This is a genomic window from Pelomonas sp. Root1217, from assembly GCF_001425705.1.
In the GTDB taxonomy this organism is placed as follows: domain Bacteria; phylum Pseudomonadota; class Gammaproteobacteria; order Burkholderiales; family Burkholderiaceae_C; genus Pelomonas.
Window position 1 is genome coordinate 555,533 of sequence record NZ_LMDC01000001.1, and the last position, 230,686, is coordinate 786,218.

The following is a 230,686-nucleotide window of genomic DNA, read 5'->3' on the forward strand; positions in this document are numbered from 1 at the left end:
CAGGGCGCGCCACAGCAGTCGCGGCAAGTCCAGGACCCCCAGGGCAGGGCGGTGCACAAGGCTGTCGTGATGACGCGCCACGATCTTGTCGAGGGTGCGCAGGCCGCCCTGGACGACCAGGCGCAGCTCCCAGCCCGCGCGGCCGGGCAGCGCAAGGGCCAGAGGTGCACCCTCGAGCATCAGCGCGCGAGCCCAGGCGCAGAGGTCGGCGATCAACCTGCGGGCAGCACTGCTGTCGCGGCAGGCCAGCACCTCTTCGGCACTGACGCCGTGGCGGTCGAGATCGGCCTGCGGTACATAGAGCCGGCCGTTCGGGCCGTCGCGGCTGAAGTCCTGCCAGAAGTTGATGAGCTGCAGGGCCGAGCAGATGGCGTCCGAGCGGCGCAGCGACACGGCGTCGTTCACGCCGTACAGGCTCAGCAGCAGGCGTCCCACCGGGTTGGCCGAGCGGCGGCAGTAGTCCAGCAACTGAGCGCGGTCGCTGTAGCGGGGCGGCGCCAGGTCCTGCTCGAAGGCGTCGAGCAGGTCATGCAACAACGGCGGTTGCAACCGATGCATTTCACGCGCCAGCGGCGTGTAGACGTGGGGCCAGCGCGACGATGGCGCTTGGCCGGTCACCACGGCGTCCAGGTCGGCCCGATAGTCGCGCAACGCCTGGACGCGCTCAGCCGTTGAAGCGTCGCCCTCGTCGGCCAGATCGTCCGCCGTGCGCGCGAAGTGATAGATCGCGACGACCGTCGGCCGCAGCGCGGGCGGGCATAGCACTGAGGCAACCGGGAAGTTCTCGTAGTGGTCGACGTTGCTCAAGCTTTTTCTCAAGTTCCGCTTGCAAAGCCCGGATATGTCAACGAGGTTTGACAGTTGTCACAGGGTCTGAATACATTACTGACCCGCCGGTCATTAAATTTTGGGCCGGTCGCTTCATCTTCCCGAGGTCTGCATGCCCCATCTTCTGCGTCTCGCCCCGCCCCTGCTGTCGGCAGCGCTGCTTTTTGCACTGCTGTCTGGATGTGGCAAGCAGCCCGCCGCTCCCGAGCCGGAACGCGCGGTGCGCACGCAACTCGTCAGCGCTGGCTCAGCCAGCGCCAGCCACGAGTATGCGGCCGAGGTGAAGGCGCGAGTCGAATCACGCCTGTCCTTCCGTGTCAGCGGCAAGCTGTTGAGCCGAGCCGTCAACCTCGGCGACACGGTGAAGCCGGGCCAGGTGCTGGCGCGGATCGACGCCCAGGACTTCAGGCTCGCCGAGGCAGCCGCCAGCGCCGCCGTGATGGCCGCGCGCACCAACCGCGATCAGGCCGGGGCCGACTACAAGCGCTTCGTCGACCTGCAGCGCCAGGGCTTCATCAGCGCGGCCGAGCTTGAGCGGCGCGATTCGGCTTTCAAGGCGGCCCAGGCGCAGCTGGAACAGGCCAAGGCGCAGTCCGATGTGCAGGGCAACCAGTCCGGCTACGCCCAGCTGACGGCCGACGGCGCTGGCGTCGTGACCAGCGTCAACGCCGAGCCGGGCCAGGTGCTGGCGGCCGGGACGCCGGTCGTGAGCGTGGCGCTGGACGGACCACGCGATCTCGTCTTTTCAGTGCCCGAGGATCAGATCGCCCGCGTGAAGGCCGCTGCCGCTGTGGCCGGCGCGCTGAAGGTGCGCCTGTGGGGCAGCGACAAGACCTACCCGCTGACGCTGCGCGAGGTGTCTGCCGCGGCCGATCCGGTCACACGCACCTTCCTCATCAAGGCCGACGCCGGCAAGCTGGACGCGAGGCTGGGCCAATCCGCCACCGTCGTGCTGGAGCTGCCGCAGATGGCCGGCGTCATCAAGCTTCCGCTCGCGGCCGTGCTGCAGCAAGGAGGCAAGAGCTCGGTATGGGTGCTCGACGGCGCGTCGATGACCGTGAAGCCGGTGGCCGTGCAGATCGGCGGCGCCGAGGGCAATGATGTTGTCATCGCCGGCGGGTTGACGTCGGGTCAGGAGGTCGTCGTCGCGGGTGTGCATGTGCTCAACCCGGGCCAGAAGGTCAAGCGCTATGTGCCGCCGCGCACGGTGAATGCGCCGGCAGCTCCCGCGGCTTCTGCGGCCTCACGCTGAGCCAGGGCTGCACATGACTTCCCCGATCACCAAGGAACTCCACGTCGGCGGCTTCAACGTCTCACGCTGGGCGCTTGAGCATCCGGCCCTGACGCGCTACCTGATGGTGGTGCTGATGCTGATGGGCTTCGTGGCCTATTTCCAGCTCGGCCAGGACGAGGACCCGCCGTTCACCTTCCGCGCCATGGTCATCCAGGCCTTCTGGCCGGGCGCCACGGCCCAGCAGATGGCCGACCAGGTCACCGACAAGATCGAGAAGACGCTGCAGGAGGTGAACCACGCGGACAAGATCCGCTCGTACACCAAGCCTGGCGAGTCGCTGACGGTCTTCCAGGTCAAGGACAACACGCCGCCCAAGGAGGTCGCCGACCTCTGGTACCAGACGCGCAAGAAGATCGGCGACATGCGCAGCTCGCTGCCCGCGGGCGTGCTGGGCCCGGTGTTCAACGACGAGTTCGGCGACGTCTACGGTTCCATCTACGCGCTGTCGGCCGACGGCTTCAGCCGCGAGGAGTTGCGCGAGCATGCGGACCGCGTGCGCCAGGCCCTGCTGCAGGTCAAGGACGTTGCCAAGGTGGAGATCTTCGGCGTGCAGCCCGAGAAGGTGTTCATCGAGATCTCGCAGAAGCGCCTGGCCCAGCTGGGCCTGGACTTCAGCCAGGTCATCAACCAGATCGGCGCGCAGAACGCCGTCGAGGGCGCGGGTGTGTTGAACGCCGGCAGCGCCAACTTCCAGGTGCGGGTGCAGGGCCAGTTCACGACGGCCCAGGCCCTGGCCGAGGTGCCTATCCGCGCCATCAACCCGCAGACCGGCGTGGCCAGCCAGCTGCGCCTGGGCGACATCGCCACCATCAAGCGTGAATACGTCGACCCGCCGGCCACCAAGGTGCGCCACCAGGGCAAGGAAGTGCTCGCACTGGGCGTGTCCATGGCCAAGGGGGGCGACATCATCGCGATGGGCAAGGCGCTCAACGTCGCCCTCAGGGGTATCGAGCGCGAGCTGCCGGCCGGCATTCTGCTCGAGCAGGTGCAGGACCAGCCCAAGGCCGTCACCACCTCGGTCGGCGAGTTCGTGCACGTGCTCATCGAGGCTGTCGTCATCGTGCTGGCGGTCAGCTTTATCGCGCTAGGTTTTCACACCAAACCGCTGCGCATCGACATCTGGCCCGGCCTGGTCGTCGGCATCACCATCCCCTTGGTGCTGGCCATCACCTTCACGACGATGTTCTATTGGGGCGTCGGCCTGCACAAGATATCGCTCGGGTCGCTGATCATCGCGTTGGGGCTGCTGGTGGACGACGCCATCATTGCCGTCGAGATGATGGTGCGCAAGCTCGAAGAGGGCTACGACAAGATGCACGCCGCCACCTTCGCCTACGACGTGACGGCCATGCCTATGCTGACCGGCACGCTGATCACGGCGGTGGGCTTCCTGCCCATCGGCCTGGCCAAGTCGACGGTGGGTGAGTACACGTTCGCGATCTTTGCAGTGACGGCGGCGTCCTTGGTCATCTCCTGGGTCGTCTCGGTCTATTTCGTGCCTTATCTCGGCGCCTTGCTGCTGAAGAGCAAGCCGGCGGCGGACGGCGAGGTGCACGAGCTCTTCGACACGCCCTTCTACAACCGCTTCCGTGGCGTGGTGCGCTGGTGCGTGGAGAACCGCTGGAAGACGATTGGCATCACGCTGCTCGTGTTCGCGCTGGGCATCGTTGGCATGGGCCGCGTGCAGCAGCAGTTCTTCCCGGACTCCAGCCGTCCCGAGGTGCTGGTGGACCTCTGGCTGCCCGAGGGCTCGACCATCCAGGAGACTGAAGCGCTCGCCAAGCGCTTCGAGGCCCGCATGCTCAAGGAGCCGGGCATCGCCAGCGTGACGAGCTGGATCGGCTCCGGCGTGCCGCGCTTCTATCTGCCGCTGGACCAGATCTTTCCGCAGGCCAATGTCACGCAATCCATCCTGCTGCCCAAGGACCTGACGGCCCGCGAGGAGTTGAGAAAGCGCCTGCCCGCTGTGCTGGCTGAGGAGTTCCCCGAGGCGCGCGGCCGCGTCAAGCTGCTGCCCAACGGGCCGCCGGTGCCTTACCCAGTGCAGTTCCGCGTCACCGGCGCCGACCCGAAGATCGTGCGCGACTGGGCCGACAAGGCCAAGGACATCCTGCGCACCAACCCGAACATGCGCGGCGTCAATGACAACTGGAACGAAAACGTCAAGATGCTGCGCCTCAAGGTCGACCAGGACAAGGCGAGGGCGCTGGGCGTCACCAGCCAGAGCCTGGCGCAGTCGGCGCGCACGCTGCTGTCGGGCAGCGTCATCGGCCAGTACCGTGAAGCGGACAAACTCGTCGACATCGTGCTGCGCCAGCCGCTGGACGAGCGTGCCGTCATCACCGACATCGCCAACGCCTATGTGCCTACCAGCACCGGCCGCTCCATCCCGCTGACGCAGATAGCCAAGGTCGAATTCGACTGGGAGCCGGGTGTCATGTGGCGCGAGGGCCGCCTCTACGCTGTCACGGTGCAGGGCGACGTCGCTGAAGGCCTGCAGGGCGCAACGGTGACCAAGGAAGTCTGGCCCCAGCTCGACGAGCTGCAGAAGAAGATGCCGGTCGGCTACCGCATCGACATCGCCGGCGCGGTGGAGGAAAGCAGCAAGGGCCAGGGCTCCATCGCGGCCGGTGTGCCCGTCATGCTCTTCATCACCTTCACGCTGCTGATGCTGCAGTTGCAGAGCTTCAGCCGGGCGATGCTGGTCTTCCTGACCGGTCCGCTGGGCATTGCCGGCGTGGCGATGGCGCTGCTGGTGCTGAACCGGCCCTTCGGCTTCGTCGCTCTGCTGGGCGTCATCGCCTTGATGGGCATGATCATGCGCAACTCCGTCATCCTGATCGACCAGATCGAACAGGACCGCGCCCGGGGCGTGCCAGACTGGTCGGCCATCGTCGAGTCGGCGGTGCGGCGCTTCCGGCCCATCGTGCTCACGGCGGCGGCGGCAGTGCTGGCCATGATCCCGCTGTCGCGCAGCGTGTTCTGGGGGCCGATGGCTGTGGCAATCATGGGCGGGCTGATCGTGGCCACGGTGCTGACGCTGCTGGCGCTGCCGGCCATGTACGCGGCCTGGTTCCGCGTCGTGCGGCCCGAGGAGCACAGCCGGCTGCACAGCCGCATGCACAGCGAACTGCCTGACGAGGCCTAGGCTTTTTCTCAGGGTTTTGCCGCCCCGTGGACCGGGGCGGCCGGCAGGCGGCGCGGCATCGCTACAATCGCCGGTTTGCCGAATCGCCTACGGGGTTGCTCGCTCCTGAGCAGCCCAACCAGAACCAACCCGTTGCGCGGGTGGCGAAATTGGTAGACGCACCAGGTTTAGGTCCTGACGCCTTCACGGGCGTGCCGGTTCGAGTCCGGCCCCGCGCACCACTGTCCTTCAACTGTTCCCGAGTCCATCATGGCCGTCACCGTCGAAACCCTCGAAAAGCTGGAACGCCGCATCACCCTGCACGTCGCGGCCGCTGACATCAACAACGAAGTTGAGTCGCGCCTGAAGAAGCTGGCCCGTACCGTCAAGGCCGACGGCTTCCGTCCCGGCAAGGTGCCGATGAATGTCGTCGCCCAGCGCTACGGCTACTCGGTGCAGTACGAAGTCGTGAACGACAAGGTCGGCCAGGCTTTCATGACCGCCGCCAACGAGGCGCAACTGCGCGTCGCTGGTGCGCCCCGCATCGAGCAGAAGAACGAGGCCCCCGAGGGCCAGATGGCCTTCGACGCCACGTTCGAGATCTACCCCGAAGTCAAGATCGGTGATCTGGCGGCCGCGGAAGTCGAACGTGTCACCAGCGACGTGACCGATGAGGCCATCGACAAGACTGTCGAGATCCTGCGCAAGCAGCGCCGCAGCTTCGCCCAGCGCGCCGCTGCCGACGTGGCCCAGGCCGGTGACCGCGTCACCATCGACTTCGAAGGCAAGATCGACGGCGAGCCCTTCGCCGGCGGCAAGGCCGAGGGCTTCCAGTTCCTGATTGGCGAAGGCCAGATGCTGGAGCAGTTCGACGCCGCCGTGCGCGGCATGAAGGCCGGCGAGAGCAAGACCTTCCCGCTGCAGTTCCCCGAGGACTATCACGGCAAGGACGTGGCTGGCAAGGAAGCCGACTTCCTGGTCACGGTCAAGAAGATCGAGGCCCAGCATCTGCCCGAGGTGAACGAGGCGTTCGCCAAGTCCCTGGGCATCAAGGATGCGACGGTCGAGGGTCTGCGCGCCGATATCAAGAAGAACCTCGAGCGCGAAGTGAAGTTCCGTGTGCTGGCGCGCAACAAAGGTGCCGTCATGGACGCCCTGGTCGCCGCCTCCGAGCTGGAAGTGCCCAACGCTCTGGTGGAAGGCGAAGCCGCCCGCATGGTCGAGCAGGCTCGTGAAGACCTGAAGAAGCGCGGCGTCAAGGATGCCGACAAGGCCGAGATCCCCACGGACATCTTCAAGCCGCAGGCCGAGCGTCGCGTGCGCCTGGGTCTGGTGGTCTCTGAGCTGGTGCGTGCCAACAACCTGCACGCCAAGCCCGCCCAGCTGCAGGCCCACATCGAAGAACTGTCGCAGAGCTACGAGAAGCCCGCCGAAGTCATGCGCTGGTACCTGGGCGACCGGGATCGCATGGCCGAAGTCGAGGCCGTCGTGGTCGAGAACAATGTCACGGACTTCGTGCTGTCTACGGCCAAGGTGACCGACAAGGCGCTGCCGTTCGACGAGCTGATGGCCGCCGGCAACTGAAGAGCCCTGGCCTCACGAAGGCGCCGTGCCGCAAGGCCGGCGCCTTTTTACTTGCATCGCCATAATCTGCCCCCATAACGGCTGTTACCGGTTTAGTTTTCAAGGATCTGAATGAGCGCTCTCGAAACCAGCAATCTGGGCCTCGTGCCCATGGTCATCGAAACGTCGGGTCGCGGCGAGCGCGCCTACGACATCTACTCGCGCCTGCTGCGCGAGCGCATCGTCTTCCTGGTGGGCCCCGTCAACGACGCGGTCGCCAACATCGTCGTGGCCCAGTTGCTGTTCCTTGAGAGCGAGAACCCCGACAAGGAGATCTCGCTGTACATCAACAGCCCGGGCGGCAGCGTGTCGGCCGGCATGTCCATCTACGACACGATGAACTTCATCAAGCCGGAGGTGTCGACGCTGTGCATGGGCATGGCGGCCAGCATGGGAGCCTTCCTGCTCGCAGCCGGTGCCAAGGGCAAGCGCTTCTCCCTGCCCAATGCCAAAGTGATGATTCACCAGCCGCTGGGCGGCGCGCAGGGCCAAGCTACGGATATTGAAATCCATGCGCGTGAAATCCTGAAGACTCGCGACACCTTGAATCGCATCCTGGCCGAGCGCACCGGCCAGTCCCTGGAGAAAATCCAGTCGGACACCGAGCGCGACTATTTCATGTCCGCCACCGAGGCTCAGAGCTACGGCCTGATCGACCAGGTGCTGGAACACCGGCCCTGAGTTGTGAGGGGCCGTAACTGGCCCCCGGATTCGCGGCGGAATCGGGGCCCTTATCCTCACGAGGGCCCCGAGATCGTTTGGACTATCATCATTTCAGGCACCCGCCTGTCCACTGGCATCCCCGAGCAGACCCATGGCCGACAAAAAAGGCACCTCCAGCGAAAAAGTTCTGTACTGCTCGTTCTGTGGCAAGAGCCAGCATGAAGTCAAGAAGCTGATCGCCGGTCCGTCGGTCTTCATCTGCGACGAGTGCATCGAGTTGTGCAACGACATCGTCCGTGACGAGATCCCGGCGCCGGCACCGGCCGCACGCGCCGGCAAGTCCGACCTGCCTGTGCCGAGCGAGATCAAGTCCAGCCTCGATCAGTATGTGATCGGTCAAGACGTCGCCAAGCGCACTCTTGCCGTGGCTGTCTACAACCACTACAAGCGCCTGCGCCACATGGCGTCGACCAAGGATTCGGTCGAGCTGTCCAAGAGCAACATCCTCTTGATCGGCCCCACCGGCTCCGGCAAGACGTTGCTGGCTCAGACATTGGCGCGCCTGCTGAATGTGCCCTTCGTGATCGCCGATGCGACGACGCTGACGGAGGCCGGCTACGTTGGCGAGGACGTCGAGAACATCATCCAGAAGCTGCTGCAGAACTGCAATTACGACGTCGAGCGTGCGCAGCGCGGCATCGTCTACATCGACGAGATCGACAAGATCTCGCGCAAGGCCGATAACCCTTCCATCACGCGGGACGTCTCCGGCGAAGGCGTGCAGCAGGCCCTGCTCAAGCTCGTCGAAGGCACGATGGCTTCGGTGCCGCCCCAAGGTGGCCGCAAGCACCCGAACCAGGACTTCCTGCAGATCGACACGACCAACATCCTGTTCATCTGCGGCGGTGCTTTCGACGGCCTGGAAAAGGTCATTCAGAACCGCAGCGAGAAGTCGGGCATAGGCTTCGGCGCCACCGTGAAGAGCAAGTCCGACAAGCGCGTCGGCGAGGTCTTCCGCGAGTGCGAGCCCGAGGACATCATCAAGTTCGGCCTCATCCCAGAACTCGTCGGCCGCCTGCCCGTCGTCGCCACGCTGGGCGAACTGACCGAGGACGCGCTGGTGCAGATCCTGACCGAGCCCAAGAACGCGCTCGTCAAGCAATACCAGCAGCTGTTCGAGATGGACGGCGTCGAGCTCGAAATCCGCAAGCCGGCGCTGGCGGCCATCGCCCGCAAGGCGCTGGCGCGCAAGACCGGCGCCCGCGGCCTACGTTCCATCATGGAGCAGTCGCTGATCGACACCATGTTCGACCTGCCCGCGCTTGATGGCGTCGAAAAGGTCGTGCTGGACGAACACAACATCGAGGACACCTCGGCACGTCCCTTGCTGGTCTATCGCGAACAAAAAGCCAGCGCCTGAGCTCCCAATAAGCCCTCAACTTGCAATCGTCCCCTCAGGCCGCACATCGGCCTGAGAAAGAGAGGTCTTCATGTCCGGACATCCCATCCTCCCCGCCGATCCCATCACGCTGCCGCTGCTGCCGCTGCGCGACGTGGTCGTTTTCCCGCACATGGTCATCCCGCTGTTCGTGGGCCGGCCCAAGTCCATCAAGGCGCTCGAAGCCGCGATGGAAGCGGGCCGCCAGATCATGCTGGTCGCCCAGAAGGCCGCCGGCAAGGACGAGCCCAAGCCGGAAGACATGTTCGAGGTCGGCTGCGTCTCCAGCATCCTGCAAATGCTCAAGCTGCCCGACGGCACCGTGAAGGTGCTGGTCGAAGGCCTGCAGCGCGCCACGACCCTGTCCATCACCGAACCGGGTGAGCACTTCGTTGCTGAAGTGACTCCCATCCCGCCAGAGACCGAACATGCGCCTGAAGTCGAGGCCCTGCGCCGCGCCGTGACGCAGCAGTTCGACCAGTACGTCAAGCTCAACAAGAAGATCCCGCCGGAGATCCTCACGTCCATCGGCGGCATCGACGACCCGGGCCGCCTGGCTGACACCATCGCCGCCCACCTGCCGCTCAAGCTCGACGCCAAGCAGGCCGTGCTTGACTTGGCTGAAGTGGCCAAGCGTCTGGAGAAGCTGCTTGACCTGCTCGAGCACGAAGTCGACATCCTGCAGGTCGAAAAGCGCATCCGTGGCCGCGTCAAGCGCCAGATGGAGAAGAGCCAGCGCGAGTACTACCTGAACGAACAGGTCAAGGCCATCCAGAAGGAACTCGGCGACGGCGAAGAAGGCGCCGACATGGAGGAGCTCGAGAAGAAGATCATCGCGGCCCGCATGCCCAAGGAAGCGCGCAAGAAGGCCGACGCCGAACTGAAGAAGCTCAAGCTCATGTCGCCCATGTCCGCTGAAGCGACGGTGGTGCGCAACTACATCGACACCCTGGTCAACCTGCCCTGGAGCAAGAAGACCAAGATCAAGCACGACCTCAAGAACGCCGAGGATGTGCTCAACGAAGACCACTACGGCCTCGAGAAGGTCAAGGATCGCATCCTTGAATATCTCGCGGTGCAGCAGCGCGTCGAGAAGGTCAAGGCGCCCATCCTGTGCCTGGTCGGTCCTCCGGGCGTCGGCAAGACCTCGCTCGGCCAGAGCGTGGCCCGCGCCACCGGTCGCAAATTCATCCGCATGGCGCTGGGCGGCGTGCGCGATGAAGCCGAGATCCGCGGCCACCGCCGCACCTACATCGGCTCCATGCCGGGCAAGGTGCTGCAGTCGCTGACCAAGGTGGGCACGCGCAATCCGCTCTTCCTGCTCGACGAGATCGACAAGCTGGGCATGGACTTCCGCGGCGACCCGTCGTCGGCGCTGCTCGAGGTGCTGGACCCGGAGCAGAACCACACCTTCGGTGACCACTACATCGAGGTCGACTTCGACCTGTCCGACGTGATGTTCGTCGCCACGTCCAATTCGATGAACATCCCACCGGCCCTGCTGGACCGCATGGAAGTGATTCGCCTGTCGGGCTACACCGAGGATGAGAAGGTCAATATCGCGCAGACCTATCTGCTGCCCAAGCAACGCAAGAACAACGGCGTGCTGGACGAGGAACTGGACGTCACCGAGTCGGCCGTGCGCGGCATCATCCGCTACTACACGCGGGAGGCCGGTGTGCGTTCGCTTGAACGCGAGATGTCCAAGATCTGCCGCAAGGTGGTCAAGGGCATCCAGCTCAAGACCTACGAAGGCAAGGTCACCGTCACTGAGGACAACCTCAACGACTTCCTGGGCGTGCGCAAGTACGACTTTGGACGCGCCGAGAAGAAGAACCAGGTTGGCCAGGTGGTCGGTCTTGCGTGGACGGAAGTGGGCGGTGATCTGCTAACCATCGAAGCCACCGCGATGCCGGGCAAGGGCAACATCATTCGCACCGGTTCGCTGGGCGACGTGATGAAGGAGTCCGTTGAGGCTGCCCGCACGGTAGTGCGTTCGCGCGCCCGCCGCCTGGGCATCAAGGACGAGGTCTTCGAGAAGCGTGATGTGCACGTGCACGTGCCTGATGGCGCCACGCCCAAGGACGGCCCGAGCGCGGGTGCTGCGATGACCACGGCCTTCGTGTCGGCGCTGACCGGCATCCCGGTGCGTGCCGATGTCGCGATGACTGGCGAAATCACGCTACGCGGCGAAGTCACCGCCATCGGTGGCCTCAAGGAAAAGCTGCTCGCGGCCCACCGTGGCGGCATCAAGACCGTGATGATTCCGGAAGAGAACGTCAAGGACCTTCAGGACATCCCCGAGAACGTCAAGAACCAGCTCGAGATCGTGCCGGTGCGATGGATCGAACGCGTGCTCGAGGTCGCCTTGGAAGCGATGCCAACGCCGTTGCCCGACGAAGAGGTGGCCGTTGCCGCCGCCAAGCCGGAAGAGGGCGCGGCCAAGAGCACGGTGGTGCCGCACTGAGTGCGACTGGCTTGTCATCCGACCAAAAATTGGATTACACTGCCAGCTTCGCTAGATAGGCAGCTGCATAGCTGACTAGCTAGGGAAATGAAGGAAACAAAGCGGGATTAGCTCAGTTGGTAGAGCGATACCTTGCCAAGGTATAGGTCGAGAGTTCGAGCCTCTTATCCCGCTCCAAGATTTTCCGAAAGGGAAGCCCAGGCTTCCCTTTTCCGTCAGGGTCGCACCAAACGGCTCTGGCTTGGGTTTACGGCGGCGCGATAGCAAAGCGGTTATGCCCCGGATTGCAAATCCGGTTAGTCCGGTTCGACTCCGGATCGCGCCTCCAAAAATTTGGTTTCAAGCACCATGCGGGTGTAGCTCAGTTGGTAGAGCGCAACCTTGCCAAGGTTGAGGTCACGAGTTCGAGCCTCGTTACCCGCTCCAAAAAATCGGTCGCACCGATGTTTAGCTGCGAGGCTGAATGAAATGCGCGGGTGTAGCTCAGTTGGTAGAGCGCAACCTTGCCAAGGTTGAGGTCACGAGTTCGAGCCTCGTTACCCGCTCCAATTCACGGGAGATTCGATCAGTCGGATCTCCCGTTTTCTTTTCTGCGGCCTGGATAATCTGCTCGCCGCGCGGGTGGCGAAATCGGTAAACGCAGCGGACTTAAAATCCGCCGTCTCGAAAGGGACGTACGGGTTCAAGTCCCGTCCCGCGCACCAGGTGCTTCATCACGTCGCGTCGACGGCGAGCCGGCAGGGAGTTTCATGGACGTCTTTCATCGGGCCGGGATGGCCTTGACTTTCTTGGCGCTGACAGCGTGTGCGAGTCCGCGCCTGGAAAATCTGAGGAACCCCGGAGCCGATTTGCAGGCGGATGCCGCAGCGTGCCAGCGAGAGGCGGAGCGTGCCGCGAAGTTGGACCAATTGGCTCGGCCGCCGGCGTTCGAGGATGCCTGCACCGGCTGCCAGAACCATGCGCAGAACCGGCAGATGAGAGTCGAACTTGGTGCTCTTGGCACGCAGAAGCGCTGCATGGCTGCACGGGGCTGGCGGCAAGTCTCCTGACTGCCGCCGGCACATCCTCAAATGGCCAGCGTCTGCTGGCCGTTTTGGGTTTCGGGCTGCCACGCCTGGACGTTCAATCGGCGCCACCCCAGCACACGTTCGATCCAGATGCTCAAGGCAGTTGGGTCGCCGCTGGTTTCGATGTTCAGTGCGGCTTGATCCGCCGGCATGGGCGCCCATAGCGCCACTGTGCGGCGGGCGACGGCGGTCTCGATTCGCAGCAGTTCGACGTTCGGACCAAGGGCTGCCCGCCATAGCGGCTCGATCAGCGGGTAGTGGGTGCAACCCAGCAACGCCGTGTCGACGCTGGCCGTACGCAGCGGTTCGCAATACCTCTGCACGAGTGAACGCAGCTCAGGGCTGTCAAGGTCGCCGGCTTCAATATGGTCGACGACACCGGCACAACCTTGCACGACCACCTCACGATCGCCGGCGTGGCGCTCGATCAGTGAACGCAATCGTGCGCTGGCTGCCGTGGCCGGCGTGGCCAGCAGGCCGATCCGGCCATTGCGCGTCGCGGCAACCGCGGGTTTGATGCCCGGCTCGGTGCCCACGAAGGGAAGGTTGGGCCAACGCGCACGCAACGCCTCGATGGCGTGCGCCGTGGCCGTGTTGCAGGCGACGACGATGAGTTCGGCACCGCTGGCGATCAGATGTTCGGCGATGACCAGGCTGCGCTGTCGGATGTCTTCGGGCGTGCGAGCGCCGTAGGGGGCATAGGCCGTGTCGGCGAGGTAGCGCAGGCGCGCACCGGGCAACAGCTGGCGCAGTTCGTGCAACACCGTGAAGCCGCCGACACCGGAGTCGAAGATGCCGATTTCTCGGCTCGGGAAGGGATCGATCTGCATGGGCTCGAGCAGTCTAGCTTCGCGATTCGAGAGGCCTCTCCAGAAAGAGTTCCGGCGGCGTCGGCGGTCGTCTGGCTAGAATCGAACGATCGTGCTTTTTTGTGCGTCGCTCGCTGCAACAGCGCCCGTAGAATCTGATTAACGTTTACGTCAATTTGAGCTGGAGTTTCCGATGAAGGTCTTGGTTCCTGTCAAACGCGTGGTCGACTACAACGTCAAGGTGCGCGTCAAGAGCGACGGCACGGGCGTGGATATCGCCAACGTCAAGATGTCGATGAATCCCTTTGACGAGATCGCCGTCGAAGAGGCTGTTCGCCTGAAGGAGAAGGGCGCAGTCACCGAAGTGATCGCCGTGTCCTGCGGTGTTACGCAGTGCCAGGAGACCCTGCGCACCGCCATGGCTATCGGCGCGGACCGCGCCATCCTCGTCGAGACGCCCGCCGATATCGAACTGCAGCCGCTGGCCGTGGCCAAACTGCTGAAGGCGCTGGTCGACAAGGAAGGCCCGAGCCTGGTCATCCTTGGCAAGCAGGCCATCGACGACGATTGCAACCAGACCGGCCAGATGCTGGCCGCGCTGACCGGCATGCCGCAAGGCACCTTTGCCTCCAAGGTGGAAATCGCCGGCGACAAGGTCACCGTCACGCGCGAAGTCGACGGCGGCCTCGAGACGGTGTCGCTGAGCCTGCCGGCCGTCGTGACGACTGACCTGCGCCTGAACGAGCCGCGCTATGTGACGCTGCCCAACATCATGAAGGCCAAGAAGAAGCAGCTCGACATCATCAAGCCCGCCGACCTGGGCGTTGACGTGACGCCGCGCATCAAGACGCTCAAGGTCAGCGAGCCGCCCAAGCGCGGTGCTGGCGTGAAGGTGCCGGATGTGGCGACGCTCGTCGCCAAGCTGAAGAACGAAGCCAAGGTCATCTGACCGTTCGCCCCCGATTTGGAGACTTGAGATGACCGCACTCGTCATTGCCGAACACGACAACGCCTCGATCAAGGGCGCCACCCTGAACACCGTCACGGCCGCTGCCGCCACCGGCGGTGAAGTCCATGTGCTGGTCGCGGGCCACAACGCTGGCGCCGCTGCTGCGGCCGCTGCGCAGATCGCCGGCGTCACCAAGGTGCTGCATGCCGACTCCGCCGCGCTGGCCGAAGGCCTGGCCGAGAACGTCGCCGCGCAGGTGATCGCGCTGGCATCCGGTTACAGCCACCTGCTGTTCCCGGCTACCGCCGCGGGCAAGAATGTCGCGCCGCGCGTCGCTGCGCTGCTCGACGTCGCCCAGCTGAGCGACGTGACCAAGGTCATCAGCGCCGACACTTTCGAGCGCCCGATCTACGCCGGCAACGCCATCGCCACCGTGCAGAGCGGCGATGCGACCAAGGTGCTGACCGTGCGCACGACCGGCTTCGACCCGGCGGCTGCCAGCGGTGGCTCGGCCACCGTCGAGACCGTGGCTGCTGCTGCCGACAGCGGCAAGAGCAGCTTCGTCGGCCGTGAGGTGACCAAGAGCGACCGACCGGAACTGACCGCTGCCAAGATCATCGTGTCCGGTGGCCGCGCGCTGGGTTCGAACGACAAGTTCATGGAAGTGCTGACCCCGCTGGCCGACAAGCTGGGCGCTGCCCTCGGCGCTTCGCGCGCCGCGGTCGACGCCGGCTACGCGCCCAACGACTGGCAGGTCGGCCAGACCGGCAAGATCGTCGCGCCGCAGCTCTACATCGCGGCCGGCATCTCGGGTGCCATCCAGCATCTGGCCGGCATGAAGGACTCCAAGGTCATCGTCGCCATCAACAAGGACGCCGAAGCGCCGATCTTCTCGGTGGCCGACTACGGCCTGGAAGCCGACCTGTTCGTGGCCGTGCCCGAACTTGTCGCCGCGCTGTAAACCGCCGCTCGCTGACCACACCCGGGCGCCCCGACCTTCGTCGTCGCGGCGCCCTTTTTGTTTCCGCCAGGAGGAACAAATGAGTTACCAAGCTCCCGTCAAGGACATGCTCTTCAACATCCAGCACCTCGCCGGGCTGGAAACGCTAACGCAGCAAGTCCCTGCCTTCGAGGACTTCGGCCTGGACACGGCGGCGGCCGTGCTGGAGGAGTGCGCCAAGCTGACCGAGGACGTCATCGCGCCGCTGAACTTCGAAGGCGACAAGAACCCGTCGAGCTGGAAGGACGGCGTGGTCACGACGACGCCGGGCTTCAAGCAGGCCTTCCGTGCCTATGCCGAAGGCGGCTGGCAGGGGCTGGTGCACCCGACCGAGTTCGGTGGCCAGGGCGCGCCCAAGACGATCGCGGCGGCCTGCAACGAGATGCTGCAGGCGGCCAACATGAGCTTTGCACTGTGCCCGCTGCTGACCGACGGCGCCGTCGAGGCGCTGTTGACTGCGGGAAGCGATGAGCAGCGCTCGGTCTACATCCCCAAGCTGCTGGACGGCTCGTGGACCGGCACGATGAACCTGACCGAGCCGCAGGCCGGCTCGGACCTGGCGCTGGTGCGCACGCGCGCCGAGCCGCAGGGTGACGGCAGCTACAAGATCTTCGGCACCAAGATCTTCATCACCTATGGCGAGCACGACATGGCCGAGAACATCGTCCATCTGGTGCTGGCCCGCGTGGTGGGTGCTCCCGAGGGCGTGAAGGGCATCAGCCTGTTCCTGGTGCCCAAGTTCATGGTCAATGCCGATGGCAGCCTGGGCGCGCGCAATGACGCCCACTGCGTCTCCATCGAGCACAAGATGGGCATCAAGGCGAGCCCGACGGCGGTGCTGCAGTTCGGCGACCACGGCGGTGCGATCGGCACCTTGATCGGCCAGGAAAACCGCGGCCTGGAGTACATGTTCATCATGATGAACGCGGCTCGCTACGGCGTCGGCCTGCAGGGCATCGCGATCGCCGACCGCGCCTACCAGAAGGCCGTCGCCTACGCGAAGGACCGCGTGCAGTCCCGCCCCGTGGACGGCTCGGTGGCCGGCAGCGCCGCCATCATTCATCACCCCGACGTGCGCCGCATGCTGATGACGATGCGCGCGCTGACCGAAGGCTGCCGCTCGATGGCCAGCACCGCCGCAGCGGCCTTCGATGCGGCCCATCACCACCCCGACGCGGACGCGCGCAAGCAGAACCAGGCCTTCTACGACTTCATGGTGCCGCTGGTTAAGGGCTACAGCACCGAGATGAGCCTGGAGGTCACTTCGCTGGGCGTGCAGGTGCATGGCGGCATGGGCTTCATCGAGGAGACCGGCGCGGCGCAGTACTACCGCGACGCCAAGATACTGACCATCTACGAGGGCACCACCGCCATCCAGGCCAACGACCTGGTGGGCCGCAAGACTTCGCGTGACGGTGGTCAGCTGGCCCGCGGCATCGCCGGCCAGATCGAGGTGACGGAGGGCGAACTGACCCGGCGTGACAGCGTCGCCGCGCGCGCCGTGCTGAAGTCGCTGCGCGCTTCGCGCGAGGACTTCCTGGCCGCGGTCGACTTCATCGCCGGTGCCGCCAAGGGCAACCCCAATGCGGCCTATGCCGGCTCGGTGCCCTACCTGATGCTGGCGGGCAACCTCGTTGCCGGCTGGCAGCTGGCGCGCGCGCTGATGGCCGCGGAAGACGCCTTGGCGACTGACAAGGAATTCATGGCCGCCAAGATCGTGACCGCGCGCTTTTATGCCGAACACATCCTGCCGCGTACCCGCTCGCTGCGCGCCGCCATCGTCGATGGCGCGGACAGCGTGACCGAGCTCAGCCTCGAAGCTTTCTGACGGAGTCCCCCTTGGCCCTGCCTCCCATCCTGAAGAACCTGCCGCTGCCGGCCATCGGCTCGCCCCTGTTCATCATCAGCAACCCCAAGCTCGTCATCGAGCAGTGCAAGGCCGGCGTCGTCGGCTCCATGCCGGCGCTCAACGCCCGGCCGGCGGAGCTGCTCGACGAATGGCTGGCCGAGATCACAGAGACCTTGGCGGCCTACAACCGCGCCAACCCGGACAGGCCGGCCGCGCCGTTTGCCATCAACCAGATCGTGCACAAGAGCAACGAGCGCCTGGAGCACGACATGCAGGTCTGCGCCAGGTACAAGGTGCCGATCATCATCACGAGCCTGGGCGCGCGCGAGGACGTGAACAACGCCGTGCATGGCTGGGGCGGCATCGTGCTGCACGACATCATCAACAACAAGTTCGCCAGGAAGGCCATCGAGAAGGGCGCCGACGGCCTCATCGCCGTGGCCGCGGGCGCGGGTGGCCATGCCGGCGTGAAGAGCCCGTTCGCGCTGGTCCAGGAGATCCGCGAGTGGTTCGACGGCCCGCTGGCGCTGTCGGGCTCAATGGCAACGGGCGACGCCATCCTGGCCGCCCAGGCCATGGGTGCCGACCTGGCCTACATCGGCTCGGCCTTCATCGCCACCGACGAAGCCCGCGCCAGTGACGCCTACAAGCAGATGATCGTCGCCAGCAACAGCGACGACATCGTCTACAGCAACCTCTTCACCGGCGTGCACGGCAACTACCTGCGCGGCTCCATCGTGGCGGCCGGCATGGACCCGGACAAGCTCCCCGAGAGCGACCCCAGCGCGATGAACTTCGGCGGCAGTGCGGCCAAGGCCTGGAAGGAAATCTGGGGCAGCGGGCAGGGCATCGGCGCGGTGCGCGAGGTGCTGCCTGCGGCGCAACTGGTGGCGCGTCTGAAGCGCGAGTACCAGGCCGCACGGGAGCGCCTGGCGCTGAACTGAAGCGCACCGCCTTATGCGACGGCCGCCCTCGGGCGGCCGTTTCCTTAGGTGAGTTTCCTGTCCCAGAAGCGGGCGACTCATGAAAACGTCCCGCACGGGTTTTCCATGAAACCGCTTTCGCACCTCTCCCGGGAGGATGCCAAGCAAATCTGAAAGCGCTTTCAGTCGGTTTCAGATGGCGACCTGCCCCCGGCAGCGGCTGCATGTCCGGGGAGCGCAGTAGGTCTTCGCAGTCGAGACACCGGCCAGGGACGAGCCATGCCGCCCGTCCAGCGTTGGGACCCCGAACGACCCGCCGATTCCCGACGACGAGCGGGCAAGGAGACAGAGGTGATTCTTGTTTTGCGTTGCTTGCGCCTGATGGGCGCTTGTTGGTTGCTGGCTGTTTCGGGTCTTGGCCTGCTTGGCACCACACCCGCCCTGGCCCAGGACTACACCCAGGGCGTCGACGTCAGCGGCACGACCGCCACGATCTGGTTCAAGTCCAATGTGTCGACCGCCTGGGTCGACGCCCACTACACCGTCAACAACGGCCCTCAGCAGAACATCCGCATGACGGCCGCCAACGGCCGCTATGAGCAAAAGGTCACCGTGGCCACCGGCAACGTGCTCGGCTACTTCTTCACCTACAACAACGGCACGCCGGCCTACGACACGCCCAGGTTCAGCTACACCGTCGGCTCGCCCCCTGTGGCGAGCGGCCCGGTCTGCTTCTACGCGGACATCAACTACACCGGCGACAGCTTCTGCGGGAGCGCCGATTCGAGCTGGATCGGTGCCGCCTGGAACGACCGCGTGTCGTCCGTGAAGGTGCAGGCCGGCTACCAGGCCACGCTGTTCAACGACGTCAGCTACGGCGGCGGCTCGCTGGTGCTGACGGCCAACGAGCCCAACCTCGTCAACCGCGGCTTCAACGACCTGACCTCGTCCTACCGCGTCGGCACCAGCACCAACACCGGTGCCTGGAACGGCCGCACGACGTTCAACATCGTCAACCAGACCGGCGGCCGCTGGCCCGACGACCAAGTCTACTGGGCCATCATCGGCAAGGACTGGGCCACCGGCAAGTTCGTGCGCGTGGATGCGGCCGGCAACTTCATCCCGATGTCCACCGCCGACAACGGCGCGCTGACCAAGGGCGGCCAGACCTACACCAACTACTTCCACAAGCTCAGCAACACCCGCTCCATCACCATCCCGGCGCTGAACTCGGCCCGCGTGCTGATGTCGGTGGGCTCGCCGATGTACATCAAGGTCGTCGTCGATGGCAACGGCAACATCGGCTATGCCGGTGCCAACATCGAGAACCCGACCGATCCCAACATCGACGTCATCTTCGACTTCGGCGAGATGGCCATCATCCCGCTGGGCCAGCCGGATCAGGGCATCTTCATCAATACCACCCGCGTCGACCACTTCGGCTTCCCGCTGAAGCTGCGCGTGCAAGGCGGTGGCGGCTACGACCAGACCGTGGGCGAGGCGTTGACCGAGACGCGTGACCAGCTCTTCAGCAAGTTCATCGCCGAAGTGCCGGCGCCGTTCAAGCCTCTGGCCCAGGCACCGTACTCGCCGTACCGCATCATGGCCCCTGCCCATGGCACCTTCAAACCCGGCCAGGCCAACACCAACTACCTGCAGCCCTATATCGACGCCGTCTGGGCCCGCTACCGCAACGAGGACCTGGTCTTCACGCTGCAGAACCTGGGCACCTTCCGCGGTCGCGTCAGCGGCGATCGCTTCACCTTCACCGGCGGCTCGCCGGCCGGCACCTTCTACATCAACGGCAAGCCCGACACCGCCATGGTCCTGCTGGGCGCCGGCCTGCTGGCGGACGCGAGCGGCAACCCGACCAACACCGGCACGCAGCTGCAGCTCCAGGCCCAGATCTGCGCCGCGTTGAACCGCCACGTGATGGAGCAGCCGGCCAACTGGTACGTGCAGACGGCCCACTACCCGGTCGGCCAGCTCGGCAACTGGTACGCCAAGTTCTGGCACGACCACAGCATCAACAAGAAGGCCTACGGCTTCGCGTACGACGACGTGGGCGACTTCAGCCCGTCGCTGCACACGACGGCGCCGACGACGGTCACTTACACGATCGGCTGGTAAGCCCCAGGCGCTTGCAAAAGGCCTCGCGATGCGAGGCCTTTTGAGCTTTGGACGGCGTGGCCGCTGGTCAGGCCGTGCGGCGACGGGCGCCGCCTGCTCCGAGGAGGGCTACAGCGGCCAGCGCCAGGCTACCGGGTGTGGGCACGGAGAACAGTTCTCCTCTGAGATCACCTACGTTGGAGGCGCTGGTGCAACTGGGGACCGAGCAAACGCCCCATCCGTAGCCATTTGCCAGATTGATGGGCGCCGTACCGCCCGCGTCGGTCAACGGGTTCGAAACCGTGATCCAAAGGGTTGTCTGGCCTGTGTAATCGGCGGCGGCCGTTTCGGTGAACAGGAAGTAGGTTCCACCGACGGTCGGGTAGAACTGGTTCGTCAGCGTGAAGGGCGAACCCGGAGAGCCGGTGGTAAGGAGGATGCTGATGTCCGAGACCAGGTCAAGGCTGGCGTCGTAGGTGAACCCGCCGGCGACGGCGCTGCCATCGGTCAGGCTCAGGCCGTCCACCGACCAGCGCACGGGTGCGGCATGGGCGGCCAGGCAGGTCGCGGCAAGCGCCATGGCTGCCAGCATCGAGCGGATATTCATGGGAACTCTCCTTCACGGGTGGTGACCACGTTCGCCGGTACCGACTCCAGGGGACGCCCGGCTCTGCACAAGGTGACGCAGATTCCGTACCAGAGCGCCGCCTTCCTGGGGTGGCGGGCTCAACGCCGCGGGTCAGCAGGGCTGGCTGTAAAGAAGCCCGACACGATTTCGCGCCGTGCCCTTGGCGCAGCCGGAAGGGTCCGCTGGCGGCTCAGCGTCTTGCGTTGATCCGCCAGGCGGGCAGCGTCCACCCCGTCCACAGTGCCAGGCCGCGCAGCGCCACGGCGGTTGCCGCCGCTGCGCTGATGGTGGCCCACTGCGGCCAGCCCAGCGTGACGGCGCTGACCAGCACCCAGCCGCCGACAAAGCTGCACAGGGCGTACGGTCGGTGGTCGTGGAAGGCCGCGGGGATTTCGTTGCAGACGATGTCGCGCAGCACGCCGCCGAAGACCGCGGTGATGACGCCCATCAGCACGGCGACGATGGCCGGCATGCCGGCGTCCAGCGCCACCAGCGTGCCGTTGGCCGTGAACAGGCCCAGGCCCAGCGCGTCGGGCCACTGGATGGCGCGTTCGGTCAGCGCCAGGTGACGGCGGCGCATCAGCAGCATCGCGGCCAGACACAGCCCCATCAGCGCCCACAGCCAGTCGGCATGCTCGACCCAGAAGAAGGGCCGGCGGTCCAGAAGCACATCGCGCAGCGTGCCGCCGCCGAAGGCCGACAGACCGGCGACCACGCACAGGCCGACGACGTCAAGCTGCTTGCGCGCGCCGGCCAGCAGGCCCGACAGCGCGAAGGCCAGGGTGGCGGTGATTTCCACCGCCGACTGCAGCGTGGAGAAATTGATGACGGGAGGCTTCACCCGCGCATCATCACTTCAGCGTCGCCCACTTCGCCTGGGGTGCGTCGTTGGCGGAATGCGGGATCGTCAGGCCCGCCTTCATCGCCCAGGGCCGCACCTGGTGGTGGATGGGAATGAACAGGTACTCGTCGCGCGTGCGCTTGAGCGCTTCCTGCATCAGCGCCAGGCGCTTGGGCACGTCAGTCTCGACCTTCATCTGCTGCACCAGCGCATCGACCTTGGCGTCGCTGACCCTGGAGAAATTGCCCTTGCCGTCGGCGCCGCCGGTCTTGGTGTGGACGATGTCCTGCAGCGTGTATTGCGCATCGAAGGTCGTCACGCCCCAGCCGTACATGTACAGCGGCAGCTCGTAGCGCTGCATGGCGGCCGAGTGCTGGGTCATGGGCTGGGTCGACAGCCTGGCCTTGATGCCGACGCGGGTCCACATCGACACCACCGCCTGGCAGATCTCCTCGTCATTGACGTAGCGGTCATTGGGGCAGGCCAGTGGCACCTCGAAGCCGTCGGGGTAGCCGGCCTCGGCCAGCAGCTGCCTGGCACGCGCCACGTCGGGCTTTTGCACCGCGTCCAGTTCGGCCGAATGACCGTAGGCCACCGGCGCGACCATGATGGCCGCCGGCACCGACAAGCCACGCATCAGGCTGCGCTTGATGGCCTCGCGGTCGATCGCCAGCGACATCGCCTCGCGCACGCGGCGGTCCTTGAAGGGGTTCTTGCCCTTCACGTTGCTGCCCTTGATCTCGTCGCTGCCGAGGTCCAGCGCGAAGAAGATGGTGCGGTTCTCGGGCCCGTCGATGACCTTGAGGCGCGGATCGGCCTTGAGCTTGGCGACATCCTGCGGCGGCAGGTCGGTCAGCAGGTCCAGGTCGCCCGACAGCAGGGCAGCCACGCGTGTGGCATCGGACTTGATCGGCAGATAGGTCAGCTCGGTGATGTTGCCCTTGGGCTTGTCCCACCAGTCCTTGTTGGCCACCATGTTGATGCGCTGGTCCGGCTGCCAGGCCATGATCTTGAAGGGCCCCGTGCCCATGGCATTGCGCGAGGCATAGGTGTCCTCCTTGGCCTTGAAGTCCTGCGGGTTCTCGGAGCGGTTCTTCGTTGCCCAGGCCTTGCTGAGGATGCGCACATAGGTCAGGTTGCGCGTCAGCACGGGGTTGGGGCCTTCCAGCACGAAGTCGACCGTGAAGTCGTCGATCTTCTTCACCTCCTTGATGCCGGAGGCGTAGATGACCATGTTGCTGGCGGGATGCTTGATGCGCTGCAGGCTGAAGAGCACGTCGTCGGCGGTGAACGGCGTGCCGTCATGGAATTTGACGCCGCGGCGCAGGTCGAAGCGCACCAGCGTCGGCGTCACGAAGGTCCACTTCGCGGCCAGCGCCGGCTCGACGTCGAACTTCTCGGTGTACCGCGTCAGGCCCTCGTAGGCATAGCCGGTGATGGTCGAGGTGGCCGAGTGGTTTTGCGAATGCGGGTCCAGCGTCTGGATGTCGTTCTGGGCCGCCCAGCGCAGCGGGTTGCCCGTGGCAGCCAATGAAGTGACCAGCCAGGCGGCGGCCCAAAGCGTGGAAAGTTTCATGAGCTTCATGGGAGGGTGGTGAAGCGGGCCTCGAAGGTGTCATTCGAGCGGTGCAGGGTCTGGACGCCGGGTTTCATGGCCCAGGGCCGGATCTGATGATGCACCGGAATGAAGAAGGATTCGTCGCGCACGCGCAGCAGGGCCTCGCCGATCAGCGCATTGCGGGCCGCGGTGTCGGGCTCGAACTGGATGCGCTCGACGAGGCTGTCCAGCGTCGGGTCGGCGAGGCGATTGAAGTTCTGGCCGCCGTTGCCGCGGGTGTCGCGGCTGTGGCCCCAGCCCTGCAGGCCCTGGTGAGCGTCGTAGGTCGGCATCGCGATGCCGATCAGGTAGAAGGGCGATTCGTAGCGCTCCAGCGCCTGGATGTGCAGGCTCATGGGCTGCGCGTTCAGCCGTGCGCGCACACCGATGCGTGCCCACATCGCCACTGCCGCCTGGCAAATCTGCTCGTCGTTGACATAGCGGTTGTTGGGGCAGCGCAGCGGCACCTCGAAGCCCTGCGGATAGCCGGCCTCGGCCAGCAGCTTGCGCGCCTTGTCGGGATCGGCCTTCACGGGTGTGTCCAGCGCGGCTTCGTACCCGTTGACGCCCGGCGGCACCATCAGCGCCGCGGGCACGGACAGGCCGCGCATGATGCTGCGCTTGATGGCCTCGCGGTCCAGCGCCAGGTTCAGCGCGTCGCGCACCCGCTTGTCCTTGAAGGGGTTTTTGCCTTTGACGCTGGAATCGCGCAGTTCCTCGCTGCCTTGGTCCATCGCGAAGAACACTGTGCGCACTTCGGCGCCCTCCATCAGCTTGAGTCGGTTGTCCGTCTTGAGCCGCTGATAGTCCTGCGGCGGCACATCGGTGACGATGTCGACGTCACCCGACAGCAGCGCCGCCACGCGCGTGGGCGCCGACTTGATCGGCAGATAGGTCAGCTCGGTGATGTTGCCCTTGTTGCTGTCCCACCAGTCCTTGTTGATGACCATCTGCACGGCCTGGTCGGGCTGCCCGCTGACGAGCTTGTACGGCCCGGTGCCGTTGGCGTTGCGCGAGGCGTGGTTCTCTTCCTTGGCCTTGAAGTCCTCGACGTGGCTGGCATGGTTGCGCAGCGCCCAGGTGCGGCTGAGGATGGCGAAGCTGACGAGATTCTGCAGCAGCAGCGGCGCGGGCGCCTCCAGCATCACGTCGATGCTGTAGTCGTTGATCTTGCGGATCTCGCGGATGCCCGACACATAGGCCTGCATCGCGCCCTGCGGCTCGCGGATGCGCGCGAAACTGAACACCACGTCGTCGGCCGTGAAGGGGCTGCCGTCGTGGAACTTCACGCCACGGCGCAGCTCGAAGCGCACCTGGGTGGGCGACAGATACGTCCAGCGCGTCGCCAGCGCCGGCTCAGGCTGGTAGTTCTCGCCGCGCCGCGTCAGGCCCTCGTAGACCTGCGCGGCGATGGTCAGCGAGGTGGTGTGGTTCTGCGAATGCGGGTCCAGCGTCAGGATGTCGTTCTGCGCGGCCCAGCGCAGCGGGGCCGCGCTGGCGGACAGGGCGGCAAACAGCCCGCAGGCCAGGGCCATGAGAACGCCATGTCGCGCCCTCACTTGATGGTGGTGTAGCGAGCCTCGAAATAGTCGTTCGAGCGGTGGATGGTCTCGACGCTCGGCTTCATCGCCCAGGGCCGGATCTGGTGGTGGATGGGCACGAAGAGGTATTCGTCGCGGATGCGCAGCAGGGCTTCCTTGATGAGGGCGTTGCGCTTGGGCACGTCGGGCTCGAACTTGATCTTCTGGATCAGGCCGTCGAGCGTCGCGTCGCTGACCTTGCCGAAATTGAAGTTGCCGTCCGCGCCGTTGGTGCGCGTGTGGCCCCAGGCCTGCATGCCGTAGAGGGCGTCGTACGTGGAGACGCCCCAGCCCAGCATGTAGAACGGCGACTCGCCGCGCTGGAAGGTCTGGCTGTGGGTGGAGAAGGGCTGCGCGATCAGGCGCACCTTGACGCCGATCTTGGCCCACATCGACACCGCCGCCTGGCAGACCTGCTCATCGTTGACATAGCGGTTGTTGGGGCAGTGCAGCGGCACCTCGAAGCCCTGCGGGTAACCGGCCTCGGCGAGCAGCTTGCGCGCCTTGTCGAGGTCGGGCTTCAGCGGCGTGTCCAAGGCCGCGTCATAGCCATTCACACCCGGCGCGATCATCAGCGCTGCCGGCACCGACAGGCCACGCATGATGCTGCGCTTGATGGCCTCGCGGTCCAGGGCCAGGTTCATGGCCTCGCGCACTTTTCTGTCCTTGAAGGGGTTCTTGCCCTTCACGCTGGACTCGCGCAGTTCCTCGCTGCCCTCGTCCATGACGAAGAAGACGGTGCGGATCTCCGAGCCTTCCAGCAGCCTGACCTTGCCTTCTTCCTTGAGCTTGAAGAAGTCCTGCGGCGGCAGGTCGGTGACGATGTCGACGTCGCCCGACAGCAGGGCCGCCACGCGCGTCGGCGGAGACTTGATCGGCAGATAGCTCAGCTCGGTGACATTGCCCGGGTTCTTGTCCCACCAGTCCTTGTTGGCCACCATCTTGACGGCCTGGTCGGGCTGCCAGCTCACCAGCTTGTAGGGCCCGGTGCCATTGGCATTGCGGCTCGCGAAGTTCTCTTCCTTGGCCTTGTAGTCCTGCGTGTTGGTCGTGTTGTTCTTGGTCGACCAGACCTTGCTCATGATGGGGAAGCTGATGATGTTCTGCAGCAGCATCGGCGTGGGTGCCTCGAGGATGAAATCGACGGTGTGGTCGTCGATCTTCTTGACCTCCTTGATGCCCGACACATAGGTCTGCTTGGTGCCTTGCGGCTGGGTGATGCGGCCGAAGCTGAAGACGACGTCGTCGGCCGTGAACGGCGAGCCGTCATGGAACTTGACGCCCTTGCGCAGCTCGAAGCGCACCTGGGTCTGGGAGAGGTAGGTCCACTTGGTCGCCAGCGAGGGCTCGGGCCGGTACTCGCGGCTCAACCGCGTCAAGCCCTCGTAGATGTGGGTGCCGATGGCGTTGGAGGTGTTGTGGTCCTGCGAGTGCGGGTCCAGCGTCAGGATGTCGTTCTGCGCGGCCCAGCGCAGTGGGGCGGCAGTGGCCACTCCCAGCGTCAGTGCGGCCAGCAGGGGCAGGAGTCGGAGCAGAGATTTCATGCGGCTTTCCTTGAGAATGGCAGGTCGGCAGAAGCCGAAAATACTAGCCGCGCCCCTCGGGTTGCCGGCTACGGTTTTCCCTCGGGTTCTAGTGAGCAATCGCAACCAACGCCGGCGGCGATCCAGCGCTTCACCAGCCAGCCGCCGAACCTCCCGACGAGGCCGCTCGGTTGCGCCGCTAGTGCGCCGCACACATAGCGTGCGCCGTCCCAGCGCAGTGCGACGCATGCACCTTTGAGGCGCCGGCTCAGCACGACGCCCAGCGGGCAGGGCTCAGCCAGGCAGCAGACGCCGCAGCCGTTGCAAGCCTGGCCGAACGCGGGCTTGGGCGGCGCGTCGGGGTGGATTTGAATGATCCGTGTCTGGCCCATGGGTTGAATCATGGGCCAGAAGATGGCCCGGACCGCAGCGCCTGCCGCAATCGGCTCGCCACCTCGCCCGCCTGTTCGGTCCTGACATTGGTGAAGCCGATCAACAGGCCCTGTCCGGCCTCGTGCTGGACGGCATGGGCAGACAGCGCGGACGGCGCCAGGCCCTGAGCGCGGGCGCGCAAGACCAAGCCGGTGTCCGGCTCGTGTCCGGGGAAGCGGGCCAGCAGCGTGAGGCCGCCCTCGGGAGCCGCCAGCGCGATGCCGTTGCCGAATTCAGCTTGCAGGGCGCGGGTCAGCGCCATGCTGCGTTCGGCATAGCGAAGCCGCATGCGGCGCAAATGCCGGGCGTAGTGGCCGCCGGCCATGAAGGCCGCCAGAGCAGCCTGTTCCTGCTGGGCATGGCCGCGGTGGGACAGTTCGCAGGCAGCGGTCGTGGCCTCGACCCAGGCGGCGGGTGCGACGAGATAGCCCAGCCTCAGCCCGGGGAACAAGGTCTTGCTGAAGCTGCCGGCGTAGAACACCCGGTCGTGCCGGTCGATGCTTTTTAGCGCCGCCGGCTTGCGGCCGACGTAGTGGAATTCGCTGTCGTAGTCATCTTCCAGCACCCAGGCGTCGGCGGCCTGAGCCCAGTCGAGCAGCGCCTGGCGGCGTTGGGATGACAGCGCCACGCCCAGCGGGCTCTGGTGGCCAGGCGTGACGACGGCGAGCCGGGCGGCCGGGTGATGTTGCCGCGCATAGGCCACGTCCAGGCCGGCCGCATCGACCGGGATGAAGGCCAACTGCAGCTGCGCCGCTTCCAGCGCGCGCCGCGCGAAGCGGTAGCCGGGATCCTCGAACCAGACTTCCGCGCCCGACGGTGCCACCAGGCCCACCACCAGTTGCTGCGCGGCCTGGTAGCCGGCCGTGACGAAGACCTGGGCGGGGTCGCAGGCAATACCGCGCGACACCAGCAGGTAGGCCGCAATGGCGGCGCGCAGCTCCGGCAGGCCGCGCGGGTCGGGGTAGCAGAAGCGCTGGGCGTCCAGACGCCGTGCCGCGCTGGCCGTCAGGCTGGCCCAGAGCGTGCGTGGGAACAAGTCCAGCGCCGGCAGGCCGCCGCGAAAGGGCCAGAGGTAGTCGTCGGGCAAGGTGAAGGCCGCTGCCCGCGCGATGGCAGGCGTCGCACCCTGCATCAGGCTGCCCGGCTTCAGGTCGGGCGCCACCACGGTGCCGGCTGCACCGCGCCCCAGGATGCAACCCTCACCGGCCAGCCGCCCATAAGCCGCGTCGACGGTGCCGCGGGCCACATTGAGCTGGGCGGCCAGGCTGCGCGTGGACGGCAGGCGCTCGCCTGGCGCCAGCCGCCCGTCTGCGATGGCCTCGCGGATGCGCTGGTAGACCTGGTCCTGCAACGGTTGGGCCGACGCGGTTTCCAGGCGCAGCGCATCCAGCAGGGAGGGAGTTGGCGGTGCGCTCATGGCCCAGTCAATTCGCGCGGATTTGGCTCTGTTGGATCGGGCCATTCTCCGGGAGAGTCTGGGCATGGACACGCAGCTTCGATCTTCCGCCGCCGACATGGGCGCCAGGGCACCGCTCTCCGCGGGCCGGCAGGCCCTCGCGCTCGCGCCGGCCCTCGCGGCGATGAGCTACCCGTTCTGGTTGCGGGCCTTCCATGCCGTCGGCCCGCAATGGCCTCTCGCGGCGCTGCCGCTGCTGGCTGCCTTCGCGATGCCGCTGGTCGCCGCGCTGCTGTGGTTGCGCGCGGCCCGCATGGCGCCCGGCTCGGTCTTCGAACTCCGAGCACGTCGCCTGGCGCTGCTGGGTGTCGCGGCGCCGCCGCTGTTCGTGTTCTGCGCCTTCCTGTTGGGCGTGCTGGGCCGCCCGATCTCCGAGCCGCTGGCTTGGGTGGCCGCATGGTTGGCCGCTGGCCTGTGGGCGTGGGCGGCCCCCCGCAGGGCCGAGCCCGTGACCGCCCCGCCGGCGGACATGACCGCGCGCGCTGCCCATGGCGTGGTGGCGGCGATGGTGCTGGCCTTCATCGGCTTTCACCTCGTCAACCACCTGTTCGGGCTGCTGGGGCCGCAGGCGCATGCGGCCGTCATGAAGGCTGGGCGCGGCGTCTACCGCATGCCCGCGGTCGAAGCCATGCTGGTGGCGCTGCTGTTGCTGCAGCTCTGCCTTGGCGCGTGGCTGGCCTGGCGCTGGAGTCGGTTGCGCATGGATGTCTACCGCGCCGTGCAAGTGATGACAGGTGTCTATCTCGGCTTCTTCCTGCTCACGCACATGAACTCGGCCCTGGTGTCGGCGCGCGCCTTGCGAGGCATCGAGACCGACTGGGCCTGGGCCTCGGGCGCGCCGCAAGGCCTGCTGCTGGACGCCTGGAACATCCGCCTGCTGCCGCACTATGCGCTGGGCGTGTTCTGCGTGCTCGCCCATCTGTGCTGCGGCCTGCGCAGCGTGCTGCTGGCGCATGGCTGGCGGGCGGCGAGCGTCGACCGCGGCTGGATGGCGGGTTTGATTGCCGCGGCCGCGGTGTCGATGCTCGTCGTGGCCGGCTTGTGCGGACTGCGGTTGCCCCGCGCTTGAGTCCACGCTGCGAGACGCTAGGCTCCACGCAGGCGCTGTCCCTTCCACCACACCGCACGACAGGAGAGTTCAAGATGTCCAAGGTCAGAGTCGCCGCCTTCAGCATTTCCATCGACGGTTTCGCGGCAGGGCCGCGCCAGAGCCTGGAGGCGCCACTGGGCGCGGGCGGCGAGCAGCTGCACGAGTGGATGTTCCCGACGCGCACCTTCAAGCAGATGCTCGGCAGCGAAGGCGGCAGCACCGGCGTCGATGATCGCTTCGCGGTGCGCAGCTTCGAAGGTGTCGGCGCCTGGATCCTGGGCCGCAACATGTTCGGTCCCGTGCGCGGCCCCTGGCCCGACGAGACCTGGAAGGGCTGGTGGGGCGTCAATCCGCCCTACCACGTGCCCGTGTTCGTGCTAACCCACCACGCCCGGCCGCCCCTGCAGATGGAAGGCGGCACGACCTTCCATTTCGTGACGGACGGAATCGAAGCCGCGCTGCGGCAGGCGAAGCACGCCGCCGCGGGCAAGGACGTGCGCATCGGTGGCGGTGCTCAGACGATCCGTCAGTACCTGCAGGCCGGCCTCATCGACGAGATGCACCTGGCCCTCTCGCCGGCGCTGCTGGGCAGCGGCGAGTCGCTGCTGGGCGGCCTGGACATGCCGGCCCTTGGCTGGCGCGTCACCGAGCGCGAAAGCTCAGGGCAGGCAATGCATGTAGTGATGGCGAGGTGACACCACAGATCGCGCGAGCGTCGACGCCGACGTCCGGCGGGGCGATTGCACAAGCGGCTTGATGGGCCGCGCCCCAGCGACGGATTTCCTCGGCCACCGGCAGCACCGACAGCCCGCGCGGCGTGAGCGCGTATTGCACGACGGCCGGCACGGGCCCCGTGCGCTCGCGGCTCACCAGGCCGTCGGCCTGCAGCTCGCGTAACTGCTCCGCCAGCACCTTGGCCGACACGTCCGGCAGGCTGCGCCGCAGCGCTGCGAAGTGTAGTGGACCATCGGCCAGCCGGTACACCACAAACAACTTCCAGCGCCCGCCGATGGCCGCCAGCGCCGCCGTCAGCGCGCAGCCGGGGATGGCGTTGCCACGCGCTGAACGAGGGCGGTTACCTGCAGGTGCCTTCTTGGCAGTGGACATGGTGCTGCATAGAGTGAACCGGGTCAGTCTAGTCACCCATCCGAGTTCATGCCTTCCCAACACACCCGCCGCACTGCCGCTTCCCTGTTCGTTGCCGCCGGCGCCAGTGCCATCGCCGCACCGGCAGCCAGCGCGCCGCCGCTGCCCGCAACGCCGGCGGGCCTGCCGCAGGACTTTGATTTCGAGCACGGCAACTGGCGCACGTCGCTGCGCCGCCGCCTGCGGCCCCTGAGCGGTTCCGACACCTGGGCCGAGTACACGGGCACAACCCTCGTGCACCCTCTGCTAAGCGGCCGCGCGAATCTCGTCGAGCTGGATGTCTCGGGCCCCGAGGGTCGCATCCAGGGTCTGTCGCTGCGGCTCTTCGAGGTGCAGAGGCAGCGGTGGACGCTCAACTTCTCCAACGCAGCATCGGGCACGCTCGCCGCGGCAATGGTGGGCGGTTTCGGCGGCAGCCCACGTGGCCTGTTCTACAGCGCCGAGGACTTCAACGGCCGGCCCATCCTGGTGCGTTTCGTCATCGAGTCTCTCAACGCCGACCGCTGTCGCTTCGAGCAGGCATTTTCAGCGGATGGGGGCGTGACATGGGAGGTCAACTGGGTTGCGGTGGATACGAGGAGGTCATACTGAAGCGATGGAGAGACCCACGAGCGAACAGATTGCGGCGTTGCCGCCTTACCCCGCGCTGCCGCTCGACCGTATCCATGTGCTTCGCGATGCGGACCAATGCGAGTTCGCTGAAGCAGAACTGCGCTTGGCCGGGCAGGTCGGCTTCGACACCGAGAGCAAGCCCATGTTCGTCGCTGGCGGTGAGCAGACGGGACCGCACATCGTGCAGTTCGCGACCGCGGGGCATGCCTTCATCGTGCATACGGAAGCGCCGGAGACTGCAGGCTTCCTGCGCGCCATCCTTGAGTCTGAGGTCATCGTCAAGGTGGGGTTCGGCATCGTGTCCGACCGCGTGCCCCTGCTCAGGAAGCTCGGCGTGCAGCTCAGCGGTGGGGTCGACGTTTCGCACATGGTGCGGCGACTGGGTTTCCAGCAGGCCGTCGGCCTCAGGGCCGCCGTTGCCATCGTGCTGGGCCAGCGCATGCCCAAGTCCAAGAAAGTCACCACCTCCAACTGGGCCACCCGCAAGCTCAGCCCCCAGCAGCTGCAGTACGCGGCCAACGACGCGCACGCGTCGCTGCTGGTGTATCAGGCGCTCCAGGCGATGCCAATGGAGCTTGCGAGAGCTTCATCTCCATGAGTGGCCCTGCCAACGGCCACCCTCCAGCCGTCCGAGTTCTAAACTCAAGAGATGAAGCCGGTCCTGACTTGTCTGGTGGCGACCCTGTTCGCCAGTGCCGGACTGCAGGCCCATGAAAGTCCCTGCGGGCCGTATCAAGTGGCCTTTTACGAAACGGGCTTGCTGTATTTCAAGAATGCCGCAGGCGACTACGTCGGCATCGACCGCGACGTCGTCGAGGAAGTCAGCAGGCGCACGGGCTGCTCCTTGGTGCGAGTCATGGAGTCCCGCGTGCGAATCTGGACGGCGTTGGCCGGGGGTGCGCTTGACATGACAGTCTCGGGCATAGAAACGCCTGAGCGGCAGCGGTTTGCGCATTTCGTTCCTTATGTCCTGAACAATCGCAACTACCTGATCGTGCGTAACGAGCTGGCTGCCACGACGAAGACCATGGACGAATTCCGGGCGCGAAAGCCCCTGCGTCTGGGGGTAGTCAAGGGTTTTGTCCATGGCGCAACGCTGGACGCCTGGATCGAAGCGCTCCGTCGCGAAGGCCGCATCGATGAAGTGGCAGATCTGGAAGTTCTCGCCAGAGTCTTTGCGGTAGGGCGCGTTGATGCCTTCCTCAGCCAACCGGTGGTCTGGGCCCCACTACTCAAGCGCAACCAGCTGGACGGAAAGGTTCAAATCCTCGACTTCGCGCCGCAGGACAACGCGGTCCTGGGGCTCGTGCTGTCGCGCCAGCGGGTTGCGGCCGTCGACGTCGACAAGATGCGCAACGCGATCGAGATGATGCGCACCGATGGCACGCTTGAGACGATTTTTGCGCGCTATGTTGACCGGCCGACAGCCCGAGCGCTTGCAGCGCGACCCGGCGGAAAGTAGCGGCAGGCAAGCGCCCGTCACACACGCTCGGTTTCGGAGCGCGGCAATGAATTGGAAAAGGGCGCCCGCGGCGCCCTTTCGACTTCGAAGACAGGCCTTCAGGTCTTCACGCCCAGCTCGCGCAGCCGCTCGTTCAGATAGCTGTCGGCTGTATAGCGATCGCTCAGCACGACGTTGTCGCGCGGATGCAGGAACAGCGGCAGCGACACGCGGCTCTTCTTCGCGCCTTCGCCGGTCGGGTTCACCACGCGGTGCTGGGTCGATGGGTAATAGCCCTCGGAGGCTTCCTGCAGCATGTCGCCGATGTTGATGGTCAGCGTGCCGAAGTCGCAGGGCACGTCGTGCCAGGCGTTGTCGGTGCCCAGCACCTGCAGGCCCGGCTCGTTGGCGGCGGGCAGGATGGTCAGCAGATTGATGTCGCCATGCGCTGCGGCGCGGATGGAGCCCACCGGCTCTTCGCCCGTCAACGGCGGGTAGCGCAGCACGCGCAGCAGGGTCTTGCTGCTGCCCTGGATCATGTTCGACAGTGGCTCGCGGTACTTGGCCGCGATCTCTGGCGGCGTGTAACGCTCCACCCAGCCCAGCAGTTCCTCCGCCAGCGCGTTGGCTTCGCGGTAGTAGGTGAGGGCATCTTCCTTCAGCTGCGGTGGGATGCGGCCCCACGGGTAGACGTGGAAGTACTCCTTGATGTCCTTCTGCTTGGAGCCCTTCGCAGTTTCGGAAATCTCCGTCGAGAAATAACCATCCTGCGTCTCCTTCGAAAACGCGAAACCGTGCTTGGCCTCGCTGTTGAAGAAGGCCAGCCAGTCGGCGTAGATCTTCTCGACCAGGGTTTGGCGGATCGGGTGGTTGGTCAGCACGCCGAAGCCGGTTTCGTGCAGGGAGCGGGTGAACTTTTCGGCCGCATCAGCGGCGCGGTAGTCGACGACCTGGACTTGCATGGGGAATCCTCGTTGTCCCTTGGCGCAGCCATTCAATCGCGGGGCTGTCGCGGGCGCCAAGTTTACGAGTTAGTCAACTTTTGCGAACCTCAATCGGTGAACTTTGTCGCATCCCACAGGCCTTCTCGGGCAAACCCGGAGTGCTAGAGTCCGCCCCTGATACTTTTATTCCTTCCCGTCCCTTTTGCAGTTGCGCCTGGCAACAGCAGAGGTGGGTCGCAATCCGCCAACCGGTCGAGCCGTGTCGCGGAAGGTTCTTCAACCAGCCAACTCCCTGGAAACCGGGGCATGAGGTGAGCGAAAGATGATGCAGCAATACAGGTCCAACTCCTACCTGTTCGGCGGCAATGCGCCGTATGTGGAGGAGATGTACGAGGCCTACCTCGACAACCCCGGCTCCGTCCCCGACAACTGGCGCGCCTATTTCGACGCGCTGCAGCATGTGCCGGCGGTGGATGGCAGCGAGGCCCGCGATGTGGCCCATGCGCCGGTCGTCGAATCCTTCGCCCAGCGCGCCAAGGCCAATGCCTTCGCCAACAAGGCCTCCAGCGCCGACCTGGCCGTCGCCCGCAAGCAGGTCCATGTTCAGTCGCTGATCGCGGCCTACCGCTTCCTGGGCAACCGCTGGGCCGAGCTGGACCCGCTCAAGCGCGCCGAGCGCCCCAAGATTCCCGAACTCGACCCGGCGTTCTACGACCTGACCGAGTCCGACATGGACATCTCGTTCAGCGCCGTGAACAGCTATTTCGGCGGCGAGACGATGACGCTGCGCCAGATCGTGCAGGCCCTGCGCGAGACCTATTGCGGCTCCATCGGCTCCGAATTCATGCACGGCTCCGACCCCGGTGAAAAGCGCTGGTGGCAGGAGCGCCTGGAGAAGGCGCGCGGCAAGCCGACCTTCACGGCCGAAGAGAAGAAGCACATCCTCGACCGCCTGACCGCGGCCGAAGGCCTGGAGCGCTACCTCCACACCAAGTACGTCGGCCAGAAGCGCTTCTCGCTCGAAGGCGGCGAGAGCTTCATCGCGGCCATGGACGAAGTGATCCAGCGTGGCGGCGAGCGCGGCGTGCAGGAAATCGTCATCGGCATGGCCCACCGCGGCCGCCTGAACGTGCTGGTCAACACGCTGGGCAAGATGCCCGCCGACCTGTTCGCCGAGTTCGAGCACAAGGCTGCCGAAGACCTGCCGGCCGGCGACGTGAAGTACCACCAGGGCTTCAGCTCCGACGTGTCCACGCCTGGCGGCCCGGTCCACCTGAGCCTCGCGTTCAACCCGTCCCACCTGGAGATCGTCAACCCGGTCGTCGAAGGCAGTGTGCGCGCCCGCCAGGATCGCCGTGGCGACAGCGAAGGCGCCCAGGTGCTGCCGGTGCTGGTGCACGGTGACGCGGCCTTCGGTGGCCAGGGCGTCGTGCAGGAAACGCTGGCGATGGCCCAGACGCGTGGCTACCGCACCGGCGGCACGGTCCACATCGTCATCAACAACCAGATCGGCTTCACCACCAGCGACCCGCGCGACCTGCGCTCCACCTGGTACTGCTCCGACGTCGTCAAGATGATCGAAGCGCCGGTGCTGCACGTGAACGGCGACGACCCCGAGGCCGTCGTCTGGGCCACGCAGCTGTGCATGGACTACCGCGCCGAGTTCAAGAAGGACGTCGTCCTGGACATCGTCTGCTTCCGCAAGCTGGGCCACAACGAGCAGGACACGCCGGCCCTGACCCAGCCGCTGATGTACAAGAAGATCGCCGCCCACCCCGGCACGCGCAAGGTCTACGGTGACAAGCTGGTGGCGCAGAACGTGCTGCCGGCCGAGGGCCCGGACGACATGGTCAAGGCCTACCGCGCCGCCATGGACGAAGGCCGCCACACCGTCGACCCGGTGCTGACCAATTTCAAGAGCAAGTTCGCCACCGACTGGTCGCCCTTCCTGGGCAAGAAGTGGACCGACAGCTGCGACACCGCCATTCCGGTGGCCGAGTGGAAACGCCTGGCCGAGAAGCTGACGACGCTGCCCAAGGACTTCGCGGCCCACAACCTCGTTGCCAAGCTCTACGCCGACCGCGCCGCGATGGGCCGCGGCGAAGTCAACATCGACTGGGGCATGGGCGAGTCCATGGCTTTCGCGTCGCTGGTGGCTTCGGGCTATCCGGTGCGCCTGTCCGGCGAGGACAGCGGCCGTGGCACCTTCACGCACCGCCACGCCGTGCTGCACGACCAGAACCGCGCCAACTGGGACGCCGGCACCTACATCCCGCTGCAGAACGTGGCCGAAGGCCAGGCGCCGTTCACCGTCATCGACTCCATCCTGAGTGAAGAAGCGGTGCTGGGCTTCGAGTACGGCTATGCCGCCGCCGAACCCAACACGCTGACCATCTGGGAGGCGCAGTTCGGCGACTTCGTCAACGGCGCTCAGGTTGTCATCGACCAGTTCATCGCCTCCGGCGAAGTGAAGTGGGGCCGCTCCAACGGCCTGACGATGATGCTGCCGCACGGCTACGAAGGCCAGGGCCCCGAGCACAGCTCGGCGCGCCTGGAGCGCTTCATGCAGCTGGCCGCGGACAACAACATGCAGATCGTGCAGCCGACCAACGCCGCGCAGATCTTCCATGTGCTGCGCCGCCAGATGCTGCGCATGTTCCGCAAGCCGCTGGTCATCATGACGCCCAAGAGCCTGCTGCGTGCCAAGGACGCGACCTCGCCGCTGGCCGACTTCACCAAAGGCGATTTCAAGACCATCATTGGTGAGCAGGACACCGCGCTGAACGCCGACAAGGTCAAGCGCGTCATCGTCTGCTCGGGCAAGGTCTATTACGACCTGGTCAAGGCGCGGGCCGAGAAGAAGTCTGCCGACGTGGCGATCGTGCGCGTCGAGCAGCTCTACCCCTTCCCGCACAAGGCCTTCGCGGCCGAGCTCAAGAAGTACCCGCACGCGACCGACATCGTCTGGTGCCAGGACGAGCCGCAGAACCAGGGCGCCTGGTTCTTCGTGCAGCACTATGTGCACGAGAACATGACGGAAGGCCAGAAGCTCGGCTACGCCGGCCGCCCGGCCAGCGCCAGCCCCGCCTGTGGCTATGCCCACCTGCACCAGGAGCAGCAGAAGGCGCTGCTGGATCAGGCGTTCGCCAAGCTCAAGGGCTTCATCCTCACCAAATAAGGACCGCCATGCGCAGCGCCCCGATCGGCGCTGCGCTTGCTCGCGCCTGCACCATCACACCGAATAAAGAACACGGAGCCTCACACCATGGCCATCGTTGACGTCCAAGTTCCCCAGTTTTCCGAATCCGTTTCCGAGGGCACGCTGCTGACCTGGAAGAAGAAGCCCGGCGAAGCCGTCACCATCGACGAAACCCTCGTCGAGATCGAGACCGACAAGGTCGTGCTCGAAGTGCCCGCGCCGGCCTCCGGCGTGCTGGCCGAAGTCCTGGTCGCTGACGGCAGCACCGTCACCAGCCAGCAACTGCTGGCCAAGATCGACAGCGAAGGCAAGGCCGGCGCTGCTGCGCCGGCGCCTGCCGCCGCCGCTCCGGCCGCTGCACCCGCCGCCGCTGCGCCTGCCGCCGCCACCGGCGGCAACAAGGGCGACGTGGCCATGCCCGCCGCCGCCAAGATCCTGGCCGAGAAGGGCCTGGCCGCTACCGACGTGCCTGGCTCCGGCAAGGACGGCCGCGTGACCAAGGGCGACGCCCTCGGCGCACAGCCTAAGCCCGCTGCCGTGGCTGCCCCGCTGGTCGTGCCGGCTTCGCCCGCTGTGGCCAAGCCGCTGCCGGCCGTGGCCGCGCCGGTGCAGCCCAACCTGGGCGACCGCCCCGAGCAGCGTGTGCCCATGACCCGCCTGCGCGCCCGCATCGCCGAGCGCCTGGTGCAGTCGCAGTCGACCAACGCCATCCTGACCACCTTCAACGAAGTCAACATGGCCCCGGTCATGGAGATGCGCAAGAAGTTCCAGGAGAAGTTCGAGAAGGAACACGGCGTCAAGCTCGGCTTCATGAGCTTCTTCGTCAAGGCGGCCGTCGCGGCGCTGAAGAAGTACCCGATCATCAACGCGTCGGTCGATGGCAACGACATCGTCTACCACGGCTACTTCGACATCGGCATCGCGGTGGGCTCGCCGCGCGGCCTCGTCGTGCCGGTGCTGCGCAACGTCGACCAGATGAGCTTCGCCGACATCGAGAAGAAGATTGCCGAGTTCGGCCAGAAGGCCAAGGACGGCAAGCTGTCCATCGACGACCTGACCGGCGGCACCTTCTCCATCTCCAACGGCGGCACCTTCGGCTCCATGCTGTCCACGCCCATCATCAACCCGCCGCAGTCGGCCATCCTGGGCGTTCACGCCACCAAGGACCGCGCGGTGGTGGAGAACGGTCAGGTCGTGGTGCGCCCGATCAACTACCTCGCCATGTCCTATGACCACCGCATCATCGACGGCCGCGAAGCCGTGCTGGGCCTGGTGACGATGAAGGAAGCGCTGGAAGACCCGGCACGACTCCTGTTCGACATCTAAGAAGAACAAGGAACGATCCTCATGAGCACCAAGCAATTCGACGTCGTCGTCATCGGCGGTGGCCCCGGCGGCTATATCGCCGCCATCCGTGCGGCCCAGCTGGGCATGAACGTGGCCTGCATCGACGAGTGGAAGAACGACAAGGGCGGCCCGGCTCTCGGCGGCACCTGCACCAACGTCGGCTGCATCCCGTCCAAGGCGCTGCTGCAGTCCAGCGAGCACTACGAGCAGCTGAACCACCACTTTGCCGACCACGGCATCACGGCCGACAACGTCAAGATGGACGTCGCCAAGATGCTGGCCCGCAAGGACCAGGTCGTGAAGCAGAACAACGACGGCATCGTCTACCTGTTCAAGAAGAACAAGGTCACGTTCTTCCACGGCCGCGGCTCGTTCGTGGCGGCCAAGGACGGCGGCTATGAAATCAAGGCCGGCGAGGAAGTGATCCAGGCCAAGCAGGTCATCGTCGCCACCGGCTCCAACGCCCGCGCGCTGCCCGGCGTGCCTTTCGACGAAGAGAACATCCTGTCCAACGACGGCGCGCTGCGCGTCGGTGCGACGCCCAAGAAGCTGGGCCTGATCGGCGCCGGCGTCATCGGCCTGGAGATGGGCTCGGTCTGGCGTCGCCTGGGTGCGGAAGTCACCGTGCTGGAAGGCCTGCCGGCTTTCTTGGGCGCGGTAGACGAAAGCGTCGCCAAGGAAGCCGCCAAGGTCTTCAAGAAGCAGGGCCTGGACATCCAGCTCGGCGTCAAGGTCGGCGAGGTCAAGTCGTCCAAGAAGGGTGTCAGCGTCGCCTACACCGACGCCAAGGGCGAGGCCAAGACGCTGGAGGTCGACAAGCTCATCGTCTCCATCGGTCGCGTGCCGAACACCATCGGCCTGGGTGCCGACGTGGTGGGCCTGAAGCTCGACGAGCGTGGCGCCATCGTCGTCGACGACGACTGCAAGACCAACCTGCCGGGCGTCTGGGCCATCGGCGACGTCGTGCGCGGCCCCATGCTCGCGCACAAGGCCGAGGAAGAGGGCGTGGCCGTGGCCGAGCGCATGGCCGGCCAGCACGGGCATGTCAACTTCAACACCGTGCCCTGGGTCATTTACACCAGCCCCGAGATCGCCTGGGTCGGCAAGACCGAGCAGCAGCTCAAGGCTGACGGCGTTGCCTACAAGGCGGGCCAGTTCCCCTTCCTGGCCAACGGCCGTGCCCGTGCGCTGGGCGACACGACCGGCTTCGTCAAGTTCCTGGCCGACGCCAAGACCGACGAGATCCTGGGCGTGCACATCATCGGCCCGTTCGCTTCGGAGCTGATCTCCGAGGCCGTCGTTGCGATGGAGTTCAAAGCTTCGGCCGAGGACATTGCGCGCATCTGCCACGCCCACCCGTCGCTGAGCGAGGCGACGAAGGAAGCCGCGCTGGCCGTCGACAAGCGCACGCTGAACTTCTGACCCAACCTAGCGAGATCAAAGGGGCGGCCATTCAGTCGCCCCTTTTTTTGCGATGACCTCCGTCACCGAGCTCTACCAGCAAACTCTCGCCGAGCGCGGCTACAAGGCCGACGCGGCGCAGCTGCGCGCTATCGAAGCCTTGCAGCGCTGCCAGGACGAATGGGCCAGCTACAAGGCCCGCCGAGCTAACGCGGTGACCAAGCTGCTGGTGCGCCCGCCCATCCCGCGCGGCGTCTACATGTACGGCGGCGTGGGGCGGGGAAAAAGCTTCCTGATGGACTGCTTCTTCCAGGCCGTGCCGCTGCAGCGCAAGACGCGGCTGCACTTCCACGAGTTCATGCGCGAGGTGCACCGCGAGCTGCAGGAACTCAAAGGCATCGCCGACCCGCTCGACGAACTGGGCAAGCGCATCGCACGCAAGTTCCGGCTGATCTGCTTCGACGAGTTCCACGTCGCCGACGTGACCGACGCGATGATCCTGCACCGCCTGCTGGACGCACTGTTCCGCAACCGCGTGTCCATCATCACGACGTCCAACTTTCACCCAGACGGCCTCTATCCCAACGGCCTGCACCGCGACCGCATCCTGCCGGCCATCGAGCTGTTGAAGGCCAACCTCGAAGTCATCAACGTGGATGCCGGCACCGACTACCGGCGCCGCACGCTGGAGGACATGAACCTCTACCTGACGCCGCTGAACGAGATGACCGAGGTCGCTCTCACGCAGGCCTTCGAGTCCCTTGCCGAGGCCCAGGACGAGGACCGCAAGCTGATGATCGAACACCGCGCGATTTATGCGCGCCGGCGCGCCGGTGGTGTCGTCTGGTTCGATTTCGCAACGCTCTGTGGCGGCCCGCGCTCACAGAACGACTACCTCGAGCTGGCCAGCCAGTTCCATACCGTCATCCTGTCCGACGTGCCGGAGATGCCGGTGCGCCTGGCCAGCGAGGCGCGCCGCTTCACCTGGCTGGTGGACGTGCTTTACGACCGCCGCGTCAAGCTCATCATTTCGGCCGCTGTGCCCGCGGAGCAGCTTTACACCGAAGGTCCGCTGGCCCACGAATTCCCGCGCACGGTGTCGCGCTTGCAGGAAATGCGCTCGGCCGAATACCTGGCCCTGGCCCGCCGCGAGGTCGATACTTCGCTCACATGAAGTTCAGCCCTCTTTTCCTGGCGCTTGCCGCCCTCGGTGCTGCGGCCCAGCCGGCGACGCGTGCCGAAGTCGCAGCCCAGCGCGCCGCCATCGAGCAGCGCTTCGCGCAGGAAAAGCTGGACTGCGAGCAGCGCTTTTCCGTCGCCGCCTGCCTGGATGAGCTGCGTCGGCGCCGCCACGAGGCGTTGGCACCGCTGGTGCGACGGGAGAATGAACTTGCGGCCGAGGAGCGCCGTGCCCGTGCGGCGGCCCAAACCCAGCGCGTGCGCGAACGCGAACTCGCCGCCTCGCAGGACGAGGGCCACAAGCGCGAGCGCATCCTCACGGCGCCGCCGCCATCCCCACCTGCGGTGGCTGCCTCCCGCACGCCCCGCGCGCGGAGCCCCGAAGATGCCGCACGCCAGCGCCAGCTCGCAGAGAACAAGGGGGAGGCCGAGGCAGCCAAGCGCCGCGAGCAGGCCGAGGAGCGCGAGAAGCGTCAGCAGCAGCGCATTGCCGAGCACGAGGCCAAACAGAAGGCCCGGGTCAAGCCGCTGGCAGCGCCCCTGCCGTTGCCGAGCGCGTCAGCGGCGTCGCGGTAGCGGCCGCTAATCGAGGTTCTCGAGCTTGACGATGGCGACGGACAGGTTGTCGCCACCGCCCCGGGCGCGTTGGCGCGCTTTGCTCACCAGCAACTCGGCCGCTTCGCGCGGCGGCAGGCTGTAGAGCACGCTGCCCAGCTCCTGGGCGGTGAAGTAGTGCCAGAGCCCGTCGCTGCAGCACATCAGCGTGTCGCCGACCTCGAGATTCTCGAAGCGCTCTGACGTCGAGGTCGGGTCCTGCACCGTGCCCAGGCAGGCCGTCAGCAGATTGCTCTGCGGATGCGAGCTGGCCTCGGCCTCCGTCAACTGGCCCTCGTCGACGAGGCGCTGCACATAGGAGTGGTCCATGGAACGCTTGACGAGACGTGCGCCGCGAAACCAGTAGATGCGCGAATCGCCGGAGTGGATCCAATGCACGCAGCGGTCGCTGGTGACGACGAAACCGGCAATCGTGCTGTGCGGCTCCTCCTCGGCGGAGATGGCCGTCAGCTTGATCATCAGATGCGCCTCTGCCGTGATCTGGCTCAGCAGCTCGGCGGGCAGCTCATCCTCGGGCGAGTAGCGCTCGAACAACTGGCGCGCCGTCAGGATGACCTGGTCGGCCGCCTTGCGCCCGCCGCTCTTGCCACCCATGCCATCGGCCACGATGCCCATCATGCAGCCCGCGATGCGCGGGTGGGCGATGACGGCCACCTGGTCCTGCTGATAAGCCCGGTCCCCGCGATGGGTGCCGGTGGCGGCATTGAGTCGGAAACCGACGGCGGTGGATGAGGGCATGCCGAAAACTATACTGGTCGGTGAGCTTTTGCCCGCATCGAACCGCCTTCGTAAACCCTTGGATGGATGAACAACTTCACTCGTTGCCGCGGCGGCTCATCGAGTTGCGCATGGAGCATGCCGACCTCGACGCGATGATCGACAGGCTCGCCGAGCAGGCGCCTGTGGACGAATTGGCGCTGCAGCGGCTCAAGAAGCGCCGCCTGGCGCTGCGCGACATGATTGCGCGACTCGAAGCGACGACCGAGCCTGATGACCTTGCCTGACATCGACGACTGGCTCGACGCCCTCGATCAGGCCGCCCCTCCCGCACCGCCCGCTGCCGACGCACTCGAACAGGACGTCCTGGCCGCCTTCGACGTCGACGGCCCGCTGGCGCGGCTGGACCCGGGCTACAAGCCCCGCGAGCCCCAGCTGCAGATGAGCCGGGCCGTGGCGCGCGCGCTCAGCCGCCGCCAGGCCCTGGTCGTCGAGGCCGGGACGGGCGTCGGCAAAACCTTTGCTTACCTGGTGCCCGCTTTGCTGGCCGGCAGCCGGGCGCTGATCAGCACCGCCACCAAGAGCCTGCAGGACCAGCTCTTCCTGCGCGACCTGCCGCGGCTGACCAAGGCGCTGAACACGCCGGTGCGGCTGGCCCTGCTGAAGGGGCGCAGCAGCTATCTCTGCCTGCACCGCATGAAGGAGGCGCGCGTCTCCGGTGAATTCCCGGACCGGCGCACGGCGCTGTCGCTGGCGCGCATCGAGCGCTGGGCCCTGGGCACGACAACGGGCGACTTTGCCGAGATCGACGGGTTGGACGAGCGCTCGCCCATCATCCCCATCGTCAGCTCCAGCCGCGAGAACTGTCTGGGCCAGGAGTGCCCGGACTGGAAGAGCTGCTACGTCGTCAAGGCGCGGCGAGAGGCGATGGAGGCCGATGTCGTCGTCGTCAATCACCACCTCTTCTTTGCCGACATGACGCTGCGCGATACCGGCGTGGCCGAACTGCTGCCCAGTGTCGAGATCGCCATCTTCGACGAGGCCCACCAGCTCGCCGAGGCCGGCGTGCAGTTCCTCGGTACGCTGCTGGGCACGGCCTCGCTGATTGATTTTGCGCGCGATGTGCTGGCCCAGGGCCTGGCCCATGCACGCGGCGTGCATGACTGGCAGGGCCTGCATGCGGGTGTCGAGAAGGCGGCGCGGGAGCTGCGCCTGGCCGCGGCCGGCCCGCTGGCCACCGCCGGCCGCGAGCTGCGCGGCACGCTCAAGCTGGGCTGGAAGGAGAGGGTGAACCAGCCCGGTTTCGCCACGGCGCTGGCTGGCGTCGAGGTGGCGACGGCCAAGGCCCTGGAGGCGCTGACCGCCGTGCGCGAGGCAGCGCCCGACTTTGCGCGTCTGTGCGAGCGGGCCCAGGAGCTGCGCGAGTTGGCCAAACAGTTCGCCACCGACCCTGATCCAGGTGATGTGCGCTGGATCGACATCAGCCCGCATGCGGCGCGCCTGGTCGAGTCGCCGCTGGACATCCGCGACGCGATGCAGCAGCAGCTGGAGGGGCCGCCCAAGGCCTGGGTGTTCACCTCGGCCACGCTGGGCGATGACGAAGGCCTGACCTGGTTCACCGAGCCCGCCGGGCTGACCGACGCCGAGGTGCTGCGCGTCGGCAGCCCTTTCGACTACCCAAGCCATGCGCGCCTCTATGTGCCGCGTGGCTTCCCCAAGCCCAGTGAGCCCAGCCATCCGCCCAGCGTTGCGCTGCTGGCTTCGCGGCTGGCACGAGCCCTGGGTGGGCGCACCTTTGTGTTGACGACGACGCTGCGGAATCTGCAGACCGTGGCCGACGCGCTGCGCGAGCGCTTCGAGGAGGCTGGCGACGCGATCGCCGTGCTGCAGCAGGGCGCAGCGCCCAAGCGTGTGCTGCTGCAGCGCTTCCTGGACAACCCGGCGTCGGTGCTGGTCGGCTCGGCCAGCTTCTGGGAAGGCATCGACGTGCCGGGCGATGCGCTGCAATGTGTGCTCATCGACAAGCTGCCCTTCCCGCCGCCCAACGACCCGCTCGTGGAGGCCCGTGTGCAGCGCCTGGAGGCGCAGGGGCGCAATGCCTTCTCGGAGTATTTCGTCGCCGAGGCGGCGATTGCGCTCAAGCAGGGCGCCGGACGGTTGATCCGCACCGAGACCGACCGCGGCCTGCTGGTGGTCTGCGATCCGCGCATGGCGGGCATGAATTACGGCCGTCGCCTGCGCGCGGCGCTGCCGCCGATGACGCCGGTGGCCAACGAGGCGGAGGCGCTGGCCTGGTTGCAGCTGCTTAATGAAGAGCGGGCCTGACGGCCCGTTTGATGTTTGGCTTTCGGGCCGAGCGCTGGGCCGCTTCCGAGCCGGCCCGCCTGGCGATGTGCTTGGCGGTCGATCCGCCAAGCATCGCCGTCCCCCCCGGGGGACCGACTGGACTTGCCCGCGTTCAGCGGCGCCAGGCCAGGCGAGGGGTCACCACAACTGCCACCAGGGCTTCTTGCGGTTGGCGCCGTTGCTGGCGTACTGGCTGTCGGGGAAGTTCTTGTCCAGCACGCGGCGGGCATCGTCGCGCAGTTGCGTGAGACCGAGCTTGTCGTAGCTCTCGCCCATGATGAAGAGGCCTTCCTCGATGCCAGGCGCGTACTGGAACTCGGCCACGGCTGACTGGGCGCGGTTCGCCGCGGCGACATAGGCCTTGCGGTTGAAGTAGTAGCGCGCCACGTGGATCTCGTAGGCCGCCAGCGTGTTGGTGATGAAGTTGATGCGCGTCGTCGCCTCGGCCGCGTACTTGGACTCCGGAAACTGCTCGACGAGCTGGCGGAAGGCCAGCAGTGCTTCTCGCGAGGCCTGCTGATCGCGCTCGGACACGTCCTGGTTGGCCAGGCGGCCGAACAGGCCCAGGTCTTCGTTGAAGTTGACTACGCCCTTCATGTAAAGGGCGTAGTCCATTGCCGGGCTGGACGGATTGAGCTTGATGAAGCGGTCCAGCGTCGCAATCGCCTGGGCGCGTTCGCCGGTGCGGTAGTAGGCCCAGGCCACGTCCAGCGTCGCCTGCTGGCCCATCGTCGTGCCGGCAGCGCGGCCTTCGATCTTTTCGAGCGCCTTGATGGCGCGGTCGTAACTGCCGGCGTTCAGGTCGTCCTTGGCGTCTGCATACAATTTGTCCAGCGCCGCCTGGGAGTTTGGGTCCTCCTTGGCCGTGGAGCCGCAACCGCTCAAGCCCAGCGCGAACGCCATCAGGACAGTGCCAGCGACGACGCGGGCGGTCTTGAATTTCTCAACAAACATGTCTGAAGTCGACGGCGATGCTGCCGGCTGGTCACAGGGAACAATGGACGCGGAGTATAGGGTGGGGGGTCAGGACGATTTCGAGCCGGAGGTCGAAGAAGGCGGCGACGCTGAACGGCGCACGGCCGAAGTCGATGCTGCCGGCCATGGCGAACGCCTCGACCGCTGGCTGACGACACGGGCACCGGAGTTCTCGCGCAACCATTTGCAATCCCTGATCGAGCGCGGCTGCGTGACGGTGGATGGCAAGGTGCTGGAAAAGGCCGCGCACAAGCTGCGCGCCGGCCAGCGCGTCGAGATCGAGCTGCTGCCTACCGACGAGAGCCGCGCCTTCCGCGCCGAGGCCATGGCGCTGGACTTCGTCTATGAGGACGAGCACATGGCGGTGGTCAACAAGCCGGCCGGCCTGGTCGTGCACCCTGCTGCGGGCAACTGGTCGGGCACGCTGATGAACGGCCTGCTGGCCCATCACGCCGCGGCAGCGACGCTGCCGCGCGGCGGCATCGTGCACCGGCTGGACAAGGACACCAGCGGCGTCATGGTCGTCGGCAAGACACTGGCGGCCGTGACGGCACTGATGCGTCAGATCTCGGCGCGCGAAGTGCATCGCGAATACCTGGCGCTGGCCTGGGGCCGTGTCGAGGAGCCTTTCGTCGTCGAACAGGCGCTGCGCCGTGACCCGGTGTCGCGCGTGAAGATGGCCATTGCCCCCGCCAACCTCGGCAAGCCGGCGCGCACCGATTTCTTTCCGCTGGGTGTCGGCGAAGTGAATGGCCGGGCCATCAGCGCGGTGCACTGCGTGCTGCACACGGGCCGCACCCACCAGATCCGCGTTCACCTGACGCACAGCGGCCACCCCATGCTGGCGGACGTGCTCTATGGCGGCGCGCCGGCCCTGGGCCTCACGCGCCAGGCCCTGCATGCGGCACGGCTGTCCCTCACCCACCCGACCACCGGCGAACCTCTGGTGCTGACAGCGCCGCTGCCCGCCGACCTGGGCTCCGCCTGGGCCCAGATCGGTGCCGCCGACCTGCCCGGCTGAATGAATAGGCCCCCATGCTCACTCCCCCCGAGGGGGCGTTTCAGCGGCTTCGGGCGGCCGTGCGCCGCTGACGCGGCTACAATGCACTCCGGTTGTCGTGGCAGCCAGCGCGCCCCGAAGTCCAAGACGGGCGCGACCCGCGCGGTCAGCAGTCCATCCGCCCGCCGGCCAACCACCCCGATCGCGTCCCGCTGGAAGGCTACTGAGCCCCACGGTGACGCCCGGACAGACCCCGTCCGCTTCGCCTGCCGAACGCTGTGAGCGCCCAGGCCCGGACGGATTGCCAAGCCAGGCTTGATTGAGGGCGCGATTGCGTTCATGAACACCCAGGATGCCAAGCGCGTCCTCGAGACCGCACTGATCTGTGCTTCGCAGCCGCTGACGCTGCGCGAGCTGCGCAGCCTGTTCGCCGACGAACTCGGCGCCGATACCGTGCGCAGCCTGCTTGACGAGCTGAGCCGAGATTGGGAAGGCAAGGGCGTCGAACTGGTGGCGCTGGCCTCGGGCTGGCGCTTCCAGAGCCGCCCCGAGCTGCGCGAATACCTCGACCGGCTGCATCCCGAGAAGCCGCCGCGCTATTCGCGTGCCGTGCTGGAGACGCTGGCCATCATTGCCTACCGCCAGCCGGTCACTCGTGGCGACATCGAGGACATCCGCGGCGTCGTCGTCGCCAGCCAGATCGTCAAGCAGCTCGAGGACCGCGGCTGGATCGAGGCCATCGGCCATCGCGAGACCCCGGGCCGCCCGGCGCTGTACGCGACGACCAAGTCCTTCCTGGACGACCTGGGCCTGGCCAGCCTGGAGCAGTTGCCCGCCCTGGACATCGGCGGCGAAGCGCCGCCCGCCTTCGAGGCGCTGCAGGGCCAGTTGCTGGACAACTCGGAAGACGCTGAGTTGCCGGCCGAGGCGTCCGCTGAAACGCCCGCTGAGCCACCCGCCGAACCGCCCGCAGAAGCCCCTGCCGAAGTCCATCAAGTGCCGCCTGCCGAAGAGATCGTCCCGAGTCTGAGCCTGTTTGGCGACGACGGCACGCCCGCACTTCCCAATCCCGACCCCAACGACCCGCCCCCCCAACCCCAGCCCGAATCCGCATGAACGACGCTGCCGACCAAGACAAGTCCCTGCCCCCCGACGCCGACGCCGAAGCGCCTGCCGCGCCCAAACGGCGCCGCACGACGGCCAAGGCTCCAGCCGAGACCGCACCCGAAGCCGAAGCGCCCGTGGCGGCGAAGCGCACCCGCCGCAAGGCCGCTGAGGCGGTGGTGGAGGAGGCAGCGCCTGCGCCCGAGGCAGCGCCCGCCGACGAGGCGCCTGCGCCGGCCCGCAAGCGCGCGCCGCGCAAGGCCGCCGCCGCTGAGGAGGCTGCGCCGCCCGTCGCCGCAGAGGCGCCCGCGCCTGTCGCGGCGCCCATCTTCACGTTGGCGGAAGAGGCGCCGGCCACGCCGGCCGCGGCGAGTGGGCAGGCGGATGACGAAGGGAATGATGGCGAGGCGGGTGAAGACGGCGAGCGTGGCGGTCGAGGCCGCAACCGTCGCCGCAACCGCAAGGACCGTGCGGAGCGCCAGGACGCCCCGGCTGCGGGCGGGGACGAGCTGCCCGGCGCGGTCGCGGCGCCCGAACTTGTCGAGGCCGCGGGGGCGCGGTTCGCCGATGTGCTGTCGGGCAATCTGGACGCTGAATCCGAAGGGCCGGCGGGCGAACCGCCGCAACTGCGGCCCGAGGTTGACGAAGCGGTGGAGGAGAGCGTTGAGGGCGAAGCCAAGCGCGTGTTGGCGCCGGATGCCGACGCCCCCAAGCTGCAAAAGGTGCTGGCGCAGGCCGGCATCGGCTCGCGCCGCGACATCGAGGAATGGATTGCCGAGGGCAAGATCGAGGTGAACGGCGAGGTCGCCCATGTCGGCCAGCGCATCTCCTTCGGCGACCGGGTGCGCGTCAATGGCAAGGATGTGCGCGTGCGCATCTCGCCACCGAACCCGCGCATCCTGGCCTATCACAAGCCCACGGGCGAGGTCTCGACCTTCAACGACCCGGAAGGCCGCCCGACGGTGTTCCGCTCGCTGCCGCGCGTGCAGGGCCAGAAATGGCAATCCGTCGGCCGCCTGGACATCAACACCGAAGGCCTGCTGCTGTTCACCAACTCCGGCGAACTGGCCAACCAGCTGATGCACCCGCGCTTCGGTGTCGAGCGTGAGTACGCGGCCCGTGTGCTGGGCGCGCTCAGCGACGAGCAGCGCGCCAAGCTACTTGAGGGCGTCAACGTCGAAGGCCAGGTGGCGTCGTTCAAGAGCATCGAGGATGGCGGCGGCGAAGGCGCCAACCGCTGGTACCGCGTCGTCATCACCGAAGGCCGCAACCGCGAAGTGCGCAAGCTCTTCGAAGCTGTCGGCATGGTCGTCAGCCGCCTGATCCGCATCCGTTACGGCACCGTCGTGCTGCCGCGCGGCTTGAAGCGCGGCGTCTGGGTGGAGCTGGGTGACGACGACGTGCGCGTCATCCGCCGCCTGGCCGGCCACACCTCCAACAGCGGCCAGGGCCAGAACTTCGGGCAAGGGCAGGGCAAGAGCCAGCCGCAACAGCAGCAGGGCCAAGGCAACAAGAACGACCGCAACAAGCGCCGCAACGACGAGCGCCACAGCGGCAGTGGCGGCCCGCGCCCGAGCCGCCCGCCCGAGGCGCAACAGCCGCAGCAAGCGCGCCCGCCGCGCGAGGAGCGCGCCCCGCGCCGTGACGATGAGGAGGATGACGGCTTCATTCCGCATCACGTCAACCCGCTGGAGCAGACCTTCGACCGCCGCCATGCGACGAGCGGCAAGCGCGGCCTGCCTCAGGGCTTTGGCGCCGGCGGCAGCCAGCAGGACAACAGGCAAGGCCGGGGCGGCGGCAACAAGGGCAATGGCCCGCGTGAACCCGATCCGATGCAGACCTCGGTGGGCTATATCGGTGGCGACGCTTTCCTGCGCCGCGGCGGTGGCGGCGGAGGTGGTGGCCGCGGCGGCAAGGGCGGCGGCGGCGGTGGTGGTGGTGGCGGTCGCTCCGGCGGCGGCTACGGCGGTCGGCGCTGAAACCGGGCGGGCGATACAACTAGGGTCATCCCTGCCCGCTACAATCACAGGCTTTGTCCAATACGCCCCATCAGGAGAACCCCATGGCGATCGAAACCACCCTGTCCATCATCAAGCCCGATGCCGTGGCAAAGAACGTCATCGGCCAGATCTATGCCCGCTTCGAGGCCGCCGGCCTGAAGGTCGTGGCTGCCAAGATGGTGCATCTGTCGCGCGTCGAAGCCGAGCAGTTCTACGCCGTCCACAAGGCCCGCCCCTTCTTCAACGACCTGGTGAACTTCATGATCTCCGGCCCGGTCATGATCCAGGCCCTGCAAGGCGAGGGCGCCATCCTGAAGAACCGTGACCTGATGGGCGCCACCGACCCCAAGAAGGCCGAGAAGGGCACCATCCGCGCCGACTTCGCCGACAGCATCGACGCCAACGCCGTGCACGGCTCCGACGCCGCCGAAACGGCCGCTGTCGAAGTGGCCTTCTTCTTCCCCGGCATGAACGTCTACGCCGGCCGCTGATCAAGCCCACCCCTACCGGCTGACGCCGGCCCCTCAAGGGGCACTGCTAGCGGCCTGGCAAAGCCAGTTCCGCTGCAGTCGCTAAGTAAGACACTAGCCGGCGACGGTGGGGCGCTTGGAGGTTTGCAATGGATACGGTCAACCTGCTCGGTTTTGATCTGCCAGGCCTGGCCGCCTACTGCGAGCAACTGGGCGAAAAGAAGTTCCGTGCGACCCAGCTATTCCGCTGGGTCCACCAGAAAGGCGCGTCGGACTTCGAACAGATGTCCGACCTCGCCAAGTCCCTGCGTGACAAGCTCAAGGGCCGCGCTCACATCACCGCCTTGGCCGTCATCTCCGAGCATGTCTCGGCGGACGGCACCATCAAGTGGCTGTTCGACGTCGGGGCCGGCAATGCCGTCGAGGCGGTCTTCATCCCTGAAGACGATCGCGGCACCTTGTGCATTTCCAGCCAAGCCGGTTGCGCCGTCGGCTGCCGTTTCTGCTCGACCGGCCATCAGGGCTTCAGCCGCAACCTGAGCACCGCCGAGATCACGGCCCAGCTCTGGTTTGCCGAGCACAACCTGCGCAAACGCCTCAACACGACGGAGCGGGTGATCTCCAACGTCGTCATGATGGGCATGGGCGAGCCGCTGCAGAACTATGACCAGCTCGTGCCGGCGCTCAAGACCATGCTGGACGACCATGGCTATGGCCTGAGCCGGCGTCGCGTCACTGTGTCGACCTCCGGTGTCGTACCCATGATCGACCGGCTGCGCGAGGACTGCCCGGTGGCCATGGCCGTCAGCCTGCACGCGCCGACCGATCCGCTGCGCGACCAGCTCGTGCCGCTGAACAAGAAATACCCCATCGCCGAGTTGCTGGACGCCTGCAACCGCTACCTCGATAAGGCGCCACGCGACTTCATCACCTTCGAGTACTGCATGTTGCAGGAGGTGAACGACTCGCCGGAGCAGGCCCATGAGCTGGTCAGGCTGTTGAAGCACAAGGTCAACTGCAAGATCAACCTGATCCCCTTCAACCCCTTCCCGGCCTCGGGCCTCACGCGCAGCACGAATGCGCGCGTGCAGGCCTTTGCCGAGGTGCTGATCCAGGCCGGTATCGTGACGACCGTGCGCAAGACGCGCGGCGACGACATCGACGCCGCCTGCGGACAGCTGGCCGGCGAGGTGCAGGACCGCACCCGCGCGCATATCCGCATGGTCAGGGCACCCGTCACGGTGGCCAAATCCAACTGATGCCCCAAGCTGAGGATTTGATGAAGCGACTGTTGATCGTTCTGGCCACCGCCCTCCTTGCTGCCTGCGCCGGCACCACCGCGCCCAGCGCCGACCGCGAGATCAAGACCGACTCGGACCAGACCGACGGCGATCGCCGCGCCGCGATCCGGCTCGAACTGGCCCAGGGCTACTTCTCGCGCGGGCAGTTCAACACGGCCCTGGACGAGCTCAAGATGGCGCTCCAGCTCAAGCCCGACATGCGTGAAGCCGTCAACCTGCGCGGCCTCATCTACGCCGCCATGGGCGAGCACCAGCTCGCCGAGGAGGCTTTCCGCCGCGCGCTGGCCGTCTACCCCAACGATCCCGACACCCTGCACAACTACGGCTGGTTCATGTGTCAGCAGCAGCGCTGGCCGACGGCCGACTCGCTGTTCGACCAGGCCCTGGCCCAGTCCACCTACCGCGCGCCGGCGCGCACCTTGCTCGCCAAGGGCGTCTGCGAGGCCCGTTCGGGCCGCATGCTGGTGGCCGAGAAGACGCTGGCGCGCGCCTTCGAGCTGGACCCGGGCAGCCCGGCCGTCGCCATGAATCTGTCCGATGTGCTGTTTCGCAACCGCGAGCTGGAGCGTGCCCGTTTCTACGTGAAGCGTGTCAACAGCCAGCCCGAGCAGGTCAATGCCCAGAGCCTGTGGCTGCAGTTGCGCATCGAGCGCAAGCTCGGCAACAGCGGCACGGTGGACGATCTGGCCATGCAGATGCGCCGCAAATACCCCCAGGCCCCCGAGACCCAGTCCCTGGACGCCGGTCGTTACGACGAATAAGCCGTGACTGCGGCGCACAGAAAAAACGAGACGATGGAATCCACCTCCGAGGGACTCGCCAGCCAGCCCGCCACCGCGGGTGCCTGGCTCAGGAGCGCGCGCCAGCAGCGAGGCCTGCACATCGCCGCTCTGGCGGTCATGCTCAAGGTGCCCCAGGCCAAGCTGGAGGCCCTGGAGGCCGACCGTTTCGACGAGCTGCCCGACGCCACCTTCGCCCGCGCCCTGGCCACGGCCATGTGTCGGGCGCTCAAGGTGGACCCGGCACCGGTGCTGGCGATGCTGCCGCGCACGCGCGATCGCGAGTTTGACGTGCGCCCCGGGCTCAACCAGCCCTTCCGTGAGCGCGGTGCCGGCCCCATCGATGGCGGCGTGCTGGGTCTGGCGGCGCGGCCCGTCGTCTGGGGGCCGGTGCTGCTGCTGGTCGTCGCGGCAGCCATCTACTGGGTCCCGGCCGGCTGGCTGCCCGAGCGTGGCGGCGTCACGGCAGCGCCAGCGGCCTCGGGCACCGTCGTCAATGCAGCGAGTGCGCCGGTCGTCGAGTTCGTGCCCGCGCCGGCGGCCTCGGAACCCGTAATGACGGCCACGACCGCGGCGCCCGAGCCCATCGCCTCCGCGCCGCTGCAGGTGCGTGACGTTGCACCGCCGCCCGCTGCCGTGCCGGCCTCCGCGCCGCCCGTGAAGACGACGCTCAGCGCCACGACCGGCAGCGCGCTGCGCGTGACGGCGACGGCCGACACCTGGATCGAAGTCGCCGACGCCAAGGGCCAGACGCTGCTGTCACGGGTGCTGCGCGCGGGCGAGCAGCAGGAATTCACGGCTGATGCGCCCTACAAGCTGCGCATCGGCAATGTGCGCGGCACCCAGGTCGAATGGCGTGGTGCCGCCGTTAACCTCGCGGCGCGCAGCAAGGACAACATCGCTCGACTGGAGTTGAATTGATGAGCGAATGGATCATTCCCGAAGCCGCCCCCGCGGCGCGCAAGAGTCGCCAGGCCCGCGTCGTCTGGGGCAGCCGTGTCGTCACCGTCGGCGGTGACGCCCCTGTGCGCGTGCAGTCCATGACCAACACCGACACGGTGGACGCCATCGGCACGGCCATCCAGGTCAAGGAGCTGGCGATTGCCGGCTCGGAGATGGTGCGCATCACCGTCAACACGCCCGAGGCGGCGGAGCAAGTGCCCTACATCCGCGAGCAGCTCGACCGCATGGGCATCGACGTGCCGCTGGTGGGCGACTTCCACTACAACGGCCACCGCCTGCTGACCGAGTTCCCAGCCATGGCGCAGGCCTTGTCCAAGTACCGCATCAACCCCGGCAACGTCGGCAAGGGCGACAAGAAAGACCGCCAGTTCGCCATGATGGTCGAGGCCGCGGCCAAGTACGACAAGGTCGTGCGCATCGGCGTCAACTGGGGCAGCCTGGACCAGGAGCTGCTCGCGCAGTTCATGGACGAGAACGCCAAGCGTGCCCAGCCCTGGGATGCCAAGCCGGTCATGTACCAGGCTCTCGTCGAATCGGCGCTGACGTCGGCTGCCTATGCCGCCGAGCTGGGTCTGAACCCCGACAACATCATCATCAGCTGCAAGGTCAGCGGCGTGCAGGACCTGATCTCGGTCTACCGCGAGCTGGCCCGCCGCTGCGACTACGCGCTGCACCTGGGCCTGACCGAAGCCGGCATGGGCACCAAGGGCACGGTCGCTTCCTCGGTCGCGCTGGGCATCCTGGCCCAGGAAGGCATCGGCGACACCATCCGCGTCAGCCTCACGCCCCAGCCGGGCGAGTCGCGCACCCAGGAAGTGGTCGTGGCGCTGGAGATCCTGCAGGCCCTGGGCCTGCGCCACTTCAACCCGAGCGTCACCGCCTGCCCGGGCTGCGGCCGCACGACCAGCACGACCTTCCAGGAACTGGCCAAGCAGATCGACGATTTCCTGCGCCTGCAGATGCCGGTCTGGCGCGACAAATACCCCGGCGTCGAGGAGATGAAGGTGGCCGTCATGGGCTGCATCGTCAACGGTCCCGGCGAGAGCAAGCATGCCGACATCGGCATCAGCCTGCCCGGCACCGGCGAGGCCCCGGCGGCGCCCGTCTTCATCGACGGCGAGAAGGCGCTGACCCTGCGCGGCGACAACATTGCGGCCGAGTTCCACGCGCTGGTCGAAAACTACATCGAGAAGCGCTTCGGCGCCACAGCAACTGCATGAGCAAGAAAATTCAGGCCGTGAAGGGGATGAACGACATCCTCCCGGCCGGCATAGATCGCACGGACAAGCTGCCGACTAGCCAGCGCTGGGCCTGGTTCGAGACCACGTTGCGCAGCGTGCTGTCGCGCTATGGCTACCAATACATGCTGACGCCTGTCGTTGAGCCCACGGCCCTGTTCGTGCGTGGCCTGGGCGAGGTCACTGACATTGTCGAGAAGGAGATGTACTCCTTCACCGACAGCATGAACGGCGACCAGCTGACGCTGCGCCCCGAGGCCACGGCCGGCATCGTGCGCGCGATGATCGAGCACAACGCCCTCTACAACGCGCCGCTGCGCCTGTGGACGATGGGGCCGATGTTCCGCCACGAGAAGCAGCAGAAGGGGCGCTACCGCCAGTTCTTCCAGCTCGACGTCGAGGCTCTGGGCTTCGCCGGCCCGGACGTGGACGCCGAGATCATCCTGATGGTGCGTCAGCTCTGGAAGGAGCTTGGCCTCGTCGAGGGCGAGCATGTGCGCCTGGAGCTGAACTCACTGGGCCAGCCCAATGAACGTGCGGCCCACCGCGCGGCGCTGATCGCCCACTTTGAAGCTCATGCCGACAAGCTGGACGAGGACGGTAGGAAGCGCCTGCACAGTAACCCCCTGCGCATCCTCGACAGCAAGAACCCAGCGATGCAGCCTGTCATTGAGGCCGCGCCCAAGCTGATGGACTTCCTAGGTGAGGAGACGCTGGCCCACTTCAATGCCGTGCGTGCCATCCTCGATGCCGTCGGCCTGGAATACCGTGTCAATACGCGCCTGGTGCGCGGCATGGACTACTACAACCTGACTGTCTTTGAATGGGTGACCGATCATCTCGGCTCTCAGGGCACAGTCTGTGGCGGTGGCCGCTACGACGGCCTGTTTGAGCAGCTCGGTGGCAAGGCCACGGCAGCGGTCGGTTTCGGCATGGGCATCGAGCGCGTGCTGCTACTCATTGATGCGCTGAACCTGCCGATGCCATCCATGGCGCCCGACGCCTACGCCATCTTGCCCGACGCTATGGCACTGCCGAAGGCCTTCCCGGTGCTGGAGGCGCTGCGCGCGGCCGGCGTGGCCGTGCAAATGCATGCCGGCGGCGGCAACTTCAAAGCCCAGTTCAAGAAGGCCGACGCCTCCGGCGCGCGCTTTGCCCTCGTCTTCGGCGCCGACGAACTGGCCCGTGGCGAGGTGAGCGTCAAGCCGCTGCGCGACGGTGGCGAACAGCTCAGCCGGCCGATCGCCGACGTGGCCTCCTGGGCCGCCGATCTCCTCCCCGCATAATCCCGGGCCTCCCGAGACCCTTTCCTGAAGTTTTCCCATGGCTGCCCATCTCGACCTCGAAGAACAAGAACAACTCGAACAACTCAAAGCGTTCTGGAAGCGCTGGGGCAACCTCATCACCTGGGTGCTGACCGCCGTCCTGGCCGCCTTTGCCGCCTGGCAAGGCTGGAACTGGTATCAGCGCGACCAAGCTGCCAAGGCCGCCGCGATGTACGACGAATTCGACCGCGCCCTGGCCGCCCAGGACGTCGACAAGGCCGCCATCGCCGCGGGCGATCTGAAAGCCCGTTACGGCGGCACCGGTTATGCGGCCCAGGCCGGCTTGCAGGTTGCCAAGCTGCAGCTCGACAAGGGCAAGGCGGACGACGCCAAGCAGAGCCTGACCTGGGTGGCCGAGCAGGGCGCCGAGGGCGGCCCCTACCGCGACGTGGCCCGCCTGCGCCTGGCCGGCCTGCAGCTCGATGCCAAGGCCTATGACGAAGCCGGCAAGACGCTGGATGCGATCAAGACGACCGATTTCGCTCCCCTGGTGGCTGACCGCCGTGGCGACCTGCTGCTGTTGCAGGACAAGCGCGACGCTGCCAAGGCCGAGTACCAGAAGGCCCTGGCTGGCCTGGAGAAGACCCAGGACTACCGCCGCATCGTCGAGGCCAAGCTGGCGACGCTGGGTGTGCCGACCGCCGTCGAAGCGACCGGAGCCGCGCAATGAGGCGGGTTGCCCTGATCTCGCTGTTGGCGGCTTCGCTGACCGGCTGCTCCACGATCAGCTCGACGTGGACCTCCTGGTTCGGCAGCGAGAAGGACAAGCCGGCTGCGCTGGAGACCCTGTCCGGCCCGGCCAGCGGCCGCATCATCTGGAGCGCCAGGGGCGACAACATCGGCTTCCCGCTCAGCATCGCGACGCCTGGTGACCGCTTCGTCGTGGCCAGCAGCGATGGCAGCGTGCGCGCGCTGGCCGCGGCCGATGGCCGCGAGCTTTGGCGCGGCGATGTGGGCGCCAAGCTGTCGGCCGGCATCGGCAGCGATGGCCGCTTTGCCGCTGTCGTCAACCGTGACAACGAACTGGTCGTGCTGGACAACGGCAAGGTGGCCTGGAAGAAGGCCCTGCCGACGCCCGTCGTCGCAGCGCCCTTGGTGGCTGGCGAGCGTGTCTTCACGTTGACCCTGGATCGCCAGGTGCTGGCCTTTGACGTTCTGGACGGCCGCAAGATCTGGGAACTGAAGCGCCCGGGCGAGCCGCTGACGCTGGCCAAGGCCGGCGTGTTGCTGGCCTACAAGGACACGCTGGTGGTCGGCCAAGGGCCGCGCCTGGCCGGTATCGACCCGGTCAAGGGCCAGTTGCGCTGGGAAGCCAGCGTGGCCACGCCGCGTGGCACGAACGAGGTCGAGCGCCTGGCCGACCTGGTCGGCCCGGCCGTGCGCCAGGGTGAGGTCATCTGCGCGCGCGCCTTCCAGTCCTCGGTGGGCTGCGTGAACGCCGAGCGCGGCAGCGCGCTGTGGAACCGCGTCGTCGGTGGCACCAACGGCATTGGCGCTGACGCCCAGGTCGTCGTCGCCGGTGACGCCTCCGACCGCCTGTCGGCCTGGAAGCTGGCCAACGGCGACCTCGCCTGGTCGGCGGACCAGTTCCAGCGCCGCAAGCTGTCCGAGCCCGTGGTGATGGCCAAGCAGGTGCTGATCGGCGACTTCGAGGGTCAGGTCCATCTGATCGACCGCGACACCGGCAAGACGCGCTCGCGCCTGGCCACCGACGGCTCGCCGGTCGTCACGATTGCAGTTCAGGGCGAAACGGCCCTGGTCGCGACCAAGAGCGGCGGCCTGTTCGCGATCACCGCCGAATGAAACCTGTCATTGCCCTGGTCGGCCGCCCCAATGTGGGCAAGTCGACGCTGTTCAACCGCCTGACGAAGTCGCGCGACGCCATCGTGGCCGACTTCGCCGGCCTGACGCGCGACCGCCACTACGGCGACGGCCGCCTGGGCGACCGCGAGTTCATCTGCATCGACACCGGCGGCTTCGAGCCCGACAGCAGCACCGGCATCGTCAAGGAGATGGCCAAGCAGACCAAGCAGGCCGTCGCTGAAGCCGACGCGGTCATCTTCGTCGTCGACATCCGCCTGGGGCTGTCGGCCCACGACAGCGACATCGCCCGCTACCTGCGCAGCGTCAACAAGCGCGTGCACCTGGCCGTCAACAAGGCCGAGGGCATGAGCGAGTCGCCGCTGCTGGCCGAGTTCCACGAGCTCGGCATGGGCGAGCCGCATCCGATCTCGTCGGCCCACGGCCAGGGCATCCGCAGCCTGCTGGACGCGGTGCTGGAGCCGTTCGAGGACACTAGCGAGGAATTCGGCGCCGGCCCGCAGCAGGATGGCGTCATCCGCCTGGCCGTGGCGGGCCGCCCCAACGTCGGCAAGAGCACGCTGATCAACACCTGGCTGGGCGAGGAGCGCCTCGTCGCCTTCGACATGCCGGGCACGACCCGTGACGCCATCGCGGTGGACTTCGAGCGCAACGGCCAGAAGTTCAAGCTCATCGACACGGCCGGCCTGCGCCGCAAGGGCAAGGTCTTCGAGGCGATCGAGAAGTTCTCGGTGGTGAAGACCTTGCAGGCGATTGCGGACGCCCACGTCGTACTGCTGCTGCTGGACGCGACGCAGGGCGTGACCGACCAGGACGCCCACATCGCCGGCTACATCCTCGACAGTGGCCGTGCTGTGGTGCTTGCCATCAACAAGTGGGACGCCGTCGACAGCTACCAGCGTGAGACGCTGCAGCGCCAGATCGAGCAGCGCCTGGCCTTCCTGAAGTTCGCGCCGATGCACAACATCTCGGCGCTGAAGCGCCAGGGCCTGTCGGCGGTCTGGAATTCGCTGGCCGACGCCTATGCCTCGGCCTACCGCAAGATGACCACGCCGGTGCTGACCCGCCTCATTCATGAAGCCGTGGAGCACCAGCAGCCCAAGCGCTCGGGGGTTTCGCGCCCCAAGATGCGCTATGCCCACCAGGGCGGCCAGAACCCGCCGATCGTCGTCATCCACGGCAATGCACTGGACGGCGTCACCGAGGTCTACAAGCGCTATCTGGAAGGCCGCATCCGCGCCCACTACAAGCTGGTCGGAACGCCGCTGAAGATCGAGCTGCGTTCTTCGAAGAATCCCTTCGACGAAAAGACCTAGCCTGACCTCTGGAGGGGCTAAGACGCTGTGTTAAGGTCTTACCCGTAGTCCCCACTCCCCCCGAATAACTCGGAGCATACCGATGAGCAACAAAGGCCAACTTTTGCAGGACCCCTTTTTGAACCTGCTCCGCAAAGAGCATGTGCCCGTTTCGATTTACCTCGTGAACGGCATCAAGCTCCAAGGCCACATCGAATCGTTTGACCAGTACGTCGTCCTGCTGCGCAACACCGTGACGCAGATGGTCTACAAGCACGCGATCTCGACCGTCGTGCCTGGCCGCGCGGTCAACTTCCACGCCGGCGACGCTCCCGCGGACGCCTGATACCCACCCCTTGTCCTCGACCTCTGCCCACGATGCGACGCCGCCCTCCGAGGCGGCGCGCGCCATTCTTGTGGGTGTCGATTTCGGTCGCCACCGCAACGCCCAGGGTTTTGACGAGAGCCTGGATGAACTGGCCCTGCTGGCGGAATCCGCCGGTGACACGCCCGTCGCCAAGGTCATCGCCCGCCGCCCGGCACCCGACGCAGCCCTGTTCGTCGGCTCCGGCAAGGCCGACGAGATCAAGCTGCTCGTGCTGGCCCACCAGGCCCACACGGTGCTGTTCGATCAGGCCATTTCGCCGGCCCAGCAGCGCAACCTGGAGCGAGTGCTTGGCGTGCCCGTTGCCGACCGCACCGCGCTGATCCTGGAAATCTTCGCCGCCCGCGCGCAGAGCCACGAGGGCAAGCTGCAGGTCGAGCTCGCACGGTTGCAATACCTGGCCACTCGCCTGGTGCGGCGCTGGAGCCACCTGGAGCGCCAGAGCGGTGGCATCGGCATGCGCGGCGGCCCTGGCGAGGCCCAGATCGAGCTGGACCGCCGCATGATCGACGAGCGGATCAAGAAGACCAAGGAACGCCTGAAGCAGGTGCAGCGCCAGCGCGGCACCCAGCGCAAGGCGCGCTCGCGCAATGGCGTCTTCAAGGTTTCTCTTGTTGGCTACACGAACGCGGGCAAGAGCACGCTGTTCAACGCGTTGACCAAGGCGCGCGCCTATGCCGCCAACCAGCTGTTCGCAACGCTGGACACGACGACGCGCTCCCTCTACCTCGAGCAGGCGGCGGCCAGCGTCTCGCTGTCCGACACCGTGGGCTTCATCCGCGACCTGCCACACAAGCTGGTCGAGGCCTTCCGCGCCACGCTGCAGGAGGCGGCCGATGCCGACCTGCTGCTGCATGTCGTCGACGCCGCCAGCCCGGTGCTGGAAGAGCAGATGGCCGAAGTCGAGCGCGTGCTGATCGAGATTGGCGCGGCCGACGTGCCGCAGATCCTGGTCTACAACAAGCAGGACCTGCTGCCCGACGACCAGCGCCCGCGCGAGTTCGTCGACGCCGTGCTGCGCGCCAACGGCAGCACCGAGCCGACGCCGCGCGTCTTCGTCAGCTCGCTGGCCGGCAGCGGCCTGGCGGAGTTGCGCCAGTTGATTGCGACGGCCATGCAGGTACAGCCCTTGATTCCCGACGAACGGGACCCACGTTTCGACGCTGATTCGTCGGATCCCGAAACTTCTTCCTCAGACCCCTCCCAGGCATGAGCAGCACTCCTCACACCACGCCCCGCAGCACCTGGGTCCAGCGTCTGATGACGCCGGTCGCCCGTGCCGCGGGCCGGTTGCTGAACAACGGCCGCAATGACGGCCCGCCCGACCTCGACGAGCTCTGGCGCGATTTCAATCGCAAGCTGTCCGGCATGTTTGGCGGCAAGTCCGGCGGGCCATCCGGCCCCAGCGGCTCCGGCGGCTCTCCCGACATGAAGGGCGCCGGTATTGGTCTGAGCCTCATCGCCGGCGTGGTCGTCCTGGGCTGGCTGGCCAGCGGCTTCTTCATCGTGCAGGAAGGCCAGCAGGGCGTCGTCACGTCCTTTGGCAAGTACAGCAAGACGGTCGAAGCCGGTTTCCAGTGGCGCCTGCCCTATCCCTTCCAGGCGCATGAGATCCAGCCGGTCTCGCAGCTGCGCCAGGTGGAGGTCGGCCGCAGTTCCGTCGTCGCCGCTACCGGGCTGCGTGACTCGTCCATGCTGACGCAGGACGAGAACATCGTCGACATCCGCTTCACCGTGCAGTTCACCATCCGCGACCTGCGCGACTTCCTGTTCGAGAACCGTGACCCCGAGCAGGCCGTCTTGCTGGCCGCCGAGTCGGCGGTGCGCGAGATCGTCGGCAAGAGCACGATGGATTCGGTCCTCTATGAGCAGCGTGACGCCATCGCCGCCGACCTGGTCAAGTCCATCCAGGTCCAGTTGGATCGCTTGAAGGCCGGCATCCAGGTCGTCAATGTCAATGTGCAGAGCGTGCAGCCGCCCGAGCAGGTGCAGGCGGCGTTCGACGACGTGCAGAAGGCCAACGCCAACCGCGAGCAGTTGAAGAACGAGGCCCAAGCCTACGCGAACGACAAGATCCCGAGTGCGCGAGGCGATGCCGCCCGGCTGCGCGAGCAGGCCGAGGGCTACAAGGCGCGTGTCATCGCGACGGCCGAGGGCGATGCAGCGCGCTTCAAGAGCGTGCTGACCGAGTACCAGAAGGCGCCCCAGGTCACGCGGGACCGCCTCTACATCGACGCGATGCAGCAGGTCTACACCAACGTCAGCAAGGTGATGGTGGACAGCAAGAGCGGCTCCAACCTGCTCTACCTGCCGCTGGACAAGCTGCTGCAGCAAGGCAGCACCGGCACCGTGACCGTGTCGGCGCCGCAGCCGACCACCGTGCCTGAGCCGCAGACGCTGCCCAATGCCAACGACCTGCGCAGCCGTGACAACCAGCGCAGCCGCGACGGCCGCTGATCGAGGACCATCCGAATGAACCGTATTGCCGCCATCGTCGCCGGCGCCATCGTCGTCCTGATGCTGCTGTCGTCGATGCTCTTCATCGTCGACCAGCGCCAGTTCGCCGTCATCTATGCGCTCGGCGAGATCAAGGAAGTCGTCACCGAGCCGGGCCTGAAGTTCAAGCTGCCGCCGCCGCTGCAAAACGTCGTGCTGCTGGACCGCCGCGTGCAGACGCTTGATAGCACCGAGTCGCGCCCGGTCTTCACCGCGGAGAAGAAGAGCCTGGTCATCGACTGGCTCATCAAGTGGCGCGTCGCCGAGCCGCGCCAGTTCATCCGCAACAGCGGCGCTGACATGCGCAACGTCGAGAACCGCCTGGTGCCCGTCGTGCAGGCCGCATTCAACGATGAAGTGACCAAGCGCACCGTCCTCGCCGTGCTGGCCACCGAGCGCGAGAAGATCATGCAGGATGTGCGCAAGCGCCTGGCCGATGAAGCCAAGCAATTCGGCATCGAGGTCGTTGACGTGCGCATCAAGCGTGTGGACTTCGCGGCCAGCATCACCGAGTCGGTCTACCGCCGCATGGATTCCGAGCGCAAGCGCGTGGCCGCCGAGGCCAGATCCACCGGTGCCGCCGAGGGCGAGCAGATCAAGGCTGACGCCGATCGCCAGCGCGAGATCATCGTCGCCGAGGCCTTCCGTGACGCCCAGCTCATCAAGGGCGAGGGCGACGCCAAGGCCTCGGCCTTGTACGCCGAAGCCTTTGGCCGTGATCCCCAATTCGCCCAGTTCTACCGCTCGCTGGAGGCTTACCGCGCCAGCTTCACCAGGAAGAGCGACGTGATGGTGGTCGATCCCTCCAGCGACTTCTTCAAGGCCATGCGCGGCTCCGGCGCTGCGGCCGCCGCTGCACCGGCGCGCAAGTGAACGAACTCCTCACCGCGCTCGCGCTGGTGATGGTCATCGAGGGGTTGATGCCCCTGCTCAGCCCGGCGCGCTGGCGCGAGGTTTTCAGTCGCATCCTGGCGATGAGCGATGGGCAGATTCGTTTCATCGGCCTGGCCAGCATCCTGATGGGCGTGATCGGACTGTTCTGGTTGCGCTGATCTGAAGGCTGGGCCCGGGAGGCACCGGTAGAATGCCGTTTTTAACCGCCTGCCTTCGCCCATGTCCTCTGCTTGGCTGCTGCCCGAGCACATCGCCGATGTCCTGCCTTCGCAGGCGCGCCGCATCGAAGAGCTGCGTAGAGAACTGCTCGACATGGCCCGCAGCTACGGCTGCGAGCTCGTCATTCCGCCGCTGCTGGAGCATCTGGACTCGCTGCTTTCCGGCACGGGCAGTGGCTCAGATATCAAGCTCTTCAAGCTGGTTGACCAGCTTTCCGGCCGATCGCTCGGCCTGCGCGCCGATACGACGCCGCAGGTCGCGCGCATCGACGCCCACCTGCTGAACCGCCAGGGCGTCACCCGCCTGTGCTACTGCGGGCCCATCGCACACACGCGACCGGATGGCCTCAATACCAGCCGTGAGCCGCTGCAGTTCGGCGTCGAGATCTACGGTCATGCCGGCCTGGAGGCCGACCTCGAAGTGCATGAACTGGCCTTGGACGCGCTGCGCCGCGCCGGCTTGAGCGATGTGATGCTGGATCTCGGCGACGCACGCTTGCTGCAAGGCGTGCTGGACGGCATCAAGCTGGCGCCAGAGACGCTGGAAGCGCTGACGGCGGCACTGGCCGCCAAGGACCTCTCCGCACTGGCCGCGCTGAGCGCTGGCATGCCGGCCGTCACACGCGACGCTTTGCTGGCGCTGCCCAGCCTGTTTGGTGGCCGGGAAGTGCTGGCCGAGGCCGCGCGCCGCCTGCCCGACCACCCGCTCGTCAAGGCGGCCCTGGCCGACCTGGACTGGCTGGCCGGCCATCTTGCCGCCGTCCACCCCGAGGTGTCGCTGGGCTTTGACCTGGCCGACCTGCAGGGCTATGCCTACTACACCGGCATCCGCTTCGCGGCCTATGCCTCGGGCTGCTCCGACGCCGTGCTGCGTGGCGGGCGCTATGACGAGGTCGGCGCCGCCTTCGGCCGCCGCCGCCCGGCCGTCGGCTTCAGCCTGGACCTGAAGACGCTGGTGACACTCGCACCGGCCTCGCCGCTGCGCGCCGCCGTGCGTGCCCCGTGGGGCGACGATGCCTCACTGCGCCAGGCCGTGCGCGCCTTGCGCGAGCAGGGCGAGACGGTGGTCTGCATGCTGCCCGGGCATGAGCACGAGGCCGATGAATTCGACTGTGACCGCGAACTGGTTCGCGAGCACACTGACTGGGTTGTCCGGGCGCTTTGAGCGCCGGCGGCCCTTCCCAATCCAAAGCTAGCAGGCAATCAAGATGCAGAGCCAAACCGCGCGTGGACGCAATGTGGTCGTCGTCGGCACCCAGTGGGGTGACGAGGGCAAGGGCAAGGTCGTGGACTGGATGACGGATCACGCCCAGGGCGTGGTGCGCTTCCAGGGCGGCCACAACGCAGGCCACACGCTGGTCATCAAGGGCGTGAAGACGGCGCTGCAGTTGATTCCGAGCGGCATCATGCGCGACGGCGTGGCCTGCTACATCGGCAACGGCGTCGTCGTTGACCCGACCCATCTGCTGACCGAGATCGAGCGCCTGGAAGCGGCCGGCGTCGAGGTGCGTTCGCGCCTGTTCATCAGCGAGTCCTGCCCGCTGATCCTGCCCTTCCACGTGGCCGTGGACAAAGCGCGCGAACAACTGCGCGAGACCAGCGGCAGCGGCAAGATCGGCACGACCGGCAAGGGCATCGGCCCGGCCTACGAGGACAAGGTCGCACGCCGCGCGCTGCGCGCCCAGGACCTGAAGCACCCCGAGCGCTTCGCCAAGAAGCTGCGCGAGCTGCTGGAGCTGCACAACTTCGCGCTGCGTGGCTATCTGCACGGCGAAGAGCTGGCCTTCGAGCCCATCTTCGAGCAGGCGATGAAGATGGCCGAGGCCATCAAACCCATGCTGGCCGACGTCGGCTACATGATCCACAAGGCCAGCAAGGCGGGCGCCAACATCCTGTTCGAAGGCGCCCAGGGCACGCTGCTGGACATCGACCACGGCACCTATCCTTACGTGACGTCCAGCAACTGCGTGGCGGGCAACGCTGCCGCCGGTGCCGGCGTGGGGCCGCAGATGCTGCACTACATGCTGGGCATCACCAAGGCCTACACGACGCGCGTCGGCTCGGGCCCCTTCCCGACCGAGCTCGACTGGGAAGAGCCCGGCACGGTGGGCTACCACCTGTCCACCGTCGGACAGGAGCGCGGCACCGTCACCGGCCGTGCGCGCCGCTGCGGCTGGCTGGATGCCGCTGCGTTGAAGCGCTCCATCATCATCAACGGCATCACCGGCCTGTGCCTGACCAAGCTCGACGTGCTGGATGGCCTGACCGAGATCAAGATGTGCGTCGGCTATGAGCTCGACGGCCGCACGCTGGACATCCTGCCGCTGGATGCCGACGAGATCGAGGCCTGCACGCCGGTCTTCGAGACCTTCCCGGGCTGGACCGAGACGACCTTCGGCGTCACCGCCTGGGACAAGCTGCCGGCCAATGCGCGCAGCTATCTGAAGCGCGTCGAAGAGGTCATCGGCGCGCCCATCGACATGGTCTCGACCGGCCCCGACCGCGAGCACACCATCGTGCTGCGCCACCCCTATTCGTCCTGAAATCGCCTGACACTTCAAACCTATTCGACGGAGACCCCGCCATCATGCTGACCGACGACGGCAAACACCTCTACGTGTCCTGGGACGAGTACCACCTGCTGACCGAGCGCCTGGCGCTCAAGGTGCACGCTTCGGGCTGGCAGTTCGACCAGATCCTCTGCCTGGCCCGCGGCGGCATGCGACCGGGTGATGTGCTGTCGCGCGTCTTCGACAAGCCCCTGGGCATCATGTCGACCAGTTCCTACCGGGCCGAGGCCGGCACCATCCAGGGCCGGCTGGACATGGCCAAGTACATCACCATGCCCAAGGGTGAACTGGCGGGCCGCGTGCTGCTGGTGGACGATCTGGCCGACTCGGGCGTCACGCTGAAGGCCGTGGTGGAGCGCCTGCGCGGCATGCCGTCCATCACCGAGTTGCGTTCGGCGGTCATCTGGACCAAGAAGGTTTCTGCCTACACGCCGGACTACTACTGCGAGATGCTGGAGACCTCGCCATGGATCCATCAGCCGTTCGAGGAATACGACGGCATGGGGCCGGAGCTGCTGGCGAAGAAGTTTGCTGTTTGAGGCAGCGCTGGGTGAGCGGCACGATGCGAAGCTCGATTTGTGCCACCACTCGACGAAGCACCCATCGAGGGCGCATCGTCGGGGACTCGGTCACCTCCGGCGACTCCGGCGGCCGGCAATGCGCTTGCAAGCGCATTGCCTTCACCGAGGCGTCGGCCAAGCCGCAGGGCTTGGCCTCGGTCCTCGGCGGCACGCCCTTCGAGTCCTCTCCTGGGCACCAAAGCAAAAAGGCCGATGCTTTCGCATCGGCCTTTTTGCTTTGTTTGGTGCCCAGGAGAGGACTCGAACCTCCACGGAGTTACCCGCTAGTACCTGAAACTAGTGCGTCTACCAATTCCGCCACCTGGGCAAGGCGCTTGAACCTTTTGCAAGGCTTAAGCTGTCTCAGGAAAACCGAGATCGTATCATCAAAAACTTGAAGAACACAAACACATCGCCTACGGGCGACAGCGCAGGCCTGCTCGGCGAGGTCGAAGGCGTGCTGCAGGGCCACCGGGACGGGCATGGTTTCCTGATCCCCGATGATGGTTCCTCGGACATCTATCTGTCTTCGCAGGAAACCCATGCTGTCATGCATGGCGACCGCCTTCGCGTGCGGGTGATGCGCTTCGACAAGCGTGGCCGCCCCGAAGGCAAGGTGCTGGAGATCCTCGAGCGCAAGAAGCGTCCGTTGATCGGCCGCCTGCTGCTGGAATCCGGCATCTGGCTCGTTGCGCCCGAGGACCGGCGCATGGGCCAGGACATCCTGATCCCCAAGAACGGCATCGCCAATGCGACCGCAGGGCAGGTTGTCGCTGTCGAGCTGACCGAGCCGCCATCGCTGTACTCGCAACCCGTCGGTCGGGTCGTCGAAGTGCTCGGCGAAATCGACGATCCCGGCATGGAGATCGAGATCGCAGTGCGCAAGTACGACGTGCCGCATCGCTTCAGCCCCGACACGTTGACGCAGAGCGCCAAGCTGCCCGAGAAGTTGCGCGCCGCCGACCTCAAGCACCGCATCGACCTGCGCGACGTGCCCCTGGTCACCATCGATGGCGAGGACGCGCGCGACTTTGACGATGCCGTCTACTGCGAGCCCTTCAAACAGGGCCGCGGCAAGAAGGCCATCGAAGGCTGGCGCCTGCTGGTGGCCATTGCCGACGTGTCGCATTACGTGAAGCCTGGCGAACCGCTGGACGCTGACGCCTACGAGCGTGCGACTTCCGTGTACTTTCCGCGCCGCGTCATCCCGATGCTGCCGGAGAAGCTGTCCAACGGCCTTTGCTCGCTGAACCCGTATGAAGACCGGCTCAGCATGGTCTGCGACATGCTCGTGTCAAGCGACGGCACGGTCGCGGCCTACCAGTTCTACCCGGCAGTGATCTGCTCGCACGCGCGCTTCACCTACACCGAGGTCGCGGCCATCCTAGCCAACACCCACGGCCCCGAGGCTGCCAAGCGCCGTGATCTGGTGCCGCATCTGCTGCATCTGCATGAGGTCTACCGCGCGCTGCTGGCCGAGCGCCATCGTCGCGGCGCCATCGACTTCGAGACCACCGAGACGCAGATCGTCTGCGACGACAACGGCCGCATCGAGAAGATCATCCCGCGCACGCGCAATGACGCGCACCGGTTGATCGAAGAGGCGATGCTGGCGGCCAACACCTGCTCGGCCGACTTCATCCAGTCGTCCAAGCACCATTCGCTCTTCCGTGTGCACGAAGGGCCCACGCCCGAAAAGCGCCAGACGCTGCAGGCCTATCTTCGCTCGCTGGGCATCGGCATGGGGATTTCGGACGACCCGACGCCGCGTGAATTCCAGGCGATCGCCCAGGCGACCAAAGACAGGCCCGACGCCCAGCAGATCCACACGATGCTGCTGCGCTCCATGCAGCAGGCCATCTACACCGGCACGAACTCGGGCCACTTTGGCCTGGCCTATCCGGCCTACACCCACTTCACGAGCCCGATCCGGCGCTATCCCGACCTGTTGGTCCATCGGGTCATCAAATGCCTGCTGGGTAACAAGCGGTACGCGCTTGACCCAGCCAAGATGAACGTGCCGCAGGCGCCCAAGCGCCCCGGCCGGCCGCCGCCGCCCAACCCGGCCGATGCGCGCAACGAGGCCGAGCGCTGGGAAGTCGTCGGTGCGCATTGCAGTGCCAACGAGCGCCGCGCTGATGAGGCCAGCCGTGATGTCGAGGCCTGGCTGAAATGCCGCTATATGCGCGACCGCCTCGGCGAGGTGTTCGCGGGCACGGTGTCGGCTGTCACGAGCTTTGGCCTTTTCGTGCAACTGGACGAGCTCTACGTCGAAGGATTGGTGCACATCACCGAACTGGGCGGTGAGTACTACCGCTTCGACGAAGTACGCCAGGAGCTTCGCGGCGAGCGCACCGGCATCCGCTACGCGACCGGCGCGCGCGTGCAGGTGCAGGTCAGCCGTGTGGATCTGGACGGGCGCCGCATTGACTTCCGCCTCGTGCGCGATGACGACGAGGCACGCGCGTTGCGCAATGCTTCGGGTCGGCCTGCCGGCAAGTCTTCAGCCAAACCCACCGCCAGGCCGCCGGCCAAGAAGCGAGTGCCCAAAACGGCCGTCGAGACGCTCGAAGAAGTGCGACAGACCGACCGCGATGTAAGGAAGAGCCGCAAGGAAGTCATCACGTCTTTGCACCCCGTCAAGGCCGCCCAGCAGGCCGCCAAGCGGCAGGCCAGCAAGGCGTCAAAGAAGACGGCCACCAAGGCGGCGCCGCGCAAACGGCGTTGAGGGCTATCGGCGCTGCGCAGCGAGGCGTTCGATGAGATCGGCCGCGCGCAGCACGCCGCCCGCTTCGCCAGCGCGGCCGTGATGATCCACGCCGGCGCAGGCGATCTCGTGGGCGCCGGCGCTGCATTGCTGGGCCCACAGGCCGCCCAACCAGCCGGCCAATACGTCGCCGCTGCCGGCGGTGGCCAGCGCCGGGCCGCCGCTGCCGCAAATCGCCATGCGTTCGGCCGGTGAGGCGATGATGCTGCCCGAGCCCTTGAGGACGACGGTGCAGCCCAGCTGAAGGGCCAGTTCCTGCGCTGCGGCGAGACGGTCCCTCTGAACGGCGGCGGTGCTGCGGTTCAGAAGGCGGGCCGCTTCGAGAGGATGCGGTGTGAGCAGCGTGGTGCCTGCAGGTCGTGCGCGAGCGAGGGCCTGGAGGGAGGCGTCAGCGGCGATGACGTTCAGCGCATCGGCATCGATGACGACGCGTGGCAGCGTCTGCAGCAGTGAGGGCAGGCAGGGAGCCATGGCGTCGCCGGCGCCGCAGCCGACGACACCGACCGCCCCGGGCACCTCCATGAGCCGGCCGCGCATCAGCTCCGGGCGGACGGGGTCGGCCACTTCCCCGGGGCCCAGGCCGAGCAGGTCCACATAGACCCGCCCCGCACCACTGGCCAGAGCCGCGCCGGCGGCCAGCCGGGCGGCGCCCTGCATGCCAGGTGCTCCGCCCACGACCAGCACCTGGCCGTGGCTGCCTTTGTGACTGGTCGGGCTGCGATGCGGGACGGCGCCCGGGCCGAGCAGGTTGGCCGTGGGCGGCTCGTCAGGCGCAATGCCAAGGTCGTCGAACCAGATCCGTCCCGCGTGCGCGCGTCCCTCGCCGGTGAAGAGGCCGGGCTTGAGCGTCAGCAGCGTCAGCGTGTGATCGGCATGCACAGCGCGCTCTCCGGCGGGTTGGCCGGTGTCCGCGAGCAGGCCGCTGGGCAGGTCAACGGCCAAGACGGGCGCGCCGCAATGGGCCATGGCAATGATGGGTGTCAGCAGCTCGGGTGAGGGCGCGCGATTCAGGCCCAGGCCGAGCAATGCGTCGATGACAAGGGAAGGACGCTGCGGTGCGTCGTGGCTCACATGGACCGGAACGCCCACCTCGGCAAGCCGCCGAGCAGCGACATGGCCGTCGCCGCCGTTGTTGCCCGGGCCGCAGGCCACCCACACCGGGCCGGCGCCTTGGCGCAGCACCAGGGCAAGTTTGGCGACGGCCAGCCCTGCGCGTTCCATCAGGTCGGGCGAGCGAGTGAGCGCGCGCGCCTCGATGCGCCGGCTGGCGGCGACGTCGAACAGCGGCAGCGTGGAGGTTGTGGGCAGCACGGGATGCATGCCCATGAGCTTAGGCCAGTCGTTGCGGCCCGAGTGCGGCAATGTCCAGCGCGGGTGCCTGCCCGGCGATCTGCTGGGCGAGGATCTGGGCGCTGCCACAGGCCAGGCCCCAGCCGAGGCCGCCCGGCGAGATGTTGAGCCACAAGCCCACGCGGCCACTGCTGCCAAGCACGGGCAGTCCGTCTGCCGACAACGCGCGGCGGCTCTGGCCCTGTTGCACTTGCTGGTGCAGCACCGAGCCAGGGAACCAGTGTTGCAGGCCGCGGTGCAGGGCTTCGAAGTCCGGGGGCACTCGGGTTCGGACGCCGGTGACGGTCAAGCCACCGGTCACGCGTACGCGCTGGCCGGTGCGGGCAATGGCCAAGCCCAGCGTCGGGTCAATCCAGCCGGCCTTGGGGCCCAGGTCGGGGTGGGCCTCGAGCAACCGCAGCGGTGCCGTGACCGAGGTTTCGTGTTGTGCCGCCAGGGGCAGTCGCTGGCCCGACAACGTGGCGGCGTCCAGGCCGTTGCACAGCACCACAGCGTCGAAGCGTTCTTCCTGAGCGCCGTGCAGCTGCGGCAGGGTGTCGCCTGCCTCGCGCTCGGTGCCGCGGATAGGCGCTTCCAGCGGCGGTGTGTATTCGTGGCGCAGCACCAGGCCGGGGCCGTCGGTGGCGATGGCACGCACGGTGGTGTGGAAGCGAAACCCTGCGCCCAGGCGCTGGGCCTGCAGGCGCAGTTGCTGGGCGAAGAGGCGCGGATTGCCGGCGCCGCCGCGGGCGAAGGCCAGCGCTGCGGCGAGCGGGGCGTCGGCGTTCAGGCCGGGCTCGCGAAGCCGGGCCTCGCCGGCCTCGATGAGGTCGACCTGCAGACCCAAGGCCTTCCAACCCTCCAGGCGGGCCCGGGCGGTTGCGATGCGCTTGGCGTCAGTCAGCGCGACGAGAAGGCCATCGGTTGCTTCATCGTCCAGGCCCAATTCTCGGCGCAGCTCGGCGGTGCGGGCCAGCCCCAGCTGACTCAGAGCAACGAGTTGGCCTGCGGCGTCGCCTTTACTGCGCCCTGCACGCCAGCGGCGCAATCGAAAGGCCAGAGGGACCGCAGATGTGGCGTCCGCCAAGTTGGGTACAAATGGCGAGAGCAGGGCGCTGCTGGCGAAGCTGGCCTGTTCGGCGACGCTACCGCCGCGCTCGAAGACCTGCACTTGGCAGCCTAGGACTGCCAATTCGTAGGCCGTCGTCACCCCGGCCAGGCCGGCACCGACCACCGCGACGCGGCGGGTCAAGCGCACACCTGGAGGGAAGCCCCGGCGGGCAAGCTTGCGGCCGCTGCAAAGCGGCGTCGGCTGGGAAGGGCCATGGCTTGTGTATACTCTGCGGGTTTTGCCGGAGGTGCTGCGCTGTTTTGAGCGTTGCAAGACTCGGCAGAACGGTTGTGAGGGTGTTGTGGCTGAACTTCTCGGTCGCCACCGTCGCAACAAATCGCAAACCGGCCACTCAAAGGTGTTGTAGTTTGCGGCCTGGATTTCGCTTGAGAAACAAGCGTTTCCAGATGCTGCAACGCAATTCGGGCCGGATTTTAGACACAACCTTCGGAGTAAGACCCCATGTCTGTCACGATGCGCGAGATGCTGGAAGCCGGCGTCCATTTCGGCCACCAAACCCGCTTCTGGAATCCCAAGATGGCCCCGTATATCTACGGCCATCGCAACAAGATCCACATCATCAACCTCGAGAAGACGCTGCCCGCGTTCAACGATGCGATGAAGTTCGTCCGCTCGCTGGCTGCCAAGCGCGGCACGATTCTGATGATCGGCACCAAGCGCCAGGCCCGCGAAGTCGTCGCCTCGGAAGCCCAGCGCGCCGGCATGCCCTACGTCGACTCGCGTTGGCTCGGCGGCATGATGACCAACTTCAAGACGGTCAAGACCTCCCTCAAGAACCTGAAGGACATGCAGGCCCAGATTGACGCCGGCACCCAGCCTGCGATCAAGAAGGAAGCCCTGATGTTCCAGCGCGACATCGCCAAGCTCGAGAAGAACATCGGCGGCATCCAGGACATGACCGCGCTGCCGGACGCCATCTTCGTCATCGACGTCGGCTATCACAAGATTGCTGTTGCCGAAGCCAAGAAGCTCGGCATTCCCGTCATTGGCGTGGTGGACACCAACCACTCGCCCATCGGCATCGACTACGTCATCCCCGGCAACGACGACTCGGCCAAGGCCGTGGCGCTGTACGCCCGCGCCGTCGCTGACGCCGTGCTGGAAGGCAAGGCCAACGCCACGAACGAAGTGCTGGCTGCGGTTGCCCCGGCCGGCGACGAGTTCGTCGAGGTCTCCGAAGAGGCTTAAAGCCCTTCCGCCCTGCATTTGAAAGGGGCCGCGAGGCCCCTTTTGCCAACCGAAATCTGGAGAAGAGAAATGGCTGCTATCACCGCAAGCATGGTGGGCGAACTGCGTGCCCGCACCGACGCCCCGATGATGGAGTGCAAGAAGGCGCTGACCGAAGCGGAAGGCGATCTGGCCCGCGCTGAAGAGATTCTGCGCGTCAAGCTGGGCAACAAAGCCGGCAAGGCCGCCTCGCGCATCACCGCCGAAGGCATCGTCGCCTCGGCCGTGGTCGGCGGCAACGGCGCGCTGATCGAAGTCAACTGCGAAACCGACTTCGTTTCCAAGAACGACGCCTTCCTGGCCTTCGTGAACGCCCTGGCCGGCCTGGTCGCCGAAACGAACCCGGCCGACGTGGCTGCGCTGTCGGCACTGCCGCTGTCCCAGGAAGGCTTCGGCCCGACGGTGGAAGACGTGCGCAAGGGCCTGATCGGCAAGATCGGCGAGAACATGACGATCCGCCGCTTCCAGCGCTACAGCGGCTCCAAGCTGGCCTCCTACCTGCATGGCACCCGCATCGGCGTGATGGTCGAGTTCGAAGGTGACGACGTCGCCGCCAAGGACGTTGCCATGCACGTGGCCGCGATGAAGCCGGCTGCGCTGTCCAGCGCCGAAGTCTCGGCCGACCTGGTTGAGAAGGAGCGCCGCATTGCCACCGAGAAGGCTGCCGAATCCGGCAAGCCGGCCGACATCGTCGCCAAGATGGTCGAAGGCTCGGTGCAGAAGTTCCTGAAGGAAGTCAGCCTGCTCGACCAGGTCTTTGTGAAGGCTGCTGATGGCAAGCAGACCGTCGCGGCCTACCTGAAATCGGCCAACACCACGGTCAAGGGCTTCACGCTCTACGTCGTCGGCGAAGGCATCGAGAAGAAGGTCGACGACTTCGCTGCCGAAGTGGCTGCCCAGGTGGCAGCTGCAAAGGGTCAGTAAAGACGCTTGCGAAATCGTACGAAATGAAGGGGCGCCAAGTTGGCGCCCTTTAAACTTGCGGCCCACCATAGGCCCCCCAAACCTGAGGACACCATGCCCGCGTACAAGCGCATTCTGCTCAAACTCTCCGGCGAAGCCCTGATGGGAGACGACGCCTACGGCATCAATCGCGCGACCATCGTCCGCATGGTGCAGGAAATCCGCGAAGTGACGCAGATGGGCATCGAAGTCGCCGTCGTCATCGGCGGCGGCAACATCTTCCGCGGCGTGGCCGGCGGCTCGGTCGGCATGGACCGCGCAACCGCCGACTACATGGGCATGCTCGCCACGGTCATGAACTCGCTGGCGCTGGCCGACACCATGCGCCAGGAAGGCATGACCGCCCGCGTCATGTCTGCCATCGCCATCGAGCAGGTCGTCGAGCCCTATGTGCGCCCGAAGGCGCTGCAATACCTCGAAGAGGGCAAGGTCGTCGTCTTTGCTGCCGGTACCGGCAACCCTTTCTTCACGACCGACACGGCTGCGGCGCTGCGTGGCGCCGAGATCGGCGCCGAGATCGTGCTGAAGGCCACCAAGGTCGACGGTGTCTATTCGGCCGACCCCAAGAAGGACCCGACCGCCACGCGCTATGCGCGCATCAGCTTCGACGAGGTCATCGCGCGCAATCTGCAGGTCATGGACGGCGCCGCCTTTGCGCTGTGCCGCGACCAGAAGCTGCCGATCAAGGTCTTCAGCATCTTCAAGCCCGGCGCATTGCGTCGCGTGGTGCAGGGCGAGGACGAAGGCACGTTGGTGCACGTCTAATCATTCTCACGAGAGACAGATCATGAGCATTGCCGACATCAAGAAGAACGCCGAGGCCAAGATGGCCAAGTCGGTCGAATCCCTGAAGAACGACCTGCACAAGATCCGCACGGGCCGCGCCCACCCGGGCATCCTCGACCAGGTCAGCGTCGACTACTACGGCGCCATGGTGCCAATCTCGCAGGTGGCCAACGTCACGCTGCTGGACGCGCGCACCATCTCTGTCCAACCCTGGGAAAAGGGCATGGGCGCCAAGATCGAGAAGGCCATCCGCGAGAGCGACCTGGGCCTGAACCCGTCCAGCCAGGGCGACCTGATTCGCGTGCCGATGCCGCCGCTGACCGAAGAGCGCCGCCGTGATCTGACCAAGGTGGTGCGCAATGCCGGGGAAGACGCGAAGATCGCCGTGCGTAATCTGCGCCGTGACGCCAACGAGCATGCCAAGAAGATGCTCAAGGACAAGGAAATCGGCGAGGACGACGAGCGCCGCAGCCTCGATGAAGTGCAAAAGCTCACCGACCGGGTGATCTCGGAGATCGATAAGCTGATCTCGGGCAAGGAAGCCGAGATCCTGGCGGTTTGAGCGCTGTTCTGATGGCGCAAGATCGCCCGGCGCCACCGCGCCATGTGGCCATCGTCATGGATGGCAATGGCCGCTGGGCCAAGAAGCGCTTCCTGCCGCGCTTCTTCGGCCACAAGGCGGGCGTGGACAGTCTCGTCAAGATCGTCCAGGCCTGCATTGACCGCGACATCGAGTTCGTCACGGTGTTCGCCTTTTCCAGCGAGAACTGGAAGCGGCCCAGCGACGAGGTCTCGGGCCTGATGGGCCTGGTGCTGGCTGCGGTGAGCCGCTACCTGGCCAAGATGGGCGCGATGGGCGTGCGCATCCGCATCGTCGGCGACCGTGACACCGTGTCCGACAAGCTGCGCAACGCCTGGAACGAGGCCGAGACCAGCACGCTGCACAACACCAAGCTGACGCTCAACGTCGCCTTCAACTACGGCGGCCGCTGGGACATCGTGCAGGCCTGCAAGGCCGCGATCAAGGCCGGCGTAAAGCCTGACGAATTGACCGAGGCCAAGCTGTCGGAGTTCATGGCCATGAGCTATGCGCCCGACCCCGACCTCTTCATCCGCACCGGTGGCGAGGTGCGCATCAGCAACTTCCTGCTCTGGCAGGCGGCGTATACCGAATTCGTGTTCTCGGACTGCCTGTGGCCCGAGTTCGGCGAGCGGGAACTGGACGCGGCCATCGCGGCCTTCCACGAACGCGATCGCCGCTTCGGCGGCGTCAAAGAGGCGCCTGCCTCGGCCTGAGCCCGCCATGTTGAAAACCCGCGTCATCACCGCCGTCGTGCTGCTGGCCGTCCTGCTGCCGGTGCTCTTCCAGGCTTCGCCCTGGCCCTTTGCCTGGGTCACGGTCGTCATGATGGGCGCGGCCGGCTGGGAGTGGACGCGGCTCAACGGCCTGCCCGGCACCGGTGCGATCGCGGGCGGTGTGGCGCTGGCGCTGGCCTGCGTATGGACGCTGCTGCTCGGTGGCCTGAACGCGCCGCCGGCCTGGATCTGGTCGCTGGCCAGCCTCCTGTGGGTGCTGGGCGGCGCCTATGCCTTGCGCACTGGCCCGAGTGGCTGGCCGCGCATCGCGCGCGGCGCGCGGCTGGCCCTGGGCGCGGTGCTGCTGTGGGGCGCGTGGCTGGCCATCGTGCAAGCCAAGGTGCATGGCATCAACTTCATCCTGTCGGTATTCTGCCTCGTGTGGATGGCCGACATCGCCGCCTATTTCGGTGGCCGTGCCTTCGGCAAGCGCAAGCTGGCGCCCAGCATCAGCCCGGGCAAGAGCTGGGAGGGCGTCTGGAGCGGCCTGGCCGGCGTCATTCTGCTCGGCTTTGTCTGGGTGCATGTCATCGACGTGAAGCTGGCCGTGGATTCGCCCAGCCTCTACACGCTGCTGGTCCAGCGCCACGGCTGGGTATCCTTGCTGGCGCTCGTCTTCCTCGGCGCAATGAGTGTCGTCGGCGATCTGTTCGAATCCCTCGTCAAGCGCGCCACCGGCGCCAAGGACAGCAGCAACCTGCTGCCGGGCCATGGCGGGGTGCTGGACCGTATCGACGCGCTGCTTCCGGTCTTCCCTCTGGCGCTTGCCTTGATCAGCCTATGAACCGCCGCCAGCGCGTCTGCATCCTCGGCTCGACCGGCTCAATCGGCGTCAACACGCTGGACGTCATCACCCGCCATCCCGAGCGCTACGAAGTCGTCGCGCTGAGTGCGATGAGCCGAGTTGACGAACTGCTCGCCCAATGCCTGGTGTGGAAGCCGCGCTTTGCCGTCATGCCCGAGCGCGACGCTGCTGGCCGCCTGCGTGAGCGCCTGCGTGAAGCCGGCAGCCGCACCGAGGTGCTGGACGGCGCTCAGGCGTTGGCCGACATTGCCGCCCATCCCGAAGTTGACACCGTGATGGCTGCCATCGTCGGCGCCGCCGGCCTCGCGCCGGCCATCGCCGCGGCCCGCGCCGGCAAGCGCCTGCTGCTGGCCAACAAGGAGGCCATCGTCGTCGGCGGGGCCCTCTTCATGCAGGCGGTGGAAGAGGGCGGAGCCACGCTGCTGCCCATCGACAGCGAGCATTCGGCCATTTTCCAGTGCCTGCCCGAGGATCGTGCCGCCTGGCATGAGCGCATCGACCACATCGTGCTGACGGCCTCCGGCGGCCCCTTCCGCAGCCGCGACCCCGCTACGCTGGCCGACGTCACGCCGACCCAGGCCTGCGCCCATCCCAACTGGGTCATGGGCCGCAAGATCTCGGTCGACTCGGCGACGATGATGAACAAGGCGCTGGAGGTCATCGAGGCGCGCTGGCTGTTCAACCTCGCGCCGGATCAGATCAAGGTGCTGATCCACCCGCAGAGCATCATCCATTCGATGGTGGTCTGCCGGGATCAGTCGGTGCTCGCCCAGCTCGGCACGCCGGACATGCGCGTGCCCATCGCCTACGGCCTGTCCTTCCCCGAGCGCATCACCTCGGGCGCCAGCCGGCTGGACCTGTTGACGACGCCCGGCCTGAGCTTCGAAGAGGCCGACGCGGTGCGCTTCCCCGGCCTGCACCTTTCCTGGCAGGCCCTGCGCGCGCCGGAAGGCAGCACCACGGTATTGAATGCGGCCAATGAAGTGGCGGTGGATGCCTTCCTGAGCGGCCTCCTGCGCTTTGACCGCATCCACGCGATCAACTCCCAGTGTCTGGCCGATATTCAGCCGGGCGATTGCGCCAGCATCGAGGCGCTGCTGGCGCTGGACGCCCGCACCCGCGAGCACGCGAGGAGCCTGCTGTGACGATGACGCTGGGCATCCTGCTGGCACTGGCGGTGCTGATCCCCATCCACGAATGGGGCCACTATCGCGTGGCCCGGGCTTGTGGGGTCAAGGTGCTGCGTTTCTCGATCGGCTTCGGCCCTGTGCTTTGGCGTCGTATCGGCCGCGGCGGCACCGAGTTCGCGCTCAGCGCCATCCCGCTGGGTGGGTATGTGCTGATGCTGGACGAGCGCAATGCGCCCGTAGCGCCGCACGAGCGCGAGCAGGCCTTCAATCAGCGCCCGCTGCGCCAGCGCGCCGCCATCATTGCGGCCGGGCCGTTGACCAACTGGCTGCTGGCGATCGTGCTGTTCGCCGTGGTGGCCTGGGTGGGCATCGACCAGCCCAAGGCCTTGCTCGGTACCCCGACCAGCGGCTCGTTGGCGGAGCGAGCCGGTCTGCGTGCGGGTGACATCGTGCTGGCAGCCTCCGACACGGAAGGCGAGTGGCAGCCCGTCCGGTCATTGCCCGACCTGCAGGCGGCGATGCTGCGCGCCCAGGTGCTGGGCGAGAGCCTGCATCTGTCGGTCAGCGACGCTCAGGGCCGTTCGCCACGCAGCGTGCGCCTTGAGACCGAGCGCCTGGTGGGCCGCGCACCGGATGCGCAGCTGATTGCGGACATCGGCCTGACACCGTTTTCGCAGCCGGTGATCAGCCGCGTGGCCGACGGCGGCGCGGGGGCCGCGGACGGCCTGATGGCAGGTGATCGTGTGCTGGCCATCGATGGCCGTAGCGTGCCCGACGCAGCCTTCCTGCGCGATGCCATCCGCATGGCGCGCGATGGCGACACGCCGCGCACCATGCAATGGCGGATCGAGCGAGCCGGCCAGGTGCTGGAATTGGCAACGACGCCGCGCCTGGTGCAGGAGGCGGGCCAGCGCGTGGCCCGGCTGGGCATCGGTGTGGGGTCGCCGTTGGAGCGCGTCACGATCAGCTACGGGCTGGTCGACGGCCTGTGGCAGGGCGTGACGCAGAGCTGGGACATGGCGGTCACCACGGTCCGGATGCTGGGGCGCATGCTCACCGGCCAGGCCTCGTTGAAGCTGCTCAGCGGGCCGCTCACCATGGCCGAAGCGATCGGCGATGCTGCCAAGGCCGGGCCCAGCTACTACCTGGAGCGACTTGCGCAGATCTCGCTCGGCCTGGCGATATTGAACCTGCTGCCGCTGCCGATGCTCGACGGCGGGCACCTCATGTATCATCTTTTCGAGGGTTTGAGTGGCCGCCCCGTCTCCGAATGGTGGCAACGGCAACTGCAGCGCGCTGGCGCGCTGATCCTGATGCTGATGATGGCCTTGGCCCTTTCCAACGACGTCGCCCGCCTCGCGGGCTGGCACTGACACTCCCCGGTTCCCATGTCCTTTCCTTTCAGTTCGGGAGCGAAGCGTCGCCCCTTCCGCCTCGGCTTGCTGGCTTTGGCTGTCACGGGGATGTTCCAGTCGGGGCTAGCCTGGGCGGCCGATCCCTTCGTGCTGAAGGACATCCGCGTCGAAGGCCTGCAGCGGACCGACCCGGGCACCGTGTTCGCGTCGCTGCCCTTTCGCATCGGCGACACCTACAACGATGAAAAAGGTGCTGCCGCGCTGCGAGCCCTGTTCGCCACGGGCCTGTTCAAGGACGTGCGCATCAGCATCGAGGGCAATGCCGTCGTCGTCATCATCGACGAGCGCCCCATCATCGCCAACGTCAACTTCGTCGGCCTGAAGGAGTTCGACACCGAAGCGCTGACCAAGTCGCTGAAGGACGTCGGCATCGGCGAAGGCAAGCCCTTCGACAAGGCCTTGGCCGACCGTGCCGAGCAGGAGCTCAAGCGCCAGTACCTCACGCGCAGCCTCTACGGTGCCGAGGTCACGACGACGATCACGCCCATCGAGCGCAACCGCGTCAACGTCAGCTTCAACGTGACCGAGGGTGAGCCGGCCAAGATCGCCGAGATCCGGATCCTGGGTTCCAAGGTGTTTTCCGAAAGCACGTTGATGGGCCTGCTCGAGCAGACCACCACCGGCTGGCTGACCTGGTACACCAAGACCGACCGCTATTCGCGCGCCAAGCTGAACGCGGACCTGGAAACCATCCGCAGCTACTACCTGAACCGCGGCTACCTGGAGTTCGCCGTCACGTCCACGCAGGTGACGATCTCGCCGGACAAGCAGAGCATCAGCATCGCCATCACGGTCAGCGAAGGCCAGCCCTACACCGTCACAGGCGTCAAGCTCGAGGGTGACTACCTGGGCCGCGAGGAGGACTTCAAGCACCTCGTCTACCTCAAGCCCGGCCAGGCCTACCAGGGCGAAGCGGTCGCCAACACCACGCGTGCCTTCAGCGACCTGTTCGGCACCTATGGCTATGCCTTCGCCCGCGTCGACAGCCGCCCCGAAATCAACCGCGAGACCGGCCAGGTCGTCGTCACCTTCGTCGCCGAGCCGCAGCGCCGCGTCTACGTGCGCAAGGTCATCATCTCCGGCAACTCGCGCACCCGTGACGAAGTCATCCGCCGCGAGTTTCGCCAGTTCGAAGCAGCCTGGTACGACGGCCAGAAGATCAAGTCCTCGCGTGACCGCGTCGAGCGCCTGGGTTACTTCAAGGACAAGGAAGTCAGCATCGACACCCAGGAAGTGCCGGGCGCCCAGGATCAGGTCGATGTCATCCTGACCGTGGTCGAGCGCCCCACCGGCGCCATCACGGTCGGTGCGGGCTACTCCAGCCAGACCAAGCTGTCTTTCACGGGCTCGATCCGCCAGGACAACGTGTTCGGCTCGGGCAACTACCTCGGCATCGACGTTGCCACCGCCCGCACGGGCCGCCAGCTGCAGATCAGCACGGTCGACCCCTACTTCACCGTTGACGGCGTGTCGCGCTCGCTCGATGTGTTCTATCGGACCACGCGCCCGATCAACACGCTGGGCGAGGAGTACCAGTACGTCACCAAGGGCGGTGCCATCCGCTTTGGTGTTCCCTTCTCGGAAATCGACACCGTCTTTTTTGGCCTTGGCTACGAGCAGACCGACATCACGACGTCCAAGGGGTTGCCCAACAGCTATCTGCTGTTCGTCAACCAGTTCGGCCAGCGCAGCAATTCCATCCCGTTCACCATCGGCTGGCAGCGTGACAGCCGCGACAGCGTCATCTCGCCGCTCAAGGGCAAGTACCAGCGCGTCAACGTCGAGACCAGCGCCATTGGCGACGCCAAGTTCGCCCGCATCAACCTGCAGTACCAGCAGTATTTCGAGATCACGAACAAGATCACGCTGGGCATCAACAGCGAACTGGGCTGGGGCGTGGGCCTGGGCGGCAAGCCCTATCCCATCTTCAAGAATTTCTACGGTGGCGGCCTGGGCTCTGTGCGTGTCTTCGAGGCCGGCTCGCTGGGTCCGGTGGACATCACTGGTTCCTATGTCGGTGGCAACCGGCGCTTCAACACCAATGCCGAGCTCTATCTGCCGGTGCCCGGTAGCGGCAATGACAAGAGCTTCCGCATCTTCGGCTTCGTCGACCTGGGCGGTGTCTGGGGGCCGGATGCCAAGCTCAACTGGAAGACGCTGAGCAACGATACGGCGCATGATGGTAGAGACATGCTTCGTGCTTCGGGAGGTATTGGCTTGAGTTGGATCTCGCCCATGGGCCCGCTTCGCCTGAGCTACGGTAAGCCGATTCGCAAATCCGGCAAGGATAGAATCGAAAAATTCCAATTCCAGATCGGGACTGCATTCTGATGATGAGCAAGCTCTTGCAATCGGTGGCCCTGGCCGCATCGATGATGGTGGCCACCTCGGTGGTGCAAGCCCAGGAACTGAAGATCGGCTACGTGAACAGCGAGCGCGTGCTGCGTGAGGCCAACCTGGCCAAGGCAGCCCAGGTCAAGCTGGAGACCGAGTTCGGCAAGCGCGAGAAGGATCTGCGCGATCTGGAAACCAAGCTGCGCGGCGCAGCCGAGAAGCTGGAAAAGGACGCGCCCACGCTGTCCGAAGCCGAGCGCAACCGCCGCCAGCGCGACATCGTCGAGCAGGAGCGTGATTTGCAGCGCAAGCGCCGCGAGTGGCAGGAAGACCTGACCCAGCGCAAGAACGAGGAGCTGTCCGCCGTGGTCGAGAGGGCCAACCGCGTCATCAAGCAGATCTTCGACGCCGAGAAGTACGACCTGATCCTGCAGGACGCGATCCACTTCAGCGCGCGTGTCGACATCACCAAGAAGGTGATCGACGCGTTGAACGCGCAGAAGTAAGTCGCTAGCTTCATGAGCTCGACGCCCGTCGCGCTCTCCGAGTTGATCGCCGCCTTGGGCGGCGATTTGCTTGGTGGGCCCGACATCCGCATCACGCGTATCGCGCCGCTGGACGAGGCTGACGACACGAGCATCAGCTTCCTCGCCAACCCGCGTTACCAGGCCCAGCTGGCCACCACGGCGGCGGCCTGCGTCATCGTGGCGCCGGCTTTTGCCGAGGTGGCGTCAGCACGTGGCGCGGCCATCGTCACGCCCGATCCTTATCAGTACTTCGCGCGGCTCACGCAGTGGTGGGCCGCATGCACGCGCCCTTCGCCCAAGGCCGGTGTGCATGCCAGCGCCGTGGTGTCACCCGATGCGAGGCTGGGGCAGGGCGTCGAGATTGGTCCGCTGGCCGTCATCGAGGCTGGTGCCGTCATCGGCGATCACGCCCGTATCGGCGCTCACTGCGTCGTCGAGCGCGAGGCGGTCGTGGGCGCACACACACGGCTGGCGCCGCGCGTCGTGCTGGGCTATGGCTGCCGCATTGGTGCCCGCGGCCTCGTGCACAGTGGCGTGGTCATTGGCGCTGACGGTTTCGGCTTCGCGCCCAGCAAAAGCGGCTACGTGAAGATTGAGCAACTCGGCAATGTCGCCATCGGCGATGACGTCGAGATCGGTGCCAATACCTGCATCGACCGCGGTGCGCTGGCCGACACCGTCATCGAGGACGGCGTCAAGCTCGACAACCTGATCCAGATCGCCCATAACGTGCACATCGGCCGCAATACCGCGATGGCGGGCTGCGCGGCGGTCGCCGGCTCGACAAGGATCGGCGCCAACTGCACCATCGGCGGTGCGGCCAACATCATCGGCCACCTGACCATCGTCGACGGCGTGCACATCTCGGCGGCCACCACCGTCACCCGCAGCATCGGCGAGCCGGGCGTCTACAGCGGCCCCTATCCCTTCGAAGAGAATTCGAGCTGGCAGAAGAACGCGGCCACCCTGCGACAGCTCAGCACCCTGCGCGAACGCGTGCGCGCGCTGGAGAAGAAATAAATGAACGAACCGACCCAGACCTCGACCCAGACTCAGACCACCGTCCCGACGACGATGGACATCCACGAAATCCTCAAGCGCCTGCCGCACCGCTATCCCATTCTGCTGGTGGACCGCGTCGTCGAGCTGATCAAGGGCGAGCGCATCCGCGCCATCAAGAACGTCTCGATCAATGAGCCTTTCTTCCTCGGCCACTTCCCGCATCGCCCTGTCATGCCGGGCGTTTTGGTGCTGGAAGCGCTGGCCCAGGCCGCGACGCTGCTGGCCATCGAGACCGTGGGCATCGTGCTGGACGAGAAGTCGGTCGTCTACTTCGCCGGTATCGACGGCGCCCGCTTCAAGCGCCCGGTGGAGCCAGGCGACCAGCTGGTGCTGGAAGTGACGCTGGGCCGCGCCAAGGCCGGCATCTACAAGTTCAATGCCCGCGCGCTGGTGGGCGAGCAGCTGGCCGCCGAAGCCGAGCTGATGTGCACGATGCGCCGCATCGAAAGCTGATGGCGATTCACCCGACTGCCATCGTCGACCCGGCCGCCGAGTTGGACTCGTCGGTCGAGGTGGGTGCCTATTCGCTGATCGGCCCGCACGTGAAGATAGCCGCCGGCACCAAGGTCGGCCCGCATGTCGTCATCGAAGGCCACACGACCATCGGCCGCGACAACACCTTCTTCCAGTTCAGCTCCATCGGCGCGGCCAACCAGGACAAGAAGTACGCCGGCGAGCCGACGACCCTGGTCATTGGCGACCGCAACACCATCCGCGAGTTCTGCACGCTCAACATCGGCACGGTGCAGGACCGCGGCGAGACGACGATGGGCAACGACAACTGGATCATGGCCTACTGCCATCTGGCCCATGACGTCGTCATCGGCAACGAGTGCGTGCTGGCCAACAACGCGACGCTGGCCGGCCATGTGCGCCTGGGCGACCATGTCACCGTTGGCGGCCTGACCGGCATCCTGCAGCGCATGCGCATCGGCGACCACGCCATGATCGGTTTCCAGGCCCATGTGGCCCAGGACGTGCCGCCCTTCATGACCGTGGACGGCAATCCGCTTGCCGCTCGCGCAGTCAACGTTGTAGGCCTGAAGCGGCGCGACTTCAGCAGCGAGCGCATCGGCGTCATCCGCCAGATCTACAAGCTGCTCTATCGCAGCGGCCACACGCTGGATGAAGCCAAGGCTGGCATTGCGGCACTGCGCGGCACGGAAGGCGGTGCGGCGGACGGAGACATCGACAACATGCTCACCTTCCTCGCCGCCTCCACGCGCGGCATCGTGCGCTAGCCGATGCAGACGGCGCCCCGCCTCGGCATGGTGGCCGGCGAGGCCAGCGGTGATCTGCTGGCTGGCCTGCTGCTGCAGGGCCTGCATGCCCGCTGGCCGGCGCTGACGGCGCAGGGCATTGGCGGCCCGAAGATGATCGCCCAGGGCTTCGAGACTTGGTGGCCGCACAGCAAGCTGTCCATCTTCGGCTATGTCGACGCGCTGCTGAACATCCGCGAGCTGCTGTCCATCCGCAAGCAGCTCGGCACGCGCCTCATCTCGAACCGGCCCGATGTCTTCATCGGCGTGGACGCGCCCGACTTCAATTTCGGCCTGGAGACGCGGCTGCGCGAGGCGGGCATCAAGACCGTCCATTTCGTCTGCCCGTCCATCTGGGCCTGGCGGCCCGAGCGAGTCGAGAAGATCAAGGCAGCGGCCGACCATGTGCTTTGCCTGTTTCCCTTCGAGCCGGAGATCCTGCACAAGGCGGGCATCGGTGCCACCTACGTGGGCCATCCTTTGGCGGATGCGATTCCGATGGAGCCACCCCGTGCCGCAGCGCGTGAGGCACTGGGCCTGGCCGCTGCCGACACCGTCATTGCCCTGCTGCCCGGCAGCCGCAAGAGCGAGATCAACTACATCGCGCCGGCGCTGATCGGTGCGGCGAAGCTGCTGGCCCGGCCGGGCCGCCGCTTTGTCATGCCCATCGTGCCGGGGCTGCGCAGCCTGGTTGAGCCGCTGATCCAGGGCGCCGACGTCCAGCTCGTCGACGGCCAGTCCCACACGGCCCTGGCCGCCTGCGACCTGACGCTGCTGGCCAGCGGCACCGCCACGCTGGAGGCGGCCCTGTTCAAGCGGCCCATGGTCATCGCCTACCGCATGAACGCGCTGAACTGGTGGCGCATGAAGGGCCGCGGCCTGCAGCCCTGGGTGGGCCTGCCCAACATCCTGGCGCGCGAGTTCCTGGTACCCGAGCTGATCCAGGACGCCTGCACGCCCGACAACCTGGCGCGTGAGGCGGAAAGCCTGCTTGCCGATGCAGCGCGCCGCGCGGCCCTGCACGAGCGCTTTGTTCAACTCCACGAGCTGCTGCGGCAAGACACCGCGCGGCGTGCCAGCGATGCCATCGCGACGCTCATCCAAGCCTGAACAGGTGTCCCTCGACTGGACGCCGCCCGGCCTCGTCGCCGGCGTGGACGAGGCTGGGCGCGGGCCGCTCGCGGGGCCGGTATTCGCGGCGGCCGTCATCCTGGACGACCTGCAGCCCATCAAGGGCCTGGCCGACTCCAAGGTGCTGACACCGGCCAAGCGTGCGCGGCTGTACGACGAGATCCGCGCCAAGGCGCTGTGCTGCTGCATCGCGCATGCCACGCACGAAGAGATTGACCGCATCAACATCCTGCAGGCCACGATGCTGGCGATGCAGCGTGCGGTGACGGGCCTGCGGCTCAAGCCAGCGCTCGTGCGCATCGACGGCAACCGGCTGCCGGTGCTGGCCGTACCGGCAGAGGCCATCGTGCAGGGCGACGCCACCGTGCAGGCCATCTCCGCTGCCAGCATCCTCGCCAAGGTGGCGCGGGACCTCTTTTGCGAGCAGATGCATGTCAGCCACCCGCAGTACGGCTTCGCCGCGCACAAGGGCTATGGCACGCCGGAGCACCTCGCCGCGCTGAAGCAGCATGGCGCCAGCCCCTGGCACCGTCGCAGCTTCGCGCCGGTCCGCGAGGTCTGTATCGACGTGACGACCAACCCGCTGGCATGAAGATCGACCACGTCACTTCGCGCGACAACCAGGTGCTGGTGCGGCTGCGCAAGCTGACGGCGGACGCCAATGGCTACCGCAAGACCGGCAGCGTCTGGATCGAGGGCGACCATCTGCTGCGTGCCGCCCTGCAGCGCGGCTGGAAACCGGCTCTCGTCGTGCTGACTGAAGGTGCGATGCAGGACGCGGCCTTGAGCGCCCTGGCCGAATCGGCGCCCCGTACTCTCGTCGTGCCGATGGCGCTGTTCAAGGGCCTGAGCGGCCTCGAGTCACCAGCGCAAATCGGTGCCGAGTTGACACTGCCGGCTTCACCGGAGATCGATGCCAACGCCGCCAGCGTGGTGCTTGACCGTTTGCAGGATGCCGGCAATGTCGGCGCCATCCTGCGCAGCGCGGCCGCCTTTGGTGTGCGCCAGGTGCTGGCGCTCAAGGGCACGGCGGCGCTGTGGTCGCCGAAGGTGTTGCGAGCGGGGCAGGGGGCGCATTTCGGCCTGCGCCTCATCGAAGGCCTCGCCGCGGACGACCTTGCGGCGCTCGCCATCCCGTTGATCGCCACCAGCTCGCACACCGAGCAGGTGCTGCATCGGGTCGCCCTGCCTTCACCCTGTGCCTGGGTCATGGGCCACGAAGGGCAGGGCGTTTCATCCGAGCTGATGGCCCGCTGCGCGCTGACCGTGGGCATTCCGCAGCCGGGCGGCGAGGAGTCCCTGAATGTGGCCGCAGCGGCAGCCATCTGTCTTTACGAGAGCGAGCGGCAGAGGGGCTGAGAACGCGCGGAAGCCTTGCCTTGTGCTGGAACCACTGGGCTGACCCCTCGATTGCCGCTTGCAATCGAGAATAATTCTCATTACAGTGACTCGATGCTCACTGATTCCCATCCGCCAAAGCCTGAGGCTGTGACCCTGGGCTTGGGTCAGGCCCGCCAGATCGACAGCGCCACGTTGCTCGGCCCCAAGGGCGAAGTCCTCATCGTGCATCAACAGCAGGTCTACCGCCTGCGCATCACGTCCCAGGGCAAGTTGATCCTGACCAAATAGCCTTCGCCGTCATATCGCGCCAGCCAGCCGTCGCCCGCCCGCGCTTCTCCCCTGGAGATTCTCGAATGGCCGACACCTGCTGCGCCGCGCATGCCGCCGCTTCCCTCAATACCGGCTCGCGCCGGCGCCGCCTGTGGGAGCTGGGCAGCCATGCGCACTGCCCCGTCGTCGGCGTCTGCGTGCCGCTGGAACGCGTGCGCGTGCTGGCAAGGAAGCTGCTGGTGCTGCAGGGTGACGAGGACGACTACACATTGCACTGCAGCCTTGTCACCGCCGCCGCGCGCCGCAACGCCGTCGCCGAGTCGCTGCAGAAGGACCTTGAGGAACGCTTTGCGCTGGATGTGCGTAACGCCGCTCAGGCCAAATGCCGCGAGAGCCTGATGACCTGGTGGCGCAATCGCGCCGGCCAGGGGGAGATCGCCGGCGCGCTGTGGGCCACACTGACACATGCGCGTTGCGACGAATGGCTGGAGATGCGCGTGCTGGGCCAGGTGCACATGCTGCAGCACCAGGTCGGCGCCGCCCAGCGCGTGGACGTCGCCCGCCACCGCGAACTGGCCACCGAACACCAGGCGCTGGCACGCGACTACGCCGACGTACAGCAGCGCGTGACCGGCTGGAGCCAGGAGCGTGCCCGGGAGCAGCAGGCCTGGGAGCAGGAGCGCATGCAGTTCCGTGCTGCGCAGATCAGCCTGCAGACCCAGCTCGCCCAGGCTCATGAGCAACTGCAGCATTGGCGGGCCGCGCGGCCGGACCTGCCCGAGCGCGAGGCCCTGCGCGAGCGCCTGGCTGAGCAACTGGAGCGCAACCAGGCGTTGCAACGCGAGATCAACCGCCTGGCATCGTGCCAGCCTGTGGAGGCCGTGGAGCCGGTGGCCGTGGTGGAGGAGGAACTGCCAGCCGAACCGGTGAAGCTGGAGCACCGCGTGGTGCTCTGCGTCGGTGGGCGCGGCGGCAGCGTGCCGCAGTACCGCCAGGCCGTGGAGGGCTGCGGCGCGCAGTTCCTGCACCATGACGGCGGCAGCGAGCACAAGCCGGCGCAGCTCGAACCCCAGCTCGCCGCGGCGGACCTCGTCATCTGCCAGACGGGTTGCATCAGCCACGACGCCTACTGGCGCGTGAAGGACCATTGCAAGCGCCACAACAAGCGCTGCGTCTTTGTCGAGACACCCAGCCGCAGCGCCTTCGAGCGCGCGTTGGCCCAGGCCGCGGCACAAGGAGGGGCAAATAGGGCGGTCTGAGGGGAAGCCCCCAGCGAGGCGGCAAACTGCCTGCCGCAAACTGCAATTGTTTGCAGCCGGAGACCCGCCATGCCCCCCGTCGCCTCGCCCCACCAGCTCGCGCGCCGCGCCATCGCCCTCGTCCTGGCCGGTGGCCGCGGCTCGCGGCTCAAGCAGCTGACCGATTCGCGCGCCAAGCCGGCCGTCTATTTCGGCGGCAAGTTCCGCATCATCGATTTCGCGCTGAGCAACTGCGTCAACAGCGGCATCCGCCGCATCGGCGTCGTCACGCAGTACAAGAGCCATTCGCTGCTGCGCCATATCCAGCGCGGCTGGAGCTTCCTGCGCGCCGAACTCAACGAGACGGTGGACCTGATGCCGGCCCAGCAGCGCACCGACGATGAAAGCTGGTACCGCGGCACGGCTGACGCGGTGTTCCAGAACCTGGACATCGTGCAGAGCACCGGCGCCGACTACATCGTCGTGCTGGCGGGTGACCACATCTACAAGATGGACTACTCCAGCATGCTGGTGGACCATGTGGCCACAGGAGCGGGTTGCACCGTCGGCTGCATCGAGGTGCCCAAGGGCGAGGCGAGTGCCTTCGGCGTGATGGCCGTGGACGACGAGCGCCGCATCACGGCCTTCAAGGAAAAGCCCGCGGACCCGCCCAGCATCCCGGGCCGCGACGACGTGTGTCTCGCCAGCATGGGCATCTACATCTTCAATGCCGACTACCTTTACCGACTGCTGGCCGAAGACCTGGCCGACCCCAACTCCAGCCACGACTTCGGCAAGGACGTGATCCCCAAGGTCGTCGGCGAAGAGAAGGCTGTGGCCCATCCCTTCGGCATGAGTTGCATCATGAACCCCAACGGCGCGACGCCGTACTGGCGCGATGTCGGCACGCTGGACGCCTTCTGGTCCGCCAACCTCGACCTCGCCTCCATCAGCCCCGAACTGGATATCTACGACACCGACTGGCCGATCTGGACCTACCAGCGCCAGCTGCCTCCGGCCAAGTTCATCCCCGACCACAACGGCATGCACGGCATGACGGTCAACACCATCGTCAGCGCAGGCTGCATCGTGTCGGGCTCGCATGTCGTGCAGTCGGTGCTGTTCAACAACGTGCGTATCCGCTCCTTCTGCAACATCCACCAGTGCGTGCTGCTGCCGGGCGTCGAGATCGGGCGGCATTGCCGGTTGACCAAGGTCATCGTCGATCGCGGTTGCGAGATTCCCGATGGCCTTGTCGTCGGCGAGGATGCGGCGCTGGACGCCGAACGCTTCGAGCGCACGGAAAACGGCGTCGTGCTGATCACCAAGCAGATGCTGGCCAGGCTGTCGTCATGAAGCCCCTCGTCCAAGGAGTATCTTGGCCGGTCTTGCAGACCGCGCCGCGGCTTGTGCCGCAGCTCTTCGGCAGGCACACCGCGCCCGCTGGGCGCGCTGTGTCCGGCCTCAGCCCCCGCGGGGACGGCGATGCTTGCCGGATTGACCGGCAAGCACATCGCCCGGCGGGCCGGCTTGGGAGCGGCCCGGCGCTCGGCCCGTGGGTAGAGCACTGATGCGAGTTCTGCAGGTCAGCGCGGAACTCTTCCCGCTGCTGAAGACTGGTGGCTTGGCTGACGTGGCCGGTGCGCTGCCTGCGGCGTTGGCCGCAGCAGGCGCCGAGCCGCGTCTGCTGGTGCCGGGTTTCCCGGCCATCCGCGATTCGTTGACGCTGGAATGCGCCGTCGTTCCCGTCGCACTGCCATGGAGCGAAGGAAGGGCAGCGCTGCTGCGCGGGCGGCTGCCGGGCTTCGACATGCCCGTCTACGTGCTGGACGCTCCCGGTCTTTTCGACCGGCCCGGCAACCCCTACGCGGATGAGAGCGGCATTGCCTACGCCGACAACCACCGCCGCTTCGCACTGCTGGGCCTGGCGGCTGCCCGTCTTGCCGAGGGTGTGGATGCCGCCTGGTGTCCGCAGATCGTGCACGCCCATGACTGGCACGCCGGCCTGGCCTGCGCCCACATTGCCGCCAGCCGCTCGCGCCGCCGCACCGAGGCGCGGACGGTCTTTACCGTGCACAACCTGGCCTACCAGGGCCTGTTCCCTGCCGACCATTTCTGCGATCTCGGCCTGCCAGCCCAGCACTACGCCGTCGAGGGCGTGGAGTTCTATGGCCAGGTCAGCTTCATGAAGGCCGGACTGCATTTCGCGGACGCGATCACCACGGTCAGCCCGAGCTATGCGCGCGAGATCCAGACGCCCGAGCAGGGCTGCGGTCTGGACGGGTTGCTGCGCCACCGCGCTGATGTGTTGCGCGGCATCCTGAACGGCGTCGACTACGGTGTGTGGTCACCCGCTCACGACCGCAGCATCGCCCAGACCTATGACGTCGAGCGCTCCGGGGGCAAGGCCGTATGCAAGGCCGCGTTGCAGCGTGAATGTGGCCTCGCCATGAAGGCGGAAGCACCGCTCTTCGGCATCGTCAGCCGCCTGACGGAGCAGAAAGGGCTGCCCCTGGTGCTCGATGCGCTGAACGACCTGATCGACGCGGGTGGACAACTGGTCATCCTTGGAAGCGGTGACGCCCGGCTTGAAGCAGCGTTTGGCGAAGCCGCCGCGAGGCACCCCGGCCAAATCGCCCGTCGCATCGGCATGGATGAAGGGCTGGCCCATCGAATCTACGCCGGCAGCGATGTGATGCTGGTGCCCAGCCGCTTCGAACCTTGTGGCCTCACCCAACTCTATGGGCTGAGCTATGGCGCGTTGCCGTTGGTGCACCGCGTCGGTGGGCTGGCCGACACGGTGGTCGACTGCACGCTGGAAGACCTCGATGCCGGCGCCGCCACGGGCTTTGTCTTCAACGCCTTCACGGCCGACGCCTACCGCCGCGCGCTGCGGCGGGCGTTTGCACTGTGGAGCCGCCCTGAGTATTGGGCCCGCGTGCGCCAGGCTGCGATGCGCCAGCGCTTTGGCTGGGACGCTGCGGCCACGCGCTATGTCGACATCTACGAAGGCCAGTCAAATCGCTAGCGCGATGACGCCGACACCAATCAACGCGGCTCCTGCAATCCGCCAGCGTCGCTCGCCTTCGCCAAGCAATTGCCCGCCCAGCAGCGCCGCGAACAGCATCGACACCTCGCGCGCCGGCGCCACGCGCGACAGCGGCGCATCACGCACGGCCAGCAGCACCAGCACGTAGGCCAGCGGGCTGATGATGGCAACGGCGAGCACACCCTTCCACGTGCGCCGCATCTCGGCGTTGAAGCTGTGCAGGTTGCGCAGCACGACGGGCAATTGCATCGGTACCCGCAGCACGTTGCCGCAGTAGTCCAGCAGCAGCGGCGACACGGCCAGCACCTTGACGGCATAGCCGTCCAGCACCGTGTAGCCGGCGATCAGCGTACCGGTCGCCATGCCCCAGTACACGCCGCGGCGGCGGCGAATCGTGGCGGTGACTTCCGGGTCCGTGCCCCGGCCGAGCAGGCGCGGCCCCATCGTGATGAGCAGGATGCCGCCCACCACACCAGCCAGCCCCAGCGTGCCGAGCACGCCGAGGTGCTCGTCCAGCAGCAGCACCGCCGCGGTCGCCGACAGCAGCGGCCCGCTGCCGCGCGCGACCGGGTAGACGACGGTGAGGTCGCTGGCCTTGTAGCCGGCGATCAGGCAGTTGAAGTAAAGCAGGTGGACGACGGCGCTGGCGACGACGAAGCCCCAGGCCAGCGGCGACCAGCCGGGCAGTTCGCCCAGGCCTATCCAAAGCACTGCAGGCAGCCAGAAGAGCACGACCCCGACGGCGCAGGCGAACACGAAGTGGGGCCCGCCGCCCCACTTCTTGGCGGCCAGGTTCCAGAGCGCGTGGAGAAGGGCGGCAGTGAGGACGAGGGCGAGAGCCGAGGCGGGCATCAGTCAGCGCATCAGTACATCAGCCGATCCGGCCGGATGTCGCGCAGGATGGTCGTCGCAATCTCTTCGATGGATTTGTGGGTGGATGACAGCCAAGAGATGCCGTCTCGCTTCATCATGCCTTCGGCCTCGTTGACCTCGTAGCGGCAGTTCAGCAGGTCGGCATACTTGCTGCCGGGGCGGCGCTCGTTGCGGATGGACGAGAGGCGCTCGGGGTCGATGGTCAGTCCGAAGCATTTGCGCTTGTGCGGCAGCAGTGGCGCGGGCAGCTTGCGGCGCTCGAAGTCCTCGGGGATCAGCGGATAGTTGGCGGCCTTGATACCGTGCTGCATCGCCAGGTACAGCGAAGTTGGTGTCTTGCCTGAGCGCGACACGCCGACAAGGATGACGTCGGCCACATCGAGGTTCTTGGCGGATTGGCCGTCGTCATGCGCCAGCGAGAAGTTGATCGCCTCGATGCGGTCGTGGTACTCCTTGCTTTCGGCCACGTCCGAGAAGCGGCCCACGCGGTGGTTGCTCTTGATGCCGAACTCGTCTTCCAGCGGCTCGATGAAGGTGCCGAACATGTCCATCACCCGGCCCTGGCAGTGCTCGCGCACCACCTTGAGCACATCGCGGTCCACCAGCGTGGCGAAGACGATGGGCCGTTGGCCCTCGCGGATGGCCGTCTCGTTGATCTCCCCGACGACGGCATGGGCCTTGTCGGCCGAGTCGATGAAGGGCCGGCGCACATGGCGGGCCTTGATCGAGAACTGGGCGAGGATGGAATTGCCGAAGGTTTCGGCGGTGATGCCGGTGCCGTCAGAGACGAAATAGACGGTTCTGGCGGTCATGACTGTTGCTCGCGGAGTTCAGGGGCGAAGCCATGATAGCCAGCGCTAGGCATCACCCTTCAACTTGCCGATGAGCTCGCGCATGACGGCGCTTTCCTCGGCCGGCAGCAGGCCGGCACGCAGCAGCGACTCTCGCTCCAGTTCGCGCAGCCGCCATTCCAACTCCCCCACGACGGTCATCAATTCGATCTGCAGTTCGGTGTCGCGCTGTTCGACCAGGCTGGCGACGAGGGCATCAGGATCGTGGGTGTCCAGGCCGGTGCTGGAAAAGGCGGTCTGGATGCGCAGCAGGCGTTGCAGGCCGGCTTCGAGGACGGCGCGCAGGCCCGGTCGAGCGATAGCGATGCGTTCGTCTATCCAAGGCCGCGCCTCGCGGAAGCGCTCCAGCGTGCTCGCAATGCCGATCACGCGCGGGATGGCGGACTCCAGCGGCATGGGGTCGGCCATCGCTGCGTTCGACAAGTTGTCGTCCTGCGCGGCCGCCGCGATGGCTTCAGTGATTTCGCGGCTGAACTCGCCGGGAATAAGCCTCGTGGCGACGCTGGCACGCGTCATCGGCGTCATGCTGTTCTCGATGAGGGCCATCAGCCACTCGGCAGCCGCCAGGATCTGGCCATTCAGTGGCAGGGCGGCGCCCTGCACACCGCGCGGGTAGCCAAAGCCGTCCAGTCGCTCGTGGTGATGCAGGACGGCACTCGCGATCTCCTTGCCGGCCCCTTGCATATTGCGCAGCACGCGCTCGCCGACGATGGGATGCGAGGCCACATGCCGCCACTCGGGTGGCCCCAGCGGCGTGCCCGGGCGCATATAGGCTGGGTCGATGTAGAGCTCGCCGACGTCGTGGAGCAGCCCGGCCAACGCCAACATGCGGTGGCGGTCGGCCTCTCCCGGCAGCAGCCGGCGGGCCAGCGCAAGGGCCAGCATGGCCACGCCCGCCGTGTGCCTGAGGCGGTCGCTCTGGTACTCGGCATAGACCGTCAACAGGGACTGCACCGGAATGCTGAGCTTGAGCGTGGCCAGCGTCGTCGGCGCGCTGGGATAGAGGTCGTGGGCGCAAAGAGTCTTCAGCAGGGAGTGCTGTTCGAAGAGAGCCTGGCCGATTGGGCCGAAGCTTTCCGGCATGACGCCCTGGGTGACCTGGAGGCAGTCCTCAAGCGGCTTCTGCAGCTTGTGCATCAGCAGGCGCTCGCGCACCTTGTCGTTGATCTGGGCGCCCTTGGCGAGCAGCTTGATGCCGTTGCGGCTGACGATGTCTTCACAGGCCTCGACAGGGCGGGACTCGGACACCCGGATGACATGGTCCAGATAGTGCGGATTGACTTCGGGTGCGGGTTCGACAGCCACGCAGGCGATTGTGCCCACGCTGTATCCCAGGGGCTTGACTTGAATCAGTCGCCTGACAACGTTTTCACGACACCCCCAAAGAGGGGACACGACCCCGAGAAGGGACTTATTGCACGCCCCGTCGCCGTACCTGGATGAAACCCGAGGCCTAGAATCCGCCGCAATTCCTCGCGATCAGCCCATGCGCGCCTCCCTCCTCCTAAAAGAATCCAGAAATGGACGGAGCTGCGCTTGCCTTGAGCATCTTGGCTCGGCACCGGGCGTGGACGACGCGACGACACCGGTTTTTCAACCTCCCGGAGTTTCCCCATGTCCACCCTGTTCGAGGCGACCGCCCTGGTCGTACCGTTTGAGAACCTGAGGATGAGCGATGTCGAGGCCGTTGGCGGCAAGAACGCCAGCCTCGGCGAAATGATCTCGCAGCTCGCCGCCAGCGGCGTGCGCGTCCCCGGAGGGTTCGCCACCACGGCGCACGCCTTCCGGCAGTTCCTCAAGCACGAGGGGCTGGACGCGCGCATAGCGGCGCGTTTGAGCACGCTCAACACCGACGACGTCCGCGCGCTGGCCGAGGCCGGCGCCGAGATCCGCGGCTGGATCGAGAGCCAACCCTTCCCGGCCGACCTGGAGGCGGGTGTGCGCGCCTCGTACGCCCAGTTGACCGCCGACAACCCCGATGCCACCTTCGCCGTGCGCTCCTCCGCCACGGCAGAAGACCTGCCGGACGCGTCCTTCGCCGGCCAGCAGGAGACCTTCCTGAACGTGCATGGCATCGACGAGGTGCTGCACAAGATGCGCGAGGTGTTCGCGTCGCTGTACAACGACCGCGCCATCAGCTACCGCGTGCACAAGGGCTTTGCCCATGGCGATGTGGCCTTGTCGGCCGGCGTGCAGCGCATGGTGCGCAGTGACCTCGGCTCGGCCGGCGTCATGTTCACCATCGACACCGAGAGCGGCTTCCAGGACGTCGTCTTCATCACGTCCAGCTACGGCCTGGGCGAGACGGTGGTGCAGGGCGCCGTGAACCCGGACGAGTTCTACGTCCACAAGCCCGCGCTGAAGGCCGGCAAGCTGGCCATCATCCGCCGCAACCTGGGCTCCAAGCTGCTGCGCATGGAGTTCGCCTCGCCCGAAGAGAAGGCCGCCAGCGGCAAGCTGGTGAAGACGGTCGACACCGTGCCCGAGCACCGCAACCGCTACTCGCTGAATGACGCCGAGGTCACCGAGCTGGCGCAGTACGCGTTGATCATCGAGCAACACTACGGCCGCGCCATGGACATCGAGTGGGGCCGCGACGGCGTCGACGGCAAGCTCTACATCCTGCAGGCGCGGCCCGAGACGGTGAAGAGCCAGGTTGGTGGACAGGTCGAGCACCACTACAAGCTCAAGGCCCACAGCGCCGTGCTGGCCGAAGGCCGCGCCATCGGCCAGAAGATCGGCACCGGCCCGGTCCGCCTCGTCCACAGCATCGCCGAGATGGAGCGCGTGCAGCCGGGCGACGTGCTCGTTACCGACATGACCGACCCGAACTGGGAGCCGGTCATGAAGCGCGCCTCGGCCATCGTGACCAACCGCGGCGGCCGCACCTGCCACGCGGCCATCATTGCGCGCGAGCTGGGCATCCCGGCGGTGGTGGGCTGCGGCGACGCTACCGAGAAGCTCAAGGACGGCCAGCTCGTCACGGTCGCCTGCTCGGAGGGCGATACCGGCCACATCTACGACGGCCTGTTGGAGACGGAGATCAGCGAGGTGCACCGCGGCGAGCTGCCCTACTGCCCCATCAAGATCATGATGAACGTCGGCAACCCGCAGCTGGCCTTCAACTTCGCGCAGATGCCCTCGGGCGGCGTCGGCCTGGCCCGCCTCGAGTTCATCATCAACAACAACATCGGCGTCCACCCCAAGGCCATCCTGGACTATCCGAACATCGACGCCGACCTGAAGAAAGCCGTCGAGTCGGTCGCCCGCGGCCACGCCTCGCCGCGTGCCTTCTATGTCGACAAGCTGGCCGAAGGCATCGCGACGATCGCGGCCGCCTTCTTCCCGCGCCCGGTCATTGTTCGTTTGAGTGACTTCAAGAGCAACGAGTACCGCAAGCTCATCGGCGGCAGCCGCTACGAGCCGGACGAAGAGAACCCCATGCTGGGCTTCCGCGGTGCGTCGCGCTACATCAGCGGCGACTTCCAGGACGCCTTCGCAATGGAGTGCGAGGCGCTCAAGCGCGTGCGCAAGGAAATGGGCCTGAATAACATCGAGATCATGGTGCCCTTCGTGCGCACCGTGAAGCAGGCCGAGAAGGTCGTCTCCATGCTGGCCGACCGGGGCCTCAAGCGCGGTGTCGACGGCCTGCGCATCATCATGATGTGCGAGGTGCCGAGCAACGCCATCCTGGCCGAGCAGTTCCTAGAGCATTTCGACGGCATGTCCATCGGCTCCAACGACCTGACCCAGCTGACGCTGGGCCTGGACCGCGACTCGGGCCTGGAGCAGCTCGCCGGTGACTTCGACGAGCGCGACCCCGCCGTCAAGGCCCTGATCTCGCGTGCCATCCGCGCTTGCCGAGCCACCGGCAAATACATCGGCATCTGCGGCCAGGGCCCCAGCGACCACCCGGACTTCGCCGACTGGCTGGCCGAGGAGGGCATCGTGTCGATCTCGCTGAATCCGGACACGGTCATCGAGACCTGGCAGCGCCTGGCCGCCAAGTAAAGCGTCAACGAAGTCTGCGCGATTGACGACCAGCCCGGGTTCTCCGTAAGGGGAATCCGGCTTTTTATTGCCATGATCGCGGCCGTGCCTGCCCGTCACCTCCACCGCCGTTACGCCCTCTTCGCGCTGAGCTTCATCGCCCTGGTGGTTGGCCTGGGGCTGGCCGAGCAGCGCGGCCTGGCCAAGGTCTGGATCGGCTACACCTTCCTCGGCGCGACGGTCCTCGTCTACGCCGTCATTGGCATCCTCTGTCGCACGACCGACCCGGCCGAATACTTCGTCGCTGGTCGCCGCGTGCCGGCTCTGTACAACGGCATGGCCGCCGGTGCGGACTGGATGAGTGCAGCCACCTTCATCGGCCTGGCCGGCACGCTCTACGCCAGCGGCTATGCCGGGCTGGCCTATGTGCTGGGCTGGACCGGCGGCTTCGTTCTCGTGGCGCTGTGCATCGCGCCCTATCTGCGCCGCTTTGGCCAGTTCACGTTGGCCGACTTCCTCGCCGAGCGCTTTGACAGCCGGGCCTTGCGGCTCGTGGGCGCCTGCGCTGCCATCCTCGTGTCCTTCGTCTACCTGGTCGCGCAGATCTACGGCGTTGGTTTGATCACGACGCGATTGACCGGCCTGGGCTTCGAGGTCGGCGTCTTCGTCGGCCTGGGTGGCGTGCTGGTCTGCTCCTTCCTGGGCGGCATGCGTGCTGTCACCTGGACCCAGGTGGCCCAGTACCTGATCATGATCCTGGCCTATCTGGTGCCGGTCATCTGGCTCAGCGTCAAGCAGACGGGCTGGCCTCTGCCGCAGCTCGTTTACGGCCAGCAGTTGCACCAGCTAGCGCAGCGCGAGCGTGAGCTGATGCGCGACCCGGGCGAGCTGCAGGTGCGCGCCATCCACCAGCAGCGTGCCGATGCGGCTGCGGCGCGCCTGGCCGACGTGCCCCAGGCGCTGGCCGATGAGCAGGGCAGGGCGGCCGCTCAGGTCGCCATGCTGAAGGCCGAGGGCGCGCCGCTGGCCCGCATCCAGGCCGCCGAGAAGCAGCGCGCCGCGCTGCCGCGCACACCGCCCGAGGCCGAAGAGCGTTGGCGGCGGGAGCAGGCAGGGGAGGCCCAGCTCGCCCAGCCGCTGTCCGGCCTCGTACCCCATATGCAGCCCTTTGCGGGCAACCCCGATGGCAGCCCGCCCGAGCGTGAGCAGGCCAGCGCGGCGCGCCGCAACTTCATCGCCCTGGCCTTCTGCCTGATGGTCGGCACAGCCGGTCTGCCACATCTGCTGACGCGCTACTACACGACCAGCTCCGTCGCGACGGCGCGCCAGTCGGTGGCCTGGTCCCTGGTCTTCATCTGCCTGCTCTATCTGACGGCACCGGCCCTGGCCGTCATGGTCAAGACCGAGGTCTTCAACAGCCTGGTGGGCACGCCCTTCGACCAGTTGCCGGCCTGGATACGCCAATGGCAGCGCGTCGATCCGGCCCTGCTGTCGGCCGTGGACCTGAACGGTGACGGCCGCCTGCAGCTGGGCGAACTGCGTCTGCACCCCGATCTCGTCATGCTGGTCATGCCCGAGCTGGGCGGCCTGCCCTATGTCATCTCGGGCATGGTGGCAGCCGGTGGGCTGGCGGCGGCGCTGTCCACCGCAGACGGCCTGCTACTGGCCATCTCCAGCGCGCTGTCCCACGACCTCTACTACAAGGCCATCAACCCCGAGGCTTCGCGCACACGGCGGGTCACCTTGTCCAAAGCGCTGCTGCTGGCAGCGGCGCTGGCGGCGGCGGCGGTGGCATCCAGCCGGCCGGCGGACATCCTGGCCGTCGTCACGGCGGCTTTCTCCATCGCCGGTTCGACCTTTTTCCCCGCCCTGGTCGCCGGCGTGTTCTGGCGTCGCGCCAACCGCGCCGGCGCCTTGGCGGGCATGTTGACCGGCCTCGTCGTCTGCCTGATCTATCTCGTCATCGCTCACCCCGGCGCGCGGGCGTTGATCGGCCTGCCCGGCCCGGCGACGCTGATCTGGGGCATCCAGCCGGCCTCGGCCGGCCTCTTCGGCGTGCCCGTGGGTGCCCTGGCGCTTGTGCTTTTCAGCCTGCTGAGACCGGCGCCCGGCCAGCGCGACCGTGATTTCGTCGACACACTGCGCAGCCGCCCGCAGCCCTGACCCGCCTTGCGGCGGCGCTGATTAGGCTGTTTGCCGCTTCCGGGCTAGAATCTTTGGTTCCCCCTTGCCGTACCGCGTGTAGACGCCGTGGCGCGGCTTCCTCAGACCGGCAACCCTGTCGGGCTGGAATCCACAAGGAGCAAATATGCGTCACTACGAAATCGTTCTGCTGATCCATCCGGATCAAAGCGAACAAGTTCCGGCCATGCTGGAGCGCTACAAGGGCCTGATCACCACCGGTGGTGGTGTCGTGCACCGAGTCGAGGACTGGGGCCGTCGCCAGATGGCTTACCTGATCCAGAAGCTCGCCAAGGCCCACTACCTGTGCCTGAACATCGAGTGCAGCAAGGAAGTCCTGGCTGAGCTTGAGACCGGCTTCCGCTTCAACGATGCCGTGCTGCGCCACCTTACCGTGGTTCAGGACAAGGCCATCACGACCCCCTCGGTCATGATGAAGGCCGTCGAGCGCGAAGAAGCCCGCAAGGCGCCGCAACAGCAAGAAGCGGCCTGAGCACAGGTCATCGCTAAAGAACCAGGTTTTTCGAGCAGCGTGCCCCTGGCGTGAACCAGCTTCACCTCCAGGCGCAGATCCAGCAACTCGGGCAAGTTCGCTACACACCCGCCGGGCTGATGGCCCTGGACGCAAGCCTCAAGGCTGAGTCCGAAGTCATCGAAGCCGGCAAGCCGCGCAAAGTCTCCCTGGAGATCAAGGCGGTTGCGGTGGGCGAGGTGGCCAAGCAGTTGCAGGTGCTGGGAGTCGGTGGCGTCGCGGTCTTCCGCGGTTTCCTGACCCACCAGCGCAACGGCCGGGGCTTCATCGCCCATGTCACCGTGATCGAACCCGCTGCTTCCTAGAACCCGGAATTGATTGATCCGGATAGATTTAACAGAGGTCCTCTATGCCCCCGCCACGTGGTAAAGGTCGCTTCTCCAAAGACAAGAAGCCCAAGCGCAACCAACAATCGTTGCTGTTCCGTCGCAAGCGTTTCTGCCGCTTCACCGTCGCCGGTGTCGAGCAGATCGACTACAAGGACATCGACACGCTGCGCGATTTCATCTCCGAAAACGGCAAGATCACGCCCGCTCGCCTGACCGGCACGCGCGCCTTCTTCCAGCGTCAGCTGACGGTGTCCATCAAGCGCGCGCGCTTCCTGGCCCTGCTGCCGTACAGCGACCAGCACAAGGTCTAAGGAGCTGACGACATGCAAGTGATCCTGCTCGAAAAAGTGGCCAACCTCGGCAACCTCGGCGACGTCGTCAAGGTCAAGGACGGTTATGCCCGCAACTTCCTGATCCCGACCAAGCAGGCGCGCCGCGCCACCGAGGCCGCGATCAAGGAATTCGAAGTCCGCCGTGCGGAACTCGAAAAGGCCGCCGCTGCCAAGCTGGCCGAAGCCCAGAAGCTGGGTGAAGCCATCGCCGGCAAGACCGTGCGCATCGCCCAGAAGGCTGGCGTTGACGGCCGCCTGTTCGGCTCGGTGACCAACGCCGACGTGGCCGAAGCGCTGACCAAGTCTGGCAGTGCCATTGCCAAGTCGCAGGTCCGCCTGCCCAACGGTCCGCTGAAGACCGTCGGCGAGTTCCCGGTCCAGGTCGCGGCTCACACCGACGTCGTGGTCGAGATCACCGTCCAGGTGGTCGCTGAAGCCGAGTAACGTAAGCGCGCTTGCGCTGCGGCGTCTGACGCCGCAACATTGAAGAAGGCCGAGGCCCCACAGGGTTTCGGCCTTTGGTTTTTCTGGGACGAGTTTTCCCGCTTCGTCCACCGGCTGCTCCCAGTTCGTTCACAGCTTTATCCACAGGCATGTCCGCGATCTTTCCTGCTTCTTCTTCCGCCGCCCCGTACGACGACGAGGTCGCACGCCTGCGCGTGCCTCCGCATTCGGTCGAGGCCGAGCAGAGCGTGCTCGGTGGCCTGCTGATCGACAACTCGGCCTGGGACAAGGCGGCTGACCTGTTGACCGACAGCGACTTCTATCGCTTCGAGCACAAGCATGTGTACGCGGCCGTCGGCAAGCTCATCAACGCGGGCAAACCGGCCGACGTCGTGACCGTCTTCGACGAGCTGACCTCGGTTGGGCGCGCCGAGGAATGCGGCGGCCTGGCCTATTTGAACGCGCTGGCTCAGAGCGTTCCAAGTGCCGCCAACCTGCGCCGGTATGCCGAGATCGTTCGCGAACGCGCCATCCTGCGCAAATTGGTGGCCACCAGCGACGAGATCGCGACCGCCGCGATGAATCCGCAGGGCCGCGCCGTCACGCAGATCCTGGACGAGGCCGAGGGCAAGATCTTTCGTATTGGCGAGGAGGGCTCCCGCAGCCGCCAGGGTTTCCAGAGCATGGACCAGCTCGTCGTGCAGCTGATTGACCGTGTCAACGAGCTCGCCGAGAGCGGCGCCCAGGACGTGACCGGCGTGCGCACCGGCTTCTACGACCTGGACCGCCAGACCGCTGGCTTGCAGGGCGGCGACTTGATTGTGCTCGCCGCGCGCCCCTCCATGGGCAAGACCGCGTTCGCCGTCAACATCGCCGAGAACGTCGCCATCAACGAGGGCCTGCCTGTCGTCATCTATTCGATGGAAATGGGCGCTGCGCAGCTGGCCTTGCGGATGGTGGGCTCGATCGGCCGCATCGACCAGAGCCATCTGCGCACCGGCCAGCTGAAGGACGACGAATGGGGCCGCCTGTCGGAGGCCGTCGACAAGCTCGGCAAGGCCAGCATCTTCATCGACGAGAGCCCCGGTCTGTCGCCCAGTGAGGTGCGCGCCCGCGCGCGCCGTCAGGCCCGCATCTGCGGCCAGCTCGGCCTCATCGTCATCGACTACCTGCAGCTGATGAGCGGCAACGGCGGAGGCAGCGAGGAAAATCGCGCGACGGTGCTGGGCGAGATCTCGCGCGGCCTGAAGGCCCTCGCCAAGGAGCTGAAGTGCCCCGTCATCGCCCTGTCGCAGCTGAACCGCTCGGTGGAGCAGCGCCCTGACAAGCGGCCAATGATGTCCGACCTGCGCGAATCCGGCGCCATCGAGCAGGACGCCGACATCATCATGTTCATCTATCGTGATGAGTACTACACGAAGGAAGAGTGCAAGGAGCCAGGGGTCGCCGAGATCATCATTGCGAAACAGCGTAACGGCCCGGTGGGCACGGTGAAGCTGATGTTCCAGCGCATGCACACCAAGTTCGAGAATCTGGCGCCTGGCTATGTGGGCGTGGAGCGCGACGAGTACTGAGGGCTCGCGCTATTTCTCAGCCAGATTGGCCACCAGCAGGATGAGCTCGGCCACGTCGAAAGGCTTGGCCAGATGGGCCTGGAAGCCGGCCAGCAGCGAGCGCTTGCGGTCCTCGGCCCGGGCGAAGGCGGTGAGGGCCAGGGCTGGGATGCGGGAGTTGCGCGTTTCGGTCGCCCGCAATGTACGGATCATTTGATAACCGTCCACGCCGGGCATGCCCACATCGCTGACGATGACGGTCGGCCGTGACAGCTGGACGGCCTTGAGCAACTCCTGCGCCGAGGCAAAGGCCACCACCCGGGCCCCCTGATCCTCGAGGATGCGGCACAGCAGGCTGCGTGTGTCCTGCTCGTCGTCCAGCACGAAGATGTGCACGCCGTCCAGCTTGGGGAGGGCGAGGTTCTCGCTGGCCCGCGCATCGGCAGAGGCGGGGTCCTCGTCACGCTCTCCTGCCGCCTGCAGGGCGGACAGCGGCAACCTGACGAAAAAGCTCGCGCCCTGGCCCTCGCCGGCGCTCTCGGCGCGGATGCTGCCCCCGTGCAGCTCGATCAGTTGCTTGCAGATCGCCAGGCCCAGGCCCAGGCCGCCGTGGGCCCGCGAGGTGGAACCGTCCTGCTGCGTGAAGCGATCGAACACCTGAGGCAGGAAGGCGGCCGGGATGCCGATGCCGGTGTCGCTGACGCTGAATTCCACCTGGGAGTTGACGCGCTGCAGCAGCACTTGCACCCGGCCGCCCGCCGGCGTGAATTTGATGGCGTTGTTCAGCAGATTCCACACCACCTGCTGCAACCGTCCGCTGTCACCGTTGACCATGGCCGGGCCGGTATCCAGCAGGGATTGCAGCTCCACCCCTTTGGTCGATGCTGAAGGGGCGACGGTTTCGACGGCTGCCTGAATGACGTTGGCCATGCTCAGTTGCTGCAGGTCCAGCCTCAGCTTGCCGGCCATGATGCGGTTCAGGTCCAGCAGGTCGTCGATGAGTTGCACCTGGGCACGCGCATTTCGGTCGATGACCTCGATGGCGCGCTGCACATTGACGCGCTCATCGCCCGGCTTGGCCCGCAGCAGCACCTGGGTCCAGCCGAGGATGGCCGTCAGTGGCGTGCGCAGTTCGTGCGACAGCGTGGCGAGGAACTCGTCCTTCATGCGCGTCGCGCGCTGGGCGGCAATGCGCGCATTGCGCTCGGCGTCCAGGATTTCCTCGTGTTCGCGGTTGGCGATTTCCATGGCCTCGATGCGCATGGTGGCCGTCAGGTCGCGCGTCAGCTTGGCGTAGCCGATCAACTGCCCGGTCTCGTCTCGCAGCGCCGTGATGCTCACCTGCGCCCAGAAGCTCGTGCCGTCCTTGCGAAGCCGCCAGCCCGTGTCGACGAAACGCCCGACTTCCTGGGCCTGCTGCAGCTCGTATTCGGGCCAACCGCTTGCGCGTACTTCCGGCGGATAAAAGACGGAGAAATGCTCGCCCAGGATCTCCTCGGCGGCGTAGCCCTTGATGCGCTGCGCTCCTTCGTTCCAGGACGCCACGCGCCCGTTCACATCCAGCATGAAGATGGCGTAGTCGGCCACGCCCTCGACCAGCAGGCGGAAGCGCTCCTCGCTGCGCTTGAGTGCTTCCTCGTGGTTGCGCCTTTGCGTCAGGTCACGCGTGACCTTGGCGAAACCCACCAGCTCTCCCGCCGGGTCACGCATCGCCGTGATGACGACATTGGCCCAGAACAGCGAGCCGTCCTTGCGCACGCGCCAACCCTCGTCCTCGAAGGCGCCGTCGCGCGCGGCCATCTCAAGTTCATGGGCAGGCAACTGCCGGGCCAGCGCCTCCGGCGGATAGAACCGCGAGAAATGGCTGCCGATGATCTCGTCCGCCTTGTATCCCTTGAAGCGTTCGGCGCCGGCGTTCCAGGTCAGCACATGGCCCTCAGGGCCCAGCATGAAGATCGCATAGTCGCGCACGCTGTCCACCAGCAGGCGAAAACGCTCCTCGCTGCGCTGCAGGCCTTCGTCATCGGCTTTCAAGTTCGTCCTTCCATGTTGAGGGCGGGCTGGGGCGGCAGTGTGCCGTGTCTCGGCTGGCTTTACGCGCCGGGTGGCCCTTCGTCCTTGTCCTGCCGCGCAGGCGGCTTGTCGTCGTAGCGCAGCACCGACAGCTTGCCATCGCCCTCCAGGTAGGCCGCCCGCACCGCGGCGACGTCTTCGACGCCCGCCTGGCGCAGTTGCGCCTCGAGATCCTCGCGCGTCAGGAACTCCTTGCGCAGATTGCGGCCCAGCACACGCCCCGCCTTGATCAATTGCAGCGGCGGGGGCTCGGTGAGCTTGTGTGCGAGCGGCCAGCGATAGCTGGCCCAGTCCAATGCATAGTTCCAGAACACCAGCGTAGCGACCAGGATCCAGCCCTCGCCCACGGTGTCATAGCTGCCAGACATGGCGTTCTGCGACGCATCCGCGATGACGACCACCATCAGGATGTCAGCGACGCCGAAGGACCCGGGGTCGCGCCGCAGCACGAAGCGGAAGATCAGCAGCAGGAACCAGTACATCAGCGTGCCCCGCAGCATCAGTTCCAGCGGCGACACGTGGATGGCGAAAAGCCCCGAGACGTCCATGTTCACCTCCTCGTCCTGTCCGAATCGGCGGCTACTCGGGCCGGATCCGTGTCATTGGCCTGTGCGATGCGCACGCCCTCTCGTGCCAGGCGCCTGGGAATGAAGGTCTGGATGCGGACGCTGCTCATGTGATGGGCACTGGGCAAGCCATGTGCCCGGCGGCAGCGTTCCATAGCGTTGCGCAAAAAGAGAAGGCTCGACGCGAGGCGTCGAGCCTTCCGCCGTTGGCCTGTTGAGCGGCCTGTTGAGGCTACAGCTCCTGGCTTCCGACGGTTCAAATCTAGCCGCCGGCCTGTGGGCCGGCCATCTCGCCGAGGCCGCGTGGAAATGTAGGCCGTCGCCTACGCATACGGTGGCGTGATCAATGCACCACCGTTTCGCGCAACTCGGGCTGCAGGCTGTCTCGCCGCGCCAGCGCAGGGAAGATCTTGAACCACAGCGCGACGATGGCCAGCGTGCCGAGGCCGCCGAGCAGCACCGATCCGACCGGGCCCAGCAGGGCCGCCGTCGCACCAGACTCGAACTCGCCCAACTGGTTGCTCGCGCCGATGAAGACCGAGTTCACGGCGCCGACGCGGCCGCGCATGTCGTCGGGCGTCTCGAGCTGCACCAGGGACTGGCGGATGACGACACTGAACATGTCGGCCGCACCGCTGACGGCCAGCACGGCGAAGGCGACCAGGAAGGAGGTCGTCAGCGCAAACGCGATCACCGTCAGGCCGAACACGGCCACGGCGCCGAGAAGCCAATGGCCGGCTCGGCGCGTGATGGGGTGGCGAGCCAGCCACACGCCGACGGCAACGGCACCCAGGGCCGGAGCCGAGCGCAGCAGGCCCAGCCCCTCGGGGCCGGTGTGCAGGATGTCGCGCGCGAAGATGGGCAGCAGGGCCGTGGCACCGCCGAGCAGCACGGCGAACAGGTCCAGCGAGATCGCACCCAGCACAACGGGCCTCTGCCAGATGAAGCGGATACCGGCCGTCAGCTGCGCCAGCCCGGGAGCCGCGCGTCGCAACGGCGCGGCACGATGGCGGATCGTCAACACGCCGGCTATCGCCGCGGCGAGCAACAGCAGCGAAACGCCGTAGACGATGGCCGCACCCCAATGCGCCGCATCACCGCGCGCGGCAGCACCCGTCGCCCAGGGCCCGAGCGCATAGAGCAAGCCGCCCAGGGCCGGGCCGGCAATGATGGCCACCTGCATCGACGAGCTGGCCGCCGCCACGGCACGGGGCAGCAGGGCAGGGGGTACAAGCGTCGGCATCAAGGCCTGTTGCGACGGCATCTGCAGGGCGCGCGCGCAGCCCAGCAGCACGGACAGCATCAGGATCATGTTCGGCCCCACCCAGGCGCCGGCGCTGGACAGCGCCAGGCAGGCCGCGGCGACGAGTTGCAGGCCCAGGCTGGCGGCCAGCAGCAAGCGCCGGTCGTGCTGATCCACGACATGGCCGGCCGGCAAGGTGAGCAGCAAGGCAGGCAGAAATTGTGCAAGGCCGACCAGGCCCAGGTCCCAGGCGCTGGCGGTGAGGTCATACATCTGCCAGCCCAGGGCCACCATCAGCATCTGGTTGGCCGCGCCGCCGGTCACGCGGGCTCCCAGCAGGCGCATGTAGTCGCGTTGGTCGCGCAGGCGGCCACGCGGGGCTGGATTCACTTCAAGAGGCATGCAGGGACGGAGGCGCTGCCCAAAGGCGTCAAAGCAAAGGGCGACGGATTATCCCGGCCCGCTCTCGGTGCGCGTCCTGTCTGGAATGTCGGTTGAATACTGTATATATTTACAGTATGTCGCCCGCTCCCACCCGCATTGCCGCCGCCCAGCCGGCCCTCGTCCCGATCGACTCCATCAAGGGCCGCGGCACCGCCACGGCCATGCCGCACCGCTTCGAGCAGCGTGAGCGCGAGCAGTACGACGACGGCTGGGGCTCGCTGGACCAGGAGGCCACCGAAGAGCATGTGGCGGTGGCAACGCAGATCATCGAAGAGCATGCGAAGAAGATCGTCACCAGCAACCAGTCGCCCGACATCAACTTCGACTATTCGATCAACCCGTATCGGGGCTGCGAGCATGGCTGCATCTACTGTTTTGCCCGCCCCACGCACAGCTATCTGAACCTCTCGCCCGGGCTGGACTTCGAGACCCGCATCGTCGCCAAGGTCAACGCCGCGGAGCGCCTGCGCGAGACGCTGGCCGGCGCGAGGTATGTGCCCAAGTCGCTGGTGCTGGGGACGGCGACGGATGCTTACCAGCCCGTCGAGCGCAAGCTGGGCATCACACGCCGCCTCGTCGAGGTACTGGCCGAATGCAGCCATCCGTTCTCGGTCGTGACCAAGTCCAGTGGCATCGAGCGTGATCTGGACCTGATCGCACCGATGGCCGCCCAAGGCCTGGTATCGGTCTATTTGTCGGTGACCACGCTGGACAACGATCTCGCCCGCATCCTGGAGCCACGCGCGGCGGCGCCGGCGCGGCGGCTGCGCACCATCCAGGCATTAGCTGAAGCCGGCGTGCCCGTGGGCGTCAGTGTGTCGCCCATCATTCCCTTCATCAACGAGCCCGAGCTGGAACGCATCCTCGAAGCCGCTGCTGCGGCCGGGGCGAGTTCGGCGTTCAGCATCCCGGTGCGCCTGCCCTGGGAGGTGAATCCGCTGTTCCAGGACTGGCTGCAGCGCCACTTCCCCGACCGAGCCGATCGTGTCATGGCGCGCATCCGCGACATGCGCGGCGGCAAGGACAACGATCCTCGCTTCGGCTCCCGCTTCACGGGCGAAGGCGTCTGGGCTCAGCTGCTGCAGGCGCGCTTCCAGCGGGCCGTCCACAAGCTGGGTCTGCGCAACAAGCGGCGGCCGGTGCAACTGGCGTTGTTCACGCCGCCACGCAAGCCTTCTGCGCAGGGGAGCCTGTTCTAGCGTCGGCAGCCGGCGAGCAAATCCCATTCGGCCTTGTAGATGTCCGACCGAGCGCCCACCCAACCCATCGCGGTATGGAAGAGGTTGTCATGCGAGGCGGGCTTGTCGCGCAGCCCTTGCAGGCAGCCGGGCTTCAGGGACGCCGCCAACCCGCCGCCCTCGGGCACCCACAGCACCATGGGCACATGCGTCTGCTCGGCCGGTGCCATGGCATAGGGCATGCCGTGCAGATACAGGCCGTTTTCGCCCAGCGACTCGCCGTGGTCAGAGACGTAGAGCATGCCCACATCGAAAGCCTGTTGCGCCTGCAGCCAGGCGATGCTGCGCGCCAGCAGCCGGTCGGTCGTCACCAGGGTGTTGTCATAGCCATTGACGACTTGCTCGCGCGGGCACTGCTGGAGCGCGTTGCTCTTGCACTCGGGCTGGAAGGGCTTGAGGTCGGGCGGTGAACGCTTGAAGTAGGCCGGGCCGTGGCTGCCCATCTGGTGCATGACGAGGACGAGCCCACGCTTCACACGCGCCGGGTCCAGCGCCGCGATGCGTTTGTCCAACTCATGCAGCAAAGCTTCGTCGAAGCATTCCTCACCATCGCACAGGCCCGCCGGCAGCGGCGCTGCGCCTTCAGGCAGCTTGGTTGTTGAGCTGTTGGGCACGCGGTCGCAAAGGCCCTTGCAGCCGCTTTGGTTGTCGAGCCACAGCACGGCCAGGCCGGCGCGTTGCAGCACGTCGAGCAGGTTTTCCTGCGTGCCTTTCACGTCGCCAAAGGCCTCGCGGCCCAGCGGCGAAAACATGCAGGGCAGCGATGCCGCGGTAGCCGTGCCGCAGGAAGTGACCTGCCGCAGGGACACGACGGGCAGTTTGGATAACTCTGGATTGGTCGTCCGCGCGTAGCCATTCAGGCTGAAGTTCATCGAACGCGCCGTCTCGCCGACGACGAGCAGCAGCAGCGGCGGTTTGGTGCCGTCGGCCCGCGGCAGTAGGCGGGCGTCTGCGCCGATGACGGCGGGCGGCCCGCTGGGTGCGGCCTGGCGGCGCAGCGCGGCACTGCCGATCGAATAGACCGCGTTCAGCGGCGTGACCATGTAGCGGATGGTCTTGTAGTTGCGCATCGTCGATGACAAGTCGGCAAACACGCTCAATGCCAGCAGCACCATCGCGAGGAGGCCGAGGCCAAAGGCGACGACGTTGCCACCGAGGCGCTTGGGCAGGGCCTGCCGCGGCGCGGTGGGCCGGCGCAGCAGCCACCAGGCGGGCAAGGCGCCCAGCAGTGCGATGCTGACGAGCAGCCGCCAGCTCAGCAGGTCGCGCGTCTCGCGCACATCGGTCTGCACCATGTTCGTGACCATGGTGGGGTCGAAGACGATGCCGTAGCTGCCGATGAAGTGGGCCAGCGCGCCGGCGCTCAGCAGCAGCACGACGAGCAGGCCCTTGATGAAGCGTGGCCAGGCCAGCAGGCTCAGCAGCGCGCCGGTCGCGGCGGTGACCATGCCGGCAAAGGCCAGGATGAAGAAGGGGCGCACATCGGCCATGCCGTGCAGCTGTTGCCACAGCGGCCAATTGGCCAGCAACCCCATCCACAGGGCGGCCAGCCAGGCCTGGGTCAGGGGACGCGAGGTGTCGGGCTGGAACCAGGCCAGCAGGCGCTTGAGCAGGGACATTGGGGGAGGGATAAGAAACAGCGGGGCGGCGCGGATTCTCGCGGCTCGCGTGGGAACGTCGCAGCAGGTGGTGCGTGGCCGACAGCGCCGGGCCAGCTCAGGCAGCGACTTCGGCCGTCGGCGCGCGCAGCGTGACGCCGCCGGTGGCCCGCGCCTTGGCTGGCCCGCCGCCCATGGGCTTCACATAGCGCCCGTGCAGGTCGTCGATCTGTTCAGCCAGGCTTGAAGCGCCTTCGATCTTCTCGGCATGGCGCTTCAGCACGAGGCCGGCCATGTCGATGAGCTTGGCGTTGCGCGTGGCCTCGCCCTGCTGGATCAATAGCTCGACGGCCACTTTGGCGCTGCCACGCAGCGAGTGGCGCATGGCCGTCTCGGCGACATTGAAGATCTGCTGGTGACAATCGCGGAACTGCTCGGCTGCGCCCTGGTGGCCTTCGGACATGGACACGAGGATCTCGGTGCTGGCCTTGGCCGAGCAGTAGCGTGTGCCCAGGCCGCGCAGGATGGGCATCATCTCTTCAAGCTCGACCTCCTGGCTGGACAGGCGTATCCACAGCGCCGTCAGCAGCGAGGCCGCTTCGAGATCGAAGTTGCCGCTCTGGGCATGCTCGGTGAACTCGCGTGCCATGACCAGGGCCTGGCCGACGCGGCGTTCCAGCAGGAAGGCCAGGCCGCGCAGGACCAGGTCGAAGCGCTGCAGCCGGATGGAGCCCGGCGCGCGTTCCAGCGCGGCGGCCAGCGCGTCATGGGTGTACTTGAAGCCCTTGTGGTCCTTCGCGTCAAAGCGCATCAGCCCGATCAGCACGAGGCTGAGCATGTCAAAGAGCTTGGAGCGCAGGCCCTGGGACATGGCGCGCTCCAGCATCTTCAGCGCCTCGGCGCGCTGGCCGGCGTAAAAACCCAATGAGCCGCAGCGCTGCAGGCGCAACAGGCAGCCCGGCGTCAGGGTTGCGGCGGTCTGGTAGGTCTTGAGGGCCTGGGCGAGGTCGCCCTGTTCCATTTGCACATGGCCCATCAGGTCATGCGAGTCAGCGTAATCGGGCAGGTCGCCGGTGAGGTTTTCCAGCGTGCGGCGCGCGGCCTGCAGATTACCGCTGGCCACCTCGGTGCGCGCCACACCCAGCCGCGCCCAAGGCACGGTCTTGGCGGCGATGATGGCCTCGTACAGCGTGCGCGCGTCGTCGAAGCGCTTCAGGCGCAGCAGCAGCTCGGCGCCGATGCGCGCGGCATAGAGCCAGTACCTGTCCTTGGCCTCGAAGCGCGCCAGGCAAAGATTGGCGGCGGTCTCGAAGTCCTGGTTCTCGATGGCCTCGAAGATGCCCTTGAGCACTCGCTTGCGGTGGCGCGCGCTGGCCAGGCGCTCGGCGAGGTTGGCGCTGGTATAGGGCTTGATCAGATAGGCGTCGAGCGCGGCTTCGGCGGCCTCGGCCACCTTGGCGTAGGTGGCCTCGCTCGTCACCATGACGAAGACGGTGGAATAGGGCAGCAGGCCTTCACGGCGGAGTTCGTCGAGCAGGTCCTGGCCGGAGGTGTCGCTGCTGTCGAAGTGGTAGTCGCACAGTACGATGTCAAACGTCTGATGCTCCAGCATCACACGCGCATCCTTCACGCGCGGCGTCTGGCGCACGGTGCCGACACCCAGGTCGCGCAACTGCGCCGACATCAGGCTGCGTGAGTTGGCATTGCTGTCGATGATCAACGCTGATGCCGTCTGGATGGTCTCGTCCATCAGGAACATGCGGCCTCCCTCCCCGGCGCTGGGCCGTGGCTTTTGATCGGGAGACGCGCAGAAAAAGTCACTTATGAGTCATTGAGGTGACAGTCGACGGACTTTAGGGTTTATGAGTCAAGTCGGGAGATCTCGTTTACTCGCCCTTTTGGTGCGCGGTGTGATTTACGACGCAGGCGGACCGCGCACGACACGCCGGCCTGAGGCATGAAAAAGCCGCGGCTCCTTGCGGATGCCGCGGCTCTGACGGGTTTGGAACTCGCTTACTTGAACAGATCCTTGACCCGATCCGTCCAGCTCTTGGCGTTGGGCGAGTGGCGCTCGCCGCCCTTCTTCAGCGACTCATCGAGCTCCTTGAGCAGCTTCTTCTGATGCTCGGTCAGCTTGACCGGCGTCTCGATGGCGATGTGGCAGTACAGGTCGCCCGGATAGCTCGAACGCACGCCCTTGATGCCCTTGCCGCGCAGGCGGAAGGTCTTGCCGTGCTGGGTGCCTTCGGGCAGTTCGATCTCTGCCTTGCCGCCCAGCGTGGGGACTTCGATGTTGCCGCCCAGGGCCGCGGTGACCATGGATACCGGCATCGTGCAATGCAGGTCGTCGCCATCGCGCTCGAAGATCTCATGCTGCTTGATGCGGATCTCGATGTAGAGATCCCCGCTCGGGCCGCCGTTCACGCCGGGCTCGCCATTGCCCGCCGAGCGGATGCGCATGCCCTCGTTGATGCCGGCCGGGATCTTGACCTCCAGCGTCTTCTGCTTCTTGACCTTGCCCTGGCCGTTGCAGGTCGTGCAGGGGTCGGGAATGATCTTGCCGCTGCCGTGGCAGTGTGGGCAGGTCTGCTGGATGCTGAAGAAGCCCTGGCGCATATGCACCGTGCCCGAGCCCTGACATGACCCGCAGGTCTTGGCGCTGGTGCCAGGCTTGGCGCCGGTGCCGCCACAGGTCTCGCAACCCTCCCAACTGGGAATGCGGATCTGCGTCTCCTTGCCGCGGGCGGCTTCCTCGAGCGTGATCTCCATCGCGTAGCTGAGGTCGCTGCCGCGGTAGACCTGCTGGCCGCCGCCCGCGCCACGGCGCGGGCCGCCCTGGCCGCCGAAGATGTCGCCAAAGATGTCGCCGAAGGCCTCGGCAAAGCCGCCAAAACCTTCCGCGCCCGGGCCGCCACGGCCGGCGCCCATGTTGGGGTCGACGCCGGCATGGCCGTACTGGTCATAGGCCGCGCGCTTTTGCGCGTCGGACAGCATCTCGTAGGCCTCCTTGGCCTCCTTGAACTGCTCCTCGGCCTTCTTCGCCCCGTCGCCCTGGTTGCGGTCGGGGTGATGCTTCATGGCCAGCTTGCGGTAGGCCTTCTTGATGTCCTCTTCGGTCGCGTTCTTGGCGACGCCGAGGATTTCGTAGTAATCGCGCTTGGACGCCATCGTCTTCTTTCAAGGGCAAAGGCCCGGGCACGCTTGTCGCGGTCCCGGGCCAGGGGTCATGCGGGACTTACTTGCTGTCCTTGACTTCCTTGAACTCGGCATCCACGACGTTGTCGTCAGCCGGACGCTTGGCCTCGCCTTGCGGCGCGGCTTGCGGTTGCTCGCTGGCACCGGCCGCCGCCGCGGCTGCGGCCTGCGCACCTTGCTGGTCGGCGTAGATCTTCTCGCCCAGCTTCTGGCTGGCCGTCATCAGCTTCTCGGTCTTGGCCTCGATGTCGGCCTGGTCATCGCCCTTGATGGCTTCTTCCAGGTCCTTGGCCGCAGCCTCGATCGCTTCCTTCTCGGCCGCCTCGAGCTTGTCGCCATGCTCGCTCAGCGACTTGCGCACACTGTGGACCATGCCGTCGGCCTGGTTGCGCGCCTGCACGAGTTCGACCTTCTTCTTGTCCTCGGCCGCATTGGCCTCGGCGTCCTTCACCATCTTCTCGATCTCGGCTTCGGAGAGGCCCGAGTTCGCCTTGATGGTGATCTTGTTTTCCTTGCCGGTGCCCTTGTCCTTGGCGCCGACGTGCAGGATGCCGTTGGCGTCGATGTCGAAGCTGACCTCGATCTGCGGCGTGCCGCGCGGTGCCGGCGGGATGCCTTCAAGGTTGAACTCGCCCAGCGACTTGTTGGCCTGGGCCAGCTCGCGCTCGCCCTGGTAGACCTTGATCGTCACGGCCGGCTGGTTGTCGTCGGCGGTGGAGAAGGTCTGGCTGAACTTGGTCGGGATGGTCGTGTTCTTCTTGATCATCTTCGTCATCACGCCGCCCAGGGTCTCGATGCCCAGGGAGAGCGGGGTGACGTCCAGCAGCAGCACGTCCTTGCGCTCGCCGCCCAGGACCTGGCCCTGGATGGCGGCACCGACGGCGACGGCTTCGTCCGGGTTCACGTCACGGCGCGGTTCCTTGCCGAAGAACTCCTTGACCTTGTCCTGCACCTTGGGCATGCGGGTCATGCCGCCGACCAGGATGACGTCGTCGATGTCGCTCAGCGCCACACCGGCGTCCTTCACCGCGGTGCGGCAAGGCGCAATCGTGCGCTCGATCAGCTCGTCCACCAGCGACTCCAGCTTGGCGCGGGTCAGCTTGACGTTCAGGTGCTTGGGGCCGGTCGCATCTGCCGTGATGTAGGGCAGGTTGACGTCGGTCTGCGACGAGTTGGACAGCTCGATCTTGGCCTTCTCGGCGGCTTCCTTCAGGCGCTGCAGGGCCAGCACGTCCTTGGTCAGGTCGACGCCCTGGTCCTTTTTGAACTCGGCAATGATGTAGTCGATGATGCGCTGGTCGAAGTCCTCGCCGCCCAGGAAGGTGTCGCCGTTGGTCGACAGCACTTCGAACTGCATTTCGCCGTCGACGTCGGCGATCTCGATGATGGAGACGTCGAAGGTGCCGCCGCCGAGGTCATAGACAGCGATCTTGCGGTCGCCCTTGCCGTGCTTGTCCAGGCCGAAGGCCAGGGCCGCAGCGGTGGGCTCGTTGATGATGCGCTTGACGTCCAGGCCGGCGATGCGGCCGGCGTCCTTGGTGGCCTGGCGCTGGGCGTCGTTGAAGTAGGCCGGGACCGTGATGACGGCCTCGGTCACTTCCTCGCCGAGGTAGTCCTCGGCGGTCTTCTTCATCTTGCGCAGCACTTCTGCCGAGACCTGGGGCGGCGCGAACTTCTTGCCGCGCACTTCCACCCAGGCGTCGCCGTTGTCGGCGGCGGCGATGGTGTAGGGCATCAGGTCGATGTCCTTCTGCACTTCCTTCTCGGCAAACTTGCGGCCGATCAGGCGCTTGACGGCGTACAGCGTGTTCTTCGGGTTGGTGACCGACTGGCGCTTGGCGGAGGCGCCGACGAGGATCTCGCCGTCTTCCTGGTAGGCAATGATGGACGGCGTGGTGCGGGCGCCTTCGGCGTTCTCGATGACGCGCGTGGTGTTGCCTTCCATGACGGCCACGCACGAATTCGTGGTGCCCAGGTCAATGCCGATGATCTTTCCCATTTGGAACTCCTGAAGATTTGTTGATGTTTTCGATTTGTGGATAACTTGCCGTCCTTCAAGGGGCGGCAGGCTGTGAATTACTTCGGCGCGGAAACCGTCACGAGCGCGGGACGCAGCACGCGGTCGGCGATCAGGAAGCCCTTTTGCAGCACGGTGACCACCGTGTTGGACTCCTGGCCAGGCGCCGGCACCACCGAGATGGCCTGGTGCTGGTGGGGGTCGAACTTGGCGCCCTGGCCCGGGTTGATCTCGACGACCTTGTTGCGCTCCAGTGCGCTGGACAGCTGGCGTCGCGTCGCGTGTACGCCTTCGAGCACGGTTTCGACGCTGGCGCTGGGCGTGGCAATGGCCGCTTCTAGGCTGTCCATCACTGGCAACATGGCCTCGGCAAAGGCCTCGACGGCGAACTTGCGGGCCTTGGCCACGTCTTCATCCGCGCGGCGGCGGGCGTTTTCCGTCTCGGCCTTGGCGCGCAGGTAGGCGTCGCTCATCTCGGCCAGGCGGCCTTCCAACTCGGCGATCTTGATTTCGGGGTTCAGCTCGGCGGCCGTGGGCTCGGCGGCGCCGGCTGCGTCTTCGGGCAAAGGGTTTTCGGTCGTCATGGCAGAAAAGGAAGCAGTCGCGTCGACATGGGGCGCGATGCCCTGGTTTCAAGAGGGGAGATTCAAAACGGATTATCCGGGTCAACCCGGATCTTCCTCATCCAGCGAGACGGACCATCGGTCCCAGTCTGCCAAGCGGCGCCGATCCTGCTTTGTCGGACGACCTTGCATGATCGTGTCGGCCGGTTCCGGCGCCAGGCGGCGCGCCTCGGCCGCAGCCTCCCTGGCCGTGACGCTGGCCTGGGTTTCGGCGTAGAGGGCTTGGGCCTGCGGCGCCGGGCCGCGCTGGTTGGACAAGCCCTTCACCTCGACCTCGCGGCTCAGCGTGCCGATGCGGATGCTGAGCAGGTCGCCGACCTTCACGTCGCGCGCCGGCTTGACCGGCTGGCCGCCCACGCGCACGCGGCCGAGGTTGATCTCGTCAACGGCCAGGGCGCGGGTCTTGTAGAAACGCGCGGCCCAGAGCCATTTGTCCAGGCGCATCGAAGTCGGGGAATCGGGCACGGGCGAAAAAGGTCCTCAGGTTTAGGGATGATTGTCGCCAAGCCCGCCGGTAGCGTTGCGCAGCCCGATAGGGGCGCTGCTTGGGGGAGGTTCGCAATGAAAAAGCGTGCGTGGGTGGGCCGTGCAACGGCGGTGGCGGCGATGCTGGCCTGCGGGGCGGCGACGGCGGATGTGATCGTGACGGGGGCCTACAGCGTCTACCCGACTTTCACGGCGCCCGGACCGGGCGATACCAACCTGGGCGGCAACACGTTGGGGCTGGGTGGCAACGGCACGGCACAGCTGCTCGTCAATGGTGGCTCGCGCCTGATTGCAGCCTCGGTGCGCTTCGCCGACGGCGGCACGGGCATCGCGACGGGCCTGGTCACTGGCGCCGGCTCGCTGCTGACGATCAATGGCAACGGCAGCACCAACCGGCTGGAGCTCGGCGCCTGGGGCCAGGGGTCGCTGACCATCGCCGACGGCGCCACGCTGGACGCGCGCGCCGACAGCGCCCAATGCCTGCTGGGCCCGCAGTGGTGCCACAACTTCATCGGCAATGCCGCCGGCAGCGACGCGACGCTGACCGTCACCGGCGCCGGCTCCAGCGCGAGCTTCCTGCGCGCCTTCGTCGTCGGCGGGCTGGCAGTGTTCCGCCCGCCGATCGAAACCTTCACCTTCGGCACGCCGGGTGGCATCACGCGCGGACGCGTCGAGGTGCTGGCGGGCGGCCTGCTGACGACCGACGGCGGCTCGATCGGCGTCGCGCCGGGCGGCTCCAGCCCGCTGGGGAGCGAGCGCAGCTTTGCCTCGGTCGTCGTCGACGGCGTCGGCTCGATATGGCGAGTGACCGGCCCGACGCTGGGCAACGGGTCTGCCTTCATCAACCTCGCCGAGCACGCCAATGCCTGGGGCACGCTGGACGTGACCGGCGGCGGGCAGGTGCAGATCCAGGGCCGTGCCGGCATCTACAACGGCATCAACGTGGGCTCGACCGGCGGGCGGGGCGACATGCGCGTGGCCGGCGCCGGCTCGGCCGTCGTCTATAGCGGTGACGCTGGCTATCTGCAGGTGGGGCGCAACAACGCCACCGGCCTGCTGCAGTTGCAGGACGGCGGCCAGGTGAGCGGCCTGTTCTACGTGGCCATCGGCCGGGACGGCGGGCATGGCGAGCTGCAGGTAGACGGCGCGGGCTCGCAGCTGCGCATCGACGGCCTGGGCTCGGCCGCCGCCAACGGCGTCCTGACCGGCCCGGTGCTGGATGTCGGACGCAATGGCACGGGGCGGGTCACGGTCAGCAACGGCGGCCGCATCGATCTCGTCGCCACCACGGCCCAGCCCTCGGGCACGGCGCTCAACCTCGGTCGTGAGGCGGCTTCGTCCGGCACGCTGAACATCAGCGGCGCCGGCTCCGTCGTCTCCATCTCGGCCGCTTCGGTGCTGCCGGGGGGAGGCGCCGGCGAGGCCTTCAATCCCATCATGCGCGTGGGCCGCGACGGCTCAGGCTTCCTGAACATCAGCGCGGGCGGCCAGCTGATCCTGGACGGCCAGGCGGTGTCCACCGCGACCAACTCGCGCAGCACCAGCCTCTACATAGGCGGCACCAGCGACACCCAGCCCGGTGGGCGTGGCGTGGCCGTGGTGACCGGCGCGGGCTCCGAAATACGCCTGATCGGTACCGACAGCTATATCGGCGTCGGCCACGGTCCTCAGAGCTTCGGCCAGCTGACGGTGGCGGACAACGCGCTGGTCAGCGCCATCGGCATGAACGTGGGCCGCTCCGGCGGCGTGGGCGTGCTCAGCGTGGACCATGCTTCCTTGAGCTTCAGCGGCCAGCAGAGCGGCAGCACCTTGTCGGGCGCTTTCCTGTCCATCGGCCGCTCTGATGGCACGGGCGTGGCGACGATCACCAACGGCAGCCATGTGACGCTGGTCAACGCGGGCAGCGCGGGGGCGTCGCTCAACCTCGGCGGCACCAGCGTGGGCCCGGGCGGCGACGGCACTCTGACGCTGTCGGGCGCTTCCAGCATCAGCATCCAGGCCGCACCGGGCCAGGGCGCGATGACCATCGGGCGCGAAGGCACCGGGCTGATGCGCGTCAAGGGCGGCAGCAGCGTGGACGTGGCCGGGGGCGGCATCTTCGTCGGCCGCCTCGGCGGGTCGGACGGCACGCTGCTGATCAGCGAGGGCTCCAGCGTCAGCGCTAACTGGATCGGCGTCGGCCGCAACCGGACCGCTGGCGGCTCGATGGATGGCGGCACGGGCACGCTGGTGGTCAACAACAGCACGCTGACCGCGAACACCATCGTCATCGGCACCAACGGCTTCCTCGGCGGCAACGGCACCATCGTCGGCGCGGTGACCAACTACGGCATCTTCAGCCCGGGCAACTCGCCTGGCCAGATGCGCATCGACGGCAGTTTCACGGCCGCGGCCGGCAGCCGCCTCATCATGGAGGTGCAGGCTGATGGCAGTGGTGGCTGGCGCACCGACAGCGTCGTGTTCGGCAACGGCACGGCCCTCGACCTGAGCCATCTGAGCGTGGAGTTCCGCTTCCTGGGCAATACCGATCCGAATGCCTTCCAGGCCAGCGGCGGCTTCAACGTCGACACCTTCTTCCAGACCTCGGGCGGCCAGGGGCTGGACCATCAGGCCTTCGCCGGGGCGAGCTTCAGTGCCCGGGCCGATGGCTACCAGTTCGCCAGCTTCAGCTTCAGCGCCAATGGCGGGGCGGTGTTCACGGCGGCCGCCGTGCCCGAGCCGGGCGCCGGCGTGATGGCGCTGGCCGGGCTGGCAGTGCTGGCCGGCGTGGTTCGGCGGCGCCGCCGCTAGTTCTTGGCGCCTGCCGCCAGCGCGCGCTGGCGCTGCAGGGCCAGGGTGTCGGGATGCGGGGCTTCACCGGCCCAGCCCTGCAGGTGGCGCTCGGCCAGCTTGGCCAGGGCGCGGATGCCGGCCGGGTGGTCGTTCAGGCAGGGGATGTAGGCAAAGCGTTGGCCGCCAGCAGCCAGGAAGGCGGTGCGCGCCTCCTGGGCAATCTCTTCCAGCGTCTCCAGGCAGTCCACCGCAAAGCCGGGGCAGATGACGTCGACGGTCTTCAGCCCGCCCTTGGCCAGCTTGACCAGCGTGGGCTCGGTATAGGGCGCCAGCCACTTGGCCTTGCCGAAGCGGCTCTGGAAGGTCACGAGCCATTCACCGTCTCGCAGCCCGAGCGCCTCGGCCAACAGGCGGCCAGTCTTCAGGCATTCGCAGTGATAGGGGTCGCCCAGGTGCAGGGTGCGCTCAGGCATGCCGTGAAAGCTCATGACCAGCTTGGCGCCGCGCCCCTCGCGCTGCCAGTGCTCGCGCACGGTCTGGGCCAGCGCGCCGATGTAAGCCGGCTCGTCGTGATAGCGGTTGATGAAGCGCAGCTCGGGCAGGTGGCGGGTCTGCAGCGCCCAGCGGGCCACATCGTCGATGACGCTGGCGGTCGTCGCGCCCGAATATTGCGGGTAGGCCGGCAGCACGAGCACGCGTCGCACCCCGTCGCGCTTGAGCGCATCCAGCGTCGCGGCAATGGCAGGCTGGCCGTAGCGCATCGCCATGGCCACGCGCACACCCAGACGCCCCTGCAGCAGCTTGGCCTGCTTCTCGGTCCAGACCTTGAGCGGCGAGCCTTCGGGCGTCCAGACCGTCGCGTACTTGGCTGCAGACTTGGCCGGCCGCACGCGCAGGATGATGCCGTGCAGGATGGTCAGCCAGATCAACCTGGGGATCTCGACGACGCGCGGGTCGGCAAGGAACTGGGCCAGGTAGCGGCGCAAAGCGGGGGCATCGGGTGCGTCTGGGGTACCGAGATTGCAGAGCAGCACGGCGACGTCGGGACCAGCAGGTACGGCGCCGTGGCGCTGCGGCGGTTCGGGCAGGAAAGGCATCGGTCAGCGGCGAGAACGCGGGCCGCCGAAAGGCTGGGGCTCGGTGTCGTAGAAGTGCAGCACCTCGAAGCGCACGATGGGCGACTGCTCGTCCGTGGGCATGCCGCCCAGGCCAATGACGCCGCTGCCGTGCAGCGTGCAGCTGCCGCGCTTGAGGCTGAGCAGCTCGCCCGAATCACCGAAGCGCACATAGGTGCCGTTATAGGACAGGTCGGTCAGCTCAAAGCTGCTGCCCTGCCAGTCGATGCGGGCATGCGAGCGCGACACGCGGGCGTCGGTGATGCAGTAGGTGGCCTGCACGCTGCGGCCCAGCACGATGGGCATGGCGCCAATGTCGAAGACGCGGTCCAGGTCCTGCCAGATCAGGCGCATGCCGTCGGGATCCGTCGAGCGCATGGGCTCGCCGAACTGAGTGGCGGTGTCGTCGGCGCTGACCAAGGGCGCCGCGTCCATGCGGTAGACGTGTACGGGCTCGACGCGGCCGCGCACCGAGATGCGGTCCAGGCTGCGAAAGCGCCCCTTGGACGCATGGTGCAGGCCCGTCAGCACTTCGGCGGTAATGAGGATCTCGCCGTCGCCGGCATGGTCAATGAGCCGGGCAGCAACATTGACGGCGTCGCCGAAGCAGTCGCCATTGAGCTCGACGACCTCGCCGCGCGCCAGCGCCACTTGCAGCCGCATGGCCAGCATGGCCGGGTTGCTCTGGCGGCGCGCGCGTTGCACGGTGCGTTCGAGCATCTCCTGCATGCGCTGGGCGGCACGCACGCCATCGCGCGGCGTATCGAAGGCGGCCATCAGGCCGTCGCCCAGGGTCTTGACGAGCTGGCCGCCGCTTTCCAGCACGGCTTCGCTGATCTGGCCGACGGTCTGGGTGACCATGCCACTGGCTTCGGCATTCCCGAGGGCCTCGTACAGCCCGGTGCTGCCGCGCAGGTCGGCAAAAAGGACGGTGCGCTCGCGGATCGCGGTCATGTGAGCAGTTTATGGCGTAAGAAAGGCCGGGCTGAGCCGGCCTTGAGGTGTCGCGCGCAGCTTGTGCCCTGCCTCGCTTCGCGAGTCAAGGCGCAAGTCGCGTTGCCGCTGCGCGGCAGTTCGCTGGCGCGAACCACGTCTATGGCCAACCTTTACAGGTTGTCCAGATACGTGCGCAACTTGTCCGACCGGCTCGGGTGCTTCAGCTTGCGGATCGCCTTGGCCTCGATCTGGCGGATGCGCTCGCGGGTCACGTCGAACTGCTTGCCGACTTCTTCCAGTGTGTGGTCGCTCTGCATCTCGATGCCGAAGCGCATGCGCAGCACCTTGGCTTCGCGTGGCGTCAGCGAGTCGAGGATGTCCTTCACCACGTCGCGCAGGCCCGCCTGCATGGCCGCCTCGATGGGCGCCGTGTTGTTGGTGTCCTCGATGAAGTCGCCCAGGTGGCTGTCGTCGTCGTCGCCGATCGGCGTTTCCATGGAGATCGGCTCCTTGGCGATCTTCATGATCTTGCGGATCTTGTCTTCCGGGATCTCCATCTTCTCGGCCAGCGTCGGGGCGTCCGGCTCGTAGCCGAACTCCTGCAAATGCTGGCGCGAGATGCGGTTCATCTTGTTGATCGTCTCGATCATGTGAACCGGGATACGGATGGTGCGGGCCTGGTCGGCAATGCTCCTCGTGATGGCCTGGCGGATCCACCACGTCGCGTAGGTCGAGAACTTGTAGCCGCGGCGGTATTCGAACTTGTCCACCGCCTTCATCAGGCCGATATTGCCTTCCTGGATCAGGTCCAGGAACTGCAGGCCGCGGTTGGTGTACTTCTTGGCGATGGAGATCACGAGGCGCAGGTTGGCCTCGATCATTTCCTTCTTCGCGTCACGAGAGGCCTTCTCGCCCTCGTTCATCTTCTTGTTGATGTCCTTGAGGTCGTCCAGCGGCACCACGGCCTTGGCCTGGATGTCGGTCAGCTTCTGCTGCAGTTCCTGCACTGGCGGCAGGTTGCGCGCCAGAATGACGCTGTACGGCTTGCCCAGCGCGACTTCCTTCTCGGCCCACTTCAGGTTCAGCGCGTTGGGCGGGAAGGTCTTGATGAAGTGCTCCTGCGGCATGCCGCACTTGTCCACCACGATCTTGCGCAGCTCGCGTTCATAGCGGCGCACATCGTCGACCTGGCTGCGCAGGATGTCGCACAGCTTCTCGATCGTCTTGACCGTGAAGCGGATGGTCATCAGCTCCTGGCTGATGGCCTGCTGAGCCTTGTTGTACGGGGCCGACTTGTAGCCGTCTTTCTCGAACGCCTTGCGCATCTTGTCAAAGGCAGCGGACATCGAGTCGAGCTTGACCAGCGCGGCGTTCTTCAGCTCTTCGAGCTTCTTGGTCAGCGCCTTGGAGCCGCCGTTGCCGTCGTCGTCGTCTTCTTCGTCGAACTCGTCGAAGTCTTCCTCGGCCACGTAGTCGTCGGCCTCGTCTTCGGCCACGAAGCCATCGACGACGTCGGAGATCTGCATCTCGCCGGCGCGGATCTTGGTAGCGAACTCGAGGATGTGGGCGATGGTGGTCGGCGAGGCCGAGATCGCCAGCATCATGGCCTGCAGGCCGCCTTCGATGCGCTTGGCGATCTCGATTTCGCCTTCACGGGTCAGCAGTTCGACCGTGCCCATCTCGCGCATATACATGCGCACCGGGTCGGTCGTGCGGCCGAACTCGGAGTCCACCGTCGACAGCGCAGCTTCGGCGGCTTCTTCGGCCTCTTCTTCGGTCGACGTGGCCGTGGTGTTGCCCTGGATCAGCAGCGTGGCGGCGTCGGGCGCCTGCTCGTAGACCGCGATTCCCATGTCGTTGAGCATGGAGATGATGGCCTCGAGGATTTCCTCGCTGACCAGCTTCTCGGGCAAGTGGTCGTTGATTTCCTGGTGAGTCAGGAAACCACGCGTCTTGCCCATCTTGATGAGGGTCTTCAGCTCGGAGCGGCGCTTGACGGCTTCTTCTTCCGTCAGCGCGGTCTCTTCCAGGCCGAATTCGCGCATCAGCGCGCGCTCCTTGGCGCGGCTGACCTTCATGCGCAGCGGCTTGGCCTTGACGGTTTCCTCTTCGACCGCGACCGTCTCTTCGGCTTCCGGCTCTTCGCCCTCGATCTCGGCATCGATGTCGGAGAAGTCCTCTTCTTCCTCGGCTTCCTTCTTGCCGCCGGCCTTCTTGGTCTCGGTGGCCGCCTTGGGCTTGCGGCCGCGCTTGGGCTTGTCTTCCTCCGCCACGGCGGCCTTGGCCGTCTTCGCGGCAGGCTTCGCGGTCTTGGCGGTCGCCTCGGCAGCGGCCTTCACGGCCGTCTTCTTCTTGAGTTCTTCGGCAGGAGCGGGGCTGGCCTTGGGCGCGGTCTTCTTGGCGGTCATGCAGGTCCTTCGTGTTTGCGCGGTCAATTCAGAAATGCGGCAGCCACCGCGGCCAACCCGGGCTCGGCGTCAGGCCGGCGGGGCAGGGGGCGGTGGCTTTCGTCGTCAAGGTATCGATCAGCGAGTGATCGAGGGACCCTGGCGTGGCGCGAACAAGCTGGCGTGATCGTTTGGTATGCAGAGCTGGCGGATGTTTTGGCCATTAAAACCCTGATGGGTTACCCAGTGTCGCTGGGTGGCCGGGACCGGCATCTCTCTGCCGTCACTCTTGTTGACGCGCGCGGAAAACACAAGATTATCAGCCATTTGCGGCTGAATTGCAAAACCGTGACAGGTAAACCCTAGCTTTGCACACCGTGGCGCTCGCGCAGCCGGGCCAGCGCCTCCAGCGCCAGGCGCCGTTCCTCGTCAGTGGCGCCGCTGCCGCCAGGCAACGCGGCAGGGGCCCGGGACCGCAGCGCGGCGATCGCGCTGGACAGGTCGCCAGCCGGGTCGGACTCCTCGATGCCCAGTTCCTGCACGCTGCGCACCAGCCGATGCACGACGTCGGCATGGCCCTCCGCCGCCAGGCCGGCCTGGACGACGGCCCAGGGGCTGGCGCCGTGATGGGTCAGGTGGCGTTCCAGCCAATGGACGAGTTCGCCATGGCCGCCGGGCAGGTCGTGCAGCAAGGCGCGGTCCTCGTCGGGCAGGCTGTCCCAGAGCTCGCTGTGCTGCAGCAAGAGTCGGGTGGCATGGTCGGCGGCGGTCGCCGGCGTCACGCGCGGACCGGCGGGGCGAGGTTCCGCGTCGCGACGCGATTTCCAGTCACCTTTGCCTTTCCATTCCCCTTTGGGCTTCCATTCGCCTTTGGGCTGCCAACGCGGCTTTTCGGCGGGTGCCGCCGTCTCCGTGGTGGAGCCCGTGGCAGCTGCGGGTGCGCCTAGCCACAGCGCTTGCAGTTCGGCCTCAGGCAACTGCCCCTGGCGGGCGAGTTCGCCGAGCAATTGGCGACGCAGCAGGCCTTCCGGCAGCAAGGCCCAGAGGGGCTTGGCCTGGTTCAGCATGCGGGCGCGGCCTTCGGGTGTGCCAAGGTCACAGCCGTCGGCAGCGACCGTGATGAGCTGGCGCGACAGCGGCACGGCGCCCTCGATGCAGCGTTCGAAAGCCTCCGAGCCCAGCTCACGGACATAGGAGTCCGGGTCGTGCTCGGTGGGCAGGAACAGGAATTTGACGGTGTGGGTTTCGGTCGCATGGGGCAGGGCGGCTTCAAGCGCCCGACCGGCTGCGCGACGGCCTGCGGCGTCGCCGTCAAAGCTGAAAACGACCATGTCCGTATGCCGGAAGAGCTTGTGCACATGATCGGCTGTGCAGGCCGTGCCCAGCGTCGCGACAGCGTTGCCGATGCCGTACTGAGCCAGGGCGACTACGTCCATATAGCCCTCGACGACCAGTGCATAGCCGCGCTGGCGCATGGCCTGCCGGCCTTCGTAAAGGCCATAGAGCTCGCGGCCCTTGACGAAGACGGGCGTTTCGGGGGAATTCAGGTACTTGGGCTCGCCTTTGTCCAGCACGCGTCCGCCGAAGCCGATGACCTCGCCTTGCACGTTGCGGATGGGGAACATGATGCGGTCCCGGAAGCGGTCGTAGCGCTTGGCGTCCTCGCCGGGCTCGACCTCCGGGCTGATGACCAGGCCGGACTCGACGAGTTGCGGGTCGTCGTACGACGGGAAGCCGCTGGCGAGCGACCGCCAGCCTTCCGGCGCGTAGCCCAGGCCGAAATGCTTGGCGATCTGACCCGTCAGGCCGCGGCCCTTCAGGTATTCGACGGCGCGGGGCGCCGTGCGCAACTGGGCCTGGTAGTGCGCGGCCGCACGAGCCAGCACGTCGGTCAGGCTCTGCTGCCTGGCCTTCTCCACCTTGGCGCGCTCACGCTGCTCGGGGCTGCGCTCATCCTGAGGCACCACCATGCCAACCTGCTGGGCCAGGTCTTCCACGGCTTCGACGAAGGTGGCGGCGGTGTGCTCCATCAGGAAACCGATGGCATTGCCGTGCACGCCGCAGCCGAAGCAGTGGTAGGTCTGGCGGCTCGGGCTGACGATGAAGCTCGGCGACTTTTCTCCATGGAAGGGGCACAGGCCCTTGTGGTTGATGCCCGCCTTTTTCAGCTCGACATGGCGGCCCACCACCTCGACGACATCGACGCGGGAGAGCAGGTCCTGAATAAAGCCGGGCGGGATCACCCGTGGATTTTAGAGATTGGCCTGGGACGGGCTGCGCAACTGGGCAATCCAGTCGCTGTTGCCGAAGGTTTGCATCCACCCGGACAGCGCCGAAGCGGGCATGGCCGCGGCAATGCCGTTGCCCTGGCCGAGGCGGCAGCCCAGGCGCAGAAGCTCGCGCGCATGGGCTCGGCTCTCGACGCCCTTGGCCAGCACGGCGCAGCCGATATTGCGCGCCAGGCCGATCACGCTCTCGACGAGCGACAGGTCCTGGGCGTCGCCCAGCATGCCCTGCACGTAGCTGCGGTCGAGCTTGAGGGTGTCCACAGGCAGGCGCTTGAGTGAACTGAGCCGCGAGTAGCCGGCGCCGAAGTCGTCCAGCGCGATGCCGACGCCCAGGCCCAGGCAGCGCTGGATGAGGGCTTGGGTGGCGACCGTCTCGACCAGCGCGTCAGACTCCAGCACGTCCAGGTGCAGCAAATGGGCGACCTCGGGCGACTGGCGCTGGATGAGTTCCTGCAGGCGCTGCGGGAAGTCGTGGCGGCGCAGTTGCCGGGCACCGACGTTGACGCTGACCGGCAGCCCCTTGCCATCGTTGACACCAGCGCGCAGCCAGGCCGTCGCCTGCGCCAGGGCCTGCTCGATGACCCAGTCGCCGATCTGCACCGCCAGGCCGGTCGTCTCGACCAGCGGCAAGAAATGGGCCGGTGCCAACAGGCCGCGCTCGGGGTGCTGCCAACGCAGCAGCGCTTCCACGCCCATGACCTGGCCGCTGCGCAGGTCGATCTGCGGCTGGTAGTGCAGCAGCAGCTCATTGCTGTCCAGGGCGCGCTGCAGGCGAGCGACGGCAATCATGCCGGCCTCATCGCGCTGGTCCAGCGTCGGGTCGTGGAACTGGATGCCGCACCGGCCGGCATGCTTGGCGCGGTAGAGAGCGTGGCCGGCGTGGCGCAGCAGGGTCTCCGGGTCGGCGTCGTCCTGGGGATAGAGGGTGGCGCCCATGCTGGCGCCGATTTCAATGGCCAGGCCGTTGCCGACGCGGTTCTCCCGGATGGCGACCGGCGTGGACAGCACCGCCAGCAGGCGGTCGGCGGCCCGCTGGGCTTCTTCTGGCGTTTGCACGCGCATCAGCACGGCGAACTCGTCACCGTGCAGCCGGGCCAGTTGGTCGGCGGTATCTGGCGCGGCGCCGCGCGAGCCGCGCAACGCAGCTTGCAATCGGCCGCTGAGTTGAAGCAGCACGGCGTCGGCGACAAGCTGGCCGTGCTCCGCATTGACGCGGGCGAAGTCATCCAGATCGATGAGGCCGACAACGAGCCTGAAGCCGTCGCGGTTGGCCGCGACCAGGGCCAGCTGCAGCCGCCGCATGAACTCGTCGCGGTTGGGCAGGCCAGTGGCGACGTCAAAGCGCAGGCTGCGGCGCAGCAGGTCCTGCTGGCGCAGGCTTTCGCCGAGGTCGGTCAGGCTCAGCAGCCGCCAGCGTGGGCTGACGCCCTCTGGCTCCGGTACCGGGCTGAGCTTGGTCGCGAAGACATGCCGGCCGCCGTCCTCAAGCTCGGCCTGCAACTGGCCGCTCCATGACAGGCCATCATTCAGCGCCGCCTGCAGCTCGGCGGTCTCGTGGCCGCTGCGCTGCAGGTTGGCGATGCTCAGCGGTGTCGCCGGCCGGCCGACGAGGGCCTCGCGCGGCGCATGCAGGATGTCGCAATAGGCCGCGTTGACCTCGACGACGCGCCACTGCGTGTCGATGACGGCCAGACCCTCGCTGGCCTGCTGGAAGAGGGTGGCCGACATGCGCTCGCGCTCTTCGGCCGTGTGGCGCCAGCTGACGTCCGCCAGCGTTGCGATGAGGCCACGCGCGCGGCCCTGGCGGTCGCGCAGCGGCACATGGGCCTGGAGCTCGTGCCAGCGCCAGTCGCCGCCATCGGCTGCCAGGCGCAATGACACGCCGAGCTGGTTGCGCTGCGGGTCACCCAGCAGCTCGCGCAGCGCCCGGCGCAGGGGCTCGCGGTCGCGCGGGTGGGCCAGGCGCAACCAATCCAGTGGCGCGCTGCCAGCGGCCGAGCCGTCCACAGGCGTCGTCAGTGCCAGCCAGCGCGCCGACGCATGACGGCGGCCCTCGGGCAGGCGCCACTCCGCCAGCGCCAGCCCCTGGGCGTCCAGCGCGCTGCGCCAGCCGTCCCGGTCGCGCAACTGATGGTGGCTCAGCGCGATCAGTACCAGTGGCAGGAAGGCGAAACCCGCGCCCAAAATATAGGAGAGCAGGGACGGTGGCGCGCTGAGTGCCCACAGGCCCAGCAGGCCGGCACCGAGCAAGGCATTGGCGCGCGGTGAGGCCTGCAGCGCATGCAGGCAGAGCAGCAGATGCGGCAGCAGCAGGGTGGCACCGGCCTCAGGCAGCAAGATCAGGCCCGCCTGGGCGAGAACGGCCGCCGTGACCAGCATGCGAGCGGTCCAGCGGCCGCCGCGGCGGGGGCGTTGGGTGCTGGCCTGCAGGCAGGTGCCGGCGCAGAGCAGGCCAAAGCCCCACGCGGCCGCCAGTTCCAGCGCGCCACCGAGCGCGCCGCTTCGGGTCAGCCGCGCGGCCATCAAGGCTGCCAGCGCGAACAGTCCGGCCAGCGCCGGTGCGGCCAGGCCACCGAGCAGGCCGAAAAGAAGGACTTCGCGGCGGCCGGTGAGTCGGCCCGTCAGGCGCAGCCGACGCATCAGCGTGCGATTCAAAGCGATCGCGAGCAGGGGCAGGGCCAGCGCTGTCAGCACGGGTGGCGAAATCAGCAGGTCCAGTGCCGCGGCCGGATCGGCGGGCGAGCGCGCCAGCAAGGGCAGCCCGGCGCCCAGCAGCAAGCCCGCCATGACCAGGGGCAGCACCCAGGCGCTCAGCCGCCACAGCGTCAGCAGGCCCAGAGCCGCCAGCAGCATGGGCACCAGCAGATCCTGCGCCGGCATGGCCGCAACCGGCTGGGGAATGCGCAGCAGAGGCGGCAACGCGTCGGTGGCGAGCCCCCAGGCGGTGACCAGGCCGCCACCGAGACCGGCCAGTGCGGCCAGGCCGACGCGGCGCAGACGGCGCCAGCCGCGGCGGCGGTCATGGATGCGGCGCGGGCCGGGTGGCAGGGTCGTGGAGGGCGGTGCCTGGACGCTCAGGTCCGGGGCCTGGTTGTCGGATTCCGGGTGGCCGGAATGCAGATCCATGGCTCGGGCCTCAGGCCAATACCCAGGGCAGCGCGCGCATGCAGGGCGCTGGCCGAGTGAATGGGTGGCAACGATCGGGCATTGCCGCAATCTCGTCGCCGCCATGGCACGACGATCCCTGGGAAAACCCCAGGCGCAGGGTCGCTGGCAGCGTGACGAAAGGCATGGCGCAGTTTAGGCGGGACCTGCACCAAAAAGGAAAAGGGCCATCCCGTAGATGGATGGCCCTGGTCGGTCGCGCCAGCGGGCGCCGGCGACGGGAATCTGTTCAAACCCTGCAGTCAAATCGCCGGCGTATGCCGGGCAATTGACCCGCAGGAATTGGGCCTGCAGGAATTGCCGGTCAGACGGAGAAATCGGTCAGCTTGGCACCGCCAGCAATGGCGGCCTTGAGCCATTTGGGCTGCAGACCCCGGCCACTCCAGGTTTCGCCGGTGGCCTGGTTGCGATACTTGGCGGCGACCTTGGACACCTTGGCCGGCTTGGGGGTGCGGGTGCTGAGGTCGGCCACCGTCAGGCCATATTCGCTCATCAGGGATTTCACCTTGGCCACCGCTTCGCTGCGTTCGCGGTCCTTGGTTTGGCTGATCTGCTGATCAAGTGCCTCGCGCTGGGCCAGGAGTTCTTTCAGTGTGGACATGCTGCTATTCCTCTTGCGATTTGAGCGGGGAGACTCGCGACATTGATCGCCGCGGCCCCGGAGCCTTGGGGCCGATTGACCGCGAGTATCTCCGTGGGCGAATTAAATCCCGACAGGCCGCATAAATGCAAGAGTTTTCGTTGGCCGGTTGCGACGAGTTTCTAGCAGCTAGGGTTAATTGCGCATTTCGTAGCGCCGGCGGGGGTTCCCGCCGTGGCAGCCGCCGCAGAAACAGAAAGGGCCGGTGACTGGCGTCCCGGCCCTGTGGATATGCGGGGATTTGCGTTTATTCGTTTGCCGGCGGTACGTAGCCGGCGACGGCTTCGGCGCCGGTGCCAAAGAAATTGTTGGTGGCTGCATCACCTGCGCTACGCGCAGATGAGCATCCCCCACAGTTTTTCACCTGAGCTGCGCTCAGGCCGATGGCGGTACATAGCCCGCCACCGCTTCGGCACCTGTGCCGAAGAAAAACTGTTCAGCCTGGCGCATCAGGTATTGGCGGGCGCGCAGGTCGGCGAGGTTGAGGCGGTTTTCATTGACCAGCATGGTCTGATGCTTCATCCACGCCGCCCAGGCTTCCTTGCTGACGCTTTCCCACACCTTCTTGCCGAGTTCGGTATGAGCCGGGTAGGGCGGGAAGTCCAGCCCTTCGGCTTCCTTCTTCAGATAGGCACATTGAACGGTGCGGGGCATGGCGGACTCCTACGAACACGAGAAATGAGAAACGGCCGGCACTTTAGCGCGGCGGCCGTTTGGGCGAACCCGGCGGGGCTTAGTTGAATCGTTTGACCAGCACCAGCGAGCGCCGGTCCCAGTTGTATTTGCGCTTGCGTTCTTCAGGCAGCCATTCCGGGTCCACCTGCTGGAAACCGCGCTTGATGAACCAATGCATGGTGCGCGTCGTCAGCACGAAGATGCTGTCCAGGCCCTGGGCCTTGGCGCGCTGCTCGATTCTTTTCAGCAGGCGGTCGCCGTCGCCCTGGCCTTGCACTTCGGCGGAGACGGTCAGTGCGGCCATCTCGGCGGTGCGCGCCTCGACATAAGGGTAGAGGGCCGCGCAGCCGAAGATGACACCGTCGTGCTCGATGACGGTGTAGAGCTCGGCGTCGCGCTCGATCTCGGTCCGGCTGCGCTTGACCAGCGTGCCGTCACGCTCGAAGGGCTCGATGAGCTGGATGATGCCGGCCACGTCGTCGGCGCTGGCCTCGCGCAGGCTTTCCAGCTTCTCGTCGACGACCATGGTGCCGATGCCGTCATGGGTGTAGACCTCCTGCAGCAGCGCGCCATCCACCGCGAACGGGATGATGTGCGAGCGCTCGACGCCGGCACGGCAGGCCTCGGCGCAATGGCGCAGATAGAAGGCGACGTCGGTCGGCTGGGGCGCCGGGCCGACCTTGGCGAGCATGCGGTCCGCGTCGGCCACGGCCAGCTCGGTGTCGATGGGGCTGTCCGGGTCGTCTGGGTTCTCGGGCACACCGTCGACCTCGCAGACGAACAGCAGCTTGTCGGCCTGCAGCGCAATGGCCGTGGACGTGGCCACGTCCTCCATCGACAGATTGAAGGCCTCACCCGTGGGCGAGAAGCCGAAGGGCGACAGCAGCACGATGGCGCCAATGTCCATGGCGCGCTGGATGGCTGCAGCGTCAACCTTGCGTACCAGCCCTGAATGCTGGAAGTCCACGCCGTCGACGATGCCGACCGGTCGCGCGGTCAGGAAGTTGCCGGAGACCACGCGCACGGTGGCGTTGGCCATCGGCGTATTGGGCAGGCCCTGGCTGAAGGCGGCCTCGATCTCGAAACGCAACTGGCCGGCGGCCTCCTGGGCGCAGTCCAGGGCCACGGCGTCAGTGATGCGGCGGCCATGGCTGAAGCGGGGCGTCTGGCCCTTGGCGGCGAGTTGCTCGTTGACCTGGGGCCGAAAGCCGTGCACCAGGACGATCTTGATGCCCATGGCATGCAGGATGGCCAGGTCCTGCACGAAGGCATTGAGCTTGCCGGCCGCGATCAGCTCGCCCGGCATGCCAACGACGAAGGTCTCGCCGCGGTAGGCATGGATATACGGTGCCACGGCGCGGAACCAGGGCACGAAGGTGTGGGGGAAGACAAGGCCGGTCATGGGGCGAATTGTGGCCTGTGACTCGGATCACTTGACGCTGTCACATTCGCCTCCGAGGATCGCTGCTTCACCACCGGAGACCGCGATGAAGGACTATCAAGACGTCTACATGACCCCCGGCGCCTTCAGCTGGAACGAGTTGTCCAGCCCCGACCCCAAGAAGGCCTGCGAGTTCTACGGCACCCTGTTCGGCTGGAGCTTCGACACCATGAACATGGGTCAAGGCGACTATCACGTCGTCAAGGTGGGCGAGGTGGCTGTCGGCGGCGTCATGACCCAGCAGCAGCCCGGCCCGGCGATGTGGGGCGCCTATGTGACCGTCGAGAACTGTGATGCGACGGTCGAGAAGGCCAAAAGCCTCGGCGGCACCGTCTGCGCCGGCCCCTTCGACATCCCGACCATCGGCCGCATGGCCGTGTTGCAGGACCCGCAGGGCGCCGTGATCCAGGTCATCAGCTACTTCCCGCGCAGCGAATAAAGCGCTTGCGGGACAATCCCGCCGCAATGACAGCTCCGAATCCCGAGAGCCGGCCCGTGAAGCCGGCTCTCTCCATTTCATTCCCTGAATCCCTGCCGGTCTCTGCGCGGCGCGATGAAATCGCGGCTGCCATGGCCGAGCACCAGGTCGTCATCGTCTGCGGCGAGACCGGCTCTGGCAAGACCACTCAGCTGCCCAAGATTGCGCTGGCCATGGGTCGTGGGCGCATCAACGGCGGCGGCCTGATCGGCCACACCCAGCCGCGCCGCATTGCCGCCAGCAGCGTGGCCAAGCGCATCGCCGAGGAGCTGAAGACGCCGCTGGGCGACGTGGTCGGCTACAAGGTCCGCTTCCAGGATCGCCTGGCCAAGACCGCCTCGGTCAAGCTGATGACGGACGGCATCCTGCTGGCCGAGACGCAGAGCGACCCGTTGCTGAAGGCGTACGACACGCTGATCATCGACGAGGCCCACGAGCGCAGCCTCAACATCGACTTCCTGCTGGGCTATTTGCGCGAGCTGCTGCCGCGCCGGCCTGACCTGAAGATCGTTGTCACGTCGGCCACCATCGATGCGGACCGGTTTGCACGGCATTTCGAGTCGAGCAAAGGTCCCGCGCCGGTGCTGACGGTGTCGGGGCGGCTGTTCCCGGTTGAGCAGCGCTACCGGCCCTTCGAGGAAAGCCGCGAGTACGACCTGAACAACGCCATCACCGACGCGGTGGACGAGTTATGGCGCGAGGGCGGCGGCGATGTGCTGGTCTTCCTGCCCGGCGAGCGCGAGATCCGCGAGGCGGCCGAGGCGCTGCGCAAGCACCACCCGCCGGGCGTGGAAGTGCTGCCGCTGTTCGCACGGCTGTCGCAGGCCGAGCAGGACAAGGTCTTCGAACCGCACGGCCAGCGCCGCATCGTGCTGGCCACCAACGTGGCCGAGACGTCGCTGACGGTGCCGGGCATCCGCTACGTCATCGACCCGGGCCTGGCGCGCGTGAAGCGCTACAGCTACCGCAACAAGGTCGAGCAGCTGCTCATCGAGCCGGTCAGCCAGGCGGCATCCAACCAGCGCGCGGGCCGCTGCGGGCGGGTCAGCAACGGCATCTGTATTCGTCTCTATAGCGAGAAGGAATTCAACGAGCGGCCCAAGTTCACTGATCCAGAAATCCTGCGCAGCAGCCTCGCCGGCGTCATCCTGCGCATGAAGGCGCTGCACCTGGGCGAGGTCGAGCGCTTCCCCTTCCTAGAGCCGCCGCGGCCCAAGGCGATCGCCGACGGCTACCAGCTGCTGGCCGAGCTGGGCGCCACCGACGACAACAACGAGCTGACGCCGCTGGGCCGCGAGCTGTCGCGCCTGCCGCTGGACCCGCGCGTGGGCCGCATGATCCTGGAGGCCAAGAACCGCGAGGCGCTGTCGGAAGTGCTGGTCATCGCATCGGCGCTCAGCGGCCAGGACGTGCGCGACCGGCCGATGGAAGCCGCGCAGGCCGCCGACGAGAAGCACAAGAAGTTCGACGACGAGAAAAGCGAGTTCAGCGGCTACTTGAAGCTGTGGAAGTGGCTGGAGGAGTCCAAGGGCGGCGGCACAGAACACAAGCTCAGCAACCGCCGCCACGAGCAGCTGCTGCGCGAGAACTTCATCAGTCCGCGCCGCGTGCGCGAATGGCGCGACGTCTATTCGCAGCTGCACACCGTCATCGCCGAACACGGCTGGCGGCTGAACCAGAGCCCCGCCACCTACGAGCAGTTGCACCTGTCCATGCTGGCCGGCCTGCTGGGCAACATCGGCCAGAAGAGCGACGACGAGGACTGGTACCTGGGCGCACGCGGTATCAAGTTCTACCGCCATCCCGGCGCTCACCTGAGCAAGAAGCCCGGCCGGTGGATCGTGGCTGCCGAGCTGGTCGACACCTCACGCCTGTACGGCCGGGGCATCGCCAACATCGAGCCGCAGTGGCTGCCGCCAATTGCCGGCCACCTGATCAAGACCCAGCTGCTGGAGCCACACTGGGAAAAGAAGGCCGCCGAGGTCGTGGCGCTGGAGCGAGCGACGCTGTACGGCATCGTGCTCTACAGCAACAAGCGTGTGAACTTCGGCCGTGTGGACCCCAAGGCCGCCCGCGAAATCTTCATCCGTGAGGGCCTTGTCAACGACGACCTGCCGGATGAGCTGGTGCGGCAACTGCCCTTCCTGGCCCACAACCGCCGCCAGATCGCCAAGGTCGAGGCGCTCGAGCACAAGTCGCGCCGCCAGGACGTGCTGGTGGACGACGAACTCATCTACGCCTTCTACGACGACAAGCTGCCGGCGAACGTGTTCTCCGGCGCCACGCTGCTGAAGTGGTGGCGGGAAGCCAGCAAGAGCGACGACAAGCTATTGCAGCTCAGCCAGGACGAGCTGATGCGCCACGAGGCCGCAGGCGTCACCAGCGAGGCCTTTCCCAAGGTCATCCGCCTGGGCGGCGTGGACTGTGCGGCGACGTATCTGCACCAGCCGGGCGACCCACGTGACGGTCTGACCGTGACCGTGCCCATCTTTGCGCTCAACCAGGTCAGCGAGGAGCGTGCCGAGTGGCTGGTGCCCGGCATGCTCGCGCAGAAGGTGTCGGCGCTGCTGAAGAGCCTGCACCAGAAGCCGCGCGCGCGGCTGACGCCGCTGCCGGAGTTCGTCGCCGAGTTCATCGAGCTGCAGCCGTTCTGCCAGGGGGGGCTGGTGGACACGCTGCTCAGGGCCGTGAAGGACCGCAGCCAGATCGCCGTGCAGCGCAACGACTTCAAGCTGGAGCAGCTCCCGCCGCACCTGTTCATGAACTTCCGCGTCGTCGACGAGCATGGCCGCCAGCTCGGCCAAGGTCGGCAGCTGGCGGCATTGAAGGCGGAGCTGGGCGGCCAGGCGCGATCGGCGTTTCAGGCGCTGGCGGCGCTGAAGTTGCCCGCAGCAGAAGCTGCGCCAAAGCCTCAACCTGAACGCGGCGTCCGCGCCGAGATCGTCAAGCCGGCGGCCCCCGCGCGTGATGCGACACAGGCCTACACCGACTGGACCTTCGGCGAACTGCCCGAGCTGCTCGAGGTGCGCAAGAGTGGCCAGACGCTGATCGGCTTCCCGGCGTTGATCGACAAAGGCGCCCACGTCGAGATCGAGGTCTTCGACGAGCCCGAGGTCGCCGCCGCCAAGCACCGCGCCGGCCTGCGCCGGCTGGTCGCGCTGCAGCTCAAGGAACCGCTGAAGTTCCTGGAAAAGAACATCCCCGATCTGCAGCGCATGTCCGTGCTCTACATGGGCCTGGGCACGGCCGAGGATCTGCGCGACCAGATCATCGGCGTCGCACTGGACCGCGCCTTCCTGGCCGACCCGCTGCCGACCGATCCGATCAGCTTCAAGAAGCGCATCGAGGAAGGCCGCAGCCGCTTGAACCTGATTGCTCAGGAAGTAGCCCGAGCTGCGCACGCCGTGCTGCAAGAGCTGGCCAACGCGAGTCGCAAGCTGAAGGACTCTCGGCCAGCCAAGGATGTCGGCGACGACATCACCGCGCAGTTGCAGCGCCTGGTGCCCAAGCGCTTTGTGCTCGACACGCCCTGGGCCCAGTTGCAGCACCTGCCGCGCTACCTGAAGGCCATCACGGCGCGGCTGGACAAGCTGCGTGCCGACGCCGCCCGGGACACCAAGCTGATGAGCGAGATCAAGCCGCTGGAGCAGCGCTACACACGCCGCCTGGCCGAGCTCAAGGGCGTGCGCGATGCACGGTTGGAGGACTTCCGCTGGCAGCTGGAGGAGTTGCGCGTGAGCCTGTTCGCGCAGGAGCTGCGCACGCCGCAGCCGGTCAGCGTGAAACGACTCGACAAGGTGTGGAGCCAGCTGACAGGCTGACAAATTGCGGCCCAGGCCTACGCGGCCGGCCTGGGCCCGGTGTAAAACCAAGCCGGTCCAAGCCCGGAGTGTGAGCTGCTGCACACAAGGCCTGGACTGCCAGGGAATTCCGTGGCATTTCGACGCTTGCCTGCAAGCTGGACGCTCCTGGCCTGGAGTCCAATGCAGGAACACCATCTGTTACACCCCGCCCACGTCTGCCGTGCCTGATTCCAGTTCCAGCCCCGCCGCCCCGCCGCCGAAGAGCTTTGGCCGCTTCGAGTTGCGCGCGTTGCTGTCCAAGAGCGCCCGCAGCCTGATCTGGGGCGTCTTCGACCCCCGCCATGGCCAGGAGCTGATGCTCTGCATGCCGCGTGACAAGCCCAACAGCGCGGCCGCCCTGGAGCATTGGTTGCGCATGGCCCAAGGTGCAGAGCGGGTGCAGCACCCCAACCTGGCACGTCCGTTCGAGATCGGCCAGATCGAGAACTGGCCTTACGTAGCCTACGACCGCGCCCTGGGCGAGACGCTGGAAGAGCGCCTCGCACGCCAGAATGCCCCCCTGCCCATCGACGCGGCCGGCTGGATTGCCCAGTTGCTCGAAGGCCTGGCCTTCGCCCACGAGGCCGGCCACGCCCACCGGGACATCCAGACCGCCAGCCTCGTCATCGACGCCGGCGACAAGGTGCGCCTCGTTGGCCTGGAAGTCGCGCAGGAGGTCTTCCCGGCCACGGTCGATTTCAACGCCGTGACGCGCCGTGCGGTGCGCGAGTCGGCCGAGGAAGACGTGCTCTGCGTCGGTCTGCTGCTCAATCGCATCCTCAGCGGCAAGCCCGTGCTGGAGGAGAACGACCTGCAGCACGTCGTGCAGCAGATGCAACCCCTCGGGCGTGAAATGGTGCGCCTGGGCTGGGAGACGCCGCACCCCATCGCCGAGCCGCTGCGCGCCATCTGCAACCGGGCGACCGACCGCCAGCTGCGCCAGCGCTACCACCTGGCGCGCAGCTTCTGGCGCGCTCTGGACGGCTGGCGCACCTCGGCTGCGCACGACAGCGGTGGCCCCGTCGCGCTGCTGATGGACAAACTGCAGCGCATCGGCCACCTGCCGACGACGATGACCGGCCTGCACCGCTTCACGGGCGGGTCGGGGCTGGAGTCCCAGCACGCCAGTGCGCTGTCCGAGTTCGTGCTGAAGGACATGGCCCTGAGCCTGGAGCTGGTACGCCGCGTCAACAACGCGCTCAAGCAGAGCGGCCACCACGGCGAAACGGTGCTGAACATGCAGCGCGCCATCCAGATGCTGGGGCTGGATGGCGTGCAGCTCGCGGCCAACGCGCTCAAGCCCTGGCCGGGGCCGCTGGCGCCGGTGGCCGCCGAGATGCTGCGCCAATTGATGGCCCGCGTCGCCAAGGCCGCCCAGGTCGCGCAGGCGCTGCGCCCGGCGGGCTATGACGCCGAGGTCGTGCACCTCATCACGGTCATGCAGAACCTCGGCCGCCTGCTGTTGCAGTACCACTTCCCGGATGACGCCCAGCAGATCCGCCAGCTGATGGTGCCGCCGGAGCCCACCGAGGAGCAGCCCAACCCGCCCGCGATGGGTGAGCAGGCGGCGGCCTACGCCGTGCTGGGCTGCGACCTGGACGCCATGGGTGCCGCGGTGGCGCGGCACTGGGGCCTGGGCGACGAGCTGCTGCAGATGATCCGGCGCCAGCCGTTGGACGGTGCCGTGCACCCGGTGCGCAGCGATGCCGATGCGATCCGCCTGACCTGCAGTTTTGCCAACGAACTGATCGACGCCCTCGGCCTGCCCGAGGCGCGTCGCCGCCCGGCGCTGGAAGCCGCGACGCGGCGCTATGCCAAGGCGCTGGGTGTCGGCCTGCGCGAGGTCATGGAAGCATTGAATCCTGGCGCGCACAAGCCGTCGACCGCGACAGCCAAGCCGGCCGACGACGGCGCGCCGTCGTCCTCCCTGCGCGAACGCCTGTCCGCGCGCGGCAACTCCTAGGCCATGGCCGACGACCTGCCCCCCCAACTCGGCCGCTTCCGCCTGCTGCAGCGCCTGGGCGAGGGGGCGCAAGCGACGGTCTGGCTCGCCCATGATCCGCTGCTGGACCGCGAGGTGGCCGTCAAGCTGCTGAAGGCGGCGGCCGAGCCCGGCAGCGTGGATGAATGGCTGCACGAGGCCCGCGCCGTCAGCCGGCTGACCCACCCGAACATCGTGCCGGTCTTCGAGGCCGACGCCCAGGGCGGGCGCTCCTACCTCGTCTTCGAGTACGTGTCCGGTGGCACGCTCAGCCAGCGCCTGCGCGCCGGGCCGCGACCGACGGCGGCCGAGGCCGTCACCCTCATGCTGGGAATCCTGGACGGCCTCACCGCCGCCCATGCCGCCGGCCTCGTGCACCGCGACCTGAAGCCCAGCAACATCCTGCTCGATGCCCGCGGCCGGCCGCGCGTGATGGACTTCGGCATCGCGGCGCGGGTTTCGACCGACACCAACGCACCGTCACGCATCGTCGGCACGCCGGGCTATATCTCGCCCGAGGCCGCGCGCGGCGCGCCGCCGCATCCGCAGATGGATGTGTTCGCGGCGTCCGTCATGCTGGCCGAGATGCTGAGCGGCCAGCGCCTCAACCACGACCCCGATCCCTGGCGCACCATCCAGCGCGTGCAGACCACCGACCTCATGCTGCCCTCCGGCCTGGACAGCAGCGTCGACGACGCCTTGCGCGCCATCGTGCAGCGCGGCCTGGCGCGTGAGCCATCGGCACGCTGGCCGAGTGCCGCCCTGCTGCGTGATGCCCTGGCCGCCTGGCTGCGCCCGGTCGCCGAACCCGACGCCGAGGCCCAGGACGCGCCGGTGCTGGACTTCCTGCTGCGCCGCATGCGCCACAAGAGCGACTTCCCGGCGCTGTCCGATGCCATCCAGCGCATCCAGCGTCTGACGCAGTCCGAGAACGAGAGCCTGGCCAGCCTGTCCAACGAGATCCTGAAGGACGTGGCGTTGACGCAGAAGCTGCTGCGCCTGGTCAACACCGCCCAGTACCGGCATGCCGGCGGCGGCGGCATCAGCACGGTGTCGCGCGCGGTGGCGCTGATCGGCTTTGCCGGCATCCGCAACCTGGCGCTGAGCCTGGTGCTGCTGGAGCGCATGGAGAACAAGGGCCACGCCAAGCGGCTGCGCGAGGACTATCTGCGCTCGCTGATGGCGGCGTCGCTGGCGCGCGAACTCTGCCCCAACCCGCGGGAGGCCGAGGAGGCCTTTCTCGGCGCGATGTTCCATCACCTGGGCCGCTCGCTGACCGAGTTCTATTTCCCGGAGGAGGCCGATGCCGTGCGCCGCCTGGTCAGCCCTGCCGAGGATGGCCAGCCTGCGCTGAGCGAGGCGGCCGCATCGGCGCAGGTGCTGGGCATGAGCTACGAAGCCCTGGGCCTGGGTGTGGCCCGGCAATGGGGCCTGCCCGACAGCCTGCAGCGCGCCATGCGCCGCCCGGTGGGCGAGGCGCCGCAACGCCTGCTGGAAGACGGCATCGAGCGCCAGCGCTGGCTGGCACGGGCCAGCAACGACATGGCCGACCTCATCCTGAACACGCCCCCCGAGCAGGCCCATGCCAAGTTGCGGGCGATGGCCCAGCGCCATTCGCGCGCCCTGGGGCTCAGTGCCGAGACCTTCGAGAAGGCGGCCGACACGGCACGCCAGCATCTCGCGCAGATGACCGAGGCGCTCGAGCTGCACCTGCCCAAGGACTCGCGCGCCCAGCGCCTGCTCGCGCCGTTGACGCCCTCGGCGCATGACTCGCTGACGGCGCACGAACTCGCGCCCACCCAGGTTCTGGAGCGCACGCAGGACCAGCGCGCGGTTTCGCCCACCGATCAGGCCACGCAGCTGCTGGCCGCCGGCGTGCAGGACATCACCGACGCCATGGTGGAGCAGTTCCAGCTCAATGCCGTGCTGCGCATGATCCTGGAGACCATCTACCGCGCGCTGGGCTTTCGACGTGTCGTGTTCTGCCTGCGCGATGCACGCGGCCATGCCCTCACCGGGCGGCTCGGTGTGGGCGCCGATGTGGAGCGCCTTGCGCCGCTGCTGCGCATCGATCTGACGGCCCAGCCGCTGGACCTGTTCGCCGCCGTCTGCCTGAAGGGCGCTGACACGCTGATCCAGGATGCGCGTGCTGCCAACATCGCCCCGCGGCTGCCGAGCTGGTTCCGTGGCGAGCTGCAGGCGCAGAGCTTTTTGCTGCTGCCCCTCATGCTGAAGGGTTCGCCGCTGGGGCTCATCTACGCCGACCACGCCTTGGCCGGTGCCGTGCAATTGGGCGAGAAGGAACTCTCGCTGCTGCGCACCCTGCGCAACCAGGCCGTGATGGCCTTCCGCCAGGCCACCGGCTGACGCGCGTGCGGCCCTAACGCCGCTGTAGGGCAAATCCCACACCGCTTGAGGCCACAGGCTGACCGGTGCCGCACCGGCCCTCCGACTGGGGCCACGCCCTCCGTCGCGAATACTCGTTGGGCATCCTGAAAGAACCCGAACCGGCGGGTGGCGATGCTCGAACGCCGGGTATGTCAAACAACAGGAGTTCGTATGAATCACCATTCGATGAATGGCCGAGGGGTCGCGTTGGCGGTGCTTGCCGCCGCTGCCCTGGCCGCATGTGCCACGACGGGCGATGCCCCGAAGGAGCAGATGGCGGTGGCCAATTCCGCTGTCGACCAGGCCAGCGGCAATGCCGCCGAGGCGCCGGCTGAGTTATCCACGGCCCGCGACAAGCTGGCCCGCGCCAATGCAGCCATGGCCCGCAAGGACTACGTGGCGGCCCGTCAGCTGGCCGATGAGGCTGCGGCCGACGCGGCGCTGGCCCAGGCGACCGCTCGGAATGCCCGTTCCAGCCGCGCGCTGGCCGAGGTGCGCCAAAGCATCCAGCAGCTGCAGACGCAGCTGAATCGTTCCTGATTCATCGAAAGGATTGCCATGACTTCCCCCACTCGATTCGTTTCGACGCTGACCGCCCTGGCCGCAGCCACTGCCCTGTTCGCAGGCTGCGCCAGCGCCCCCACTGTCACGCCCGCCTTGCAGCAGGCACGCTCCAATGTGCGCAGCGCCGAGGCCGACCCGGCCGTGCTGAAGTACGCCTCGCTGGACGCCAAGAAGGCCGCTGATTCGCTGCGCCGAGCCGAAGAGCTGAGCGCCAAGCGCGAGTCACCCGCTGACATTGACTCCGCGGCCTATGTCGCGTCGACCCAGGCGCGCACGGCGATGGCCATTGGCCGCGCCGCGACTGAGGAAGAGGCCATCAAGTCCGCCGAGGCCGACCGCGAGCGTGCCCGCGCCGACGCGAATGCCAACCGCGCCAACGTTGCCCAGAACCAGGCCGCCAACGCCCAGATCGCAGCGGCCAACGCCAATGCCGATGCCAATGCCGCTCGCCAGCAGGCGGCCGCTGCCAACGCAGACGCCGCCCAGGCCCAGGCCCAGGCCGCCGCGCTGGCGCAGGAGCTGGCCGATTTGCAGGCCCGCCAGACCGACCGCGGCATGCTGGTCACGTTGGGTGACGTGCTGTTCGAATTCGGCCGCGCCGAGATCAAGCCTGCCGCGCAGACGTCCATCGCCAAGCTGGCGCATTACTTGAACCAGCATCCCGACCGCCGCGTGCTGATCGAGGGCTTCACCGACAGCGTCGGCAGCGATTCGGCCAACCTGACGCTGTCGCAGCGCCGCTCGCAGGCCGTGGCAGAAGCGTTGCGTGCCCAGGGCGTCGACCCGACCCGGGTCGCCACGCGCGGCTATGGCGAGGCCTACCCGGTGGCCAGCAACTCGAGCACATCCGACCGCGCGATGAACCGGCGCGTCGAGGTCTACATCTCGAACGACAACCAGCCGGTCCGCGCGCGTGGCTGATTGCCACATCGCGCCACACCGCTGTCATCACGCATCACAGGAGATTGAGATGACCCAACACCACAACACACGATGTCGCCTGGCCACCGCCTGGCTGGCTGCCGGCCTCATGGCCATTGGCGGTATTGCCCAAGCGGCGCCCCGGGCCAAGAACGTCGACCCCTTGCGCATGCAGTACGAGCGCGAGCGGGCCAATTGCATGACCGGCCAGACCAACCAGCCACGCGATGTTTGCCTGCGGGAGGCCGGTGCGGCCTATGCCCAGGCCCGTCAAGGCAAGCTGGTCTCGCCGGGCGACCGGCCCGAGCAATGGGCGGCGAATGCGCTCAAGCGCTGCCAGGCTCAGCCCACCATGGAAGACCGCGAGATGTGCGAACGCCGTGTGCGCGAAGGCCAGGTCGTGGGCAGCGTGGAAGCGGGTGGCCAGCTGACGACGCTGACCGTGCGGACCGTCGAAACCCCAAAAAATCCGGGTTGATCGGAACGCAATGAAGACTGGGGGAGGGTGACGAGCCTTACCCCCGGCACTGGTTGCAACGCTTAGGGCTGCTTGGTTCCCCACCTGACCCGGTTGGGCGCGCTTCCATGCGGGGAGGCCCGTCGAGCGAGATTCTAACCGGGGAGAAATTGCCGGTTGATCGAAAGGTCCATCGCGAGTGCCAGCAGGGCCAGTGCGGTGAAATAACCCAACAGATGCAGGCGCGCCTGGCTCATGGCCCAGTGGCCGCAGATCATGTAGCCCACGAGCGCGATGAGCTTCGCGCCCAGCCACCAGTCGCGGATGGGGTGGTAGCCGATGGAACCCCACAGGCTCAGGCCCGTGACGACGAGGCAGGCATTCACGCCGAAGACGAGCACCAGCAGGCGGGCGTCCTTGGCAAAACCCTGCAGCTGTGGGCTGCCGAACTGGACCAGCAGGCCGCGCACGAAGAACAGGCCCACGCTACACCAAGCCAGCAGCACATGCCACTGAATCATCTGCGTGTAATACCAACTCATGTCAGTTCTTCGGGCCGAGCGCCGGGCCGCTCCCAAGCCGGCCCGTCGTGGCGATGTGCTTGCGGCTCAACGCCGCAAGCATCGCCGTCCCCCCGGGGGATCGGCCAAGGTACGCCTTGGACGAGGGGCTTCACGTTATTCAGCGCAGCGCGAGGTCGTCTTCGCTGAAGCGGATGTCCAGCGGCTCGATCAGCAGTTGCTTCTCGCCCGCTTCCACCGTGCCGGCCACCCAGGCCTCAATGCCGCAGTCGCGCGCCACCTGAGCTGTGCGCTCGGCGTCTTCCGCCTTGACGAAGATGGCGAAGCCGGCGCCCATGTTCAGCGTGGAGTAGGCCTCTCGGTCGTCCTGGCCGGCCTGCTTCTGGATGAAGTCCAGCACCGCCGTCTTGGGCGGCACGGAGTGGATGCGGTAGGTCAGCTGGCTCGGGTGGCGCAGCAGCTTGCGCCAGCCGTGGCCGGTGATGTTGGCGCAGTAGTGCGGCGCGATGCCGGCCTTCCACAGCGCCTCCGTCACGGGCGAATACAGCGCAGTCGGCGCCAGCAGGGCTTCGCCGTAGGTGAGGCCCGGTTCGATCTCGGTGAGGTAGCCCTGGGGCAGGCGCTCGGCCAGCTTGCGAGCCAGGCTCAGGCCGTTGGCATGGATGCCGCTGGAGGCCAGCAGCACGATGGCGTCGCCCGCGCCCAGCTTGTCGCCCACCGACAGGCGTTCCTTGGGGTTGATGAGGCCGGTGCAGGAGGCGGCCAGGTCGATGCGGCCGTCTTCCACGATACCGGCCAGCGCGGGCGTCTCGCCGCCGCCCCAGGCCACCTGGCAGGTGTCGCAGGCGGCCTTCCAGCCGGCCACCAGGGCTTGCGCGCGCTGGGCGTCGCCGAACCAGTCGCTGCCGCCGGCGGCCCAGTAGGCCTGCACGACCAGCGGCGTGGCGCCGACGGTGATCAGGTCGTTGACCGCCATCGCGATGGTGTCCTGCGCGATGCCGGCAAAGAAGCTCTTGCCCGTCAGCTTGGCCATCTCGTCGGCCACCAGGGTCTTGGTGCCCAGGCATTCCACGATGGACGCCAGATAGAACGGCCCCACGTCCACGACATAGGCCGATTCGCCGCGCGAGGCCTTGACCTCGGTGAAGCCATGGCCGGCGAGGTGGGAGGCCGTGGCGGCGGCGGCGCGCTGGGCAGTGATCTTCAGCGGGTCGATCAGGTCGTAGTTGACGCCGGCTTGGTCGTAGGTGAGGGGGGCTGCGGTACTGGTCATCCGCCAATTATCGACGGAGGGCCCCTCATAGAATGGCCGGCATGAGTTATCAGGTCCTGGCCCGCAAATACCGCCCGCAGAGTTTCGAGCAACTCGTAGGGCAGGAGCATGTCGTGCAGGCCCTCGCCAATGCACTGACGCAGGGGCGCCTGCATCACGCCTATCTGTTCACCGGCACGCGCGGCGTGGGCAAGACGACGGTGTCGCGCATCCTCGCCAAGAGCCTCAATTGCACCGGGCCGGACGGCACGGGCGGCATCACGGCCCAGCCCTGCGGCGTCTGCCATGCCTGCCGGGACATCGATTCGGGCCGCTTCGTCGACTACGTGGAGCTGGACGCGGCGTCCAACCGCGGCGTCGAGGAGATCTCGCAGCTGCTGGACCAGGCCGTCTACAAGCCGGTCGTCGGGCGCTTCAAGGTCTACATGATCGACGAAGTGCATATGCTGTCGAACACCGCCTTCAACGCGATGCTGAAGACGCTGGAGGAGCCGCCCGACTACCTGAAGTTCGTGCTGGCGACGACCGACCCGCAGAAGGTGCCGGTCACCGTGCTGTCGCGCTGCCTGCAGTTCAACTTGCGGCCCATGGCGGCGGCAGACGTGCAGATGCACCTGGGCAACGTGCTGGGCGCGGAGAGCGTGCCGGCCGAACCGGGGGCGCTGCGCCTGCTATCGCGTGCGGCTCGCGGCTCGATGCGTGACGGGCTGTCGTTGACCGACCAGGCCATCGCCTTCGGTGCGGGGTCGCTGACTGAAGCCGGCGTGCGCCAGATGCTGGGCAGCGTCGACCGCGGCCATGTCGTGGCCATCGTGGATGCACTGGCCGCGGCGAGCGGTGAGGCCGTCGTCGCCCAGGCCGATGCGCTGCGCGGCGCGGGCCTGTCGGCCGCCGGCACGCTGGAGGACCTCGCCACGCTGCTGCAGCAGATGGCCCTGGCCCAGGCCGCGCCCACGGCGCTGGACGATGCCGACAACGAAACGGCCGAGATCCGCCGCCTGGCTGCTCTACTTCCGGCCGACGAGATCCAGCTGATGTACAGCATGGCCCTGCATGGCCGCGCCGAGCTGCATCTGGCGCCGGACGAATATGCGGGTCTGTTGATGGTGCTGCTGCGCATGCTGGCCTTCCGGCCGGCCGGCACGAGCCCCAAGCCCATCAAGGCCGCGGCCCTGGTGAGGCCGGCGGCAGTGGCCAAGGCGGTTGTCGCCGTGCCGCTGCCCAAGGTGGCGCCACCGGCGCTGGTGGCGGTGCCCAAGGTTGTCGCGCCGGTCCCGGTGGTCGCGGCGCCCGTGGTGGCCGAGCCGGCCGCCCCCAGGCTCAGCGACCGACTGCGCCCGCGCCCGGTCGAAGTCGAGGCGCAGGCCGATGACGACATGGATGGCCCGCCGCCCGACGATGCGCCGCCGCCGTGGATGGAAGCGGATGACGCGCCCGCGCCGGTGGCTGCTGCGGCTCGCGAGCCCGAAGCGCCGCGCCGCGCCGAGCTGCGCGAGACGCCCGAAGGTGCGCAGTGGGCCGAGCGCATCGCGGCCCTCAACCTGGTGGGCATGACGGGCGAGCTGGCCCGCCAGGCCCAGGCCCTGGGCTGCGCCAGCGCCGACGGCCGCGAGGTCTGGACGCTGCGCGTCGAGCGCGAATCGCTGCGCGCGCCGGCCCTGGTCAGCAAACTCGAAGCGGCCCTCGACGCAAAGCTCGACATTGAGGTCGGCGTGGCCGAAGACTCCATCGCCCTGCGCACGGTCGCCCGGGCCGAAGCCCAACAGCGTGCTGCCGAGGATCTGGCTACTCAGCATCCGATGACGCGCACCCTGCTTTCCCAATTCCCGTCGGCGCGCATCCTGCCCGGTTCGGTGCAGCCGCTGACTCCCACTCCGTAGACAAGGACACGATCATGATGAAAGGCCAACTCGCCGGCTTGATGAAGCAAGCCCAGGCGATGCAGGACAACCTGAAGAAGGCGCAGGACGAACTCGCCAACATTGAGGTCGAGGGCCAGAGTGGCGCCGGGCTTGTCAAGGTGCTGATGACCTGCAAGCACGAGGTTCGCCGCGTGACCATCGACCCCAGCCTGCTGGCCGATGACAAGGACATGCTGGAAGACCTCGTCGCCGCCGCCTTCAACGACGCTGCCCGCCGCGCCGAGGCGACCAGCTCCGAGAAGATGGGCAAGCTGACGCAAGGCATGCCGATGCCCCCCGGCATGAAGTTCCCGTTTTGATGGCCCACCCCCGAGGCGCTTCGCGCCTCCCCCTCAAGGGGGCGCAGCCAGTGGCCTGGCAAAGCCAGTTCCACGGCTGCCGCTTGATGAGATCGCGCCTGCGGCTGCGATCGTTTACTGACAACGTGGCTTCGATTTGAACGCACTGGATACGCTTGTTGAGGCGCTCAAGCGCCTGCCCGGCGTGGGCCAGAAGTCGGCCCAGCGCATGGCCTACCACCTGCTGCAGCATGACCGGCTGGCCATGCCGCGCCTGGCTGATGCGCTGACGGCGGCGGGCGAGCACATCAAGCATTGCGAGCGCTGCCACACCTTCAGCGAAACGCCGATCTGCAGCGTCTGCGCGGACGCCGAGCGCGACGCGCGGCTGCTGTGCGTCGTCGAGACGCCGGCCGACCAGGCCGCGCTGGAGCGCACCGCGTCCTATCGCGGCTACTACTTCGTGCTGCTGGGGCGGCTGTCGCCGCTGGATGGTGTCGGCACGCGCCAGATCGGCGCGGCCGAGTTGCTGGCGCGGGCGAGCGAGGAGGGTGTCGAGGAAGTCATCCTCGCCACCAGCTTCACCGCTGAGGGTGAGGCCACGGCCCATGTGTTGGCTGAGGCGCTGCGCGCCCGGAGCATCAAGTCGACGCGGCTCGCGCGCGGCGTGCCGGTGGGCAGCGAACTCGAATACGTGGACCTGGGCACCATCGCCCATGCCCTGACCGACAGACGATGAAGGAAGCCCGATGACGATTGCCCAACTCTGCCTGTTGGTGGCCTGCGCGCTGCCCATCGTCTGCGCGGGGCTTGCCAAGTCCAAGGGCTTCGGCAAGCGCAGACGCGACGGCGGTTTCGACAACAACCAGCCGCGTGAATGGCTGGCCCGGCTCGGCGGCTGGCAGGCGCGGGCCAATGCGGCCCAGGCCAACAGCTGGGAGGCGCTGCCCATCTTCATCGCCGGCCTCTTCGTCGCGCATCAGCACCAGGCGGCGCAGGGTACGGTGGATGCGTTGGCGGTCGGCTTCATCGCGGCGCGCCTGGCCTATGTTGGCCTGTACGTCGCGGATCGCGCTTCGCTGCGCTCCCTGTTGTGGATCGCAGGCCTCGTGGCCTGCGTCGCACTCTTTATCGTTCGTTGAAGACGCGTCAAGGCGTGGCTGCGGCCATGACGGTGCGGCCCTTGCCACCCTTGGCCTTGGGCTGCGCCTTGGCGGCCACCTTCACGACCTTGGCGCGTGTGGTCTTGGCCACCACCGGCGCCTTCGTCGGCGTGAACGCCGTATAGATGACAACGGCCTGGCCCGGCTTGAGGCGGCCGTTGGAGCCCAGCTTGTTCCACTGCGCCACCTGCGCGCTGCGCACCTTGTAGCGGGCGGCGATGGTGGCCACGGTGTCAGCCTTGCCGGCCTTGTGCGTCACGCGGCGCAGCGGCGGCGCGTCGGGCGCGAGGTTCAGCGCGGCGGTGTCCGCCAGGCGTTCGGACACATCGGCGACGACGTGTTCGCCGCGGGGCACCAGCAGCGTCGAGCCGGCCTTCACGAGCATCTTGGGCGGGATCTTGTTGATGTCGCGCAGCAGGGTTTCGCTGGTGCCGGCACGCCGGGCGGCTTCGGCTGGGCTCATGGTTTTGGGCACGACCCAGGCCGTCCAGCTCGCCAGCGGGCCGCTGTGGCGGGCCAGGTTCTCGGCGAAGGCGCTGGCCTGGTCATAGGGCAGCAGCACCTGCGGCGTGGCGGCCGCCAGGATGACCGGCTTGTTCATCTGCGGGTTGAACTGCTGGAAGGTCTCCAGCGTGATGCCGGCAAGCTGGGCGGCCAGGGCCACGTCGATGTCGCGCTCGATCTTCACGCTCAGAAAGTACGGGTGGTTGGCCACCACCGGCAGCGTCAGCGCATAGCGGTCGGGCGCGAAGACGATGTTCTTCACCGCCTGCAGCTTGGGCACGTAGTAGCGCGTTTCATCGGGCATCTTCAGGCTGGCGTAGTCGGTTGGCAGGCCGAGCTTCTGGTTGCGCGCCACCGCCTTCTGCACATTGCCCTGGCCCCAGTTGTAGGCGGCCAGGGCCAGATGCCAGTCGCCGAACTGCTTGTACAGGCGGCCGAGGTAGTCCAGCGCGGCGCGGGTGGAGGCCAGCACGTCGCGGCGGTCGTCGCGGAAGATGTTCTGCTTGAGGTCGAAGTCGCGGCCGGTGGCGGGCATGAACTGCCACATGCCGGTGGCCTTGGCCGTCGACACGGCATGCGTGACGAAGGCGCTCTCCACGAAGGGCAGCAGGGCCAGCTCGGCCGGCATGCCGCGCTTCTCCACCTCATCCATGATGTGGAAGAGGTAGCGGCTGCCGCGCGTGGTCATGCGCTCGACGTAGTCAGGCCGGGCGCTGTACCAAGCCTCGGCCTTGCGCACCCAGTCGTCGTCCAGGTCCTGCAGCTGGAAGCCCTTGCGCACACGCGCCCAGAGGTCGGCGTTCACGTCAGGCGCGTCGAGGTCGATCTTCTCGCCGGGGCGCAGGTTGTCCTCCAGCAGCTCGGCCGCGATGGCGCGCACGGGCGGTGGCGCCGCGAGCGTCAGTGGCGCGGGGCTGGGTTCGGTGGTGGGGGGAGGGGCGGGAGGGGCGTCGAGTCTGGCCGGCTCGACGGGAGCGGTGGTGGCGCAGGCGGCGAGCAGCAGCGCGAGCGCCAGAGGCGAAAGTCGGTGAATTAGGTTCATCGGAATCCGTTCTTCCATTCGCGCAGGGTGGCGAACACATCGACCGGGCTGGGCGCGGCCGGGAGTTTGAGGGGGGCGTGGCGGCGGGCAGCCTCACGCAGAGCGGCTTCGGTACAGCGCAGGAAAGGGTTGATGCGAACTTCGTTGCCGATGCGGCCCGGCAGCGTGGGCCGGCCCGCGGCGCGCTCGGCCTCGCACCAGGTGGCGTAGGCCGCCAGTGCCGCGTTGGCCGGGTCCACTTCGCGAGCGAAGCGCAGGTTGGACAGCGTGTACTCGTGGGCGCAGCAGACCCGCGTCTCGGGCGGCAGCGCGGCCAGCGACTGCAGCGATGCATGCATCTGCGCCGGGGTGCCCTCGAACAGGCGGCCGCAGCCGCCGCTGAAGAGGGTGTCGCCGCAGAACAGCAATGGATCGCTGCCAGGCACGTCGGCCGCGAAATACGCGATGTGGCCAGCCGTGTGGCCGGGCACATCCATGACGGCGAACTTGAGGCCGAGCAACTCGATCGCATCGCCGCCGTGCAGGCGCTGCACTGGTTCGGGCAGCTTCTCGTGGACGGGGCCGTAGATGGGGCCGTGCAGACGTGGCCGCAGCGCATCGACGCCACCGACGTGATCGCCATGGTGGTGGGTCAATAGAATGCCCGCCAGCGTCAGGCCCCGGGCATCGAGCGCCGCAGCCACCGGCGCGGCGTCACCGGGATCGACGACGAGGGCCTCGCGGCCGTTGTCCAGCAGCCAGAGGTAGTTGTCGTCGAAAGCGGGAAGAGGCGTGAGCGTCAACGTAAGCGTCAATGGCGCCAACCCATGACAGATAAAGCGCCGAGTATAGATTTGGCAGCCTGGCTGCAAACCCCGCCCGGGCACCATCTGCTCGCCTGGGAGCAGGCCCAGGTCGACGCAGTCGTGACCGATTTGTTCGGGTTTCACGCCTTACAACTCGGCCTGCCCGAACTGGACGGCCTGCAGGCCAACCGCATGCCGCACCGCTGGCTGGCCGGCCGGGATCTGCTGTGCGACTTTGACGCCCTGCCTTTCGAGAGCGCCAGCCTGGACCTCGTGCTGCTGCCGCATGCGCTGGAACTGGCACCCGACGCCCACGCCTTGCTGCGCGAAGTCGAACGCGTGCTCAGGCCCGAGGGCCGGCTGATCGTCTTCGGCCTGAACCCGGCCAGCCTCTGGGGCCTGCGCCAGAACCTGGGCCGGCTCAGGCGCCGCGGTGAGCCTTATCTGCCCCAGGATGGCGACTTCATTGGCTATTGGCGGCTGCGCGACTGGCTCAAGCTCCTGAGCTTCGACGTCGAGGCGGCGCGCTTCGGCATCTACCGACCGCCGCTGCGCTCCGAGGCCTGGCTGCAGCGCTGGCGCTGGGTCGACGGCGTGGGCTCGCGCTGGTGGCCGGTGCTGGGCGCCGTCTACTTCATCCAGGCAGTCAAGCGCGTGCAGGGCATGCGCATGATCGGCCTGGCCAAGAACTCGCGCTTGGCGGCCAAGAAGGCGCCGGCCGTCGCGCTGAACAACCATCACAAAAAAGAATGACCGAACCCACGACTAAGCCCACCGCCCTCATCAAGCGCCCGCAGGTCACCATCTACACCGACGGCGCCTGCAAGGGCAACCCCGGCCCCGGCGGCTGGGGCGCCTGGCTGAGCAGCGGCGGCCATGACAAGGAACTCTTCGGCGGCGAACGCGAGACGACCAACAACCGCATGGAGCTGATGGCCCCCATCGAGGCGCTGGCCTCGCTCAAGCGCAGCTGCGACGTCGTCGTCTACCTGGACAGCGAATACGTGCGCAAGGGCATCACCGAATGGATCATCAACTGGCAGCGCCGCGGCTGGAAGACGGCCGACGGCAAGCCCGTGAAGAACGCCGACCTCTGGCAGCGGCTGGATGCGCTGCGCAAGCTTCACACGGTGGACTGGCGCTGGGTCAAGGGCCATGCCGGGGACCCGGGCAACGAGCGCGCCGACATGCTGGCGAACAAGGGTGTCGCTTCCCTCAGTAAAGTCCGCGCCACGTGAGACCGGAACGTGCCCATGAAGCTTCTGCCCTCCTTGATTGCACTGCTGCTGGCCGGCGTTGCCCAGGCCCAGACCTACACCGTCATCTGCGCCAAGGTGCCCTGCGGGCGTCTCCTGGTCACCGAAACGGCCACCCGCCTCGAGACCGACTACAGCTACCGCAACAACGGCCGCGGCCCCGACCAGAAGGAGGTGCTGGAACTGGCCGCCGACGGCACCTGGCTGGGTTATCGCACCGAAGGCGTGTCGACCTACGGCGCGCGCATTGACGAAACCTTCGAGCTCAAGGACGGCCGCGCCAGCTGGCGCTCGCCCGTGGACCGCGGCGACAAGCCCGGCGTGGGGCGCGACCTCGTCTACCTGCCCGTGCAGGCCAGCCCGGCCTGGGCCGGCCGCGTGGCGCGCACCCTGCTGCAGCGCCCTGACCATCGCGCGTCCGCGTTGCCGGTGGGGCAGATCAGCATCGCGCGCGTGCAGACGCTCAAGCCGGCCGGTGCCAGCTTCGAGGTCGGCCTCTACGCCATCGACGGCCTGGACCTGGAGCCGAGCTACCTCTGGCTGCGTGAGGACAACCAGGCGCTGTTTGCCAAGGTGGATCCGGGCTGGGGCGGCACGCTGCTGCAGGGTTTCGAGGCCGAGATGGACCGGCTGTCCGACCTGCAAAAGGCGGCGCAACTGGCACGCCTGGAGCGCCTGGCCAAGACCTTGCCCAAGCCGCTGCCCGGCTTGACCGTCATCGAGGGCGTGCGCTGGTTTGATTCCCAGGCCGCCGTGCTGCGCGGGCCGTCCGATGTCTACCTGCTCGAGGGGCGCATCGCCGCCATCGCCAAGCCGGGCACCCTGAAGAATGCCGAACCGGCCCAGCGCATCAGCGGCAAGGGCCGCACCCTGCTGCCGGGCTTCATCGACATGCATGCCCACCTGGACGCCAGCGCGCTGCTGCTGAACCTGGCCGCGGGCGTGACGGCCGTGCGCGACGTTGGCAACAGCAATGCCGACCTGGCCGAACTGAAAGGCCGCATCGAGCGCGACGAGGTGCTGGGCCCTCGCATCGCGGCCAATGGCTTCATCGAAGGCAAGAGCCCGTTCTCGTCGCAGTCCGACTTCGTGGCCGACAACCTGGACGAGGCCCTGGCCGCCATCGACTGGTACGCCGCCCACGGTTACCGCCAGCTCAAGCTCTACAACTCCATCCGGCCCGAATGGGTCAAGCCCATGGTGGCGCACGCGCGGTCCCTGGGCCTGCGCACTGGCGGCCATGTGCCGGCCTTCATGACGGCGCGCCAGGCCGTGGAAGCTGGCTACGACGAGCTGCACCACATCAATCAGGTCACGCTGAACTTCCTCGTCGGCAAGGGCGACGACACGCGCACCCTGCTGCGTTTCAACCTGCCCGGCGACAAGGCGGCCGACCTCAAGCTCAATGACGGCCGCACGCGGGACTTCCTGGCGCTGCTCAAGAAGAAGGGCACGGTCGTCGACGCAACGATGACGGCCTTCGAGGCCCAGTACACGCAGCGCCAAGGGCAGCCCAATCCCAGCTATGCGATGGTGTCCGCGAACTGGCCGGCCGTGCTGCAGCGCAGCTATCTGTCGGCCGAAGTCGACATGGACGACACCAAGGCCAGGCGCTGGGGCGCCAGCTGGAAGGTCATGATGGACCTGCTGCGCCGCATGCACGCGGCCGGCATCCCGCTGGTGGCGGGCACGGACGCCACGCCCGGCTTTGCGTTGCAGCGCGAATTGGAGCTGTATGTGCAGGCCGGCATCCCGGCCGCTCAGGCACTGAAGATCGCCACCTGGAATGGTGCGAAACACAGTGACCGTTTGAGCGAGATCGGCAGCATCGAGCGCGGCAAGCGATCCGACCTTGTGCTGGTCGACGGCGACCCGGTGGCCGACATCCGCGCTATCCGGCGCATCGCGCTGGTCATCAAGGGCGACCAGGCCTTGTCGCCGTCGGCCCTGTACCAGTCCATGGGCATCCTGCCCTTCGTGCCTGCCGCGGAGATCACCAAGTGAAGCGTGTCGTCGCACTGCTGCTGGCCCTGCCACTGATCGCCCAGGCCGACACGACGCTGCGCTACTGCACGGCTGGCAGCCCCAAGACCTTCGATCCGGCGATGACCGACAGCTATGTTGACCATGTCGCCCACATGCCCATCTTCGGCACGCTGATCGAACCCAAGCGCGGCACCGACCAGCTCATCCCCGGCCTGGCCGCGAGCTGGAGCATCAGCCCCGACGGCCTGGCCTACACCTTCGAGCTGCGCCGTGGCGTGAGCTGGCACACGGTCGAGGGTTTCAAGCCCACGCGTGAGTTCAATGCCGACGACGTGCTTTTCACCTTCGGCCGCCTGCTCAACCGCGACAGCGAGTTCGCCAAAGCCTTCCCCAGCGTGTCACCCTATGTGCTGTCATTCGGCTGGGAAAAGCTCATCCGCAAAGTCGAGAAGCTCAGCGACCACCAGGTGCGCATTACGTTGGCCGAGCGCGATGCATCCTTCCTGTCGGCGCTGAGCTTCACATTCACGCTGATGCAGTCGGCCGAGCTGGGCGCCCAACTGCTCAAGGCCGGCACGCCCCACCGCATCGCGCAGATGCCAGTCGGCACCGGGCCCTTTCAGTTGAAGAGCTTCCGCGCCGACAGCGTCATCCGCTACGTGAAGCACCCGACCTGGTGGCGCAAGGGCGAGCGCCCAGTGGTCGACCAGCTCGTCTATGCCGTCACTCCCGACGCCAGCGTGCGTGCGCAGCGCCTCAAGCGCGACGAGTGCGACATCGCCGCCGCGGTTGGTCCCGCCGAGCTTGATGAACTCAGGAAAGATCCGGCTATCAAGCTGGCGACCGCACCTGGCATGAACATCGGCATCCTGGCTTACAACACGCGGCGGCCGGCCCTGGCCAAGGTGGAGGTGCGCCAGGCGCTGGACATGGCCATCGACAAGGCAGCCATCGTGCGCACGGTCTACGGGGATGCAGGCACTCTGGCCACCAGCCACATCGCGGCCGCCAACTGGGCTCATGATGAGACGCTCAAGCCTACCCCCTACGACCCGGCCAAGGCCAAGGCCCTGCTGGAGAAGGCCGGTGTGCTGCCGCTGAACATCACGCTCTGGGCCATGCCCGTCGTGCGCAACTACAACCCGAACGGCCAGCGCATGGCGCAGATGATCCAGGCCGACTGGGCCAAGGTCGGCGTGACGGCGCGCATCGTCACCTACGAATGGGGCGAATACCTGCGCCGCATCGATGCTGGCGAGCATGACACGGCGCTGAGCGGCTGGAACAGCGACTCCGAGCCCGCCAATACATTTGGCCAGCTCGCTTGCGGCGCCAACAACGGTGCCTTCTGGTGCAACCCGGCCTACGACAAACTGTTGACCGAGGCCCGCCAGGCTTTGAAGCGCGAAGAGCGCAAAGTCATCTACGCCAAGGCCCAGCGCATCGTCATGCAAGAACTGCCCTGGACGCCGATTGCCAGCGGACGCATTGCCGTGCCCGAGCGCGCCTCCGTCAAGGGCTTCATCCTGGATCTGGATGGCAGCACATATTTCGACGGGGTTCTTCCCCGATAAAAGGAAAACGAGATGAGTATCAAGAGCGACAAATGGATCCGCCGCATGTGCCAGGAGCACGGCATGATCGAGCCCTTCGAGCCCGGCCAGGTGCGCGAGCAGGACGGCCGCAAGATCATCAGCTACGGCACCTCCAGCTACGGCTACGACATCCGTTGCGCGCCCGAGTTCAAGGTCTTCACCAACATCCACAGCACCGTGGTGGACCCGAAGAACTTCGACGAGAACAGCTTCGTCGACATCAACAAGGACGTCTGCATCATCCCGCCCAACAGCTTCGCACTGGCGCGCACGATGGAGTACTTCCGCATCCCGCGCAATGTGCTGACGGTGTGCCTGGGCAAGAGCACTTATGCCCGCTGCGGCATCATCGTCAACGTGACCCCCTTCGAGCCCGAGTGGGAAGGCTATGTGACGCTGGAGTTCAGCAACACCACGCCGCTGCCGGCCAAGATCTACGCTGGCGAGGGCTGCGCCCAGGTGCTGTTCTTCGAGAGCGACGAGGTCTGCGAGGTCAGCTACAAGGACCGCGGCGGCAAGTACCAGGGGCAGGTGGGGGTGACGCTGCCCAAAGCTTGACCGGGCCCTGCTTCAGCTGCAATCCGCGGGCGGTGGAACCGTTGCCATGACGCGTGGGCTTCGCCGTTCGGTCCACTGCACGGCGATCAGACCCAGCAGGCCGGCTGCAAAGCTGACAAGCAGCCATACCGTGAATGCGGAGGCTGAATCGCCGAACCACAGCCAAAGTATCAAGAAGAGCAAGGCGTCGGCGACGGCGCACAGCAGAACGGTCGGTTTGCGTTGAGGGCGCTTGTCCATGGCGTTGTCGGTTGGGGCGGGTGTGCAGCGTACCGGTTGGCGGGGGGCGCCGGTGAGAGTGATTTTCAATGGCGCGAATGGGCGAGATAGCTTGCCAAGCCAAACCGCCCCGCCCGCATCACCCGCTTGTGATTCCAGCGAAACAAGGGCGCCAGCACCGGCGCCAGCCAGCGCAGGATGCCTGGCGGCAGCGTGACGCGCCAGACGAAGGTGACGTCGGTATGCCCGCCCGCCTCCGGCAGGGCTTGCTTCATCAGCCAGATGCCTTCCCCCGCCAGCGTGCCGCCGGCCCGGGCGCGCAGGCGCTCTTCGCGCAGCACTTCGGTCACCTCCAGCACCAGGTGCAGGCGATAACCCAGGCCGGTGCGAAAGGTGAGTTGCTGCTGGCGGCCCACGCCCTGGGCGTCGCCGTCGACGAGGCGTTTCACGGCGACGACCCCCGGCCACCAAAGCGGCCAGTGCTCGGTCTGGGTGATGGCCTGCCAGACGCGGGGAACCGGCGCATCAAGGCGCCAGTGGCTGACGAGGTCAAAAAAGGCGACTTGAGGCATGCAAAGGGGATACGCCGGGCTACCCAGGGTAGATGCCGAGGTTTACGCTGCATCCGGAATTCTTGCCGCTGCGTATCAGCCCTACATGACCTCGACCGTCGCCACCCCCGCCCAGGCCCGCGCCATCCGCCGGCGCCTGCTGGAGCGCGTGGCCGACACCGACGACAGCCACCTGACCGTGCCCGCGGGTGCGGCCGGCTGGCAGCCTTTCGGCGACGGCGTGCAGATCAAGGTCTTGCATGAGAACGAGGGGATTCTGAGCTATCTGCTGCGCTTGGCCCCCGGCGCCCGGCTCGAGGCCCACCGCCACCCGGTGGATGAGGAATGCCTCGTGCTGGAAGGCATGCTCAAGGTCGGCAGCCAGATCGAGGTCGGCCCCGGCGGCTACCACCTGGCCCGGGCCGGCAGCCTGCACGCCGCCATCAGCACCGAGACGGGCGCCACCATCTTTCTGCGCGGCGCCGAGCCGCATGCGGACCAACTGTTGGTTTGAGGACATCACATGACCCTGCCACACCCCACCGAAGCTGTCGACGAGCCACCCAATCCGGCGCTGCTGTTCGACGACGTCGAGCTGCATAACGCCGAGTTGGACGAGCCCTGCGCCGCCGAGGCCGCCGCCGCCAAGCCCGGCTGCCCTTCGCTGGACGACGCCCAGCTTGCCGCCTGGATCGAGGGCATCGTCGACCACGACGAGCGCGCGTTGCTGGCCCTGTATGAAGCGACGCTGTCGCGCGTCTACGGTCTGGTGCTGCGGTTGGTACGCCGCAGCCAACTGGCTGAAGAAGTGGCCGAGGAGGTGTTTTTCCAGGTCTGGCGCCAGGCGCCGCGTTTTGACCCCGAGCGTGGTCGGCCGTTGACCTGGCTGCTGGGCATGGCCCGCTCGCGCGCCATCGACGCGATCCGCCGCGAGGCCCGCTTCCAGCATGAGGAACTCGACGAGGAGAGCGTGCCGCTGTCGGCACCGGCGGCCGAGTCGGGCGACGAGCTGCTGGCCGTGGCCCAGGGACACGCCGAACTGCACCGCGCCCTGCTGCTGCTCAAGCCTCAGCCGCGCCAACTGGTGGCGCTGGCGTTTTTCAACGGCCTGTCCCATGAGGAGATCGCCAGCCAGACCAGCCTGCCGCTGGGCACCGTCAAATCCCAGATCCGCCGCGCCTTGATCACGCTGCGCGAGGCCCTGGGCGACACTGGCGCACATGCGCTGCCGGCCTGAAGGAGGGCGCCATGACGACGATGCCCACCATCCCCGAATCGCAGGAAGACGACATGACGCCCTTGCTCAGCGAGCCGTTTGCGAGCGCCTGGGCGGCCCCCGCGTCGCCCGGCCGCCTCGGTGAACGCCTGAGCGGCCGCCTGCAGCAATCGCTCGACGCCGAGCGCGGCATGGTCACCGTGCGCCGTCGCCGCACCGAGCCCGAGGCGCTGGCCGACGGCGTCCATCAACGCTGGCTCTACCGTGCCCCCGAGGGCCGAGTGCTGCGTCCGGGCGAGCCGCGCGCGGCCCGCGTCATCGAGCTGCAGCCTGGTGCCTGCCTCGACCTGGCCGCTGCCGGCGCCCTCGAATTCCTCGTCATGCGTGGCAACCTCGACGTGGACGGCGAGAGCTTGAGCCTGCGCGACTTCCTGCTGTTGCCGGCCGGCAGCGCGCCGCAACTGGCCAGCCATGACGGCGCCCACGTCTTTGTGCGTGAGGCAGAGGGCCCGGCCAGCGAGCGCACGCTGGTGCGCGACGCCGAGGCCGGCTGGCCCGAGTTCGCGCCCGGCATCCGCCGGCGCGTGCTGTGGGCGGGCGGCGGCCAGGCCGCGCTGCTCTACCGCGCCGACCCCGGCGCCAGCGTGCCCATGCACAGCCACGGCCACGACGAGGAATGCCTGATGGTGCAGGGCGAGCTCTTCCTCGACGACGTCCTGCTGCAGCAGGGCGACTACCAACTGGCCCCCGCCGGCACCGGCCACCGCATCACCGAGACCGACACCGGCGTCATCATCTACGCGCACGGCGATCTCGACCTGCAGTTCACTTGAGCGGCATCAGCACGGACAAGCCCGATCTTTTCGGGCTTTATCCGGCCTTTGTTTTGCCGAGGCCCCGGCACGATGGCAGCCATCACAGCCAAGCTATCCGAGGCCAAGATGAGACTGCCCCCACGCTTCACTCCGTTCGCTGCCCCCCGCGGGGGCGCGGCAGTGCCTACGGGCGGCCGGGCGGCACTGCCATGCTGATCCCGCTGCACCTGATCCCCATCCCCGCCGATGAACCCCGCGGCCTGGGCGATCCGGGCCATGCCTGGAGCGGCCTGAAGATCGCACAGGGCGTCAATCTGGGCGACATCCGCGCTCTCGGCCTGACGGTGGCGGGCGCCACCAGCGGCCCGGTCAACAGCCGCGACCTGCTGCGCTTTGCCCAGCTGATGAACGATGCCGGCCTGGCCATCAACCCCACCCGCATGCTCTACGACCGCCAGTACGCCTACGAGCGCCTGGCCGACGGCCACGCCAGCGACCACCCGGGCCTGCGCGAACTGTCCCTGGACCTGTTCGAGGCCTATCAGTCCGCCGGCGAATGGATCGGCATGACGCATTGAGGCCCCCGCCCAGTCCCGCCTCGCTGAATGCGGGCGTGCCTGGCCGGTCTTGCAGACCGCGCTGCGGGCAGTGCCGCGGCTCTTCGGCAGGCACATCGCGCCCACTGGGCGCAATGTGTCCGGCCGAAGCCCCCGAGGGGGCGGCGATGCTTGCCGGATTGACCGGCAAGCACATCCCCCAACGCGGCCGGCTAGGGAGCGGCCCGGCGCTCGGCCCGCAGATTCGCGGCATGAGCCGCCGTTCGTCCCCTGATCGCGGGGCTTCCCGCCAGCCGAAGCCTGCCTTTCCTCACCCCAGGGATTTGCCGCCCCCGAGTTACCCTCGCGGTTTCGTCTTTTTGCCGAACCGCTCCATGACACGTCATTCCCTTTCGCTGCTCGCCGTTGCAGCGACGGCCGCGTTGGCCACCACCGCCCATGCCGACGAAGGCATGTGGATGCCCAAGCAACTGCCGCAGATCGCCAAGAGCCTGAAGGCCGGCGGTCTGGCGATGGACCCGGCCAAGCTCAAGGATCTGACCGACTTCCCGATGGGCGCCGTGGTGTCGCTGGGCGGCTGCACGGCCAGCTTCGTGTCGCCCCAGGGCCTGGCCGTGACCAACCATCACTGCGCCTACGGCAGCATCCAGTACAACTCCAAGCCCGACCGCGACCTGCTGAAGAACGGCTTCTACGCCGCCACGCTGGCCGACGAGCTGCCCGCCGCGCCCGGCAGCCGCATGTGGGTGACCGTGGACCTGAAGGACGTCAGCGCCGAGATCCTGAACGACAAGACTCGAGGGCTGACCGGCAAGGCCCGCACCGACGCCATCGAGGCGACCGAGAAGAGTCTCGTGGCCGCCTGCGAGGCCGACAAGGGCCACCGCTGCAATGTCTACGCCTTCTTCGGTGGCCTGCAGTACCAGCTGATCAAGCAGCTCGAGATCCGCGACGTGCGCCTCGTGCACGCGCCCGCCACCGGCGTGGGCCTGTTCGGCGGCGATGCCGACAACTGGGTCTGGCCGCGCCACACCGGCGACTACAGCTTTTACCGCGCCTATGTCGGCCCGGACGGCAAGCCGGCCGAGTTCAGCAAGGACAACAAGCCCTATCTGCCCAAGCACCACTTGAAGATGGCCCCGCCGCAGACGAGCCCCCTGAACGCCGGCGACTTCGTCATGGTGGCCGGCTACCCGGGCCGCACCGACCGCCACCGCCTGCCCACCGAGGTCGACTTCGCCTTCGGCTGGCAGCAGCCCACGCAGACCCGCGTGATGGGTGAGGCCATCGATCTCATCAAGGCCGAGACCGCCGGCCGCCGTGACGGCGAGATCAAGATGGCTTCGCGCATGCAGGGCCTGCAGAACTACTACAAGAACCTGCAGGGCCAGCAGCAGAGCTACGAGGGCAGCGACATCCTGGCCCGCAAGAAGGCCGAGTTCGACAAGCTCAAGGCCTGGGTCAACGGCTCGCCCGAGCGCCAGGCCCGCTACGGTGCCGACATTGCCGCCGCCGAAGGCCTGCTGGCCGAGCGCCAGGCCATCACGCGCGCCGAGTTGCTGAACAGCTTCATGACGCCCGCCCTGCTGACATCGGCCCGCCAGCTCTACCTGGTGGCGCAGGAACGCGCCAAGCCCGATGCCGAGCGCAAGTCCGGCTACCAGGAGCGCGACCTGCCGCGCCTGCGCGCCGCCCAGCAGACGCTGGACCGCCGCTACGACGAGCAGGCCGACAAGCGCCTGGCCTCGCACTTCCTGGCCCAGTACCTGGCCCAACCGGCCAACACGCTCAACCCCGCCTGGGTGAGCGTGTACGGCCTGAAGGCCGGCCAGGACGAAGCCGCCATCCGCGCCCAACTGGACAAGCTCTACGCCGGCAGCAAGCTCTCCGATACCGCCGTGCGCATGGCCTGGCTGGACAAGGACGTGGCCGCCTTCAAGGCCAGCGACGACGCCTTCATCAAGGCCGCCGTGGCGCTGTACGACGACGACCGGCGCCTGGAGAACCGCGACAAGGAACTCGGCGGCAAGCTGCAGAAGGCCTACGCCGGTGTGCAGCAGGCCATGATCGACTACCACGCCAGCCGCGGCGAGGCGGTCTACGCCGATGCCAACAGCACGCTGCGCATCAGCTACGGCAAGGTCGAGGGCCGCAACCCCGGCACCGACGGCAGCACCTGGACGCCCTTCACGACGCTGCGCGGCATCGTCGCCAAGCACAAGGGCCCCGACGAGGCCGGCGGCGAGTTCAACGCGCCGGCCGAGCAGCTTGCCGCCATCAAGGCGCGCAACTTCGGCAAGTACTACGTGAAGGGCCTGGACTCGGTGCCCGTGAACTTCCTGTCCACGCTGGACACCACCGGCGGCAACTCCGGCTCGCCGGTGCTGAACAAGAACGCCGAGCTGGTGGGCCTGCTGTTCGATGGCACGCTGGACGCGGTGATCTCGGACTGGAGCTTCGACCCCAAGATGGTCCGCAGTATCTCGCTGGACGCGCGCTACATGTTGTGGCAGATGAGTACCGTCGACAAGACGACGCGGCTGCTCGACGAGATGGGTGTGAAGTAAGCGAGCGCGTCCAACGCAAACCGGCCTCCAGGGGCCGGTTTTTCGTTTCCATGCGGGCCGAGCGCCGGGCCGCTCCCTAGCCGGCCCGCGTAATGCGATATGCCTGCGGCTCAATGCCGCAAGCATCGGCGTCCCCGCGGGGGCTGAGGCCGGACACATGGCGCCCAGTGGGCGGCATGTGCCTGCCGAAGGGCTGCGGTGCAAGCCGCAGCGCGGTCTGCAAGACCGACTGGACTCGCCCGCGTTCAGCGCGGCGGGACCAGGCGAGGGGCTTCATCATTCCTTGGCGATTGCCTCCACCTGGATGCGCAGGCCCACGTCCATCTTGAAGCCGTAGTCCTTGCCCGCCGTCAGGCCGAAGTCCTCGCGGTTGAAGCTGCCGGAGGCGTCGGCACCGCACCAGTCGCGCTTGAGCAAGGGGTGAGGCATGCACTTCACTTGGTTGATGGTGAGCGTCACGGGCTTGGTGCGGCCGTTCAGTGTCAGCTCGCCCACCAGCTTGCCCGGCGCGCTGTCGAAGCGGCCCTTGAAGCTGGCGCTGGAGTTCTTGGCGACGTTGAAGAACTGTTCGCCCTTGGCCCAGCCGTTCATGGCCTCCAGGCCGAAGTCGATGCTGGCGAGGTCCATCTGCACGTCGACGCTGCCGCTGCCGGTGGCCTTGTCGAAGACGATGGTGCCCGAGTTCTTCGTCAGCTTGCCGCGCCAGAAGGACATACCCATGTGGTCGGCCTCGAAGCTGGGGTAGGTGTGGGCCGGGTCGACGACATAGGTGGCGGGTGCGGCCTGGGCTAGCGTGGCGGCGAACAAGACGGGGAGCAGGGTCAGTCGGTTCATGGGAATCTCCTGTGAAGGGTGGTGAGAGGCGCTTGCCTGACACTATGACGAAGCGGGCCGCGCGATTTCGACAGCAGCCTGCAAATTTCCCTGCCCCATGATCGCCCGTCTCCTCCTCACCCTGCTCGCGCTCGCCCTTGCTGCCTGTGCACCCCTGAAGCCCCAGCCAACCACCGAGAAGCGCTACAGCGCCGCCGAACTGCTGGCGCTGCGCCCGGCCGATTTCAGCTGGCCCGCCATGTCGACGGCGGGCGAACGTGCTCAGCGCGAGGCGGCCCTGGCCGACATCCGTGCCCGCATCGCCCTGCCGCCCGGCCCCGAGCGCGACGCGGCGCTGCCCAAGCTGTTTGACCTGGTGGCGCAGTACAACCTGGAGATCGACGCCGCCCGGCCGCTGCTGCTGCAGGCCCTGCCGACTCTGGCCAGCCGGGACGTGGACTACCAGCGTGCGCTGCTGACCGCGGCGCGTGCTCTGTACGCGGCCCCGAACGAAGCTGCAGTGCAGGCCGCGTTGCAGCCGCTGCTGACCCAGCTGACGGCGAGCAAGCCCTTCGCCATCGCGGCCTACACGCTGAAAGCGATGAACCCCGGCTACGCGGAATTCATCCGCGACCTCGTGCCGCGCCAGTTCCCGCAGTGGCGCGACGACCCGCGCCTGGTGGCGTTGATGGGCGACGTGGCCCCGGTGCGCATGGCCCAGCCGCCGCTGGCCGACCTGCTCGCCGCGCCGCTGCGCCCGGGCCTGCCCGTCATCTACAGCCTGCAACGCCGTGGCCGTGCCGACATGGGCCTCGTGCTGGTGCGCGCTGCCGATGGCCGCTTCGTGCGTGATGCGAGCGGCCGGCTCTTCGCCCAGCCCCAGCTCGCGCTCTCGCGCAGCGGCCTGCCCGGCACCATCACCAACGGCAACACGCCACAGGGCGTCTTCACCATCGTCGGCGCCGGCACGGCCACCAACCCCAACATCGGCCCGACACCCTATCTGCACAGCAAGCTGCCCATCGAGGCGACGGTGGCCGAGTTCGAGCATGCTGACTCCTCCATCGAATGGAGCGAGGCCGCCTACGAGAGCTTCCTGCCGCCGAGTTGGCGCGCCTATTCCGGCATCAAGGAAGCCTGGCAGGCCGGCCGCGCCGGGCGCGACGAGCTGCTCATCCACGGCACGACCCTCAATCCGGCCTACTACGCCGGCACGAGCTACTTTCCCGGTACGCCGCAGCAGGGCTGCATGATCTCCAACGAAGACTGGGACCCCGCCACCGGCCGCCTTCTTGCCAGCCGGCAGCTGACGCTGGCGCAGACCTATGCGGCCGTGAGCCCGCGGCAAGACCTGGCGGGCTATCTTGTCGTCGTCGAGCTGGCGGGCGAGGGCGCCGTGAGCCCGGCCGAGGCCGCTGCGCAGGTACTGGCGGCCGGACGATGAGGGTGACCGTATGCGAACTTGCCTGACTAACGCACTGACCCTGACCCTTGCTCTGGCCATGCCTTGCGCCGTGATGGCTGAGGACGCCGCGCCCAGGCTCACGCCCAGTGCCGACGGCCAGGAGCTGATCGATGCCGCCACCGGCCTGGCCTGGTCACGCTGCGTGGAGGGCATGCACTGGGATGGCCGGCGCTGCGCCGGCGAGATCAAGCTTTTCACTCATGCCGAGGCTCTGGCGTCGGCCCGCACGCGCAGCGAGGCCGAAGGCCGGCTCTGGCGCGTGCCCCGCGCGCAGGAGTTCAAGCGCCTGCCCGAACACATGGGCGGCAAGCAGCAAGCCGCCGTGCTCATGCCCGATGCGCCCAGTGGCTGGTACTGGACCAGTACCGTGCGCATCGAGAGCGAAGCCGTGAACACCTACAGCTACGCCAACGTGCAGCGCGGTACGACCGAGCGGCAGGTCGACCGGCTGTCCCCTCAGACGGGTTGGGTGGTGGAGCAGCCTGGCGGCGCGGTGCGCAGCAGTCCCAAGCGCGAGAAGCAGCTGGTGCGTCTCGTGCGCACGCTGGCGCCCTGACGGGCTCCTTCAGCGGGGAACTCAGGTAGGACGTGCCCGATGTGACGTTCGCCTCGCCGGTAAAGTGGTCGCCACCACGTTTTCCCGGTTCTGCCATGTCACTGCGTAGCCTTGCGATTGCGACGATTCTTCTTGCCGCACTCGGCCTGGTCTGGCAGAAGCAGGAACAGCTGCAGGCATGGCTGGGGGCAGCGCGCGCGTCAAGCACATCGGCACCGAGCCTCGGCGAGCCGTTGGTCGCCGCCCGCCCGGCGGCCGATGCCGCTACCTCCACGTCGGCCAGGTCCCGGCCGGCAGGCTTGCGCAAATGTGTCAAAGGCCAGCAGGTTTCGTACACGAATGTCGAGTGCCCGCCCGGCCACCAGGAGCTGGCCGTGACAGCAGCGCCCGTCAACGTGCTGCCGGCCACGTCAGTCAGCAAGCCGGCCGAATCCAGCAGCGGACCGTCGTCGCTTCACAAGGCGTTGGACCTGACGCGTGACGACACGCTGAGGGAGCGGGCCATAGAACGGGCAGTCAACGGGAACCGCTGAAGTGGAGCAGCCGCCAGCTAAAGTCCTAACATGACTAGACAAGCTACCACCCCCCGTCTGGCCGGCCACAAGCTGGTCGAGGCGCTGATTGCCCAGGGCGTCGACACGGCCTTCGGCGTTCCTGGCGAGTCCTACCTCGCCGTGCTCGATGGCTTCCACGAGTACGCCGACAAGATCCGCTTCATCGCCTGCCGCCAGGAAGGCGGCGCGGCCTTCATGGCCGAGGCGCAGGGCAAACTGACCGGGCGGCCCGGCATCTGTTTCGTGACCCGGGGCCCGGGCGCCACGAACGCCAGCATTGGCCTGCACACGGCCTTCCAGGATTCGACGCCGATGATCCTCTTCATCGGCCAGGTCGCCAGCGATCAGCGCGACCGCGAGGCCTTCCAGGAGGTGGACTACCGCCAGATGTTCGGCCCCGGCACGCTGGGCATGGCGAAGTGGGTGGGCGAGGTGCACGACGCCGAGCGCCTGCCCGAGTACGTGGCACGTGCCTTTCACACCGCCATGCAGGGCCGGCCCGGCCCGGTTGTGCTGGTGTTGCCCGAGGACATGCTGACCCAACCCATCACGGCGCCCGTGCTGCCGCCCGTGCGTCCCGCCGAAGCGGCGCCGACGCCGGCCGCCCTGGCCGAGCTGTGCGAGCGCCTGGCAGCGGCCAGGAAGCCTTTCGTCATCGCCGGCGGCGGCGGCTGGACGCCTGAGTCCACCGCCGCGCTGCAGGCCTTTGCCGAGGCGTGGGGCTTGCCGGTGGGCTGCGCATTCCGCTTCCAGGACCTGTTCGACAATCGCCACCCGCTGTATGCCGGTGACGTGGGCATCGGCATCAATGCCAGGCTGGCCGCGCGCGTGAAGGAGGCCGACCTCATCCTCGCCATCGGCCCGCGCCTGGGCGAGATGACGACCGGTGGCTACACGCTGCTGCAGGCGCCAAGGCCCGCTCAAGCGCTCATCCACATCCACGCCGGCGCCGAGGAGTTGGGCCGCGTCTACACGGCCGAGCTGCTCATCAACGCGAGCATGAGCGCGGCCGCCCCGGCCCTGGCCGCGCTGGCGCCGCCCGCCGACATCCCCTGGCGTACATGGGCCGAGGCGGCCCATGCCGACTACGAGGCCAACCTCGTGCCCGTGCCGGTGGCGCCGCTGGACATGGCCGAGGTCATCCGCCTCATTGATGCCAAGCTGCCCGAGGGCACCATCTTCACCAACGGCGCCGGCAACTACAGCGGCTGGCTGCACCGCTTCCATCGCTACACCGCGCTGCACCGCGAGGGCCGTAGCCAGCTGGCGCCGACCTCGGGTGCCATGGGCTATGGCGTGCCTGCCGCGGTCGCTGCCTCATTGCTGCAGCAGGACCGCTGGGTCGTCAACATCGCCGGCGACGGCGACTTCCTGATGACGGGCCAGGAACTCGCCACGGCCACAGGCTATGGCGCCAAGAAGTTGCTCGTCGTGGTCGTGGACAACGGCACCTACGGCACCATCCGCATGCACCAGGAACGCGAGTACCCGGGCCGCGTGTCGGGCAGTGACCTCTTCAACCCCGACTTCGCCCAGCTCGCTGAGGCTTTCGGCTTCGTGGCCTTCAAGGCCGAGAGCACGGAGCAGGTCGGCCCGGCGCTGGATGCCGCTATCGCGGCGGGCCGGCCGGCGCTGATCCACCTGCGCCTGTCGTCCGACGTCAGCACCTCGCGCACGACGCTGACCGCGATCCGTGAATCGGCGCTGAAGGCCGGTCACGCCTGAGCTGACGCGCGCGCCGGTGCAAAACGGCGCTACCCAAGAAAAACGGCGGCCCGAAGGCCGCCGTTTTGGCGTGAGCTGACGCTCTATCAGGCGCGGCGACGGCGCGCCAGGCCCAGGCCCAACAGCGAACCGGCGACGAGTGCCAGGCTGGCCGGCTCGGGCAGCTGACGCACTTGTTCCTTGGTGCCGATCGTGAAGCTGTCGAAGGCGAAGACGTCGCCGGTGCCGACTGTCGACAGGAAGCGAACCCGGTCGAATTCTTCAGAGGCGTTGGAAGCGATCAGGCCGAAGTACAGGACGCTGCCGTCGGCGACGTTCTGCGCTGCGGTGTTGACGAGCTGCGAGCCGACCACGACGCCGCCCTTGGACAGTTCCAGCGTCAGGGTGCCGCCGAAGTCGCCCAGGTCAATGCCGTAGAAGCCGAAGGCGGCCAGGGAATTGGTAAAGTCCACTTGGAAAGGGCTGCCGCCGCCGGCAGACACTTCCCAGAAGCGTGTGCCGCCGGGCACCGAGTAACGGCCGTTGCTGTTGTTGGTTCCCACGGAGCCAGCGCCGTTCAGCGTGGCGGTGCCGGCGGCGCCGAAGTTCAGAGCCAGCGGAGCGCCGCCTGAGCGGGTTTCGAAGTTTTCGGTGCCGACGCCGACGAGGTTGCTCTTGAAGCTGGTTTCAGCAGCGCTCGAATTCGTGGCAGGGACTTGCACGTTGGGATTGCCGTTATTGTCGACGCCGGCGAAAACGAGGTAGGCGTTGGCGCTGCCAGCGGCCATCAGGCCTGCGGCGAGCGCAACGGAGGTAAGGAATTTGGTCATCGGTGACTCCCTTGAGGGTTGCTGAAGATGCGGAAAAAACCGCCAGACAGCCTCGGTTAGCACCACCCGTGCCAAGTGGCCTAAGTCATTGTCGGAAAACACTAAATCACTATATAGACCGTGTCAGAATGAAATGACTGTCAATGTTTTCGACATATATATTCTAGGGGGGGTGGGAATAAATGATGACCTCGCGAATCAGCATTTACTGACCTTGACCGCGCGATCCGGGTCACGGGGCCTCACAGCTCTTGAACTGCATGACGGGTATCCCTAAATCTAGGGGGGAGACGCGCCGCTTAGTTGGTAATCAAAATCCAGCCGCCCTAGGCAGCCACCATCGAAGTTGCTGTTAGGAGTAATCATAAAAACGGCAACGCGCGCGACGACAGCGCGGTGCATGAGGGAGAGCGGCATGAGCGTCAGGAAGAGATTGGCTTTGCTCGCGTGTTTGTTGGCCTTGATTGGGCCGGCAGCGCAAGCAGCTCCTACAGCCGAAGTCACGCGTGGCCTCAACTGGCTCCAGGGTCAGGTCGCCGTGGATGGCAGCGTCGCTGGTGAAGCCACTTCCGTTGCCACAAGTGCTCAAGTCAGGACCGAAGTCGCTCGAACGCTGCGTGAAATCGGCGGCGGCTCCGCCAACCTGCTATCAGCGCTGACTCCCAACTCCGAGCCCAGCACAGAAGTCGCGAGCCGCGCGGTGCTGGCAGCAATTCCAGGCGACCCGATCGGGGCGACCTGGGTGGCCGCCTTGGTCGCCAGGCAACTGCCCGACGGCAGCATGCCCTCTTTTGTCGACCAAGGGGCCACCGATCTCGATATGGCTTGGGCACTGCGGGCCCTTACCAGCCGGCCAGATGCAGCAGCGCCCCTTCTGCTTTTCCTGGCATCGCGTCAGCAAGCGAACGGCTCCTGGGTCACGACGCCCTATTCGCCATTGCACGTCACTGCGTTGGCGCTGTGCGGGTTGAATTCCTACGCATCGACCAATGCCGATGCCGCCCGAGCGGCCGCGAGCGCATCGGCCTATGTCATGGCGCAGCGGCAGGCTGATGGCAGTTGGTCGCCAGCGGTGTGGGTCAACGCCCAAACTTACGAATGCCTGCACGACTACCTGCCGAACGCCGACGACCATGCCAGCATGCGCGCTTGGCTGATGGCCCGCCAATCGGCTGACGGAAGCTGGGGGCAGGATCCTTTCGTGACGTCGCTGGCGCTGCGCGCACTGGCCTTGACGGCCGTGCCGCCGCTAAGTCCCATGCAGTCGGGCGTAAGCGTCCGTGTCGTGGATGGCCAGACGGGTGCGGCTCTGTCTGGCGTCACGGTGACGCTGGCGGGAGCTGCCAACTTGTTCGGATCTACGGACGGCGCGGGCTCATTCCAGCAGGCGGCGATTCCGCCGGGCAACTACCAACTCACGGCCAGTTACTCGGGCTACACCAGCATATCTGTGGCGCTCAGCCTGAAGGCCGGTGCCGTCACGGATGTCGGTGCATTTCGCATGTCGCGTACCAACGCCGCAGAAGCCACGAAGGCCTCCGTCTCCGGCGTTGCGGCCGATGCCAGCAATGGGCAGCCGCTGTCTGGTGTCTTGGTCACCATAGCCGCGGCGGGCAAGACCGTACTGACCGACGGGCAGGGGCGATACAGCATTGATGCACTGGCCCCAGGCGCCTACGGCATTTCGGCGTCTAAGTCCGGCTACAGCAGCGTCGCAACCACGTTCAACGCCATCGCGGGTGGGAGCTATGTCTTCTCTCCAAGGTTGCCGCTCGTCGCCACCGGCGGCGACGATTCCATCGGCTGCCGGATCTACGGGAAGTTGTTGAGGGCAACGAATGGAATTCCCATCTCGGGCGCCAGCATCACGCTCAGCGGGGTTAACTCCAAGGTGACCGCCAGCGACGCGACCGGTACCTACGTCTTGCCCGGCCTGGTGAGTGGGAACACGACGATTCGGGTGACGGCGACGGGGTACGACGCCGTGCAAGCAACCGCCATGCTGTCGTGCGTCACACCTTCGGCGACAGAGTTCTCGCCGCGCCTGTACCCGACGGCCACCACGCCGACAGATGCCAACACCGCGTCGCTGGCGTTCAAGGTGGTCGATTCGACGAATGGCTCCGCGCTGCCAGGCGTGGCCGTGGTCGTGACAGTAACTGGTCAGCAAACTCGCAATTTGACTTCCGCCGCCGACGGGCGCGTGCTCATCGACAACCTCCCGTTGGCCTCTGTGCAGGCGCAACTCAGCCTAGCTGGCTACGACGGCGTCACTCTGGGAGTCACCATCACCGGTCCACAGCCTTCGGACATCGGCGCGGTGCCGATGAAGAAAAGCAAGTCGATCGTCGTGACAGGTGTTGTCACACAAGCTGCGACAAGATCTGCGCTGGAAGGTGCAAGCGTGGTGCTCTCGGGCGCGACCTCCGCGCAAGCGACCACCGACAGCGCGGGGCGATTCATTCTGGCGGGCCTCGCGGCAGGAACGCACACCGTCACCGTCAACAAGGCGGGGTTCGTCGGCGCCTCGTCGACCTTTGATGCCATCCCTGGTGGCGAGTACGTCGTTTCACCCAGGCTTCGTACCGCGACCGGAGGGGCCGATCCCGTCGGGTGCCGGCTGTCCGGCACGGTCCTGGCGGCCCAGGGCGGTGCGCCCATCGCGGGAACGCAGATCACGCTGACGGGAGCCAATACCCAGATAGCCACCACGGATGCTATGGGTGCCTACAGCCTCGACGGCTTGATCGGCGGCAACACCCGCGTTGTCGTGAGCGCCGGTAACTTCGACAGTGCGATGTTCGACTTCCGCCTCGGCTGCTCGCGCCCGAATTCCACCGACTTTTCGCCCAAGCTTTATCCAGCGGCCCAGTCGCCCGTGAATGCGAACACGGCCTCGGTGACCTTCGCGCTGTTGGATGCGGCAAAGGGGACGCCTTTGGTTGCCGTTCCCATCACTGCGACGCCTGAAGGACAGGCTGCGTCGATCGTCACGACAGCGGCGAACGGTCGATTCACGGTAACCGGCCTCAAGCAGGCGGTAGTGCAACTTCAGGCTACCGTCACGGGCTATGAGCCGCTGGATCTGAGCTTCCAGGTCACCCCGTTACAGGACACGGACATGGGCGAACTCCGTCTGCGTCCTGCAGGCACGACACCGCTGCTTCCTGACTTGCGGGTTCAGTCCGTGAGTCGCGCCGGTGCCATCACGGACCCGCAGTCGCTTCTGCTTTCGGGGGCGGTCCAGACCACGGTCGTCAACCAGGGCCTGGCGCCGACGGATCGTGCGGTGACGTTGCTCGCCTTCGAGGATCGCAATCGCAACGGCCGCTACGACGCCGGTGTGGACGTCGTGCTGGGCCGGGCTGCCATGCAAGACGCCTTGGCCGTCGGCGCGTCGGCGACCGTCAGCGTTCCGGTCAGCGGCTCGCTGCTCTTTCGGGATGCCCCAATTCATGTATGGGTGGACAGCGCGCAAACTGTCGTTGAGACCGACGAGACCAACAACGTCAAATCCACCGCTGATGCCGCCGCCATCCAGCCCAGCCTCGGTGCGCTAAAGCCCGAGCTCAAATGGCACTGGAAAGGCAGCACGTCCTACCCTGGTTCGCGCCAGGTTGAATCGGGCATCCTGGTCGTGCGCACCCACGACACCAACGGCGATGGACGTGTTGATCAGGCCGATACACCCAGCGTTGCTTTCATCACCTATGACCTGGCTGATTGGTCCACCGGCTCCGGCGTGCTGCGAATTGTCGACGGGCAAACGGGCCAAGACCGGGCGAGCATCAAGTCGCCTGGCGGCGTCACCCTTTCGGGGTGGCCCGGCTTTGCCGCCGCGGATGTTCTTCATGAAGGTCGACCCGTGTTCTTCATCCCCACCCAAGACCGGCAGATCGCGGCGGTTAAGGTAGATGGAACGCTGCTGTGGAAATCGCAGATCCCTGCGTCGTCCTATGACGGGCAACCCTATGGCAATGGACCGTCCGTCGCGGATCTCAATGGCAATGGACATCCGGTTGTACTAGCCGGGCGACATCTCCTTGACGCGCAGACTGGGCAGCTTTTGTGGGCAGGCGCTGGAAGTGCGAATGGCGCTACCGTCGGCATGGGGGCGTATGACGCTGATCTTCTGGGCGACGGCCAGCGCAAAGTCATCGTCGGTGCGTCGGTCTATAACGCCGACGGCAGCCTGCTGTGGCAACGCACCGATCTAGGCGATGGGCCGACGGCCATCGCTGACTTCACGGGTGACGGCCATCCGCGGATCGTCTTGAGCACGGGCTCGTCCGTCTACATGCTTGATCGGTTCGGCAATACCGTCTGGGGGCCCGTCAGCATTCCAGGCGGGCGCGGTGCTCCCCCGGTGATCGCAGACTTCGATGGTGACGGGGTACCCGACATCGGCATCGCCGGTGCCAGCCGCTATGTCACGCTACGGGCCGACGGCTCTGTGATGTGGACAGCCCCCATCCAGGATGGAAGCGGGCAAACAGGGAGCACGGCTTTCGATTTCGACGGCGACGGGCATGCCGAGATCGTCTATGCCGACGAAGTCAAGGTCCACATCTATGACGGTAGGACCGGAACGGAGTTGTTCTCGCTGGCGCACTCGAATGCCACCGCAGGCGAAATGCCTGTAGTGGCTGACATCGACAACGATGGACACGCGGATCTGCTGATTGCCAACGACACTTTCTACGGCGGGGCATTGGAAGGCGTACAGGCGTTCCGAGGCACCGACAACAGCTGGGTCAATGCGCGTCCTGTGTGGAACCAGTACGCCTACAGCATCACGAACATCAACGACGACCTGACGATACCTGCCAACCCAGTGCCGTCCTGGGTGGCGCACAACACTTTCCGGCTCAACAAGCGGCTGGACGTCTCGCCCAACGCGGTGGCCGATGCGACTGCATCCTCTGTACGTGTGAGCGATGGCGGCAGTGCACTGCAGTCCACCATAACCGTCCGCGTCGGCAACGGCGGCGCGGCGGCCATGCCGTCGGGGGTGAAGGTCGCGTACTACGCCGGGACCCCTGGCCCCGGATCGATACTGGGCGTTGCTGCCACGTCGGTGGCCTTGGCTGAAGGTGCGTACCAGGATGTGACCCTGCAGGTGAGCGGTTCGCTGGCTGGCTATTCGAGTCTGACCATCGTTGTGGATGACGACGGCACCGGCAAGAGTGCGGTCACAGACTTCGACCGAAGCAATAACGCGCTTTCGGTGGACATTGCAGCCTTGGCCACAACACTCAGCGTCTCGTTGACAACCGACGCCCCGGCCTACCAGGCCAACCAATCCGCGCTTTTCAAGGCCACCGTTGCCAATGGCGGTAGCTTTGCTAAGACCGCGCGGGTTCGCTATCTGGTGCAGACGGCCGACGGTCAACCCGTCACCACATTGCCTATCGGTGCGGCGCTCAATATCGCCAGTGGCGCCACGAAACTGGATCAGGCCACTTGGAACGTCGGTAGCACCTATGCGGCGACCTATCGTGTGTCTGCTGACTTGCTCGACTCCGCGTCCGACCGTGTGCTCGCCTCGGCCAGCGCCAGCTTCACCATTCAGGCCGGCGACTTGCTGGGCACGACCACGCTGACGGCTGCGTTGCAGCTCGACAAGGGCAGCTACAGCCCTGGGGACAGCCTGAGCTTGGTGGGCCGCGTCACCAACTTGGCGAGCAACCAGGCCTGGCAGGGGCTGGTCCTGCAGACGTCTGTGCGCAACCCAGATGGCACCGCTCGCTGGAACGCGTCGGCCACGCTTGACGAACTTGCTGCCAGCGGCATGCGCGAGCAAAGCTACAGCGTGCCGTTGAGCAATGCGCCGGCCGGCACCTACGAAGCCCGCGTGAAGGTGCTCGATGCCAACGGCGCCCAGGTCGCCGAGGCCATCAAGGCCTTCAACGTCACGTCAACCGCCAGTACTGGCATTGGCCTGACTGGGCATATCAGCGTGTCGCCAAAGCCCGTGTACAAGGGCTTAGCGGCTTCGTTCGGGTTCGACGTTGCAAACCATGGCAATGCCGCATTGGCATCGTTGCCGCTGCACGTGGACATCGTCTCGCCGGAGTCGCAACAAGTGATCGCGACCATGCCGTTCAGCGTGGCGGCGCTGGCCAGTGGAGGTTCCTACTCCAGCAACACGACGTGGACCTCGAATGCGGCCGTCGGCACCAACCTGGTGGCGGTGCTCAATGCTCAAGTCGCCGGGCGCGACATCGTGCTTGCGCAGGAAACATTCAGCGTGGCGGAAGCGCCGCCGAAGTTGTCCATTGGCGACGTCCTTGTATGGCCGGAAACCAAGATTTTGGTACTTGTGAGCTGTGTGCAGCCGGCCGGGCAGACGGCGCCGTGCACCACGAATCGGGTCGCGGCCATCCAGTCTTTCATTGACAGCATTGGGGTCTTCCGTGGCACAAGCATTCATTACAAGGTTGTCACGACGGCGGCAGAGTTTGAGAACGAATTCCACTGCGGCATTTACAACGCTTACTGGATCAGCGGCGGCACCGAATCGCTCAGCGACACCCTCGTGAAGGAGGTGCGTGAAGCGGTGCGCAGAGGAGAATCACTGATCGTTGATGGCCGTCAAGTCGCACGTGACACCGTGCTGCATCCCGTTATTGGTGTGACTCAGCTGAGCGTGCGGTCGGGGGCCAGTCAGTCCGTCAATCTGGCAGCACCGTTCGCGACCAGTACCCTGAATGCCAGCGGCCCGGGGATCAATTACGCACTCACCACGGCGCAGGTTTCGTCAAAGTTCAGCGACGGCACGATGGCGATCGCATCCAACCGCTTTGGCAGCGGCCAGGCCTGGGTGTTTGCGTTTGACCTTGCAGACACGCTGATTCAATCGGCGTCCAACGCTACCGTGATGGACCGGTTGCGCGTCGGAATGTCATACGTAGCTGCCATCGGCACTCTTGGCACCGCAAGTGCGCCGGCGTTTTTCACAACTGGCGACGTTGCAACGCTTTCCACTTCGGTTGGCAACCTTGAAACCCACCAGGTCGTTGTTGAATGGCGTGCACTGTTGCCCATTGGGACTCAGTTCGTGAGTTCCGCCTTTGCGCCCGTTTCGGTTCAACAGCCGACGGAACAGAACTCAGGGCAAGTCGTCTGGCGTGCGTCTGTCGGCGTGGACAACGGAAAATTCTTCCAGTTCCGCGTCAAGGTCCAAGCGACTGGGGGCGTCACGGATGTTCCCGTCTCGACATACAGCATTGCCTCGAATGGCGCTGCATACCTGCATGAAGTGAAGACCGGTCACATCGCGACCATGACGGGCGCAACGCTTGGCGCCAACGCGCTGACGACTGTGCAGGCGTTGGCGCCAAGCGCCTCAGCTGACATTCAAGCGCGCGACCGCGCCGTAGCGGCCATCAACGCGGCCCGGAGTGCTCAAGACGCGACCTCTGCCTTGCCGCAGTGGATCGCCGCGGCAGACGAATTGAAGTCGATGCCTTCCGCAAATGCACAGGCGCTGTCCGCTGCCCAGCTTGCCGTCGCCTGGGGCGCGGAAGCCGCAGCCGATGGCATCTGCCCGATGCTGGCAACGCTGCAGGCTTGCTTCAGTGGCGCGTTGAACTTCGCAAGCCACTCGGTGCCGGTGGGCAGCGATCCGGCATGGAACTTCACGGCGAGCAACAGCTGCACATCCGCCTTCGACGTGGTTGCCTATCAGGCGCGTCTGGTCAATCGGCGCACAGGACTGCTGCACTTCGCGAACGGGCAGACCTTGCCCAGCTTCGCGGCGAGTTCGTCGATCCAGGTGCCCGACACCTTCAGGTCGCCTTACCCGTTCCTGCAGGGCGACTATGTGGATGCCGATCTGGAGTTGATCTGGAAGGGCATCCGGCTGCCGCTGGCCCGAGACGCGATCCTCATGACGGCCCCGTAAAGGCGCGACGAGTACGGAACCGATTAGCACTTCAGCGTGGGTGCCACACGCCAAGCAACAACACAAAAGCATCAGGGAGCCTCATGTCTACGCCCATCTTCGCCACCGGCCGCAAACACCGCCCCGTGCTGAACGGTATCGCCCGCACCCTCATTGGCGCGCTGCTGTTCAACGCGTTGAGCCCCTTGAGTGTGCTGGCGCAGGACAAGCCCGTGGTCAGCCCCGCGGCGCAGCGGCAGATGCAGCAGCTGGGCGCGCTCAACCAGAAGATCGAGCAAGCCAAGGCCGAGCGCAGCCGCACGCCAGCGGAACGCCTGACGCGCGACTTCCAGCAGGCGCAAGACCTCATCCACGGCCTGCATGCCGACCAGCGCTCTCGTGCGCCCAAGGCCAAGCCCGGCGAACGTGAACCCATGGAAGTGCGCGCCATCGGCCCGGACATCCGCATCGAGACCGAGCGCAGCCCGCTCGACAGGCTCTCCGATGAGCGCCGCGCCGACAACGAGTCGCGCCTGCGCGAACACCTGCGCACCCTCACACAATCACGCGCCAGCGTGCGCGCCGACTTCGACACCACGCGCCGCGAGCTGCTGGCCAAGAAGCTGCCCGCCGAAATCCTGGCCCGCCACGATGCCGCCGTTGGCGACTTCGAGCAGCGCGCTGCCGCGTTCGAGCGCGCCGCCAAGGCCTGGGCGGACGGCCCGGATGAGGGCAAGCCTGCCGCCCTTGCCGACTTGGACGACTTCTTCAAACGCTACCCCGCCAGCCGCCCCGCCGCGCCGATGGACCCGAAGAAGCTGCCCTGGCGTGCCCCCGAGCCCACCAAGCGCGCGCCGGCCGACACGCAAACGGCCTGGTTTCAAAACCTCTGGGGCACGCCCAAGGTCATGCTCGCCCAGGCCGGCGGCAGCGTGGGGCCGATCAACTTCGACGTGCCTCCGGAGCCGGGCCAATTGCCCACGGTGGCCGACCTGGCCGAGACCCCCGAGACCCAGCGCAGCGCGACCATCACCGCCAAGGCAGTCGAGCTTGGCAATAACCCGCTGAACATCCACAACTGGGTGCGTAACAACCTGGACTGGATTCCGAGCTGGGGTGCGGTGCAAAGCGCGGATGACACGCTGGCGAAAAAGCGTGGCAACGCCCATGACATTGCGAGTTTGGAGATTGCGCTGCTGCGCGCGGCGAACATTCCGGCGCGCTACCAGTACGGCACCATCGATGTCGATGCCGACAAATTGCAGAACTGGGTTGGCGGCACAACCAAGGTCGAGGCCGCGCAGCAGTTGCTCAGCCAAGGCGGCATCGCCAACCGCGGTGTCCTCGTTGGTGGAGGCATCGTCAAAGTTCGCATGGAACACGTCTGGGTCAGCGCCTACGTCAATTGGCTGCCGAGCCGGGGCTCCAAGCAAGGGACGAACGGCCAACACGTCAACCCAAGCGGCTCTTTGAATGCTTGGGTGTCGTTGGATCCGAGCTACAAGCAGTACACCTACGTCCAGGGCCTCGACCTCAACGCCGCTGTGTCGCCGGACCCGCAAGCTCTGCTCAACGCGGCCCAGCAAGGCGCCACCATTAACACCCAAGAAGGCTGGGTGCAAAACCTCAATCAGGCTGCCGTCCAGACTCAGCTCAACGACTATCAGGCGCGTCTCAAGACTTATGTCCGCAGCCAAAATTCCAATGTCACCATCGGCGACGTGATTGGCAAGAAGCTCATCCCGCAGCAGCTTCCGAGCCTGCTGGCCGGCAGCCCGCCCTACGCGGTCGCTCAGACCGGGCAGCGCACGTCAGCCGTGCCGGCCAATCTGCAGCACCAGTTTCGCATCCAGCTTTTTAGTGCCCTGGACGCCGGCATCGATGACCCAACGCCGCTGCTCAACTATCAGGAGAAAACTTCGCAACTCGCTGGTAAGCGGCTTACGCTGAGCTACGTTCCGGCCACACATGCCGATGCTGACCTCATCGTTAGCTATCTGCCAAAACCTCACGCGGACGGCAGCGCGATCCTGCTTGGCGAGTTCCCCGCCGGCCTACCGGGCTACCTAATAAAGATGAAACCGCAGATTAGTCTTGATGGGCAGGTCGTGGCCCAAAGCAACCAAGCGCTGACTATGGGCACGGATCTCTTCAGCGCTGCTGGGTTCACCAGGGTAAGCAGTCCGGCCGACTGGGATACCAGTACGGCTGAAAGCCATGTGGTGGGGCAGGCCACGGCGATAGGGTTGAGTTTGCAGGGGGTTAGCGCAGCCCAGCTCGGGCAACTCCAGATCCGGCTTCAAGCCACCAAAACCCAGTTGCAGGCTAATAATCTCAACGGCCTGACCGGCGACCAAATTTCGGGCGACCTGCTAACGGCCACCATCTGGAGTTGGTTCGCCGCCGCAGAGCGGCATGGACGATTGAGCCAGAACCAAGCCAACATCACGGAGAACGCTGGTTTGAGTTACGGCTTCTTCCATGCGACGGTTCAGCCAATATATAGCTGGGGAGTAGTTCGACAAGTGAGGTTCCCAGGGGTCAACATCGATGTCCCACATCTGCGAAGCTTGACGTGGAGCAAAAGGGCGATAACTGCCGACGTGGTGAGCTACAACCGACAACGTGGGGAGTACATGAGTGCGCTGGAGAATGCGGTGCCAGAGCGGTTCTTCAACGATACGAGTAAGTGCAACCTGGTGGGCCACCCCAATCCGGTGCCGGGTCTGCCGGCTTGTCCTGAGGGCATAAGTGCTGTTAAGGCTATTGGACTTGCAGCACAGGCGGGACAGCGGATTTACATGATTACGCCGGAGGTTTACAACGCGAACCCGGACCTCGTGCAAAGCCAACTTGGGGCGCACACTGCGAAGACACAGGCGAGGGTGCAGACCTACCTTGAAGCTGGGTGGGAAGTAAGTATTCATCAGCTACCTATCACGCAGAATGGCTGGACAGGGGCGGGATTCAGTGCGGTTGACCCGCAGACGGGAGCGGGCGGGTATATTATTGAGGGCGGTGGCAATGGGGGGTGGTTATCTGGGTTTGTTCTTGGCGCTAGCGTGATCGCGATATTTGCGGCGGTGCCGCTTGTTTTGGCCGGAACTTACGGTGCTGTAATTGCATATCTCGCAGTTCTCGTATTGCTTTCGATAGTTTTATTGGAGCTATCTATTTATCAATCTCTTGGTGAAACTGAGCAAGCATGTTTCCATGCGGGAGTATTTACGGCGGTTGGCGTGGCCGGAGGCCCGTTCCTTAATCTGGGCAAGCTCCTGTCTTGGTTATTGTGGGTAATTGGGCTGGCTCCAAATTTGTATAAATTTGATGAGTTGCCTGCAGCGTCGGAGTGTCTGTGATGTCGTGGGTTGGATATTTGGCTGTTGCTGTCTTCGGCTTTCTTTTTGTTCTAGATTTTTGGATTACATTTACGCGTAATAAAATTAAGCTTCGAATTGCTGTCCAGCTTGTTTTGCGACTTTTGATATTGCTCTTGTTGGGCTACTTGCTGACTCCGTTGTTCCCGCTAAAGGGGGGCTGAAGTTGTGGCTGAGCTATGAATACTGTTTCAGCGGTAGATGCGTGATATCAGGAATTCTGGAAATCCTTGAGATCTTCTGTGCCTTTAGGACACGCTCCTCCCCTCTTCCCGGGATTGCTGATGAGAGCTAAATCTCGTTTTGCGCCTGTTGTGCACACAGGCTCCCTACAGCTGCAGCGTTTGCGCAGCAATCCCCAGATGGCTCAAATTAAAACAGCATGTTGCTGTGCCACCATCTGCGGGCGCGCCATGCTGGATTCATATCGGTAACGCTGCTGAGGATTGCGCTGAGCGCGCATGCGCGGCGTGACGTCGACTTATACCGGCCACAATCCGTTATGCCTCCCATCGACCTTCCATTGCGCGGCGAGTTCATCGAACTCGACAAATTGCTCAAAGCCACCGGCCTGGCCGACAGCGGTGGCCAGGCGCGCGCGCTGATCACGGCCGGCGAGGTCAGGGTGGACGGCCAGGTCGAGTTGCGCAAGACGGCCAAGATGCGCGCCGGCCAGCTGGTCGAGTTTGGCGGCCAGCAGGTCAGGGTGATCCAGGGGCCGCGCGGCGATTGATTCGGCCGTCATGACGGTGAGCCGTTCATCGTGCCAGCGGCCGACAACGCTGCCTGCGGGTTCGCCCGCCCCTTGAACAAATGCCCTCAGGGATAGCCCGGCGTTGACCGCAAATCCCAAAAACGAAACACTGTTCCAACTGCTCGCTGAGCCGAAACCGCTGACCGGTCACCGCCGGGTGGCCGGGGTTTCGTCAGCCGACGCAGTGCGAGGCGCCTGCTGTGCCCGCTCCCCTGTTTGACGCCCAAGCGAGCCGGTGCCGCGAGGGCCGAAGCGCCATCTCGGCCTGCCGCCGATCCCCCGTCCCCTGCCATTGCTGAAGCGCTGCGCGCCTGACCCCTGACGGGTCGGTGCCAGGCGGGCCTGCGCCTGCTTCCTTGCGAACGCTCGAGCCCAGGGGGCGGCATGCCCAACAAAGACAAAGCGCGCGCCGTACGAGCGCGCCAGGAGACATGCCATGACCCCAGTCCACCGAATCAGGGGGCTAGTGCCCCCCGTGAGCGGCAAAACGGCCGCAATCGAGGCGAAACGCGGAGCCAGGTTGGACACCTGGCGAGCAGTTTCAACGACGAGTGCGGCCGTTTTGCCGCTCACCCTTCGGGCCGAGCCGGGAAAGGGGGCAGGGCGGTGTTGCGGCTCTAGCCCAGGCTCCCAGCCTGTGCTGCAAGCCGCGCCTACCCCAGCCCCCTTTCTCGACTCGGCGGGGGGCGCTAGTCCCCTGATTCGGTGGACTCGGCCCAAGCTGGGTCTGCTGGCTTCGTCCATCTCGCTCGGCCTGTTGGCCTGCGGTGGCGGCCAGGAGAACCCCGCGAATTTCGTGTCGCCACAGTCCAGCGATCAGGCCACGGCGGCTCGCCAGAACAGCTCTTCAGCCAGCGAGACCGCGACGGCCAAGGCGCTCGCCGCCCGGCCGGCCAAGCCGGTGACGCCGCCGCCCGCGCCGGTCATCGATGCCTTGTCGCTGACCGACACAAGCGCCCCACTGCTGTTCGACGTCGGCACGCGCACCTACGCCGCACCCACGACCATCAGCGGCCTGCACAACCCGAGCAACTACCGCGCTGCGCCCAGGCTGCCGGCCTGGCAGTTCACCACCGTCGACCCCACCGGCGGCCAGCTGACCTTCGAGCGCGAGACCGCCCCCGACATCGGCTGGCATGGCCAGTCGCGCAAGGGCAAGGTGCTGGTCACCGGCGGCTCGTCGGCCGCGGCCAACCGCGTCTACACGGTCTTCAACAAGGAGCAACTGCTGGCGGCTCTGCGCGAGGCCAGGAACGAGCCCAAGATCATCCGCATCGTCGGCCACATCGACTTCCGCTGGCGCGATGGCAACACGGTGTTCGAGGAGTACACGGGCTTCCTGGACCAGAAGAACGGCGGCTCCCTGTCCATCCCCTCCAACACGACGCTGGTGGGCATCAATGACAGCAACGGCCGCCCGGCGCGCATCACCGGCACACAGGTGCTGATCGGCATCGAGGCCGCGCAGGCCCCTGGCGGCGACCCCGAGGCCGATTTCAAGAACTGGGTCGCGGCGGGCAAGGATCCCGAGCTCTACCCGACCTGGACGCGCAACATCATCCTGCGCAACCTGGTCATCGACACGCCATGGGACGTCAACCCCGAGGACAGCGGCAACGCCTACATGGACGGCCTCACGGTGACGCGCGGCCAGCAGATCTGGATCGACCACGTGACGATCAGCGACGGCGACACGCCCGATTCGCTGGCCAGCGACACGCGCCACGACGGCGCGCTGGATGTGGTGCGTGGCAGTGACTACGTGACCATCTCCAACAGCGTCTTCAGCAAGCACCACAAGACGACGCTGGTGGGCAACGGCGATTCGGGCCGGGCCTGGAGCGACGCGGGCCGCCTGCACGTGACGATGACCGGCAACTGGTGGAACAGCACCGGTTCGCGCCTGCCGCTGGTGCGCTTCGGCCAGCTGCACATGTACAACAACCTCGTCAGCGGCAGCACGACGACGAGCGACAACGACATGAAGTTCGCCTCCGGCCTGGACGCGCGCTACCAGTCCGACGTCATCAACGAAAGCAACTTCTACGAGTTCACGGGCCTCAAGCCCAAGGAGGTCTGCGGCAAGCTGGCCGGCGGCAAGGACGCGATCTCGATGCGCAGCAGCGGCCACCGCTTCATCAGCGACAAGGACGACCTTGGCAAGCCGATGACCGGCGTGATCGACATCGAGCTGCAGGGCTGCGAGGGCGTGCCGGTGAAGCAGAACTGGGTGCCGCCGTATGCCTACACGCTGCGCACCGCGGACGCGACCCGCGGCGCCGTGCAGGCCGCGGCAGGTGCCGGACGCGTGGGCATGTTCGCCGTGCAAGGCGCGGTGCCCGCACCGCTGCCGGGCGCGCCCGCGCCCAGCCCGGCGCCAACACCCGGCCCCGCGCCGAGCCCCACGCCTTCGCCTTCGCCTTCGCCGTCTCCCTCGCCCAGCCCGGCGCCCGCTCCCGGCCCGAATCCGGCCCCGCTGATCCCGGGCACGGCTTGCACGCCGTCGCTGCCTTGCGACGCGAATGGCGGCAACGAGCTGGTGCTGAGCCCCGCAGTGACCGTGCAGGCGCCGGCCGCCAGCTATGTGCAAGCCACCGGCACCTACACGATGTCAGGCGCTGGCGTCATCAACACCGGTGCGCCCTACGCCTTCAACTTCAAGTACCGGGCGCTGACGGGTAACTTCACCTTCACCGCACGCGTCGTCACGCAGGGGGGCAACGCGGACTCCGGCCGTGCCGGCGTCGTGGCGATGAACGGCCTGACCGGCACGCCGGCCTATGCGTGGACGGCGCGCTACTCGTCCACCGGGGCGATCCGCGCGGCCATCAACGGCAACAACAAATCCAACATCGGCAGCTTCTCCACGTCGGCGCTGCCGGTCTGGGTGAGGGTGGAGCGCCGCGGCAATGCGGTGTATTCGGCGGCTTCGACCGACGGCCTCACCTGGTCTGAAACCACCAACCTGACCGTCAGCGTGCCCACGCTCTACGTCGGCCTGGCGCTCTCGTCGGGCAACAACAGCACGGTCGTCACGGCCGATTTCGACAACGTCACCGTCGTCGGCGGCCGGTGAACAAGGAGAACGCCATGAAGTTCAAACACCAAGCCATCGCCGCGCTGCTGCTCGGCCTCGCCACGGCCCAGGCCCACGCCGCTGCTACCCATGAGGTGAGCTACGTCTCGCTGGGCACCCCCACCGTCAACTTCAACGAGCTGGCCGCGACCGCCTTCGACAGCGTCAGCCTCGACGGCCTGCTGGCCAGTGGTGGCGTGCAGTTCGGCGAGCGCTTTGCCGGCCAGGAACTGGCCGTGGCCAAGGCGCCCCGGCCGGGCGAGGTGGCCCAGGACTGGTTCGACGACCTCGGCTTCGGCACGCCCGGTGCGGGGCTGACGCTGCTGGCCGGCGCGGTCGGCGCCAACCTGGGCGCCTACCACTACGGCGATGCCGACGGCGCGGCGCTGTTCGGCGTGGGCCCGCTAGCCGGCGCCGCCGATGGTTTCGGTGCCATCTCGGCGCGCTTCGCATCGCCCGTGTCGGCGCTGGGTCTGCAGCTGCGCGATGCCGATGGCGGCTCGATCACGCTGAGCCTGTACCGCACCGACGGCAGCCTCATCGAGGCCGTTGATCTGAGCGGCCGCGGCGATGGCCGCTATGCCTTCGCACGCACGGGCGGGGCGGCCGACATCGCCGGCTTCTCGCTGACCAACCGCGACAGCTACTACGGCGTGTCGCTCGACAACCTCGTGCTCGCCGCCGCACCCGTTCCCGAGCCGGGCTCGGCCCTGCTGGTCCTGGGCGGCTTGCTGACCCTGGCCGTCGGACGCCGGCGCGCCCGCTGATTCCAACCACGACAACACAACGGAGACCATCCATGAACAAGCCCCTGACCCTGATCGCCCTGGCCGCCGCTTCCATCGGCACCGTCCAGGCTGCGAGCACTTCGCTGACCAACACCCAATTCGCCTTCACCGGCGTGAACGGCAACACGACGGTCGGCGGCTGGTCCTTCGTCAGCTTCGTCGACATCGCCGCGGGCACGACGATCTACTTCACCGACACCAACGTGCTGCAGACGACGCCGGCCGCCGGCGTGTTCTCGACGACGGCAGAGACCTTCTGGTCCTGGACGGCCAGCGCCAAGGTGAATGCAGGTACGTCGGTGGCGCTGCTGGGCACGGGCGTCAACGGCCAGTACGCGGCCAAGTCCGGCGCGGCCGGCGGCACTGCCAACGGCGTGGTCGTCAACCTGAACGGCGGCGCGTCAAACATCTCCAGCGGCGGCGACATCCTCTACGCCTTCCAGGCGGCGTCCTATGCGACGAACTACCAGGCCTCGGCCATCACCTTCCTGGGCGCACTTTCCAACCGCGGCACCTACACCTCGTCCGACAATCCCACTGCCGCGACCGGCCTTTCCGGCATCCAACTGCGCGAGTACAAGGTCGACGCCGCGACGGCGACGCGCTACACGCAGTTCACGGCGCAGGTCACGACCAACGACGCGCCTTTCAGCTCGATGGCGCAACTGAAGTCAGCCCTGGCCGTGAACGCCAACTGGACGACCATCGCCGGATCCAACTCGACGCCCATCGTCGCCGACGTGCTGGCCGTCACGGCCGTGCCCGAGCCCGAGAGCTACGCGTTGATGCTGGCCGGGCTGGCCGTCATGGGTGGCTTGGCGCGCCGGCGCCTGCGGGGCTGATCAGCGGTAGCGTGCGAGCACCCGCTCCACGCTGCCGTCGCTGACGAGGCGGTCCAGCACCGAGGCCAGCTCGGCGAAGGGCACGCCCGAGCGCGGCGAGAAGGCACAACGCGCATCGAATTGGTGGATGACCCAGGCGATGCGCACCGGCGCATTCGGCTGCTCGTGCAGGAAGAACTGCAGCGAGGTTTTCTCCACCAGCGCATACCGCACCTTGCCCGCGGCCAACCGCCGCAGGTTGGCTGCCATGCTGGGCACGTCGCTGCGCCTGAACCACTTGCCCAGCGCCTGTTCCGCCCGCGGGTAGCTGTAGCCCTGCACCGTGCCCAGGGGCTGGCCGGCGAGCTGCTCCAGCGTCTTGAGCGCTGGCGCGTCGGCATGCGCGGCGACGAGGCTGGCGTCCGGGATGAGGCCGCGCGTCCATCGGAAGTCGCCCTGCAGCCATTCCGGCAGCACGAAGCACACCGCATCGGCCTCGCCCGCCAGCAGCGCGGCGCTGACGCGCTTGGCGGGCATCGGCACGAAGCTGACCGGCCGGTCCAGGCCGGCGGCGATCAGTTCGCCCAGGTCCTTGACCATGCCGCCGACGAGATGCTCGCTGGCATCGAATTCGGCGATGGGCAGGGCGTTGTTGGTGGCCGCGACAAAACGCAGCGGCGGCAGCGACTGCGCCGCCGCCGTGCCCATGAGCACGGTGGACAGCAGCGTCGCCAGTCGCCTCACGGCGTGACCAGCTCCAGCAGCCGTTCCAGGCCGCCCTGGTTGATGGCGATGCGGGCCTGCTCGCGCACCTTGGGCTTGGCGTGGTAAGCCACCGACAGGCCGGCCGCTCCCATCATCGGCAGGTCGTTGGCACCGTCGCCCACGGCGATCGCCTGGTCCGGCGTGCAACCGATGCGCTCGCAGCACCGCAGCAGCATCAGCCGCTTCTGCTCGCCATCGCAGATGTCGCCCCAGTCCTGCATGACGACGCGGCCGGTGAGGGCGCCGCCCTCGATCTCCAGCTCGTTGCTGCGCACGAAGTCCATGCCGAGCTCCGCCGCGACAAAGCGCGTGAAGAAGGTGAAGCCGCCGGAGACGAGCACGAGCTTGAGACCGGCAGCTTTGAGCGCCGCGCACAGCTCGCGCGCTCCCGGATTGAACGTCAGCCGCTCGGCCAGCACGCGGTCCAGCACGCCGGCCGGCACACCCGCCAGGATCGCCAGGCGGCGGCGCAGGCTGTCCTTGAAGTCGGTGATCTCGCCGCGCATCGCGGCCTCGGTGATGGCGGCGACCTGCTCGCCCTTGCCGGCCAGCGCGGCGATCTCGTCGATGCACTCGATGCTGATCAGCGTCGAGTCCATGTCGAAGGCGGCGAGCTTGAAATGGGACAGCGGCGGCAGTGCGGGGCCGTCGCGCAGGACAAGGCCGTCGGAAGCAGGGGAGGTCACGGGGTCGGGAGAGTGCGGGCCATCGATGCCCGCATTATCCCGGTGCGCTCAAGCGCGGCGCCGGGCGGCCAGCAGCGCCAGGCCACCGAGCAGCAGGGCCGCGCTGGCCGGCTCGGGCACCGGGGCGGTCTCGACGTCGAGCTGGAAATAGGCCAGGTTGCTGATCGCCAGGCCGTGCATGTCCAGCAGCACGGTGTGGGCCGAGAAGCTCAGCCGCGACGCGTCCAGGCCGGCGATGTTGGTCGTCAGGAGCACGTTGGTGATGGCCGGGCCATTGGCCAGCAGGCCGAAATTGAAGCGGTTGACGGCGATGTTGTCGAAGCCGCTGCCGGGGCCGACATAGTCGTAGCGGATGCCGCCGGTGACGAAGTCCAGCGTCTGCGTCGGCGCGGTCAGCACCTGGCAGATCTGCGCGGCACCGGGGCAGCTCAGCTCGACGCTGCCGTCGACGAGGACGCTGTCCAGCGTGTGCAGGGCGGTCGTGCCGTTGTCGAAGTCGTAGCGCACCTCGGCCGTGGTGCCCATCAGGCCTGCGGCGCCGGCCAGGGCGGGCAGCAGGGAAAGCATCGCAAGGGCCAGATTCTTCATGGCGGAACTCCAGTCGGTGGACGGCGCAGTCTAGGGAGCGCCTTCGGCGCCTGCAGCCCCTAGCTTGCGCATTGAGACGATCCAGAGACGCTGGCGGCGCAGAGTTCATTTACCTGTTACGCGGAGCTCTCGCCATGTCACGCCTTATGTCACCCTTGCTTGCCAGCATCGCCGCAGCCGCCCTGATGCTGGCGCTCAACCCGCACGCCGCCGCCGCGGGCTTGAGCCTGCAGGTCGGCGACTTCCACGCCGCCGACTGGAGCGTGCTCCAGATCACCGACGACGGGCCGGCGGATGCCAACATGGTCATCGACGCCAACCTGGGCAACCCGGGCTCGCATTGGGTGATCAGCTACGTCACGCCGAGCAGCCCCGGCCTGTCCAGCTCGATGAACCGGCTGGGCGCCTTCTATACGGCGCTGGCCTACGACCCGGCGCAGTCCGGCGCGCTGCAGAGGCTGGAATTCAGCGCCGACGTCCGCGGGCTGTCCAGCAGCTTTGCCTTCGACACGCTCGGCAGCATCCGCCCGGCGCTGATGCAGAACGGCGTGACCTACACCGTCGTCGGCAGCGACCTGGTGACCGGCAAGGCCATGATCCAGCCCGACTACCTGTCGCAGCAGTGGTCCTTCGCGGCCGTGGCCGCCGACTGGGTGCCGCCGGTGGCCGGATCGGCGCAGCGCCCCGACTTCAGCGCCGGCGCCCTGCCGATCTACGTGGGCTTCCGCTACACGCTCGGCACCAGTTGCAACAGCGTCAACGGCTGCACCGGCGGCAGCGCCTTCCTCAGCCTGGACAACTTCTCGGCCACGCTGACGCCGATGGCCGCGCCAGTGCCGGAGCCCTCGACCTGGATGTTGCTGATGGCGGGCCTGGGCCTGACCCTGCTGCGCCGACGTCAGGCCTGAAGCACACTGCGGCATGCTCAAGCTGCTCGGAGTGCCGGCCTGGCAGGCCGGTGCCGCCGAAACACCGCTGCCCGCCACGTTGCCGGGTTGCCTGCTGATCCACCTGGCCTGCGCAGGCCAATGGGTGGAGCGCGGCCAGCTCGCCGCGCTGTTCTGGCCGGATGCCGAGCGCGAGCAGGCCCGCCACCATTTGCGCATCAACCTGCATCGCCTGCGCCAGCTGCTGGCGGGCTTCGGCCAGTCAGATGCGCTGGTGGCCGAGCGCCAGCGCGTCTGCCTGCAACTGCCCCACGATCTGGCGCTGCTGGAGATGGCCTGCGCCGAGGCCGATGGCGCCGAACTGCTGGCGCGACCGGCCGCGGGCTGGCTGCAGGGCTTCCGGTTTTCCGGCTTCGACGAGTTCTGGTGTTGGGCCGACGAACATGGCGCCGTGCTGCAGCGCCGCTGGGACGACGCCGCCGCCCGTGCGCTGCGGCGCGCCGGCAGCGCCGCCTGGCAGGCGCCGTTGCGGGCGCTGCTGGAACAGGGCGGGGCGCCAGTGCCGGCGGCCGACGAGGTGCTGTGCGGCCGGGCCGACTGGCTGGGCCAGGTCCGCCGCGACACTGCACCGGCCCTGGTGCTGATGGGCGAGGCCGGCGTGGGCAAGACCAGCGTGCTGAAGGCGGCTTTCCCGGGCGCGCCGCTGCTGCAGGGCCGCGAGGGGCTGGCGCAGATGCCTTACCGCCCCGTCGTCGAGCTGCTGCTGCCGCGCCTGGACACGCTGCGCGCGCTGCTGCGCCAACCCGAGCGCGGCCTGGCCGCCTACCGACTGGACCTGGCGCGGCTGCTGCCGGAATTGGCCGTCGACGAAGCCCTGCCGCCGCTGGACGCGCTGAGCGCGCGCGCCCGCCTGCTGGAAGCGCTGGCGCGTGTGCTGGAGGCCCTGGGCCCGGTGCTGCTGGTCGACGATCTGCAATGGGTGGACGCGGCCAGCCTAGAGCTGTTGGCCCTGTTGAGCCACCGCGGCCGGCTGCGCTGGCGCGCCGCCGCCCGGGGTGAGGAGCTGGCGCCCGAACATCGTCAATGGCTGGCCCGGCAGCAGGATCTGCGCTGCCTGGCCTTGCCGGGACTGGCGCTGGAGGCCGTCGAGCAACTGCTGGACCGCGCCGGCCAGAGCGCTGCCGACGCGCCCGTGCTGCTGGCGGCCAGCCACGGCAATGCCTTCGTGCTGGGCGAGCTGCTGCGGGCGCGGGCCGAAGGGCTGGCCGTGTCGCCGCGCGTGTCCGAGTTGCTGCTGCGGCGCTGGCAGGCCCTGAGCCCCGCGGCCCACGGCCTCATCGGCGCCGCGGCCGTGCTGGCGCGGCCGTTGCCGCTGGCGGTGCTGGGCGCCGTCGCCGCCGTGCCCGATGCGGAGCTGCTGCCCGCGGCGCGGCAGGCCCTGCAGGCCGCGCTGTTGCGCGAGGAGCCGGACGGCGCCTTGCAATGCCGCCACGACCTGGTGCGCGAGGCGGTTCTTGCCGTGCTGCCGGCCTTCGAAGCGCAGTCGCTGCGCCAGCGCGGCGCGCTGGCCTTGGGCGCTCGTGCCGAAGGGGCCGCCGAACCCCTGGCCGTCGCGGCGCTGTGGGAGGCCGCCGGCGAGGCGCAGACGGCGCTGGCCTGGCTGCACCGTGGCGCGGCCCAGCAGAAGCTGCGCGGCCGCTACGACGAAGCTGAGGCGCTGTGGCAGCGCATCGCCACCGAGTCACGCGAGCCAGCCCTGGCATTGCAGGCGCGGCTGAGCCTGGCCGAATGCGCGCTGCTGCATGACCTGCCTGCCGGTCGCCAGGCGCTGCAGCAGGTGCTGGAGCTGGTCGGTGCGGTGGCGGACCCGGCGCAACGTGAGCAGATCGAGGGGCAGGCGCTGTCCGGCCTGGTCGACAACGCCGTGTTCTCCGGTGACCTGGCACACGCGGCAGCATTGGCCGATCGCCTGCGCCCGCTGTTGCCGCGCCTGGCGCTGGCCGAGCGCTGCAATGCCTGCGAGGTGCTCATCGAGCTGGCCATGCGAGAGTCCGACATTCCGGCCGCCTGGGCATTGCTGGGCCAATTGCGGCAACTCGCACCGGCGCGACCCTCGCTGCTGAGCTACGAAGGCCAGATCCATTGGTTCGGCGGCCAGGTGCGGGCCGCGCGCGATGCCTTCGAGTTGCTGCTGGAGCACCACCCCGACTTCTGCCGCGGCCTGACCATCGAGAGCGACCTCGGGGTCATGCTGCAGGCGCTGGGCGAGCTGGAGCGTGCCGAGCAGATGGCGCGGCGCAGCCTGCTGAGTTGGCAGGGCGTGGCGCACACGGAGACCTTGTCGCTGCTGATGCTGGGCCTCACGCTGACCAGCGCCGGTCGCTACGGCGAAGCGCGCGGCGTGCTGGATCGCGCGCTGGAACTGGGTCGTGCCCAGGGCTCGGCGCTGTTCGAGGCCGAGGCGCTGACGCGGCGCGCGAGGCTGTATTGGCAGAGCGGCTGCCTCGATCTCGCCGAGGGCGACCTGGCCCTCGCCGAGCCGCTTCTGGCCGGCAGCCGCGATCCTCTGCGCGTGTCGCACCTGGCCTGGCTGCGCGGCCTGCTGCGCGAGGCACGGGGATTGGCGCCCGACCCTGCGTTGGCCGAGCGCGTGCGCGGGCTGCTGCCGCGCAGCCAGCACCCGCTGCTGTTGATCCGCCTCGCGCGGCTGGACCTGCTGGCCGGCGATGCGGCCGCGGCGGCGCGCCAGGTGGCGGTTGCACGCGACGCCGGCCTGCTGGAGCCGTTGGCCGAGGGCCTGCTGCTGCAGGCCGGCAGGCTGCCGACGCCCGAGGCCCGGCCGCTGCTGCTGGAGGCGGTGGAGCTGTCGCAGCGCCGCGGCTTTGCCGAGCTGCTGCGGCGCGCCGATGCAGCGCTGCAAGACCTGGCCGCGCCGGCCGGGGCTGGCCTCAGCGCGGCCGGCTGAGCCGTCCGCGCCGCACCGCGAACAAGGCCAGGCCACCGAGCAGCAGGGCAGCGCTGGCCGGCTCGGGCACCGGGGCCGCCACCAGATTGATCTGGAAGTAGGCGTCCGCGCCTGCGTGCAGGCCGCGCATGTCCACCTTCAGCTCGTGCGCGCCGAAGCTGACGCGCGAAGCGTCCAGGCCGGAGATGTTGGTGGCGACCGTCACGCCCTGGATCGCCGTGTCATCGCCGTAGAGCGATGTGAACTGGAAGCGGTTCTGCTTGACGTCGAGGAAGTCGGCCCCGCTGGCACCGTAGGAGAAGCGGATGGCGTTGTCGCTGATGTCCAGGCTCTGTGCCGACGACAGCACGCCGCAGTAGTTCGCACCGCCGGAGCAGCTCAGCTCGGTGCCAGCGGTCACCATCACCTTGTCCAGCGTGTTTTCCGTCTGCGGCCCGTTGACCACGTGGTAATGCACGTTCACCGTCGAATCGAGCAGGCCCGACGCGCTGGCCAAGGTCGGCAGCAGGGCGGCCGCTGCGAGCAACTTCATCATGTGGGTCTCCAGGAGGAATGGGCGGCGCAGTCTAGGCAGCCGCCCGGCCCCCTTCGGATCCCTAGCTTTGCTTCAAAGGTTGCCCAAGTAACCGCAAAACCTCTCTCACCGCCTGAGCGCGGTCCTGTGGGCTGCTGAGCATTTTTTCAATCCGCAGCTTCTCGTTGCCGACCAGCTTGATGTTGCGGTTCTTCTGCACCAGCTCGATGACGCGCATCGGGTCGATGGGCGGGTTGGGGCGGAAGTTGATGTTGATCAACGTCGGTGCCGCGTCGATCTTGCTGACGCCGTAGGGCTTGGCCAGCACGCGCAGGCGGTGGGTGTCGAACAGCGTCTGGCCCTGCGTGGGCAGCTTGCCGAAGCGGTCGGTGATTTCCTCCAACATCGCGTCGATCTGCTCGTTCTTCTCGGCCGTGGCCAGGCGCTTGTAGAGGGACAGGCGCACCTGCACGTCGCCGCAATAGGCATCGGGCAGCAGGGCGGGCGCGTGCAGGTTGATCTCGGTGGTGGCGGCAAAGGGCGACAGCAAGTCGGGCTCGCGGCCGGCCTTCAACGACCGCACGGCTTCGCTGAGCATGTCGTTGTAGAGCTGGAAGCCCACCTCCATCATGTTGCCGCTCTGGTGCTCGCCCAGCATCTCGCCGGCGCCGCGGATCTCCAGGTCGTGCATGGCGAGATAGAAGCCCGAGCCGAGTTCCTCCATGGCCTGGATGGCGTCCAGGCGCTGCAGGGCCTGCTTGGTCAGGCCCTGCATGTCCGGCACCATCAGGTAGGCATAGGCCTGGTGGTGACTGCGGCCGACGCGGCCGCGCAGCTGGTGCAGCTGGGCCAGGCCGAACTTGTCGGCACGGGCAATGATGATGGTGTTGGCGCTCGGCACGTCGATGCCGGTCTCGATGATGGTCGAGCACAGCAGCAGGTTGTGCTTGCCGGCGACGAACTCGCGCATGACGCGCTCCAGCTCGCGCTCGGGCATCTGGCCGTGGGCGATGACGATGCGCGCCTCGGGCACCAGCTCCTCGAGCTTCTGGCGCCGGTTCTCGATGGTCTCGACCTCGTTGTGCAGGAAGTAGACCTGGCCGCCGCGCTTCAACTCCCGCAGCACGGCCTCGCGGATGGTGCCGCTGCTCTCGGCTCGCACGAAGGTCTTGATGGCCAGGCGGCGCTGCGGCGCGGTGGCGATGACCGACAGGTCGCGCAGGCCTTCCAGCGCCATGCCCAGGGTGCGCGGGATGGGTGTGGCCGTCAGCGTCAGCACGTCGACCTCGGCGCGCATGGCCTTCATGGCCTCCTTGTGGCGCACGCCGAAACGGTGCTCCTCGTCGATGACGAGCAGGCCCAGGCGGTTGAACTTGACCTCGGCGGACAGCAGCTTGTGCGTGCCGACGACGATGTCCAGCGTGCCGTCGGCAATGCCCTCCATCGCCGCCTTGATCTCCTTGGCCGAGCGGAAGCGGCTCATCTCCGCCACCTTGACCGGCCAGGCGCCGAAGCGGTCGACGATGTTCTGGTAATGCTGCTCGGCCAGCAGCGTCGTCGGTGCCAGGATGGCGACCTGCTTGCCGCCCATGACGGCCACGAAGGCCGCGCGCAGGGCCACCTCGGTCTTGCCGAAGCCGACGTCGCCGCAGACCAGGCGGTCCATAGGCTTGGGCGAAATCATGTCCTGGATGACGGCGTGGATGGCGGCGCGTTGGTCGGGCGTCTCCTCGAAGCCGAACGAGGCGGCAAAGGCCTCGTAGTCGTGGCCGGAGTACCTGAACGCATGGCCTTCTCGCGCAGCGCGGCGGGCGTAAAGGTTGAGCAGCTCGGCGGCGGTGTCGCGCACCTGCTCGGCGGCCTTGCGCTTGGCCTTTTCCCACTGGCCCGAGCCGAGCTTGTGCAGCGGCGCTTCCTCGGCCGACACGCCGGTGTAGCGGCCGATCAGGTGCAGCTGGGCCACCGGCACATACAGCGTCGCCTTGTCGGCGTACTCCAGGTGCAGGAATTCCGAGCTGCCGTCGCCCACGTCGATATTGACCAGGCCCTGGTAGCGCCCGATGCCATGGTTGATGTGCACGACGGGGTCGCCCACCTTCAGCTCGGACAGGTCCTTGATCAGCGCATTGACGTCGCTGACCTGCTCCTGCTTGCGCCGGCGCCGTGTCGTCGGCATCGTCGCGAACAGCTCGGTCTCGGTGAAGAGCTGAACTGGCTGCTGCGCGTCGTTCCAGAAGAAGCCCGTGGCCAGCGGTGCGGCGGTGATCGCGTACTTCTCATCGCTGGCCTGGAACTCGGCCAGGTCCTTGACCGAGGGCGGTTCGATCTTGCTGTCGCGCAGCTGCTCCAGCAGGCTCTCGCGGCGGCCTTCGCTCTCGGCCAGCAACAGCACGCGATGCGGCGTCGCCTTCAGGTGGGCGGCCAGGCGGGCCAGCGGTTCCTGCACGCCGCGCTCGACGCTGATGTCGGGCAGCGGCCGCGCGAAGTCCACCGGCTCGGTGCCACGCACCGACAGCACCGCATGCGGCTTGGTCAGGCCGAAGAAGTCCTCGGTCGTCAGGAAGATCTCGGCCGGCGGCAGCAGCGGCCGCTCGGGGTCGTGCTGCAGGAAGCGGTGGCGTTCCCTGGTGTCGGTCCAGAAGCGCTGGATGGCTTCGTCGACCTCGCCGTGCAGGGCCAGGCCGGCCTCGCCACCGAGATAGTCGAAGACCGTGGCCGTCTGCTCGAAGAACACCGGCAGGTAGTACTCGATGCCGCCCGAGGCGATGCCTTCGCCGATGTCGCGGTAGATGCGCGCCTTGCTCGGGTCGCCGTCCATCTTCTCGCGCCAGCGCTCGCGGAACTTCTTGCGTGCCGCCTCGTCCATCGGGAACTCGCGCCCGGGCAGCAGGCGCACGTCGGGCACGGGGTAGAGGCTGCGCTGGCTGTCGGGGTCGAAGGTGCGGATGGAATCGACCTCGTCGCCGAACAGGTCGACGCGGTAGGGCACGGCCGAGCCCATGGGGAAGAGGTCGATCAGGCCGCCGCGCACGGCGTACTCGCCCGGCTGCACGACCTGGCTGACGTTCGTGTATCCAGCCAGCGTCAACTGCGAGCGTAGCGAGGCTTCGTCGAGCCGTTGCTTTTGCCTGAAGTTGAAGGTGGTGCCGGCCAGAAAACTGGGCGGCGCGAGGCGGGTGAGGGCAGTCGACGCCGGCATCAGCACCACATCAATGCTTTTCGTCTTTTTGCTTTGCAGCAGTTCCCACAGCGTCGCCAGGCGCTCGGAGATCAGGTCCTGGTGGGGGCTGAAGCTGTCGTAAGGCAGGGTCTCCCAGTCGGGGAAGACGGCGACCTTGAGCTCGGGGGCGAAGAACTTCAGCTCGTCTTCCAGCCGCTGGGTGTCGCCCGGCTCGGCGGTGAAGATGGCGGCCAGGCGCCCGGCGTCGCGCTGCTGCCGCACGAAGCGTGCAAGCAGCAAGGCGTCGGCCGAGCCGACGGGGCGGGGGTGGGTGAACTTCTTGCCGGGTTGAACGACGGGCAGCGAGGGCAGAGTCATCGGGGGGCCTGTTGGCACTACGGGAATCGGTGCGAGAGGGTCTGCGCGGATGCAGGGCTAGGCGTGCGGCGCCGCCTGGGCTCATGCCCAGGCCAGGCGCGCAACAACGCCATGCGCCCGCGCAGATCCTCTCCCGAAGGGTTGTCACTCAAAAACCCGCGCGCGGCGTTGCGAAGCCTCGCTGGGGACGACCCCAGCTTCGTTTCGCGCCTTGCTCGCGGGCTTTTGAGTGGCAACGCACCCGATCCCCGTAGTGCCAACAGGCCCCACAAACGACAACAGCCCCGCAAAGGCGGGGCTCGGCCAAATTGTAGGGAAGCCATGCCCTTTGGCTGTCAGCAGGTCTATGGCTAGCATCGCGCCACTTCGAAACTGGAGACCTCATGCGTCGTCGCCTTGCCCTGAGCCTGCTTGTCGCCAGCCTGCCCGCCTGGGCCGCCCCTTCTGAGAGCGAACGCTTCCATCAGTGGTTGGATGCCCAGTGGGAACTGACGCTGCAGCGCCAGCCCATCCTCGCCACCTCGCTCGGCGACCCACGCTACAACGACCGCCTCGTCGACACCACGACCGCGGCTTACCGTGCCCAGGCCAAGCGCGAGTTGCAGGCACAGTTGAAGGACCTGGCCAGCTTCAGCAAAGCCAAGCTGGAATCCAAGGACCGCGTCTCCTACAGCATCCTCAAGCTCGACCTGGAGCAGAACCTGGCTGGCGAGCGCTTCCCGGACTGGATGCAGCCCATCAGCCAGATTGGCGGCTTGCCCAGCTTCCTGGCACAGATGGGTACGGGCCAATCCATCCAGCCCTTCAAGACGACCAAGGACTACGACGACTGGCTCAAGCGCCTGGCGCTGGCGGTGCCCTTGTTCGACGGCAGCATCGCGAACATGCGTGATGGCCTGAAGGCCGGTGTGACCCAGCCGCGCGCGGTCATGGAAAAGGTGTTGCCGCAGTTGACGGCCCTGGCCGTGACCGACCCCGAGAAGAGCTTGTTCTGGGGGCCGATCAAGAACTTCCCCGAGGCTGTGCCCGCCGCCGACCGCGAGCGCATCACGGCCGAGATGCGCAAGCTGCTGTCGACGGGGGTGCTGCCCGCCTATGCCCGCCTGCTGGCTTTTGTGCGCGACGAGTACATGCCCAAGGCGCGCGCCAGCACGGGCTGGTCGGCCCTGCCCGACGGCAAGGCCTGGTATGCCCACCGTGTGCAGCAGTCCACGACGCTGAAGCTGACACCCGACCAGATCCATGCCATTGGCCTGAAGGAGGTCGCGCGCATCCTCGGCGAGATGGAGAGCGTGCGAAAGCAGGTCGGCTTCCAGGGCGACCTGAAAGGCTTTTTCAAGTACCTGCAGGACGACCCCAGGTTCTACTTCAGCAAGCCCGAGGACCTGCTCAACGGCTACCGCGATCTGCAGAAGAAGATCAACGGCCTGACGCCCAAGCTCTTCGACATCCAGCCCAAGGCCGACTACGAGGTCAAGGAGGTCGAGGCCTTCCGCGCCGAGAGCGCGGCCGGCGCGTCCTACCAGAACGGCACGACCGACGGCTCGCGGCCGGGCGTGTTCTACGTCAACACCTTCAACCTGAAGGCCCAGCCCATCTTCGGCATGGAGACCCTGTCCCTGCACGAAGCCTCGCCCGGCCACCATTTCCAGATATCCATCGCCCAGGAAGACACGACGCTGCCGGCCTTCCGACGCTTCGGCAGCAACTACACGGCTTATGTGGAAGGCTGGGCGCTGTATTCGGAGAGCTTGGGCAAGGAGCTGGGCCTCTTCACCGACCCCTATCAGTGGTACGGCCGTCTGTCGGACGAGCAACTGCGCGCCATGCGCCTGGTGGTAGACACCGGCCTGCATGCCAAGGGCTGGACGCGGGAGCGGGCCATCAAGTTCATGCTGGACAACTCCTCCATGGCCGAGAGCGATGTCGTCTCCGAGGTCGAGCGTTACATCGTCTGGCCCGGCCAGGCGCTGGGCTACAAGATCGGCCAGCTGGAGATCACCAAGCTGCGTGCCGAGGCGACCCAGGCGCTGGGCCCGAAGTTCGACGTCAAGGGCTTCCACCGCGTCGTGCTGACCGCCGGCCAGGTGCCGCTGCCGGTGCTGCGCGAGTTGGTCATGGAGTGGGTCGCCAAGCAGCGCTGAGCGCGGCGGCGGATCTCCGCCGGCGGCGGCCGCATCGCGCCTTGCCTGGCGGAAATCCGCCGAAACGGCGAGGGTGTTGATCGCGCGTCACCCTGGCGCATGGGCGTGCACGGTCTTGGCACGCAAGCTGCTCAACCTGGGGCACACAACCTCAGGAGACAAGCCCCATGTCAGCGATCTATCCCCCGGCCTCGGCCGCTGCGCCCGCTTCGGCGGCGGCGCCCGACCGCATCGAATTCAGCCGCCTGAAGGCCATCCTCGTCGGCTCCCTGGGCAACCTCGTCGAGTGGTACGACTTCTACTGCTACGCGGCCTTCTCGCTCTACTTCTCGTCGTCCTTCTTCCCCTCCAGCGACCCGGTTGCTCAGTCGATGTCGACGGCGGCCATCTTCGCTCTGGGCTTCTTCATCCGGCCCGTCGGCGGCCTGCTGTTCGGCTACATCGGCGATCGTCACGGCCGGCGCCTGGCGCTGATGGCCTCGGTGCTGCTGATGTGCGGCGGCTCGCTGCTGATCGCCTGCTCGCCCTCCTATGCCGCCGTCGGCGTCTGGGCACCGGCCATCCTGCTGTTTGCGCGCCTGCTGCAGGGCCTGAGCCTGGGTGGTGAGTACGGTTCCAGCGCCACCTATCTGTCGGAGATGGCGACGTCCAAGCACCGCGGCTTCTATGCCAGCTTCCAGTACGTGACGCTGATCGGTGGCCAGCTGACGGCGCTCGTCGTGCTGCTGGTGCTGCAGAACTTCGTGCTCGACGCCGCCCAGCTCAAGGCCTGGGGCTGGCGCATTCCCTTCTTCATCGGCGCGCTGCTGGCCATCGTCGCGCTGATCATGCGGTCCGACCTGCCGGAGACGCAGGCCTTCAAGGCCGAGAAGCAGCGCAACCAGGACCGCATGGGCGGCTTCAAGCTGCTGCTGCAGCACCCGCGTGAATGCCTCATCGTCATCGGCCTGACCATGGGCGGCACGCTGGCCTTTTATGTCTACACGACCTATATGCAGAAGTTCCTGAAGCTGTCGGTGGGCCTGACGGACGCGCAGACCACGGCCGTCTCCGCCGCCAGCCTCGTGTTTGCGGCGCTCCTGCAGCCCCTGTACGGCGCGCTGTCGGATCGCATCGGCCGCAAGCCGCTGCTGCTGGGCTTTGCCGTGCTGGGCACGATCTTCACGGTGCCGCTGTTGACCGCGCTGCGCCACGCGCAAGGGCCGTATGAAGCCTTTGGCCTGATCGCCTGCGCCTGGCTCATCGTCAGCGGCTACACGTCCATCAATGCGGTCGTAAAGGCCGAACTCTTCCCCGCTTCGATCCGCGCCACCGGTGTCGGCGTGCCCTATGCCATCGCCGTGTCGGTCTTCGGCGGCACCGCCGAGTACATCGCGCTGTGGTTCAAGCAGCAGGGCATGGAGAGCGGCTTCTATTGGTACGCTACTGCGGTGATCGCCTGCTCGCTGCTCGTCTACCTGTTGATGCGTGACACGCGCCGGCATTCGCGAATTGATGCCGAGTCTGTTCATCACTGACCACCCGAAGAAGATGCCCCGCTGGCAACGCAGCTTCGCGCTGCTGCTGGCGGTGGTGCTGGGCGGCGCCGCGGTGGCCTACGCCGCATGGCGGCTGTCACTGGACCTGGCCCTGGCACAGACCCGCGACGATGCCCAGCGCCATCTGCGCTTTGTCGCCCACGAGCTGACCGGTGCGCTGGACAAGTACGAGGCCGTGCCGCAGGTGCTGGCCCGCCACCCCGCGCTGGCCGGCCTGCTGGCCGAGCCGGCGTCCAAGACGCAGCAGGCCGCTGTGAACGCCCTGCTCGAAGGCGTGGCCCACGATGCCGCGGCGGCGGCCATCTTCCTCATCGACGCGCGGGGCCTGACGCTGGCCTCCAGCAACTGGCGTGAGCCGCAGACCTTCGTCGGCCAGAACTACGCCTACCGGCCCTATTTCCGTGACGCGATGGCGAGCGGCGGCGGCCACTTCTATGCGCGCGGCTCCACGACCGGCACGCCAGGCTATTTCATCGCTCATCGGCTGGCTGGTGCGACTGCAGGTGTCGTCGTACTCAAGGTGTCGCTCGACGAGATGGAGGCCAACTGGGCCCGCAGCGCTGGCGAGCTGATGCTGGCCGATGCGCGCGGTGTAGTCTTCCTGGCCAGCCGGCCGGAGTGGAAGTACCGCACGCTGCAGCCGCTGTCCGATGCCACGCGCAAAGAGCTGCATGACACCCAGCAATACGGCGACCTGCCGCTGCCCGCGCTGGCGCGCGAGCCCTCGCGGACATCGACCGAGCTGCGCATCGAGCGCATCGCCACTGCGGCGAAGAAGCTGCGCGCCCTCGTCACCGAACAATCCGTCCAGGGTCGTGGCTGGACGCTGCTGTCTTTCACCGAGATCCGCGGCGCCGAGCAGATCGCCACCGGCCGTGCCTGGGCTGCCGCCTTGGGCTGGGTATCGCTGTTGCTGACCTTGGCCTACCTGCAGCTGCGCCGCCGTCGCGCCCGCGAGCGCCTGGCCGCGCAGGGCGAGTTGCGCGCCGCTTACGACAGCCTGGAGACGCGCATTGCCGAGCGCACCCGCGAGCTGCAGGCTCGGGTGGACGAACTGCACCGTACCGAACAGACGCTGCGTGCCACGCAGGACGACCTCGTGCAGGCCGGCAAGCTCGCCGTGCTGGGCCAGATGGCCGCCAGCATCACGCACGAGATCAACCAGCCGCTGGCGGCGCTGCGGGCGCTGAACGACAACGCCCGCGTCTTCCTCGAACGCGGCATGCAGGCCGACGCCGAGACCAATCTGCAGTCCATCGACAGCCTGACCCAGCGCATCGCTGCCATCGTTGGCCAGCTCAAGGGCTTTGCCCGCCGCGACGAGTTGCGCGTGCAGCCGGTGGTGGTGGCGGAAGCCTTCCAAGCAGCGGTGGCCCTGGTCAGCGCCGAGGCGCGCCGCCAGCGCGTCAGGCTTGATTGCCTGCCCGTGCCCGAAGGCCTGGCCGTGCTGGGCCAGCAGGTGCGTATCGAGCAGGTGCTCGTCAACCTGCTGCGCAACGGCATCGACGCCAGCGCCGAGAAGGGCGGCGGCACGGTCACGCTGCAGGCCGAGGTCGATGCCAGCCAGGCGCTGCTGCGCGTGAGCGACGACGGCCCCGGGCTGAGCGACGATGTGCAGGCGCGCCTCTTCGAGCCTTTCTTCACGACCAAGCGCCGCGGTGACGGCCTCGGGCTGGGCCTGTCCATCTCGGCTTCCATCGCCAACGCGCTGGGTGGCTCGCTGCAGGGCGGCAATCGACCCGAGGGTGGGGCGCAGTTCATCCTCAGGCTGCCCATCACACAATCCCCGCATGGCCGCGCCTGAACCTACCGATGTGCTGCTCGTCGAAGACGACGAGCAGGTGCGCCTGGCCACGGCCCAGAGCCTGCGCCTGGCCGACCTGCGGTGTCACGGCGTGGAGTCCGCCGAGGCGGCGCACGCCTGGCTGCAGCCGGGCTTTGCTGGCATCGTCGTCTGCGACGTGCAACTGCCCGGCGACAGCGGCCTGGCGCTGCTGCATGCGCTGCGCGCCCGGGACCCCGAGCTGCCCGTCATCCTCGTGACCGGCCACGGCGACATCGGCATGGCGGTCGAAGCCATGCACGATGGCGCCTGGGACTTCATCGAGAAGCCCTTCTCGGCCGAGCACCTCGTCGAGGTCGTGCGCCGCGCGCTGGCGCAGCGCCGGCTGGTGCTGGAGAACCGGCGGCTGAAGGCCCAGCTGGCCGGCGGGCCGGCCGACGGCCTGCTCGGTGCCAGTGCCGCGATGGAGCAGCTGCGCACGCTGATCGCCACGCTGGGCCCGGCACGCGTGGATGTGCTCATCTACGGCGAGACGGGTACCGGCAAGGAGGTCGTCGCCCGCGCGCTGCATGCGGTCAGCGGGGCGAGCGGCGCCTTCGTCGCCATCAACTGCGGCGCCCTGCCCGAAAGCGTGTTCGAGTCCGAGATCTTCGGCGCCGAAGCCGGTGCCTACACGGGCGCAGCCAGGCGCCGCATCGGCAAGCTGGAGTTCGCGGGTGACGGTACCGTCTTCCTCGACGAGATCGAGTCCATGCCCATGGCCCTGCAGGTCAAGATGCTGCGGGTGCTGCAGGAGCGCAGCGTCGAGCGCCTGGGCGCCAACACGGCCGTGCCACTGGCCTGCCGCGTCGTCGCGGCCACCAAGGTGGACCTGCTGGAGCTGGCCAGGGAAGGGCGTTTTCGCGAGGACCTGTTCTACCGCCTGGACGTGGCCACCATCGCGCTGCCGCCGCTGCGCCGGCGCCGCGAGGACATCCCGCTGCTGTTGAGCCACTTCTGTGTCCAGGCTGGCGAGCGCCTGCAGCGGCCGGTGCCGGCGTGGAGCGCCGGCCAGGTGGCGGCTTGGGCAGCGCGCGACTGGCCCGGCAATGTGCGCGAGCTGCGCAACTTTGCCGAGCGCTGGGTGCTCGGTCTGGTCAGCGAAGCCACACCGCCCAGGCTGCCGACGCCCAATGAGCCGGCCGCCCTGCCGCAGGCGCCGCTGGACGAGGCGCTGGCTTCTGTTGAGCGGCAGTGGATCGTGCAGGCCTTGCAGGAGTGCGGCGGCAATATCGCCAAGGCCGGCGAACGCCTGGGCCTGGCGCGCAAGACCCTGCACGACCGCATCCGCCGCCTCGGTCTGGACGCCGACGCCTATCGCTCGAGCTGAGACGCCGCCTGTCGCCGCCGGCTGCAGACTGTCGCGACCGTTGGTCGGTGCGTCGCCCGAGCCCGGCGCCTGGCGTTTCCGGACGATAGGCTGCCGCGCATTCCATCAAGGAGATCGTGATGAGCCAAGGGAATTTGCGCCGCCGCGCCGCCGGCCTGTTGATGGCCTGCCTGATGACGTCATCCGCGTGGGCGGGTGACGACAAGGGTTTCAGCATTGGGCTGCAGGGCAGCGCACATGCCACGCTGGCCGACGTCGGCCTGCCTGGCTACCCGGGCGCCACGCTCTCCGGCGAAAGCCACGGCGACACGCCTGCCGCATCGCTGGGCGCCTGGGCCGGTTCCTTCGGCCTGCGCATCAACGTCATGAAGTTCCAGGTTGCCGACTCGCCGGTCCGCGTCGCCACCTTCTACGCCAAGGCATTGGGCAGGCATGGTGCGGTGCTGGATTGCCGCGAGCCGGCCGCCCGCGTGAAGCCGCCCAAGGATTCGGACACGCTCGCCTGCGAGGAGGGTGTGCCTCCGGCCGGCGAGTACGAGTTCCGCGCCGGCACCGCCAAGCAGTTCCGCGTCGTGCACATCAGCCCGCACGGCGATGGCGGTGCCCGCTTCGAGATGGCGCGCATCGCTTTGGGCAATTAGGGCCTGTCAGTCCTTGCCGCCATCCAGCAGTGCATCGCGCAGCTGCGTGTCGGCCGGCGAATCGCCGAACCAGATGCGCAGCACCAGCGTGAAGAACTCGTCGTCACCGACCGGCTCGCCCTGGGCCTGGCCCGAGATATAGAACTGCGTGCCCTTGCCCGGCACGAAGTCCATCGCGAAGGTGTCACCCGGCAACAGCTTGGGCTTGCCCGAGAAGATCTCGATGAGCCGGTTCGTGGCCAGCGTGTGCCGGGTCAACTGCTGGCTGGGCGTGTTGTCGCTGATGCCGCGCAGGAAGAGCCGGCCCAGGTCGGTGCCGGGCAGTTCACGCAGTGCGGTGAACTGCAGCCGCTTGGCGCCCGGCAGCGCAAACAGCTCTGCCGCCGTGCTGACATGTTTGCTCGTGTACAGGCCCATGTCGTAGGCCTTGAACACGAGGCGCACGCGCGTGCCCTTGCCGTTGAGCTGCAGCGTGCTGCCGCCCAGCTGGACCGTGGGTGCGAACTTGCTGACCGTGGGCGCGGCCGTGGCTTGCAGGCACAGGGCCGTGCCGGCGATCAATGCGGCGCCGCGGGTGCGCGCCACCAGCATCTGAAGCTGAGTCATCTCTCTCCTCCAAGTGGAATTTCTTCTCGCACCCGGCTGTGCGGTGCGGCGTCGGCATTCTGGGGGCAGGAGGTGACACCGTTGTCAACGAGGGAGGGCTCAGCCTTCGGATTTCAGGCGTGAATCCTCACCACCCGCGCGGGCCGGCCCACGGCCTCGCGGGCGCGCAACTGGCCGCAGCCGCCTTCCACGTCCTGGCCGGCCGAGTCGCGCAGCTTGGTCAGCACGCCGCGGCTGCACAGCTCGGCGGCGATGGCCCGCGCGCGTTCCCAGCTCGGCCGCGTGAAGGGCAGGCCTTCGGCGCTGTTGAAGGGGATCATGTTCAACAGGCCATAGCGGCCCTTGAGCAGGCGCACGATGCCGTCCAGCTCCTCGGACCCGTCGTTGACGCCGTCCAACAGCGTCCATTGGTACTGGATGGGATAACCGCTGGAGCGGGCATAGGCGTCGGCCGCCTCGACGAGTTCCTCGGGCGTCAGCCGCGGCGCACGCGGCAGCAGCTCGGCGCGCTTGGCGGCGTCGGTCGTGTGCAGGGACAGCGCCAGGGCTGGCTTCACCTCGGCTTCGTTCAGCGCGGCGAAGGCGCGTTCGTCGCCCACCGTCGAGAACACCAGCTGCTTGTGCGCGAAGCCACCCTCGCGGCCCAGCAGCGTGATCGCATCCAGCACATTGGCGAGGTTGTGCGAGGGTTCGCCCATGCCCATGAAGACAACCTTGCGCAGCTTGGGGTTCTTGCGCCGGGCCAGCACCACCTGGGCCACGATCTCGGCGCTGCCGACCTGGCGGATCAGCCCGTCCACGCCGGTCATGCAGAAGCGGCAGCCCACCGCGCAGCCCACCTGGCTTGACACGCAGACGCCGTCGCGTGGCAACAGCACCGTCTCCACCGTCTGGCCGTCGGCCAGGCCCAGCAGCAGCCGAGCCGACTCGCCATCGCTGCCGGCGTGCTCGCTGCGCAGCGTGACGAGGCTGTCCAGCTCCGTCATCAGCCCCGGCAGCACCGCCATGACCGCCTTGGGCAGGAAGCCCTGCAGCGGCCGCTTACCGCCCTGCAGCGGCAGGCTGTGCAGCCAGTGGCGCAGCACGCGGCTTTCGTGGTCGGGGTTGGCGCCGAGCGCACGCAGGCGCTGGCGGAGGTCGGCAATCAGCATGGGAACGGAGGTGACAACAGCCCGCGATTGTCGGCGCTATGCTGGATCGACCCTTTTGACGAGGAGACACCATGGCCAAGCCCGAGAACTGCACTCCAGAGGAATGGGCGGTCCGCTGCGACCTCGCGGCCCTGTACCGCCTGGCGGCACTGCACGGTTGGGACGATCTCATCTTCACGCACATCTCGGCGCGCCTGCCCGGCCCCGAGCATCACTTCCTCATCAACCCCTACGGGATGATGTTCGAGGAGATCACGGCCAGCAGCCTCGTCAAGGTGGACCAGACCGGTGAGAAGGTGGCGCCCAGCGACTACAACGTCAACCCGGCCGGCTTCATCATCCACAGCGCCGTGCACGAGGCCCGCGAGGACGCGAAGTTCGTCATGCATCTGCACACGGTGGCCGGCGTGGCGGTCAGCACGCAGCGCGAGGGCCTGCTGCCGATCTCGCAGCACAGCCTGTTCCCGCTGGCGTCGCTCAGCTATCACGACTACGAAGGCGTGGCGCTGAATCCTGACGAAAAGGTGCGCCTCGTCGCCGACCTCGGCAAGGCCTCGCTGATGATGCTGCGCAACCATGGCCTGCTGACGCTGGGCCATAGCGCGGCCGACACCTTTCTGAAGATGTTCATGCTGCAGCGCGCCTGTGAGATCCAGATCGCGGCCCAGTCGGGCGGCGGCGAGCTGATCCGCATCCCGGCGCAAATCCTGGCCGGCATCCGCGCGCAAAGCGACAAGGTCATGCGCGGCTCGGGTGCCGAGCTGGCCTGGCCCGGGCTGCTGCGCCGCCTGGCGCGTCAGAACCCGGGCCACGACAGCTGAGAATGGCGGGGATGACGAATCCCCGATTCTTTGCGTTGGTCCCAGCCGCAGGCATCGGCGAGCGCTCCGGCGCCGGCATGCCCAAGCAATACGTCGAGATCGCCGGCAAGCCCATGCTGGCTCACACGCTGGCCGCCCTGGCCGCCGTGCCGCGCCTAGCGCAGACCCTGGTCGTGCTGTCGCCCGAGGATGACCGCTTCGAGGCAGCGCTGTCCGGCTACGCCGGATGGGTGGCTCGCGCCGGTGGTGCCAGCCGGGCGGAAAGTGTGCTGGGAGGCCTGACCGAACTGCGTCGGCGCGGCGCAGTCGATGAAGACTGGGTGCTGGTGCACGACGCCGCCCGCTGCCTGCTGCGCCCCGAGTGGGTCGATGCGCTGATCGACGCCTGCGAGCACGACGACGTCGGCGGCCTTTTGGCCCAGCCGGTGGCCGATACGCTGAAGGCGGGCGATGCCGACGGCCGCGTGACCGCCACGGTCGACCGCCGCGACAAGTGGGCTGCGCAGACGCCACAGATGTTCCGTCTTGGCCTTGTCGAGAGGGCGTTGACCGCGATGGGCGCCGCCGCGACCGACGAGGCCAGCGCCGTCGAAGCGCTGGGCCTGGCGCCGCGGCTGGTGCGCGCGTCGATGGCCAACTTCAAGGTGACCTGGCCCGAGGACTTCGAGTTGGCTGAGCGCTGGCTCAGCTCGCGAGCCTCAGCTCCAGGTCCTCGCCACTGAGGAAGTCCCCATTGGCCGGCACGTCCAGCCCACGTTCCAGCCTGCCCTTGAGCTTGAGCTTGGCTGCCTGCTCCGGCGCGATGCGCAGCCGCAGTGCGCCGGGCGTGACCTGGTGGAAGAGGTAGTAGCCGTCGGCTGAACTGGTGGTCGTGGCGATGACCTCGTCCTTGCCGTTGACCAGTTCCACCTGCGCGTCGCCGATGCCGCGTTTCTTGCCGCCGGCCTCGACCAGATAGATGGTGCCCTCGACCTCGGAGCTCAGCACGACCGGGAACTCCAGCTGCTCGATGCGCCCGGGCCGCGGCAGCACGCGCACGCCGGGCGTCAGCGGCTTCCACTGCGGGTCCTCCAGCGTGGCGGGGTCCAGCGCAATGTCGGCATAACGGCCTGGCGCCAGGCGGTTCAGCAGCGCGACGCCGCCGGCATCGGTCAGCCGCGGGTGGCGGCCTCCGCCGTTGAGCAGGAAGCCGGCATTGGCGACGAAATCTTCGCCGGGGTCGCGGATGCCGTTCATGTTGCGATCGACAAAAGCGCGCGCCGACACGGCGCCACTGCCGGCCAGCGGCTGGCCGTCGAGCTGCCAGCGGCCGCTGCGCGGGTCGCGGTCGAGGGCCACGAAGAGCTGCAGGCCCATGGCGAGTTCATGCTGGCTGGAATAGCTCGCGCTCATGGCCAAGCCGAAGCTGCCGAGGTTCTTGCTGAAGCCGCCCGACACCAGCGTCAGGCCCGAATCCATGCTGCGCAGCAGGCCGGCGTTGATCTGGTAGCCGTCGGCGAGGTTGTGGTCGGCGCTGATGGCGACGGCCTGCAGGCTGGCGCCGGGCTGCAGCCGGTACATGAGCTGGGCGTTCAGGCCGACGTCGGCCACGCGTCGGCTCAGCTGCAGCGCGCCGTCGGTGGTCGTGAAATCACCGCTGCGCTGCCAGCGCAGGCTGTTGGACAGGGCCGTGCCCCACAGCATGAGCGAGGTGCGCAGGCCGAGCTGGACATTGGACGGTCCCTGGTCCAGCGCATTGCGCACCGCGTTGAAGTCGATCATGACGCGTGGCAGGCCGCCAAGGCGCACACCGCCCTGCAGCCGCAGCTCCTGGCGCTGGCGTACGCCGCCGGCCACGTCGGCGAACTGGTCGTTGATGAAGCCGCCCTGGCGCTGGGTGTGCAGCAGGTCCAGCGCGAAGCCGCCCAGGCGCGTCTTCATGCCCAGCTCACCCAGGGCGCCGCCGCCGCGCATGCCGGTGAGCTGCGAGCTGAGGATCATCGAGTCGAGATAGGCCAGCAGTCCGAGCTGGCCGTAGTCCAGCGCCTCGGCGACGACGCCGGCCACCAGGCGCGGGCGGCGCACCAGGCCGACCTTGCCGGTCAGCTTCTTGCCGATGCCGATGTCGGCCTGGGCGACGCTGCGCACCGAGCCGTCGTCGGCGACTTGCGAGGCCAGCGTGTAGAACACCTCGCCGGGCTTCACGCTGGCCTGGTCGAGCAGGAAGCTCTGCTTCTCCACGCGCAACTGCCCCAGCGGACCGTGGAAGACGAGGCGGAACTCGTTGGCGCCGAAGGACAGCGGCAGGTCATCGAAGGCGTAGAGGCCGTCGGCACGCGAGGACTGGTAGCCCAGCAACTGGTCGTTGTAGTACAGCGTCACGTCCCAGCCCGGCGGAAGGTCGCCGCGCAGGCTGTGGCGGTCGAAGCTGTTCGGCTGGTCCAGCGGCCGGTTGCTGACCGACACACCATTGCCCTTGGCGCTGCCCTGCATGACGTTGCGCACGCTGGGCAAAGCCAGGTTGCCCAGGGCGACGGAGCGCGCCCGCAGCGGCCCGAGCAGGCCGGCATCCGGGTCGTTGCGGGCCAGCGTCAGGCGCAGGTCGGGCGTGGCCTTGTCGTGGGTCTTGAGTACATAGGCGGAGCCTTCCATGCCGAGCAGGTCGCTGGTGATGTAGGCCGTGTAAGCCGCCTTGTACTGGCGCGAGTTCTTGCCGCGGCGCGCGTCGGCGCCGAAGGATTGGTCGATGGAGGGCACGTCGACCAAGCCGGGTGTGGAGCGTGCATAGGGGTAGTTCGGCCGTTCGGCGGGTTGCAGGCCAGCCAGGGCCGCGGCCAGGCGCTCGCGCTCCAGCCTTTCCTGCAGCGGCAGCTTCTCGCGCGGGACGACCTTGAGCTTGAGGGTCGCGAGGTCGACCTGCAGGTCCATCGGCAGCCAGCGCGTCAGCAACTGGCGCGACACATAGATGTCGTCGCCGACGATGCCGGCCAGGCGGGGCTCGAAGTTCTGTTCACGGCCGCCGAGGCTGACCAGGGACTCGGCCAGGTTCAGCGCAAAGCCGCGCTCGCCGGGCAGCCGGCCGTCGGCGCTGCCGCGGTCGGGCTTCACCTGGACGGCCAGCATCAGCAGGCGCGACAGCTCACCCAGCGGCAGCAGGGTCTGCGTGCCGTCCTGGTAGGCGGCCAGGCTGTCGGACACCACCTGGCCATCCAGCACCACCTCCAGCACCAGCAGGTTGGTCTCGTCGATGCGGCGCGGGCCTGTTGGCCGAGAGGGTGGCGTTGGCGGCGCGGCCGCGACGCTGTCGCGCGCGTGCAGGCGCAGCTGCCAGTGCGGCAGGTCCACGGCCAGTTCCAGGTTCAGCCAGCGCGCCAGCAACTGCGTCGACACATAGATGTCGCCGCCAATGGCCTGGGCCAGGCGCGGCTCGAAGGACAAGCGCCGCTCACCGATGCGGATGGTCGACTCGATCAGGTCCAGGCAGAAGGGCTCGCCTGAGCCCGGCAGCGTGCCAGCGGCGCGGCCCGACGCGGTCTGCACGCGCAGGTCCAGCCCGAGCAGCCTGGAGACGGCACCGAGGGGCAGCAGTACCTGGTAGTCGGTCCGGTAGGCGTCGAGCGGCGCGGTCTGGCTGCGGCCGTCGACTTGCACTTCGAGCTGGCGCAGCGGCACCGGCGCATCGGCAGCGCGGGCCAGCAACGGCGCAACCAGCAGGGCTGCAGCGACGGCGCGCTGGAGGATGCGGAGTGGAGCCATGGCGCCGAACGGCGGGCGCCGGCCCGTCAAGGGAGGTTGAGGCTGGTCTCGGCCAGCAACTTGCCGCCGGACTCCGGCCGCTCCCGCAGCGCGAGCTTCAGCGTGCCGGCGGGCAGGGCGTTGCCGGAGGGCAGCTGCAGCGGCAACTGCACACGCCGGGCCGCGTTGGGCACATAGACGGCCACGCCGCCGGCGCGCGCGACCTCGAAGGTGACGCCGGCCGTGGTGGTGAAGGTGGCGACCAGGTCGCCGTAGAGGGATCGGTTGCCCTCGCGCTTCATCTGGAAGGACAGGGTTCCGGGGCCAGCCGTCGAGCCCGGCTGAAGAGCGAGCTCGGAAAGCTCGGCCCTGGCATGCGTCTCGCCCTGGCGGACGATGACCGGGATGGATGCGCCGACCAGGGCCTGGATGACGATGCCGACGTCCTTGCCCTCGCGCTTGGCCACATCCTCGACGCTGCTGGCGCCGGTGGCCTCGGCCACGCGGTCGAACTGCAGGTGCGAGCGGTATTCGCCAGCGGCGAGGTCGTCGGGCTTTCTCAGCAGGATGCGCACGATCTGCGAACCGCCCGGCGGGATGGTGACCTGACGCGGTGAATAGCGCAGCATGGCGTCCGCGAACTGCTCGCCAGGGCCGGGCGCGTCGATGGCGATGAACTCGCCGTTCGGGCCCATGCGGCGGTTGACGAGGTTGATGCGGTAGGTCTCGGGCGTCTTGCCCTGGTTCATCAGCTCGACCTGGGCGGCGCGCTGCTGCTTGTCGAAGACGATGCGCGTCGGGAACAGCATGAGATCGGCGAAGGCGGCGCGCGACAGCACCAGCAGCCCGAAGGCCGCCAGCAGGGAAAGCTTGGGTGTTGCACGCATGCCGGCATGGTCGCCAGGACTTGAGCGATGCAAAGCTCACAAAAGCGCCGCGTTTGCGGTGCAATTTGTTACTGGTAATTGACGGTGACGTTGAAGGAGCCGGAATAGCTGCCTGTGGCCTGCAGGTTGCCGACGGTCAGCGTGGCGCCGACATTGATCTGCTGCGTGCCGCCGCCGCCCAGCACGCCGGTGACGGCGGGGCTGCTGACAAAGCTGTTCAGCGCCATGCTGCCGCTGGCACCGTCGGTGAGGAAGACGGTGCCGTCCGCTGGCAGCGTGATGACGAACACCGCGCTGGCCGTGCCGGTGATGGTGAACTGGGCGGCACTGGCCGTGCCGCCCTGATTGACGAGGATGACGCTGCCCGCCTTCAGGCGTGCGCCACCGGGGCTCACGCTGACCGTGCCGCCGCCGCCGGCCGTGAATGCGCCGAAGGACAGGGCGCCGTTGTTGACCAGGGTCTGCCCAGGCGCGGCGGCGCTGGCGATCAGCAGCAGCGCAGCCAGGGCGCAATGACGGGTCAGCCCGCGCATGGCCTCAGTTGAAGGCGACGGTGATGACGAGAGGGCCCTCGCCATCGCCGCCTTCCCCTGCAGGCAACGCGGCGGCCACGGACACGGCGGCAGCCGGGCCACGGGCCAGCAGCGCCGCGCTGGCCGCGGGGACGATGTCCACGCCAAAGGCCTGCCGGGACTCCACCGCGCTGCCGACCCACAGGGGCAGGGCGCGCAGGATGGCCGGCGTGGTCGCACCGGCCACGCGTGTTACCAGGTCACCCGTGGCGGGGCCGGCGGGGGCGTCCCGCGCAAGCAGGAGATCCTGCACGCTCACGGGCACGCCCAGCCAGGCCCTGACTGCGACAGGCACGATGACGGCTGCGCTGGCCTGGGCCGTGGCACTGGCGGCCAGGGCTGGCGCTTGTGGCAACAGGGTGCACCACAGTGCGGTGGCGGCGCAAAGGCCGTGAATGCGGAAGGCGGTCGTCATGGCCGCAAGGAGGATAGACCTCAGTTGTAGGCGACGGTCACCTTGACGACGCCCGTGTAGGTACCCGCGGCCTGGGCGGCGCCAACCGTCAGCTTGCCGCCGACAAAGATGTAGGCCGCGCCGGCAGCCAGCGTGCCCGTGGTGGCGTCGGTGGTTTCGTCGGTCTTGCCGGTTGCCGTCGCGGTCGCGACGGCCTCGGTGATCCAGTCGACGGCCATCGTGTTTGCGCTTGCGTCGGTCAGCACCGTGTCGCTGCCGGTGTAGTCGATGGAGAAGGTGTTGGTGCCGGCACCGGTGACGTCAAAGCGCGCGGCGGCTGGGGCGACGCCAGTGGGCAGGACGGCCGTGCCGGACTTGGTGCGGGTGCCGTCGGTGGCCAAGGTCACGACGCCGTTGCCGGCGACCAGATTGCCAAACACGAGGTCGGCTGACTTGGTCACTGCGATGGGCTGCAGCACGACGGCGGTGGCGCTGGCGGTCGCGTTGTCGGCGGCCCGCACGCCGCGCATGCCCGCGGCTCCCAGCAGCACCAGGGCGCTCAAGGCCAGCAGGCTTTGCGGACGAACGGATCTTTTCAACGATGTTGTCATGGGGCGCTCCTCGGCTCCTGGATGTGCCGACCCACGAATGCTGCGGGCCCGCTCCACAGGCTTATCGGCCGATGAAGCCCGGGCTTGACCGGCATTTCGTTGCCCCGCTCACCAGCTCGGCCCCAGCAGCAGGTAGGCCGCCGTCTCACCGCCCCGCGTCGTGCCGAGCGCCAGGTAGAACGGCCCGAAACGCGTGTCCACGCTGAGAAAACCGCTGGCGGCCTGCTTCCAGCCGCTGCTGGGTATGTTGGACAGCTTGAGGCCCGCGCCGGCGCCGATGGCACCCGTCTCCAGCGAGAAACCGATGCGCACCGCGCCGCCGAGGCCGACGGGCATCTCGCCGATGCGCCGCGCCATGACGACGCGCAGCAGGGCCATGTTTTCGCCCACCAGCGACGCATCGGGCGTGCCCGACAGGCGCAGATAGCCCCCGAGGGAGCGCGCCTGGCCGCGTTCGGCGTGGGCGAACTCGCCGTAGAGCTGGCCGGCCCACTCGCCGAGGCGAAAGGCCGACAAGCCGATCAGCGAGGCGTTGATGACGCTGGCCTCGCCGCGCGGCTGCAGCCATTCGATGCGCGCCGTCGTCCACTGGCCGCGGCTGGGGAAGGCGAGGGAGTCCAGCGAGTCGGTGTGCAGTTCCAGGTATTGCTGGCCATAGCTCTGCGAGCGGCGACTGCCCTCGGGGACGACGGGCAGCACCACCTCGTCACTGGCACGCAGGCGGCCGACGCCAAGCCGCAGGTCGCCCAGGCCGGCGATGCGATGGCCGAGTTCCAGCTGCGCGCTGGTCAGACTGCTGGACAGGCGCAGCGCGCGCTGGCCCTGGTCGAAGACATCGTTGCTGCCGGCCGTGTAGGCGAGCTTGGCGCTGGCGAACCAGCGCGAGCCCGGGCCGAGTGGCTGGTAGAACTCGGTGTTGAGGCCGCGCGAGGAGCCGATGCGGGCGACCGAGCGCAGCTCCGCGCCCCAGGGGTTGAGCCAGTTGGCGACGTGCATGGCCACCAGCGAATAACTGTTGGCGTCGGCGAAGTTGCTGTACAGCTCCAGGCCGAAGCGCACGCGGCTGGCGGCCCAGTCGGCTTCGGTGAGCTTGAACTCGACGCTGCGCCGTCCGTCGCGGTCGTCGATCTCGGTCTCGATGCGCTCGAAGTCGCCGGTGCCGTCCAGCCGCTCGACGGCCCGGGTCAGGTCGGCGCGGCCTACGGTGTCGCCCGGCTGCAGGGCCAGTTCGGCCCGCAGCGCCTCGGCGTTGACCCGCTGAGCGCCGGTGATCTTCAGCTCGGCCAGCGGCAGGGCGCTCAATGCGGACTCGGGCGGGCCGAGGCGGCGGGCCTGCAGGGTCGCATGGGCGGCAGGCGCGGCCAGTGCCGCCAGCCGCTCGCCGGCGGCCAGGGCCGCGCGCCGGCCGGTGGCCATGGCCTCGTCGGCGCGGTAGAAGTCCATGAAGCCCATGCCGGGCAGGTCGGGGTCGATGACGATGTCCTGCGGCTGCAGTTCGCGCAGCGAGCGCTGCACGTTCTGCTCGGTCAGGATCTGCAGCATCTGGTTGGCCACCATGACGGCGCTGCTGATCTCGCGGTCTTCGAGCAGCGGCGTGCCGACGTTGACGGCGATGACGATGTCGGCGCCAAGCTGGCGGGCCAGGTCGACCGGTAGGTTGCGCACCAGGCCGCCGTCCACCAGCGGCCGACCGTTGACGCGCAGCGGCGCGAACACGCCCGGCACGGCCATGGAGGCACGCAAGGCTTCAAACAGCGGCGTGTCGGCCTGGTCCAGCATCGCGCCGGAGAGCAGATCGGTCGCGACCGCGCGAAACGGGATGGGCAGCTTGCGCAGCGGGTCGTCGGCGCGCGTGGCCGGAATCAGCGAGGACAGCGTCGCCTCCAACTGGCCGTTGGCGGCCGCGCCGCCGGGCAGCATGGCGCCCCGCTGCGGCGTGAAGCCGAACTCGATGCGCGAGGGCAGGCGTTCGTCGTCCTCGCGGCGGCGGATGGACAGGCGCTCGCGCGCCGGCCGGTCGGCCAGGATGGCGTTCCAGTTCGCACTCTTCACCAAGACCTCGAGCTCATCCAGGCTGCGGCCCGAGGCATAGGCGCCGCCGACCACCGCACCCATGCTGGTGCCGACGATGAGGTCCACCGGCACCTGCATCTCTTCCAGCACGCGCAGCACGCCGATATGGGCCAGGCCGCGGGCGCCGCCGCCGGACAGCACGAGGCCGATCTTGGGGCGCTGAGCGGGAGAGGGTTCGGCGGCCAGCACGGAGCCGGCGATCAGGCAGCAAAGAAGGAGCAGGCGTTTCATGGCGGCCCGCACCATAGCAGCGTCAGCGCAGGCCGAACTCCGCGAGCTCGCCTTGGCGGCGCAGCTTCTGGATGGCCTGGTGCAGCTTGTCCACCGGCTCCTGCGGCGTACCAAGGTGGCAGGCCACATAGGCTTCCACGCGGCGCAGTGTCAGGACGTTCTTGACAGGCGCACCGCCCTCGGCGCGGATCACGGGTTCTGCAGCGAGTTCGTTGGCGAACCAGAAGTCAACTCGCCGCGCCTGCAGCATGCGCAGGGCCGACACGGAGTTGCTGGCCTCCTGGGCGGCGATGCCCTGCTCGCGCAGTGATGCGGCGGGAGTGGACTCGCGCTGCACGACAACGCCGCGGCCGCGCAGGTCCTGCAGGCCGTGCGGGACCTGGGTCTCATCGGCGCGGGCATAGATGACCAGGGCGCCACTGGCCAGCGGACCTGCCCAGTGAAAGGCGGCCTCGCGCTCGGGTGTGCGGGACAGGCCCACCGCACAACTGCCGGGCGTGCTGCTGGCGGTCGCCAGTGCGCGCGGGATGGGCATGGCCAGAATGCCGAGCTGCAGGCCGCTGGCCCGGCCGAGCTTGGCGAGCAGCTCGGCGCCGGGGCCGCTGACGGTGCCATCAGCGGCCACGTCGAACAGGCCGGGGTTGGGAAAGACCAGCAGCTGGAGCTGCTGCGCCTGGGCCGTGCCGCAGAGCAGCGCAAGCAACACAAGCAGATGCCGCATGCTGAATCTCATTCCCCTCCCTTAGATGAAACTGCCCCTCGTCTGATCGCGCCTCGCTGAACGCGGGCGCGCCCAGCCGGTCCCCCGCGGGGACGGCGATGCTCGCGGCATTGAGCCGCGAGCACATCGCCAGCCGGGCCAGCTTGGGAGCGGCCCGGCGCTCGGCCCGAAATACCCAGCTACGTCGCTGCGAATCGTCCGAGGCGCGCGCAGGGTAGCGCGTGGCCGCGCCCCTGTCTCCCCGACAATGCCCTCATGACCATCCCGAACGCCTTAACCTCCTTGCGCATCGGCGAAGGCTGGGACACGCACCAGCTCGTCACCAGCCGCCCGCTGATCCTGGGCGGCATCACCGTCCCGCACACGCATGGCCTGCTCGGGCATTCGGATGCCGACGCGCTGGCGCATGCCGTCACCGACGCCCTGCTCGGCGCCGCGGCGCTGGGGGACATCGGCGGGCTCTTCCCCGACACGGCCGTCGAGTTCAAGGGCGCTGACTCGATGGTGCTGCTGGCCGAGGCTTACCGACGTGTTCGCGAGGCGGGCTGGCAGCTCGTCAATCTGGACACGACCATCATTGCCCAGGCACCCAAGATGGCGCCGCACATCCCGGCCATGCGCGCGCGGCTTGCCGAGGTGCTGGGCGTGGACATCGGCCAGATCAATGTGAAGGCCAAGACGGCCGAGAAGATGGGGCCGGTGGGCGAGGGGCGGGCGATCGAGGCGCGCGCCGTGTGCCTGCTCGCGGTGGGCTGATTCAGTCCACGCCGACGGCACCGATACAGCAGGCCCCGGAGTCTGGGCGCGCTAGATTGGTTCAGGCCGCCTGCAGCTTCAGCACCGTGATCAGGCCGCCACCCTGCGCATTGCTGATGGACAGCGTGCCGCCCAGGCGCTGCACTGATTTCTCGACGATGGCCAAACCGAGACCGGCACCGCTGGCAGCGGTGCGGGCAGCGTCGCCGCGGTAGAAGGGCACGGTGAGGCGCTGCAGGCGGTCGGGCGGCACGCCGGGGCCATGGTCACGCACGCGCAGCTCCACCCACGAGCCCTGGCGTGCCGCGCTCACGTCCACGCGCGCCGGCTCGCCTTCCGCATGGCCATAGCGGCGCGCGTTCTCGAACAGGTTGAGCAGCACGCGGCCCAGCTCGGTGTCGTCGACGAAGACCTTGAGGGCCTCGCTGACCTGCACGCGGAAACGGATCTGGTCGGGATCGCGGAAGCCCTGCACCTCGCGCTCGACGACATCCGTCAGCCGCGTCTCGCGCAGCTGCGTCTCGTTGGGCCGCGCGTAGTCCATGAACTTGCTGATGATGGCGTCGAGCTGGTCGATGTCCTGGGCCATGAAGTGACGCGCCTGCTCGTCATTGACGCTCATCTCGGTTTCCAGCCGCAACCGCGCCAGCGGCGTGCGCAGGTCATGCGAAATGCCGGCCAGCATGACGGCACGGTCCTCCTCCAGCTTGGCCAGTTCGCGCGCCATGCGGTTGAAGCCCATGTTGACCTCGCGGATCTCGCTGGTCATCGTGTTCTCGTCCAGGCGCGAGTCGTACTCACCATCCCGGATGCGGCCGGCGGCTTCCGCCAGCTCGCGCAGCGGCTGGTTGATGAGGCGGGCGATCAGCGCCGAGCCGACGACGGTGGCCAGCAGCGCGATGACCACCCACCACCAGTTGCTGGCCAGGGAGATGGACAGCGGCGTTGCGCTGGTGCGCAGCCAGAAGGCGTCCTCGCCGACGACATACCGCACCCACAGGCCTGACACATCGTTGACGTTGCGCGCGACGACCGTATCCGGCCCGAGCGTGTTGCGCAGTTCGGCGGCGAGCTGCTTGGCGAAGGGGCTGGTGTCATAGGGGAGCCAGCGGTCGCTGGTCTCAGCCACGCGCACCTGCACCGTGTCGCCACGCGACATCGAGCTGATGACGGCCACGCGGTTGATCGGGTCGGTGTGCTCCAGCGCGATGCGGCTGAGCTTGACGAGGCCAGCCAACTGCTCGGCAGACTCCAGCGCGCGCGGCTGGGCCTCCAGCAGCTTGAAGGTGTACTGCCAGGCCAGCACCGCACCGGCCAGCAGCAGGGCCAGCCAGGCGAAGGTGCGCCAGAAGAGGTTGAGCGCGAGATGCGGACGGGCCATGAAAGACATTCAGATGCAACCACAGAGGCACAGAGACACGGAGAAAGTCAGCTTGAGGGCTGTTCTCAGTGCCTCAGTGTCTCTGTGGTTGCATTTAGTTGGATGGCCTCAGCTGTTCTCGTCTGGGACGAACACGTAGCCCACGCCCCACACGGTCTGGATATAGCGCGGCTGGGCCGGGTCGGCCTCCAGCATCTTGCGCAGCCGCGAGATCTGCACGTCCAGGCTGCGATCGAACGGCTCGAACTCGCGGCCGCGAGCCAACTGGGCCAGCTTGTCGCGCGAGAGCGGCTGGCGCGGGTGGCGCACCAGCGTCTTGAGCATGGAGAACTCGCCGGTCGTCAGCGGCAGTTGCTCGCCATTCTTGGTCAGGCGGCGCAGGGCCAGGTCGAATTCGAAAGGCCCGAAGGTGACCGTCATCGGCTCCTTGCTCGGGGCGCCCGGGGCCTCCGGTGGCGGGCGGCGGCGCAGCACGGCATTGATGCGTGCCAGCAATTCGCGCGGGTTGAATGGCTTGGCCAGGTAGTCGTCGGCACCCACCTCCAGGCCGACGATGCGGTCCACGTCCTCGACCTTGGCCGTCAGCATGATGATGGGCGTCTGGTCGTTGGCGGCACGCAGGCGGCGGCAGATGGTCAGGCCGTCTTCGCCAGGCAGCATCAGGTCCAGCACGATGAGATCCACCGTCTCGCGGGTGAGCTGCTTGTTCAGCGCCCGGCTGTCTTCGGCGAGCAGTACTTCGAAGCCTTCTTGGGTCAGATAGCGCCGGAGCAGATCGCGGATGCGGGCGTCGTCATCGACGACGAGGATTCGGTTGGGACGGGGTGTCGCGCTGCTGTTCATCGCGTTTCCTGAATTTGTAACAGCGGCATTGTGAGCAGGTTTTGAAACCCTGCTTTGTAGGACATCACGCACAGGTTACAGCTCGTTGCCAACTACCCCGGCTAAGCTGGGCTTTCCCTCCTTGCAAAGAGATTTCCCCATGCGCGCTGTCCTCGTCCTCACCAGCCTTGCATTGACCCTGTCTGCCCATGCAGCCACGGAGGGGCCGCCGCGCGAGCGGCTGAGCCTGTCGGCCAGCGCCAGCGCCGAGGTGACGCGTGATGTGCTGGGCATTGCCTTCTCGACGACACGCGAAGGTGCCGACGCCGCGGGCGTGCAGACGGCGTTGAAACAGGCCCTGGACGCTGCCTTGGCCGAAGCGCGCAAGGTGGCCAAGCCGGGTCAGGTCGATGTGCAGACGGGCGGCTTTTCGCTCTACCCGCGCCACGACCCCAAGACCGGCAAGCTCAGCGGCTGGCAAGGCAGCGCCGAGCTGCTGGTCGAGGGGCGGGATGCATCGGCCATCGCTCAGCTGACGGCGCGCATCAACACACTGAGCATCGCCCGCGTCGGCTACAGCCTGTCGCGCGAGGCGCGCGAGAAGGCCGAGGCCGATATCACCGCCCAGGCGATTGCGCGCTACCGCGCCAGGGCGGCGGACTACGCCAGGCAGTTCGGCTATGGAAGCTATGTCGTCGGTGAAGTCAGCATCAACAGCGACGAAGCCGGGCCGCGCCCGATGATGGGCGTGATGCGCATGAAGGCCGAGGCCGCCGACATGGCCCTGCCGACCGAAGCCGGCAAGGCGACCGTGACGGTGAATGTCAGCGGTTCAGTGCAGCTGACGAAATGATCAAACGGCCGTCCAGCCGCCGTCCATCGCCCAGGCCTGGCCACGCACGTTGATGGCGGCGTCCGAACACAGGAACACGGTCAGGGCGCCGAGCTCGTCTGGCGTCGTGAACTGCAGCGAGGGCTGCTTCTCGGCCAGCAGGCGGCGCTTGGCTTCGTCGTTGCTCACGCCGTCCTTTGCGGCCAGCGCGTCGACCTGCTTCTGCACCAGCGGCGTCAGCACCCAGCCGGGGCAGATGGCGTTGACGGTGACCGGCGATGTCGCCGTCTCCAGCGCGATGCTCTTGGTGAAACCGACCAGGCCGTGCTTGGCGGCCACATAGGCCGACTTCTGTGCCGATGCCACCAGGCCGTGGGCCGAGGCCACATTGATGATGCGGCCCCAGTTCTTCTTCAGCATGCCGGGCAGGGCCAGGCGGGTGGTGTGGAAGGCGGAGGAGAGGTTGATCGCGATGATGGCGTCCCACTTCTCTACGGGGAAGTCCTGCACCGGCGCTACATGCTGGATGCCGGCGTTGTTGACGAGGATGTCGATGCCGCCGAACTCGGCGTCGGCGTAGGCCACCATGGCGGCGATGTCTGCCGGCTTGCTCATGTCGGCGCCGTGATAGCCCACCTTGACGCCCAGCGCGGCCACCTCGGCCTTGGGGCCTTCGACGTCGCCGAAGCCGTTCAGGATCAGGTTGGCGCCTTCGCGCGCCAGTGCGAGGGCCACGCCCAGGCCGATGCCGCTGGTGGAGCCCGTGACGAGGGCGGTCTTGCCTTTCAACATGATGGGAATCCTCTTGGGTTGCTAGGATGACTCGAAAGGATTGCATCATGACCCAGCCTCAACTGCGCTTCGTCAATTGCCTGGACAGCACCGGCCTGCACCGGATGGCTTACTGGGAGTGGGCCGGCCCGAGCGCCGACGCGCCGGTGCTGGTCTGCGTGCATGGCCTGTCAAGGCAGGGGCGTGACTTCGATGCCCTGGCTCGCGCCATGGGCGACCGTTACCGCGTCATCAGCCCCGATGTCGTCGGCCGCGGCCGCTCCGACTGGCTGCGCCAGCCCGCTGGCTATCAAATTCCGGGTTATGTCTCCGACATGGTGGCGCTGTTGGCGCGGCTGGACGTGGAGCAGGTCGACTGGGTCGGCACCTCCATGGGCGGCTTGATCGGCCTGGGCCTGGCTTCGCTGCCGCGGCCCGACGGGGTGGCGAGCCCGATCCGCCGCCTGGTGCTCAACGACGTCGGCCCGGCCATCCGCATCGAGGCCCTGCAACGCATCGGCAGCTATCTCGGCAAGGCGATGCGTTTCAAATCGCTGGAAGAGGGCGCCGCCTATCTGCGCAGCATCTCGGAGGGCTTTGGCCCGCACACCGACGAGGAATGGCTGGCCTTGTCCGAGCCGCTGTTCCGCCAGGAGGGCGGCGAGTGGAGATCGCACTACGACCCGGCCATCGCGCTGCCCTTCGCGGCCGTGACGCCCGAGCTTGTGGCTGCGGGCGAGGCCGCGCTCTGGGCCGCCTATGACCAGCTGCGCTGCCCGACGCTCTTGATCCGCGGCGCCGAGTCCGACCTGCTCAGTGCCGAGACGGCGCGCGCCATGACGCAACGCGGCCCGAGCGCCCGCCTGGTCGAGTTGCCCGGCATCGGCCATGCGCCCACCTTGATTCACGCCAACCAGATCGCCGTCGTGAGGGATTTCCTCAGTTCATGAAGACCGGCTTGATGCCCGAGGGCGCCACGACGGCGCCCATCGTCGCGCTGCTGGATGCGGGCGCCGAACATTCCAATGCCGAGGTCGTTCGTGCCCGCGCCGTTGCCGAGCCGCTACTGGCCGGCGAGTTGCTGGACACCGGCGAGAACGCGCTGTCTCACGCCGACGGCGTAGCGGCCATCCTGCGCGCCGTGGGCAGCGCACAGGAGCTGCAGGCCGCGGCCTATCTCGTCTATGCCGCTGACTTCCTCAGCAAGCCCGAGGAGGTGGTTGCCAAGGCTTTCGGCGACAGCTATGCCAGCCTGGTCACGCACACGCGCCGCCTCGTGCAGCTGCAGCGCACCACGCGCGACGCCAGATTGCCGGCCGACAGGAAGCACGACCTGCGCGCCGAGCAGACCGAGCGCGTGCGCAAGATGCTGCTGGCCTTCTCGCGCGACCTGCGCGTCGTGCTGTTGCGCCTGGCTTCACGGCTGCAGACGCTGCGTTGGTACGCGGCCAGCAAGCAGCCTTGCCCGCAGGAATTGGCGGCCGAATCGCAGGCGGTGTTCGCGCCGCTGGCCAATCGCCTGGGCATCTGGCAGATCAAGTGGGAGCTGGAGGACCTGGCATTCCGCTTCCTGCAGCCACAGGCTTACAAGGCCCTGGCCAGCGCGCTGCATGAGACCCGCGTCGAACGCGAGCAGCGCGTCGAGGCCGCGCGAGCGACGCTGCAGGCCGACCTCTACGGCCAGGGCATCGCGGCCGAGGTGCAGGGCCGGCCCAAGCACCTCTACAGCATCCACAAGAAAATGCAGGGCAAGGACCTGTCGCTGGACCGCGTCTTCGACTTGCGCGCGCTGCGCGTCATCGTCGCCAGCGTGGCCGACTGCTATGCCGCGCTGGCCCGGCTGCACGAGGTCTATACGCCAGTGCCAGGCGAATTCGATGACTACATCGCCAAGCCCAAGCCCAACGGCTACCAGTCCCTGCACACCGTCGTGCTCGGGCCCGATGGCCGGGCGATGGAAGTGCAGATCCGCACGCGCGAGATGCATGAGCATGCCGAGCATGGCATTGCCGCCCACTGGGCCTACAAGGAGGCCGGTGCCCGGGGCTATGCGGGTGTCAGCGCGGCTGGTGAGTTCGAGGAGCAGGTGGCCCGAGCCCGCAAGGCCGTGCTCAACCAGCTGCTCGCCTGGGAGCGCGACACCGTGCAGGGCGCCGAGGGCGGCCCGGTGTTTGACGACCGCATCTATGTCTTCACACCGCAGGCCACCATCGTTGAGCTGGCGGCGGGTGCGACGCCGGTGGATTTCGCCTATGCGGTGCACACCGACCTCGGCCACCGCTGCCGCGGCGCACGCATCGACGGCCAGATGCTGCCGTTGAACACGCCGCTGCAAAGCGGCCAGACGGTCGAGATCATCGCGACCAAGGAAGGCGGCCCGTCGCTGGACTGGCTCAACCCCGAGCTCGGCTATCTGCAGAGCCCACGCTCGCGCGCCAAGGTGCGTGCCTGGTTCAACGCGTTGCAGCAGGCGCAGACGATTGCCAAGGGCCGCGACCTGGTCGAGAAGCTGCTGCAGCGCGAAGGCAAGACGGCGCTCAAGCTCGACGAGTTGGCGGCGCGCCTGGGCTTCAAAGGTGCGGACGCGCTGTTCGAGGTCGTCGGCAAGGACGAGTACTCGCTGCGCAACATCGAGCTGCTGCTGCGCCCGCCCGAGCCGGTGGTGGATGAGAACGAGCTGCTCGCACAGCGGCACACGCGCAGCGCCAGCAGCAACCGTGGCGGCGTGCTGGTGGTCGGCATCGACTCGCTGCTGACGACGCTGTCGCGCTGCTGCCGGCCCGCGCCGCCCGACGCCATCTCCGGCTTCGTCACGCGCGGCAAGGGCGTGGCCATCCACCGCAGCGACTGCAGCAACCTGGCCGAGATGAAGCGTCGCTCGCCCGAGCGCGTCATCGCGGTGGCGTGGGGCGGTGGTGAAACGGTTGGCAAGGGTGCGCCCGTCTATCCGGTGGACGTGCTCGTCGAGGCCGGCGACCGCCAGGGCCTGCTGCGCGACGTGCTGGAGGTATTCGCCAAGGAGAAGATGAATGTGGTTGCGGTGAACACGCTGTCGATGAAGCCCGGCGCCGTCAAACCCCGCGCGGGCGGCGGCGACACGGCCTGGATGAGCTTCACGCTGGAACTGTCTGATGCATCCAGGTTGGCCAAGGTGCTGCGCGACCTTTGCGCCATCTCTGGCGTGCGCTCGGCACGCCGCAAGTGAGCATGGACGAGGGCCTCAAAAACCTGCTATAGTGCGCAGCTCTTCAGGCGCGTAGCTCAGTTGGTTAGAGCACCACCTTGACATGGTGGGGGTCGTTGGTTCGAATCCAATCGCGCCTACCAAATATGAAGACCGATCCGGTGGATCAGTCTGATGAAGACCGATCCGCTGGATCAGTCTGACGGTAGGTTAAGAAGCCCGGTAACTCACAGAGTTGCCGGGCTTTTTGCTGTTGTCTTGGCTTGTGAGCCCCAGGTAAACCCGTTCCGGTTCAGCAGGATCGTCTGCCTAGAATTTGCTGCACTGCACAGGAGATTTCCGCATGGCGACTGCCCGCAAGAAAGCGGCATCCGAGCAAGCCCAGTCCGGCGACACCAAGCCAGGGCTGCGCATCCTCAAGAAATACCCCAACCGGCGCCTCTATGACACCCAGACCAGCAGCTACATCACGTTGGCCGACGTCAAGCGGATGGTGCTGGAAGGTGTCGAGTTTGAGGTGCATGACGCCAAGACCCAGGAAGACCTGACGCGTTCCATCCTGCTGCAGATCATCCTGGAGGAGGAGACCGGCGGCGTGCCGATGTTCTCCACCAGCTCGCTGGCCCAGATCATCCGCTTCTACGGCCACGCCATGCAGGGCGTCATGGGCGGCCTGCTGGAGCGGCAGATGCAGGCCTTCACCGACCTGCAGTCGCGCTTCACGGAGCAGACGCCCGGCGGCATGCCCTTCACCCCCGAGGCCTGGACGGGCCTGATGGGCGGCTATGCCGAGCAGTCCAAGACGCTGATGAACCAGTGGCAGGAGCAGCTCAAGCAGGCGGGAGTGATGTTCCCGTTCACGCCCAAGAAATAGGCTCCAGCTTCGGTCCCTCCCGCCCGCGTAACCGGGGTGAGGACGAGTAAGCGCACCTTGACCTCGCCGTTGCCGTCCGCAACTGTGTTCGTTCCGATATCGAGGAGCGAGCATGATCGAGAAACAGCCCCAGCGGCGCATCCACGTCCCGCCGGGTCATCAGCTGAGGCGGACTGGAACCGAGTCGGTCCAGCGCGATGGCGTGGACACCCGGATCTCCTACTTCGAGGTGGTCGATCCCAAGGGGGACCGGGTCGGCAGCTATGCCGTTCGAGAAGTCCAGTCGACAAATCCGTCGTTTGAGGCTTCCGTCACGGTCGAGGTGATCGAATAGCTGATGTCGTTGCAGTGAAGTTCGGTTGTTTCGTGCACAGGCGCGACAACCGAAAAGCCGGGCCTGCGTCACATCGCCGAAAATACGGCGATGAATGAACAGATCACCCCCGCCGCTGTCCCGAAGATTGGCTTTGTCAGCCTGGGCTGCCCGAAAGCCCTGACCGACTCCGAGCTCATCCTCACCCAACTGCGCGCCGAGGGCTACGAAACCTCCAAGACCTTTGCCGGCGCCGATCTTGTGATCGTCAACACCTGCGGCTTCATCGATGACGCCGTCAAGGAAAGCCTGGACACCATCGGCGAGGCCCTGGCCAAGAACGGCAAGGTCATCGTGACCGGCTGCCTGGGCGCCAAGGCCGGCGCTGGCAGCAGCGATGCCGGCAGCCTGGTGCGCGAGATCCACCCCAGCGTGCTGGCCGTCACCGGCCCACATGCGACGCAGGAAGTCATGGACGCGGTGCACACCCATGTGCCCAAGCCGCATGACCCCTTCGTCGACCTGGTGCCCAGCTACGGCGTCAAGCTGACGCCCAAGCACTACGCCTACTTGAAGATCAGCGAGGGCTGCAACCACCGCTGTTCCTTCTGCATCATCCCGAGCATGCGCGGCGACCTGGTGTCCCGCCCGATCGGCGATGTGCTGAACGAGGCCCGCGCGCTGTTCGAGAGCGGCGTCAAGGAGCTGCTCGTCATCAGCCAGGACACCTCGGCCTACGGCGTGGACGTGAAGTACCGCATGGGCTTCTGGGACGGCAAACCGGTCAAGACGCGCATGCTGGACCTGGTCGCCCAGCTCGGCGAGATCGCCAAGCCCTATGGCGCCTGGGTGCGCCTGCATTACGTCTACCCCTATCCGCACGTCGATGCCGTGCTGCCGATGATGGCCGAAGGTCTGGTGCTGCCCTATCTGGACGTGCCGTTCCAGCATTCCCACCCCGATGTGCTCAAGCGCATGAAGCGCCCGGCCAACGGCGAGAAGAACATGGAGCGCATCCTGCGCTGGCGCGAGAGCTGCCCGGAGCTGGTCATCCGCTCGACCTTCATTGCTGGCTTCCCCGGAGAGACCGAGGCCGAGTTCCAGCATCTGCTGGACTTCATGCAGGAGGCGAAGATCGACCGCGCGGGTTGTTTCGCCTATTCCCCCGTCGACGGCGCCAGCGCCAACGACATCCCCGGTGCGCTGCCCAAAGAGGTGCGTGAGGAGCGCCGTGCGCGCTTCATGGCCGTGGCCGAACAGGTCTCGGCCGCCAAGCTGCAAAGCCGTGTTGGCCAGACGCTGCAGGTGCTCGTCGACTCCGCGCCGGCCCTGGGCCGCAAGGGTGGCGTGGGCCGTTCCTATGCCGATGCGCCCGAGATCGACGGCACCGTCAAGATCCTGCCGCCTGAGAAGGCCAGCAAGACGATGAAGGTGGGCGACTTCGTGCGCGCCCGCGTCGTGGCGGCCGATGGCCATGACTTGGTGGCGAGCCTGGTCTGATGAGCAAGAAGGCACCCAGCACTCAGCTCATTCACCACCCCTACCGCGCTCCCGACGGCTGGGATGCGGTGCCCGTGCCGGTGGCCAAGGCGTCCACCGTGCTGTTCAAGAACACGGCTGACTTGCACAAGCCTCGCCTGCGCGACGGCCTGTGCTACCGCTACGGCCTGCATGGCACGCCGACAAGCTACACGCTGGCCGCGCGCATCGCGACGCTGGAGCATGCCGAGCACTGCCTGCTGGTGCCCAGCGGCCTGGCGGCCGTGACGCTGCCGTCGCTGGCCGTGCTGCGGCCCGGCGATGAGGTGCTGGTGCCGGACAACGTCTATGGCCAGAACCGCTACCTGACCGAGTCGTGGCTGCCGCAATGGGGCGTCACGCACCGCTTCTACGACCCGCTGACGGTGCCGGCGCTGCGTGACAACACCAAGCTGGTCTGGCTCGAGGCGGCGGGCTCGATCACGCTGGAGTTCCCCGACCTGCTCGGCACCTTGTCCGCCTGCCGCGCGCGCGGCATCACGACGGCGCTGGACAACACCTGGGGTGCGGGCCTGGCCTTCAATGGCTTCGAGCCTGCACCCCAGACCCACCCGGGCCTGGGTGCCGACATCGTCATGCAGGCGCTGACCAAATACGCCAGTGGCGGTGCGGACGTGCTGATGGGCTCGGTCTGCACGCGCGACCGCAAGCTGCATGACCGGCTCAACCATGCTCACGAGCACCTGGGCTATGGCCTGGGACAGAACGACGTCGAGCTGGTGCTGCGCAGTTTGCCGACCATGCCGCTGCGCTACGCGGCCCAGGACCAGGCGACCCGTGAACTGGCGAGCTGGATGGCTGGGCGGCCCGAAGTGGCGCAGGTCTTCCACCCGGCACTGCCGGCCTCGCCGGGGCACCAGCATTGGCTCGCCGTCGGCGGCAAAGGCGCAGCCTGCCTGTTCTCGGCTGTCTTCAAGCCCGCGTACAGCGCTGCGCAGGTAGATGCCTTTGTCGACGCGCTGCAGCTTTTCGGCATCGGCTACTCCTGGGCCGGCCCGATGAGCCTGGCCGTGCCCTACGACATGAGCCGCAGCCGCAACTTGCCGCTGCCCTTTAGCGGCGGTACGTTGGTTCGCTTTGCGATTGGCTTGGAAGACGCTGCCGACCTGAAGGCCGACATCGAGCAGGCCTTGTCAGCCCTTCGCTGACACCTTGTGCCTCATCAATTGCCCCTTTTGGCGAAAGAGCCATCGAGCCGCTGGGGCGCCTCGTCAGTCCTTGCGGCCTGTTGATGCGTGACGCATCAATTGGCCCTTTTCGCGCTCCCAGTCCCGCTTCTTCTCCGTCTCGCGCTTGTCATGCTGGGCCTTGCCCTTGGCCAGCGCGATGTCGGCCTTCACGCGGCCACCCTTGTAGTGCAGGTTCAGCGGCACGAGGGTGAAGCCGCGCTGCTCGATCTTGCCGATCAGCCGCTTGATCTCGGCCTTGTGCATCAACAGCTTCTTGGTGCGGTCGGCTTCGGGCGTCACATGGGTTGACGCGCTGCGCAGTGCATTGATGCGGCAGCCGATCAGGAACAGCTCGCCGTTCTTGATCATCACGTAGCCATCGGTCAGCTGGACCTGGCCTGCGCGAATGGCTTTGATCTCCCAGCCGGACAGCACGACGCCTGCCTCGAACTGTTCTTCGATGTGGTAGTCGTAGCGGGCGCGGCGGTTCTCGGCGATGGACATGAGGTCGCAAATGGGGGCGAAGCCCCTCAATACAATTTGTGGATTCTATGAAGCAGGTCAAAAAGTCCGTTCTGCTCTGGTACACGCCCCGCGAGATGTACGACCTCGTGACCCAGGTGGAGCGCTATCCCGAGTTTCTGCCCTGGTGCAACAAGGTCGAGGTGCTGGCGCGTGAAGGCGACACCGTCACGGCCCGCCTGCACCTGGCGTACGCCGGCGTGCGCCACGCCTTCACCACGCGCAACCACAACGAGGACGGCCGCAGCGTGCGCATGGAGCTGGTCGACGGCCCCTTCTCGCATCTGGACGGACTGTGGCAGTTCCAGCCCTTGAACAAGCCCGGCGGGGATGGCGAAGCCACGGCCTGCAAGATCGCCTTCGAGCTCAGCTATGCCTTCAGCAGCGGCGCGCTGGAGGCTGTCGTCAGCCCGGTGTTCGATCGCATCGCCAACACCTTCGTCGACAGCTTCGTGCAGCGTGCCGAGAGCCAGTATGGTCCGCGTTGAGCTGGTGTGGAGCCCGCGGGCGGGTGACGTTCAGCACCGCTGGCTGGAGGTGGAGGAGGGCGCCACCGTCGACACCGCCTTGCGCGCTTGCGTCGATTTCATGGCCGCCCAGAGCCTGCCTCTCGATCAATTGCACATCGGCATCTGGGGCCGCGCGCGGCCGCTGACAACGCCGCTCCGCGAGCGTGATCGCATCGAGGTCTACCGCCCGCTGACCGTCGACCCCAAGGAAGCCCGGCGTCTGCGCTACGCCAAGCGTGGCGAACGCATCGTGTCGCGACATCGGCCCAAACACGCAGGCTGAGGCAATGGCGGCCCGTGCCGGGGCCAGTGGGTCACTTGCACTCGCTGGTGATGACGTCGCGCGCGCGGCTGACCTCGGCGGCGATCTGGGCTTCGTCCATGAAGACGCGTTCGCCCTTCTCGTTGGTGCGGGTCAGGCGCTGACCGCCCTGCAAGTCGCGCAGATTGGCCTGGGCACGGGTGCAGTTTTCGCGGCGCTGCGCGGCGACGCGGCGTTCCTCTTCCTTTTGCTTGGCAGCATCGCCTTCCTGGTCCTTCTTCTGGCGTGCAGCGGCCTCCTGCTCGGCCTTGGTCGGCGCGCTGGCGGCCGGCCTGGGCGCGGAAGCAGCACTGGCCTGCGCGCTGGGCGGCGCGACGATGATGGTCGGCCGGGCTGTTGCGGGGCGCAGCAGGATGTCCTTTTCGGGCGTGCCGGCCGGGGGCGGCAGGTCGCTGTACTGCACATTGCCCTTGGCGTCGCGCCACTTCCATTGGGCCTGGGCGGCGCCGGCCGCAGCGAAGCAGAGCAGGACGAGAAGAGCTTGGCGAAAGGCTTTGCGAGGCATGCGGCCAGTTTAGGGCCTGTTGCCGCCGAGGCAACGACCCCTGCGTGACCTCCGTATAATGCCGCTTTGCGTCTGGAGCTTTCCTCATGCGCCTTCTCGGCAAAGCGCTCACCTTCGACGATGTTCTGTTGGTGCCAGCGTTCTCCCAGGTGTTGCCCCGTGACACCAGCCTTGCGACCCGCCTGTCGCGCAACATTCCTCTGAACCTGCCGCTGGTGTCCGCCGCCATGGACACCGTGACCGAAGCTCGCCTGGCGATCGCGATCGCGCAGGAAGGTGGCATCGGCATCGTGCACAAGAACCTCAGCGCCGAAGCGCAGGCGCGCGAAGTCGCCCGGGTCAAGCGCTACGAGAGCGGCGTCGTCCGCGAGCCTCTCACCATCGGCCCGAACGCCACGGTCCGCGAGGCGATGGAGCTGACCCGCCAGCACGGCTTCTCGGGTTTCCCGGTCGTCGAGGGCAAGCGCGTCATCGGCATCGTCACCGGCCGCGACCTGCGCTTCGAGACCCGCATGGACGCCCGCGTCAGCGAGATCATGACGCCGGCCGAGAAGCTCGTCACCGTCAAGGACGGCGCGTCCACCGACGAGGCCAAGGCGCTGATGCACAAGCACAAGCTGGAGCGCGTCGTTGTCGTCAACGACGCCTTCGAGCTGCGCGGCCTGATGACCACCAAGGACATCACCAAGCAGACCAGCTTCCCCAACGCCGCGCGCGATGCCCAGGGCAAGCTGCGTGTCGGCGCGGCGGTCGGCTTCGGCGACGACACCGAGCAACGCGTCGAACTGCTGGTGCGTGCCGGCGTCGATGCCCTGATCGTCGACACGGCCCACGGCCACAGCGCCGGTGTGCTGGAGCGGGTGCGCTGGGTCAAGAGCAACTATCCAAACGTCGACGTCATCGGCGGCAACATCGCCACCGGCGCCGCAGCGCTGGCGCTGGTGGAAGCCGGCGCCGACGGCGTCAAGGTCGGCATCGGCCCCGGCTCCATCTGCACGACCCGCATCGTCGCCGGTGTCGGCGTGCCGCAGATCACCGCCATCGACAACGTCGTCACGGCGCTCAAGGGCACCGGCGTGCCGGTCATCGCCGATGGCGGCGTGCGCTACTCCGGCGACCTGGCCAAGGCCATCGCGGCGGGCGCCGACTGCGTGATGATGGGCGGTGCCTTCGCTGGCACCGAGGAGGCACCGGGCGAGGTCATCCTCTACCAGGGCCGCACCTTCAAGAGCTACCGCGGCATGGGCTCGATGGGCGCGATGGCCAAGGGCAGTGCGGATCGCTACTTCCAGGACACGTCGGCCAACAACCCCAACACATCCAAGCTCGTGCCGGAAGGCATCGAGGGCCAGGTGCCCTACAAGGGCTCGGTCGTGCAGGTCATCTTCCAGATGGCCGGTGGCCTGAAGGCGTCGATGCATTACTGCGGCTGCGGCTCGATTGCCGACATGCAGGACAAGGCCGAATTCGTCGAGATCACGACGGCGGGCATGCGCGAAAGCCATGTCCACGACGTGCAGATCACGAAGGAAGCGCCGAACTACCGCAGCGAATGAGCTGATGACAGTGAAACGGGGCGATGCCAATCGCCCCGTTTCGCTTTTCAGGAAGACGATGAGTTCCTCCACGCAACGCACCCCGGCCATGGGCTTCATCATGGCCGCCGTGCTGATCGACATGATCTCCATCGGGCTGATGGTGCCGGTCCTGCCGCATATCGTCGGCACCTTCACCCACAGCAACGACGAGCAGACCTCGGCCTTCCTGATGGTGACCATGGCCTTCGGCGTGGCCAACTTCATCGGCTCGCCCGTCCTGGGCTCGCTGTCCGATCGTTTTGGCCGCCGGCCGGTGCTGCTGATCGGCTTCGCGGGCTTGGCGCTGAGCTTTTTCGTGACCGCCGTGGCCACCGCGCTGTGGATGCTCGTTGCCGTGCGCCTGTTCTCGGGCGCCATGCAGGCCAATATCGCCATCGCCAATGCCTATGTGGCCGACATCACGCCGGCCGAAGACCGGGCGCGCCGTTTCGGCCAACTTGGCGCGATGTTCGGCGTCGGTTTCATCCTCGGCCCCGTCATCGGTGGCTGGCTGGGCCATTACGACGTGCACTGGCCCTTCCTCGCCGCCGGCTGCATGGCTGTGCTGAACTGGTGCTACGGCTTCTTCGTGCTGCCCGAGTCCCTGCCCGTTGACAGGCGCACGGGCTTCAACTGGAAGAAGGCCAACCCAGTGTCATCCCTGCGCGGCCTAGCGGCGCTCAAGGGCGTCGGCTCGCTGGTCGTCGTGATCGCACTGGCGTCGCTGGCGCAGTTCATGTTGCACATGACCTGGGTGCTCTACACCAAGTTCAAGTTCGGCTGGGGGCCGCTCGAGGTGAGCTGGTCGCTGTTCGCGGTGGGCATCGTGTCGGTGTTGAGCCAGGGCGTGCTGCTCAAACCGCTGCTGGCGCGCTTCAGCCCCCGGCGGTTGGCACTCATCGGCATGGGCTCTGCATCGCTGGCCTACCTCGGCTTCGGCCTCGCGACCGAGGGCTGGATGATGTATGCCGTCATCGCCTTCAACCTGCTCGGCGGCGTTGCGACCGCGGCGGTGCAGAGCATCATTTCCAATGCGGCGGGGCCGACCCGGCAGGGCCAGGCCATGGGCGCCGTGTCGTCGCTGAACAGCCTGATGGCCGTCATCGCGCCCATCGTCGGCCTGACCCTGCTGGGCTGGGTGTCGCACCGCCCGGCCACCGACCCGCTGATGGGCCTGCCGTTCTACACCTGCGCCGCCCTGCAACTGATCGGCCTGATCGTCGCCTACCGCTTCTTCCACGGCCAGCGCACCGCTTTGCAAACTGCCTGAGTTCACCATGCAACACGACAAAGTCCTCATCCTCGACTTCGGCTCCCAGGTCACCCAGCTCATCGCTCGCCGCGTGCGCGAAGCGGCCGTGTATTGCGAGATTCACCCGAACGACGTGTCCGACGACTTCATCAAGTCGTTCGCGCCCAAGGCCATCATCCTCAGCGGCAGCCACGCCTCCACCTACGAAGACCACGAGCTGCGCGCGCCGCAGGCGGTGTGGGACGCGGGCGTGCCGGTGCTGGGCATCTGCTACGGCATGTTCACGATGACGGTCCAACTCGGCGGCGAAGTCGAAGCCGCCGATCACCGCGAGTTCGGCTATGCCGAGGTGCGCGCCCATGGCCACACCAAGCTGCTGGAAGGCATCCAGGACTTCGAGACGCCGGAGAAGCACGGCATGCTCAAGGTCTGGATGAGCCACGGCGACAAGGTCACCGTGATGCCGCCGGGCTTCAAGCTGATGGCGTCCACGCCCAGCTGCCCGATCGCCGGCATGGCCAATGAGGAGAAGCGCTACTACGCCGTTCAGTTCCACCCCGAGGTCACGCACACCGTGCAGGGCGATGCGCTGCTGCGCCGCTTCGTGCGCGACATCGCCGGCTGCAAAGGCGACTGGCAGATGGGCAGCTACATCGACGAGGCGGTGGCGAAGATCCGCGAGCAGGTCGGCGATGAGGAAGTCATCCTCGGTCTGTCCGGCGGTGTCGACTCGTCGGTGGCCGCCGCGCTGATCCACCGTGCCATTGGCGACCAGCTCACCTGCGTCTTCGTCGACCATGGCCTGCTGCGCCTGAACGAAGGCCAGATGGTCATGGACATGTTCGCCGGCCGCCTGCACGCCAAGGTCGTGCACGTGGACGCCAGCGAAGCCTTCCTCGGCAAGCTGGCCGGCGTGACCGACCCCGAGAAGAAGCGCAAGATCATCGGCGCCGAGTTCGTCGAGGTCTTCCAGGCCGAGGCCAAGAAGCTAAAGAACGCCAAGTGGCTGGCGCAGGGCACCATCTATCCTGACGTCGTCGAGAGCGGCGGCACCAAGACCAAGAAGGCCACGACGATCAAGAGCCACCACAACGTCGGCGGCCTGCCCGAGACGCTGGGCCTGAAGCTGCTGGAGCCGCTGCGCGAGCTGTTCAAGGACGAGGTGCGGGCGCTGGGCGTGGCGCTGGGCCTGCCGCCGGACATGGTCTACCGCCACCCCTTCCCGGGCCCGGGCCTGGGCGTGCGCATCCTGGGCGAGGTCAGGAAGGATTTCGCCGACCTGCTGCGCCGCGCCGATGCCATCTTCATCGAGGAGCTGCGCAACACCATCGACCCGGCCACGGGCAAGAGCTGGTACGCGCTGACCAGCCAGGCCTTCGCCGTCTTCCTGCCGGTCAAGAGCGTGGGCGTCATGGGCGACGGCCGCACCTATGACTACGTCGTGGCCCTGCGCGCCGTGCAGACCAGCGACTTCATGACCGCCGACTGGGCCGAGCTGCCCTATGCGCTGCTCAAGCGCACCAGCGGCCGCATCATCAACGAGGTGCGCGGCATCAACCGCGTGACCTACGACGTCAGCTCCAAGCCGCCCGCGACGATCGAGTGGGAATGATTCAAGGTCGTGCTGAGGCGTGATTCCGCTGCGCGCTCTTGGGCCGAACTGACAGCTGGCGCGCGCGCGACTTGGTAGTCATCCGGCAAGGTGAGCTGCTCAGGCCAACCTATTTCAAAGGCTCATCAGCTCGCTGGAAGTGCAGTCCCGACCGCGTTCCTTCGAAAGATAGAGCGCATCATCGGCGCGCTCGAGCACGTCATCCAACGTCTCATTCGGGCGAGCTTGCGCGACACCCGCGGAGAAGGTGAAGGAGATGCCTGCGGTCGGCCCCATGGTGCTGCGCACGCGTTCAAGCGCCGTGCAGGCGTCAGCCAACTCCGTGCCCGGCAGCAGAAGCAAGAACTCTTCACCGCCGACGCGCCCGAGAGATTGGCCGGAGCGCAAGTGGGTGCGAATGTGCTCGCAGAAATGACGCAGCACTGCGTCTCCGCCAGCATGGCCGTGCGTGTCGTTGACCTTCTTGAAGTGATCCAGATCCAGCAACGCCATGCAGACGGGTTGTGAATGCCGGCGTGGGTCCGCGAGAGCGCTGGCGGCGAGCTTCAAGATGTGGCGCCGGTTCGGGACGCCTGTCAGTTCATCAGTAAATGCTGCCTGGACTGCAAGTTCATGTGCGTGCGCCAGTTCGGCCGCCATGCGCTGGTTGGCCCGTAGCAACCGTTCGAGGTCATCCTTCTCGTCGCGCAGCGACTTGCGCTGCAGGTACAGCGCTACGAAGGCTGCCACCTTGCTCTGCATCA

At 67.1% G+C, this 230,686-nt stretch carries 188 protein-coding genes, 8 tRNA genes and 1 other RNA gene (2 of these 197 cut by a window edge); 133 read left to right on the top strand and 64 right to left on the bottom strand.

Translation table 11 applies throughout. The features are described 5' to 3' along the window. Positions 1 to 807, bottom strand: partial view of a squalene synthase HpnC gene (hpnC, locus tag ASC95_RS02610; protein ID WP_235537665.1) — the 5' portion only. Its footprint begins 21 nt before the window's first position; 807 of the gene's 828 nt are visible here — the first part of the coding sequence; it begins with the start codon at positions 805 to 807; its stop codon lies off the left edge, out of view. A 133-nt stretch (positions 808 to 940) separates the two neighbouring features. Here hpnC and ASC95_RS02615 point away from each other — a divergent pair, with 133 nt between their 5' ends. The 12 genes from ASC95_RS02615 to ASC95_RS02670 all read left to right on the top strand — a co-directional run bounded on the left by ASC95_RS02615 (position 941) and on the right by ASC95_RS02670 (position 12,144). Continuing rightward, on the top strand, positions 941 to 2,080 hold the full coding sequence (locus ASC95_RS02615; RefSeq protein ID WP_057296221.1) for an efflux RND transporter periplasmic adaptor subunit: 1,140 nt from the start codon (positions 941 to 943) through the stop codon (positions 2,078 to 2,080). 13 nt (positions 2,081 to 2,093) lie between these two features. After that, a complete protein-coding gene (locus tag ASC95_RS02620) occupies positions 2,094 to 5,270 on the top strand; it encodes an efflux RND transporter permease subunit (protein ID WP_057296222.1) in 3,177 nt (1,058 codons plus the stop codon). A gap of 134 nt (positions 5,271 to 5,404) precedes the next feature. Beyond that, positions 5,405 to 5,491 (top strand) — tRNA-Leu (locus tag ASC95_RS02625). Positions 5,492 to 5,519: 28 nt separating this feature from the next. Then, positions 5,520 to 6,833 (top strand): trigger factor, encoded by a 1,314-nt coding sequence (gene tig / locus ASC95_RS02630; protein WP_057296223.1) that lies wholly within the window; start codon positions 5,520 to 5,522, stop codon positions 6,831 to 6,833. Between the two features lie 111 nt (positions 6,834 to 6,944). Then, a complete protein-coding gene (gene clpP / locus ASC95_RS02635) occupies positions 6,945 to 7,553 on the top strand; it encodes an ATP-dependent Clp endopeptidase proteolytic subunit ClpP (protein WP_057296224.1) in 609 nt (202 codons plus the stop codon). 133 nt (positions 7,554 to 7,686) lie between these two features. After that, entirely contained in the window at positions 7,687 to 8,955 is a 1,269-nt protein-coding gene (gene clpX / locus ASC95_RS02640; RefSeq protein WP_057296225.1) for an ATP-dependent Clp protease ATP-binding subunit ClpX, read from the top strand. 70 nt (positions 8,956 to 9,025) lie between these two features. Further along, positions 9,026 to 11,440, top strand: a complete 2,415-nt coding sequence (gene lon / locus ASC95_RS02645; protein WP_057296226.1) for an endopeptidase La — start codon at positions 9,026 to 9,028, stop codon at positions 11,438 to 11,440. Positions 11,441 to 11,541: 101 nt separating this feature from the next. Further along, positions 11,542 to 11,617: transfer RNA gene (locus ASC95_RS02650), tRNA-Gly, on the top strand. Between the two features lie 77 nt (positions 11,618 to 11,694). Further along, positions 11,695 to 11,768: transfer RNA gene (locus tag ASC95_RS02655), tRNA-Cys, on the top strand. A 22-nt stretch (positions 11,769 to 11,790) separates the two neighbouring features. Further along, positions 11,791 to 11,866, top strand: a tRNA-Gly gene (locus tag ASC95_RS02660). Positions 11,867 to 11,912: 46 nt separating this feature from the next. Beyond that, positions 11,913 to 11,988 (top strand) — tRNA-Gly (locus ASC95_RS02665). 67 nt (positions 11,989 to 12,055) lie between these two features. Beyond that, a tRNA-Leu gene (locus ASC95_RS02670) sits at positions 12,056 to 12,144 on the top strand. A gap of 362 nt (positions 12,145 to 12,506) precedes the next feature. Here the strand turns inward: ASC95_RS02670 and murI are convergent. Beyond that, positions 12,507 to 13,337 (bottom strand): glutamate racemase, encoded by an 831-nt coding sequence (gene murI, locus ASC95_RS02680; RefSeq protein WP_057296228.1) that lies wholly within the window; start codon positions 13,335 to 13,337, stop codon positions 12,507 to 12,509. A 172-nt stretch (positions 13,338 to 13,509) separates the two neighbouring features. Between murI and ASC95_RS02685 the strand changes: the two genes are divergently transcribed. The 5 genes from ASC95_RS02685 to ASC95_RS02705 all read left to right on the top strand — a co-directional run bounded on the left by ASC95_RS02685 (position 13,510) and on the right by ASC95_RS02705 (position 20,167). Then, positions 13,510 to 14,265, top strand: a complete 756-nt coding sequence (locus tag ASC95_RS02685) for an electron transfer flavoprotein subunit beta/FixA family protein (RefSeq protein WP_057296229.1) — start codon at positions 13,510 to 13,512, stop codon at positions 14,263 to 14,265. A 28-nt stretch (positions 14,266 to 14,293) separates the two neighbouring features. Then, positions 14,294 to 15,226, top strand: coding sequence for an electron transfer flavoprotein subunit alpha/FixB family protein (locus ASC95_RS02690; protein WP_057296230.1), 933 nt, complete (start codon positions 14,294 to 14,296; stop codon positions 15,224 to 15,226). 79 nt (positions 15,227 to 15,305) lie between these two features. Continuing rightward, positions 15,306 to 17,093, top strand: coding sequence for an acyl-CoA dehydrogenase (locus ASC95_RS02695; protein ID WP_057296231.1), 1,788 nt, complete (start codon positions 15,306 to 15,308; stop codon positions 17,091 to 17,093). 11 nt (positions 17,094 to 17,104) lie between these two features. Beyond that, complete coding sequence (locus ASC95_RS02700) at positions 17,105 to 18,058, top strand: nitronate monooxygenase family protein (protein ID WP_057296232.1); 954 nt, start codon at positions 17,105 to 17,107, stop codon at positions 18,056 to 18,058. A gap of 330 nt (positions 18,059 to 18,388) precedes the next feature. Further along, complete coding sequence (locus ASC95_RS02705; protein WP_235537666.1) at positions 18,389 to 20,167, top strand: beta-1,3-glucanase family protein; 1,779 nt, start codon at positions 18,389 to 18,391, stop codon at positions 20,165 to 20,167. 67 nt (positions 20,168 to 20,234) lie between these two features. On the opposite strand, the gene ASC95_RS02710 is transcribed toward ASC95_RS02705, so the two are convergent. The 6 genes from ASC95_RS02710 to ASC95_RS02740 form a co-directional block, all read right to left on the bottom strand. Then, entirely contained in the window at positions 20,235 to 20,753 is a 519-nt protein-coding gene (locus ASC95_RS02710; RefSeq protein WP_057296234.1) for a hypothetical protein, read from the bottom strand. Between the two features lie 211 nt (positions 20,754 to 20,964). Next, entirely contained in the window at positions 20,965 to 21,615 is a 651-nt protein-coding gene (locus ASC95_RS02715) for a trimeric intracellular cation channel family protein (RefSeq protein WP_057296235.1), read from the bottom strand. 10 nt (positions 21,616 to 21,625) lie between these two features. Continuing rightward, the gene (locus tag ASC95_RS02720) at positions 21,626 to 23,191 is read right to left on the bottom strand and encodes an ABC transporter substrate-binding protein (RefSeq protein ID WP_369820577.1); all 1,566 of its coding nucleotides are present in this window, start codon (positions 23,189 to 23,191) and stop codon (positions 21,626 to 21,628) included. A 5-nt stretch (positions 23,192 to 23,196) separates the two neighbouring features. After that, positions 23,197 to 24,747, bottom strand: coding sequence for an ABC transporter substrate-binding protein (locus tag ASC95_RS02725; RefSeq protein ID WP_057296237.1), 1,551 nt, complete (start codon positions 24,745 to 24,747; stop codon positions 23,197 to 23,199). 20 nt (positions 24,748 to 24,767) lie between these two features. After that, on the bottom strand, positions 24,768 to 26,336 hold the full coding sequence (locus ASC95_RS02730) for an ABC transporter substrate-binding protein (RefSeq protein WP_157255923.1): 1,569 nt from the start codon (positions 26,334 to 26,336) through the stop codon (positions 24,768 to 24,770). A 379-nt stretch (positions 26,337 to 26,715) separates the two neighbouring features. Then, a complete protein-coding gene (locus tag ASC95_RS02740; RefSeq protein ID WP_057296239.1) occupies positions 26,716 to 28,164 on the bottom strand; it encodes a PLP-dependent aminotransferase family protein in 1,449 nt (482 codons plus the stop codon). A gap of 64 nt (positions 28,165 to 28,228) precedes the next feature. Here ASC95_RS02740 and ASC95_RS02745 point away from each other — a divergent pair, with 64 nt between their 5' ends. Then, the gene (locus ASC95_RS02745; protein WP_057296240.1) at positions 28,229 to 29,272 is read left to right on the top strand and encodes a hypothetical protein; all 1,044 of its coding nucleotides are present in this window, start codon (positions 28,229 to 28,231) and stop codon (positions 29,270 to 29,272) included. A gap of 74 nt (positions 29,273 to 29,346) precedes the next feature. Beyond that, positions 29,347 to 29,988, top strand: a complete 642-nt coding sequence (locus ASC95_RS02750; protein ID WP_057296241.1) for a dihydrofolate reductase family protein — start codon at positions 29,347 to 29,349, stop codon at positions 29,986 to 29,988. Here the strand turns inward: ASC95_RS02750 and ASC95_RS02755 are convergent. After that, positions 29,936 to 30,400 carry a helix-turn-helix domain-containing protein gene (locus tag ASC95_RS02755; protein ID WP_200960059.1) on the bottom strand — a complete coding sequence of 155 codons (465 nt, stop codon included), beginning with the start codon at positions 30,398 to 30,400 and terminating at the stop codon, positions 29,936 to 29,938. The two genes, ASC95_RS02750 and ASC95_RS02755, sit on opposite strands and share 53 nt — an antisense overlap. Before the next feature lie 48 nt (positions 30,401 to 30,448). Between ASC95_RS02755 and ASC95_RS02760 the strand changes: the two genes are divergently transcribed. The 3 genes from ASC95_RS02760 to ASC95_RS02770 are packed head-to-tail and all read left to right on the top strand — an operon-like array spanning position 30,449 to position 32,513. Further along, a complete protein-coding gene (locus ASC95_RS02760) occupies positions 30,449 to 31,030 on the top strand; it encodes a hypothetical protein (protein WP_057296242.1) in 582 nt (193 codons plus the stop codon). Between the two features lie 4 nt (positions 31,031 to 31,034). After that, positions 31,035 to 31,649 (top strand): 3'-5' exonuclease, encoded by a 615-nt coding sequence (locus tag ASC95_RS02765; RefSeq protein WP_057296243.1) that lies wholly within the window; start codon positions 31,035 to 31,037, stop codon positions 31,647 to 31,649. A gap of 51 nt (positions 31,650 to 31,700) precedes the next feature. After that, positions 31,701 to 32,513, top strand: a complete 813-nt coding sequence (locus ASC95_RS02770) for an ABC transporter substrate-binding protein (RefSeq protein ID WP_057296244.1) — start codon at positions 31,701 to 31,703, stop codon at positions 32,511 to 32,513. Between the two features lie 98 nt (positions 32,514 to 32,611). On the opposite strand, the gene ASC95_RS02775 is transcribed toward ASC95_RS02770, so the two are convergent. Further along, positions 32,612 to 33,454, bottom strand: a complete 843-nt coding sequence (locus ASC95_RS02775; RefSeq protein ID WP_057296245.1) for a 2OG-Fe(II) oxygenase family protein — start codon at positions 33,452 to 33,454, stop codon at positions 32,612 to 32,614. Between the two features lie 304 nt (positions 33,455 to 33,758). Here ASC95_RS02775 and ASC95_RS02780 point away from each other — a divergent pair, with 304 nt between their 5' ends. The 5 genes from ASC95_RS02780 to ASC95_RS02800 all read left to right on the top strand — a co-directional run bounded on the left by ASC95_RS02780 (position 33,759) and on the right by ASC95_RS02800 (position 41,138). Beyond that, positions 33,759 to 36,614, top strand: a complete 2,856-nt coding sequence (locus tag ASC95_RS02780) for a 2-oxoglutarate dehydrogenase E1 component (protein ID WP_057296246.1) — start codon at positions 33,759 to 33,761, stop codon at positions 36,612 to 36,614. Between the two features lie 87 nt (positions 36,615 to 36,701). Continuing rightward, the gene (odhB, locus tag ASC95_RS02785; protein WP_057296247.1) at positions 36,702 to 37,961 is read left to right on the top strand and encodes a 2-oxoglutarate dehydrogenase complex dihydrolipoyllysine-residue succinyltransferase; all 1,260 of its coding nucleotides are present in this window, start codon (positions 36,702 to 36,704) and stop codon (positions 37,959 to 37,961) included. 21 nt (positions 37,962 to 37,982) lie between these two features. Then, positions 37,983 to 39,404: a dihydrolipoyl dehydrogenase gene (lpdA, locus tag ASC95_RS02790; RefSeq protein WP_057296248.1), complete on the top strand. Its 1,422-nt coding sequence runs from the start codon at positions 37,983 to 37,985 to the stop codon at positions 39,402 to 39,404. Positions 39,405 to 39,456: 52 nt separating this feature from the next. Further along, positions 39,457 to 40,557: a cell division protein ZapE gene (gene zapE, locus ASC95_RS02795; protein ID WP_057296249.1), complete on the top strand. Its 1,101-nt coding sequence runs from the start codon at positions 39,457 to 39,459 to the stop codon at positions 40,555 to 40,557. Further along, complete coding sequence (locus ASC95_RS02800) at positions 40,554 to 41,138, top strand: hypothetical protein (RefSeq protein WP_057296250.1); 585 nt, start codon at positions 40,554 to 40,556, stop codon at positions 41,136 to 41,138. Before zapE ends, ASC95_RS02800 begins: the two co-directional genes overlap by 4 nt. A gap of 6 nt (positions 41,139 to 41,144) precedes the next feature. On the opposite strand, the gene ASC95_RS02805 is transcribed toward ASC95_RS02800, so the two are convergent. Further along, positions 41,145 to 41,915: a PP2C family serine/threonine-protein phosphatase gene (locus tag ASC95_RS02805; RefSeq protein WP_057296251.1), complete on the bottom strand. Its 771-nt coding sequence runs from the start codon at positions 41,913 to 41,915 to the stop codon at positions 41,145 to 41,147. Positions 41,916 to 41,977: 62 nt separating this feature from the next. Here ASC95_RS02805 and ASC95_RS02810 point away from each other — a divergent pair, with 62 nt between their 5' ends. Together ASC95_RS02810 and ASC95_RS02815 are read left to right on the top strand one after the other, a co-directional pair. Beyond that, a complete protein-coding gene (locus ASC95_RS02810; RefSeq protein WP_057296252.1) occupies positions 41,978 to 42,181 on the top strand; it encodes a YdcH family protein in 204 nt (67 codons plus the stop codon). After that, positions 42,168 to 44,219, top strand: a complete 2,052-nt coding sequence (locus ASC95_RS02815) for an ATP-dependent DNA helicase (protein WP_082567435.1) — start codon at positions 42,168 to 42,170, stop codon at positions 44,217 to 44,219. The genes ASC95_RS02810 and ASC95_RS02815 overlap by 14 nt, the downstream gene beginning before the upstream one ends. Before the next feature lie 159 nt (positions 44,220 to 44,378). Here ASC95_RS02815 and ASC95_RS02820 read toward each other — a convergent pair whose 3' ends face one another. After that, on the bottom strand, positions 44,379 to 45,194 hold the full coding sequence (locus ASC95_RS02820) for an outer membrane protein assembly factor BamD (RefSeq protein ID WP_057296253.1): 816 nt from the start codon (positions 45,192 to 45,194) through the stop codon (positions 44,379 to 44,381). A 43-nt stretch (positions 45,195 to 45,237) separates the two neighbouring features. On the opposite strand from ASC95_RS02820, the gene ASC95_RS02825 reads away from it, so the two are divergent. The 20 genes from ASC95_RS02825 (at position 45,238) to ASC95_RS02920 (ending at position 65,613) form a co-directional block, all read left to right on the top strand. Further along, positions 45,238 to 46,236, top strand: coding sequence for an RluA family pseudouridine synthase (locus tag ASC95_RS02825; protein WP_082567544.1), 999 nt, complete (start codon positions 45,238 to 45,240; stop codon positions 46,234 to 46,236). Between the two features lie 318 nt (positions 46,237 to 46,554). After that, positions 46,555 to 47,331, top strand: coding sequence for an SMC-Scp complex subunit ScpB (gene scpB / locus ASC95_RS02830; RefSeq protein ID WP_082567545.1), 777 nt, complete (start codon positions 46,555 to 46,557; stop codon positions 47,329 to 47,331). After that, a complete protein-coding gene (locus ASC95_RS02835; protein ID WP_057296255.1) occupies positions 47,328 to 49,298 on the top strand; it encodes a pseudouridine synthase in 1,971 nt (656 codons plus the stop codon). Before scpB ends, ASC95_RS02835 begins: the two co-directional genes overlap by 4 nt. 83 nt (positions 49,299 to 49,381) lie before the next feature. Beyond that, entirely contained in the window at positions 49,382 to 49,810 is a 429-nt protein-coding gene (gene ndk, locus ASC95_RS02840; RefSeq protein WP_057297017.1) for a nucleoside-diphosphate kinase, read from the top strand. 128 nt (positions 49,811 to 49,938) lie between these two features. Continuing rightward, positions 49,939 to 51,048, top strand: a complete 1,110-nt coding sequence (gene rlmN / locus ASC95_RS02845) for a 23S rRNA (adenine(2503)-C(2))-methyltransferase RlmN (protein ID WP_057296256.1) — start codon at positions 49,939 to 49,941, stop codon at positions 51,046 to 51,048. 20 nt (positions 51,049 to 51,068) lie between these two features. After that, entirely contained in the window at positions 51,069 to 51,851 is a 783-nt protein-coding gene (gene pilW, locus ASC95_RS02850) for a type IV pilus biogenesis/stability protein PilW (RefSeq protein WP_235537668.1), read from the top strand. A 33-nt stretch (positions 51,852 to 51,884) separates the two neighbouring features. Further along, complete coding sequence (locus tag ASC95_RS02855; RefSeq protein WP_057296257.1) at positions 51,885 to 52,790, top strand: RodZ domain-containing protein; 906 nt, start codon at positions 51,885 to 51,887, stop codon at positions 52,788 to 52,790. Next, the gene (gene ispG / locus ASC95_RS02860; RefSeq protein ID WP_057296258.1) at positions 52,790 to 54,052 is read left to right on the top strand and encodes a flavodoxin-dependent (E)-4-hydroxy-3-methylbut-2-enyl-diphosphate synthase; all 1,263 of its coding nucleotides are present in this window, start codon (positions 52,790 to 52,792) and stop codon (positions 54,050 to 54,052) included. Before ASC95_RS02855 ends, ispG begins: the two co-directional genes overlap by 1 nt. Continuing rightward, on the top strand, positions 54,049 to 55,356 hold the full coding sequence (gene hisS / locus ASC95_RS02865; protein WP_057296259.1) for a histidine--tRNA ligase: 1,308 nt from the start codon (positions 54,049 to 54,051) through the stop codon (positions 55,354 to 55,356). The genes ispG and hisS overlap by 4 nt, the downstream gene beginning before the upstream one ends. Before the next feature lie 37 nt (positions 55,357 to 55,393). Next, positions 55,394 to 56,065, top strand: coding sequence for a tetratricopeptide repeat protein (locus tag ASC95_RS02870; protein WP_057296260.1), 672 nt, complete (start codon positions 55,394 to 55,396; stop codon positions 56,063 to 56,065). Further along, positions 56,062 to 57,198 carry an outer membrane protein assembly factor BamB gene (bamB, locus tag ASC95_RS02875; RefSeq protein ID WP_057296261.1) on the top strand — a complete coding sequence of 379 codons (1,137 nt, stop codon included), beginning with the start codon at positions 56,062 to 56,064 and terminating at the stop codon, positions 57,196 to 57,198. Before ASC95_RS02870 ends, bamB begins: the two co-directional genes overlap by 4 nt. Further along, the gene (gene der / locus ASC95_RS02880) at positions 57,195 to 58,532 is read left to right on the top strand and encodes a ribosome biogenesis GTPase Der (protein WP_057296262.1); all 1,338 of its coding nucleotides are present in this window, start codon (positions 57,195 to 57,197) and stop codon (positions 58,530 to 58,532) included. The genes bamB and der overlap by 4 nt, the downstream gene beginning before the upstream one ends. Positions 58,533 to 58,614: 82 nt before the next feature. Further along, complete coding sequence (hfq, locus tag ASC95_RS02885) at positions 58,615 to 58,857, top strand: RNA chaperone Hfq (RefSeq protein ID WP_056198163.1); 243 nt, start codon at positions 58,615 to 58,617, stop codon at positions 58,855 to 58,857. 10 nt (positions 58,858 to 58,867) lie between these two features. Then, entirely contained in the window at positions 58,868 to 60,109 is a 1,242-nt protein-coding gene (gene hflX / locus ASC95_RS02890; protein ID WP_057296263.1) for a GTPase HflX, read from the top strand. Further along, positions 60,106 to 61,353, top strand: a complete 1,248-nt coding sequence (gene hflK, locus ASC95_RS02895) for an FtsH protease activity modulator HflK (RefSeq protein WP_082567437.1) — start codon at positions 60,106 to 60,108, stop codon at positions 61,351 to 61,353. The genes hflX and hflK overlap by 4 nt, the downstream gene beginning before the upstream one ends. Before the next feature lie 15 nt (positions 61,354 to 61,368). Then, on the top strand, positions 61,369 to 62,265 hold the full coding sequence (gene hflC / locus ASC95_RS02900; RefSeq protein ID WP_057296264.1) for a protease modulator HflC: 897 nt from the start codon (positions 61,369 to 61,371) through the stop codon (positions 62,263 to 62,265). After that, positions 62,262 to 62,444: a DUF2065 domain-containing protein gene (locus ASC95_RS02905; protein ID WP_057296265.1), complete on the top strand. Its 183-nt coding sequence runs from the start codon at positions 62,262 to 62,264 to the stop codon at positions 62,442 to 62,444. Before hflC ends, ASC95_RS02905 begins: the two co-directional genes overlap by 4 nt. Positions 62,445 to 62,505: 61 nt before the next feature. Then, positions 62,506 to 63,669 carry an ATP phosphoribosyltransferase regulatory subunit gene (locus tag ASC95_RS02910; RefSeq protein WP_057296266.1) on the top strand — a complete coding sequence of 388 codons (1,164 nt, stop codon included), beginning with the start codon at positions 62,506 to 62,508 and terminating at the stop codon, positions 63,667 to 63,669. 43 nt (positions 63,670 to 63,712) lie between these two features. Then, complete coding sequence (locus tag ASC95_RS02915; RefSeq protein ID WP_057296267.1) at positions 63,713 to 65,047, top strand: adenylosuccinate synthase; 1,335 nt, start codon at positions 63,713 to 63,715, stop codon at positions 65,045 to 65,047. Positions 65,048 to 65,091: 44 nt separating this feature from the next. Further along, positions 65,092 to 65,613 carry a phosphoribosyltransferase gene (locus ASC95_RS02920; protein WP_057296268.1) on the top strand — a complete coding sequence of 174 codons (522 nt, stop codon included), beginning with the start codon at positions 65,092 to 65,094 and terminating at the stop codon, positions 65,611 to 65,613. A 264-nt stretch (positions 65,614 to 65,877) separates the two neighbouring features. Here the strand turns inward: ASC95_RS02920 and ASC95_RS02925 are convergent. Continuing rightward, positions 65,878 to 65,962, bottom strand: a tRNA-Leu gene (locus ASC95_RS02925). 54 nt (positions 65,963 to 66,016) lie between these two features. On the opposite strand from ASC95_RS02925, the gene rnr reads away from it, so the two are divergent. Continuing rightward, positions 66,017 to 68,362, top strand: coding sequence for a ribonuclease R (rnr, locus tag ASC95_RS02930; RefSeq protein ID WP_369820587.1), 2,346 nt, complete (start codon positions 66,017 to 66,019; stop codon positions 68,360 to 68,362). Positions 68,363 to 68,365: 3 nt separating this feature from the next. Here rnr and ASC95_RS02935 read toward each other — a convergent pair whose 3' ends face one another. Both ASC95_RS02935 and ASC95_RS02940 read right to left on the bottom strand, forming a co-directional pair. Beyond that, positions 68,366 to 69,721, bottom strand: a complete 1,356-nt coding sequence (locus ASC95_RS02935; RefSeq protein WP_057297020.1) for an NAD(P)H-hydrate dehydratase — start codon at positions 69,719 to 69,721, stop codon at positions 68,366 to 68,368. A gap of 10 nt (positions 69,722 to 69,731) precedes the next feature. Continuing rightward, positions 69,732 to 70,982 (bottom strand): FAD-binding oxidoreductase, encoded by a 1,251-nt coding sequence (locus ASC95_RS02940; RefSeq protein WP_057296270.1) that lies wholly within the window; start codon positions 70,980 to 70,982, stop codon positions 69,732 to 69,734. Between the two features lie 321 nt (positions 70,983 to 71,303). Here ASC95_RS02940 and rpsB point away from each other — a divergent pair, with 321 nt between their 5' ends. From rpsB to glgA, 20 genes are all read left to right on the top strand, one after another. After that, entirely contained in the window at positions 71,304 to 72,050 is a 747-nt protein-coding gene (gene rpsB, locus ASC95_RS02945) for a 30S ribosomal protein S2 (RefSeq protein WP_057296271.1), read from the top strand. Between the two features lie 69 nt (positions 72,051 to 72,119). After that, entirely contained in the window at positions 72,120 to 73,013 is an 894-nt protein-coding gene (tsf, locus tag ASC95_RS02950; RefSeq protein ID WP_057296272.1) for a translation elongation factor Ts, read from the top strand. A gap of 93 nt (positions 73,014 to 73,106) precedes the next feature. Continuing rightward, positions 73,107 to 73,817, top strand: a complete 711-nt coding sequence (pyrH, locus tag ASC95_RS02955; protein WP_057296273.1) for a UMP kinase — start codon at positions 73,107 to 73,109, stop codon at positions 73,815 to 73,817. 22 nt (positions 73,818 to 73,839) lie between these two features. Further along, on the top strand, positions 73,840 to 74,400 hold the full coding sequence (frr, locus tag ASC95_RS02960; protein WP_057296274.1) for a ribosome recycling factor: 561 nt from the start codon (positions 73,840 to 73,842) through the stop codon (positions 74,398 to 74,400). 11 nt (positions 74,401 to 74,411) lie between these two features. Then, positions 74,412 to 75,134: a polyprenyl diphosphate synthase gene (gene uppS, locus ASC95_RS02965; RefSeq protein WP_157255925.1), complete on the top strand. Its 723-nt coding sequence runs from the start codon at positions 74,412 to 74,414 to the stop codon at positions 75,132 to 75,134. A gap of 7 nt (positions 75,135 to 75,141) precedes the next feature. Then, the gene (locus ASC95_RS02970) at positions 75,142 to 75,978 is read left to right on the top strand and encodes a phosphatidate cytidylyltransferase (RefSeq protein ID WP_057296275.1); all 837 of its coding nucleotides are present in this window, start codon (positions 75,142 to 75,144) and stop codon (positions 75,976 to 75,978) included. Further along, positions 75,975 to 77,144, top strand: a complete 1,170-nt coding sequence (gene ispC / locus ASC95_RS02975) for a 1-deoxy-D-xylulose-5-phosphate reductoisomerase (RefSeq protein WP_057296276.1) — start codon at positions 75,975 to 75,977, stop codon at positions 77,142 to 77,144. Before ASC95_RS02970 ends, ispC begins: the two co-directional genes overlap by 4 nt. A gap of 2 nt (positions 77,145 to 77,146) precedes the next feature. After that, a complete protein-coding gene (gene rseP, locus ASC95_RS02980) occupies positions 77,147 to 78,502 on the top strand; it encodes an RIP metalloprotease RseP (protein WP_157255985.1) in 1,356 nt (451 codons plus the stop codon). A 15-nt stretch (positions 78,503 to 78,517) separates the two neighbouring features. After that, positions 78,518 to 80,875: an outer membrane protein assembly factor BamA gene (gene bamA, locus ASC95_RS02985; protein ID WP_057296278.1), complete on the top strand. Its 2,358-nt coding sequence runs from the start codon at positions 78,518 to 78,520 to the stop codon at positions 80,873 to 80,875. Next, a complete protein-coding gene (locus ASC95_RS02990) occupies positions 80,875 to 81,384 on the top strand; it encodes an OmpH family outer membrane protein (protein WP_057296279.1) in 510 nt (169 codons plus the stop codon). Before bamA ends, ASC95_RS02990 begins: the two co-directional genes overlap by 1 nt. 12 nt (positions 81,385 to 81,396) lie before the next feature. Beyond that, complete coding sequence (gene lpxD / locus ASC95_RS02995; RefSeq protein ID WP_057296280.1) at positions 81,397 to 82,425, top strand: UDP-3-O-(3-hydroxymyristoyl)glucosamine N-acyltransferase; 1,029 nt, start codon at positions 81,397 to 81,399, stop codon at positions 82,423 to 82,425. Then, entirely contained in the window at positions 82,426 to 82,920 is a 495-nt protein-coding gene (gene fabZ / locus ASC95_RS03000) for a 3-hydroxyacyl-ACP dehydratase FabZ (protein WP_235537670.1), read from the top strand. After that, positions 82,920 to 83,708 (top strand): acyl-ACP--UDP-N-acetylglucosamine O-acyltransferase, encoded by a 789-nt coding sequence (gene lpxA, locus ASC95_RS03005; protein WP_057296281.1) that lies wholly within the window; start codon positions 82,920 to 82,922, stop codon positions 83,706 to 83,708. Before fabZ ends, lpxA begins: the two co-directional genes overlap by 1 nt. Before the next feature lie 3 nt (positions 83,709 to 83,711). Further along, on the top strand, positions 83,712 to 84,836 hold the full coding sequence (gene lpxB / locus ASC95_RS03010) for a lipid-A-disaccharide synthase (protein ID WP_057296282.1): 1,125 nt from the start codon (positions 83,712 to 83,714) through the stop codon (positions 84,834 to 84,836). Then, positions 84,808 to 85,449: a ribonuclease HII gene (gene rnhB / locus ASC95_RS03015; protein ID WP_057296283.1), complete on the top strand. Its 642-nt coding sequence runs from the start codon at positions 84,808 to 84,810 to the stop codon at positions 85,447 to 85,449. The genes lpxB and rnhB overlap by 29 nt, the downstream gene beginning before the upstream one ends. After that, on the top strand, positions 85,446 to 86,216 hold the full coding sequence (locus tag ASC95_RS03020) for an RNA methyltransferase (RefSeq protein WP_057296284.1): 771 nt from the start codon (positions 85,446 to 85,448) through the stop codon (positions 86,214 to 86,216). Before rnhB ends, ASC95_RS03020 begins: the two co-directional genes overlap by 4 nt. Positions 86,217 to 86,309: 93 nt before the next feature. Next, positions 86,310 to 86,486 (top strand): hemin uptake protein HemP, encoded by a 177-nt coding sequence (hemP, locus tag ASC95_RS29705; RefSeq protein ID WP_082567438.1) that lies wholly within the window; start codon positions 86,310 to 86,312, stop codon positions 86,484 to 86,486. Positions 86,487 to 86,551: 65 nt separating this feature from the next. Then, on the top strand, positions 86,552 to 87,727 hold the full coding sequence (locus ASC95_RS03025) for a DUF2325 domain-containing protein (RefSeq protein WP_057296285.1): 1,176 nt from the start codon (positions 86,552 to 86,554) through the stop codon (positions 87,725 to 87,727). Positions 87,728 to 87,796: 69 nt separating this feature from the next. Further along, positions 87,797 to 89,062: a glucose-1-phosphate adenylyltransferase gene (gene glgC / locus ASC95_RS03030; protein WP_057296286.1), complete on the top strand. Its 1,266-nt coding sequence runs from the start codon at positions 87,797 to 87,799 to the stop codon at positions 89,060 to 89,062. 214 nt (positions 89,063 to 89,276) lie between these two features. Next, a complete protein-coding gene (gene glgA / locus ASC95_RS03035; protein WP_057296287.1) occupies positions 89,277 to 90,734 on the top strand; it encodes a glycogen synthase GlgA in 1,458 nt (485 codons plus the stop codon). Here the strand turns inward: glgA and ASC95_RS03040 are convergent. The 3 genes from ASC95_RS03040 to ASC95_RS03050 are packed head-to-tail and all read right to left on the bottom strand — an operon-like array spanning position 90,723 to position 93,784. After that, positions 90,723 to 91,607 carry an EamA family transporter gene (locus tag ASC95_RS03040; protein WP_057296288.1) on the bottom strand — a complete coding sequence of 295 codons (885 nt, stop codon included), beginning with the start codon at positions 91,605 to 91,607 and terminating at the stop codon, positions 90,723 to 90,725. The genes glgA and ASC95_RS03040 overlap by 12 nt on opposite strands. Before the next feature lie 11 nt (positions 91,608 to 91,618). Beyond that, positions 91,619 to 92,440, bottom strand: a complete 822-nt coding sequence (locus tag ASC95_RS03045; protein WP_057296289.1) for a pyruvate, water dikinase regulatory protein — start codon at positions 92,438 to 92,440, stop codon at positions 91,619 to 91,621. Positions 92,441 to 92,485: 45 nt separating this feature from the next. After that, positions 92,486 to 93,784: an HD-GYP domain-containing protein gene (locus ASC95_RS03050; protein WP_057296290.1), complete on the bottom strand. Its 1,299-nt coding sequence runs from the start codon at positions 93,782 to 93,784 to the stop codon at positions 92,486 to 92,488. A 309-nt stretch (positions 93,785 to 94,093) separates the two neighbouring features. Between ASC95_RS03050 and ppsA the strand changes: the two genes are divergently transcribed. From ppsA to dnaB, 7 genes are all read left to right on the top strand, one after another. After that, a complete protein-coding gene (gene ppsA / locus ASC95_RS03055) occupies positions 94,094 to 96,490 on the top strand; it encodes a phosphoenolpyruvate synthase (protein ID WP_057296291.1) in 2,397 nt (798 codons plus the stop codon). Positions 96,491 to 96,574: 84 nt separating this feature from the next. Then, entirely contained in the window at positions 96,575 to 98,632 is a 2,058-nt protein-coding gene (locus ASC95_RS03060) for a sodium:solute symporter family protein (protein WP_235537671.1), read from the top strand. A 145-nt stretch (positions 98,633 to 98,777) separates the two neighbouring features. Continuing rightward, the gene (gene rpsF / locus ASC95_RS03065; protein WP_057296293.1) at positions 98,778 to 99,143 is read left to right on the top strand and encodes a 30S ribosomal protein S6; all 366 of its coding nucleotides are present in this window, start codon (positions 98,778 to 98,780) and stop codon (positions 99,141 to 99,143) included. A gap of 50 nt (positions 99,144 to 99,193) precedes the next feature. Further along, complete coding sequence (priB, locus tag ASC95_RS03070) at positions 99,194 to 99,487, top strand: primosomal replication protein N (RefSeq protein WP_057296294.1); 294 nt, start codon at positions 99,194 to 99,196, stop codon at positions 99,485 to 99,487. A gap of 44 nt (positions 99,488 to 99,531) precedes the next feature. Then, entirely contained in the window at positions 99,532 to 99,822 is a 291-nt protein-coding gene (gene rpsR / locus ASC95_RS03075) for a 30S ribosomal protein S18 (RefSeq protein WP_056198092.1), read from the top strand. A 12-nt stretch (positions 99,823 to 99,834) separates the two neighbouring features. Further along, positions 99,835 to 100,287, top strand: a complete 453-nt coding sequence (rplI, locus tag ASC95_RS03080) for a 50S ribosomal protein L9 (RefSeq protein ID WP_057296295.1) — start codon at positions 99,835 to 99,837, stop codon at positions 100,285 to 100,287. Between the two features lie 149 nt (positions 100,288 to 100,436). After that, positions 100,437 to 101,861 (top strand): replicative DNA helicase, encoded by a 1,425-nt coding sequence (dnaB, locus tag ASC95_RS03085; protein WP_057296296.1) that lies wholly within the window; start codon positions 100,437 to 100,439, stop codon positions 101,859 to 101,861. Between the two features lie 9 nt (positions 101,862 to 101,870). Here dnaB and ASC95_RS03090 read toward each other — a convergent pair whose 3' ends face one another. The 3 genes from ASC95_RS03090 to ASC95_RS03100 all read right to left on the bottom strand — a co-directional run bounded on the left by ASC95_RS03090 (position 101,871) and on the right by ASC95_RS03100 (position 106,124). After that, positions 101,871 to 103,874: a PAS domain S-box protein gene (locus ASC95_RS03090; RefSeq protein ID WP_082567439.1), complete on the bottom strand. Its 2,004-nt coding sequence runs from the start codon at positions 103,872 to 103,874 to the stop codon at positions 101,871 to 101,873. Positions 103,875 to 103,933: 59 nt separating this feature from the next. Further along, a complete protein-coding gene (locus tag ASC95_RS03095; protein ID WP_057296297.1) occupies positions 103,934 to 104,461 on the bottom strand; it encodes a DUF421 domain-containing protein in 528 nt (175 codons plus the stop codon). A 361-nt stretch (positions 104,462 to 104,822) separates the two neighbouring features. Beyond that, positions 104,823 to 106,124 carry an MFS transporter gene (locus tag ASC95_RS03100; protein WP_369820578.1) on the bottom strand — a complete coding sequence of 434 codons (1,302 nt, stop codon included), beginning with the start codon at positions 106,122 to 106,124 and terminating at the stop codon, positions 104,823 to 104,825. A 116-nt stretch (positions 106,125 to 106,240) separates the two neighbouring features. On the opposite strand from ASC95_RS03100, the gene ASC95_RS03105 reads away from it, so the two are divergent. Then, the gene (locus tag ASC95_RS03105) at positions 106,241 to 107,365 is read left to right on the top strand and encodes a PA0069 family radical SAM protein (protein ID WP_057296298.1); all 1,125 of its coding nucleotides are present in this window, start codon (positions 106,241 to 106,243) and stop codon (positions 107,363 to 107,365) included. Here the strand turns inward: ASC95_RS03105 and ASC95_RS03110 are convergent. The 6 genes from ASC95_RS03110 to ASC95_RS03135 all read right to left on the bottom strand — a co-directional run bounded on the left by ASC95_RS03110 (position 107,362) and on the right by ASC95_RS03135 (position 115,281). Next, on the bottom strand, positions 107,362 to 109,023 hold the full coding sequence (locus ASC95_RS03110; RefSeq protein ID WP_057296299.1) for a phosphoethanolamine transferase: 1,662 nt from the start codon (positions 109,021 to 109,023) through the stop codon (positions 107,362 to 107,364). The genes ASC95_RS03105 and ASC95_RS03110 overlap by 4 nt on opposite strands. A gap of 97 nt (positions 109,024 to 109,120) precedes the next feature. Further along, positions 109,121 to 110,761, bottom strand: coding sequence for a response regulator (locus tag ASC95_RS03115; protein ID WP_082567440.1), 1,641 nt, complete (start codon positions 110,759 to 110,761; stop codon positions 109,121 to 109,123). 254 nt (positions 110,762 to 111,015) lie between these two features. Further along, positions 111,016 to 112,170, bottom strand: coding sequence for a molecular chaperone DnaJ (dnaJ, locus tag ASC95_RS03120; protein ID WP_057296300.1), 1,155 nt, complete (start codon positions 112,168 to 112,170; stop codon positions 111,016 to 111,018). Between the two features lie 67 nt (positions 112,171 to 112,237). After that, the gene (gene dnaK, locus ASC95_RS03125; protein WP_057296301.1) at positions 112,238 to 114,196 is read right to left on the bottom strand and encodes a molecular chaperone DnaK; all 1,959 of its coding nucleotides are present in this window, start codon (positions 114,194 to 114,196) and stop codon (positions 112,238 to 112,240) included. A gap of 77 nt (positions 114,197 to 114,273) precedes the next feature. Further along, positions 114,274 to 114,798 carry a nucleotide exchange factor GrpE gene (grpE, locus tag ASC95_RS03130; protein WP_057296302.1) on the bottom strand — a complete coding sequence of 175 codons (525 nt, stop codon included), beginning with the start codon at positions 114,796 to 114,798 and terminating at the stop codon, positions 114,274 to 114,276. Between the two features lie 81 nt (positions 114,799 to 114,879). Then, on the bottom strand, positions 114,880 to 115,281 hold the full coding sequence (locus ASC95_RS03135; RefSeq protein ID WP_057296303.1) for an RNA-binding S4 domain-containing protein: 402 nt from the start codon (positions 115,279 to 115,281) through the stop codon (positions 114,880 to 114,882). Positions 115,282 to 115,398: 117 nt separating this feature from the next. Between ASC95_RS03135 and ASC95_RS03140 the strand changes: the two genes are divergently transcribed. Then, on the top strand, positions 115,399 to 118,113 hold the full coding sequence (locus tag ASC95_RS03140; protein ID WP_157255927.1) for a PEP-CTERM sorting domain-containing protein: 2,715 nt from the start codon (positions 115,399 to 115,401) through the stop codon (positions 118,111 to 118,113). On the opposite strand, the gene hemH is transcribed toward ASC95_RS03140, so the two are convergent. The 8 genes from hemH to argA form a co-directional block, all read right to left on the bottom strand. Further along, complete coding sequence (gene hemH / locus ASC95_RS03145; RefSeq protein ID WP_057296305.1) at positions 118,110 to 119,192, bottom strand: ferrochelatase; 1,083 nt, start codon at positions 119,190 to 119,192, stop codon at positions 118,110 to 118,112. The two genes, ASC95_RS03140 and hemH, sit on opposite strands and share 4 nt — an antisense overlap. Positions 119,193 to 119,195: 3 nt before the next feature. Then, positions 119,196 to 120,164, bottom strand: coding sequence for an adenylate/guanylate cyclase domain-containing protein (locus ASC95_RS03150; protein ID WP_057296306.1), 969 nt, complete (start codon positions 120,162 to 120,164; stop codon positions 119,196 to 119,198). 152 nt (positions 120,165 to 120,316) lie between these two features. Then, positions 120,317 to 122,554, bottom strand: a complete 2,238-nt coding sequence (gene rpoD, locus ASC95_RS03155) for an RNA polymerase sigma factor RpoD (RefSeq protein WP_057296307.1) — start codon at positions 122,552 to 122,554, stop codon at positions 120,317 to 120,319. A gap of 341 nt (positions 122,555 to 122,895) precedes the next feature. Next, positions 122,896 to 124,776 carry a DNA primase gene (dnaG, locus tag ASC95_RS03160; protein ID WP_057296308.1) on the bottom strand — a complete coding sequence of 627 codons (1,881 nt, stop codon included), beginning with the start codon at positions 124,774 to 124,776 and terminating at the stop codon, positions 122,896 to 122,898. A 9-nt stretch (positions 124,777 to 124,785) separates the two neighbouring features. After that, the gene (locus ASC95_RS03165; RefSeq protein WP_057296309.1) at positions 124,786 to 127,947 is read right to left on the bottom strand and encodes a bifunctional diguanylate cyclase/phosphodiesterase; all 3,162 of its coding nucleotides are present in this window, start codon (positions 127,945 to 127,947) and stop codon (positions 124,786 to 124,788) included. Positions 127,948 to 128,290: 343 nt separating this feature from the next. Beyond that, positions 128,291 to 128,587 carry an H-NS family nucleoid-associated regulatory protein gene (locus tag ASC95_RS03170; protein WP_057296310.1) on the bottom strand — a complete coding sequence of 99 codons (297 nt, stop codon included), beginning with the start codon at positions 128,585 to 128,587 and terminating at the stop codon, positions 128,291 to 128,293. 414 nt (positions 128,588 to 129,001) lie between these two features. Then, positions 129,002 to 129,280: an oxidative damage protection protein gene (locus ASC95_RS03175; RefSeq protein ID WP_057296311.1), complete on the bottom strand. Its 279-nt coding sequence runs from the start codon at positions 129,278 to 129,280 to the stop codon at positions 129,002 to 129,004. A gap of 79 nt (positions 129,281 to 129,359) precedes the next feature. Beyond that, complete coding sequence (argA, locus tag ASC95_RS03180; RefSeq protein WP_057296312.1) at positions 129,360 to 130,703, bottom strand: amino-acid N-acetyltransferase; 1,344 nt, start codon at positions 130,701 to 130,703, stop codon at positions 129,360 to 129,362. Positions 130,704 to 130,788: 85 nt separating this feature from the next. On the opposite strand from argA, the gene ASC95_RS03185 reads away from it, so the two are divergent. The 7 genes from ASC95_RS03185 (at position 130,789) to ASC95_RS03215 (ending at position 141,394) form a co-directional block, all read left to right on the top strand. After that, entirely contained in the window at positions 130,789 to 131,181 is a 393-nt protein-coding gene (locus ASC95_RS03185; RefSeq protein ID WP_057296313.1) for a VOC family protein, read from the top strand. A 26-nt stretch (positions 131,182 to 131,207) separates the two neighbouring features. Continuing rightward, positions 131,208 to 135,041 carry an ATP-dependent RNA helicase HrpA gene (hrpA, locus tag ASC95_RS03190; protein ID WP_057296314.1) on the top strand — a complete coding sequence of 1,278 codons (3,834 nt, stop codon included), beginning with the start codon at positions 131,208 to 131,210 and terminating at the stop codon, positions 135,039 to 135,041. A gap of 202 nt (positions 135,042 to 135,243) precedes the next feature. Next, entirely contained in the window at positions 135,244 to 137,025 is a 1,782-nt protein-coding gene (locus tag ASC95_RS03195) for an HDOD domain-containing protein (protein ID WP_057296315.1), read from the top strand. Positions 137,026 to 137,028: 3 nt separating this feature from the next. Next, positions 137,029 to 139,410 carry a serine/threonine protein kinase gene (locus ASC95_RS03200; RefSeq protein ID WP_057296316.1) on the top strand — a complete coding sequence of 794 codons (2,382 nt, stop codon included), beginning with the start codon at positions 137,029 to 137,031 and terminating at the stop codon, positions 139,408 to 139,410. Positions 139,411 to 139,602: 192 nt separating this feature from the next. Continuing rightward, entirely contained in the window at positions 139,603 to 139,971 is a 369-nt protein-coding gene (locus ASC95_RS03205; RefSeq protein WP_082567443.1) for a DUF4398 domain-containing protein, read from the top strand. A gap of 18 nt (positions 139,972 to 139,989) precedes the next feature. Beyond that, positions 139,990 to 140,916: an OmpA family protein gene (locus ASC95_RS03210; RefSeq protein ID WP_057296318.1), complete on the top strand. Its 927-nt coding sequence runs from the start codon at positions 139,990 to 139,992 to the stop codon at positions 140,914 to 140,916. A gap of 49 nt (positions 140,917 to 140,965) precedes the next feature. Then, positions 140,966 to 141,394, top strand: a complete 429-nt coding sequence (locus ASC95_RS03215; RefSeq protein ID WP_057296319.1) for a hypothetical protein — start codon at positions 140,966 to 140,968, stop codon at positions 141,392 to 141,394. A gap of 26 nt (positions 141,395 to 141,420) precedes the next feature. On the opposite strand, the gene ffs is transcribed toward ASC95_RS03215, so the two are convergent. From ffs to ASC95_RS03225, 3 genes are all read right to left on the bottom strand, one after another. Continuing rightward, positions 141,421 to 141,518: signal recognition particle sRNA small type (ffs, locus tag ASC95_RS29710), an RNA gene on the bottom strand. 10 nt (positions 141,519 to 141,528) lie between these two features. Next, positions 141,529 to 141,915 carry a SirB2 family protein gene (locus ASC95_RS03220; protein ID WP_082567444.1) on the bottom strand — a complete coding sequence of 129 codons (387 nt, stop codon included), beginning with the start codon at positions 141,913 to 141,915 and terminating at the stop codon, positions 141,529 to 141,531. 139 nt (positions 141,916 to 142,054) lie between these two features. Further along, entirely contained in the window at positions 142,055 to 143,167 is a 1,113-nt protein-coding gene (locus tag ASC95_RS03225; RefSeq protein ID WP_057296321.1) for an AIR synthase-related protein, read from the bottom strand. Positions 143,168 to 143,208: 41 nt separating this feature from the next. On the opposite strand from ASC95_RS03225, the gene dnaX reads away from it, so the two are divergent. The 4 genes from dnaX (at position 143,209) to ASC95_RS03245 (ending at position 146,509) form a co-directional block, all read left to right on the top strand. Beyond that, positions 143,209 to 145,047 (top strand): DNA polymerase III subunit gamma/tau, encoded by a 1,839-nt coding sequence (dnaX, locus tag ASC95_RS03230; protein ID WP_057296322.1) that lies wholly within the window; start codon positions 143,209 to 143,211, stop codon positions 145,045 to 145,047. Positions 145,048 to 145,061: 14 nt separating this feature from the next. Further along, on the top strand, positions 145,062 to 145,388 hold the full coding sequence (locus ASC95_RS03235) for a YbaB/EbfC family nucleoid-associated protein (protein ID WP_056198033.1): 327 nt from the start codon (positions 145,062 to 145,064) through the stop codon (positions 145,386 to 145,388). Positions 145,389 to 145,524: 136 nt separating this feature from the next. Beyond that, a complete protein-coding gene (gene recR / locus ASC95_RS03240; RefSeq protein WP_057296323.1) occupies positions 145,525 to 146,106 on the top strand; it encodes a recombination mediator RecR in 582 nt (193 codons plus the stop codon). Between the two features lie 10 nt (positions 146,107 to 146,116). After that, positions 146,117 to 146,509: an MAPEG family protein gene (locus tag ASC95_RS03245; RefSeq protein ID WP_057296324.1), complete on the top strand. Its 393-nt coding sequence runs from the start codon at positions 146,117 to 146,119 to the stop codon at positions 146,507 to 146,509. A 7-nt stretch (positions 146,510 to 146,516) separates the two neighbouring features. Here the strand turns inward: ASC95_RS03245 and ASC95_RS03250 are convergent, their stop codons facing one another. Together ASC95_RS03250 and gloB are read right to left on the bottom strand one after the other, a co-directional pair. Next, on the bottom strand, positions 146,517 to 148,076 hold the full coding sequence (locus ASC95_RS03250; protein WP_082567445.1) for a transglycosylase SLT domain-containing protein: 1,560 nt from the start codon (positions 148,074 to 148,076) through the stop codon (positions 146,517 to 146,519). Continuing rightward, the gene (gene gloB / locus ASC95_RS03255; protein WP_057296325.1) at positions 148,073 to 148,858 is read right to left on the bottom strand and encodes a hydroxyacylglutathione hydrolase; all 786 of its coding nucleotides are present in this window, start codon (positions 148,856 to 148,858) and stop codon (positions 148,073 to 148,075) included. Before gloB ends, ASC95_RS03250 begins: the two co-directional genes overlap by 4 nt. 24 nt (positions 148,859 to 148,882) lie before the next feature. Here gloB and ASC95_RS03260 point away from each other — a divergent pair, with 24 nt between their 5' ends. Genes ASC95_RS03260 through dcd form a run of 5 tightly spaced genes read left to right on the top strand, consistent with a single transcriptional unit; the run spans position 148,883 to position 154,256 of the window. After that, positions 148,883 to 149,614: a class I SAM-dependent methyltransferase gene (locus ASC95_RS03260; protein WP_057296326.1), complete on the top strand. Its 732-nt coding sequence runs from the start codon at positions 148,883 to 148,885 to the stop codon at positions 149,612 to 149,614. Further along, the gene (rnhA, locus tag ASC95_RS03265; protein ID WP_057296327.1) at positions 149,611 to 150,099 is read left to right on the top strand and encodes a ribonuclease HI; all 489 of its coding nucleotides are present in this window, start codon (positions 149,611 to 149,613) and stop codon (positions 150,097 to 150,099) included. Before ASC95_RS03260 ends, rnhA begins: the two co-directional genes overlap by 4 nt. Before the next feature lie 15 nt (positions 150,100 to 150,114). Beyond that, on the top strand, positions 150,115 to 152,121 hold the full coding sequence (locus tag ASC95_RS03270; protein WP_057296328.1) for an amidohydrolase family protein: 2,007 nt from the start codon (positions 150,115 to 150,117) through the stop codon (positions 152,119 to 152,121). Continuing rightward, positions 152,118 to 153,677 carry an ABC transporter substrate-binding protein gene (locus ASC95_RS03275; protein WP_057296329.1) on the top strand — a complete coding sequence of 520 codons (1,560 nt, stop codon included), beginning with the start codon at positions 152,118 to 152,120 and terminating at the stop codon, positions 153,675 to 153,677. The genes ASC95_RS03270 and ASC95_RS03275 overlap by 4 nt, the downstream gene beginning before the upstream one ends. Positions 153,678 to 153,689: 12 nt before the next feature. After that, positions 153,690 to 154,256, top strand: coding sequence for a dCTP deaminase (gene dcd, locus ASC95_RS03280; RefSeq protein ID WP_056198009.1), 567 nt, complete (start codon positions 153,690 to 153,692; stop codon positions 154,254 to 154,256). Between the two features lie 12 nt (positions 154,257 to 154,268). Here the strand turns inward: dcd and ASC95_RS03285 are convergent, their stop codons facing one another. Next, a complete protein-coding gene (locus ASC95_RS03285; protein ID WP_057296330.1) occupies positions 154,269 to 154,496 on the bottom strand; it encodes a hypothetical protein in 228 nt (75 codons plus the stop codon). A gap of 65 nt (positions 154,497 to 154,561) precedes the next feature. Next, the gene (locus ASC95_RS03290) at positions 154,562 to 155,047 is read right to left on the bottom strand and encodes an SRPBCC family protein (protein ID WP_057296331.1); all 486 of its coding nucleotides are present in this window, start codon (positions 155,045 to 155,047) and stop codon (positions 154,562 to 154,564) included. An 85-nt stretch (positions 155,048 to 155,132) separates the two neighbouring features. Between ASC95_RS03290 and ASC95_RS03295 the strand changes: the two genes are divergently transcribed. From ASC95_RS03295 to ASC95_RS03315, 5 genes are all read left to right on the top strand, one after another. After that, positions 155,133 to 155,540 carry a cupin domain-containing protein gene (locus tag ASC95_RS03295; protein ID WP_057296332.1) on the top strand — a complete coding sequence of 136 codons (408 nt, stop codon included), beginning with the start codon at positions 155,133 to 155,135 and terminating at the stop codon, positions 155,538 to 155,540. A 9-nt stretch (positions 155,541 to 155,549) separates the two neighbouring features. Next, positions 155,550 to 156,263 (top strand): sigma-70 family RNA polymerase sigma factor, encoded by a 714-nt coding sequence (locus ASC95_RS03300; protein ID WP_082567448.1) that lies wholly within the window; start codon positions 155,550 to 155,552, stop codon positions 156,261 to 156,263. An 11-nt stretch (positions 156,264 to 156,274) separates the two neighbouring features. Next, complete coding sequence (locus ASC95_RS03305) at positions 156,275 to 157,075, top strand: cupin domain-containing protein (protein WP_057296333.1); 801 nt, start codon at positions 156,275 to 156,277, stop codon at positions 157,073 to 157,075. Positions 157,076 to 157,266: 191 nt separating this feature from the next. After that, a complete protein-coding gene (locus ASC95_RS03310) occupies positions 157,267 to 157,635 on the top strand; it encodes a hypothetical protein (protein WP_057296334.1) in 369 nt (122 codons plus the stop codon). Positions 157,636 to 157,988: 353 nt separating this feature from the next. Then, positions 157,989 to 160,181, top strand: a complete 2,193-nt coding sequence (locus ASC95_RS03315) for a S46 family peptidase (protein WP_057296335.1) — start codon at positions 157,989 to 157,991, stop codon at positions 160,179 to 160,181. A 276-nt stretch (positions 160,182 to 160,457) separates the two neighbouring features. Here ASC95_RS03315 and ASC95_RS03325 read toward each other — a convergent pair whose 3' ends face one another. Next, positions 160,458 to 161,015, bottom strand: coding sequence for a YceI family protein (locus ASC95_RS03325; RefSeq protein WP_057296337.1), 558 nt, complete (start codon positions 161,013 to 161,015; stop codon positions 160,458 to 160,460). A gap of 97 nt (positions 161,016 to 161,112) precedes the next feature. On the opposite strand from ASC95_RS03325, the gene ASC95_RS03330 reads away from it, so the two are divergent. The 4 genes from ASC95_RS03330 (at position 161,113) to ASC95_RS03345 (ending at position 165,294) form a co-directional block, all read left to right on the top strand. Then, positions 161,113 to 162,438 (top strand): hypothetical protein, encoded by a 1,326-nt coding sequence (locus ASC95_RS03330; RefSeq protein ID WP_057296338.1) that lies wholly within the window; start codon positions 161,113 to 161,115, stop codon positions 162,436 to 162,438. A gap of 73 nt (positions 162,439 to 162,511) precedes the next feature. Next, positions 162,512 to 163,015 carry a DUF1566 domain-containing protein gene (locus ASC95_RS03335; RefSeq protein ID WP_057296339.1) on the top strand — a complete coding sequence of 168 codons (504 nt, stop codon included), beginning with the start codon at positions 162,512 to 162,514 and terminating at the stop codon, positions 163,013 to 163,015. Between the two features lie 41 nt (positions 163,016 to 163,056). Then, a complete protein-coding gene (locus ASC95_RS03340) occupies positions 163,057 to 163,548 on the top strand; it encodes a hypothetical protein (RefSeq protein WP_235537672.1) in 492 nt (163 codons plus the stop codon). A gap of 30 nt (positions 163,549 to 163,578) precedes the next feature. Next, complete coding sequence (locus tag ASC95_RS03345) at positions 163,579 to 165,294, top strand: thiamine pyrophosphate-binding protein (protein WP_057296341.1); 1,716 nt, start codon at positions 163,579 to 163,581, stop codon at positions 165,292 to 165,294. An 86-nt stretch (positions 165,295 to 165,380) separates the two neighbouring features. Here ASC95_RS03345 and ASC95_RS03350 read toward each other — a convergent pair whose 3' ends face one another. Then, positions 165,381 to 166,103 (bottom strand): PEP-CTERM sorting domain-containing protein, encoded by a 723-nt coding sequence (locus ASC95_RS03350; RefSeq protein ID WP_057296342.1) that lies wholly within the window; start codon positions 166,101 to 166,103, stop codon positions 165,381 to 165,383. Positions 166,104 to 166,518: 415 nt separating this feature from the next. Between ASC95_RS03350 and ASC95_RS03355 the strand changes: the two genes are divergently transcribed. From ASC95_RS03355 to ASC95_RS03380, 6 genes are all read left to right on the top strand, one after another. Then, complete coding sequence (locus ASC95_RS03355) at positions 166,519 to 174,009, top strand: carboxypeptidase regulatory-like domain-containing protein (protein ID WP_162250705.1); 7,491 nt, start codon at positions 166,519 to 166,521, stop codon at positions 174,007 to 174,009. Between the two features lie 83 nt (positions 174,010 to 174,092). Beyond that, positions 174,093 to 177,347 carry a transglutaminase domain-containing protein gene (locus ASC95_RS03360; RefSeq protein ID WP_082567450.1) on the top strand — a complete coding sequence of 1,085 codons (3,255 nt, stop codon included), beginning with the start codon at positions 174,093 to 174,095 and terminating at the stop codon, positions 177,345 to 177,347. A 520-nt stretch (positions 177,348 to 177,867) separates the two neighbouring features. Then, complete coding sequence (locus ASC95_RS03365) at positions 177,868 to 178,098, top strand: RNA-binding S4 domain-containing protein (RefSeq protein ID WP_057296344.1); 231 nt, start codon at positions 177,868 to 177,870, stop codon at positions 178,096 to 178,098. Between the two features lie 817 nt (positions 178,099 to 178,915). Then, complete coding sequence (locus ASC95_RS03370; RefSeq protein ID WP_235537673.1) at positions 178,916 to 181,195, top strand: polysaccharide lyase; 2,280 nt, start codon at positions 178,916 to 178,918, stop codon at positions 181,193 to 181,195. Between the two features lie 14 nt (positions 181,196 to 181,209). Beyond that, complete coding sequence (locus ASC95_RS03375; protein ID WP_157255930.1) at positions 181,210 to 181,962, top strand: PEP-CTERM sorting domain-containing protein; 753 nt, start codon at positions 181,210 to 181,212, stop codon at positions 181,960 to 181,962. A gap of 32 nt (positions 181,963 to 181,994) precedes the next feature. Beyond that, on the top strand, positions 181,995 to 182,825 hold the full coding sequence (locus tag ASC95_RS03380; protein WP_057296347.1) for a PEP-CTERM sorting domain-containing protein: 831 nt from the start codon (positions 181,995 to 181,997) through the stop codon (positions 182,823 to 182,825). On the opposite strand, the gene ASC95_RS03385 is transcribed toward ASC95_RS03380, so the two are convergent. The 3 genes from ASC95_RS03385 to ASC95_RS03395 are packed head-to-tail and all read right to left on the bottom strand — an operon-like array spanning position 182,826 to position 184,843. Beyond that, the gene (locus tag ASC95_RS03385; RefSeq protein ID WP_057296348.1) at positions 182,826 to 183,548 is read right to left on the bottom strand and encodes an ABC transporter substrate-binding protein; all 723 of its coding nucleotides are present in this window, start codon (positions 183,546 to 183,548) and stop codon (positions 182,826 to 182,828) included. Then, positions 183,545 to 184,255, bottom strand: coding sequence for a phosphoserine phosphatase SerB (serB, locus tag ASC95_RS03390; RefSeq protein ID WP_057296349.1), 711 nt, complete (start codon positions 184,253 to 184,255; stop codon positions 183,545 to 183,547). The genes ASC95_RS03385 and serB overlap by 4 nt, the downstream gene beginning before the upstream one ends. A gap of 48 nt (positions 184,256 to 184,303) precedes the next feature. Next, positions 184,304 to 184,843, bottom strand: coding sequence for a PEP-CTERM sorting domain-containing protein (locus ASC95_RS03395; protein WP_057296350.1), 540 nt, complete (start codon positions 184,841 to 184,843; stop codon positions 184,304 to 184,306). A gap of 134 nt (positions 184,844 to 184,977) precedes the next feature. On the opposite strand from ASC95_RS03395, the gene ASC95_RS03400 reads away from it, so the two are divergent. Further along, entirely contained in the window at positions 184,978 to 185,751 is a 774-nt protein-coding gene (locus ASC95_RS03400) for a PEP-CTERM sorting domain-containing protein (protein WP_082567451.1), read from the top strand. 13 nt (positions 185,752 to 185,764) lie between these two features. Next, positions 185,765 to 188,695, top strand: a complete 2,931-nt coding sequence (locus ASC95_RS03405; protein WP_057296352.1) for an ATP-binding protein — start codon at positions 185,765 to 185,767, stop codon at positions 188,693 to 188,695. On the opposite strand, the gene ASC95_RS03410 is transcribed toward ASC95_RS03405, so the two are convergent. Then, on the bottom strand, positions 188,679 to 189,230 hold the full coding sequence (locus ASC95_RS03410; RefSeq protein ID WP_057296353.1) for a PEP-CTERM sorting domain-containing protein: 552 nt from the start codon (positions 189,228 to 189,230) through the stop codon (positions 188,679 to 188,681). The two genes, ASC95_RS03405 and ASC95_RS03410, sit on opposite strands and share 17 nt — an antisense overlap. 61 nt (positions 189,231 to 189,291) lie before the next feature. Next, positions 189,292 to 192,747, bottom strand: coding sequence for a transcription-repair coupling factor (mfd, locus tag ASC95_RS03415; protein ID WP_057296354.1), 3,456 nt, complete (start codon positions 192,745 to 192,747; stop codon positions 189,292 to 189,294). A 383-nt stretch (positions 192,748 to 193,130) separates the two neighbouring features. On the opposite strand from mfd, the gene ASC95_RS03420 reads away from it, so the two are divergent. The 5 genes from ASC95_RS03420 to ASC95_RS03440 all read left to right on the top strand — a co-directional run bounded on the left by ASC95_RS03420 (position 193,131) and on the right by ASC95_RS03440 (position 200,222). Further along, positions 193,131 to 194,891, top strand: a complete 1,761-nt coding sequence (locus ASC95_RS03420; RefSeq protein WP_057296355.1) for a DUF885 family protein — start codon at positions 193,131 to 193,133, stop codon at positions 194,889 to 194,891. A gap of 167 nt (positions 194,892 to 195,058) precedes the next feature. Next, entirely contained in the window at positions 195,059 to 196,408 is a 1,350-nt protein-coding gene (locus ASC95_RS03425) for an MFS transporter (RefSeq protein WP_057296356.1), read from the top strand. After that, positions 196,386 to 198,233 (top strand): ATP-binding protein, encoded by a 1,848-nt coding sequence (locus ASC95_RS03430; RefSeq protein WP_057296357.1) that lies wholly within the window; start codon positions 196,386 to 196,388, stop codon positions 198,231 to 198,233. Before ASC95_RS03425 ends, ASC95_RS03430 begins: the two co-directional genes overlap by 23 nt. Continuing rightward, complete coding sequence (locus tag ASC95_RS03435) at positions 198,220 to 199,581, top strand: sigma-54 dependent transcriptional regulator (RefSeq protein ID WP_057296358.1); 1,362 nt, start codon at positions 198,220 to 198,222, stop codon at positions 199,579 to 199,581. The genes ASC95_RS03430 and ASC95_RS03435 overlap by 14 nt, the downstream gene beginning before the upstream one ends. 119 nt (positions 199,582 to 199,700) lie before the next feature. Further along, positions 199,701 to 200,222 carry a hypothetical protein gene (locus ASC95_RS03440; protein ID WP_057296359.1) on the top strand — a complete coding sequence of 174 codons (522 nt, stop codon included), beginning with the start codon at positions 199,701 to 199,703 and terminating at the stop codon, positions 200,220 to 200,222. Positions 200,223 to 200,228: 6 nt separating this feature from the next. On the opposite strand, the gene ASC95_RS03445 is transcribed toward ASC95_RS03440, so the two are convergent. Together ASC95_RS03445 and ASC95_RS03450 are read right to left on the bottom strand one after the other, a co-directional pair. Then, positions 200,229 to 200,828 carry a chalcone isomerase family protein gene (locus ASC95_RS03445; RefSeq protein ID WP_057296360.1) on the bottom strand — a complete coding sequence of 200 codons (600 nt, stop codon included), beginning with the start codon at positions 200,826 to 200,828 and terminating at the stop codon, positions 200,229 to 200,231. A 113-nt stretch (positions 200,829 to 200,941) separates the two neighbouring features. Continuing rightward, positions 200,942 to 201,979, bottom strand: a complete 1,038-nt coding sequence (locus ASC95_RS03450; protein WP_057296361.1) for an RNA methyltransferase — start codon at positions 201,977 to 201,979, stop codon at positions 200,942 to 200,944. Positions 201,980 to 202,050: 71 nt separating this feature from the next. Between ASC95_RS03450 and ASC95_RS03455 the strand changes: the two genes are divergently transcribed. Both ASC95_RS03455 and ispD read left to right on the top strand, forming a co-directional pair. After that, positions 202,051 to 202,800 carry a class II aldolase/adducin family protein gene (locus tag ASC95_RS03455; protein ID WP_057296362.1) on the top strand — a complete coding sequence of 250 codons (750 nt, stop codon included), beginning with the start codon at positions 202,051 to 202,053 and terminating at the stop codon, positions 202,798 to 202,800. Between the two features lie 11 nt (positions 202,801 to 202,811). Continuing rightward, positions 202,812 to 203,522, top strand: a complete 711-nt coding sequence (ispD, locus tag ASC95_RS03460) for a 2-C-methyl-D-erythritol 4-phosphate cytidylyltransferase (protein WP_057296363.1) — start codon at positions 202,812 to 202,814, stop codon at positions 203,520 to 203,522. Here ispD and ASC95_RS03465 read toward each other — a convergent pair. The 7 genes from ASC95_RS03465 to ASC95_RS03495 all read right to left on the bottom strand — a co-directional run bounded on the left by ASC95_RS03465 (position 203,485) and on the right by ASC95_RS03495 (position 212,003). Then, positions 203,485 to 206,535 (bottom strand): hypothetical protein, encoded by a 3,051-nt coding sequence (locus ASC95_RS03465; RefSeq protein ID WP_157255932.1) that lies wholly within the window; start codon positions 206,533 to 206,535, stop codon positions 203,485 to 203,487. The genes ispD and ASC95_RS03465 overlap by 38 nt on opposite strands. Positions 206,536 to 206,561: 26 nt before the next feature. Next, the gene (locus ASC95_RS03470) at positions 206,562 to 207,401 is read right to left on the bottom strand and encodes a molecular chaperone (RefSeq protein ID WP_057296365.1); all 840 of its coding nucleotides are present in this window, start codon (positions 207,399 to 207,401) and stop codon (positions 206,562 to 206,564) included. Between the two features lie 68 nt (positions 207,402 to 207,469). Continuing rightward, positions 207,470 to 207,934 carry a DUF4402 domain-containing protein gene (locus tag ASC95_RS03475; protein WP_057296366.1) on the bottom strand — a complete coding sequence of 155 codons (465 nt, stop codon included), beginning with the start codon at positions 207,932 to 207,934 and terminating at the stop codon, positions 207,470 to 207,472. 4 nt (positions 207,935 to 207,938) lie between these two features. Then, positions 207,939 to 208,388, bottom strand: coding sequence for a hypothetical protein (locus tag ASC95_RS03480; RefSeq protein ID WP_057296367.1), 450 nt, complete (start codon positions 208,386 to 208,388; stop codon positions 207,939 to 207,941). 20 nt (positions 208,389 to 208,408) lie between these two features. Continuing rightward, positions 208,409 to 208,978, bottom strand: coding sequence for a DUF4402 domain-containing protein (locus ASC95_RS03485; RefSeq protein ID WP_082567453.1), 570 nt, complete (start codon positions 208,976 to 208,978; stop codon positions 208,409 to 208,411). Between the two features lie 108 nt (positions 208,979 to 209,086). After that, on the bottom strand, positions 209,087 to 211,282 hold the full coding sequence (locus ASC95_RS03490) for a patatin-like phospholipase family protein (protein ID WP_082567550.1): 2,196 nt from the start codon (positions 211,280 to 211,282) through the stop codon (positions 209,087 to 209,089). Between the two features lie 22 nt (positions 211,283 to 211,304). Next, a complete protein-coding gene (locus tag ASC95_RS03495; RefSeq protein WP_057296370.1) occupies positions 211,305 to 212,003 on the bottom strand; it encodes an ABC transporter substrate-binding protein in 699 nt (232 codons plus the stop codon). Between the two features lie 255 nt (positions 212,004 to 212,258). On the opposite strand from ASC95_RS03495, the gene ispF reads away from it, so the two are divergent. Then, positions 212,259 to 212,759 (top strand): 2-C-methyl-D-erythritol 2,4-cyclodiphosphate synthase, encoded by a 501-nt coding sequence (gene ispF / locus ASC95_RS03500; RefSeq protein WP_057296371.1) that lies wholly within the window; start codon positions 212,259 to 212,261, stop codon positions 212,757 to 212,759. A 61-nt stretch (positions 212,760 to 212,820) separates the two neighbouring features. On the opposite strand, the gene ASC95_RS03505 is transcribed toward ispF, so the two are convergent. Both ASC95_RS03505 and ompR read right to left on the bottom strand, forming a co-directional pair. Further along, entirely contained in the window at positions 212,821 to 214,140 is a 1,320-nt protein-coding gene (locus ASC95_RS03505; protein WP_057296372.1) for an ATP-binding protein, read from the bottom strand. Between the two features lie 108 nt (positions 214,141 to 214,248). Further along, the gene (ompR, locus tag ASC95_RS03510) at positions 214,249 to 214,983 is read right to left on the bottom strand and encodes a two-component system response regulator OmpR (protein WP_057296373.1); all 735 of its coding nucleotides are present in this window, start codon (positions 214,981 to 214,983) and stop codon (positions 214,249 to 214,251) included. Between the two features lie 139 nt (positions 214,984 to 215,122). On the opposite strand from ompR, the gene ASC95_RS03515 reads away from it, so the two are divergent. Beyond that, complete coding sequence (locus ASC95_RS03515; RefSeq protein ID WP_057296374.1) at positions 215,123 to 215,815, top strand: SIMPL domain-containing protein; 693 nt, start codon at positions 215,123 to 215,125, stop codon at positions 215,813 to 215,815. On the opposite strand, the gene ASC95_RS03520 is transcribed toward ASC95_RS03515, so the two are convergent. Further along, the gene (locus ASC95_RS03520; RefSeq protein ID WP_057296375.1) at positions 215,816 to 216,586 is read right to left on the bottom strand and encodes a 3-hydroxybutyrate dehydrogenase; all 771 of its coding nucleotides are present in this window, start codon (positions 216,584 to 216,586) and stop codon (positions 215,816 to 215,818) included. 47 nt (positions 216,587 to 216,633) lie between these two features. Here ASC95_RS03520 and ASC95_RS03525 point away from each other — a divergent pair, with 47 nt between their 5' ends. The 7 genes from ASC95_RS03525 to ASC95_RS03555 all read left to right on the top strand — a co-directional run bounded on the left by ASC95_RS03525 (position 216,634) and on the right by ASC95_RS03555 (position 223,623). Further along, on the top strand, positions 216,634 to 217,515 hold the full coding sequence (locus tag ASC95_RS03525) for an alpha/beta fold hydrolase (RefSeq protein ID WP_057296376.1): 882 nt from the start codon (positions 216,634 to 216,636) through the stop codon (positions 217,513 to 217,515). Beyond that, entirely contained in the window at positions 217,512 to 219,770 is a 2,259-nt protein-coding gene (locus tag ASC95_RS03530; RefSeq protein ID WP_057296377.1) for a bifunctional (p)ppGpp synthetase/guanosine-3',5'-bis(diphosphate) 3'-pyrophosphohydrolase, read from the top strand. The genes ASC95_RS03525 and ASC95_RS03530 overlap by 4 nt, the downstream gene beginning before the upstream one ends. A gap of 45 nt (positions 219,771 to 219,815) precedes the next feature. Beyond that, positions 219,816 to 219,892, top strand: a tRNA-Val gene (locus ASC95_RS03535). Positions 219,893 to 220,092: 200 nt separating this feature from the next. Further along, a complete protein-coding gene (gene phaR, locus ASC95_RS03540; protein WP_082532689.1) occupies positions 220,093 to 220,623 on the top strand; it encodes a polyhydroxyalkanoate synthesis repressor PhaR in 531 nt (176 codons plus the stop codon). Positions 220,624 to 220,735: 112 nt separating this feature from the next. Next, complete coding sequence (locus ASC95_RS03545) at positions 220,736 to 220,957, top strand: hypothetical protein (protein ID WP_057296378.1); 222 nt, start codon at positions 220,736 to 220,738, stop codon at positions 220,955 to 220,957. A 90-nt stretch (positions 220,958 to 221,047) separates the two neighbouring features. Continuing rightward, positions 221,048 to 222,436 carry a 30S ribosomal protein S12 methylthiotransferase RimO gene (gene rimO / locus ASC95_RS03550; protein ID WP_057296379.1) on the top strand — a complete coding sequence of 463 codons (1,389 nt, stop codon included), beginning with the start codon at positions 221,048 to 221,050 and terminating at the stop codon, positions 222,434 to 222,436. After that, positions 222,436 to 223,623 carry a PLP-dependent transferase gene (locus ASC95_RS03555; protein ID WP_057296380.1) on the top strand — a complete coding sequence of 396 codons (1,188 nt, stop codon included), beginning with the start codon at positions 222,436 to 222,438 and terminating at the stop codon, positions 223,621 to 223,623. Before rimO ends, ASC95_RS03555 begins: the two co-directional genes overlap by 1 nt. A 63-nt stretch (positions 223,624 to 223,686) precedes the next feature. On the opposite strand, the gene smpB is transcribed toward ASC95_RS03555, so the two are convergent. Further along, a complete protein-coding gene (gene smpB, locus ASC95_RS03560; protein WP_057296381.1) occupies positions 223,687 to 224,148 on the bottom strand; it encodes an SsrA-binding protein SmpB in 462 nt (153 codons plus the stop codon). A 47-nt stretch (positions 224,149 to 224,195) separates the two neighbouring features. Here smpB and ASC95_RS03565 point away from each other — a divergent pair, with 47 nt between their 5' ends. Further along, the gene (locus ASC95_RS03565; protein ID WP_057296382.1) at positions 224,196 to 224,654 is read left to right on the top strand and encodes a type II toxin-antitoxin system RatA family toxin; all 459 of its coding nucleotides are present in this window, start codon (positions 224,196 to 224,198) and stop codon (positions 224,652 to 224,654) included. After that, positions 224,641 to 224,958, top strand: a complete 318-nt coding sequence (locus tag ASC95_RS03570; protein ID WP_057296383.1) for an RnfH family protein — start codon at positions 224,641 to 224,643, stop codon at positions 224,956 to 224,958. Before ASC95_RS03565 ends, ASC95_RS03570 begins: the two co-directional genes overlap by 14 nt. Positions 224,959 to 224,989: 31 nt before the next feature. On the opposite strand, the gene ASC95_RS03575 is transcribed toward ASC95_RS03570, so the two are convergent. After that, positions 224,990 to 225,502 carry a DUF4124 domain-containing protein gene (locus tag ASC95_RS03575; RefSeq protein WP_057296384.1) on the bottom strand — a complete coding sequence of 171 codons (513 nt, stop codon included), beginning with the start codon at positions 225,500 to 225,502 and terminating at the stop codon, positions 224,990 to 224,992. Positions 225,503 to 225,588: 86 nt separating this feature from the next. On the opposite strand from ASC95_RS03575, the gene guaB reads away from it, so the two are divergent. Genes guaB through guaA form a run of 3 tightly spaced genes read left to right on the top strand, consistent with a single transcriptional unit; the run spans position 225,589 to position 229,943 of the window. Beyond that, positions 225,589 to 227,058, top strand: a complete 1,470-nt coding sequence (gene guaB, locus ASC95_RS03580) for an IMP dehydrogenase (protein ID WP_057296385.1) — start codon at positions 225,589 to 225,591, stop codon at positions 227,056 to 227,058. A gap of 58 nt (positions 227,059 to 227,116) precedes the next feature. Then, positions 227,117 to 228,349, top strand: coding sequence for a TCR/Tet family MFS transporter (locus ASC95_RS03585; RefSeq protein WP_057296386.1), 1,233 nt, complete (start codon positions 227,117 to 227,119; stop codon positions 228,347 to 228,349). 7 nt (positions 228,350 to 228,356) lie between these two features. Further along, a complete protein-coding gene (gene guaA / locus ASC95_RS03590) occupies positions 228,357 to 229,943 on the top strand; it encodes a glutamine-hydrolyzing GMP synthase (RefSeq protein ID WP_057296387.1) in 1,587 nt (528 codons plus the stop codon). Between the two features lie 114 nt (positions 229,944 to 230,057). Here the strand turns inward: guaA and ASC95_RS03595 are convergent, their stop codons facing one another. Next, a protein-coding gene (locus tag ASC95_RS03595) for a diguanylate cyclase (protein ID WP_082567456.1) crosses the window boundary here: on the bottom strand, positions 230,058 to 230,686 show its 3' portion. Its footprint extends 376 nt past the window's final position; 629 of the gene's 1,005 nt are visible here — the last part of the coding sequence; the start codon falls outside the window, past its right edge; it ends in the stop codon at positions 230,058 to 230,060.

Coding starts and splice junctions, on each gene's coding strand:
- ASC95_RS02730 (WP_157255923.1), bottom strand. CDS start 26,336: ATGAAATCTCTGCTCCGACTCCTGCCCCTGCTGGCCGCACTGACGCTG.
- dcd (WP_056198009.1), top strand. CDS start 153,690: ATGAGTATCAAGAGCGACAAATGGATCCGCCGCATGTGCCAGGAGCAC.
- ASC95_RS02720 (WP_369820577.1), bottom strand. CDS start 23,191: ATGAAACTTTCCACGCTTTGGGCCGCCGCCTGGCTGGTCACTTCATTG.
- ASC95_RS03455 (WP_057296362.1), top strand. CDS start 202,051: ATGGCCAAGCCCGAGAACTGCACTCCAGAGGAATGGGCGGTCCGCTGC.
- ppsA (WP_057296291.1), top strand. CDS start 94,094: ATGTCCACCCTGTTCGAGGCGACCGCCCTGGTCGTACCGTTTGAGAAC.
- rpsB (WP_057296271.1), top strand. CDS start 71,304: ATGTCTGTCACGATGCGCGAGATGCTGGAAGCCGGCGTCCATTTCGGC.
- ASC95_RS03095 (WP_057296297.1), bottom strand. CDS start 104,461: ATGGACGTCTCGGGGCTTTTCGCCATCCACGTGTCGCCGCTGGAACTG.
- dnaJ (WP_057296300.1), bottom strand. CDS start 112,170: ATGGCGTCCAAGCGCGATTACTACGAAATCCTCGGCGTCGCCAAGAAC.
- ASC95_RS02970 (WP_057296275.1), top strand. CDS start 75,142: ATGTTGAAAACCCGCGTCATCACCGCCGTCGTGCTGCTGGCCGTCCTG.
- ASC95_RS02615 (WP_057296221.1), top strand. CDS start 941: ATGCCCCATCTTCTGCGTCTCGCCCCGCCCCTGCTGTCGGCAGCGCTG.
- ASC95_RS03430 (WP_057296357.1), top strand. CDS start 196,386: ATGCCGAGTCTGTTCATCACTGACCACCCGAAGAAGATGCCCCGCTGG.
- scpB (WP_082567545.1), top strand. CDS start 46,555: ATGAACACCCAGGATGCCAAGCGCGTCCTCGAGACCGCACTGATCTGT.
- ASC95_RS02835 (WP_057296255.1), top strand. CDS start 47,328: ATGAACGACGCTGCCGACCAAGACAAGTCCCTGCCCCCCGACGCCGAC.
- ASC95_RS03270 (WP_057296328.1), top strand. CDS start 150,115: ATGAAGCTTCTGCCCTCCTTGATTGCACTGCTGCTGGCCGGCGTTGCC.
- murI (WP_057296228.1), bottom strand. CDS start 13,337: ATGCAGATCGATCCCTTCCCGAGCCGAGAAATCGGCATCTTCGACTCC.
- ispD (WP_057296363.1), top strand. CDS start 202,812: ATGACGAATCCCCGATTCTTTGCGTTGGTCCCAGCCGCAGGCATCGGC.
- ASC95_RS02620 (WP_057296222.1), top strand. CDS start 2,094: ATGACTTCCCCGATCACCAAGGAACTCCACGTCGGCGGCTTCAACGTC.
- ASC95_RS03205 (WP_082567443.1), top strand. CDS start 139,603: ATGAATCACCATTCGATGAATGGCCGAGGGGTCGCGTTGGCGGTGCTT.
- mfd (WP_057296354.1), bottom strand. CDS start 192,747: ATGACTCTGCCCTCGCTGCCCGTCGTTCAACCCGGCAAGAAGTTCACC.
- guaB (WP_057296385.1), top strand. CDS start 225,589: ATGCGCCTTCTCGGCAAAGCGCTCACCTTCGACGATGTTCTGTTGGTG.
- ASC95_RS02770 (WP_057296244.1), top strand. CDS start 31,701: ATGAAGCCGGTCCTGACTTGTCTGGTGGCGACCCTGTTCGCCAGTGCC.
- lon (WP_057296226.1), top strand. CDS start 9,026: ATGTCCGGACATCCCATCCTCCCCGCCGATCCCATCACGCTGCCGCTG.
- ASC95_RS03355 (WP_162250705.1), top strand. CDS start 166,519: ATGAGCGTCAGGAAGAGATTGGCTTTGCTCGCGTGTTTGTTGGCCTTG.
- rpsF (WP_057296293.1), top strand. CDS start 98,778: ATGCGTCACTACGAAATCGTTCTGCTGATCCATCCGGATCAAAGCGAA.
- ASC95_RS03170 (WP_057296310.1), bottom strand. CDS start 128,587: ATGTCCACACTGAAAGAACTCCTGGCCCAGCGCGAGGCACTTGATCAG.
- ASC95_RS03025 (WP_057296285.1), top strand. CDS start 86,552: ATGGCCGACACCTGCTGCGCCGCGCATGCCGCCGCTTCCCTCAATACC.
- ASC95_RS03440 (WP_057296359.1), top strand. CDS start 199,701: ATGAGCCAAGGGAATTTGCGCCGCCGCGCCGCCGGCCTGTTGATGGCC.
- ASC95_RS03575 (WP_057296384.1), bottom strand. CDS start 225,502: ATGCCTCGCAAAGCCTTTCGCCAAGCTCTTCTCGTCCTGCTCTGCTTC.
- hisS (WP_057296259.1), top strand. CDS start 54,049: ATGAGCAAGAAAATTCAGGCCGTGAAGGGGATGAACGACATCCTCCCG.
- ASC95_RS03045 (WP_057296289.1), bottom strand. CDS start 92,440: ATGACCGCCAGAACCGTCTATTTCGTCTCTGACGGCACCGGCATCACC.
- ASC95_RS03410 (WP_057296353.1), bottom strand. CDS start 189,230: ATGATGAAGTTGCTCGCAGCGGCCGCCCTGCTGCCGACCTTGGCCAGC.
- ASC95_RS02740 (WP_057296239.1), bottom strand. CDS start 28,164: ATGAGCGCACCGCCAACTCCCTCCCTGCTGGATGCGCTGCGCCTGGAA.
- ASC95_RS03445 (WP_057296360.1), bottom strand. CDS start 200,828: ATGACTCAGCTTCAGATGCTGGTGGCGCGCACCCGCGGCGCCGCATTG.
- ASC95_RS03555 (WP_057296380.1), top strand. CDS start 222,436: ATGAGCAAGAAGGCACCCAGCACTCAGCTCATTCACCACCCCTACCGC.
- ASC95_RS02825 (WP_082567544.1), top strand. CDS start 45,238: ATGGACGCGGAGTATAGGGTGGGGGGTCAGGACGATTTCGAGCCGGAG.
- ASC95_RS02755 (WP_200960059.1), bottom strand. CDS start 30,400: ATGTCCACTGCCAAGAAGGCACCTGCAGGTAACCGCCCTCGTTCAGCG.
- ASC95_RS03185 (WP_057296313.1), top strand. CDS start 130,789: ATGAAGGACTATCAAGACGTCTACATGACCCCCGGCGCCTTCAGCTGG.
- ndk (WP_057297017.1), top strand. CDS start 49,382: ATGGCGATCGAAACCACCCTGTCCATCATCAAGCCCGATGCCGTGGCA.
- phaR (WP_082532689.1), top strand. CDS start 220,093: ATGGCGACTGCCCGCAAGAAAGCGGCATCCGAGCAAGCCCAGTCCGGC.
- ASC95_RS02695 (WP_057296231.1), top strand. CDS start 15,306: ATGAGTTACCAAGCTCCCGTCAAGGACATGCTCTTCAACATCCAGCAC.
- ASC95_RS03475 (WP_057296366.1), bottom strand. CDS start 207,934: ATGCGCGGGCTGACCCGTCATTGCGCCCTGGCTGCGCTGCTGCTGATC.
- ASC95_RS03260 (WP_057296326.1), top strand. CDS start 148,883: ATGACAGATAAAGCGCCGAGTATAGATTTGGCAGCCTGGCTGCAAACC.
- ASC95_RS03515 (WP_057296374.1), top strand. CDS start 215,123: ATGCGCGCTGTCCTCGTCCTCACCAGCCTTGCATTGACCCTGTCTGCC.
- ASC95_RS03465 (WP_157255932.1), bottom strand. CDS start 206,535: ATGGCTCCACTCCGCATCCTCCAGCGCGCCGTCGCTGCAGCCCTGCTG.
- ASC95_RS03020 (WP_057296284.1), top strand. CDS start 85,446: ATGAAGATCGACCACGTCACTTCGCGCGACAACCAGGTGCTGGTGCGG.
- ASC95_RS02710 (WP_057296234.1), bottom strand. CDS start 20,753: ATGAATATCCGCTCGATGCTGGCAGCCATGGCGCTTGCCGCGACCTGC.
- ASC95_RS03505 (WP_057296372.1), bottom strand. CDS start 214,140: ATGGCCCGTCCGCATCTCGCGCTCAACCTCTTCTGGCGCACCTTCGCC.
- hflC (WP_057296264.1), top strand. CDS start 61,369: ATGAACCGTATTGCCGCCATCGTCGCCGGCGCCATCGTCGTCCTGATG.
- hfq (WP_056198163.1), top strand. CDS start 58,615: ATGAGCAACAAAGGCCAACTTTTGCAGGACCCCTTTTTGAACCTGCTC.
- ASC95_RS03330 (WP_057296338.1), top strand. CDS start 161,113: ATGATCGCCCGTCTCCTCCTCACCCTGCTCGCGCTCGCCCTTGCTGCC.
- argA (WP_057296312.1), bottom strand. CDS start 130,703: ATGACCGGCCTTGTCTTCCCCCACACCTTCGTGCCCTGGTTCCGCGCC.
- ASC95_RS02820 (WP_057296253.1), bottom strand. CDS start 45,194: ATGTTTGTTGAGAAATTCAAGACCGCCCGCGTCGTCGCTGGCACTGTC.
- lpxD (WP_057296280.1), top strand. CDS start 81,397: ATGAGCTCGACGCCCGTCGCGCTCTCCGAGTTGATCGCCGCCTTGGGC.
- rnhA (WP_057296327.1), top strand. CDS start 149,611: ATGACCGAACCCACGACTAAGCCCACCGCCCTCATCAAGCGCCCGCAG.
- ASC95_RS03470 (WP_057296365.1), bottom strand. CDS start 207,401: ATGCGTGCAACACCCAAGCTTTCCCTGCTGGCGGCCTTCGGGCTGCTG.
- ASC95_RS03360 (WP_082567450.1), top strand. CDS start 174,093: ATGTCTACGCCCATCTTCGCCACCGGCCGCAAACACCGCCCCGTGCTG.
- ASC95_RS03105 (WP_057296298.1), top strand. CDS start 106,241: ATGTCGCCCGCTCCCACCCGCATTGCCGCCGCCCAGCCGGCCCTCGTC.
- rplI (WP_057296295.1), top strand. CDS start 99,835: ATGCAAGTGATCCTGCTCGAAAAAGTGGCCAACCTCGGCAACCTCGGC.
- ASC95_RS03135 (WP_057296303.1), bottom strand. CDS start 115,281: ATGCGCCTGGACAAATGGCTCTGGGCCGCGCGTTTCTACAAGACCCGC.
- odhB (WP_057296247.1), top strand. CDS start 36,702: ATGGCCATCGTTGACGTCCAAGTTCCCCAGTTTTCCGAATCCGTTTCC.
- ASC95_RS03225 (WP_057296321.1), bottom strand. CDS start 143,167: ATGACCAGTACCGCAGCCCCCCTCACCTACGACCAAGCCGGCGTCAAC.
- ASC95_RS03495 (WP_057296370.1), bottom strand. CDS start 212,003: ATGCGGCATCTGCTTGTGTTGCTTGCGCTGCTCTGCGGCACGGCCCAG.
- dnaX (WP_057296322.1), top strand. CDS start 143,209: ATGAGTTATCAGGTCCTGGCCCGCAAATACCGCCCGCAGAGTTTCGAG.
- hemH (WP_057296305.1), bottom strand. CDS start 119,192: ATGCCTTTCCTGCCCGAACCGCCGCAGCGCCACGGCGCCGTACCTGCT.
- ASC95_RS03400 (WP_082567451.1), top strand. CDS start 184,978: ATGTCACGCCTTATGTCACCCTTGCTTGCCAGCATCGCCGCAGCCGCC.
- ASC95_RS03365 (WP_057296344.1), top strand. CDS start 177,868: ATGCCTCCCATCGACCTTCCATTGCGCGGCGAGTTCATCGAACTCGAC.
- ASC95_RS03350 (WP_057296342.1), bottom strand. CDS start 166,103: ATGACCAAATTCCTTACCTCCGTTGCGCTCGCCGCAGGCCTGATGGCC.
- ASC95_RS02685 (WP_057296229.1), top strand. CDS start 13,510: ATGAAGGTCTTGGTTCCTGTCAAACGCGTGGTCGACTACAACGTCAAG.
- ASC95_RS02805 (WP_057296251.1), bottom strand. CDS start 41,915: ATGCCCTCATCCACCGCCGTCGGTTTCCGACTCAATGCCGCCACCGGC.
- ASC95_RS02800 (WP_057296250.1), top strand. CDS start 40,554: ATGAAGTTCAGCCCTCTTTTCCTGGCGCTTGCCGCCCTCGGTGCTGCG.
- pilW (WP_235537668.1), top strand. CDS start 51,069: ATGAAGCGACTGTTGATCGTTCTGGCCACCGCCCTCCTTGCTGCCTGC.
- ASC95_RS03425 (WP_057296356.1), top strand. CDS start 195,059: ATGTCAGCGATCTATCCCCCGGCCTCGGCCGCTGCGCCCGCTTCGGCG.
- ASC95_RS03215 (WP_057296319.1), top strand. CDS start 140,966: ATGACCCAACACCACAACACACGATGTCGCCTGGCCACCGCCTGGCTG.
- zapE (WP_057296249.1), top strand. CDS start 39,457: ATGACCTCCGTCACCGAGCTCTACCAGCAAACTCTCGCCGAGCGCGGC.
- ASC95_RS03235 (WP_056198033.1), top strand. CDS start 145,062: ATGATGAAAGGCCAACTCGCCGGCTTGATGAAGCAAGCCCAGGCGATG.
- ompR (WP_057296373.1), bottom strand. CDS start 214,983: ATGAACAGCAGCGCGACACCCCGTCCCAACCGAATCCTCGTCGTCGAT.
- rlmN (WP_057296256.1), top strand. CDS start 49,939: ATGGATACGGTCAACCTGCTCGGTTTTGATCTGCCAGGCCTGGCCGCC.
- rpsR (WP_056198092.1), top strand. CDS start 99,532: ATGCCCCCGCCACGTGGTAAAGGTCGCTTCTCCAAAGACAAGAAGCCC.
- ASC95_RS03110 (WP_057296299.1), bottom strand. CDS start 109,023: ATGTCCCTGCTCAAGCGCCTGCTGGCCTGGTTCCAGCCCGACACCTCG.
- ASC95_RS02745 (WP_057296240.1), top strand. CDS start 28,229: ATGGACACGCAGCTTCGATCTTCCGCCGCCGACATGGGCGCCAGGGCA.
- ispF (WP_057296371.1), top strand. CDS start 212,259: ATGACCATCCCGAACGCCTTAACCTCCTTGCGCATCGGCGAAGGCTGG.
- ASC95_RS03485 (WP_082567453.1), bottom strand. CDS start 208,978: ATGACAACATCGTTGAAAAGATCCGTTCGTCCGCAAAGCCTGCTGGCC.
- ASC95_RS02760 (WP_057296242.1), top strand. CDS start 30,449: ATGCCTTCCCAACACACCCGCCGCACTGCCGCTTCCCTGTTCGTTGCC.
- ASC95_RS03150 (WP_057296306.1), bottom strand. CDS start 120,164: ATGACCGCGATCCGCGAGCGCACCGTCCTTTTTGCCGACCTGCGCGGC.
- ASC95_RS03295 (WP_057296332.1), top strand. CDS start 155,133: ATGACCTCGACCGTCGCCACCCCCGCCCAGGCCCGCGCCATCCGCCGG.
- guaA (WP_057296387.1), top strand. CDS start 228,357: ATGCAACACGACAAAGTCCTCATCCTCGACTTCGGCTCCCAGGTCACC.
- grpE (WP_057296302.1), bottom strand. CDS start 114,798: ATGACGACCGAAAACCCTTTGCCCGAAGACGCAGCCGGCGCCGCCGAG.
- bamA (WP_057296278.1), top strand. CDS start 78,518: ATGTCCTTTCCTTTCAGTTCGGGAGCGAAGCGTCGCCCCTTCCGCCTC.
- ASC95_RS03200 (WP_057296316.1), top strand. CDS start 137,029: ATGGCCGACGACCTGCCCCCCCAACTCGGCCGCTTCCGCCTGCTGCAG.
- dnaK (WP_057296301.1), bottom strand. CDS start 114,196: ATGGGAAAGATCATCGGCATTGACCTGGGCACCACGAATTCGTGCGTG.
- ASC95_RS03490 (WP_082567550.1), bottom strand. CDS start 211,282: ATGAAACGCCTGCTCCTTCTTTGCTGCCTGATCGCCGGCTCCGTGCTG.
- rpoD (WP_057296307.1), bottom strand. CDS start 122,554: ATGACCGCCAAGAAGACCGCGCCCAAGGCCAGCCCCGCTCCTGCCGAA.
- ispC (WP_057296276.1), top strand. CDS start 75,975: ATGAACCGCCGCCAGCGCGTCTGCATCCTCGGCTCGACCGGCTCAATC.
- ASC95_RS03525 (WP_057296376.1), top strand. CDS start 216,634: ATGACCCAGCCTCAACTGCGCTTCGTCAATTGCCTGGACAGCACCGGC.
- tig (WP_057296223.1), top strand. CDS start 5,520: ATGGCCGTCACCGTCGAAACCCTCGAAAAGCTGGAACGCCGCATCACC.
- ASC95_RS02870 (WP_057296260.1), top strand. CDS start 55,394: ATGGCTGCCCATCTCGACCTCGAAGAACAAGAACAACTCGAACAACTC.
- ASC95_RS02920 (WP_057296268.1), top strand. CDS start 65,092: ATGCTGACCGACGACGGCAAACACCTCTACGTGTCCTGGGACGAGTAC.
- dnaB (WP_057296296.1), top strand. CDS start 100,437: ATGTCCGCGATCTTTCCTGCTTCTTCTTCCGCCGCCCCGTACGACGAC.
- ASC95_RS03285 (WP_057296330.1), bottom strand. CDS start 154,496: ATGGACAAGCGCCCTCAACGCAAACCGACCGTTCTGCTGTGCGCCGTC.
- ASC95_RS02810 (WP_057296252.1), top strand. CDS start 41,978: ATGGATGAACAACTTCACTCGTTGCCGCGGCGGCTCATCGAGTTGCGC.
- ASC95_RS03040 (WP_057296288.1), bottom strand. CDS start 91,607: ATGCCCGCCTCGGCTCTCGCCCTCGTCCTCACTGCCGCCCTTCTCCAC.
- ASC95_RS03420 (WP_057296355.1), top strand. CDS start 193,131: ATGCGTCGTCGCCTTGCCCTGAGCCTGCTTGTCGCCAGCCTGCCCGCC.
- uppS (WP_157255925.1), top strand. CDS start 74,412: ATGGCGCAAGATCGCCCGGCGCCACCGCGCCATGTGGCCATCGTCATG.
- ASC95_RS03435 (WP_057296358.1), top strand. CDS start 198,220: ATGGCCGCGCCTGAACCTACCGATGTGCTGCTCGTCGAAGACGACGAG.
- ASC95_RS03450 (WP_057296361.1), bottom strand. CDS start 201,979: ATGCTGATTGCCGACCTCCGCCAGCGCCTGCGTGCGCTCGGCGCCAAC.
- hrpA (WP_057296314.1), top strand. CDS start 131,208: ATGACAGCTCCGAATCCCGAGAGCCGGCCCGTGAAGCCGGCTCTCTCC.
- hemP (WP_082567438.1), top strand. CDS start 86,310: ATGCTCACTGATTCCCATCCGCCAAAGCCTGAGGCTGTGACCCTGGGC.
- ASC95_RS03565 (WP_057296382.1), top strand. CDS start 224,196: ATGAAGCAGGTCAAAAAGTCCGTTCTGCTCTGGTACACGCCCCGCGAG.
- clpX (WP_057296225.1), top strand. CDS start 7,687: ATGGCCGACAAAAAAGGCACCTCCAGCGAAAAAGTTCTGTACTGCTCG.
- ASC95_RS03585 (WP_057296386.1), top strand. CDS start 227,117: ATGAGTTCCTCCACGCAACGCACCCCGGCCATGGGCTTCATCATGGCC.
- rnhB (WP_057296283.1), top strand. CDS start 84,808: ATGCCATCGCGACGCTCATCCAAGCCTGAACAGGTGTCCCTCGACTGG.
- ASC95_RS03310 (WP_057296334.1), top strand. CDS start 157,267: ATGCTGATCCCGCTGCACCTGATCCCCATCCCCGCCGATGAACCCCGC.
- rseP (WP_157255985.1), top strand. CDS start 77,147: ATGACGCTGGGCATCCTGCTGGCACTGGCGGTGCTGATCCCCATCCAC.
- ASC95_RS03335 (WP_057296339.1), top strand. CDS start 162,512: ATGGCTGAGGACGCCGCGCCCAGGCTCACGCCCAGTGCCGACGGCCAG.
- ASC95_RS03100 (WP_369820578.1), bottom strand. CDS start 106,124: ATGCCTCTTGAAGTGAATCCAGCCCCGCGTGGCCGCCTGCGCGACCAA.
- lpdA (WP_057296248.1), top strand. CDS start 37,983: ATGAGCACCAAGCAATTCGACGTCGTCGTCATCGGCGGTGGCCCCGGC.
- glgA (WP_057296287.1), top strand. CDS start 89,277: ATGCGAGTTCTGCAGGTCAGCGCGGAACTCTTCCCGCTGCTGAAGACT.
- ASC95_RS03300 (WP_082567448.1), top strand. CDS start 155,550: ATGACCCTGCCACACCCCACCGAAGCTGTCGACGAGCCACCCAATCCG.
- ASC95_RS02990 (WP_057296279.1), top strand. CDS start 80,875: ATGATGAGCAAGCTCTTGCAATCGGTGGCCCTGGCCGCATCGATGATG.
- ASC95_RS03245 (WP_057296324.1), top strand. CDS start 146,117: ATGACGATTGCCCAACTCTGCCTGTTGGTGGCCTGCGCGCTGCCCATC.
- ASC95_RS03520 (WP_057296375.1), bottom strand. CDS start 216,586: ATGTTGAAAGGCAAGACCGCCCTCGTCACGGGCTCCACCAGCGGCATC.
- ispG (WP_057296258.1), top strand. CDS start 52,790: ATGAGCGAATGGATCATTCCCGAAGCCGCCCCCGCGGCGCGCAAGAGT.
- ASC95_RS03210 (WP_057296318.1), top strand. CDS start 139,990: ATGACTTCCCCCACTCGATTCGTTTCGACGCTGACCGCCCTGGCCGCA.
- ASC95_RS02775 (WP_057296245.1), bottom strand. CDS start 33,454: ATGCAAGTCCAGGTCGTCGACTACCGCGCCGCTGATGCGGCCGAAAAG.
- ASC95_RS03480 (WP_057296367.1), bottom strand. CDS start 208,388: ATGACGACCGCCTTCCGCATTCACGGCCTTTGCGCCGCCACCGCACTG.
- ASC95_RS02780 (WP_057296246.1), top strand. CDS start 33,759: ATGATGCAGCAATACAGGTCCAACTCCTACCTGTTCGGCGGCAATGCG.
- ASC95_RS03545 (WP_057296378.1), top strand. CDS start 220,736: ATGATCGAGAAACAGCCCCAGCGGCGCATCCACGTCCCGCCGGGTCAT.
- der (WP_057296262.1), top strand. CDS start 57,195: ATGAAACCTGTCATTGCCCTGGTCGGCCGCCCCAATGTGGGCAAGTCG.
- hflK (WP_082567437.1), top strand. CDS start 60,106: ATGAGCAGCACTCCTCACACCACGCCCCGCAGCACCTGGGTCCAGCGT.
- pyrH (WP_057296273.1), top strand. CDS start 73,107: ATGCCCGCGTACAAGCGCATTCTGCTCAAACTCTCCGGCGAAGCCCTG.
- ASC95_RS03570 (WP_057296383.1), top strand. CDS start 224,641: ATGGTCCGCGTTGAGCTGGTGTGGAGCCCGCGGGCGGGTGACGTTCAG.
- bamB (WP_057296261.1), top strand. CDS start 56,062: ATGAGGCGGGTTGCCCTGATCTCGCTGTTGGCGGCTTCGCTGACCGGC.
- ASC95_RS03115 (WP_082567440.1), bottom strand. CDS start 110,761: ATGTTCCTGATGGACGAGACCATCCAGACGGCATCAGCGTTGATCATC.
- ASC95_RS03140 (WP_157255927.1), top strand. CDS start 115,399: ATGAAAAAGCGTGCGTGGGTGGGCCGTGCAACGGCGGTGGCGGCGATG.
- rimO (WP_057296379.1), top strand. CDS start 221,048: ATGAATGAACAGATCACCCCCGCCGCTGTCCCGAAGATTGGCTTTGTC.
- ASC95_RS02910 (WP_057296266.1), top strand. CDS start 62,506: ATGTCCTCTGCTTGGCTGCTGCCCGAGCACATCGCCGATGTCCTGCCT.
- ASC95_RS02855 (WP_057296257.1), top strand. CDS start 51,885: ATGGAATCCACCTCCGAGGGACTCGCCAGCCAGCCCGCCACCGCGGGT.
- ASC95_RS03375 (WP_157255930.1), top strand. CDS start 181,210: ATGAAGTTCAAACACCAAGCCATCGCCGCGCTGCTGCTCGGCCTCGCC.
- tsf (WP_057296272.1), top strand. CDS start 72,120: ATGGCTGCTATCACCGCAAGCATGGTGGGCGAACTGCGTGCCCGCACC.
- ASC95_RS02815 (WP_082567435.1), top strand. CDS start 42,168: ATGACCTTGCCTGACATCGACGACTGGCTCGACGCCCTCGATCAGGCC.
- ASC95_RS03220 (WP_082567444.1), bottom strand. CDS start 141,915: ATGAGTTGGTATTACACGCAGATGATTCAGTGGCATGTGCTGCTGGCT.
- smpB (WP_057296381.1), bottom strand. CDS start 224,148: ATGTCCATCGCCGAGAACCGCCGCGCCCGCTACGACTACCACATCGAA.
- lpxB (WP_057296282.1), top strand. CDS start 83,712: ATGCAGACGGCGCCCCGCCTCGGCATGGTGGCCGGCGAGGCCAGCGGT.
- ASC95_RS03530 (WP_057296377.1), top strand. CDS start 217,512: ATGAAGACCGGCTTGATGCCCGAGGGCGCCACGACGGCGCCCATCGTC.
- ASC95_RS02750 (WP_057296241.1), top strand. CDS start 29,347: ATGTCCAAGGTCAGAGTCGCCGCCTTCAGCATTTCCATCGACGGTTTC.
- clpP (WP_057296224.1), top strand. CDS start 6,945: ATGAGCGCTCTCGAAACCAGCAATCTGGGCCTCGTGCCCATGGTCATC.
- glgC (WP_057296286.1), top strand. CDS start 87,797: ATGCCCCCCGTCGCCTCGCCCCACCAGCTCGCGCGCCGCGCCATCGCC.
- ASC95_RS03325 (WP_057296337.1), bottom strand. CDS start 161,015: ATGAACCGACTGACCCTGCTCCCCGTCTTGTTCGCCGCCACGCTAGCC.
- ASC95_RS03315 (WP_057296335.1), top strand. CDS start 157,989: ATGACACGTCATTCCCTTTCGCTGCTCGCCGTTGCAGCGACGGCCGCG.
- ASC95_RS03380 (WP_057296347.1), top strand. CDS start 181,995: ATGAACAAGCCCCTGACCCTGATCGCCCTGGCCGCCGCTTCCATCGGC.
- lpxA (WP_057296281.1), top strand. CDS start 82,920: ATGGCGATTCACCCGACTGCCATCGTCGACCCGGCCGCCGAGTTGGAC.
- ASC95_RS02935 (WP_057297020.1), bottom strand. CDS start 69,721: ATGCATCCCGTGCTGCCCACAACCTCCACGCTGCCGCTGTTCGACGTC.
- ASC95_RS03345 (WP_057296341.1), top strand. CDS start 163,579: ATGACTAGACAAGCTACCACCCCCCGTCTGGCCGGCCACAAGCTGGTC.
- fabZ (WP_235537670.1), top strand. CDS start 82,426: ATGAACGAACCGACCCAGACCTCGACCCAGACTCAGACCACCGTCCCG.
- ASC95_RS02690 (WP_057296230.1), top strand. CDS start 14,294: ATGACCGCACTCGTCATTGCCGAACACGACAACGCCTCGATCAAGGGC.
- ASC95_RS02915 (WP_057296267.1), top strand. CDS start 63,713: ATGCAGAGCCAAACCGCGCGTGGACGCAATGTGGTCGTCGTCGGCACC.
- ASC95_RS03175 (WP_057296311.1), bottom strand. CDS start 129,280: ATGCCCCGCACCGTTCAATGTGCCTATCTGAAGAAGGAAGCCGAAGGG.
- ASC95_RS03165 (WP_057296309.1), bottom strand. CDS start 127,947: ATGGATCTGCATTCCGGCCACCCGGAATCCGACAACCAGGCCCCGGAC.
- ASC95_RS03250 (WP_082567445.1), bottom strand. CDS start 148,076: ATGAACCTAATTCACCGACTTTCGCCTCTGGCGCTCGCGCTGCTGCTC.
- ASC95_RS03290 (WP_057296331.1), bottom strand. CDS start 155,047: ATGCCTCAAGTCGCCTTTTTTGACCTCGTCAGCCACTGGCGCCTTGAT.
- ASC95_RS02725 (WP_057296237.1), bottom strand. CDS start 24,747: ATGGCCCTGGCCTGCGGGCTGTTTGCCGCCCTGTCCGCCAGCGCGGCC.
- ASC95_RS03305 (WP_057296333.1), top strand. CDS start 156,275: ATGACGACGATGCCCACCATCCCCGAATCGCAGGAAGACGACATGACG.
- ASC95_RS03395 (WP_057296350.1), bottom strand. CDS start 184,843: ATGAAGAATCTGGCCCTTGCGATGCTTTCCCTGCTGCCCGCCCTGGCC.
- ASC95_RS03405 (WP_057296352.1), top strand. CDS start 185,765: ATGCTCAAGCTGCTCGGAGTGCCGGCCTGGCAGGCCGGTGCCGCCGAA.
- ASC95_RS02765 (WP_057296243.1), top strand. CDS start 31,035: ATGGAGAGACCCACGAGCGAACAGATTGCGGCGTTGCCGCCTTACCCC.
- frr (WP_057296274.1), top strand. CDS start 73,840: ATGAGCATTGCCGACATCAAGAAGAACGCCGAGGCCAAGATGGCCAAG.